This is a genomic window from Acinetobacter johnsonii ANC 3681 (assembly GCF_000368805.1).
Taxonomy (GTDB): Bacteria; Pseudomonadota; Gammaproteobacteria; order Pseudomonadales; family Moraxellaceae; genus Acinetobacter; species Acinetobacter johnsonii.
Genome location: NZ_KB849703.1, coordinates 1 through 230,686 on the forward strand (window position 1 = coordinate 1; position 230,686 = coordinate 230,686).

Genomic DNA, 230,686 nt, shown 5'->3' on the forward strand with positions numbered 1-230,686 from the left:
AAGACTTCCAGATTCTACCGCTTGGGCTAAATCCTTGTTTCTCAACAAGTTTTAATCAACATCACCGCCGATGGATGTGCATTCTACAGCATTTCACATCCAACACAACCCCCTTCCCCTCAATTATTTATAAAAAAACCTCCACTTGTTTACTTATTCAGCAAAATGATGTTTTTTTCTTATTTCTTGAGTGAAAAGGGAACAATTTCTCCAATTTCATTTCGATTTTTTTCTTGTGATTTTTTTTCTTGCCACTTTAATGCACGACAATCCACATATTCACAATAACCACTTTCGCCCTGTTCCTCATAATTATCCATTTTGAGTTGATATTTAAAGCTACCTACATAACCCGCAGCCAAACCAAATTTAAAATCACCACGACTTTGAGCGTAAAGATGAATGTGATGTCCCTGCTCATCTTGATAATGCCATTCAAACTCTCGCGGTAAATACATTTTTTGCCCATTGGGAGTTTTCACAGCAGGATAAACACGATGAACTTGAAAGCGCACCATCCGATCAAACATATGGGTTTGTTGTTTTTGTAAATCACGTATATAGATACGTGACTGTACAATTCGATTAAACGAATCTCGAATTTGTTCTAACAATAACTGACGCTGATCTACTAGATTAATGACTTGATATGTGAAAAACGCTAAGGGTAAATAACTAAAGTCGATACTGCGCGCGTATTCAAAAGCTCCCAACTGGTCAATGTCAAAGCACTGTTCTTTATATTTAACTTCTCCCTGACATCGACACAATACAGACCAATGCTCAGCAAGACCAAAACGCAATTTGGTGAAATGTGAAATCAGCGGCGTTGTTGTAATTTCAATCTCAAAACTCAATTCTGTGTCTTTTCTTTGAATTTGAAACTTTGGGAACGCTCCCATGAGTTGTTCTTTGTTGGCAAATTTAAATGTTTTTTCTTGAAATGAACATTCCGCAGAAATTGAATAGCGGTTCAGTTGCCCAGCCATATGTGGGCTACTGCTGGCCAATACCGTAGCAGTATCTAAAGGTGTAGTTCTGATTGCACTATTATTGCGAAACATAGGCGTATTGGGCTGACCAATCATGCTCAAAAAATTTAAATAATGCAGTGGTGCAGGAAGATTGGGAATGGTTAAAGCTTGATGAATAATTTTATATTTTTTATTGGGCGGATGATAAGCAGGGAGTGACCGTGAAGGAGCCTGATTAAGTTGTTTAGACTGATCGAGAAAATCTTGAAACAACCACATATCATACTCCTTCTACATATCATTAACTCATGATGGGCTGTGCTGACGTCGTGCTAAAAACGTAGTAATAAAGCCAGATAATGCATAAATCAAGGAAATGACCAAAATACCGACAGGAATATTGTAAGTTATTGCAGCAAAAATAAAGACCGCGATAGGAAGGACAAAAAATGGTACTCGTTTACGATCTACCGTTTTAAATGAATAATATTTAATATTCGAAATCATGAGGAGCCCCACAGACACAATTACTGCTGCACTGATGGCTTGAATACCCCGCTCACGAATATCAAAAATTTCGGGGAAATCGAGTCCGACCCAAACCAATGAAATAATAATAATCGCAGCAAGTGGACTAGCTACACCAATAAAGTAACGCTTATCGACCACACCAATTTGCACATTAAAACGAGCTAGACGGAACGCAGCACAGGCAGTGTAGACAAAACAACACGCCAAACCTATGCGACCGAGCGAATCCAAACTCCAGCTATACATCAAAATAGCGGGTGCAACACCGAACGCCAATAGATCAGATAAAGAATCATACTGTTCACCAAAAGCACTCTGCGCACCAATGGCTCGTGCAACGCGACCGTCCAAGCCATCCAATAACGCTGCCAAGAAAATGGCATAAATCGCTTGCTGGAAGTTGCCATTCATACTGGCAATGATGGAATAAAAGCCTGACAACAACGCTGCCGTTGTAATCAGGTTCGGCCACAAATAAATACCTCGACGTTTTACTTTTTGACCTTCCTGTGTGTGCTCTTCTTCTTCCACCTCGAAAGTAATCCCATCAAAAGTAGGCGTACTGCGGGGTGAAGATTCACTTTCAGGTTTATTTATATTTGTCATTCTCTGTCGATCCTAATGTAGCCTTTTCTCTTATAGTCTATCTTTATTCGCCAACTAACCAACGAACAGCAGCATGACCACCATTTTCACTCATACGCAAATGTGGGAATAACCATTGTAGCGCTTCATCTGCATCTTCAGAAAACTTCCAAGGTGGGTTAATCACCAATAGACCACAACCGTTTAAGCCCACTGGAGTATCATCTGGCCAAACACATACTTCACAGATCAACTGACGACGAATACCGGTTTTAATCATTTTCTTTTCAAAACGGTCAATCATGGCGCGGTCTTTGATTGGATACCAAATTGCAAACACACCCGTTGGCCATTTTTTATATGCAGTCGCTATGAGATCAACCAATTGAGGGAAATCTTTACGCTCCACTTCGTAAGGTGGATCAATCATCACCAATCCGCGTTTTTCTTTGGGTGGAATAACACCAAATAGCCCTTCATATGCATCGCGCTCATGTAAGCCTGCGCGTTTATCACGAACGTTGTAATACAACTGTTGGAATACATCACGCTGCATTTCAAAAATGGTGGCTTTATCGATTTCGCGTATGCCTTCCAATGCAAACCACGGCGAACCTGGATAAGCGCCTTTACCTGAACCTTCACGCATTTTTTCAACAATTTTTAAATACTGCTGAACACCCTCAGGTGCATTACGTTTAATCGAGTCATCAAGTTTTACTAAACGGTGAATACCATTTAAAAACTCACCCGACTTTTGTGCTTCTGAAGTTGATAAATCATATTTACCAGCACCGCCATGCGTATCAATATAACGATACGGTTTATCTTTTTGATTGAGGCGAGTCAAAATCTGAAGCAAAAGGACATGCTTCATGACATCTGCAAAGTTACCTGCATGGAAGTGGTGACGGTAATTCATGTTTCTATCATTCCTAAAATCAATGAGTATTTTAGCATGAAAAATAGTTTCGTTCAGATTGCTTTCATACACTAGAATAACCGTGGCTTTTCTTTGTCTTTTTTAGGTTAATAATGTAATGGAAGCAGTTCTTCTCCCAAAGTATTGGAATGTTGATCAAATCCTAGATGATTTAGATCAACATGGTTTTGCCATCATTGATGACGCCTATTCTAATGACTATGTACATCAACTCATTGAAGAATGTACTTCGAACTTAAACCGCTTTCGTGAAGCCGCTATTCAAAACGGTGTCATCAGCAAGATCCGTAGTGATCACATTTTATGGCTCAATCCCGAGCTCGTTATTTCCAATCATCATGTTCAAGCCCTTTATAGTTTGGGCCAGGAACTAAATCGTGCCTTTTATCTTGGTATTCGAGACGTCGAAGCACATTTTGCTTGCTATAACGCTGGCGAGTTTTATGCCCTGCACCGTGATAATCCTCAAGGCAAAAATGGCCGCATGATTTCTACGGTTTATTATTTACACGAAGACTGGCAAGACGATTGGGGCGGTGAACTTCATCTGCAAGATAAAAATGATATTTGGCATGTGCTACAACCCCAACCGAATCGTATTGCATTGTTTCAAAGTGACTTACTGCATGAGGTCTTAGAAGCTAAACATCAACGTTTATCGATTACTGGATGGTTACGGAGTGACAGTACAATCCTGTGATTCAAGCAAAAAGACTTTAAATTGTAAAAAGTATCCTCATATACTGAACATCAATTGATGAGGATGTAACCGATGCGTGCAAGCAGTCAACAAATTATTCAGCGTATTGGTGAAACAGATCAACTCTACCTACAAGGCAATAGCCCTGAATTAGCCCTTGAGCGTGCTGATTTGCGCTTACAGTTAGTCACACTGAGCCAACTGCGCCAAGAGCAAGTCCACTTTTTACAAGAAGCGGTGGTATTACTTGAGCAAGGCCGAATTGAGTTTGAGGAAATGCCTCTGTCTTTGTACCTCAATTTGTCTTTGCACCTTGCAAAGGCTTATATGCTGTACTTTGAAATCACCAAAGAAGATCGCTTTGCTTTGATTACACAGCAAATTTTAAAACCGCTGACCAGCTATGGTCAGGGCGATATTTACCTGTTTTTGGCCTATGCTTCGGTCAGTCGAAAAGAGTCGGCATTGGCGCGACACTGGCTTGGTAAATATGCGAAAAGCACCGAGTTTGATTTCGTTTTACTGCGTGAACATGCCGCTTTTATTGACCTTCATCAAGAAGATTGGTTTATCAAGCTGATGCAAAGTAAATTGCACTAAAATCTACAAATAAAAAAACGCCTGAAATCAGGCGTTTTTTTATGGGTCAATTCCAGTATTCAAATGGCGGCGACATAAAATTAATTTAGGCAGTTTGAAGTTTATAAGCATCGAGGTGTAGCTGTTGATTGAGTTCATCAACCATAATCGCCCAATCATCATCTTGAACCAAATGACTGATTAATAGCGCACGTTGTGAGGAATTCCAAAACGGTGCATCGTGTAAAGATTGATGAGCAGGAAGTTGGTGCGTACGAATATACAACTCGATGGCAGCCGCACTATTGGCGAGTCCCAGTTGCGAAAATAAAAGCTCTAAGGATGGTTTATGTTGACTGAGCATCTCGGCCTCCTTATCAATACTATTGTCAATTATTATTGAATTAACTTATATGTATTTTCTAAAAAAACCTAGTCATAAAACTAGGTTTGTTGTTTCAATTTGTGATTATAAATGACACGAACCTGAAAGCGTATGTTCTGTATGCAATTGTTCATTTAACAGGTCAACCACCATTGCCCATTCATCATCTTTTTTCCAATTACTGATAATGAAGTCATGCTGTGCTTTTGACCAAAAGGATGCTTTATGCAATGGAACGTCTGAAGTCAGTTGGTGTGTTTCAATAAACTGATCGATTGCTTCTGCACTCGCATCAAGCCCCAATTGTTCAAATAAAAGTTCTAAAGTCGGTTGTTGGTCAAACATCATTGTTCTCCTCAAGCCCTGATCATGCCCTTTTAGAATAAACCGTTGGCCATCTATGCTCAGTTGTATCTACATCACAGCATGTTATTTTTTGTTCAATAAATACCCCATATAAAAAAGCACCCCAAATGGAGTGCTTTTTCAAAACAGATCTTGAACAGATCGGTTTTTAATTATTTAAGCATGTCAGCAATTGCTGCGCGCTCTTCTTCAAGTTCTTGAAGAGTTTTGTCCATACGCTCACGGCTGAACGCATCGATTTCTAGGCCTTCAACACGTGTGTATTCGCCATTTTCGCAAGTTACAGGAACGCCATACATTACGCCTTCAGGAATACCATAAGAACCGTCAGAAGGAATACCCATCGTTACCCATTCGCCATTTGTGCCAAGAGCCCAATCGCGCATATGGTCGATAGCAGCGTTCGCAGCTGAAGCAGCTGAAGACAAACCACGCGCTTCGATAATCGCAGCACCACGTTTACCAACAGTTGGAAGGAATACATTCGCGTTCCAGTCAGCATCGTTGATTTTGTCTTTTAAGCTTTCGCCGTTTACAGTTGCAAAACGGTAGTCAGCATACATCGTTGGAGAGTGGTTACCCCAAACAGTCATGTTTTTGATGTCTGCTACAGCAACACCCGCTTTTTGAGCAATTTGAGTCAACGCACGGTTGTGGTCAAGACGTAACATTGCTGTGAAGTTTTTCGCTGGAAGATCTGGAGCAGATTTCATTGCGATGTAAGCATTTGTATTTGCAGGGTTACCTACAACAAGCACTTTAACGTCACGGCTAGCAACTTCGTTTAGTGCTTGACCTTGACCGATGAAGATTTCACCGTTCACTTTCAATAAGTCAGCACGTTCCATACCAGGACCACGTGGACGTGAACCAACCAATAACGCGTAGTCAGCATCTTTAAATGCAACTTTTGGATCATCAGTACCGATCATGCCAGCCAATAATGGGAAAGCACAGTCGTCTAATTCCATCATTACGCCTTTAAGCGCAGCTTGAGCTTTCTCAAAAGGAACTTCTAACAATTGCAGAATAACTGGTTGGTCTTTACCTAACATTTCGCCACTAGCGATACGGAATAATAGGCTATAACCGATTTGACCAGCAGCGCCAGTAACGGCAACGCGAACAGGTTGCTTCATGTACTTATCTCCATTTGAGGAACGTTATATGATTAAATAGCTGTTCTATCTAATCTTAATAATCATAAACGGCAAAGATTGTACTCCAATACTTTGGCAGATGCATGTAAAAGAGAATGAATTCCAACAAAAGTATGATAGGAAATATAAATTAATTTAGGGAAAGAGATTAGTAAGAACCCTTGATCGCAAAAGAATTTGGGCAGTTTTCTTGTATATTCTCTGCACAGCCTTTGTACTGACCATTGGGTTTATAACAAACCTTGACTTCGGTCAAAATATTGGTTTGACGGTGAGTACGGCAGCTAAAACGTAACCCGCTTGCAGGCAGTCCGGGGTTCAAACGCTGAAACTGCCCTCGTAAGGTATTAAGTTGCGCAGTTTTATTTTCAGATGAAGTCAAATCTGCGGGAATTTTTAAACGTTCTGCATAATTAATCACGTTACGAAAATATTGACTGGCACTCATCGGCACACACCCCCCAATCTCTGCCCACAACTGGCGACGCGCATGTTCATCGGGCATGACTCTCGCCACCACTTTGGCCTGAAGTGGTGACAGCACTGCTGAGGAGTTGGTCTGACACTCTCGTGTCGTGGTTTCAGGGTACAAACCTGTGATATTGAGTGAATAGCCTTCCAAACATTTCCGTTTCTTTGAGCCTTGGCTATCGAACAAACACACGGCGGGTGTCATTTGAACTTCCATCACATATCCAAACACGGTTGGTGTTGCATGGGCTGATGTCGCAAAAAATCCCATAGCAATGCCGCTGCTGATCAACAGCAGAAGCTTTTGCGTTAAGACTGATTGGAACGACATCAAAACCATAAAATGTCTATGCCTGTATTATTGACTTCTAAAAGGAATATTTTGCATGCGCTGGGTGATCGACTGTGGTCCCTGTCCAAGCAGAACACCATAATGTGTCGCATTACTCATGACATGCTTGACGTAATCGCGAGTTTCAGTCAGAGGAATACTTTCTGTGTATTGATCCGCCGAAATCGGCTGATTTTCAGGCTGCCAACGGCGCGCACGATTTGGCCCTGCGTTATAACCTGCTGTGGCAAGTACAGGACTGTTGCTTAATTGGCTTTGAATCATGGACAAGTAAAATGTGCCATAACGAACATTGGTATTCATATCACTCAGTGCAGCAGGATTATAGGTTTCACCCATTTGTCTAGCGACCAGTTTTGCCGTATCCGGCATGATTTGCATCAAACCACCTGCCCCGACATGCGAGCGAGCATGGGTAACAAATCGGCTTTCTTGGCGCATTAACCCATACGCCCATGCAGGATCTATGCCTGCATTGCGACTATGGCTGACCACATAGCTTTGATGCGGCATGGCATAACGATAACTGTAGTTATGCTGCTTGACGGTTCGATCGGCTGCATAGATCGCTCGGTCATACCATCCCATTTCTGTTGCACGTTTGGCAGCAGCCAAAATTAAGCCATCATCTTGTTTTAAATAAGCTTGTCGAACTGCCCAGTTCCACTCACGGTTGACATAATTGTCTGGCGCATTGACGTTGCGCAGTGCGAAAGCGCGGCTAAAGTGAATATCTTGACTCAAACGCTGTGCATCCGTATTGCTCGGTTGGGTATTTGCTGGAATCGTTTGATAACGCTGACCAATACGATCTTTTGCCAATAAGTTATGATAATCGTCACCTACTGACAATTTTTTGAAGATCTCGCGCGCCAGTGCTTTTGATTTTGCATCACCACGTTGTTCTGAAGCACGGGCTAACCAATATTGCCAGCGATCTTCTTGTTTCTGCGTCACACTCATGCCATCAATGGCACGAATGACACTCTCCCATGCGCCGAAGCGAATGGCTTGGCGTGCATAAATTTCAGCTTCTTCTTCACTCAGTGCTAAACCATAGCTCCGATCGAAAGCTTGCAACACTTCGACATTAAAATTATTTTTCATGACGGTTGTACCACCGATATACCCCACGGCTCGGTACAACGCTTTTTGCACCGACTCAGGTGTCCCCTCAGCAGCACGCTTTACCGACGCCAGTGCAGTATTTAGATCACTGTCGGCTAAGCGCCCAATGGCATAAATTAAATACGCTTGATCTGCCGCCGACGCTTTCGGTGCGGACCAGAGATAGTTCAGCGGATCGGCTTGAATGCTATTCAGCTGGGCCAAAGACAGATTCATGCCAATGGTTTGTGCAGTTGCAATCGCTTGACCTGACTGCCCTGCACGTAGCTGCGCCCATAAACGTTGTTGTTTGTCTTGTTCCGTCATCAATGGACTAGACAACATCATGCGCCCTAGCCCCGTACAAGACTCAGGCTGTGAATTGGTCGTGAGCCAAACATCTTTATATTCAGCAAAAACCAAAGGGTCGCCAGACTTGGCACGGACTTGTGCTATAGCACAGCTTTCTGCGCGATCTGCATTGGACACATAGGCCAATACTGGCTGCGCGGAAGCAAAGTCGGCCATTTTGACTTTTTCTTCGATGTAATCTGCTGCTAACTTCTCAGCCATGGCAGATTGCGGATAGCGCTGTGTAAAATTGACAATGTTCGCCGCAGGTTGCAACGCCAAATTACTGTTAAGTACCCAATATTCAGGATAATAGCCCAGCACATCACCCTGCATACTGCTTTGATATTGTTGTAATAAACCAACATTGCCAGCATTTGCTGCACGCAAGGCATCGTTAAACTGTTCATCTGCGGCATGTGTCGCTGCAGATAGACCCAAGGCAGCCACACCCAACGCAAACACTTGATAATATTTATTCTGTAATCGTTTTAACATGGGTTTGCCTTCAGTCATCTTTGGATTGCCTAGTCTCGTCTCATCATTTTCATTAGTTTAATAACTCATAACAGACTCTATTGTTCTCTTATGTAACCTTATGATTAGACAATATTAATTTTCCTGCATTTTCACTTCACAAATCAATCTTTTTAGCTTCAGATTTAAAGCTATAAGTTTATTCAGATTTCCTGCTAAAATATGCGCCTTTCGTAGATTTCACATGGTGTTTGATCGTCCTTTTTTGTCGCCAGCCAAGCTCTGCTTTCGCCGCCACAGATACCGATCAGACACAAAAACCTAGATTTATCCCCCTTAGGAGCCTACATGACGGTTCAAACCTTCATTCCAAATAGTGCCCAAGCTGCCTCAGAAAACACTGTTACCCAGCCACAGCACACCCCAGCCATCGATGGATCAGTTAAAAAACTGTATATCGAAACGCAAGGGTGTCAGATGAATGAGTATGACAGTCACCGTATGGCAGACTTACTTGGCGACTCGCACGGTTATGTGCTGACCCAAGATCCGAAAGAAGCTGATATTCTACTCATGAATACCTGCTCGATTCGTGAAAAAGCCCAAGAAAAAGTGTTCTCTGAATTGGGTCGCTGGCGCAAGCTGAAAGACAAAAATCCAGACCTGATCATTGGTGTCGGTGGTTGTGTGGCCTCTCAAGAAGGTGACAACATTCAAAAACGTGCCAACTATGTTGACATGATTTTTGGCCCGCAAACCTTGCACCGTTTGCCGCAAATGCTGGATCAGCACTTTGATCAAATCGAAAAACCCAAGAAAGAAAAAATCAAATTGGTGGATATTTCTTTCCCTGATATTGAAAAATTCGACTTTTTACCTGAACCACGTGTAGAAGGTTACAAGGCTTTTGTTTCAATTATGGAAGGTTGTTCAAAATATTGTTCATTCTGTGTGGTGCCCTACACCCGTGGTGAAGAAGTTTCTCGCCCGCTGGATGATGTTTTAGCTGAAATTGCGACCTTAGCCGAAAAAGGCGTCCGTGAGATTTCTTTGCTCGGTCAAAACGTCAATGGTTACCGCGGTGAAACATTCGAAGGCGATATTTGTACTTTTGCAGACTTATTGCGTCTGGTAGCAGAAATTCCGGGGATTGGACGTTTACGCTACACCACCTCACATCCGCTTGAATTTAATGATGACTTGATTGAATGTTACCGTGACCTCCCACAAATGGTATCGCATTTACATTTACCTGTACAAAGCGGCTCAAACGATGTTCTGCAAGCCATGAAACGTAACCACACCATTGATGTGTATATCGACAAAATTGCCAAATTACGCAAAGTCCGTCCAGATATGCATTTATCCAGTGACTTCATCATTGGATTCCCGGGCGAAACCGATGCACACTTTGAAGAAACCTATCAATTCATCAAAGATATGGACTTCGACCATTCCTACAGTTTTGTTTATTCAAAACGTCCAGGTACACCTGCGTCTGATCTTGAAGACACCACCTCTGAAGAGGTGAAAAAAGAGCGTCTCAGTAAAGTTCAAAAATGGATCAAACGCTCCAGTATTGACAAGACCGATGCCATGCTCGGCACCATTCAACGCGTTTTGGTCGAGAAAGTTTCGGATAAAGATCCAAACTTACTGATTGGTACGGCGGATAACACTCGTTATGTGAGTTTTATTGGTGATGCAGCATGGGTCGGACGTTTCGCTGAAATCGAAGTGACAGAGATTAAAACTTTGAATTTTGTTTATGGTGAACTCTTGAATCTTGAGCCTGACGTGGCGTAATGTAAGGGAATAGATTCTGACTACTTAAAGGAATTCTCTTGACTGCAGCGATTCGACGTACAGTAACTTTTCCTGGGGTTTCAATAGAACGTTTAAAGAGCATGCTCGGTGCTTATAACGGTCATTTGAAACAAATCGAACAGCGTTTAGATGTCACTATTTCCCATCGAGGTGATGCATTTTATGTCGATGGTGAAATGGATGCAGTTGAGAGAGCCGAAGGTCTGCTCCATCGCCTGCATGAAGAAGCGGAAAATACGGCACAAATCAGTGCCGACACCTTACACCTCATGATTCAAGGCAGTCAGACTGACCGTGAATTGCAAGAAGACCTCGACGGGCAAGAGCACACTGGTTTAGATGAAGTGTGGCTCCAAACCCGTAAAGGTCGTATCAATCCACGTGGTGCCAACCAAAAGCGTTATGTGCAGCGTATTCTACAAAGCGATATTTCTTTTGGTATTGGACCTGCGGGTACAGGTAAAACCTATCTCGCAGTTGCAGCCGCAGTCGATATGCTAGAACGCAATGAAATTCAACGAATTTTATTAGTTCGCCCTGCCGTTGAAGCAGGTGAAAAACTTGGTTTCCTACCGGGTGATTTAAGCCAGAAAATTGATCCCTATTTGCGTCCACTCTACGACGCCTTGTATGAAATGCTTGGCTTTGAAAAAGTGGCCAAACTGATTGAACGTCAAGTGATTGAAGTGGCACCACTGGCTTATATGCGTGGTCGAACTTTAAACCACTCTTTCGTGATTTTAGACGAAGCACAAAACACAACGCCTGAACAAATGAAAATGTTCCTCACACGCTTAGGCTTTGGTTCGCGCGCAGTGATTACAGGCGATATCACACAGGTCGACTTACCGCGTGGTCAGCAATCTGGTCTGGCGCATGCTTTACGCATCATCGACAAAATCAAAGAAATTCACATTACCCGCTTCCACTCTCGTGATGTAGTACGTCACCAATTAGTGCAAAAAATTGTTGAAGCTTATGAGGGATGGGATGCAGAACAACATCGCTTAACTGCTGAAGCGCGTGCTGAACGCAAAGCGCGTCAAGAGGCCTTAGTGGCTGAAAATGATGCCGCTGCCGATGCTCAGCATTAAGTTAAAGTCTGCGGGCATTTTAAAATGCCCGCAGATATCATTATTTAAGGATCTATTTTGAAACTGAGTCTTTCTCTACAACAGGACTTTCAAGCACCTGAGTTGGTCTTGAAACGTGGCTATATCAAAAAAGTTGTAGAAACTGTTTTACGTCATATTGGCACACAGACTAACTGTGAAATTGGCATTGCTTGTGTCGACCATGACGAAAGTCATAAATTGAATTTGGAATATCGCGGCAAAGATAAATCAACCAATGTGTTGTCTTTCCCGAGCGACTTACCCGATGAAATGGCGCAAATTCTTGACTCATTTCCTATTGGTGATTTGGTCATTTGCATTCCTGTGGTGCTGTTGGAAGCGAAAGAACAAAACAAAGCGCCACTGACGCATTTCACTCATATGTTGGTACATGGCACTTTGCACCTCATGGGCTATGACCATGAAACGTCAGAAGCAGATGCTGAAGAAATGGAAGGTATCGAAATTGAAATTTTGGCTAAACTCGGTTTTGAAAATCCTTATTTAGAACAATAGCTATTAGATCTGAAACAACTCACCCGATTCATCTCGATGTGTCGGGTTTATTTATGCTAAAAATAATACAAGATGAAAAAATAGATGAAGAGATTATAAAAATGCATACACCAATTTCAAAACTACTCTGCATTATCACCCTATCTTGCACTACACCACTTTATGCCAAGAGCAATGATAAAAATCAAACATCCTGTCAAGAAGTGAAGTTTCAAGACACTGCTCAGGCGTGGGCTGGACATTATTATTTGCAGGGTGTTATGGAGGTCGGTTCCGAGCTTTTACTAGAGACCAACGGTAAATTTAAATGGTACTTAGCTGTCGGCTCTTTAGATCAATATGCTGAGGGGACATGGTGGAAAAATGGCAACTGCATTGGTTTAAAGGCACTGCCGAAATATAGCAAGCATTTAGAAATCTTTCCTAGCCGCCTAGATGTGGAAGAGTCTCATTTAACTGTGACTTGGATCGGTGGGCGTCAAGACGGGGCCTATGTCCGCGCAACCCAATAAACTGAGCGAACCCAAATAGCATAACAACTTAAAACCAATATACGGCCATTTAAGTCTGAAAATGAGAACATGCTTACTCAAGTCAAGATAGCATGTGAATAAGCCGAGACTTATCCACATTTTAATAAAAAACGGCTATTAATAAGCTGTTTCTGTATTTCTCAAGATTTTTAGAATTGATAGCGGAAAGTTAGCGTTGCATTACGTGGTGCACCATATACCATACTATTTTTACCTAAGCCTTCGTAATATTTCTCATCAAACAAATTGTTCACATTCAGTTGAAGTTTAATATTTTGATCAACTTGATAAGCTGCCATCAAGTTCGCCAACACATAGGCATCTTGCGTAATGCGCCCCGCAGCCTCATCTTTATATGCCTCGCTCTTATAGTTTAAGCCACCACCTAAACTCCATTTATCGAGTGTATATTTGGTAAATAGATTGGCTGAAGTTCTCGCAGCAGTCGTTTGTACTTTTTTGCCATTCGCATCTTCGGCATTAAAATGAGCGACACCAAAACTCATGTCCCAGTTATTGGTAATTTTACCATCTAGTTCTATTTCAAACCCTTTACTCTCTACACTATCTGTACTGCTATAGACATCTTTGAATTCATCGCCAATCTTAATTGATCCAATTTTCTCAGCCACATTATCTTGCTGGGTTAAAAATACCGACATTGATGCATTAAGTTGTTTGTCAAAAAACTCTCCCTTCAAGCCCGTTTCATAGCTTTTACCTTCACGTGGGTCAAGATATTGCTGATTCGCGTCTTGCTTATTTTCTGGTTTAAAAATCTCGGTATAACTTGCATACCATGAGTAATCTTCTAAGAAGTCGTAAATCAATCCTGCGTATGGCGTCACTTTATTATTATATTTACGATTGCCATTGCCATCCTCACTTTCATACTCCCAGTTAGATACACGTACACCTGTTACTAACTTTAAAGGCTCTAACAAAGTGAACTTACCTGCTAGATAAGCCCCTGTTTGCGTGGTTTTATTAGATGGATTTGCGACATTATTATTAATGGATCCAATAATTTTTGATGGCGTAAAATTATTAAAATCAATCGTTCCATTATCTAAAGTTGGTGATCCATAATAACGGTCAGTCAGCTCACTTTGGTTATACATAAATCCAGCAACAACCTCTTGCTGTAGGCCACCCAAAGTGAAAGGTGCAGAAATATAAACATCTGCATTATTTTGCGTAGTCTTTGAAGTATCTGTGTATGGATATAACCCGCCACTGCTATTGGTTGCTTTATCTACAGATTCGGACCACAGATATAATAATGCTGTCTCTGCATCAATTTCGCGGTAATCATAATTAACATTCAACGTAATATCATTAAATAACTTCTGCTTAAACTGGGCAAATGCTGTAGTTGTATTGGTATTCCAATAGGTCCAATCACTGGTTACCGTTAAATCACGATCAAAATCTGTTAGCGAACCATCATTATAAAATGCAGGTACCCCCCCCCATTTAATGCCTGAACGATCAAGTTCCTGATAACTTGCACCAACTGACACATATGTGCTATCGGTCAGATCTGCATCAAGCACGCCATAAAATAAATTATTTTCTTTTTCGTACAAATCTGCGAAAGAGTCTGTGCTTTCATGTTTAACAACAACTCGCCCACGCACAGTACCATCCGCATTTAAAGGTGCAGAAATATCTGCCATGCTATTCCATGCATTCCACGAACCATAAGAGCTGCTTAATGTCCCCGTTAACTCTTTTGCATTGGCATGTTTACGCACCATGTTAATCGCAATCGAGGGATTACCCGCACCTGTCATTAGCCCATTAGCGCCTTTCACCAATTCCACACGATCATACATACTCAGGTCTGGATCACTTGCAATGTCCAATTCAGACGAACTCGGAACACCATCAAATAAATAGTAATCCACATCAAACCCACGTGCTGTCGGATATTGACGTTCATCCCAGCGATTGGTAGTGACTCCTGTCACGCTGTTCAACATATCTTGGAAAGAATTAATATTTGCATCATCTAAATACTCGCGGGTTAAAACTTTAACCGACTGCGGTGTTTCACGAAGCGACAAATTTAATTTGGTCGAAGTACTTGCACTCTTAGCCGTATAACTCTTTGTTCCTTCTGTTACGGCTGGATTCTCTTCCTCAGCCTGAACAGTGATGGTTTCAAGCTGGGTGCTTTCATTGTCTATTGCTGCTGCAGATACCAACGTCGGGAGAAATACCGTTGCTGCCGCCATAGCCAACATCAGTGGGCTAACTTTGAAGCGATTTAACGTTGGAGAGTTGTACATAAAACTATGTCCTTATAACAGGGATCGAATATTTAAAGGCATGCACGCTCTCACCCCATCGCTTCGCTATAAAGAAAGATGTCTCAATGCTTAAAAATATTTAACAAAAAATACACCGCAAATGATAATTATTTTTATTATCAATTCAAGTTTTAAGAAGTAAACCTAATTTGTTGTTTTTTATTGTTTAAAATAATTAAAAACCAAAACAAATAAATAACATGTTGTTTTTTAAAATTTTATTAAATTTAAATTAATTATAATAATTTTACGTAAAAAAGTGCACAGCTCAGTGCACTTCAAACTCTGCCTCTGCTGGATCAAAACGCCATGTACGCACAATGCGTAACTCAGAAATATCCTTCATTTTGGCATCAAATCCACCAAATGGTGCAGCTTTACGTACCGAGGCTTTTGCAGCCTCATCGAGCATCTCATGGCCTGAACTATCAATCAGGCGAATGGCGCGGATACCTCCTGATGCATTTAGAATCACCATTAAACGCACTTCACCCGCCAGCCGCTGCTGTTTAGCTGCTTCTGGGTAGTAACGGTTGCCATAAAACTCGACTTTCTGACGGAACTTTTCAAGATAGGCAGCCGAAATATCTTGCTTGGCTTGAATACCATCGACTGTTTTAATTTTTTGCTGACGGCTAAAGTTTTGTTGGCGTTGTAAATATTGCGCTTCAAGGCTGGCCACCATTGCTGCTTTGGCTTGAAACTGACTGTTCATTTCGTCCATGGCTTTTTTGCGCTGATTATCCTCAGCTTGTTTTTGCCAGCTTAAAGTCGTCATCAACAGTTTTTCTTCAAAATTCAGCTCACGTTTTTGTTGGATCTGCTCTAAAGTCTCGCGCTGCTGTTCCCCTGTACTTTGCTCAAGCATCGGTGCGGGCATGTCACTCGACATGCGATGTGACTCACGAAAGGTCCCTGAACCTTGTTGATCGGCCTGCGCTAAAAAATCTGCATTTTCAATTTTTTTATCTGAAGGACGCAAAGTAACGGCAATTTCTTTCACTGCCGCATCATTTTCTTGAGGCATCGCAAATTGCAAAGTCAAAATCACGAGATGCAAAAATACCGCCAGTACGACGGTCGCTGTAAAAATTGGGTCTTTCCACCAATCATGAGCCAAAGGCATTACATTTATTTTTCTAAGCATCACACCAAACCGACAATTTGTCTTGTTCCCCAAAGCGCATACGCGCAGTATAAAATAGACACAGTCTTCATTTTATTGCGTAGAATGAGACCTTGTGCCCTTTAGATTCACTGTTTCGTAAAATCATGAAAATGGTGCAATTAATTTTGCTAAACTGCAAGGTTCATGAGCAGTATTTTTCAAACATTTCGACCAGAGATCTGATCGCTCAAACACGTTGATTAGCTAGGACGCCTCTTATGCAAACGCTTATTTCCAACATTTCAAATCGTTTACGCCAAGTTTATCAAAAGGCGGAAGGATTTATTGAGGATGAGCGCGAGTTTCCAATGTCTCAAGTCTTTTTAAATGCCACTTTTCAGCGTTTTGTGACCGACAACGTGAGAATGTTGAAAGACCTGCATGCCGACTTACATGATGATTGGTTACGCTTATATGCCACGCTCGACTATAACGGGCTCAAACTCACGCTTTCGGTAGATTTGAAACTGGCACAAATGGAGTTAAATAAAAAAACGCAGTTGATCGTATTTGAGCAAATCAGTGACACCAGTGTGCTGGATGCTGAATACCCAACGGTATTTCATAAAATGGGTGTGCGCTGTGCCCTATTCTTTTATCAAAAAGTCCTGAACCAAGACCCCTTAGGCATGATTTTAGAAAAACTAAATGTGATTAAAGTCAAAGATGATCTACTGCATTTGGATCTGAATCGCTGGTTAGGAAAAAATCGTTCTATTATCGATACCTTAGGTAAAGTCCATGTCAATCATGCCGTATTGCGTGAAGCAGAATTGGTGGTGATCGGTAATGTCAACTTAACGGCATTGTTCAATAAGTTTTCGCAAACCTCTATCGATGACTTGATTGAACCCAATCTAGACGAAAGCACGGTCTCGCCAATTCGACAAAAATAACTCGGGATGCTGCGACTAAAATGTGACTTAAGGTGGGTAAAAGAAACATAAAACTACAGTTTGCCCTATGTTTCGAATTTTTTCTTCATAATCAACGTGCATAATATTTCTATGCAAAAAATTTGTGCCTACAACTGAATAGGAAACTTTTTCTTATGGCTAAATCAATGTTGAAAACAGTCGCAATGGCAACAGGTGTCAGCACCTTGCTCTTTGTCGGTTTCTCAAGTCAAACCTTTGCCATGAGTCCATTCCAGGCCAGTTATCAATTTAACTATAATGGCAAAAACATGGGCTCAGCGACGCGTACGTTATCGAAATCGGGCAACAACTGGAACTATGTCTTTGCAGCCAAAGCTGGTGGTATCGCCTCTGCAACCGAAAGTAGTCGCTTTAGTTTTAATGGTAAACAAATTCAGTCCAGCAGCTTTAGCCGTAGTAGTAAAATTTTGGTGCATAACAACACCATGAGTATTAACTTCAATCCAGCGGCAAAAACCATCAATACCAAGAAAGACAAAGAAACGCGTTCTTTCGCTTGGAAAGCTGGCGTACTGGATGAACTGAATGCTGAATTACAACTTCGTGAAGACATCAAAAATGGTGGTTTAAAATCGACTTATTATTTGGCCGATGCCAAAGAAGTCGAAGCACGTAAATTTGTGAAGCAAGGTTCTGAGTCAATCAAAACCGATTATGGGACCTTTGACACCATTAAAGTGGTCATGAAACATGACAAACCTGGCCGCGAAACCATTTTCTGGTTAGCACCTAAATTGGACTACCTTCCAGTCAAAGTCAGCCATGTGGATAAGAAAACATCCTATGGATTGCTATTAACGGGTTATAAAGGTGCAAGCAATTAGTCATTTTGACGAATTTTACTTGCATTTTTTCAGGTGCTTCCTAAAATACGCTTTTGCTTGAAAAAGCACCTGCCCCTAGAGGATTCTCCCGTGTACGCACTAGAACAGAAAATCTTAAGCGAAGGTATCGTTCTATCTGATGAAGTTCTGAAAGTTGATGCTTTCTTAAACCACCAAATTGATCCGGTTATGATGCAATTAATCGGTAAAGAATTTGCTGCTCGTTTTAAAGATGCAGGCATCACTAAAATCATCACGATTGAAGCATCAGGTATCGCACCTGCAATCATGGCAGGTTTAGAACTGGGCGTGCCCGTTATTTTTGCGCGTAAATACCAATCTTTAACCTTAAAAGATGACCTTTACCGCTCAAAAGTCTTTTCGTTTACCAAACAAACCGAAAGCACGATTGCAATTTCAAATAAGCACATCAGCTCAGCAGACAAAGCCCTCGTGATTGATGACTTCTTGGCCAATGGTCAAGCGGCATTGGGTCTGATTGACTTAATTCACCAAGCGAAAGCAGAAGTTGTTGGTGTGGGTATTGTGATTGAAAAATCATTCCAACCTGGTCGTGACATTTTGCTTGAAAAAGGCTACCGCGTTGAATCTTTGGCACGCGTAAAGTCATTGGCAAATGGTACTGTTGAATTTGTTCGTGACTAATCACGGCGTTTAACTGCAAAAAAGAGCACTTCAGGTGCTCTTTTTTTGTCACTCAGATGACCCGCGGGTCATCCACATGTAAATGCCACATTTGCGCTGTAGGTTATTTTTAATTTAAAGTAAAAAAATATCGTTTTTTTTCAATTTAATTACACATTGAAGTTGGAGAAATGCGATTTATATAGCATGATCAAATCTAAAAGGTAATGTCCACTTTCTAAGAGCAAAACAAACAAAGACTAAATTGGATACTATTTTATAGAGATACCGAATTGAATGATAAACAAGAATCAATTAACTGAACGATCATTTACCCCAAGCCAATTATCTGGCTTTGATGGCGCGCATTCCATTCAACTCCCCGTAGACTTCATTCACGACTTGAGTAAAGCAGACTCCTTGCAAGCTGTTCTAGATACCATTGCTTACTGGATTTCTCACGTGTTTGAGGCAGATCGAGCCAGTATTACCCTGCAAGATACTGAAGAATATCTCAAGCTGTATTCGATCTCAGGCAATCATGCGATTCCCATGAATTTTAAAATTCCGATTGGGCAGACTTTTGTCGGACGAGTTTTTGCCCAGTCTCAACTGATCATTTGCGATGACCTCTCTCAGTCGGATGAGCTGGATTGTAAAATGCTTTCAGAGCATGGCATGGGCACCTGTATGGATGCGCCCATGATTCACAATGGCGTGTGTATTGGCACCTTAAATGTGGCAGATCAACGTAAATATCACTACACCCTACAACAAGCGATTCTTTTACAGAGCCTCGCCACATGGTTAGCTTTAAACATTAAACTGCATTTACAAGTGCAAGAAATGGCTGTCTTAGCATCTACAGATGAACTCACAGGAACCTTTAACCGTCGAGTATTTGTGCAAGAAAGTAATCAAACCATGCAGCACTTCAGCCATACTCGCGTGCCCTTTACGATAGGCATCTTAGATATTGATCACTTTAAACAGCTGAATGACTGTTATGGGCATACCGCAGGTGACCATGTGCTGAAAAAGATGACCAAAAAAATCCGCAGCGTACTGCGTGACGAAGACTTTTTAGCCCGTATTGGGGGTGAGGAATTTGCGATTATTTTACCCGCTTGCTTGGGTGATGAAACCATGCGGGTCTTTAAACGCATCTGTTCAACAATTGAGGCGATGGAAGTACATTATGAGCAAGAAGTGCTGTGCTTTACGGTCAGTATAGGGGTTGCTGAAGTCGGCAAACATGACGCAGATGCAGAGGATGTCTTTAAACGTGCAGATAAAGCCTTGTACTGTGCCAAGCAAGCAGGAAGAAACCGAATTCACTTTGCCAACTAAACCATATTTAAAAACACAGCATAAACTACTCAAGAAAATTACAAGTTTAATAAATATTATTGCTGCAAGTTCAACTAAGATTTACTCTAGATTCAGTTGTTTAGATCTTTCAAATTCAAGCGCAAAACACGGTTGTTCTGCGCAACGTGTTATCCACACCGTAAAACGGCTGCCAGCTTCAATCACTGGTATCCCAATAGGCCAATAGACTATGGAAAATACAACTCTCTGCCCAAAATGTGGCTCTAGTGATGTTGAAAAACGCAATCACGAGCAACAACTGACTAAAATTGGGGGCGTATTGCTCAGTTCGGCAGGTGCAACTGCTGGTACCGTCGGTGGTGCAGCATCTGGAGCCTCTATTGGTGCGGCGATCGGTGCAGCGGCTGGACCTCTTGGGGTGATTATGGGTGGTACCATTGGCACTTTTGTCGGTGCGGTCAGTATTGGTGTGACAGGTGGTTTTTTAGGACATCATTTTGGTAAAAAAGCGGGTGTGATTGTCGATAAAAATGTATTTCTTGACTATAAATGTCTCAAGTGCGGTACAAAATTCAAAGAGTAGCATCTGACGCCAGCCCAATAATAAAAAGCCCATCATGGATGGGCTTTTTTCATGTCTCAATGTTCTAGGCTTGTAGTTTCTTCACAACTTCCCCAAGACGCTTACCTTGAGCTTCGCACAGCACTTTTTCATCTTGGCTTAAGCGCTGATCATGTCGAGGCCCGCTGACATGGCTAGCGCCATACGGTGTTCCACCTGTTTTCGTATTTGACAATGCAGGAATGGCATTGTTCAACCCTAGAATCATCATGCCATGATGAAACAATGGTGGCAGCATGGTCAATAAAGTACTTTCTTGGCCGCCATGCATCGAACCTGATGAGGTAAACACACAAGCTGGCTTGCCATGCAAAGCTCCATTGAGCCAAAGACTGGTGGTCTGGTCGAGGAAATATTTCATTTCAGAGGCCATGTTACCAAAGCGAGTTGGTGAGCCTAGTGCCAAACCTGCACAGTTTTCCAAATCCGCTAAACTACAATAAATATCGCCTTCTGCAGGAATACTCGGCTCTGCTTCCTTCACCACAGCCGCAATATTTGGCACCGTTCGAATTTTAACTGCAACACCACTGGCTTCAATTCCATTTGCAATCAGATGCGCCATTTCACGGGTACTGCCGTATTTGCTGTAATATAAAACTAAAACATAGGTTTGCATGAATAGAGTTCGGCGACAGAAAAAATAAAACTATACGGTATTTTTCCTATTTTTTGGTTAAGCTTAGGGTGAAAAATGTAGAAAAGATGAAGAAAACAAAAGAGATACTTTGCCTATGTTAGAACAGTACTTAAGAAAACTTCCTTTCTATGAGAAAACTTGGTTTCAGTTCGTTTTATTTGTACTGCGACGCTTTGAGGCTGATCGATGTCGTGAACAAGCGGGTTCACTAACCTATACCACCCTGTTTGCCGTCGTTCCGATGCTAACCGTTTTTTTGGTGATCATTTCCTCAATTAAAGCGCTTGAACCAGCACGGCAGCAATTACAACAACTGATCTATAGTAATTTTTTACCGAAAACCACGATTGCTTTTGACAAGGCCTTAAATGCGTTTACCGATAAATCCAGTAATTTAACCATTATCGGGATCTTATTTTTATTCGTCACCACCGTCATGATGCTAACCAGTATTGAAACGGTCTTTAACCGAATTTGGCGTGTTCGTGAAACTCGCGGCGGCATTATTGGCTTTATGCGCTATTGGACCATTATTTCTTTAGGCCCGATTCTACTCGGTAGTGCCTTTGTCATTTCATCGACAATGGCTTCCCTCAATGTTCTGAGCAATAATTTTGCAGGCTATGAGCTTGATGGTGCATTTGTCCTGTGGCTGATTTCATTCTGCTTAACCGTCGTCGGCTTTTTTATTCTGAATTGGACCATTCCAAACCGCAATGTCCCAATTAAATCAGCTTTGATTGCAGGTTTATTTAGTGCCGTCGTGTTTGAACTCCTAAAAAACTTATTCGGCTTCGTTATGTCGAACTTCACCAGTTATGAAGTCGTTTATGGTGCCTTTGCTGCGATTCCCATTTTCCTGTTATGGATTTTTCTGTCGTGGAATATTGTCCTGATTGGGGTCGAAATTAGTTATGCACTGACCGCATTTACCTCCCATAAAGAGCAAAAACGACACCCTGTCATTATGCTGTTGGATTTGCTGGAGCTGTTTTATAAAAAGCAACAGCAAGGACTCAGTGTCTCTGATGATGAAGCTTTAGATGTATTAGGGCGGGATGAGTTGGGACGTTGGCCGAGTTACGTGTTTATGCTTGAACAGCAAAACTTAGTCAAACGTACCGATGACAACCAATATGTGCTGGTACGTAATTTATCTCAAGTCGATTTTTGGAGTTTTTACAGCAAACTTCCTTACCCTTTACCAAAGCGTAAAGATTTGGGTAATGTCCATCCTGATGATGTCTGGATGCAAAAAATTGGCCCAGCGGTAGTAGAATCGGATGATTACTTGGCGGCTAAACTCGCTATTCCGCTGTCTACAATTTTTGATGATAAATCTTAAGCCTTCTATAAAAAAAACGTGTCCAAGACACGTTTTTTTTATCAGCTCACTCAAATCAATTTAAGTTCAACCTTCACCCTGAATTTAAGGCAGATTCAAGCCAACTCAGTATTTACTGCAAAGCCATTTTAAATGCCTGTACATACTGCTTAATTTTATGATGCAAACTCACCACCATTACCCCCATCAACACAAAGCATGTTCCCACCAAAAAGTTGAGTTCCAGCTGCTCATTGAGTAATACCACACCAAAACACATCCCAAAGATTGGGGTCAAAAAAGAAAAGACTCCCAACTGGGATGCCAAATATTTTTTCAACAGCCAAAACCAAATCAGATAACTGGCAAATGACACGACAATGGTATGGAAAAGCAAACTTGTAACGGATAATACAGACCAGTGAATCGTCGCTTGTCCCATGAAAAAAGCCACAGGCAATAACACTAAGAAAGCGATAAAGAGCTGATAAAACAAAGTTTGGGTCGCAGGTGCTTCTGCTAGTTTAGTCAACCGAACTGCAATAGTTGTGGCTGCCCACAATACCCCTGCCAAGAGTGCTAAAGCATCGCCCCAAAGTGCAGAACTTGCGGCTGCTTGCGAAGCTGCAGGGCGAAATAAAAATGCAATCACGATCCCGAAAAATGCACATGCAATGCCCAACCACTGGATAAGTGATAAACGTTCTGAAGGCAGCTTCCAGTGCAAACCCAATGCTACAAAAATAGGCGCGGTATAAAGCAAAACCACGGTATGCGCCGCTGAGGTAAAACGTAAAGCTTGCGCGACCAGAAAAAATTCTGCTGCAAATAAAAGCCCAACTAAAATTCCTGCGGGTAAGTAGTCTCGCCCCCACAAAGATGTGCCCTTTGCCAACTTGATCATGGGGTAAACCATCAACGCAGATAAACCTGAGCGAAGCGCAATTTGCATCACTGCAGAAATATCGGGGGCAGCAAGCTTTAACACCACTTGTTGTAATCCCCACAAAATACACAGCCCAAACATAATCCCTGAAGCTTTACTGTCCAGCGCTTGACGACTACTCACGACCTGCTCCACTGAAAAAGATCAAAGCTCACTATAGATTTGTCTGAAATAAAACATATAATTTAAAACAGACAAGAGATCTTCTTATTCAGGCAATTTCAGCCATGCCCCAACGACAACAAAAAAAGAGCGCGCAACTCAAACAATTACCGACCAATGATCATATTGATAAATTATTATGGATCAGCTTTCGCGAAGACCCCGCGCAGTCGGTTTATCCTGTGCATGGACATGCATGGGGCGAATTTGTATATGCCTTTAATGGCGTGATGGAGGTGAATATCAACCAGATTGACTACCTTACCCCGCCACCTTATGGCATTTGGCTTCCACCCAATGTAGCCCATAGCAGCTTAAATCGTACCGATGTTTCACATGGCACCTTGTATATCCATGAAAGCTTATGCACTCATCTGCCTCAACAAGCCGGTATTATGCTCAGCTCACCTTTGGTCTCGGCACTATTTAAGCATTTGAGACAACATAGCTTGCCAGATGATGCACCTGAACATATACGCTTACTCTATGTCTTGCTTGACCAATTACACCATGCAGAATTGGTCAGTAGCTATTTACCGCACTCTGAACACCCGACCCTGAAAAGTATTTTAGATTTTTTACATCTACATCCTGCGGACAACAGTTCTTTGCAACAACTGGTAGTACAGCACAATATGACTGAACGCACACTGGCACGTTATAGTCAAAAAGAACTTGGCATGTCCTTGAATGAATGGCGACAGCGCTTAAAAGTCATGAAAGCTATGAGTATGCTGACAAAAGGAAAAAAGGTCGAAAGTATCGCGCTGGATTTGGGCTATGCCAATGCATCGGCCTTTATTAATATGTTTAAACGCTGGATGGTATATACCCCCGATCAGTTCCGTAAACTGTACCATAGCCACCAATAACACTAAAAAAAAAGATCCCCGAAGTGATCTTTTTGAATGATGGGGTTTGAAAGCCTGTAAATTAAGCTTTAACAAAGGTATTCCAAGAATAGTCTTGGTTTTTACCTTTTAGGGTCATTTTCAACTGCTCACCCGCCTGTAATGCAGCGACCCCAGCAGGTGTCCCTGTCATGACCACATCGCCTGCTTCCAAAGTGAAGACTTGGCTAATGTCGGCCAGCAAGGTGCCAATGTCAAAAATTAAGTGTGCAGTGTTGCCCGCTTGGCGCAGCTCATCATTGACATGAAAACTGTAGTGCACATCATCCCAGTCCTGTACCACATCGGAAACAGCAACCCAGTCTGCCAGTACACACGAACCATCAAAGGCTTTGGCACGTTCCCAAGGCTGGCCTTTGGTTTTCAAGTCATCTTGTAAGTCACGTAAGGTTAAGTCCAAACCTAAAGTTACAGCCCCTACCGCTTGCAGGGCTTGAGCTGGATCTGTTGCTTTGCTTAGGCGTTGGTCAATGCGTAAAACCAGTTCACATTCATAATGGCAGCTGCCCCATGCAGGATTCCAAGAGATGCCCGCATCTAAACTGAGCAAACTGCTCGGTGGTTTGATAAATAAAACCGGACGATCAGGAATCGCATTGCCTAATTCTTTGGCATGGTCTGCATAACTACGACCGACACAGACAATTTTAGATGGACGTGTACTCATGATCTTCCTCTGATTTTTTGATGGTGTTATGGAACAAAATGCTTATTTTTTGAAAGTATTTTCAAATTTTGCTTGATCCGCACTATCGGCCAACGCACGCTTAGGTACAATCACCACAGTACGGTTTTTCAGCTCAAGCATATAGGTCAACTTGCCACTGGCAAACTTTTGCACTTCATTATAATGGACCACTTGCTTGCGACCATTGGCATAAATTTCCGCATAATCTTGGTATAAGTCGATGCCTTGCTCACTTTTACCAAACTGATATTTCACAAATTGGCGCTTAAACATCATCGGCAGAAACCAATAACGCATGAGAATTTGTAAAACTAGGAAGAATATGCCCAACGCCACATAGTAGCGACCGACACCTGAAAAGCCGAGCATAAAGCCCCACACAATAATCCCGACACTAATCAACGGCGTGATAAAACGCGTCATTTGCTTTTTACCAAAGGTCGCTAAGGCAAAACCATCTTGGGACTCTTCTAAAGTGAGGAAATAACGTGTCGATAATGCAGGCTTGTTCTCTGACATAGGGTCATATCAAATAGCTAAAAATATTGTGCTCAATACTACAACACAATCGGTCATTTTTTTAGGACTTTAGCAGATCGATGTTGATTAGCTGGCTATCCACTTAAGCCGAGGCCATACCGATATCAGAACCGCATTATAAAACTGAGATGCAAGAAACAACTGAATAACTACGGCAAAAAATCCATCCATACTATGGATTTCTACTGAATAGAAAGTGCAGGCACAAAAAAACCGCAACATGTGCGGTTTTTTCAATATTGATCAAGTTGGTGCGCTCAGAGAGATTCGAACTCCCGACCCCTTAGTTCGTAGCCAAGTGCTCTATCCAGCTGAGCTATGAGCGCGACGTCTTGATCGGATGCATTGTATATGGTTTATTTCATTTTGATAAGTCATTTTGTAGCAACAAACCATCAAATGTTTATTAATCGTACATAAATCAGATTAAGTCGCTAAAAAATATATAAATAATTACAACATTCACTCAATACATTAAAAATTAGTGCAAATTCACAAACAGCAACCACAACTAGTATGAGATTCTTTATAATCAAATAGAAGAATTACATAAAATTAATTTAAGATACAAATGCCAAATCAAGTAGATCAATCAACTTTAAACATGAGTAAAATTGGACCAGCAATAGCATCTGTACTTATCCTGCTCATCGTCATTGGCTATTCTATTAAAACAATAAAAAATCAAGTTCGATATATTGAAAGCTTACACTCAAACGAATGGCACGTATTTGAAAGGCATATGACTTCAAACTATTTTTTTACCGTGTCAAAATTTCGAGATAATCGTAAAAGCCTATATATAAGCCAGGATGGTGACGTATTTTATTCTCAACTTTGCACTAACAAACTAAAAAATATCTGTAAATTAGCTTATTCATCTGAAATAAAAGTTGAAAGTGTACTTTTTTACGCTCAAATACATAAACAGACAGGGCGATATACTTCACTACATTTAAAAGACATCGTTTTCATAGATCAAAATAATCGCCAACAAACATTTAATTATTTAACTACACCTCCAGATGATCAAAATTCTATTTCTAATAAAAAAAATAGTTTATGGATTTCACTCATACTCATATTTATAAGTTATTTATTCTTCGGATCCGTGGCATCTTTTCAGATTTCCGATAGTATTCCTCAAAATATTAAAATGCAAAAAAAGATCAATAAAACTATTATTATCGCAATCTGTATGTGTTATTGCTATTTAATTGCAATCACATTAATTACATTCTTGAAAAATTAATATTTTTCAAATATAAAACGATCAGACACAAAAAAACCGCAACATGTGCGGTTGATTGTTCAAGTTGGTGCGCTCAGAGAGATTCGAACTCCCGACCCCTTAGTTCGTAGCCAAGTGCTCTATCCAGCTGAGCTATGAGCGCATTACTTGTGTGCCAATTCAGGCGATACGTTACATACAATTTACTTATTGGTGCGCTCAGAGAGATTCGAACTCCCGACCCCTTAGTTCGTAGCCAAGTGCTCTATCCAGCTGAGCTATGAGCGCGACATAAGTAAAGTTGGCGGTGAGAGAGGGATTCGAACCCTCGGTACAGTTACCCGTACGCATCCTTAGCAGGGATGTGGTTTCAGCCACTCACCCATCTCACCGTAACGTGCGGCCATAATACAAACTTCATGCTAGCACTGCAAGCACAGACACTCAATTTTTTGCATATTTCTGTTCAATTAAATACTTTTTAAACAATTTAGAGCGGATTCAGCCGAATTTATTCTTTTCTCTACATCTGCATGTTGAATAAAACAGCAGATATTCTAAATTGCCGACATAAAACACAATATTGCAATCATTTGCGTGCAGTCTGTCTTCGCATGACTTATGCTAATCCTATCTACTGACATACAGCCAAAGACATTATGAAAAATTGGGTCGATCCTGAAGCAAAAGCTGAAGCTGAACGTTATGACAACCCTATTCCGAGCCGCACGCTCATTTTAGAAACCATCGAAGAAAAAAAGACGGCTTTATCGCATGCGGACTTGGTCGAAATTTTTGAAATTGCAGACCAAAAAAGCATTGAAGCGCTCAGCCATCGTCTGATTGCGATGGTTCGTGATGGTCAACTGATGAAAGATGGCTTCAAGTTTCAAATTGCCGAAGAGCAACCTGAACATGAAGCAACGGTTTACATCAACAGTAAAGGCTTTGGCACGGCGAATATTGCAGGGCATGAAGACTTACTTCTACCTGAACGCGAACTGCGCCAAGTGTTTAATGGTGACCGTGTTAAAGTGCGTCAAACCTCAGTAGACCGCAAAGGTAAAGCTTGGGGCTTTATTACCGAAGTGGTGCAACACCGTGTGAAGCAAATCATTGGTAAAGTATCGATACATGACGGTGAATACTTTATTCAACCAGCAAATCCCAATGCGCACCAACCGATTACTTTAGAAAAAGAGTTAATCGAACACGCACAAGTCAAAGTGGGCGATTCGGTTCGTGTTGCAATTGATGACTACCCAACCAAAGATGAGTTGGCGACAGGTCATATTGTGCAATCGATGGCAGACAAGGCCGATACTGAAATTATTATTCCCCAAACCATTTTAGAGTTTGGTTTGCCGTATGAATTCCCAGAAGAAGTGATTAAAGAAGCAGAAAGCTTTAAAGAGCCTTCAGCGCAGGACCGTGAAGGTCGTATTGACCTACGAGATTTAGCCTTAGTCACTATTGATGGTGAAGATGCACGCGACTTTGATGATGCAGTCTATGCAGAAAAACGTCCAGGCGGCGGTTACCGTGTGGTGGTGGCCATTGCAGATGTCAGTCACTATGTCCGTTCAGGCAAACCACTGGATGATGAAGCCCAAGAACGGGGTACATCAGTGTATTTCCCGCACTTTGTTTTACCGATGTTGCCTGAAGCTCTTTCGAATGGCTTATGCTCACTCAATCCACATGTAGACCGTCTGTGTATGGTCTGTGATTTAAACCTGTCACGTGCCGGTCGCGTCACCAAGTTTGAGTTCTACCCATCTGTGATGCACTCAAAAGCACGTTTAACCTATACCAACGTTGCTCAATACTTTGAAGGTGACAGCAGTGCCATCCCAGAAGACCGTGATGTACGCAAATCCTTAAACACCCTGTTCCAACTTTATCAAGTCCTCAAAGGTTTACGTGCAGAACGTCATGCTATGGAATTTGAAACCGTTGAAACCTACATGACCTTTGATGAACTGGGCGGCATTAAGGAAATTTTACCGCGTACGCGTAATGATGCGCATAAACTGATTGAAGAATGTATGTTATTGGCAAACGTGGCAGCGGCTGAATATGCGCTACAACATGATGTGCCAATGTTATACCGTATTCATGAACCACCTGAGTTTTCACGTATTCAAAAAGTACGCGATTTTGTCAAACTGCTCGGTCTACCGTTCCCAGAACAGCCGACTCAGAAAGACTACCAAGCCGTGATTGATGCAACCAAAGATCGTATTGATGCTCCAAGTATCCATGCCGTGCTGTTACGTTCAATGATGCAAGCCTACTATGGTGCGAATAACGCAGGTCACTTTGGTTTGGCATATGAAGCCTATACGCACTTCACTTCCCCAATTCGTCGCTACCCAGACTTGTTGTTACACCGTGCGATTAAAGCCAAGTTAAAACATAAACCTGCACCTCTTTCAGGGGCTGCTTTGGATGATGCTGGTCAACATTTCTCAGCGACTGAGCGTCGTGCAGATGAAGCGTCTCGCTCTGTCACCACATGGTTGAAATGTCATTATATGCAGCAACATTTAGGTGAAGAGTTTGTCGGCACCATTTCTGCCGTAGCGGAATTTGGTCTATTTGTCACGCTCAAAGACTTATATGTTGACGGCATGATCCATGTCAGCCAACTAGGCGATGACTACTTTGTCTATGACCAACCAAGTCAGAGCTTGATTGGGCAGGCACGCGGTCAAAGCTTTAGCTTGGGCGATGAAGTGAAAATCAAAGTTGCAGCAGTGAATTTAGAAGATCGCAAAATTGATTTTGAATTATTGCAGCAACTCTCACATGGTGGTCGGCCCATACGTAGTCGAGCACCCCGTGTTGGTAAAGCCAAAACAGCACGAAGCGAAAGTAAAGAAGAAGTCTTCAGCGAGTCGACAAACGCCTCTCCCAGTAACAGCGGAGACCAGCCCATACGACGCAAAAAAGATAAATCCCAACCTAGCTCCTACAGCAAAAAGCCTGGTAAAAAATCTTCATCAAAGTCTGAAACAAAGGTTAAAGATAAAGTGAAGAAAAAGGCTAAACTTAAAAAGAAAAAATCAAACGCAAAAGCGAAAACTGAGTAAATGATGAAAAAGGTGCTAGGGCTTAATGTGTCCTAGCACCTTTTTTCATAGGGCCAACATGAATTTTTTGCGTTTATTTTTAAGCAAACCCATCAGCCAATATCATCCCTTGCTTTACTTCATGGCCACGCGTAGCCGACGTATGATGCGCTATTGGCAATGGAAAACAGATGGGAAAGACTACGCACATTCATTTTCTAACGCTCCTTTGGCTTTTCGCGTCAAAAAGCATCAGTCCGTTCTGTTTCGTAAATTAGGCGACATCGATCAGCACTGGCAACACAATAAAGTCATCAATCTCAAAATTGCCAGTCCGTGTATTTCTGGGATTTTAATCCACCCACAACAGACTTTTTCTTTTTGTCAGTTGGTAGGACAACCAACAACTCAAAAAGGCTATGTTGAGGGAATGGAACTCAGCTTTGGTCAAGCACGCGGTGGTATTGGCGGCGGTATTTGCCAAATTGCCAATCTCATTCACTGGCTTGTCTTGCATAGCCCATTGCAAGTGGTACAGCGTTCACAGCACTCCTTTGACCCTTTTCCAGATCATGGTCGTGTACTTCCATTTGGTAGTGGCGCTGCAATTTTTTATAACTATATTGATTATCAATTTTACAACCCCACCCCGCATAGCTTTCAAATTCGGCTGTGGTTTAGTGAGAAATGCCTAGAAGGTGAACTGCGTTGCTCAGTCGATTTAGGCTATGTCTATCACGTGTTTGAACAACAGCATGCCTTCCTAAAAATCGGGACGGACTACTACCGACAAAACGAAATTTGGCGACACCGCAAAGAAAAATATAAAAGCGGTGAAATCTTAGCAACTGAATGTATGACCCGTAACTTTGCCAAAGTGCTTTATCAGCCCTCACGCATTGATCAGCACTACCCTTCATGGGCTGAATTTCAAGCGGCGCAAAACATCAAAACCAATTAAAACTTGATTTCCCAGTGCATCACCCTTACATCTAGTGATAACTGAACTTTTAATTTGGCTTAAACGCATGACATTAGAAAAAGTAACCTTGCCTGTTCCACAGTTTGATCAAATCACCTTAGTACAACTCCAACAACAGATCGAACAAGCCATTCAACAGGGTCAAAGTTTTTTAAAAGACCTGAGCGAAGTCCCTGAATCCATTCAGGCACAGCTTGCGGTCTTAGAACAAGTCGATCATTTAGAAAATAATATGAGTGAAGCATGGGGCGTACTGTCCCACCTCAATGCGGTGATGAACAATGCTGAAACTCGTGAGGTATACCAGTCACTATTACCAAGCTTAAGTGAATACTATACCGAGTTAGGTCAACACACAGCGCTGTATCAAACCTATCAACACATTCATGATGCTGCACAATTTGATCACCTGCCTGAAGCCCAACAAAGTGCGATTAAACTTGCACTGCGCGACTTCAAACTGTCTGGGGTGGCTTTAGAAGGTGAAGCCAAAAAACGTTATGCAGAAATCTCGGCACGCTTATCACAACTATCGTCCGACTTTTCCAACCATGTTCTTGATGCTACACAAGCCTATTTCAAACCTTTAGCGGACCACGAACTGGCAGGATTACCCCAAAGCAGTGTAGAGCTATTAAAACAATATGGTCAGCAGCGCGAACTGGATCAACCCGTTGCCACTTTAGACTTCCCGTCATATTTGGCGATTATGACCTACGCGGAAAACCGTCCTTTACGTGAAGAGCTGTATCGTGCCTATACCACACGTGCATCAGATCAGTCTGAACATGCTGAGTTTGATAACACCGCGGTGATGGAAGAAATCTTAAGCCTACGTCAGGAAATGGCTGCACTGTTAGGTTTCAATAATTATGCCGAGCTTTCATTGGCCAGCAAAATGGCGCCAAATGTAGCCACCGTAGATCAGTTCTTACGTGATTTGGCTGAACATTCACGTGCCCCTGCGCTCAAAGAAGTGGCGGAGCTGAAAGCCATTGCCGCTGAAGATGGCATTGATGATTTAAAACCGTGGGACAGCACGTATTATTCGGAAAAATTGAAAGTCCAACAGTTCAATTTATCTCAAGAAGCACTCAAGCCCTACTTCCCTGCACCTAAGATTTTGCAGGGCTTATTTAGCATTGTGAACCGTCTTTATGGAATTCAAATTGTGGAGCGTGAAGCCCCAGTTTGGCACTCAGATGCACGCTATTTTGAACTCGAAGATCAAGGCGCAGTGGTCGGTGGATTCTACTTTGACCTCTATGCGCGTCAGGGCAAACGTGGTGGTGCATGGATGAGTGGTTTCCGCTCTCGCACCCAAACAACGCAAGGCCTACAAAAACCGATTTGCTATATGGTGTGTAACTTTACGCCACCTGTGGGAGATCAAGCAGCACTACTGACACATGATGAAGTGATTACCTTGTTCCATGAATTTGGACATGGTTTACATCATATGTTGACAGAAGTTGACAATATTGCAGTTGCGGGGACACACGGCGTGGCATGGGATGCTGTAGAGTTGCCAAGCCAATTCATGGAGTTTTGGGCATGGGATACCGAAAGCTTAGACCTGCTCAGTGCACATGTTGACACCCAAGAAACCTTACCAGAAAGTCTACTCAAAGCCTTGCTGGACGCGCGTTTCTTCCAATCTGGCATGCAAAGTTTACGTCAAATTGAGTTTGCCCTGTTCGATCTCAGCATTCATAAAGCAGCCCCTGCTTTGAAAGCAGATCAGATCCAAGCCACCTTAAATGACATCCGTGCACAATACGCTGTTTTAGAGACTACTCCTTATAACCGATTCCAACATAGCTTCAGCCATATTTTCGCAGGCGGCTATGCAGCAGGTTATTATTCTTATAAATGGGCGGAAGTTTTGGCCAGTGATGCCTTCGATCGTTTCGAAAATGAAGGGATTTTTAATACTGCCACTGGAAAAGAATTTCGCCAGTTTATTCTAGCAGTTGGCGGAAAAGATACAGCGCTTGATGCATTTATCAATTTCCGTGGACGCGAGCCAAAAATAGATGCTTTACTTCGTCATCAAGGTTGGACGAACCGCTAAAAAAGTGAGTAAACTAGGCGCCTAAATTGTTCAGAAGGTAAGTCTAATGACTATTAAACGTCGTTTCATTGCAGGTGCAAAATGTCCTAAATGTCAGGCGATGGATCGAGTTGTTATGCTTACCTCGAATGACGATGAATGGATTGAATGTATCGACTGTGGTTATTCTGAGAATCGTCCAACTCATGTAGACGAGCCTCAGATCCCTGCTATCCCTGACGAGGTTGGGGTCATTCAATTTAAACCACGTCAATCAAAGAATAAAGGTTGAATCGAATGTCGTCCGTACAACACAACAACCCTAAATTACTCTGGGGTATTACAGCAGGTTTAGTCGCAATCATTGCGTTTTTTGCACTTTATCAATGGTTGTTTGCTGCACAAGAGTCTGCAACACCGGTGCACCAAGCGGAGTTGATTCAACCGACCGTGAAGGCGCTTCCAGAAGCTGAAAAAGCAGCTTCGACCTCCATGGCTGACAACACCATTAAATTGGTCGAAGAAGATATTTTAAAAGCACCTGTACCTGAAAATGCCTCACTTGCTAAAGAAGAAGTGGCGAAACTGGACGATATTCAAAGCCAGTTGAAGGAACAGGAAAAGAGCTTGCAAGCACAGCACAAAGATGCCGATGAACTGGTAAAGCTCAAAGAAGAACAAATTAAACTGTTAGAAGCCCAATTGGCTGCTCAGTAAAATACGGTTGTTATTTTAAAGACGTTAGCCTATCGACTGATACGCTAACGTCTTTTTTTGCCTAGCTGCTTCACCCATCCTTTCAATCAGCACTAAGCCATTACATAACTCATCATCTCATTTGAACTACCTTCACCAATAAAGTCTCTAGTCGCTATACATCACAGCCCCTAGCTCATGCCAAGGATATCTTTTAGAAGGAGTTTATTTGCCGATTGGGTCTTATCATTGAGCCTAAGTGAGGGCTGATTTTCTAAGATAGGCCGCTTAGCAATATCGTTGTACTTTGTTTTGATATCAGTGGCAATTTACGTTGGTAAATCCTAAAAAAGAGCTATTTTCTTCAGAAGTATCTCCAATAACTCCAAAACATAAAAAAGCATCCGAAGATGCTTTTTTTATGGTCTAACTCAAGTTCACAACTTAGTGATACCAGCCAAATAACTTAAAGAAGTATGGAACATAAGCAATGATCAGCATCGCTGGGAACAACACGATCAAGGGTAAAATCCAACGTTCATAACGATAATAGAAAGACAAATGACGCACTTCCTCATCGGCCTCATTCACCTCGGCATCACCAATGGATTGTCTTGCTAAAAGATGATTAAGGGCCACAGGTGGTGTCACATAGCCCAACTCAAAGCCAATCAAGGTGATCATCCAAAAATGGACAGGATGAATACCATATTGATAGGCCACAGGCGCAACTGTCGCAGAAATCAAGATCACGGCGCCAAACGGATCCATAATCATCCCAACAAAGACCATCAACCCCAAAATCAGACTAATAACCAAGAACGTACTGTTAATATCAGTTGGGAAGAAACTCATCACCTCCGTACGTTCAAGCAATCCGCCCACGCTGACTGACAGTGCCATTAAAATGACCAAAGCACCGATATGTCCAACGGTTTCACTGGTCGAGATATGCATCGATTTCCAAAAACCAACTTGGCGTAATACATCCATGGAACTAGATTGAACCACCCCATGATTCACCACCTGTCCATCATCTGCAGCATTGCCATGTAGCCCTTCACGGTATTCTGCATGGGCAACTTGTGCACCCGCTAAAGCAGGCTCACCACCCGAGTTATAATTTGCGCTGAGTGTCTCATCCCAATGCACCACAGCAGGCAAAGGCGCAGGCTGATGACGTAATTTATCAAACAACACGATCATCAATAAAATCACAGGCATCATCACGGGTGCAGTAAATTCATTTAGGTCAGTGTCTAATAAGAATTTATAGAACATCCACGTGAGGACAAAAATCACGATATAAGGCACAACTGCTAAGAAAGCACGCCCTGATTTCGGTGCGGCCAAACTCGGTGCCGCGATGCGGAATTTACTCTCTGCAAAGAAGAGTGAAACCACTAAAAAAAGTGTTGAGGTCAGTAAGAACGTGTAAACACCATATTGATAAAGCAGGTCCGTCGTGACTTCTTTGTTTAAGGATGCCACCACCACAATCAATAAACATGGACGCAAAACTACACCCAGCGAACCTGACATTGCCGTTGCAGCCAAAGCAAACTGACGACGTCCACCTGCATTCCAGACTTCTTTATAAATAATCGCCCCTGCTGCAATCACAAAGATCCCCGATGCACCCGTATATGCCGTTGGTAAGGCTGCAGCGATTAAAATCAACCAGGTGAGTGTTTCAGGCGCCAAATTCCATGGACGCAAAATATTTAAGAACAGATCCACAACACGGGTTTGTTTCAGCAACATCCCCGCCCAGATGAAGAGCGCTAAATTCAGGAAAATACTGGAGAACTCAACCAACTGTCCCAAATAAATCCCTTGCCCCATTGGGTAGTCCATGAAGAAGATAAATGCCACACCCGTAATCACCGCCATGTAGGCATACAGCGGCACACTCAGGAAAGCAAAGCCTAGACGTCCACCAGCTTTAGCCTCTTTCGGTGGGCTAAACAGCTGCCACACACTTATCAATGTCAGTACGCCAAATAAAACCATCCACAGCCAATAAATCAGCTGGGTTTCGCCATTCATCGGCACACCCGAGTCTTTGACTGAGTTAAATTGGCTAATGCTCGAGTAGGCTAATAGACCATTACCGAATGTCATCAGGAGACTATAAACCCGATAATCCAGCTTGGTGGCAGGGCCACGCAAACCAATATGATGGATTTTTAAAGTGGCACTAATCGCAGCTAAAACCACCATAAAAATCAATAGAATGGCACGATTGTCTGTTCCGAATTTAAAAATACCGAAAAAGGTGGTTTCAAAATTACGATAGGCACGGATACTTGGATGTGCCTCCATATGTTGCATCGCTTGATCATAAAACTGATATTTTTCTTCACACTGCTGTACACCTGCCAAAATGGACACACGCACATCAGCTTCCGAAGCCGTACCAAAGAAGTCAGCGAACTCATCTGCGGCGTTGGCTTGCATTTGGGTTTTGACCAAAGCATCCACATTCGGCTGACGATTACACTCTGGCTTGGTAGGCTCTGCCCTTAAAAAAGAATACTGCATACCCGTGGCTGAATCGCCATATAAGCGCTCACCCATACGCAGTAATTGGCCATGAATCATTTCACCTGTACCAATTAACAGCGTAAGTAACAGTAAAATCAGAATGAAAAAAGTAGAAATCCACTCGGTCCATATATACTTCAGCAGATCGAGTCCTGATCTGCGCTGTCCATGATTTTGCATGTTGTTTCCTATTTTTATTACCGTTCTGTCCAGCGCAATACACCGTAGAACCAGTCGTTTTAGTCGGCTCGAGCTTGTCCTTTCTCTATGCCTTTAGATTTTTGTTTTGTTTATCTTTGCATCAAATTTATATTTTTGAATATGACAATCTGGATTTTCTTTTTAGAATTTAGGTCAATCCTCTATTCATCAAATAGATTCACCCCGATTAAATACAAAGCTGCAATCACAATTCCCCAGATCACGCCCAACAAATGTGCTTCGACCAAAACTGGACTCCCGATCAGTTCAGCCGTAGCACTCTCGCCAAAGGTGTTTTCCCAAATCAATTTGCCTAAAATAAGAAACAACACCAAACTCGCAAACATCCGTTCTTTACGGTATAGCAAATGGACAATGGCTATGGCAGTGAACATTCCATGCAGCACACCTGACAGCCCTGCATAAGCTTCAATATCCGCTAGAAAATAATAAAAACTGAGACTAATCAACGGCGGTAAAATCAGCAATAAGGCCACAAAATGCCAAACACGGGCCCGTGGAAAAATAAAAGGCAAACACATAAAAGCCAGCATATTGAGTGCAAAATGAATCCATCCCACATGTACCCAATGCGCGGTCCACAAGCGCCAAATTTCAGGAAAAATATCCACTCGCCAATAAATAAATTGATCTTTAAAAATCTGTAGGCATGCCGAGATCGACACGACAAACGCAATCAAAATGATTTTTCGATTCAGAAATTGATCATGCATCACATGTCCTTATCGTGTTGCTCATTTATTTATTGTTATTTTTTCTGCCCTTCGGCTCAGTTTAAAATTGGTTAACTTTCACTAAACAACTCATCTAGCTCAGAACGGTCTTCTTTTTCATCCCAGAAATGCGCCATACCACCATCCCCAGTTCGTGTCCCGGTATGTTCAGTCCAATAACGATCCGAAATCCCCTGAACCATACTCGAGGCCATACTATCAATCAGTTTAAATTGTGGATTACTCTGTTTTTCATCGCTATAAGAGGCCGCATAACTTTTCAATGCATCTCGAATCTTGGCATCGTCCCCACTGGCTTGAGCCGCTATAGCATACATTGCATGAGATAAACGAACCCCTTTTTGCTCCCCAATTTGCATCGATTGTTTCAAGGTCTGATACGGATCAGGTTTACCTTCACCCGCACCTGGCAATAAGGTCCAAATCACCGCACGTGTTGCATTGGGCGCACCCCAAAACTTTTCATTGTCTAGACACACCATCCCACGTTCAACAATAGCCGCAATGTCTTTAGGAACATTGACTGCACCACCTGAGTTAATATCATTGGTCATGGCTTGTAACCCACTCAACATCCCCAGCATATATACAGTTTGATCCAAATCGCTGTTCATTTTTGGACAGCCTTCGCCCAATGGTTTCTTATATTTCTTTTCCCAGCGGTTTTGAAAAAGTTGATAGCCAGTATATTGGCGTTGTGCTGCAGTCGCCGCCCAACGCTTTTGTTCAATTCGAGCATCCTGTGCTTCAGAGACATTGCCTGCTTTCGAGGCACGCAAATAACGTAACTCTGCCTCAAGCGCCTGATTCTCCGCACAAATACCTGATGCTGAATAAAGTAGAACTGCCACACGTGTTGGATCTGCCCCCATGTCTTTGGTCGACATAATCGCTGGAGTCAAAGCATTGCCTGAATTACACACCATCTCAGCGTCTTCCATGGCTAAAATAGGCGGTACTATATGTTTTTCACTAAACCCAAGCGCAACATTGGCACCTGTTTTAACCACTTGTGAACAACCCGAAAATAATAAACTTGTAAGCGCTACAACAGCCACACCTTGGCCTATTTTTTGGACTTGCGACATTTTCCTGTCCTCTATTTGTATAATTGTATGTGTCCATGCTGACAAACATAGCAGAAGCATTTTCCGAAGAAAAGAGTATTTACTCTAAATCAGACCACTACTCTGCCATGAAATAAAAAGCGGAAAATTGACTAAAATGACGCCTCAACTTTTTTTTAGGCAAAAAAAAGTAGCATAGCGACGGTTCGGCACATGCTACTTATCAACTGGGAAGCCTAGCTAGGCTTTGTTTGGTGCAAATCGTTCCTTCAGCACAGTTCCTAATCGTCCTATAACAATCGCTAACACAATTGCTACCACTAGAAACATCCAAGTTGGGATCATCATACGATTTTCCTTGTTTGCTGTTGGTGATTTGAATGTACATTTTAAGATCAAAAAACTGTAGGAAAGTTGTCTGACAATCCAAAAAAGCACATCAGTTTCTTCAGATATGTCAGACAACAGAAAATGAGATATGGTTATATTTATTATTTTTCAATAGTTTAGATGGATATTACGAATTAAAATTGTCCAACAATTATTGCATTTTAGTGAGTATTTTCAGGGCTTTCCATTGCGTGATGGGTAACTGATCACACCAAACCAACATCGGTTTTGCTCTAAAGTGTTGAAAATAAATCACAATATAAGCACGATGATCAACAATATGGCTGATTTGCACTCGTTGCACATTGGTTTGTTTCTGAAGTGACAAAGACCAATCACGGCCATCTAAATGCTGAAGCTGAAAATGTTGCGGCCCACGTAGAAAAAACAAATACAGCACAAAGCCAGCAACCAAAGTGATCAGCCACAGTCCAAAAGGAAGTAGCTGATACAAGACCAGCATCAGAACGGCATAAATCGACAACTGAAACACATAAGCCAAACGGCTGGGTTTAAGTTGAAAATGACGATGTTCCATTGCACTTATCCGTGTACATAATGCTTTAATTTTTGAATCAAGGTTTTCATTTCAGGGCGTGGTGGTTCAGAAACTTCCATAAACCAATCCAGCAAATCTGGATCTTCCTGTTCAACCAATGCCGCAAACATGGCCTTTTCCGCAGGATCTGCCTGAAGATAATAATTTTTCACATAAGGGTCAAAGTACACATCAATTTCTTTTAAACCACGACGTGCACGATAGATTACTTTACGCTCTTCTAAGCTCATTTCTTCAGTCATTATATTCCCCAAATTAATTGAAACGGCTTAGTTTAACCGATCACACCGCCCTCGCCACTAGTTAAATGTCGCAATTTTAACAACTGGCAAAACTCATCAAAAAATCAAATAGATTTGAGCATTCAGTCCATTGTCGCATGTCCTGCTTTTCACTACTCTCTTAGCAAAATAACAACATCAGGATGAGCTTCCATGCAATCAGGCGCAATTCGCCCTTTAAACAATATGCTACCGCGCAACTTATTTAATGCTGAACACGAGGCATTTCGAGAAACTGTGCGAAAGTTTTATGCCAAAGAAGTTGTTCCAAATATTGAAAAATATGAACAACAGCAGCATGTAGATCGTGAGCTATGGAATAAAGCAGGTGCCATGGGGCTACTGTGTGCCACCATGCCTGAAGCTTATGGTGGCTCAGGTGTAGACCGCTTGTACAGTATGATTTTGATTGAGGAGCAAGCCTATGCCATGGATTCCTCAACTGGATTTTCACTACACTCGGACATTGTCGCAAACTATATCAATAACTTTGGCAGTGAAGCACAAAAACACTATTGGTTAACGCGAATGGCTTCGGGTGAAACCGTCACAGCCATTGCGATGACTGAACCCGGCACAGGCTCAGACTTGCAAGCGGTACGAACAACGGCTGTTTTAGACGGGGATGACTACATTATCAATGGCTCTAAAATCTTCATTACCAATGGCTATCTCTGCGATATGGCGATTGTGGTCTGTAAGACAGGCAATAACGAAAAAGGTTCAGCCAATCTCTCTTTAATCATCGTTGAAGCTGATCGTGCAGGCTTCAGTAAAGGTAAACCTCTCAATAAAATTGGAATGAAAGGACAAGACACCTGCGAATTGTTTTTTGATCATGTACGCGTGCCCAAAGAAAACTTGCTCGGTATGGAAGGCATGGGCTTTATGATGCTGATGAAAGAACTGGCTTGGGAGCGCATGTTGGTGGCCATTATCTGTCAAGCAGGTGCAGAAGCAGCACTTGCGCATACTGTTCAATACACCAAAGAGCGTAAAGCTTTTGGAAAAACAATTTCAAGCTTTCAAAATACTCGCTTTAAACTGGCAGAGTTACGCACAGAAATCGATTTTTGCCGTGCTTACCTTGACCGTTGTATGCAATTGCAACTGGAAGAGAGTCTCGGGATTGATGCCGCTGCAGCAGCCAAATATAAAATTTCCGAGATGTTTTCTAAAGTTGTCGATGAATGTCTACAACTGCATGGTGGCTATGGTTATATGCTGGAATACCCGATTGCACGAGCTTATCTAGATAATCGTGCCAATCGCATTTATGCAGGAACCAATGAAATTATGAAAGAGTTAATTTCCCGTTCACTCTAAGATCAAAAAGCCCCTCTTTCGATGGGCTTTTACTTTTAACAATGTGCTCGATGAAACTCCGCAATCAAAGCAACCAACAACTCTGGTTGCTCTTTATGTGGCATATGATGTAAACCTTCTAAAATGTGCAGTTCAGCCTGCCCTGACACCCCTTCAAAAATCTGCTGGGGTTGTGCCGTACTGCCGTATTCATCCAGTTCACCATGAATAACTAACGTTGGACAACGCACACCATCAATCACACTGGCCAAATTCCAATCTTGGAAAATGGGCGACAGCCATGTTTCAGTCCATGCATCAAGCACCCACTGCGCCTTTTCAGGGTGATATTTCTCTAAACGTTCCATTTGTCCCGCTTGTTGAAAGCCAATTTTTGCTTCACTTATACCCGCCAGTGTCAGCGCTTCAACCGCATACTGTGCAGAGATTGAAATTAATCCTTGGCAACGCTCTAGATAAGCCGCAGCAATCGCAACAGACATCCCCCCACCCACGCTATGCCCGAGGATGACAAAATCCTGGATCGAAAAATAATCCAATACAGCTTTAAAGGTCTGTTCTGCTTCAGTGATGACAAAACTATGCGCCAGTGGCTGTGTACTCGCATCAGATAGACCAAAACCTAAGCGATCATAGGCATAGACCACACGCGCAGTCGCTTGTGCCAGTCGGGCAGGAAAATCCCGCCACAAAGCCACACAACCTAATGAGTCGTGCATTAAAATAATCGGAGCTAATGCGTGATCTGCTGCATCAGTGTGCCATTTCTTGGCATGAATCATGTTTGACACAGATGGGACTTGGTAACTTTGTTCTAAGATATTCAAAATATTCCCTATCTTTTAAGTTTTTAAAATCATCCACCAGTCCTACAGTTTAAGAAAGTAAAAACAGAACACCCTAAAGTCATTTCCATAAAAAAGGAGCGTTACGCTCCTTTTAAAATCAACCACTCAGCCTAAGACACCAGTTTAGGTTTCTGGTTCAATGCTGCATCACGTTTAGCAAATTTCAGGACTCCATCCTCAAAAGAAGCACTTTTCAATGTTTTCCGATCCGCAAGATAATTATTGCTGACTTTCCATGGCGCATGTTTACCCTGTTTTGGCATCACATTAGCGGCACGTGCAATATAACCCGAACTCAAACTACCCATAACCGTATCATCCATGAGCTCTGTCGCATCCCCCTGCGGGATTACTTCTACCCACTGCTTTTGATCCATATAGTTGAGTAAACGACAAATATATTCAGCAGCAATATCCACTTTCAAGGTCCATGACGCATTAATATAGCCAATAATCATCGCCATATTCGGTACATCACTCACCATCACGCCCTGATACAGCATATGTTTAGAGGTATCTAACGGTTTGCCATCAATGGTTGCTTGTATACCACCCAAGATTTGAATTTCTAGACCTGTGGCTGAGACGACAATATCGGCCTCTAAATGCTGACCAGACTTTAATTGAAGACCGCTTTCGGTAAAGCGCTCAATCTGATCTGTTTCAACACTGGCTTGACCTGAACGAAGAATTTTAAATAAATCACCATCTGGCACCACACATAAACGTTGATCCCAAGGATTATATTCTGGGGTGAAGTGTTTCATGTCCACTTTACCTTTGAGCTGCATCTTAATCGACTGTAGCAGCAGTCGGCGTAGCAATTTCGGTTGCTTCTGCGCGAGTGCATAAATCCCGCGCTGCATCCCAATATTACGTGCACGGGTCAGCTTATAAGCCACATCTTCAGGTAACACTTTACGCATTTTGTCATACACAAAATCAATCGATGGTACCGAAGCAATATAGGTTGGAGAGCGTTGTAGCATAGTGACATGCGCCGCCCCACCTTTGGCCATCGCAGGCACCAGTGTAATCGCTGTCGCACCACTACCAATAATGACGACTTTTTTACCTGTATAATCTAATTTTTCAGGCCAAAACTGTGGATTTACAAACTCGCCTTTAAATACTTCTTTATTTGGAAAATCAGGTTGGTAGCTTTGGTCGTAGTTATAATAGCCTGTACAGCCAAACACAAAATTTGCAATCCAGTTTTCTTTTTTGCCTTTTGCATTCTCAATCACGACCTGCCACTTTTTCTGAGCAGAATCATAATTGGCGCTGAGTACACGATGCTTAAAATGAATTTTTTCTTTGAGTTTCTGTTCATCAATGACTTCCGCCAAATAGCCCTTAATCGAAGAACCATCTGCCAAAACGCTGGCTTGTTGCCACGGTTTAAAATTAAAACCAAAGGTCGACATATCGGAATCAGAACGAATACCTGGGTATTTAAACAAATCCCATGTTCCACCAAAGCTGTCACGACGTTCAATAATTTCAAACGAACGTTGTGGACAATACTTGGTTAAATGTGCCGCAAGGCCAATGCCTGAAATACCAGCACCTACAATGAGCAGATCGACGTGCTTATCCATGTTGTTTTTATCCTGTCTTATATTCTGTTCTTATTAAACCATAAAACTGACAATACACAATGTCAAGTTTAAGCAGATCTTTCGTAAAATATGTCACTACAGGCCAAAATACAAAGATTGTCGAACAAAACCCATAAAAAAAGACCAGTGAAACACTGGTCTTTTTCTAAGAACAACTGAACAGTTCTACGAAATTATTTAACTTCGCGATCTACTAGTTCAACGTAAGCCATCGGCGCAGCATCACCTGCACGGAAGCCCGCTTTAAGAACACGTAGATAACCGCCGTTACGTTCTTTGTAACGAGGGCCAAGAACGGTAAATAATTTACCAACAGTTGCTGCTGAACGAGTACGAGCAAACGCTAAGCGACGGTTTGCAACAGTATCGTTTTTAGCTAAAGTGATTAAAGGCTCAGCTACACGACGTAACTCTTTTGCTTTAGGCACAGTTGTTTTGATCAACTCGTGCTCAAACAAAGAGTTAGCCATGTTTTGAAACATCGCTTTACGATGGCTGCTTGTACGGCCTAATTTCACACCACTATTACGATGACGCATGGTGATAGTCCTACTTAATTAACGGCTACGATAGGCGAAACGATCGTCCATACGGAGACTAGCTGGTGGCCAGTTCTCTAAACGCATGCCGAGTTGTAAGCCTTTTGAAGCCAGAACATCTTTGATCTCAGTAAGCGATTTTTTACCAAGGTTAGGAGTTTTGAGTAACTCAACCTCAGTGCGCTGTACAAGATCACCAATGTAGTAAATGTTTTCTGCTTTCAAACAGTTAGCAGAACGAACAGTAAGCTCTAGATCATCTACTGGACGAAGCAAAATCGGATCAACTTCTTCACGAGGTTCTTGAGCAACAGGAGCTTGATCTTTCTGAAGGTCAACAAAAATTGCAATTTGTTGTTGCAAGATTGTTGCCGCTTTGCGGATCGCTTCTTCAGGATCAACTGTACCGTTGGTCTCAAGATCAATGACCAATTTATCAAGGTCTGTACGTTGTTCTACACGAGCGTTTTCCACTGTGTAAGACACACGTTTGATTGGGCTATAAGAAGCATCTAACTGTAAGCGACCTACAGGGCGAGTTTCGCCTTCTGGGAAACGCGAGTCAGAAGTTTCATAACCACGACCTTGAGAAACTTTCAAGCGCATTTTTAATGAGCCTGAAGCACTTAAAGTACCGATCAAATGTTCAGGGTTAACCACTTCAACATTATGAGGTAAACGAAGGTCAGCGGCAGTTACGTCGCCAGGACCTTGTTTCTCTAATGTCAAATAAGCTTCATTTTGATCGAACAGCTTAATAGACAATCCTTTTAGGTTCAGCAAGAGCTCGACGATGTCCTGCTGCAAGCCTTCCAAAGTACTGTACTCGTGCTCGACACCTTCAATCTCAACTTCAACCACAGCAGCGCCAGGTAAAGAAGAAAGAAGGATGCGACGTAAAGCATTGCCCAGAGTATGACCAAAGCCACGCTCTAAGGGTTCTAGAATAACTTTTGCCGAGGTCCCGCTAACCGCTTCGACCTTGATCGCTTGCGGAGTTAGAAACTCATTTGCAGTACGCGTCATATTGCTACCTCAAGGATTATTTAGAATACAATTCTACAATCAAGCTTTCGTTGATTTCAGCAGGTAAATCTGAACGATCTGGTGCAGCTTTAAACGTACCTTCCAACTTAGAATGGTCAATTTCCATCCAAGAAGGAATACCACGTTGTGCAGCTAATTCAACTGCATTTTTGATACGCAATTGTTGTTTAGCACCTTCATGCACAGCAATTACATCACCAGCTTTAACTTGGATAGACGCGATGTTAACACGACGGCCATTCAAAGTGATCGAGCGGTGAGATACAAGCTGACGAGCTTCTGCACGTGTAGAACCAAAACCCATGCGATAAACGACGTTATCAAGACGGCTTTCAAGCAGTTTCAACAAGTTTTCACCAGTTGCGCCTTTCACACGAGCAGCTTCTTTATAGTAATTACTAAATTGACGCTCTAAAACACCGTACATACGACGTACTTTTTGTTTTTCACGTAATTGTAGTGAGTACTCAGATTGTTTGCCACCACGCGCTCCGCCATGTTGGCCAGGAGCTTTAGCAGCTTTTTTAGTTTTGACGTCAAATGGTTTAACGCCAGATTTTAATTGCAGGTCTGTCCCTTCGCGGCGAGAGAGTTTGCATTTTGGACCAATATAACGAGCCATGAATGTTTCTCCTTACACGCGACGTTTTTTAGGTGGACGGCAACCGTTGTGCGGGATTGGCGTCACATCGGTAATGCTGTTAATTTTATAACCCACTGCACCTAAAGCACGAACCGCAGATTCACGACCAGGACCAGGACCTTTTACAAGGACGTCCAAGTTTTTCAAACCGTAGTCTAAAGCAGCTTTACCAGCAACTTCAGCAGCTACCTGAGCAGCAAACGGAGTTGATTTACGTGATCCACGGAAGCCTTGTCCACCAGAGGTAGCCCAAGCCAGTGCATTACCTTGACGATCGGTAATAGTCACAATGGTGTTATTAAAAGAAGCGTGAATGTGTGCAACACCTTCAGAGACGGTACGAGTGACCTTCTTGCGTGTGCGAGTATCTTTAGCCATCTTTTAGCTTCCAGAAATCTTATTTCTTAATAGGTTTGCGCGGACCTTTACGGGTACGTGCGTTAGTTTTGGTGCGTTGTCCACGGACAGGCAAGCTGCGACGATGACGAAGACCGCGGTAGCAGCCTAAATCCATTAAACGTTTAATGTTCATGGAAATTTCGCGACGTAAATCACCTTCGGTCGGAACCTTAGCAACTTCTGCACGAATCGCATCAAGCTGAGCGTCATCTAATTCACGGATCTTTGTAGTCGGCGCAATACCAACAGCAGCCAAGATATTCTTAGCAGTGTGGCGACCTACACCAAAGATGTACGTTAGAGAGATAACAGCATGCTTGTTATCCGGAATGTTTACACCGGCAATACGAGCCATTCAATTTTCTCCAAAAAGGCAGTTAAGACAATCAACCGCCCCACAAAAATCTTGAGGGGCGGATAATAACCTAATTAGCCTACTGAAATCAACAGGTCTTGATCAGATTAACCTTGACGCTGCTTATGACGAGGTTCTGCGCTACAAATTACGCGAATAACCCCATTACGACGGATAACTTTACAGCTACCACAAATTTTCTTTACAGAAGCTTGTACTTTCATGATGAAACCTCAAGTGCGCTTATCCCTTAGGATGAGCAGTCGTTTTTCTCATTAACGTTTGATTATCGTACTGATGCGAGGTGAGATGTGCTTGCAGCTGAGCCATAAAGTCCATCACTACCACCACAACAATAAGCAAAGAGGTACCACCTAAAGAGAATGGAATACCAAATGAGCTTTGTAAAATCATCGGCATTAAGCAAATGATGGTGATATAAATCGCGCCAATAAATGTCAAACGGTTAAGAATATGATCTAAGTAACGAGCAGTTTGCTCACCTGGACGAATACCAGGTACATAAGCCCCGCTGCGTTTCAAGTTTTCCGATACTTCTTTCGGGCTAAATACAAGCGCTGTATAAAAGTAACAGAAAAAGATAATTAACGCACCAAAGAGCACCAAATACAACGGCTGACCAGGCGAAAGCACCAATGCCAAATCTTGCAAACTACGTTTGATAATACCCGCATTCGGATCTGCACTACCCACCCATTGCCCTAAGCTCGCAGGGAACAAAAGCAATGAACTTGCGAAAATCGCAGGGATCACACCCGCCATATTAATTTTTAATGGCAAATGTGACTGTTGTGCAGTAAATACACGACGTCCTTGTTGTTTTTGAGCATAGTTTACTGGAATACGACGTTGCGCCTTCTCAATAAACACAATTGCAGCTAATACAGCCAGAGACAACACGCCAAAAATTACCAAGCCGATTAGACTGGTTTGACCATTATCTACTGATGATATTGATTGCAGAATTAAATTCGGCAAACCTGCAACAATACCGGCGAAGATGATCATGGAAATACCATTGCCCACCCCACGTTCGGTAATTTGCTCACCTAACCACATCAAGAACATTGTACCTGCAACCAAAGAGGTTACAGCTGGTACGTAGAAAGCCAGACCTGCAGTTAAGGTAATCCCTTGACTGATCAGACCAGCACACATCCCAATTGCCTGCACGAGTGCAAGGAACAATGTACCCTGTCGCGTATATTGATTAATCTTACGCTTGCCTTGTTCGCCTTCTTTCTTTAAAGCTTCCAGCGAAGGAATAACTGTAGACATTAACTGCACGATAATCGATGCAGAAATGTACGGCATAATCCCAAGAGCAAGAATGGACATACGCTCTAATGCACCACCTGAAAACATGTTAAACAAACCAAGGATCGTGCCTTGGTTTGCATTAAAAAGATTTTCAAGTGCGGCATTATTAATGCCTGGTACTGGAATATGTGCTCCTAGTCGAAAAACCAATAATGCACCGATGAGAAACATCATGCGGCGAATAATTTCACGGTATTTCACATGAAATGGCTGGCCTTTCATCATATTGACATGACCTGAAGAACTAGGAGACATAGACACTAGCGATTACTCCTCGACTTTACCGCCAGCAGCTTCAACAGCAGCTTTAGCGCCTTTAGTCACAGCAACACCTTGAACAGTGAATGCACGAGTAATTTCACCAGAAAGTACGATACGAGCACGTAACATATCTTTACGTACAACGTTTGCAGCTTTTAAAGTTTCTAGGCTAACGATGTCGCCTTCCACTTTAGTAAGCTCAGATAAACGTACTTCAGCAGTTTTCAAAGCGATTTGGCTAGTGAAACCGAATTTAGGTAAACGACGATATAACGCAGTTTGACCGCCTTCAAAGCCTGGACGAGTACCACCGCTCTTACGTGAATTCTGACCTTTGACACCACGGCCACCAGTCTTACCAACACCAGAACCGATACCACGGCCTAGACGACGATTTTCACGTTTTGCACCTTCAGCAGGTGCAAGCTCATTTAAACGCAGAGTCATGGCTTATTCCTCTACACTAACCATATAGTAGACTTGGTTGATCATACCACGGTTAGAAGGCGTATCTTGCACTTCTACAGTATGACCAATACGACGCAGACCTAAACCTTGTAGGCTAAGCTTGTGATTTTTCAAGCGATGCGCAGAAGATTTAGTCTGGGTAACTTTAATCGTTTTCATGATTGATTACCCTTGAATTTGTTCTACTGTAAGACCACGTTTCGCAGCAACCTTCTCAGGAGAAGTCATATCACGCAGACCGTTAAAAGTCGCGTTTACTACGTTTGCAGCGTTAGTAGAACCATAACATTTTGTTAATACGTTACGTACGCCTACAGCTTCTAAAACTGCACGCATAGCACCACCAGCGATTACACCAGTACCTTCAGAAGCAGGCTGCATGTAAACACGGCTTGCACCGTGACGCGCGTTAATAGGGTGCTGTACAGTACCGTTAACAAGGTCAACAGTAATCATGTTGCGACGAGCAGCTTCAAGTGCTTTAGAAATAGCAGCTGGAACTTCACGTGCTTTACCACGACCAAAACCTACACGACCATTACCATCACCAACCACAGTCAATGCTGTGAAAGAGAAGATACGACCACCCTTAACAACTTTGGCTACACGATCAACGGCAACCAGCTTTTCAACAAGACCTTCGTTTTGTTCAACTTTAGCCATGATTAGAACTCCAAGCCGTTTTCACGAGCAGCATCAGCCAAGGCTTTGATACGACCATGATATTTGAAACCAGAACGGTCAAATGCAACTTTAGTAACACCAGCTGCTTTAGCGCGTTCTGCGATTAAAGCACCTACTTTAGTAGCTGCTTCAACGTTACCAGTTGTGCCAGCACGTAAAGTAGCATCTAAAGTTGAAGCTTGCGCTAAAACTTTGCCACCATCTGCTGAAATAACTTGAGCGTAGATGTGACGCGGAGTGCGGTTTACACACAAACGAGTCGCACCCAACGCACGGATGTGCAAGCGTGTGCTTTTCGCACGACGCAAACGGGATTGTTTCTTTTCGTTCATAAGAACCTCGCGCCTTATTTCTTCTTAGCTTCTTTACGAAGTACAACTTCGTCAGAATAACGAACACCTTTACCTTTATAAGGCTCTGGTGGACGGTAACCACGGATATCTGCAGCAACCTGGCCTAAACGTGCTTTATCAGCAGATTTAAGAACAATTTCAGTTGCTGTAGGAGTTTCAGCAGTTACACCTTCAGGAAGCGTATAGTCGATCGGGTGAGAGAAACCAAGGTTAAGGTTAACAATGTTACCTTTAACCGCAGCTTTATAACCAACACCGATAAGTTGTAACTTACGTTCGAAGCCTTCGCTCACACCTTTTACAAGGTTGTTAAGCACAGCGCGAGCAGTACCAGCTTGCATCCAAGCGTCTTTCGACTCAGCTTTTGGAGCAATCGCTAAAATACCGTCTTCCTGTTTAAGCTCGACCAGCGCATGCAGGGTGAAAGACAAAGTACCTTTGCTACCTTTCACTTCGACCTGCCGGCCGTTCTGAGTAACTGTTACACCGTTAGGTACAGTTACTGGGGCTTTAGCCACACGAGACATGAGGAATCACCTATTAAGAAACAAAAGCAATAACTTCACCACCGATACCTGCAGCACGTGCAGCGCGATCAGTCATGATGCCTTTACTTGTAGAAACAATTGCAATACCTAAACCTTGCTTAACGCTCGGAAGTGCATCTTTACCGCGATACTGACGTAAACCTGGACGGCTTACGCGTTTCACAGTTTCGATAACTGGTTTGCCTTCGAAATACTTTAAAGTCAAAGTAAGAGTTGCTTTGCCTTCAGCATCCGCAACTTCTACGTTTGAAATGTAACCTTCTTGTTGAAGAACGTTTGCAATAGCAACCTTCAACTTAGAGTTAGGCATAGAAACGGTTTGTTTCTTTGCCATTTGCGCGTTACGAACACGAGTTAACATGTCGGCAACGGTATCTTGCATACTCATCTATAGCGCTCCTTACCAGCTTGCCTTAACAACGCCCGGTACATCACCTTGCATTACTGTATCGCGTAATTTGTTACGGCTTAAACCGAACTTACGGAAGTAACCATGAGGACGACCAGTTAAACCACAACGGTTACGTAAACGTACTGGAGACGCATTACGTGGTAATGCTTGGAATTTCATCATCGCTTCGAAACGCTCTTCGTCGCTAGCATTTACGTTTGCAATAACAGCTTTTAATTCAGCACGTTTTGCAGCGTATTTAGCAACAGTAGCTTCGCGTTTCAATTCGCGATTAATCATACTTTTCTTAGCCATATCGACCTCTTATTTGAACGGGAAGCCGAATGCACGCATAAGCGCACGGCCTTCGTCATCGGTGCGAGCAGTCGTAGTGATGGTAATATCCATACCACGAATACGATCAATCTTATCAAAATCGATTTCAGGGAACATGATTTGTTCCTTAAGACCCATTGAGTAGTTGCCACGACCGTCAAATGATTTCGCAGAGAAACCACGGAAGTCACGGATACGAGGGATCGCAATCGAGATTAGACGGTCTAAGAATTCGTACATGCGTTCGCCGCGTAAAGTAACTTTACAACCAATCGGCCAACCATCACGGATTTTGAAACCAGCGATTGATTTGCGAGCTAACGTAAGAACTGGTTTTTGACCAGCGATAGCTTGCATATCAGCAAGAGCACCATCAAGGAGTTTTTTGTCAGCAGCAGCTGCGCCAACACCCATGTTGATCGTGATTTTAGTAATGCGAGGAATATCCATCACATTTTTAACGGCTAAAGTCTCTTGTAATTGAGCCTTAAGTTCGTCGTTGTAACGCGTTTTAAGTCTGGCCATTGCCTTTTCAACCTATTACTTCGCTACCGCCACTGATTCACCATTTGACTTGTAAACGCGAGTTTTCACGCCTTCAGTCACTTGGTAACCAACACGGTCAGCCTTTTGGGTTGTAGCATTAAAAATTGCCACGTTAGAGATATGAAGCGAAGCTTCTTGTGTAACTACAGCGCCTTCAGCACCTGTTGCACGGTTCGGCTTTTGATGCTTCTTAACCAAGTTAAGGCCTTCAACCATAACACGGTCATTTGAAACAGACAGAACAGTACCCTGTTTGCCTTTTTCTTTACCTGCGATCACAATAACTTGATCGCCTTTTTTAATCTTAGCCATGATTGCCTCTTATAGAACTTCAGGAGCCAGTGAAATAATTTTCATGAACTGTTCAGTACGAAGTTCACGAGTCACTGGTCCGAAAATACGAGTTGCAATCGGCGCTTTGTTGTTGTTCAAAATAACAGCAGCGTTATCGTCGAAACGAATCACTGAACCGTCTGGACGACGGATACCGAATTTTGTACGAACTACAACAGCATTCATCACGTCACCTTTTTTAACACGTGCGCGTGGAATAGCTTCTTTTACAGTAACTTTAATAATGTCGCCAACAGAAGCATAACGACGGTGTGAACCACCAAGTACTTTAATACATTGTACGCGGCGAGCACCACTATTGTCTGCTACGTCTAGCATACTTTCGGTTTGAATCATTGCCCTACTCCAAAACCGAGCATCACCGGTCACAATTTCGAAAGGCTCAAAGAGTACTCGAAATTAACCGATGATGCAACAGATACGTCTAATTACTCAGCAGCAGCTTCAACAACTTCAACTAGAGTCCAAGACTTAGTTTTAGAAATTGGGCGGCTTTCTTTGATAGTCACAACGTCGCCAGTTTTAGCTGTGTTGTTCTCATCGTGAGCATGTAATTTAGTTGAACGGCGGATTGATTTGCCATACAACGGGTGTTGAACGCGGCGTTCGATAAGTACAACAATAGACTTGTCCATTTTGTCGCTTACTACTTTGCCGGTTAACGTGCGAACTGTTTGTTCACTCATTGTCCGTTCCCCTGTTTTTCGGTAAGGAGTGTCTTAATACGAGCAATTGTCTTACGAGTAAGTGCAACTTCGTGCGATTTACCCAATTGACCAGTTGCTTTTGCCATACGAAGACGGAATTGGTTAAGCTGTTGCTCATCAAGCAAAGCTGTCAACTCTTCTACCGACTTTTCACGTAGATCTTTAGTTTTCATTACATTACCGTCCGAGTCACGATAGTGGTTTTAAACGGAAGTTTAGCAGCTGCAAGCGTAAACGCTTCGCGAGCCAATTCTTCGTTAACACCATCAATTTCGTACAAGACTTTACCTGGTTTGATTTGACAAACCCAGTACTCCACAGAACCTTTACCTTTACCCATACGCACTTCAAGAGGCTTAGAAGTAATCGGCTTGTCTGGGAAAACACGGATAAAGATCTTACCACCACGTTTAATACGACGGCTGATTGTACGACGCGCTGCTTCAATTTGACGAGCAGTCATTTGACCACGCTCAACAGATTTAAGTGCGATTGTACCAAAAGATACCGAGCTACCGCGGTGAGCTAGACCAGTGTTACGGCCTTTCTGCACTTTACGGAATTTAGTACGTTTAGGTTGTAACATGGATTATTCTCCTTTTTCAGCAGAACGATCATTGCGACGACCACGACGCTCTTGACCTTCACCACGACCACGACCGCGTTTAGCTGGACGTTCTTCAGCTGGAACTGGGTTCATGACTTGTTTCATGCCACCCAAGATCTCACCACGGAAGATCCAAACTTTAACACCAATCGTACCGTAAGTCGTTTCAGCACGCATAGTTGAATAATCGATGTCTGCACGAAGTGTATGCAAAGGTACGCGACCTTCACGATACCACTCAGTACGAGCAATCTCAGCACCACCTAAACGGCCTGATACTTCAACTTTGATACCTTTAGCACCAGCACGCATTGTGTTTTGAACCGCACGCTTCATAGCACGACGGAACATTACACGTTTTTCTAATTGAGAAGCGATAGCTTCAGCAACTAAACGAGCGTCTAAGTCTGGGCGATCGATTTCATTGATACTTACTTGCGCTGGAATACCCATAATTTGAGTAAGTTCACGCTGTAATTTTTCAATGTCTTCGCCTTTTTTACCGATAACGATACCAGGACGTGCAGTGCTAATAGTTACTTTAGCAGCGCCCGTAGGACGTTCGATAAGAATATTGCTGATCATTGCATTCTTAAGTTTTTTAGTTAAAAACTCACGAACTTGAAGATCTTTAAGCAAGTATTCAGCGTATTGTTTCGGACTCGCATACCAGTTGGCGTTATGACGTTTTACAACACCAAGGCGGATACCGATTGGATGAACCTTCTGACCCATATCAAACCCCTACCTTAACGGTAATGTGACAAGTACGCTTAGTAATACGATCTGCACGGCCTTTAGCACGTGGCATAATACGCTTAAGGCTAGTGCCTTCATCAACGTAAATCGTAGTAACCTTAAGGTCGTCTACATCTAAACTGTTATTGTGTTCAGCGTTTGCAATTGCAGATTCCAATGCTTTTTTAACCAAAACTGCAGCTTTTTTGTTGCTGAAGTTGAGAATATTAAGCGCGTGAGCAACAGATTTGCCACGGATTAGGTCTGCAACCAAACGAGTTTTTTGTGCCGAGATAGCGGCACCGCGTAATTTAGCAGTAACTTCCATCATAGCACCTTAACGTTTAGATTTCTTGTCAACACCGTGACCACGATAGGTACGAGTTGGCGCGAATTCACCAAGTTTGTGACCAACCATATGTTCAGATACGATCACTGGAACATGGTTACGGCCATTATGTACAGAAATTGTTAAACCAACAAAATCTGGGAGGATCATCGAACGACGCGACCAAGTTTTGATCGGCTTACGGTTATTAGCCGCGATAGCCGCTTCAACCTTAGCGAACAAGTGCGCATCGACGAATGGGCCTTTTTTCAGAGAACGAGGCATTGTCAGATTCCTTTACTTGTTACTTAACGCGACGGTCGCGAATAATCATCTTAGTCGTACGCTTATTGGTACGTGTCTTGTACCCTTTAGCTTTTTGACCCCATGGGCTTACAGGTTGAATACCTTTGCTACGACCTTCACCACCACCGTGCGGGTGATCTACTGGGTTCATCGCCATACCACGAACGGTAGGACGAACGCCACGCCAGCGTGCTGCACCTGCTTTACCAAGTGAACGAAGGTTGCTTTCTTGGTTAGAAACTTCACCAAGAACTGCACGGCACTCAACGTGAATTTTACGCATTTCACCAGAACGTAAACGAACGATAGCGTAAGAACCGTCACGACCCAACAACTGAACTGAAGTACCAGCAGAACGAGCTAATTGCGCGCCTTTACCGATTTTAAGTTCGATGTTGTGAAGAGTAGAACCGATAGGCATGTTGCGAAGCGGTAAACAGTTACCTGGACGAATTGGAGCATCGTTACCAGATTGAACTTTATCGCCAGCGCGAAGGCCTTTAGGCGCGATGATGTAGCGACGCTCACCATCAGCATACAATACTAGTGCAATGTGTGCTGTACGGTTAGGATCGTATTCAATACGCTCTACAGTTGCAGGAATACCATCTTTGTTACGTTTAAAGTCAACTAGACGGTAGTGCTGCTTGTGACCGCCACCAACGTGACGAGTCGTGATGTGACCGTTGTTATTACGACCACCAGTACGTTTTTTAGCTTCAACCAACGGAGCATAAGGCGCACCTTTGTGAAGATGGTCGTGAACGACTTTCTCTACAAAGCGACGTCCAGGAGACGTTGGCTTACATTTTTGAATTGGCATAATTCTCGTCCTTATTCCGCTGCGCTTTCAGCGGTATCGCCCAAGTCAGCCATTTCAACATCTTGGCCAGCTTTCAGGGTGACGTATGCTTTTTTAACATCAGAACGACGTCCTAATGTTTTACCAAAGCGTTTAGTCTTACCTTTAGTGATCGTTGTGTTAACTTTAACAACTTGAACACCAAACAATTGCTCAACAGCTTTTTTGATTTCAAGTTTGTTTGCATCAAGTGCAACTTTGAAAACTTGAACACCAGCAGTTTCGCCTAAAACTTGTGCTTTTTCTGAGAATACAGGTCCTTGTAGGACTTGATAGATACGTTCGTTGTTCATCCGAGTTCTACCTCAATTTTCTTAGCAGCAGCTACAGACATAACAACTTTATCGAACGCAATCAAGCTAACAGGATCGATAGCAGCAGCATCAACCACATCAACGTGTGGAATGTTGCGCGCTGCAAGATATAGATTCTCATCTACAGATTCTGTAACGATCAATGCACGAGTAGCATTCAAGTCGTTAAGTTTTGCAAGCAACTCTTTAGTTTTTGGAGCAGCAACAGCAAACTCTTCAACCAATACAAGACGATCTTGGCGAACAAGTTCAGCTAAGATACATTGCATTGCACCGCGATACATTTTGCGGTTAACTTTTTGAGACCAATCTTGTGGGCGAGCAGCAAAAGTTTTACCACCACCTACCCAGATTGGGCTACGAATAGAACCAGCACGAGCGCGACCAGTACCTTTTTGACGGAATGGCTTTTTGCCACCGCCAGAAACGTCTGCACGTGATTTCTGAGCTTTTGAACCTTGACGGCCACCAGCTAAATAAGCTGTAACAACCTGGTGTACAAGAGCTTCATTGAATTCACGACCGAACGCAACTTCTGATAATTCAACAGCAGAGCCGGAAACAGTATTTAAATTCACGTTATTTCCCCTCAGGCCTTGATCGTAGGACGAACAGTTACGTCACCACCAGTAGCGCCAGGAATCGCACCTTTCACTACTAAAACTGAACGTTCTGCGTCGATAGATACAATTTCTAGACCCTGTACAGTTACGCGCTCAGCACCCAAATGGCCAGCCATTTTTTTGCCTTTGAACACGCGACCAGGAGTCTGGTTTTGACCTGTAGAACCCAGAACACGGTGAGAAAGTGAGTTACCGTGAGTCGCATCTTGCGTACGGAAGTTCCAACGCTTAACACCACCTTGGAAACCTTTACCTTTCGACTGACCAGTTACGTCAACAACTTGACCAACTGTGAACATGTCTACACCGATAGTTCCACCAACTTCACGACCTTCAAGATCAGCTTCTGTTGCACGGAATTCTTGAACTAGACGACCAGCAGCAACACCCGCTTTCGCGAAGTGACCTTTCTGAGCGTTAGTTACGCGAGATTCGCGACGTTCACCAGTAGTGATTTGAATCGCTTGATAACCATCAGTTTCAAGCGTTTTGATTTGAGTGATGCGGTTAGGATCAACCTCAATCACTGTAACAGGCACAGAAACACCAGCATCTGTAAAGATACGTGTCATACCGCACTTGCGACCGACTAAACCAATAGCCATGTGCATAAACCTCTAAAAAAGCGGCCTAATTAACTTAGAGCGTTAATTAACCCGAAAGCCTTAACCCAATGCGATCTGAACATCAACACCAGCTGCAAGATCTAACTTCATCAATGCATCTACAGTTTTGTCTGTAGGTTGAACGATGTCGATCAAACGTTTATAAGTGCGGATCTCGTATTGGTCACGCGCATCTTTGTTAACGTGTGGTGATGTTAAAACGTTAAAACGTTCAATGCGTGTAGGCATTGGAATTGGACCACAAACTTGTGCGCCAGTACGTTTTGCTGTTTCTACGATTTCTTGAGCTGATTGATCAATTAAACGGTGATCAAAAGACTTCAAACGGATACGAATTCTCTGGTTAGACATACCAGTAAACTCCAAGCCAAATATATAAAGAATCACTCCTGACGCATCTCACCCCACTAAAAGGTAAGTGTCAAGAGCAGTGAAATATCACTAAGGTCATGATCGATGCCACGACTGTCACGATGTTAACTACTTTATTCGCAGCCAACCCCCTTTCATTAAAGGGTCGCTCATTATAGCCATTGTTTAATGCATAAGCAAATCCATTTTTGATTTTTTACAATATATTCAATTTGTTTGGATTATCAGTAGCTTAAAAAAGCATCAATAGACTGTTTGCCGCAACACATAATCAATTGCACTATTAAGGATTTGATTTCCCTCAATAAAATTTAATTTCGGCGATTTTTTCAATTCGGTTTCAGTTGCCACGTATTGCCCCGAAAACTTATTCAGCTCGTCATCATTTTCTAAAAAAAGTGCTAAGGTTTCTGGCACCATCTCTGGGTGAAATTGAAAACCCAATACATTCTTTCCAATTTGGTACATTTGATTGCGACAGACGGTATTTTCAGCCAAATGTACAGCACCTTTTGGAATTTCAAAGGTCTCGCTATGCCATTGCATCACATTAAACTGTTCAGGTAACTCAAAGCATTCTGTTGGGACATGCTGGATTTTGCGTACTGTTGCCCAACCCAACTCCTGTTGTTCATTGCGACTGACCGCAGCTCCAAGTGCATTGGCAATCAGTTGCCCACCCAAGCATAAACCAATCGCAGGCTTTCCTGCGGCCAAGTAACGCCTTAACCAACGCTTCTCAATCTTCAACCATGGAAAATTCGCTTCATCATTCACACTCATGGTACCGCCCATAATGATGAGTAAGTCAACATCCTCAATACTCGGTAAGGCCTCTATCTCTAAGGCTTGATCTATAGGTAAAGCAAAAAACTCGGTTGCACTGATCACTGCACCTTGTTGTTTTAAATATGTATAGCAACTGCCGAACCCTTCACCAGCAATATGCTGAAAATAATGTACTTTTAAATGCGACGTCATGCGCTTATGCCTTCTTTTTACTATCCTTATCGATGATTTAGCAAAATTGAAGCCAACTTTTTATTTTGCTTACCTTTATTCACATTTGTTCAATTTTCTCGCCTATTTTGAAACTTTCTCTTAAGCTAAAAACAATTTAGCGCTTTATGATGAGTCGATTCGTGAAAAAAAATCCGCAAACCGCCCTAGTTCATGCACCAAGACAAGCGCCTCAGTACATTTCAACGGTCCAACCTCCCCTGTATCGTGCATCGACGATTATTTTTGAAGATACCGATGCACTGTTTAATCGCCATTGGACCGATGACTATGACTATAGTTATGGCACCCATGGCACCCCCACCACATTTACATTGGGCGATAACATTGCACAAATTGAGGGTGGAAAGTACTGCCTACTCGCACCAAGTGGTTTATCTGCCATTAACCTAGTGAACTCATGTTTTTTAAGTCATGGTGATGAAGTTTGGGTAGCGGATAATATTTACGGGCCAAACATGGAGCATCTTCGTAATCTAGAAAAACGCTATGGCATTGATGTTCGTGTTTATAACCCTATTGATGTGTCTTCTTTCCAACCGACGGAAAAATCAAAACTGATTTGGCTAGAAGCCGCAGGGTCGGTCACACTGGAGTTTCCAGATTTGGTCGGACTGGTGAAAAAGGCACAAACGCATCATGTGCTCACTGCTTTAGACAATACGTGGGGCGCAGGTCTTGCCTTTAATGCTTTTGATTTTAGTGATGCGCACTTAAGTGTAGATGTGACGGTACATGCTTTGACCAAATACCCAAGTGGCGGCGGAGACATTTTAATGGGCTCAGTCGTGACACGCGAGCGAGCTTTACATCATCAACTCTTTCGCACGCATGCCATTCAAGGCATTAGCGTCTCTGGGGATGATGTTGCTCAAGTCCAACGCAGTCTAGCATCAATGCGCATTCGTTATGCCGCACAGTCTGAAAGTGCGCTGCAACTCCTAGCATGGCTAAAACAACAACCGGAATTTGTGCAGGTCTTACACCCTGCTGACTCGAGTGCTGCAGGTCATTCATATTGGAAAGACATTTGTGTCGATCAACACAGTGCAGGTTTGGTCAGTGTCATTTTCAAGCCCGAATTTGATCTGCAGGATATTCGTCAGTTTTGTGATGCCCTGTCACTCTTCAAACTCGGCTTTAGTTGGGGCGGTCCTGTGAGTTTGGTGATGCTGTATGACCTCAAAGACATGCGTGCACTTGAGCATACACATTTACAACAAGGTTTATTGGTTCGCTTTTGTATAGGACTAGAACATCCTGCCGATTTAATTCAAGATATAGAAAACGCACTAAAACAACTGAATAACCATCACAAAAAAATTGAATAGGAAGAAGTATGAGCACCCCGATCATCATTGCCAAGAAAACCACGAATACCCAACAAGATGTTGTTCTACACTCGAAGTTTGCCAACCGTCATGGCTTAATTGCAGGGGCAACAGGGACAGGTAAAACCGTAACCCTGAAGGTGTTGGCTGAAAGTTTTTCCAGACTCGGGGTGCCCGTATTTTTAGCCGATGCCAAAGGTGATGTTTCCAGCTTAGCGCAGGCAGGCGCATCCAACCCAAAATTTGATGAACGCATTAAAAGTTTAGGCATCGACAGCATTCCCTTTGCTGCATCACCCGTGGTGTTTTGGGATTTATTTGCTGAACAAGGTCATCCTATTCGTACCACGATTACCGAAATTGGCCCACTGTTGCTGGCACGTATGCTGAATTTAAATGACACCCAAGAAGGGGTACTTTCTGCGGTATTTCGTATTGCAGATGATCAAGGCATGTTACTGATCGACTTTAAAGACTTAAAAGCCATGATTGGTTATGTCAGTGAACATGCCGCAGAGTTTAAAGCCGAATATGGCAACCTATCTCCTGCCAGCCTTGGCGCAATTCAACGGAATTTATTGGCACTGGCCGATCAAGGCGGTGATCAATTCTTCGGGGAGCCCAGCTTAAATATTCTAGACTTTATTCAGACCGACAGTAATGGTCATGGCTATATCAATATTCTAGCCGCAGACAAGCTCATGAATACTCCAAAGCTCTATGCCACTTTTCTGCTCTGGATGCTCTCTGAACTCTTTGAACAGCTGCCTGAGGTTGGCGATATGGACAAGCCCAAGCTAGTGTTCTTCTTTGATGAAGCGCATTTGCTGTTTGATAATGCCAGTGCAGCGCTGCAAGAAAAAATTGAACAAGTGGTGCGCCTGATCCGCTCCAAAGGGGTTGGTATTTACTTTGTCACGCAAAATCCACTGGATTTGCCTGAAAGCGTATTAGGGCAGCTCGGCAATCGCGTACAACATGCCTTACGTGCCTTTACCCCGAAAGATCAAAAAGCAGTTAAAACAGCTGCAGACACCTTCCGTGCCAATCCTGAATTTAAAGTTGAGCAAGCCATCACCGAGCTAGCTGTGGGTGAAGCTTTGATTAGTTGCCTAGATGAACAAGGCACGCCGCAAGTCGTAGAGCGTGCATGGGTGATGCCACCCTACTCGTCTTTCACTCCGATTAGCCCAGAGCAACGTCAAGCCTTGATTTCACAAAGTATCGTGGCAGGCATTTATGAAAAAAGCCTAGACCGTGAAAGCGCTTTTGAACTTTTACAAAATAAAGTGGTTGAACGCCAACAACAAGCGGTACAGATAGAGCAAGAGAAACAACAAGCCAAAGAACAAGAGGCGCTAGCGAAACAGCAGGCCAAAGAAGCTGAAACACTAGCGAAGCAACAAGCACGTGAGCAAGAGCGGATTGCGAAAGAACAGCAGAAAGAAGCTGAACGTGAAGCAAAACAGCGTGAGAAGCTAATTCAAGACACAGTAGGAACCTTTGCTAAAAGTGCAGCACGTAGCCTTGGGGGCAGTACGGGACAAAAAATCGTCCGTGGTTTACTCGGCTCATTGTTTGGTCGTAAGTGATCTACTTTTTAAATCTAAAAATCAAAATTTATGGGATATTTATATATCCCATATAAAAGTTAAGCTTTTACTTAAAGATGTATTTACATTGCATCCTTAAAGGTATATTTTAAATACATCTTATAAATGATAGCCAAGAGAGATCAAACATGACTCCGCAGCAAATTGACCTTGTAAAAGCAACTGTTCCTGTCCTTCGTGAAAATGGTGTCGCACTCACAGGTTATTTTTATAACCGCATGTTAGGCAACAATCCTAATTTAAAAGAAACCTTTAATATGGGGCATCAACGCAGTGGTGCTCAAGCCCAAGCTTTGGCGGGTGCTGTGTTGGCCTATGCAGAAAACATTGAAGATCCTTCAGTATTACTCCCTGTGGTTGAGCTGATTGCCCACAAACATGTCAGCTTGAATATTCAAGCACCCGACTACAACATTGTTGGGGAAAACCTTCTCCATTCGATTAGTGAAGTTTTAAGTATTTCAATGGAAGATCCATTGATTGATGCTTGGGCTGCGGCGTATGGTCAATTGGCTGATTTATTCATTAGCACTGAAAAAGCGATTTATGAGCAACATCAACAAACCAAAGGGAGCTGGTTAGGTTGGCGCAACTTTAAAATTGCGAAAAAAGTGGTTGAAAGCGATGAAATCACGTCTTTCTATCTTGCCCCTGTGGACGGTGGTGATTTACCAAAATATGAAGCAGGTCAGTACATTTCAGTACGTGTATTTGTTGAGGAACTTGGTCTAAAACAACCTCGCCAATACACCCTTTCAACCAGCCCTCAAGCTGACTATTTACGTATCTCGGTCAAACGCGAAGATGAAAAAGGTGATTTGGCAGGCGGTTGGGTGTCAAATACCCTGCATGCTTTAGCCGAAGGTGCTGAAATTGAAGTGTCTGCACCAACAGGTAACTTCTACCTGATTGACCCAAACAAACGCAATGTCTTTATTAGTGGTGGTGTCGGCCTCACGCCAATGGTAGCGATGCTAAATCAGTTGGTGACTTTGGATATGCCAGAGCCTGTGACTTTTGTGCACGCCTGCCGTAGCAAACAAGTGCATGCCATGAAACAACATATTCATGACTTAAAAGCCAAATACCCACGTTTAAGTACCTTTACTGCGTACGAGTTCCCACATCAAAGCGATGTTTTGGGTCAAGATTATGATGCGCAGGGTCGCCTTGATTTGAGTACCATTGATAGCGCAATTTTACCTGTTCAAGCAGACTACTACTTATGCGGCCCAATGCCATTTATGGCAGAACAACAAAAAGCCCTGATTGCCCGTGGTGTTCCTGCTGAAAATATTCACAGTGAAGCTTTTGGCACAGGTGGTGTTCACCACTAACCCATGCCATCAGCATAAAATAGAGAGGGTTAGTCAGGTTATGCTAGGCTAGCCCTTTGTTTTTTTGCTTATCAACGATCAGTACCCTCATGCAGCTCAATAAATTTACCGATTATGCTTTGCGAATTCTGATGTATGTTTCACAGCCGAAAGCGCTGCCGCATACCATCGCAGAACTGGCGCAAGCTCTACAAGTGTCTGAAAACCACTTGATGAAAATCGTACACTTTATGGCGAAACAGCAGTGGATTATTACCGCACGCGGTCGTGGCGGTGGGATTCGACTCAATCCAGAAACCCTACATTTAAGACTGGGCGAAATTGTGCGGGTCTTGCAAGCGGATCAGAATATTGTGGAATGCAATACCCCGCCTTGCGTACTCCGTTCGAATTGCGGACTGAAAGGGATCTTAGATCAAGCGCTAGACCAGTTCTATCACAGCTTAGACCAATATACCTTAGCGGATGTACTGGGTACTGAAGCTCAGAATAAGTTCACGACCCACTCGCCGATTAACCTGATCAATCTCGCCGATTAAGGTCTTTTATAGACAAGATTACGGACTTTACGCTGCAAAGGTCGATTGCCTGCTCGACTTCCATTATAATGGCTGATTGTAGATCATAAATTGAAGTTGAGTTATGCACCACAGCCGAGGAAAATCCAAAAACAGTAAAATTGCTGCTGCCCCAAAGCAAAAAATTAGCTATGAAAAAAAGGTAGATTCTGCAGTTACTGAATATGCTGTGCGCGCTCTCAACTGGCTGCGTAAAGCAGAATTTTTAATGAGTGCTCCGAAGCTCAACCTGTGTGTAGAAGATACAGGCTATGAAATTGCCTTTGCGGGTCGTTCAAATGCAGGTAAGTCTAGTGCGATCAATGCCTTAACCAACCAAAAGCAATTGGCTCGTGCCTCGAAAAGACCAGGGCGCACGCAGATGATTAACTTTTTCAGTCTGGGTAATCCTGACCAACGTCTCGTCGACTTACCCGGTTATGGTTATGCGGCCGTGCCTGAAGCAATGAAAATCGTGTGGCAAAAAGAGTTAGAAAATTACCTGATTCAGCGTAAAAGCTTACAAGGCTTAGTCTTGTTGATGGATATTCGTCATCCACTACAGCACTTTGACGTGATGATGTTGGAATGGGCTTATTCACGTAAATTGTTTGTGCATGTGCTACTCACCAAGTCTGACAAACTCAACCGTGGCCCTGCCTCTAAAGCATTGCAAGAAGTTAAAGCCCAATTGAAAAAGATGAAACTGGATTTCTCAATTCAATTGTTCTCTTCCCTCAATAAACAAGGCCTAGAAGAACTGGCAAGTGTGATGGGCGGACGACTGAATTTTACTTTAGACCAAGCCCAACACTTTGACTTAAGCAGCATTCCAGATGCGACGGCAGATGAGCTGGATGCAGACGAATTCGATGAAGATCCTGAAGCCGCTATGGATCTTGATGCTGAAGACGATGTGGAAACCAAACCACAGCCTGAGGCTTAAGTTTTAAACGCCAACCTATAAAAGCATCATCTATTGCTGTATCTGTGTCCCCTATTGCTAATCGCAATCGGGGACTTTTTTTTATACTGACTTTATTCAGCACGTGAAAAAAATTCAATACATATAAAAATAGGTCAGCATATGAAATTATGGTCTCGCTTGAAAAAAAACAAAATTCGTTCCTCTATTGCCTACACCATTAAGCCTCGCAAAGTTAAATTTGAGTGGCAAGACAGTCCGATTGATTGGATTCCCAACCACCCTTTTGCCAGCTATTTCATCAATGAAATTAATATGATCCTGCCCGCTGGTGAGTTCTGGTTCTGCCGCCTCTATAACAAAGTCTTACCACAAATTAGCGATGAAAAGCTGAAGCAAGATGTACAAGCCTTTATTCGCCAAGAAGCCATGCATGCGCAGGCACACAACTCAGCCAATAAAGAGTATCTCAGCCAAAGAAATATTGATGTCTCCCGTAATCTAGCGTTGATGGATTTCTTATTTGGAAAATTACTGGCCGATAAACCACTTGATCTCACTGTACCTAAAGCACTTGAGCACCAGTGGGATCTGTTTCGACTCGGTATTATTGCCACGGTGGAACACATGACCTGTGTCCTTGGAAAATATGCACTGGACAACACCGAATGGGAAAAAATGGGCGCTGACCCTGCGATGCTAGACTTAATCAAATGGCACGGCGCAGAAGAAATTGAACACCGTACCGTCGCATTTGATTTGTACCGACATTTAGGTGGAGGCTATATTGCGCGCTATTATTTGAGTCTGGTGGTGATTGCTGCCGTGCTGGGTTTATGGGTCGATGGTGCAGCCCATATTATGAAACAAGATGACCGTTTTAAGTCGATTCAACCCAGTCTGTTTAAACCTTGGATTTGGCGTGAGTGGCTGTCTATTTCTAAACGAAATCATCAAGTGCTGCCAAGTCCACTCTGGCTAGTCTCCCAGCAATTTGGCTATTTGGTACCATGGTATGACCCTGTACACGAAGCCAAAACAGAAGATGCGATTGCCTACTTAGACCAATCCCCAGCGGCTAAACGTGCCATACTCAAAGTCGCTTAATCCCCTAAAATAAAAAAGCAGCTCAATCAGCTGCTTTTTTTATTTTAGAGCAAGGCTTAAGAAGAGTTCGATAAGTTGGGCAAAGGTGCATCCAGATCTTGGGTATGTCGATCCACCACCACACTAATCATCATGTCACCTTGTACATTCACCACAGTACGCACGGTATCCAGCAAGCGATCAATCGGCAATAAAATCGCAATTGCTTCAGCAGGAAGCCCGACAGACTGCAATACCATAATCATGGTGACCATGCCCGCACTCGGAATCCCCGGAGCACCTAAAGAGGCAATCATTGCCGTCAGACACACCACCAGCTGCTGACTCAAGGTCAAATCCAGTCCCATCAAGTTGGCAATAAACAAAGCCGCCGCTGCCTCATACAGCGCAGTACCATCCATATTGAGCTGCGTCCCCAACGGAATCACAAAGCCTGCCGTTTGCGGACGTACACCAAGATTTTCTTGCGCACACTTGAGGGATAAAGGCATGGTCGCCGAGCTTGAACTGGTGGCAAAAGCCGTAATTAACGCCACACGTGTACCTTTAAAAAAGGTCATCGGATTCATCTTGCCAAAAATCCACAGTAATAGCGGCAAGACCACCAGACCATGAAAAATGGTGGTGCCCGTTACCACAGCCGCAAACTCAGCCAAACGACTCAATACCGAAATGTCTTCAGTGGCAATCAACTTAGCAAGTAAGGCAAAAATTCCTAGCGGGGCTAGCTTCATCACCCAACCAATCATCAACATCATGATGTCAAAGAACTGTTGACTCAGCTTACGTACCGTACGGAATTTTTCTCCGCCTTTAACCAGTGCCACTCCAATGAACAGAGCAAAAACCACCACCGCTAAAACATTGCCTTCGGCAAAAGCTTTGAACGGGTTAATCAGCGTATTTTGAATAAAGTTGGTGAAGAACGAAGATGGGGTGAGCGTATCTGGAGTTTGATGAGAGGCCATGGCGTCTTGGAACATAGCTATATCGACACCTTTGCCAACTTCAAATAAATGCGCGCAGCTTAAACCCAATATCAAGGCCAAAGTCGTGGTGGTGACACAACATGCCAGCGTAATTTTCCAAACACGGGAGAGTTGTCCGCCCGCTTGTAAGTTAGATACTCCCACCACAATTGAGCTAAAAATAAGGGGAATCAAGAGCATTTTTAATAGACCAATAAAAATACTGCTGACCACCCCGATTCCATACAAACTCATCTCTAAAAAAGCGGTACCCGGGAAAAGATTTAGAATAAATCCGAAGATGACCCCGAAGATCGCGGCAATTAGAATTTGCGTGTTTAAGCTCATAGCTTCATGCTTTTCAAAGATTTCTTTGGGAAACTATGCCATGTGAACGGACTAGAATCGAGCATTTTTTTGTCACAAGTACTGCACATTTCCCCATATAACTCTCCCAAAAAGATGAGACCATTACAATTGAAGCTCAGCTCTGACCACCTTTCAGTCATAAAGTCGGTCATAAAAAAAGCTGAGTCATATCACTCAGCTTTTTCTGTACTCAGACTTTATTGGGCTTCGATTTCACGGAGCCGAATCAAACCTTCTTGCGTAGTACTGCACACCAACTCACCGTTTTGCCACATTCGTCCAAAGTTTAAACCACGTGAACTGGCACTCACTGTAGCGTCCATGTCATACAACATAAAGTCATCCACGCGAAAGGGTTTATGGAAATACATGGCATGATCGATACTCGCACACTGTAAACTTGGCGAAAGATAACTTAAACCATGTGGGCGCAGTGCCGTGGTCATTAAAGTGAAATCTGAATAGAATGCCGCAATCGCCTGATGCAATGAAATCTCATCCACCTCTGCTGCTATACGGTCATGCGTACGAATATAGTGCGCATACACCGGTGCTTCAGGCTGCGGTTGATACGGGTTCTGTGGATTGATTGGACGAATTTCCACATGACGATCCCGCATGAAACTTGCACGCACATTTTCGGGCACAAATTCCACCATCATTTTTTTCAGTTCAGCCTCAGACTTTAAAGACTCTGGTGCTGGATACTCAGGCTCACCGATTTGGTAATTCAGCCCTTCTTCATTGTCAGCAAAAGACACCATACACATAAAGATGGTTTTACCATGCTGAATAGCACGCACTTGGCGACTGACAAAACTACGACCATCACGAATTCGATCAACTTCATAGATAATCGGCGCGTTCACATCGCCACCAAATAAAAAGTATGCATGTAAAGAATGAGCTGGACGATCCGTCGTATATGACGCCGCACGTAGGGCCTGACCTAAGACTTGTCCGCCAAAAACACGCTTCCCAACCAAATTACGGCTTTGTCCACGAAAGATATTTTCCTCAATTTTTTCGAGGCTCAGTAATTCAACCAACTCTTGGGTTAAGTCATTCATAAGCAACCTACTTAATGGTGAGAGACCAGATTTTTCTGTAAAGTGATGAGGTATGATATCGATATTAAAATCTATTTTGCCATAAATTCAGACTAAAACCCTATAGATTGCTTGACTGAGTTGTCATAAGTTTTTTTCGTTATTTCCGACTAAAAATACGATTTTTAACGATAAAATTCACCATATAAAACAAATTTGTCAGGAAATGACATACGGTTTATGTTTACAATTACGCAAAATAAATACCCCTTCAGACAAACTGCGGGATTGGTCATTTAAGCAGGAGTGTATATGTCCAAAAGTGGCTTTGGTCAAATGTATAGAAAGCTTTCAAGTAAGCTTCTTGACCTCATAGTAACCCCACATGTATTGGGTGAGGTTCCAACAGAACCGACAGCAACAGATGCTGACCCAGCAGCTTCAGGCCATCCCAAAAAAATTGTCTGTTATGTGCTTCAAAATCACTCACGCAGTAATGCGCTGTTGGTGGATGGTGAAACACGTCGTTTAAAGCTTGCTCCTGCACTCGATCCTTTGGTCGTGGGGACACATCAAGAAAAAGCATCGATCGTGTTTTTACAGCATAACGATGAAAATAATTTACTTAACCCTTCATCACACACCTTTCCACCGCGCCTGTTACGTCTAGTTGAAGCTTTAGAGCAACAACCCGATTTAGACGTGGAGCTGGTACCTGTGACGGTACTGTGGGGACGTTCACCAGATAAAGAAGACTCTTGGTTTAAATTGTTATTTACCGACACTTGGGCAACTCCAAGTACGGTGAAACAGCTGATGAATATCGGTTTACATGGTCGTCAGTCATTTTTAGAGTTTCATGAAAGTCAGTCTTTACGTGCTTTGGTTGACTTTGCAAAAACCACCTATCCGAATTTATCCCCTGCGACCTACATTCTAAATACCTTAAATAATCAGCTCGATGCACACCGTGAAGCCGTACTCGGTCCCGATCTTTCTGACCGTCGCAACGTGATGCATTCATTGATTAAAGCCAATGATGTACAAGATGCGATTCGCCGCGAAAGTATCCGCGGCAAAATTAGCATGTTGGATGCTGAACGTCGTGCCATTGGTTATGTCAATGAAATCGTATCGGATTACTCACATTCAACCATCCGTTTTGCGGAAATGGCGCTGGCACGATTATGGACGCAGCTCTACGACGGGGTTGAAGTGCATAACTTCAATACGGTTCGTGAGTTGGCTAAAGACTACGAAATTGTGTATACCCCATGTCACCGCAGTCATATCGACTATTTACTGCTGTCTTATGTGGTGTATAACCGTGGTTTGATGGTGCCTTATATTGCTGCGGGCGATAACCTGAATATGCCATTTGTTGGGCAAATTTTACGTGGTGGCGGTGCATTCTTTATTCGCCGCACCTTCCGTGGTAATGCACTTTACACTTCGGTCTTTAAAGAATACCTATACAGCATTTTGTCGCGTAACACGCCTTTAGAATACTTCATCGAAGGTGGTCGTTCACGTACAGGTCGTCTGCTACCTCCGAAGACAGGTATGTTAGCCATGACGGTGCACAGTCACTTGCGTGGGCGTGCCAAACCGATAGTCTTTGTTCCGACCTATATTGGCTATGAACGCTTGATGGAAGGTGCAACCTACGTCGGCGAGATGAACGGTAAACCCAAAGAAGCCGAGTCTGTCTTTGGGATTCTGCAAACTTTACGCAAAATTGAACGTATTTTCGGGAAAGTCCATCTCAACTTTGGTGAGCCCGTTTTCCTCGATGACATGCTGAAAAAGCATGGCGCTGAGAATGTACAAATTGCTAAAAATGATGATCCAATTCCGCAAGAAGTCTCTGATGCAGTCAACAGTTCAGCACATGCAATTTTAGAAAATATTAACCGTGCGGCTGTGGTGAATCCTGTTTCACTCTTGTCTTTGGTTATGCTGGCCACTGAAAAGCATACCCTTGATGAAGAAATCTGTATTAAACAGCTCGATACCTACCGCAAGTTGTTGACGACACTTCCTTATGATGAGCGCCTCTTGGTCACGCCATTATCGGGTAAAGAAATCATTGCTTATGGTTTAAAGCTGAAACTGATCAAGCGTGTCAATCACGTACTCGGTGACATTATTGCGATTGCGGACAATCAAGCAGTACTGCTGACCTACTTCCGTAATAACATTTTGCATGCCTTTGTATTGCCATCACTCGTTGCTGCTTTGGTTGAACACAATGGAACCATTGGCCGTGGTGATTTAATCAATGTGATTCGCACGCTATATCCATTCTTAAAGGCGGAACTGTTTTTAAAATGGGAAGATGCTGAGCTCAAAGATCAAATTTGTGCTTATGTAGATGGTTTGATTCAAGCCAAGCTGATTTCTGAAGATGCTGAAGGCCACTTGATTTCTCCTGCTCCAAACAGTGAAGATCATAACCAATTGGTGGTCTTGGCAGCGCCAGTAATGCAAAGTCTCGAACGTTACTATATGACGCTTGCGCTGATTACACAGCGTGGTTCTGGGAATATTTCAGCACGTCAAGTTGAAGAACTCAGTCATTTGGTCGGTCAGCGTCTGTCTGTCCTATATGAGTTCAATTCACCTGAATTCTTTGATAAAGCCCTGTTCCAAAGCTTTATTAAAGTGCTCACGCAACAGGGTTATATCAGTACCAACTCGGACAACGCGATTGTGTTTGATGAAAACTTTCAAAACGTTGCGCAATATGCCAACTTGGTACTGGATGATGTCACGCTACAAATGTTGCAACACATCACCACTTTCAGCGATGAAGAACTGAAAGACACGCTAGACAAAGTCGCTGCTGAACAAGCGAAAAAGCGTTTGAAACGTAAGAAGAAGTAATTTCTTTTTAAAAGCATAGGTATCTAAAAAAGGTAGGTGCCTGTGCTTTAAGTGTTTGAATAAAAATTAAAATCTGTTTCGCCTAAGCTCTATTATGTTAAATAAACTTGCTTCTAATGAATATTAGTGAGAGTGAAAAAACCATTTTTATCTTTCGATATCGTTGCATATTGAAAGCAGATAGCTTGTTTCGTTTGTAATATATTGAGGCGAGGCAAGTGCTTGATGACTTGTTTACTACCACTAAAACTGAATAAATTGCCTTGGGTATTCTTGAAGGTATAGACCGGTTCAATACTATCTGATCGTCCAAAGCGTTCTCTGACTATTTCTGTTTTTTCAATAAATTCACCACACTCACTGATTTGATTATCAGATTTTAACGCCTGTTTGTATTTCCAATTATGGTAAGCGGTAACCCCGAAATAAAGCGTAAAACCCAATATGGCAAGTATAGAAAACTCGACTAGTTTTTTTGAACTTAATGACATATTAATCACAAGATATTAATTTTATTATCCTTATTATAAACATATACTTATTGAGGTTAAATGAATTTTATCGATTACTAATAAATTCGCTTTTGTGTTAGATTGAGTCGCAAAATATATATCTGATGAGTTATGTCTAATTTTTTGATTATTATAGGGTTAGTTTTATATTTCTTTTGTTTTATTGCTTTTATTTTTGTGCTTGCTGTCGTGATGCCCAAAGCTGAGAAAAATGAACGCTGGGCAATGTTACCCTTTCTGACAATGGGTGGATTTATTGTTGTTGGAACGATTTCTTATAGCATCGGGATGGGAATGAAAGAAAAGCAACCGATGCAACTTTCTCAAAGCTGTGGCACTGTGATTGGTTATAAATATTATAAAAATTGTAGTGGTCGTTCGCAAACACGTTGTGATCCCTTTGAGCGAATTCAAATTCGCGTAGATGGTTCTAAATATTCACGGTTAATGCGATTTGATGGGAATTTAAGTCGTCAAAATAGCAATGAACATGTCTGTTTTACATTCTATGATCGCTATAAATACTCACATTTACAAGATTCTAGAATCACTCAATGGATTGAATGATGAAGCGAATAGAAAACTCTAACTTAAGTTTTACTAAAATTAACATAATACACCATATACGAAATTATTGAAATTTTATTATAACAATCAATATCTTAGTCAAATAAATTTCAGGGGTTCAGCGTACTGGAACAGGTTTTTTTATGATTCTTCACGCTCTATAGCTATTTTCTCAGCTACGTTTCACATTTTTTCATGAATGAAAGTAAAAATTATTTTGACTCACACTCGGCTAAAAATGCCAAATAATCATCAAAACAATGAGGATGCTGCAACTCAAAATTCATCTGCTGCATCCGTGATGCATAAATTTGCTTGCCTGATGGCACATCACTCTCCAAACCCAAAGCTGGAAATCCTAACTGCTGTTGGAACCATTGGATGATTTCATGTAAAGGCAGTGGCTGGCTATCGCTACAAATATAAGACTTTTCAGTATGTTCCACGTGAAGCAAGTACACTAAAAAAGCAGCCAAATCATCAATATTAATTCGGTTCGACCAATGCAGTTTTGGGTAAGACTTTGTAGTTTCTGCAAGTTTAATCATACGTGAAACTGAGGTTCCATAAATTCCTGTTGGACGTACAATCACACATTCAGAGGGATAAGCCTGTTGCCACAAAGTTTCCATGTTCAATAGCACTTGTCCTTGCGCATCGCTCGGTTGGGGACACGTGTCATCATCAACCCGCTCCCCTGCACTTTCACCATAGACACGTGAAGAAGAAACCACGATCACTTTTTTTAAAGGATGACTTTCTAAGGCTTGTAGCATGGGTGCAATCGAGTCTACAAAAGTTCGCTGATACGCCTCCACCGTACTGCTCTCAGGCGAGAGTAAGACATATACGGCATCAATCGGTGCGACTTGAGACAAATCCAACTGATGAATATCTTGAGTCAAATGCTCAGCCCAATCATCTGATTTCGGACTTCGGCTAATTGTGGTAATTTGGTGGCCTTGCTGAAATAACTGTTTAGCAACACGCTGAGATGTTTTACCATAACCTATAAATAAAATATGCATTTAGCACCAAATCACAGACAAAGTTGAGGGGACATGGCTGCAGTCCATCAGTTGCAGGGGGTCGGAGCTGCCTCTGCTGCACTACTTGAAAAGTTGAATCTCTTCACTACAGATGATCTGCTGTTTCATCTGCCACGAGACTATGAAGATCGTAGCACGATCATCCCCATGAACCAATTAACGGTTGGGCGTAGCTACCTACTCGAAGGTACGATTCAAGGTGTGGACTTTCCACCGGGTAAGCGAAAATCCATGGCGATTGGACTGCAAGACGACTTTGGCAAAGTGACTTTGCGCTTTTACCATATTTATAAAGGCTTAACGGACCGTGCAAAGATCGGTAATCGTCTACGTATTTTTGGTGAAGTCCGTGTGGGTGCGCGTGGCTTAGAAATGTATCACCCAGAAATTCAAATCATTACAGAACATATGCCGCTTCCACAAACCCAACTGACTGCGATTTACCCCAGCACAGAGGGTCTGACTCAGCCGAAGTTTCGTGAATACATCAAACAGGCCCTCACTAAACACAGTGATGATTTACCTGAACTGCTGCCCGCAAAATTTGCCAATGGCTATGCACTTAAACAGGCATTGGACTACATCCATCATCCTCCTGTAGATGCCAATATGCTGCAACTGAGCCAAGGCTCACACCCTGCCCAGCAACGTTTGATTTTTGAAGAGTTGGTTGCGCATCAAGTCAGTCTATTAAGCCGTCGTGCCTATATCCAACAAATTGAAGCGCCACGTATTTCTGCCAGTCGTCAGTTTGCCAAACAACTGCTCAGCAGCCTACCTTTTGAAATGACCAATGCACAAAAGCGTGTCTCCAAAGAAATTGTACAAGACTTAAAACTTAATAAACCGATGTTACGTTTGGTTCAAGGCGATGTCGGCGCAGGCAAAACCTTGGTTGCAGGAGTCGCAGCCTGCCATGCCTTAGAGGAAGGTTGGCAAGTGGCGTTAATGGCACCGACTGAAATTTTGGCGGAACAACATTATCTCAATTTTAAAAAATGGTTTGAACCTTTGGGACTCAGTGTATCTTGGCTTTCAGGTAAACAAAAAGGCAAAGCCCGTGCCACAGCCGAACAAGCGATTGTAGATGGCACAGCGCATCTGGTGGTGGGTACACACGCCCTGTTTCAAGACAATGTCCGCTTTGCCAAACTTGGATTAGTAATTATTGATGAGCAGCACCGCTTCGGGGTCGATCAGCGCTTAGCCCTACGCAATAAAGGTGCGCAGAATATGACCCCACATCAATTGGTCATGACCGCAACCCCTATCCCACGGACTTTAGCCATGTCTGCCTATGGAGACTTGGACACGTCCGTGATCGATGAACTCCCCCCTGGACGAACGCCAATTCAAACCGTGACTATTCCTCTCGACCGCCGAGAGGAAGTCTTACAACGTATTGCCAGTAACTGCCTAGAAGGCAAACAAGCTTACTGGGTCTGCACCTTAGTTGAAGAGTCTGAAACCTTAGATGCTCAAGCTGCTGAAGCGACCTATTTAGAAATTAAAGAACGTTTCACCGAACTCAACATTGGCCTTGTACATGGCAAAATGAAAGCCGATGAAAAACAAGCAGTGATGCAACAGTTTAAAGCCAATGAATTACAACTCTTGATTGCGACCACAGTGATTGAAGTGGGGGTCGATGTACCAAATGCCTCAATCATGGTGATTGAAAATGCGGAACGTTTAGGACTCTCTCAATTACACCAATTACGTGGCCGTGTCGGTCGAGGTGCCAAAGCTAGTTTTTGTGCCCTATTATATAAAAGCCCGCTGTCTCAAAATGGACAAGAACGCCTACGCATCATGCGTGAAACCAATGATGGCTTTTTAATTGCCGAAAAAGATTTGGAAATCCGCGGTCCCGGTGAATTGCTCGGTACCAAACAAACGGGTGATATGGGCTTTCGTGTGGCGAAACTAGAACGCGATGATCATTTGCTCAATCAAGCCCATTTTGTCGCAGCTCAGATTTTAAAAGACTATCCACAAAATGCTGAAGCCTTACTGAAACGCTGGCTGCCTGAAGCACCACGCTATGCCTATGTTTAGTCATTTACTGCACACCGCCAAACAGATGCTACACAAAGCACAGCCTTGTCAGTTGTGCGGCATTGTACGCGCAGATCTGCATTCGGTCTGTCTGGACTGCTGGCAACAACTCCCACTGCATCCACAGACCATTGAAAAACAAGAGCTCAGTATTCATGTCGCAGGACAGTATCAATATCCTTTAGATCATCTGATTCAGCAGTTTAAATATGAACAGCAACTGCATTGGCAGCCTCTACTGTCAGGCATTCTTCAGCAAATTCGCTTACCTAAAGTACAAGCAATTGTTCCTATGCCGATTTCGACTCAGCGTTTAGCGGAACGTGGCTATAACCAATCAATGATCCTCGCCAAAGACTTAGCCAAACAGTTAAATGTTCCCATTTGGCAACCTGTGATACGACTGCATCAACATTCACAAAAAGGACTCAGTCGACTGGAACGCTTAGATCACATTCAGCAGCAATTTAAAATTGATCCACAGCAACGCCAATATGCAAAACGTTACCGACGTGTTTTGATTTTGGATGATGTCGTGACCACAGGCAGCTCGATTCAGGCACTGACTTTACAGCTTGAACAATTGGGTTGTCATAAAGTCAGCGCCGCGTGTATTGCCTATGCGCTTGAATAATTAAACGACTTCAATCATCAAATGTTGACGTACCCATGGCATGACCACCTCAGTGGTCAGCGGTGCAAGTGTAGTCTGTTGGTCATTCAAACTGACCCATTTCATTTCTGCAATTTCAGCCGCAATTTGTGGCGCTTGCTGAAGCTGAACATGGTAAACATAGCTCACCAATTTAAAATCAGGTTCATTGGCGGTGGCTGTTTCAAAACGACCAACAAACTGTTCAATCGTCGCATCACTTCCAATTTCCTCCCGAATCTCACGCAGCATGGTTTGCTCAGGTGCTTCATTGGGCTCAAGCTTACCGCCCACTTGCATAAAACACGCGGTGTTCTGCTTACGCACCAATAAAAGCTGCTGCTGTTCATTCACAATAATAGCCGCAGCGACCGTAATCACCTTCATGCTTTGACATCCAACAACTCAGGATCAACCATGCCCCACTTCGGCTCAGGTGCTTGGAACTGATCCATCTGCTTTAAAATGGCTTTCACCGAATCCGATACAATCAGGCTATCGGTAAAACGTGCATGGGTAAAACCTTTGTCGGTGGTCATCTTCAGAAATTTAAGTAAATCATCATAAAAGCCATTTACATTTAAAAAGGCATTCGGCTTGAGGTGAATGCCGAGCTGCGCCCACGTCCATTGTTCAAAGATTTCTTCTAAAGTCCCTGCGCCGCCTGGCATTGCAATAAATCCATCCGACAAGGCTGACATTTTCAGTTTACGCTCTTGCATGTCTTTGACGACATGTAACTCGGTCAGGCCTTGATGCGCCAACTCACGATCCACCAGCACGTGTGGAATCACGCCAATCACTTGACCACCTGCCTCTAAAGCACTGTCTGCCACAATACCCATTAAGCCCGAACGACCACCACCATAGACTAAGGTTTTGCCTTGTTCTGCAATGGTGTGTCCAACCTGACGTGCTGTTTCGGAAAAGATTTGATCTGAACCTAATGCGGAACCACAAAAGATCGCAATTGAATTTGTCATTTTTTACTCTGATATTTAATTGTCATGCAACTTCACTAAAATGAATGGATATTTTTTAGCAATTTAACCATCCGATCAGTGTTTTTATTGCAATCCTTGTCTAAAATACACCCATCCACTTCAACCATTACTGCGCAAAGGAGAAAGACGGCATGCTTGAAGCCTTTTACGCCACAGAGCGCGGTAGCTTAGAAGACATCACCATTAATGGCGATTTCGATCTTCAGCCCGATTTGGTCTGGCTTGACCTCATTGCTCCCTCCCAAGAAGAACAACAGTGGATTTTAGATGCATATGAACAAAATTTACCTACGCTAAAATCACTCGAAGACATTTCATCTTCAGCTCGATTCTACCGTGATGACGACGGTATTTTGCATATCAGTACGTATTTTTTAACGAAAAATAAAAACTATCAAGTCGATGGTGAGCCTGAAGAAAGCAGCGGTGCCCTTGCCACGGTACAAACTGTCGCTTTCATTTTGCATAAAGAACGTCTCTTTACCCTTCGCGGGGAAAAACTGGTGGCGTTCCGTGCCTTTCGTGCGCGTGCGCGCCGCAATGACTACGAAATCGACTATAAAGATCCAACGTGGATCTTACTCGGTTTACTCGAGGCGAAGCTGGACGAGCTTGCGGATATCTTAGAAGATATCCACAAGGACTTGGAAAAGTATTCCACAGAAGTACTAAATAACCGTCACCGTGAGATGATTCTCGACTTAGATGACATGATTACCCGTCTGGCACACTTGGAAGATATGCTTGGAAAAGCACAGCTATGTTTGATTGACTTACGCCGTGTACTGACCTTTTTATCACGCCCGCGTGCTTTAGGCAGTCATATTTATGATGCGGATATTCGAGAGCTCAGTGAAGACGTTCGCTCACTGGTTGAGCATGATGCTTTCTTGTTCCAAAAAGTGCGATTCTTACTGGACACCACCTCAGGCTTCATTAACACCGAGCAGAATGACACGATTCGTCGCTTCTCTATCTTACCCAGTATGCTCGCGCCACCAATGCTGATTGCCAGTATTTACGGCATGAACACCGATGTATTGCCTTTTGCCAAAGGTGGCACCAGTTTTATTGTAGTAAGCCTGATCTTAATGGCCTTCCTGATTGGCCCACTCATTTACTTCCGCTGGAAGAAATGGATTTGAATACACGTTAAAACATTGCTTTTCCTCATAGATTTAAGAAACACAACATATAAAAAAAGCACCTTAGGGTGCTTTTTTTATTTAAGGGATTAACTTTAAGTCATCCTGTAAATGACAGGCTTGAATCACTTTCATCATTTTTTCAGGTACAGCTTTAAAATGTAAACTATGTGCATCGGGTGTTTGACGCAACCAACGCACCAAAACTGCCAGTGCCAATGTACTACCATGCTCAAGCTGGGCCAGATTCACCACCACAGGATAAGACTGTGACTGAATCACCTTCAAACCTTGTTGATAGTAACTTTCAGCATTGTCATATGTAATCTGACCTGAAAGCTGCATTTCCTGATTGCTAAAGTTAATCACCTTTCACCTACTTATTTTTTCTTTTCAACCGCTGCTTCTGCATCAGGTTGGAAGTTTGCAATCGCTTTATCTAGGTCGCCGCCATTACGTTTAACCGTTGCCGCGAACTGATTACGGAACTGTAAGCCAAGGTCGATACCCGACACATTGATATTACGGATTTTCCATTGGTTGCCTTTATCCGCTAACTGGAAAGACACTGGGATTTTTTCGCCTTTGTTATTAAAGTCGATCGTCACCACAGGGTTTTTGCTATTGGTTTCTTTATACGGACGGATGGTATACGTCTGATTGCTGAACTTGGCGAATGCAGTACCGTAGTTTTCAATCAGTGTTTCACGGAAATTGTTTTCAAACTTCGCGCGTTGTGCAGCAGTACTGTATTGATTGGTTGCATAAGTCCCCATCACAATACGAGAAAATGCTTGTGAATCCACATACGGGTCTAAGTTTTGACGAACAATCGCTTTCACAGCAGCTGGGTTGTTTTGTAGCTTGGCATGATCCGCTTTTAAACGCGCAATCAAACCATCTGCCACTTTTTTAACAAAAGCAGGTGGTGCTTCACTTGGTGCTGCAAAAGCAGTCCCTGCAAACATTGTAGTTAAAATGCTAGCTGTCAGTGTTTGTTTCAATAAAGTATTCACTACAATTGGTCCTCTTCAAATCATTCAACAAATGACACGTTGGCATCTGCTGTTTCAGCGGTTTCAGGTTGCTCAGTTGTTGCTGAAGCATCTTTCGATTTACCTGCACCACCCGTAATAAATTTAGTAATTAAGTCTTCTAGGTCCATTGTGCCTTGGGTATTGCCAATGCTTTCACCACGTTTTACGTAGTTCAAACCACCCCCTGGAACAATTTTCAAGTACTTCTCACCTAGCAGACCATTGGTTGCCACCATAATATAAGCATCTTCATCAATGCTGGTGATGGACTTCATGTTCGCAATAAGTTGCTTTTCCATTTCTTTTTGTTGCGCAGCATCCGCAGCGGTATAGTCGCTACTGTAACGAAGCTCTTCAAGTGCATTCTTTTCAACTTCTTTGAGTTGTGCTGCATTAAAGGTCGTTAATTTACCATCTAAAGAAAAAGAAACCGTCGCTAAACGTGTCACAGGGTCTAAGCTTATTTGATCGACTTGGCCAATTTTTACCCCACTCATCGTCACTTTCGCACGTGGTTTTAAACCATTTACGTTATCGAAGGTTGCACTCATTTCATAGCGATCACTGAGATTTGATCCCACCAAACCACTCACTCGCATCGCAATAAAGAACAAAGCGATACCGAATAAAATGACAAATATGCCGACTGCCAGCTCACTTGCACGTGATTTCATTAAACACCTCCAAACATGACCGCAGTCAACACAAAATCAAAACCTAAAACACAGAGCGATGAATACACCACAGTGCGTGTGGTTGATGTCGCAATACCTTCAGATGTCGGTTCACAGGCATAGCCTTGATACACCGCAATCCATGTACAAATTAAAGCAAAAACAAAACTTTTAATGATAGTGCCATTCAGGACATCTTTATAGAACTCTACGCTACTTTGAATGCCACTCCAGTAAGAGCCTTCATCTGCACCCAAGAAGTCCACACCCACCATTTTACCGCCCATAATCCCCACCGCAGCAAAAATGACAGACAGCATCGGCAAACTAAAAATACCTGCCCAAAGTCGCGGCGAAATCACACGTTTAAGTGGATCAACCCCGATCATTTCCATACTGGACAGCTGCTCTGTGGCTTTCATTAAGCCAATCTCAGCCGTTAATGCAGAACCCGCACGACCTGCAAACAGCAATGCTGCAACCACAGGTGCTAACTCACGGAGTAAGGTCAATGCAACAGCTGTACCCAGCATCGCTTCACTACCAAAGGTCACCAAGATGCTATACATCTGTAAGCCCAGTACCGCGCCAATAAATAGCCCTGACACCACAATAATAAGCAGTGATAACACCCCAACACGGTACATTTGGTAAACAAATAACCGAACACCTAAAGCAGTGGGCATCGAAAATAAAATTTGTAATAACATCAGGCTGGCAACACCAATGCCGCGAACCCGTTCAATCACGCGTCGACCTAAGAGTGCTATCGCATTCATGCTTGCACCTCAGTATTTAGATATGCCTTATGGCTAAATTGATAATCGACAGGCCCTTCAACTGCACCTGTTAAAAACTGTTTAACAAACGGAGAAGCATTCGCCTGCAATTGTTCAGGCGTGCCTTCACCTTGCACTTTACCTTCAGCAACAACATAGATATAGTCTGCGATCGATAAGGTTTCAGCCACGTCATGTGAAACAATAATTGTTGTTAAATCAAGAGCTTCTCGCAATGATCGAATCAGACGTGTGAGTACACCCTTCACAATTGGATCTTGTCCTGCAAATGGCTCATCGTACATGATCAGCTCAGGATCTAGCGCAATTGCACGTGCCAAAGCAACACGACGATTCATCCCGCCTGAGAGCTCAGAAGGCATCATCTGTTCTGCGCCACGTAAGCCGACAGATTCTAGTTTTAAAGATATAATTTCTGACAGTAAATGTTCTGGTAACTTGGTATGTGCTCTTATGGGAAAGGCCACATTTTCATATACCGACATATCAGTAAACAAAGCGCCACTTTGAAAAAGCATACCCATACGCGCACGCGCAGCGAATAACTCTTTGCGTGACATTTTCGCAATATTTTGCCCATCAAAAAGCACTTCACCTTGGTCAGGGGTCAATTGACCGCCAATTAAACGTAGTAAAGTGGTTTTACCTGTACCCGATGGTCCCATAATGCCCGTAATTTGACCCTGTCGAATTTTTAAATTGACCTGATCATAAATGACACGTTCCCCTCGCTTAAAGCTCAGGTCTTTGACCTCAATGAGGGCTTGAGCAGTCAGAGGCGCTTGATTATTCATAGCTGTGCGTTTTCCTGCATTTTTTCAGCATGCATACTATAAAGGATTAAAAAACGATATGTTAGCGTATTCCGTGTCTAATTTTGTGCACGAATTGATTTCAGTTGGTTGTATTTATATTTATTTGAACGGCGAAAACAAGCTACATAAGATGAATTGCTTCATCCATAACGACTATAGACAAAGAAAAGAATGTTGCAAATAAGCAAAAAGAGTCCGAGATAATGTGCCATATTGACCTCTTTCACGTCAGAGAGTGTGGCGATTGATTCAACCTCATTATTGTGCATCATTATTATCAATACAATTAAAATATGACTCAGTATACATTTTAATTTATTTTTTTACAGCCGTAGACAAAAAAAAACCAGTGTTTCCACTGGTTTTTTTATTCATTCAGACTTAGTCGTTAAACTTACGACGTGGGCGGTCAAAACCACCTTCAGTACGTGGACGATCTGAATTAAATTCACGCTTCGGACGGTCTTCGCCACCAAAAGTACGCTTAGGACGGTCTTCACCACCGAAAGTACGTTTTGGACGGTCATCACCAAAAGAACGTTGTGGACGGTCACCAAAACCACCTTCACGACGTGGCGCTGGACGATCACCAAAATCACGTTTTGGGCGGTCACCAAAAGAACCTTCACGACGTGGTTTGTAGTCTACACGGTTACCGCGGTTGTCATCATTCGAGTCAAAACGTGGTTTATCGTTGAAACCGCCTTCGCGACGTGGACGATCAGAGTTGAATTCACGCTTTGGACGATCATCAAAAGAACGTTGCGGACGATCACCGAAACCGCCTTCACGACGTGGCGCTGGACGATCACCAAAATCACGTTTTGGACGGTCATCAAAAGAACGTTGTGGACGATCACCGAAACCGCCTTCACGACGTGGACGATCATTATTAAACTCACGACGTGGACGATCTTCACCACCAAATGATGGACGATCACCACGAGGTTTGTCATCGTAGCTACGACGTGGACGGTCATCACCACCTTCACGACGTTTAAAGTTAGACTCACCTTCGAAACGAGCACGACCGCCGCCATCGCGACCACCGAAACCACCGCGACCACGACCGCCGCCATCACGACCACGACCATCACGACCACGACCGCCGCCATCACGACTACCGCGTGCAGGAGGTGGAGATGGCTCAAGGCCTTCAATTTCAGATACATTCAAACGCGCATCTAAGAAATCTTCTAAAGCACGGATTTTACCGCGTTCACGGTAAGTTGCTAAAGTGATTGCTTTACCAGTACGACCCGCACGACCTGTACGACCAATACGGTGTACATAGTCTTCGTTCTTCATTGGAAGACCGAAGTTGATTACGTGTGAAATGGTTGGTACGTCAAGACCACGTGCAGCAACGTCAGTCGCAACTAAAATTTTTGCACGACCTTCACGGATGCTACGTAAACGACGGTTACGCACAGTTTGTGGCATAGCACCATGAAGTGCTACAACTGATAAACCTGCTTCAGCAAGTTCTTCAGCCAACATATCGGTGTCTTCTTGAGTAGAAGCGAATACAACAGCTTGATCTACGTCTTCAGCACTTAACCAATGCGTTAGTAATTTTTTCTTGTGCTCAAAGCCATCAGTCCAGTGTAAAGTCTGAGTGATGTCAGTATTCGTAGAGTGACCAGTTTCGATTGCAATACGTTGTGGATCATTCATCATGCGTTCAGCAAGTGTAATGATACGACCAGCAAATGTTGCAGAGAACATTAAAGTCTGTTTACGGTTTGCAGCAAGATCGCTAATTGCTTCTAAGTCTTCAGAGAAACCTAGATCAAGCATACGGTCTGCTTCGTCAACAATAAGCGCATCAACTTGGTCTAATTTAATTTGACGACGGTTTACAAGGTCAAGTAAACGACCTGGTGTTGCAACAACAACTTGCGCGCCTTTTAACTGTTGGATTTGCTTACCAAACGGCATACCACCCATGATCGCCGCAATACGTGCACCTTTCATGTGACGGACAAAACCAATCGCGTCTTGGCTTACTTGCTGCGCTAACTCACGAGTTGGGCAAAGAACCAAGATATTCGGTTGTGTAATTGCTTTCATACGTTCTTTGAACGGAACGAAAGTCTCTTGGGCTGCAAGTGCGTTTAACGTTGGAAGTAAGAACGCTGCAGTTTTACCTGAACCTGTTTGGCTAGATACTAAAAGGTCTTTACCTTCTAAAGCTGCAGGAATCGATTGTTCCTGTACAGGCGTAGGAGAAGTAAAACCTAAGCTTTGTAAAGCTTGTTGTAACGATTCATGTAAAGGAAAATCAGCAAAAGTTTTGCTCATAGAGTATTTCACCCGAAAAATGGGTGCTCCATTAAATATATGGTCTGATGGACATCGGCAAAAAGCGGCACAGCAATAATCGCTGAAAATATAGAATCAGCGGCGATCCGAGAACGACGATGCGTATAACGCACATTTGATTACAGCCGCAACCTGAAGGAATCGCTTAAGCGATTGGGTGGGGCGCGAAATAATGTCCTCTCTTTGGACCGGACGCGCATACACAATGATAGAAGAGAATGTTCAGGTAATGAACGAAATTTAGTGCGTGGGCGGAGTATAGCAGGATATTTTTAAAAGTCACCTCTTTTCGTGAAATTGATACAATATTTTCCTCAAAGATTGAATAAATGCAGGTTTTCACTTTAATTTTTTTGACCATCTAGAAAAATATTGAATAGTATTCTTTGCTCTTTCCTCAACTATCAGCCATATGACGCAATTAATTGTACTAGCTCTTGCTCTAATGCTGCCGTGATTTGACATGCTATCTGACCTGTCATAAACATTAGACACAACAAGCTTAAATAGGTATCTATACACTGGTTAATTTTAACCCGCTTTATTTCTGTATAGCGTGATCTTCATTAACAGGTAATCAGAATCTGGCACAGCCTATGTTTTACAATCTATAGAGGTTAAAGCCAGAAAGTAAATCACCACAAAGACCTTTATTTTTTTCATCCATATCAAAGAAAAAGCCCTCTTCTGAGGGCTTTTTCAATGTCTTAAAACACAATCTACATGCTATTACTTAGCAGCTTCACCCCAAGCAGGTACAACTGCTTTCATCAGAGGTTTCAACATTTTCATAGAACATGCCAGTACTTGGCCATTTTCCATAGATTCGCTACCACCACGTGCATCAACTACTGTACCGCCCGCTTCTTTCACGATCAACTCACCAGCTGCGATATCCCAAGGCTTTAAGCCAAGTTCGAAGTACGCATCGAAACGACCTGCTGCAACATATGCCAAATCTAATGCTGCAGAACCTGTACGACGGTATTGCGCGCCAGCTTCAGTCACATTTAACAATGAATCAAAATGATTTTTTGCATAAGAAATCACTTCACCATTACGTTTTGCACGGTAAGCATGACCCACAGACATGAATGTATTTTCAAGGCTGTCTTTCACATTTACACGAATACGGCGTTGGTTCATCATGGCACCACGACCACGACTTGCAGAGAACAACTCATCTTTCACAGGGTCGTAAATTACGCCATGTTGAGTAATGCCTTTATGTTGAACTGCAATAGAGATACAGAAGTGAGGAACACCGTTAATGAAGTTTAGAGTGCCATCAAGTGGGTCGATGATCCAACACCAATCTGCGTCGTGACCTTTACCTTCTTGAAAACCAAACTCTTCACCAAGGAAGCTGTGATTTTTATAGCTTTTACGTAGGGTATCGATAGCCAATTGTTCCAAATAACGGTCTACACGCGTTACAGGACCATCAATTCCTTTTTCTTCGACTTGTAGATCGAGCTTATGACGATTTTGATGCGCTTTTAAAAGCTCTTGACCGACTAATTGAGCCGCACGCGCAGCCATCACCACCATAGGTTCCATTGAACACCCACTACAATTTGAAGATATTGATAAAGAATAATGCATAAAAGCCCGCGCATCTTATCAAAGATCGGGGCTTTTAGGGAAAAAATGTTTCTAAAATTTAAAAACGGTGCTTAAACCATATGTACAAGTTTCGACCAGGCTTGGCGCACTGAGCTTTCAATGCCTTCTGCATCTAGTCCTGCCTGATGCAACATTTGCGCATGAGTCGCTTGATGCATGAATGTATCCGCTAAACCGAGATTTAACATTGGTTTTACGATTTGAGCCTGTGCCAAATATTCATTGACTGCACTGCCCGCACCCGCCATCACCGCATGTTCTTCAACCGTAACAAATAAAGCCGTTGATGGTGCTAAAGTCGCTATCATCTTTTCATCAAGCGGTTTAACAAAGCGCATATTCACCACACGAACCGCCAAATCTTGTTCAGCTAATTTCTGTGCTGCCTCTACTGCGGCCTGAACACGACTACCAAAAGCGAGAATGCTAATAACGTCGTCTTGGGCATCATTAAAGCTCGCTACAATTTCAGCCTGACCAATTTCCATCGGGGTCATCTGTTGTTGAATCTCAACACCGAGACCATTGCCACGCGGGTAACGCACTGCGGCAGGGCCATTGTATAAATAAGCGGTATGCAACATTTGACGACATTCATTTTCGTCTTTTGGCGCCATAATCACCAAATTCGGCACCGTACGCATAAAGGCATAGTCATAGGCCCCAGCATGAGTCGGGCCATCTTCACCCACTAAACCTGCACGGTCGATACCAAAGGTAACATCTAGATTTTGCAGAGCCACATCATGAATCAATTGATCATAGCCACGTTGCAAGAAGGTCGAGTAAATAGCCACCACAGGTTTTAAGCCTTCACACGCCATGCCCGCAGCCAAAGTTACAGCGTGCTGTTCTGCAATCGCGACATCAAAAAAGCGCTGTGGATACTGTTTAGCAAAATCCACCATACCTGAGCCTTCGCACATGGCAGGGGTAATCGCCAGTAAACGCTCATCTTGTGCAGCTTCATCACATAACCATTGACCAAAGACATCTGAATATTTGGGCGCTGCTTGTGGCGCAGACTTGGCATTTATTTTTGTAATCGCGTGGTATTTGATTTGGTCAGCTTCAGCAGGGGCGAAACCTTTGCCTTTTTTGGTATAGACATGAATTAAACGTGGCCCTTTACGTTTTTTTAATGCGGTAAAGACTTGTGTCAGCTGCTCTACATCGTGCCCATCGAAAGGCCCAAAATAATCAAAACCTATCGCTTTGAAGACGTTGTCGGCCGCATCTGTCGCTGCACTGTGTAAGCGTGAGTTATAGATCCATTCAGGATGTGGCTGTACATAAGCTTCGCCATCCGCTGAAATATTAATGGACTGTCCACTTTCCCAAATCGAAGCCAGATGTTTAGCAAAACCACCTGTGCTGCATGAAATCGACATATCGTTGTCATTCAGCACCACCACCAGGTCCGCATCATGTGCGACTGCATCGTTCATGGCTTCAAAAGCCATACCTGCTGTCATCGCCCCATCGCCAATGATCGCGACCACTTCACATGGATTGTTTTGATAACGACGTGCCAGCGCCATACCTAGACCTGCTGAAATCGCAGTCGAAGAATGTCCAACCCCAAAGGTATCAAATACCGATTCATCACGCGCAGGAAAGGCAGCTAAACCATCTTTGGCACGAATCGTGGTGAGCTGTTCACGACGCCCAGTCAAAGCTTTATGCGGATAGGCTTGATGACCGACATCCCAAATTAAGCGGTCATTCGGCGTGTTGAAGCAATAATGTAATGCCACGGTGAGTTCGACTACACCGAGGTTTGCACCAAAGTGTCCCCCACTTTGTCCTGCGGCATACAGAATAAATTGACGTAGCTCGTCTGCCACTTGTGCTAATTGACTTTGCTCAAGCGAGCGAAGTTGTTGAGGATGATCAATCGTATCCAACAACGGTGTTACAGGGCGATGAGCTGGTATTTCTGTATACAACATAATATGGCAAAGCCTTCTAAAGCCTGGCAAATCTAGCTAGGTCAAATGGGTAATTCGATCATATCGTCGAATGCTATCACCTTCAATCAGCCATATTTCTAGCGATGCAGTTTTGAGCAGTGCTCTCACTGGGTGTTCGTTTAGTGCAGGTGATTATCCTGAATAATCTTACTATTTATCAACTATTATCGTTCGCTTTATACAAAAAAGAAAATCTTCTGCATAAATTCATGGATGCAATTCTACCAATGTCGATGCATTACGCTATACTTTAGCCAATTTCTGAACTATTTACAGGTTTAGCTGTGCCTATTGAATTTGTTGCTACATCCCGTTTACCGACTGCTTTTGGTGAGTTTAACATCACCGTATTTCAAGATCCTAAGACCGGTGAAGAACATGTTGCACTCTCAAAAGGTTTGGATCAGCCGATCACAGAACCCGTTTTAGTTCGGGTTCATTCCGAATGTCTCACGGGCGATGCCTTTGCGTCATTGAAGTGTGACTGTGGTCCACAATTGCAAGCCACGCAAAAACTGATCAATGAGGCTGGGCAAGGCGTGATTCTGTATTTGCGCCAAGAAGGTCGTGGCATTGGGCTCACCAATAAAATTCGTGCTTATGCGCTACAAGACCAAGGGCATGACACTGTCGATGCCAATCTAATGCTTAACCTCCCTGCCGATGCGCGCCGTTATGACATGGTCAGCATTATGTTGGATCATCTCAATATTCAACAAGTCCTTTTGATTACTAACAATCCATTGAAGATTGCAGCACTGCAAGAGCAAGGGATCAATGTGGTGGATCGTGTGCCTTTGACGGTCGGTTTAAACCCCTTCAATGAAGAATATTTAAAAACCAAACATGAACGTATGGCACATTTGTACAAGAAAGATGATTTTTAAAATTTGAAAACATACTCTAAGCCTGCTTAAAAAAGGCCGGCTTAGAGCACTTCAATCAAATTAGATCGTCATGGAGAAAATACGGCTCTCTGGTCGACGACGTTTTAAATGCAAATCGAAAGCCATACAAATATTGCGTACAAAGGCTTTGCCCTTCTCAGTCACCCGTATACTGTGTGGTCTAATTTCCAATAAACCATCGTCCTGCATTTCTTCCAGTTGTCCCAAGACCTCAGCCAATTCTAGAAATTGCATATCTGAATCTGCCCACGACGTCTGAAAGCTACACATCAAATTTAAAATGTGACGACGAATCATCAGATCTTCAGCACTCAAAATATGCCCGCGATAGACGGGAATTTCATTGTTTTCTAGTCGCGCATAATAATCTTCGAGTTTTTTTTCATTTTGCGCAAAGCTATACCAACTGTCGCTGATCGATGAAATACCCAAACCTATCATCACTTGGGTTTTCGATGCGGTATAACCCATAAAATTGCGATGCAGAGTGCCTGCCTGAAATGATTGATACATCACATCACTTTCTAAAGCAAAATGATCCATACCAATTTCATGATACCCCTGCGCAAGCAGCTTATTTTTTCCTTCTTCATAACACTGGCGTTTTACTTCATCTTTCGGCACATCATGGTCTTTAAAACCACGTTGCCCATTGCCTTTGATCCATGGCACATGCGCATAACTATAAAATGCCAAACGATCTGGACGTAAACGATTGGTTTGATCAATGGTGTTGAGCACATCATCTAGGTTTTGAAAAGGCAGACCAAAGACCAAATCATGTGAAATTGAGCTATAGCCTATTTCACGTGCCCACTGCGTCACTTGCTCGACATGTTCAAAAGGCTGTATCCGATGAATGGCTTTTTGTACGGTTTCATTATAATCCTGCACTCCATAACTAACACGGCGAAAGCCCAAGTCATACAAGGCTTGCAAATGCTCCCGTGTGGTATTATTCGGATGCCCTTCAAAGCTAAACTCATGCTGTTCGGCAATCTCTGCCTGCGCAAGGATGCCTTCTATTAACTGAGTTAAATGCGCTGGAGAAAAGAAAGTTGGCGTTCCCCCACCCAAATGAATTTCTTTAATGCGCGGCTTTTCTTCAAGCCATTCACAATAAAGAGACCATTCCTTCAAAACCGCCTGAATATAGGGCAGTTCCATCTCATGCTTTTTGGTCACGCGTTTGTGGCAGCCACAAAAAGTACAGAGACTTTCGCAAAAAGGCAGATGAAGATACAGACTTATGCCTTCAGTCGAATTCGATCCAGCAAACGATGTTTTCAGCGTCTGTTTCCATTGATCTAAGGAAAACTGCGCCTCTTCCCAATACGGCACCGTTGGATAACTGGTATAACGTGGACCAGGAACATTGTATTTTTGAATCAATGAATCGCTCATATTTACCATCAGCTCTTCCGCATTCAGAAGATGCAGCCTATTCTGCATCGCCAAACTCAGGTCTGTACTGTGGTTATTCTGCTGAGCTTAGAATCAGAATTCAACCTAGCAAATTGGTCAGGTTATTTTTCGCATGGCAGCATTTTCATTTTAACTTGCTTCACGACATCGAATGCTGCAGTAGGACTCTTCGGAAAATATTCTTAATCTTTTTGCTGTTTTATGTTTTGATGTAGGCAGTTTTCATCTTTTCCCATGAGGCTTTTCATGCAGCACCCAACGTCTGCGGATATCCAACGCGTTCGCGAATTTCTCCTCGACTTACAGGCTCGTATTTGTGCCGCACTTGAACAACAAGAACGTACTGGTGGCGGGACTTCGCAGTTTGAAATAGATGATTGGGAGCGTCCTGAAGGCGGTGGGGGTCGTTCACGCGTACTGCAAAATGGTACGGTGATTGAAAAAGGTGGAGTGATGTTCTCACACATCAACATTTCTAAACTCCCCGCTTCAGCGACTGAGCGCCATCCACAAATTGCAGGCGCCAAAGCACAGGCCATGGGTGTTTCTTTAGTGATCCATCCGAAAAATCCAAATGTCCCGACTTCACATGCCAATGTGCGCTTATTCGTGGCTGAAAAAGAAGGTCAAGATCCAATTTGGTGGTTTGGAGGGGGTTTCGATCTCACTCCATTTTACCCAAATGATGAAGATGTGCTGTCATGGCATCAGACAGCGCATGACTTATGTGCGCCCTTTGGCGCTGAAGTCTATGCCGAACATAAACAATGGTGTGATGACTACTTCTATTTAAAACACCGTGACGAACAACGTGGTGTCGGTGGATTGTTCTTTGATGATCTCAATCAATGGGACTTTGAAACCTGTTTCCAATATATCCAAGCCGTGGGCAATGGCTATCTGAATGCCATTCTTCCAATCTTCCAGCGTAACCAAGACAAGTCATTTAGCGAGGCGCAACGCGACTTTCAAATCTATCGTCGTGGTCGTTATGTCGAATATAACTTGGTTTATGACCGCGGCACGCTCTTTGGGTTACAAACAGGTGGCCGAATTGAATCGATTTTAGTGAGCTTGCCAAATTTGGCCGGTTGGTCATATCGACCTGAATGGGAGGCCGATTCCGCTGAGAAAAAATTGACCGACTTTTACCTAAAACCCCAAGATTGGCTCAAGCTACTCAAATAGACACACAGGCTTACAATTCTATATCCCCCACGCATGCCCTTTTCACCAGATTAGGGCAGCTTATATATTAAATTTTATATATTTCCCGATCAATTCCTCGTAGAATGGCCACTACACAAAGCGTCATTTCTTTGCATTTATTAAAGCATTGTCACAGGTTTAAAACAGCAACTGGGTTCTTTTAAGTTCGCAAAAACCGTAAGCTAAATTAAGTCATTTTCAATGTATTCATTTTAATGACATCAACCTTTAGTATCCTCCTTTGCTGTTCTCTGAGGTCCCAAACATGTTCGCAAAAAGAGTTAGCTCGACCGCCATGGTTCTTTTCTGCTTTGCTATTGTGTTGCTAAGCTCGATCAGTACCACGATTTTTTCTGAAAGTGCGTTTAATGACAATGCATCCATCAGCATCACCGTATTTGCAGGTATCGGCTTAACCCTGACCGCAGCAAAATTATTGTTTGATGCGATTCACAGCATCTGTAACCCATAAGTCGCCTTTCTTTTTTCTGTTGATAAAAAACCACTGAACGCTTTAGCCTGTGTGTAATTTGCCGTATATTGAACAGCATTTTCCACATGGATTTGGTGCGATGAACAAACAATTCGCTGTCATTGGCAACCCGATTGAGCAGTCTCGCTCACCTGAACTTCACCATGCGTTTGCACAAAAAATGGGGCTCGACCTCAACTATAGTAAACGTCTTGCGCCACTCGATGGCTTCCTCGCAAATATCCAAGAATTTTTCTCACAGGGTGGCATGGGTCTTAATGTCACTGTCCCGTTTAAAGAACAAGCCTTTGCAGCCTGCGCAGTCCTCACTGAACGCGCTAAAATCGCAAAAGCAGTCAATACGCTGTGGATGGTTGATGGTCAATTACATGGTGACAACACCGATGGACAAGGCTTAGTCGATGCCATTCATGCTTTGGACTGGAACTTAGACCAGACAGATGTACTGATCATCGGTGCAGGTGGTGCAACTCGTGGCGTCATTTATCCGCTGGTCCAAGCAGGGGTGAAAAAAATTATGATTGCCAATCGTACCCTTGCCCGTGCTGAGCAACTGGTTGCTGACTTAAAAACAGCTGTACCGCAAGCCGAATTGCAAGCCATCGGCTTAGATGCGCTCGAAGGTCAGTTTGATCTAGTAATTAACGCAACTTCTGCCAGCCTAAGTGGCGATGCCCTCATTCTGCCTGAAGCTTTGCACTTTCAACATGCTTATGAAATGGCCTATGGCAAACCCTCAACCTTTTTAGATCAAGCCAAAGCTCGCGGCGTACCTACCTCAGAAGGCTACGGCATGCTGGTTGGTCAGGCGATTGAATCTTTTTCAATTTGGAATAGCGTCAAACCCAATCTGAAAGATTTTTTATAAGCACAAATAAAAAAGAACCTCCGCAGAGGTTCTTTTTTTCAGATTAGTTCATGTGTTTCTGTACGGCTTTATAGGTCTCGTAATAGGTCGAATCGCTAAAGAAGTCGTCATGTTCAAGCTTCAAACCTTGCAACGATTTTTCTGTCAATTGACCTTTTAAGTCATCTGCAAATGCTTTAGCAAAGACTTGTGCAGACTGAGTCAAATATGCAGTTTGCTCTTGGTCAATTTCATAGGTATTGGTAAATTTGTCTTGATAGACTTGAGCAAAGACCGCTTGCTTGGTTTTGTATTTCTTCGCCAAATCCTTCCATTGCTGATTTTCTTGTACATCTTCCAGTGCATCATTAACGATATTGGCGATACTTTCACCCAGCTCATCAAAGTCTTGTTCATGTTGTAAAGCATGTTTTTGACGTAACTGATTCAGACGTTTAAGTGCTGCACCCTTCGGCTCTGCAACATCCATGAACTCATAGGCATACACTTCTGAAATTTCATTGATGGTCGCTGAGCTATAGTAACGAATATACTCTGGACGTTGTGCGGCAAACATCAAAGCAAATACCGCTTGATACGCTTTAACTTCAGAATGCTGACGTGCATAGCTTTGCTGCGCTGCCTGCTGGTAATAATCTGAAATAGCCTTAGGTAATTCTGTTGTGCTTGATGATGCGCTCTCTACACTTGATGAATCTGCACCTAACGGGCCCAGCATGCCTTTCACTACATTTTCCAGTAATGAACCTTTAGACACTTCCTCAATCGATTTGGCATTTCTTAAAGCTTGACGGTCAATGGCCGTCGCACTGCCATAATTAAATACCTGATTGGTGCTCTTAATTTGTAGCTTACCAATTTGCTCATCGCTAATCACAATGTTGTAATCCATGTTTTGCGCACGACCTTTTTGGTCGAGTCCAACATCCATCACAAACGGTGAACGCTCGCTACCCAGCTGTGCCATGATCGGTGTAATTTCAGCCTGATGTTTTTGCCAAAGTTGTTTAAAGCTTTGTGCGTCTACCAGTTGCTCTGTTTGATACGCGGTAAAGAGTGGTTTCAACTCTTCCAAAACATTGGTCGCTACTTGTCCAAAAGTCTCTTCATCTACAGATTGATTGGTTACTTTAGGTGCAAGTACATCAATATCTTGATAATCACGGCATGCGGTCACTTTACCAATAGGAATGCTCTTGCTGTTGATGAGCGCATCGCAAGCTTCTTCAGATAGCGTATTTGGTGCTACAGAAGCAGACACTTCAGTTGCTGTCTCATCAGCATCTTCTGTCGCGGCCTGCGCATAAGCCACATCTGCTGCTGCATCAACCGTAGCATCGGCAGCGGCATCTACAACAATGTCTTGTTCATCGCTCTGCCCATAACCACGCAAGTTCTGCATTTTTTGGTTCACCAAATGACTGACACGTTCGAGTGAATCATAGGCCGGGTCTTCACTTGCGCTACTTGCAGCACTCTCTGCTTCTTTCGCCGCCTGCATTGTTTCATCCGCTGCACTTGGTGTTTTTGCGGCATCTTCAATCAGACTCTCAGCATCAAAAGCTTGTATCTGCTGGGTATAATGCAGTTTATTGACGTATTCAAATAAGCCCAATTGTACTTGTGCTGTTTCTAAGTCACCCATATAGCGAATTTTCTTGCTTAGCCCCGCTTCTTTTTCTGACTTGCTTAAATCAACACTATGCACCTGATTTGGCTCTGCCAAAGCATATGGCAGTGCATTCATCTGCTTTAAGTATTCAGCAAACTTTTTAAAATCAATATTACCGAATGCTTCTTTATGCTTAGAAAAGTCAATGTAAGCAAAACGATCCTGACTTTCACGATTCACCATGAACGGCATAAAGGCAAAGTAGTTGGTGTAAAACTTATAGTCATTAAAATCAACCACCATCGGCAACTGTGCTTGCACTTGTAAGGTTGGTTTTTGATAACTTAACTGCAAAGTCAATGCTGCCAATTTTTGACGGAAATGCACAGAGCCTTGATAACTAAACTGTAAGTCATTGAGTAAATTCACCAAAGATTCTGCGATTTGAACCTTAGCAGAACGTGATTCACCACTGCCATACAGCGATGCATACGGATTTTGTTCACGCGCAAGTGCATCATATAAAGCTTGTTTTTCTTTGGCGGTAAAGGAAATCTTTTGATTTTTTAATAGTTGATCTAATTGTTTTTTCAACTCTGGGTCTAAGTTCGTCCCATTTGACTGAACATTGGACTTGGAATTTGACTGAGTATTTGGCTTGGACTCATTAAAATTAAAGTCAGATTGAATAGAGAATTGACCTTTAAAATCATAGCTGGCATTTTCAAACATGGCATTAAGACCATGCGTGGCTTGTTGCCCGAGCTGCTGATCTGAAGATGCATTGGATTTAATGACATGCTGAGTACACCCACTGATACTCAAACCCAATAAACAAAGTGTTATATATTTTAAGCGCATAATACTTGCTGAAAACCTGAGTTAATTATAGTTTATTAAAAAAGTACATGATCAAAAGACCATCGAGTCAGTGTAACAGAACTGTCTTTTTAGATTGATGATTTTATCTACCAATTCGCCTTTCTGACATTTTCTCAAGTCGGATCTATCAATGTATTTTGATACGATGTATGAATAATGAAATGATCGATTTAAATAATCCAATACTATTTCTAAATTAGGATTACACACATGCCTGCATATAAAGCTCCCTTACATGATATTCGCTTCTTAATGAATGAAGTGCTGGACTATCCTGCACATTATCAAACCCTATCGAATGGTGAAGCTGCCGACGCTGATACGGTAGATATGATCTTAGAAGGCGCAGCAGATTTTTGTGAAAATATTTTATCTCCTTTAAACCAATCGGGTGATGAAGAAGGCTGTACCTTCGACAATGGTGAAGTGAAAACACCAAAAGGCTTCAAAGACGCTTATGACCAGTTTGTCCAAGGTGGCTGGCAAGGTCTGTCTTTTCCAGAAGAATTTGGCGGTCAAAATTTGCCTCAATCTTTAAATCTGATCAAATCAGAAATGATGGGCACAGCAAACTGGTCATTCCAAATGTACCCAGGTTTAAGCGTTGGCTGTATGAACACCATTTTACAGTTTGGTACTGACGAACAGAAAAATCTGTATATGCCTAACTTAGTGGCAGGTACATGGTCAGGTACCATGTGTTTAACTGAACCTCAGTGTGGCACCGACTTAGGTCAAGTAAAGACCAAAGCAGAATTAAATGCCGATGGCACTTATAACATCTCAGGCACCAAAATCTTCATCTCTGCAGGTGAGCAAGATTTAACTGAAAACATCATTCACATCGTACTTGCTCGTCTTCCAGATGCACCTGCAGGCACCAAAGGAATTTCACTGTTCATTGTGCCTAAATTCTTGGTCAATGCAGACAGCAGCCTTGGTGAACGTAACCCTGTGACCTGTGGTTCGATTGAACATAAGATGGGGATTCGCGCTTCTGCAACCGCAGTGCTGAACTTTGACAATGCTGTCGGTTACTTGATTGGTGAGCCAAACAAAGGCTTACATGCCATGTTTACATTTATGAACACCGCACGTATCGGTACAGCAATTCAAGGTATTGCACATGCTGAGCTTTCTTTCCAAGGTGCACTTCCATATGCCAAAGAACGTATGTCGATGCGTGCACTTTCTGGCAAAAAAGATCCTGAAAAAGTCGCGGATGCCATTATTCATCACGCTGACGTTCGCCGTATGTTGCTGACACAAAAAGCGATTGCTGAAGGCGGTCGTTCAATGATTTATTATGCAGCACAAATTGCCGACAAAATGGCAGATGCGCTTGAGCGTGGCGATACTGCTGCATTTGAAGCACATGATGATCACTTAGGATTCTATACCCCAATTTTAAAAGGCTTCTTAACTGAATTGGGCTTGGAAGCTGCAAACCACGGTATGCAAGTCTATGGCGGTCATGGCTACATTAAAGAATGGGGCATGGAGCAAATTGCACGGGATGCACGTATTGCGACACTGTATGAAGGCACAACTGGTGTTCAAGCACTGGACTTAATTGGTCGTAAAGTACTTCTGACCTCTAAAGGTAAAGTGATTCGCGACTACACCACTGAAATTTTAAAATTCTGTGGTCAACAGGCACGCAACAAATACATGCGTCGTTTTGCATGGGACTTAACCAAAGTATGCGCACAATGGAATGCCTTAACGGTGCGCATTATGCTTGCAGCTCGTAAAGACCGTGACGTGGTATCTTCAGCTTCTGTCGATTTCTTGATGTTCTCTGGCTATGTGATGATGGCGTATTTCTGGGCACAACAAGCGGCTGTGGCTTCAGAAAAACTGGCTTCTGGTGAGGGTAAAGAATCTGCTGAATTCTATAAAGCGAAAATTAAAGTCGCTGACTTCTACTTCGAACGTTTGTTGCCACGGACCCAAGGTCATGCCGAAGCAATGGTCAATCCTTCAAAAACCATGACTTCTTTAGCACCTGAACACTTTAGCTTTGACTACTAATTAACAGTATTAGACCGATAAAAAGAGCGCCTAGGCGCTCTTTTTATTTCTTGTTCGACCTTATATTTCCATAAACCTGCAACTTCGTAGTTGCTGCTGTTCTCTTTCACATATTGCAAAAATCATTTAACAGAAAAAATAATATAAATATTCAATTACATCAGAAAAACAAATATGATCAGCATTCAAATATCAGTAAAGTAAATAACAATGTTAAAAATATATAAGCTGAGCTACTATATTTTTCCGCTCATGCTGGGCTTTTTATCAATGGACACTATTGCGGCAATCAATGTTTATGGTCCAGGTGGGCCAGCACCAGCGATGCATGAAGCAGCGAAACAATTTAAAAATAAGACAGGGATAGATGTCCATGTAACCGCTGGTCCTACTTCACAATGGGCCGACAAAGCCAAACTCGATGCAGACGTCATCTATAGCGGTTCGGAAGCGATGATGTCTGATTTTGAAAGCGTATTTGCCAACAAAATCGTAAAGGACTCAATTGAACCACTCTACTTACGCCCTGCTGCCATTTTAGTCAGAAAAGGCAATCCCAAACATATTCAGGGATTTAAAGATCTAAGTAAGCCAAACACTAAAGTTTTAGTCACACATGGCGCAGGCCAAGTGGGCATGTGGGAAGATATTGCGGGTAGAACGGGTAATATTCAGCTCACAAAATCATTCCGTAAAAATATCGCCATGTATGCACCCAATACAGGCGCAGCGAAAAAAGCATGGGAAGCGGACAGCAGCTATGATGCATGGTTGGTGTTTAATATTTGGGGAGTCAGTAATCCAGACATTGGGCAAATTATTCCGATCGAACCTGAACTGGTGATTTACCGTGATGCAGGTGTTGCACTAACTCAGCACAGTCTAAAAAATCCTGAAGCAAAAAGTTTTGTTACGTTTTTAAGTTCTGCTCAAGGCAGTGCGATTTTTAAACAGTTTGGTTGGAGCAAATAAATCTTTAAATTTAAGCCTTTATCCACATTAAAGAGAAGTTTCCAAGCTTAGATAATAGAACCTTTAATAAGCAAATCAGACATAAAAAAGAGCGCCACGGCGCTCTTGATTTCAGAAAACAATAATTACTGAACCTCGGCCAAAAGCGCTTGTGCTGCCATTTTACCCAAGGTATTCGATGCCAAAGGACTATCTCCTGTAATTAGCTTACGGTCTTGAATACACTGTCCCGACATCTCTTTATTGACCACTTCAACACCCAACTTTTCTAAGCGATCTGCCAGTAACCATGGTAACTCCCCCGGCATATAGCCAATTTCTAAGTTGGTCCCTTGATCGAGTGCATCGGGGAAAACACACATTTTGTACCCTTTAAAAATATAATTTTCAGGGGCTTCATTAAATGCGGCAGCCAATAAGCCTGCTGGCCCATGACACAGCGAAATGACAAATTTATCTTTTGCCACCGCCCACTTCAGTAAGGTTTTTAAGTCTTCACTTTGAGGTAAACCAATCAAAGCACCATGCCCACCGGGAATAAGAACGGCCAAATAGGGAGAGTCATCACCTAAACTGTTTTTCAGTACATCTGCCAGTTTTAAGGGTTTCTTAAATTGGGCTAAGTATTTTTGAAATGTTGCAGGCACGACAGCATCTTCATGGGGCATCGCCCACATTTCAAGTTTAACGGGATTGCCGGATAACGTAGCAATATCAATGTCAAAGCCTGCGCGATCTAAATGATACATAGGCAGTAAAGTTTCTACTGGGTGGTTGCCTGTGGAGAAGAACTTGCCATTTTTCATCAGTAGATAACGCTCATCGCTTGCGACCATCAAAACTTTTTTATGCCCAATATAGGGTGTTGGATAGTCGGTTCCATCGAAGTCGGTTTTACTGGCGGTGTATTGGGAAAGTGAATAAGGCGATGGAAAGAATGCATTATCTTCAGCTAAATCAGGGCTTGGATTACGGTCTTGGCTGGTCTGTGCCATGCTGATTCTCCTTTATTATTGCTTGGTTATTTTCAGTTTTACGAAACCTAGAGTTCTGTATTACAGCTCATTTATTCAGCATAACAAAGTTTCAAAGTGGCTCTGTTTTAAGATGTAAATATAAGCTTGCCTATATGACAAGATAAACATTTGGACAATAAAAAACCCCGACATCCTGTCGGGGTTTTTCGTATTAAGTGCTGAGGTATGACTCCTGTCGTACCTTCGTCCTTGAGCTGATCTTTATTGTTATTCTATTGGAGCATCCTGCTCTCTATGGTTCTATATTAGAAAATTTACAAGCATGCGTATAGGCGCAAAAAGCGGGAATTGATGTAAGCTAATTCGTACAAATGAATCAACGCTATTCATTATCGGCCGAATCAAAAATGGCTGACCATTTAAAGCCTGATGATTATTAACTCGCTTAATTTCACGCGCAGGTATTCTTTTAGACTTTATGTTTTAATTCTTGTGTATTTTATCTGGATTTAATCCTGATGAGAAAGCAATATCATTTTAGAAAAGTTGAAAACGATACCTATATTTGGGATGTCGATCGCTTGATCGAACTCACTCAATCTTTTCAAGTCAGACAAGTTCCGCTATCAGACATCAAGGAATTAGACGAAGCTTATTGGTATCCAGATACTCACCCAACCACTCATGAAATTATTGCGCATATGCAACTCATTCAAGAGGCAGATTTATCTTATCCCATCATTTTATGTTCTCAAGGTCGCTTGATGGATGGTATGCACAGAGTGGGAAAAGCAAAGATTTTAGGCAAGGCGTCGATTTCTGCGGTTCAATTTGATACAAATCCGCAACCTGACTTTATCAATGTGCATGAAGATGATCTGATCTATGATGACAAGTGAATAAATTAAAAACAATTGAAATCAATCTCATATTGATAAAAAAGCCCAGAACTGAAGTCTGAGCTTTTTTGAATAGACTATTACATCAAAGTCTTACTTCACCACTTCTATCACAGGCATTGAATATTTACCCTCTTGCATGGCTTTACTTGGACCGTACATTCTTAAAATGATATAGCTGTCTTTATTTGGAATCGGTAGAAAGTTTGAATTGTTGGCATTAGCTTTTTCATCAGAACTTAATTCTATGGTGTACAGACCATCTGCACCCGCTTTAAGTGTACGGTCACCACGACTATGACGATTCATTTCGTTATGTGCCATAAGCTTATTATCTGAACCATAGACCGTAAATGACCAGAACTGACTCACTTCTGGCGCTTTAACGTGTATTTTGTACTTTTTACCATTTGAGCCATTAATATTTTTACCATCTGATCCAACATCAGTTTTTAAGTACACGGTTTCAGTTGGTGGTAACCCCCACTGACCAATATAGGTTCCTTCTGCAAATAGGTCGCGAGGGCCATCACCCAATTGCTCACGAGTACCTAATAAATTACTAGAATTGGACAATTTAGGTAAAAGGTCTTTAAGATGCTGCATACCAAGTTTTTCACCTACTTTAGCAGCCGCCAATTGCTCTTGAGTAAACTTATAATTACAAGGTGCAATACCCATTGCCTTGTATTGGCTAACCCACTTTTTATCTGCCTCTGCCATTGTGCCTTCACAAAGCATAAAGTTGACACGTTCTAACCAAGAAGTATTTTCTGGGTTTGGATAGTTTCTTTCTTTTTGTTTTGGCCCTGCTTCACCCAAATACTCAGATAAAGTTCGAATGTTCCATTGATCCATATAATTTAGGGCTTTTTTCTCATCTTCTTTGCCTGTCGCCATAATACGACCCATCATTTTTTGCAAATCAGATTCGACATAAATCACTTGGTCGACACTTTCAGGTACAGTACCTTTCCAAGATTTTGAAGCAAACATGAAACGACCACCTTTAGTGCCACGCGTTCTGGCACCAATCATGGCTGTAGTGTAGTGACCCATGTCCATGGTGTGCAAAATCCAATAACGCCCCTTATCAAAATCTGGAATAATCACAATAACAGGTTCTGTACCTACATCTAACCAACCCATTAAGTGCAAGGTATCATTATTAATACTTGGGTGAGCAGTATATGTATCATCCGCGAGTTGACGAATATTTTGGAACCGATTTAATGGGGTGTTAGTTTCAACCGTTGTTTTATAGAAATATTTATAGGCTTCATCAATGGAGTAGCCATACAAATAAGCATCTTCAGCAACTTGATCTGGAATCGCTGCATTCGACGTAGAGCCTACCGCTCCAAGCATTATGAGTGATAATAGTCCTATTTTTTTCATATTATTCCCTTAGTATTATAAATTACTGGGTACTTTTATCATTTTTTAATATTCTTTTTCACCACTCAAATGAATGGTTGTTAAATCTAAATTGAAAGATTCTTCATCTACGGTTCTCATTTCTTCTAAATCCAGTCTTTGCCATTTTCTTCTGTTAAACAAAGAGTCTGTATTATTAAATTTTTGATTCCATAGAAAAAGGCATATTCATTCCCTCTATACCGACGAATAAATATGCCTTATTAAAAGATAGCTTACTTAAAAAACTTAGATAAATTCTTCCAACACTGAGTTTAAAAATACATGCCCTTGCTCGGTACACGCTAAACGCGTCGCATCATCCACCATTAATTTTCGACTGCGTAGTGAGTCTAAAGTTTCAGCCAGACTATCCAGATTCAAACCTGTCCGCTGCGCATAATTTTCAGCAGTAACTCCATCATTTAAACGCAAAGCATTCATCATAAACTCAAATGGAAGTTCGTCGGCTTCAATGCGCTTAAACTGCACATGCTCCGCAGGGACTTTAGCCAAATAGTCTTTGGGTAAACGAGTTTTCTGGAACCGATAGACCCCATCTGGCTGGGTCACTTTGGCATGTGCACCTGCACCTATCGCTAAATAGTCGCCAAACTGCCAGTAATTCAAATTATGCGCGGAAGGCTGCTCTTTACGCCATGCCGAAACTTCATAATTGATAAAACCCTGCGCTTTTAAATAAGCTTCACCTTGGGCTTGAATCTCTTCAAGCACATCGTCCACAGGTAAGACAGGCTTGGTTCTAAAGAATACGGTATTCGGTTCAATCGTGAGTTGATACCATGAAATATGGGTTGCACCATTGTCCACGGCAAGCTTCAAATCCAGTAGAGCTTGCTCTAAAGTCTGTTCAGGTAAACCATGCATCAGGTCGACATTAATACGTTTAAAACCTGCATCACGCGCAAGGCCAATTGCTGAAATCGCATCGGCGTTACTGTGAATTCGTCCCAACTTGGTTAAATGTTCAGTATTAAAACTTTGCACCCCTATCGACAAACGATTGATACCTGCTGCCAAATAATCGGTAAAAGGGTCATGTTCGACTGTACCTGGATTAGCTTCTAAGGTAATTTCACAATCCGCCTCAAAAGGCAGTAATGCTTTTAACTGGGCAAATAACCATTGATACCCTTGTGCTGAAATCAAAGACGGCGTTCCGCCGCCAATAAACACACTATGAATGTGACGCCCTTGAGTAAACTCAAGTTGAGTTTTAAAGTCTTTCACCAAAGCATATAAATATTCTTGCTGTAAATCTAAAGATAGTTTGCCATCTGGCACCGCATGCGAGTTAAAGTCGCAATAGGGACACTTACGCACACACCACGGCATGTGAATATATAAAGACAACGGAATATTTGCAGGATGTAAATCAGTCAAGGAAGAGACTCTAAAGCACAGCGATAATCTTGCATATTTTAACATGACTGCATCAAGACACTTATGAAATCTGTGTTTATTTGGATTAGACTAATAAAAAGACAAGAAGAATGAATGGTTTAAAATGATGAAAATATCGAGCCACTTGCTGTTTATGCTACCACTGGCCTTTGGTATTGGCATTGCTATGACTTTTCAAACGGCACTAAATACACAACTCAGAGAATATTTTTACTCTCCACTACAAGCCGCATTGTTATCCTTCTTCATTGGAACCTGCGTTTTAGCGCTTTTGGTTGTACTCCAACCTGTGGACAAACCACAGTTACATGATTTTTCCAATATTCCATGGTACTTATGGCTCGGTGGTTGCTTAGGGGTTTATGCCATCAGTATAAGCATCTATACTGCGCCTAAATTAGGCTTTCTCACGTTTTCAGGTTTGGTTATTTTTGGACAAATCCTGACCTCCGTGATTTTTGACCATTATGGTCTACTTGGTACCGAAAAAACCCCTGTCAATTGGCAGCGTTTACTTGGTGGCGTCGTAATTTTTATTGGTGTGCTTCTCACTTTACAACGCTGAATTTATTTAGACCAAGCACATAATGAATATGAGTAATTTTTGTGTCGACTACAAATAAAATCACGTCCCATCGTTTCGAATTAAAAAAGTTATTGGTGTTAATGCTACCCATCCTGATCACGCAGTTTTCTCAAGCGGGTCTCGGGTTAATTGATACCATCATGGCTGGACATTTATCCCCTACTGATTTAGCCTCGATTGCCGTCGGTGTCGGTTTATGGATACCAGTGATGTTGCTGTTCAGCGGCATCATGATTGCGACAACACCATTGGTGGCAGAAGCCAATGGCGCACGCACCCCTGAAAAAATCGCCACCATTGCCCGTCAATCCCTTTGGGTAGCCTTTATTTTGGGGAGCATTGCGGGTTTAATTTTACAAAGCATGCCACTCTTACTGCCACTCATGGGTGTACCTGCAAACTTACTGCCGAAAGCTAGCCTATTTTTACATGCCATTGGTTTTGGCATGCCTGCGGTGACTATGTATGCAGCACTGCGTGGATACTCAGAAGCGCTCGGCCATCCACGTCCTGTGACCGTCATTAGCTTAGCGGCCTTGGTTCTTTTGGTTCCACTGAACTTTGTCTTTATGTATGGTTTCGGCCCAATTCCAGCGCTCGGTTCAGCAGGCTGCGGATTTGCCACTGCGATTTTACAGTGGATCATGTTTTTCACCTTAGCCACTTACATTTTTAAAGCCTCGGCGTATCAAAAAACTCAAGTGTTTAGCACTTGGGAGAAGATGGATCGCTATTGGATCGAGCGTATTTTAAAACTTGGCCTACCCATTGGCTTAGCCATTTTCTTCGAAGTCAGTATTTTTAGTACCGCTGCAATTATTCTCAGTCCATTGGGTGAAACCATTGTGGCAGCGCATCAAATTGCAATGTCGGTCACCTCTCAGTTGTTTATGATTCCGATGTCCCTTGCCATCGCCCTGACTATTCGTGTCGGGACTTACTATGGCGAGAAAAACTGGGAGGCTATGCGAAAGGTGCAAAAACTCGGACTGGCTACAGGTACGGTTTTGGCGCTGATGACCATGCTACTGATTGCACTGTTTCGTCCTGAAATTGTGGCGATTTATACCTCGGATCATGAAGTATCGGAAGTTGCGATGTATTTACTGCTGTTCGCACTCGCCTACCAACTGATGGACGCTTGGCAAATTAGTGCTGCAGGCTGCTTACGTGGCATGCAAGATACCAAAGGCCCAATGTGGATCACAATGGTTGCCTATTGGATCGTGGCTTTCCCAGTCAGTATCTATTTGGCGCGCTACACCAATATAGGTGCGGCAGGTGTTTGGATTGGACTGATTGTCGGTTTAAGCGTGGCGTGTGCCCTGCTCTTGCTCCGACTTTATAACAACAATAAACGCCTCAGTCAGGACTATCCATAAGTTATGCCTTGTGCTGAATAGGAAGGAGTCAGCCTCTTCTCCTATTCCAGCTGTTCTACTGCTGTGCCAAAGCGTCTTTCAGACCTTGCGGCACTTCACTCTCATCCTCAACGTCTTTAACCACCACCTGCCCAACGATCACCTCACTACCATTAAAGGTCATGGTGGGTGAACCATACAGACTATAGCCTTCATTCAGTGCTTTGGTGACGCGCGCGCAAAAATGCACATCGTCCTTGCCTGTAAAATAACGATAAACTTTCATTTATTTCATACTCAAAATTATTCGCACAGTGTAACGCGATTTTTAAATGCAGAGACATCCTGTGTGCAATTCACTCAATTGACCACTATTATTTAAATAGAAACATCAGCTTAACAATTTAAAGTAGGCAGTTTTGCATTTGTCGCCTATGATCAAATCTGAGATGTAATGAGATGCCCCGAGGAATATCGCATGGCAAATACGACTCGTACGCCCGGTCGTCGCTTTATGAAACTTGCCAGCATGACGGCAAGTATCGCAACCAAGACTGTGACCAATTCAATTAAAAACTTCAATGCCGATGAAGATAAAAAAAATGCGGCGCGCAGTCAGCTTTTTCAGGACATTGGACTTCAAATTGCAGACACCTTAGGTGAAATGAAAGGTGCCGTGATGAAAGTCGGGCAAATTGCATCTCAATACAAAGACATTTTTCCGCCTGAAGTGGCACGTGCAATTAGTAAATTACAACGACAAGCGCCTGCGATGCCTTTTCAAGAGATCAAAGCTCAAGTTGAAAAAGAACTCGGCAAACCGCTCAATCAAATTTTTACCTCTTTTGATGAACAACCCTTTGCCGCAGCCTCCATTGGCCAAGTGCATAAAGCCACTTTACCGAGTGGTGAGCAAGTTGTGGTTAAAGTTCAATATCCGGGTGTAGAAGAGGCCTGTGAAAGCGACTTAAAACAAGTCCGTTTAGCGCTACGCCTAATGGGTGTACTTAAAATTGACCGTAAGCTGCAAGATCAACTCTTTAAAGAAATTCAGGACAGTTTGGACAATGAGCTAAACTATCAAATAGAAGCCCAAAACTTAGAGGTCGCACGCACCTTTCATCAAGCTTTAGACCCTAAAATTATTATTCCTCAAGTCTACAAAGACTATTCAAGCCGCCATATTTTGACCTTAAGCTTAGAGCACGGCGAAAGTATTGAAACTGCCAGTACATGGTCACAAGAAACGCGCAATGAACTGGGCCGTCGTTTATTCCGTGCCATTGGTCGTGAGATTTTCTTTCTAAAACGCTTTCACTGCGACCCCCACCCGGGCAACTTTGCCTTTCGTGAAGATGGTAGCGTGATCGTATATGACTACGGCGGTGTCAAAACCCTATCGACTGAAATCGTAATGCATTTTAAGCAGCTGATTCAAGCAGCGCGCGACAGTGATATCTTGGCTATGGAACAGCAATTGACTGCTTTACACTCTATGTCTGAGCAAGGCAAGTTCCCTGCCGAACTGTATGAAGCATGGTTAGAAGTACTCATGCGTCCACTGACTACTTTGTATGACTTTGCTGAGAACTCAGCGCATCATGATGGTATTGAACTGGTCAAACCATCGCTAAAATACTGGGATGTGTTTAAACCCTCACCCGATACACTAATGGTCAATCGCACAGTCTCAGGGCATTATTGGAACCTGATTCATCTCAAAGTGCACGACAACCTCAATGATCTATTTGAAGAGTTGGTCCCGCCTCCTGCCTAAATAAAGACTGCGGGCACGATAAAATCGCTACAACTCAATAAACCCAGTTACATAAAGTCACTGGGTTTATTTTGACTTCCTTGTTGTTATATTATAACATTTCAAAATAATATATTTAAGGAGAAGTCTATGCGTGCCAATATTCATCCAGAGTATCGTGAAGTCCTGTTCCATGACACCAATGCCGACGCGTTTTTCGTGATCGGCAGTACCTTACAAAGTCATCAAACTCGTGAGTATGAGGGCAAGACTTATCCCTACGTCAGTTTAGATATCTCAAGTGCTTCACATCCGTTTTATACGGGTGAGCAACGTCAAACTAGTAATGAAGGTCGTGTTGCAAGCTTCAATAAACGTTTCGCGCGTTTCAAACGCTCACAATAATTTCATTTTTCTTTAAGCTATACGCGTTATAGTAAAGATATCAAGAAGCCTAAGACCTCCTCCAGCTTAGGCTTCTTTTTTATGCGTTCTTTTCTGGTTCTGACCAGCGTTTTTCTTAATGTTTAAGCACACTATCTAACAGATAAAATCCGATCCCAAGCACGATGACACCCACCACTAAACTCGACAGCGCATAGCTCAACGCTAGGACAGTTTGTCCCTGTCTAAATAACTGAAAAGTTTCGAGGCCAAAACTAGAAAATGTCGTGAAACCGCCCAATATACCCACCATCAAAAATAAACGTGCTTCTTGTTGCAGTACTGGAAACTTCTGGCTAAATGCAAAAAAAACACCCGCAGCAAAACAACCGATGATGTTGATCCACCATGTTGGCCATGGAAAACTCATACTCGGTTTAAACAACCATAATCCTGCACCGTAGCGTAAACAGGCCCCTATTCCGCCCCCCATTGCCACCAAGATCCAATTCATTGACCTATCCTATTCTTTACAAAATGCGGTATGGATAAGTCCGAAGTTATCCACAGTTCATCAACTATAATGCTATTAAACCTGAATCAATCCTCGTACTTCAAGGTTTTTCAACATCGGTTGTTGATCCCTACATATCTTGCTGTCTCACTCTCAAAAGTGAACATCAGCATTCAAACTCACACATGCTTTACATGGGGTATTAAACCTAGCATCGCCGAATATCTTTACTTCCCCTAATGTACTCTATGACCAATACAACATAGATTCACAAAATCACTAGCACCGGTTCTTCATGCAAAACAGAAGGTTTTCTCTCAGGCAAAAACTCCCAAACATGCATTTTTTGGGTATGATGTCGACATAAATTTAGTCGGAAATAGACGCATGGCACAGGTACTATTGGCTCAGCTTGCAGCGGGCGAAGCAAGATTTTCAGATGTATTGGCTTTTATTGAAGCAGCCTATACACATACACCAACTGCATTTAAAAATGGTTTGCAGCACAATGCGGCAACTGAAAACCAAGGCAGCGCAAAAGTGTTTTCGTTTGCACAGCTTCAAGGCCTCGATCAAGCGCAAACTTTAAGCCTATTTGCAGAACACTATGCTTCTGTTTTAGCGACACCTGATGCAACAGATCATCAAAATATTCGTCAGTTCATGTTGAATGGATGGGATGGTATTGAGTTTGATGGTACGGCATTAACTGCAAAATAAAGATAAAAAACCACGTTCAAGTTACTTGAACGTGGTTTTAAACAAATACAATATTAATTTTATTATCAGATATTTATAAACACTATTAACATTGATACACCTATAAGCATCCACAGATTTGACAAGTAGGTTTCACGTGGAGCAAGACTTCATATGGCTATTAATCGCCTAGAAAACATTAAAACAGCACGATGAAGTAACTCAGCGCTACTTCCACATTACCCCTTTACCCGTTCGATCCATTGAATTGAACTGACCCGAAATACTTCACACGCACCATCGCCAGTATCAGTCGGGGTTAAGGATGAGGTCCAGACCATATCTTTGTCTTTAATTTCAACCAACTCACCTTTTAAACGAACCAAATCGCCACGTTTCACGTGTTTAATTTGTTTAGCAATTTCTGGGTTGGCTGGAATAATGTGCATATTCGACACCATTTGCATGGCTTGCTCGGCAGGCACAGGCAAACGATCGATTTTCCAGTTGAGATAACGGTCGTATTGATTCACGGTAATATGGCGTGCAATTTCAGGTTCAGCAAACAAGCCCCAACTCACGGCGTAGTCAATCGGGGAGAATTTCGCTTGTGCATCATCCGAATACATTTTAGAACCTAAAATTCGAAAATCACCTTTAAACGGTTTCAATACCGAAATCGATTGATCTTTAGAGGTCGGCGCTAAACCTTTGGCAATGTTGTAATCCACAGTGGCACTTGCACTGATGGGCAACAGCAAACTGCTGAGTAAACCGAGCAGGATAAATTTAGATTTCATTGCAAACCTCATTCCCATCGACCTAGGAAAATATGAACCAATTTCATCTTAGTCCACTTTCCTGAAAAGAAGCTTATGAACTTAGTAACATTGTGAACGAATTATGCAGTCTACTTTGAGCCACAGTACTTTTCAGTTAGGCTAGAGCTGAAGAACAGATCCCAAAAACAAACATGCTTTATAAATACTATCAACAACACATCTTTCCGCATGTCCTGAATCAGGTCATGCAAGTACCAAGCTTAATGGACAAGCGCCGCGAACTGCTTTTGCCGATTCAGGGAGAGGTATTGGAAATTGGTTTTGGTACAGGACTGAATCTACCCTTTTATCAAAATGTCGATACTGTCTTTGCCCTTGAACCCAGTCCAGAGATTTATCATTTGGCTTTAGATCGGGTACAAGCAGCAGCATTTGAAGTGCATCATGTACAAGCCCGTGCGGAAAAGCTGCCTTTTGCTGACCAGAGCCTTGAGCATGTGGTCAGTACATGGACACTGTGTAGTATTGCTGAGTTAGAACAGGCTTTGGCGGAAATATTACGCGTGCTCAAACCGGGTGGCACCTTACATGTGGTGGAGCACGTATTAAATACAAATAACCTTTATATTCAGTGCCTACAACACTTACTCACGCCTGTGCAAAAGCGTTTAGCCGATGGCTGCCATCTCAATCGAAACATTGAACAGGCCTTAAAAGCAGCAGGATTTAATATGATAGAACAGCACTACTTTTATGCCGAAGGTATTCCGAAACTCGGACAACTGATGTTTTTTGCACGTGCTCAAAAGCCACATTCAAGCGATGGGTCATGATAGCTATGTAGAAGGCATCTGCTATATAAAGCAAATGCTTTCATGGGTAGACATTTTCAAGCTTATTCGATCGTATCGAAGTCGATACGGACCGTTTCAAAACGAACCCGCCCTGCTTGAATCGCTTGCGCAATAGCAACTTGTCCTTTGGTTAACCTCGCCCCACCGCTTTTAATATCAATGAGAACAATTTCAATGTCCTCTGGTCTCCCTTCACCATCACGCAGGTCGGTATAGCCATCAAATACCACATAGTCGACAGGATCACCCAAAAACTTAGCATCACTAGGTAAGTATTCAAACTGGGGCATAATCGGTGCAAGTTGCTCCGCCATTTTGCCTTTAAGCACTGCACGGCTGGTATTGACGCTGCGCTTTTGTGCTTGAGCCAAAGTCTGCTGATGCTCTAATTCTAATTCGGCAATGTAGCGCTCATATTCTGCTTTGATGCGTCCATTTCGGCTGTGACTTAAAATAAGGGTGGTCAAAACCACACCAATTGCTGCACCGATCAACATTGCCATCCATATGGACATGGTTCTTTCCTAATTTTGTGCTACAGGTAGCAAGATTTAAACTTACAACTTTGGTTTGGTGTCATATCCGACACACAAAAGAATGATATGCTAGGGGTGAGCAGAATAAAATCATTTAAGGTCATGAAAACGATATTAATCGCCAACCAAAAAGGTGGCTGTGGCAAAACGATAACCGCAATCAATTTAGCTTCGGCACTCGCACAAAAAGGTTATAAAGTGGCTTTGGCCGATGCCGATAATCAAAAATCTGCTCGTCAGTGGTTAAAACAGCGTCCAGAGCAAGTGGCGCATATTCAAAGTTTAGATTGGCGCCATGAGAAGTCGATTGGTGAAGTGCCTAAAAACATTGAATATTTAATTATCGATGCGCCGGGTGCGCTGTCTGGTGAACATGCCGAACAACTGGTCAGTGAAGCACACGCGATTGTGACCCCACTGCAACCCTCGTTTTTTGATATTGACAGTACCCGTCGTTTTTTAAAGCATTTACAAGATATTAAACGCATTCGTAAAGGCAAAGTGCAAATTTTGCTTTTGGCTAATCGGGTCAAAGCCAACAGTGCCAGTGCCAAAGACATCCAAGATTTTTTTGCAAAAATTGAACAACAGCCTGTAGCGTGGATTTCAGAACGTACCGCGTATGGCCAATTGGCAATGCAGGGTTTAAGCGTATTTGATAAAACACAAAAGAATTACCTCTCCATTCAAAGCCAATGGCAACCGCTGCTCAACGCCATTGTCGATGACCCAAGTGCTTGGTTCTAAAATATTTTGCTATAGATAAAACGGGACTATTCCCTATTTATAGTCGGTTATTCACGAGAACTTACCAAGGGTACGTTCTCGTGCGCATTTTTTTCAGTTAATATGACTTTGACCTTAGAGATATAGCAGTGAATACCGTGCAACGATACGCACCAGCCTTACAAAAAGTATTGTTATTTGGACTGATTTTTATTCTGTTCTATTTGAGCTTTCAAGTCCTGAAATACTTTATTGTACCTGTGCTTTGGGCTGCGATTATTGCCTACATCACATGGCCTTTATATCACTCAGTGCAGAAACTCTGTGGACCACGTCCAACCTTAAGCGCCACCATCATGATCAGTATGGTGGTTTTAGTTGTCGGTATCCCGCTGACCTTTGCCATCTTTATGCTGCAGCATGAAGGCCGTAATCTATTTTATGAACTACAAAGACAAGTGTTCTCAGGTCACTTAGATGTCCCTCAATTTATTCGGGACTTGCCCATCATTGGTAAAGAAGTCACCCGTACCTTAAAAGAAATCAACACCGATCCGAACAGTATTGTACAAAATGTCTCGGGCTGGTTTCAAAGCCACTTAAACTATGGTCGTTTGGTGCTGAGTGAAATTAGTAAAAATATTTTTAAACTCTGCTTTGCGGTGATGTCGTTATTCTTCTTCTATCGTGACGGACAAACCATTTTAAATCAGGTCAGTAAAGCTTTGGAAATGGTGATTGGCCCACGTATCCACCACTATTTAGATACTATTTCTGAAACAACGCGTGCTGTGGTCTATGGAGTTGGCCTGACTGCAATTGCGCAAGCACTCTTGGCAGGCCTGAGCTATTTTGTTGCTGGTGTCCCAAACCCAATGGTACTGACCATTGTAACCTTTATCTTTGCACTCATTCCTTTTGGCCCACCTGTGGCATATAGCGCCGTGTCTTTATGGTTATTCTCTCAAGGGCAAACCATTGAAGCGATTGGAGTGATGGCGTGGGGTGTTTGTGTGGTCAGCACGGCAGACAATGTGATTCGCCCATTGGTGATCTCAGGTGCAACGCAAATTCCATTCTTACTCATCATGTTTGGTGTATTGGGTGGTTTAGCCAGCTTTGGTATGGTCGGCTTATTTGTCGGACCCGTGATTCTAGCGGTACTGTTAGCCATTTGGCGCGAATGGCTACATGAACAAGTCAATGAACCCCTAATGATGCCGAAAGCGACATTGGCCTATGATCCTCCTGAAGAGCCTTTAGATACACCCAAAAAATAAGTTCAGTTAAATGACGTGAACGCATGCTTTCATTGAAAGCATGCGTTTTTTTATGTCAGATACAAAAACACTCTACGGACAACATTGAACCCAAGCCCTGCCTTTGTTTGAATGGTTCTGAATTTTAAGGAAAAAAGGACCCAACATGTTGTCTTCTGCTTTCAAACTAAGCGCACTTGTGACTTTAATCGGTTTAGGGACTGTGGCATGTACCACGACTCCAACTGAAACCAACACGATGGTCAAAGACGTCGATGTACACGCCGTTTCAACTGCAGGTGTGGGACAAAAAATTGGTACCATTCGTTTTATTGATAGCCCTGTTGGTTTAGCGATTCAAACCAATTTGACTCAACTTCCACCCGGCCCACACGGTTTTCATATCCATGAAAAAGGTTCGTGTGATGTGGCTGAAAAAGAAGAAAAACCAGTGGCTGCTTTAGCCGCTGGGGGACACTTTAACCCAGAAAAAGCGCCAAACCACGGCACACCACTGAATGGCCATATGGGTGATTTACCAATCTTGAATGTCGACTCAGCAGGTAATGCAAAAGTCAATTTACTCGCTCCTCGCTTAAGTTTAGCTGACGTTGAGGGCTTAGCGGTGATGGTACATGCAGGTGGTGATAACTATTCAGATACACCTAAACCACTTGGCGGTGGCGGTGACCGTATCGCGTGTGGCGTGATTAAGTAACTCTATCGCCCCGTGCACTGTAAATAAAGTAGTGTTTTGACCTCACACCTGTGGATAAGTTTCGACTTATACACACAATGCAGCGGAGCCATGCTCCGCTGCATTTTTATTGTCATAGGTGAATTTTTCATGCAATGGACCACAGCATTAAATTGACAGTGCCCTGAAAAAAGTTCAGGCTAAAACCAAAATAAAACTAAGCCTAGACTATTACATCGTGAACAATTTTCGTCAGTGGTTTCAGTCCAATGCAATTTTTATGTATTGCTTGCAAATTTTGATTGTGCTGAGTGGTACAACCTTAGGTTTATATTTCTTAGGACTACAACAGCTTATTGTTCCGACCACATTAGGTGCAATTGCAACAGCCCTGACCGACTTCGACGATCGGCTTAGCATTCGTCTCAGAAACCTTGCCTATGTCTGTGTCTTGTTCTTTAGCGTCAGTAGCATCTTAGATTTTTTGCATCCTTATAAATTCTTTTTCATCTTATACTTATCACTGTCTAGTGCTTGTTTTATTTTACTGGGAGCACTGGGGCAACGCTATGCAGCAATGAGCTTTGGCACCATTCTACTTTCCCTATACAGCATGTTTGGCCTAGGTGAATATTCGGTTTGGTACTTTCAACCCAGTTGTTTTGTCTTAGGGGCATTGTGGTATGGCTGTACTGCCATTGTGTTTTATATCCTTAAACCCACCTTGGCCGTTCAGGACAACTTAGCCCGCTGTTTTAATCAAGTTGCCGATTTGCTCAACGCAAAAGCACGTCTATTCGACCCAGACAATCGAGACAATGTAGAAGCGCTGCTCTACGATTTATCCTTACAAAACAGTACTGTGGTGCAAAGTTTTAACCACACCAAAAGTTCACTACTGACGCGACTAAAAGCGTCTCGCGCCAACCAAAATACGATTTATTGGCTCAACCTCTACTTTCTCGTTCAAGACATTCATGAACAAGCCAGCTCTAATTATTTACACTATGAGCAGTTACATCAAAACTTTAGCCGTACTGACCTCATTTTTCGTATTCAAAAAAATATTCGGCTACAAGCCCTTGCCTGTCAGGCTTTGGCACGGTGTATCTTAGCCAATCAAACCTATGTATCCGATCCAACGACCACTCAGGCGTTGCTGAATTTACACAGTTCCATGCAGGACTGGATTCGAGATCATCCACACAATATTGAAGTCAAAAATCTACAACTGATTTTAAATAATTTGGACAGTGTGCATGAACGTTTTCAGCACCTCAACGAACTACAATCGCGCCAAGAACAGCGTTATCAACAGCATATTGATAACCTCAACTTATATGATGATGATATTCATGATTGGCATGATCTGTGGCTCAAACTCAGCCAACATCTCACTCCCCAATCCGCACTGTTTCGCCATGCGGGGCGTATCGCCTTTGTCTTTGCTGTCGGTTATGGCATCTCGCTTCTGCCCTTTGCGCAACATGGCTATTGGATTTTGCTCACCAGTTTATTTGTTTGCCAAATGCGTTATTTTGCCACCAAGAGTCGCTTAAAAATGCGAACCTTGGGCACTATTTTGGGCGTTATTTTAGGGATTCCGCTACTGTATTTCGTCCCAAGTATTGAAGGACAGCTGTTACTGACCATTATTTTTGGCGTGTGCTTTTTCTATCTCAGTTCCAAGAAATATGCCATGGCGACCCTGATGGCAACACTCATGGTGCTGCTGATTTTTAACTTAAAAGGTGCAGGCTATGCCATTATTTTACCGCGAATTATAGATACCCTCATTGGCTGTGCCATTGCTTGGTTCGCAGTGAGTTTTATTTGGCCCGATTGGGACTTCCGCAATATTTCCAACACCATTAAAAAAGCATCCGATACAACCCTCAACTATTTCAATGCCATCTGTGAGCAATATCAACACGGCAAAAATAATAGTCTGGCTTACCGCAGTGCACGACGTACTGCGCATAATGCCCAAACTGAACTGGCGAACATGATCTCCAGTCTCAGTACCGAGCCCAATCCAAACCCAGAACTGGTACATCATGCTTTTCGCTACTTGGTATATAGCCACAGTCAACTCAGTTATATTTCTGCTTTGGGAAGTCACCGAGAATTGGTGCAGGATACACAAGTGCTGGAACTCATGCTGTGGTGTCAAAATACGCTAAATCATGTACTGCTCTATCAGCAGGCATTAGCTGAACTCGACATCCAGCAAAAACTGGCAGAGATTAAACGCTTAAATGCTCAAGAAACAATGAATCAGAATTTACACTTGGTCCTCAAACAAATCAGTCTACTACTGGAAACTCTGCCCGAATTGCTGAAGTTAAAAACTGAACTACTGGCCCGAGATATTAAATAAAACGGACGACACAACGTCGATCTTTAAAAGCTTCATGATGTACGGGTGTATTGTGGTTCATTTTTATCTGGTTCTTGCGTACACTCGAGCTTCATTCTCATAGATTTTTTGACCATGAACATTCAGACATTACGTGTTGTAGGATTTTTAGAAGGGATTTCTTTTTTACTGTTGTTATTCGTTGCGATGCCAATGAAATACATCTTTGATAACCCGATCCTAGTCAAATACGTGGGTATGGGGCATGGCGTATTATTTATCCTGTTTCTCATCGTACTGTTTGTGGTCTGTGAAAAGCAAAAATGGTCTTTGAAGATGTTTATTTTAGGTCTGATCGCTTCAATCTTACCCTTTGGTCCTTTTGTGTTTGATGCCAAAATTAAAAAATTAGAACCTGAGCAAGCTGAAGCCTGAGTTTAAAAACTGGCTTTAAAAAGGATTTTTTAAAGCAGTAATAAAAAAGCGCCCATTCAAATGAATGCGCGCTTTTTTATGATGTGAGCTTCGCTGAATTCAGTGAATAAAATTTTAGTAAACACCACGCTCAAGACGTTTTTGCATCACTTTTTTCACGGTCGCACGTGGAAAGCTAAACCAAAGTGCAATCAAAATGAGGCAGACTAAACTATAAGCCCAAAGACCAAATGCCACATAAGCCATGCGAACCAGTTCAATCACGAAGAAGAACGTAAACATCATCAGAACCGAAACGGCTGCGGCAACCGTCCCTTTGGACACTTCCGATGACATCAACGCAAAGCGGTATAACACCGAAAAACTAATGCCTTCACCAAAGCTCACCAAAGTCATTCCCACAATCAGTAACGGCAAGAAATAACTTTGGAAAATGGTGCCGAGCACCACCAACAGCGTACCGACGAACATCAAAGGCAAACCGAGTAACACAGTTTTACCCAGTGCCATTTTGTCGATGACTTTAATCAGCACAATATTACCTAGAATGAGACCACCCAAGACGGGGAACTGCGCTAAGCCGTATTGCATACTGCTTAAGCCAAGTTCTTCGACCAAGATTACGGGTGATAGTGCAATCCACAACATCAATGGCATCGCGACCATGGGTAGGCCAAAGGTGAGCGCCAAAAAGGTCTTATTTTTATAGACCGTTTTATAGTCATCCCAAATATAGCGCAGCGGCTTTTTAGAATGACGCTGCTGTGTCGCAGGCATTTTGGCGTTTAAACCAAACCAACTTAAAAAAGCCAAAAAGGCGATGCCAATAAAGCCCCAATGCCATGACACATGGTCAATCATAAATGCGCCCACTACGGGACCAAGCAGCGGTGCCAGCAGAGAAATATTGGCCATGAGTGCCATGACTTTAATGGCATCACGCTCTTCAAAACTTTCCTGTACTGCGGCATAACCCACCGCAGAAATCATCGATAGCCCCACGCCTTGTAAAAAGCGGAGCGCCAAAAAAGACTCAATGCTTTGAGTGAGTAAAATCGCGAGGCAGGTCAGCACGAAAAATGCCACACCTGCGAGCAACACTTTTTTACGGCCTAAACGGTCTGAGAGTGGTCCAAGCAGCCACGCGACACAAGCACCGCCCAGTAAGTAAAAGGACATAGAGGATGGTGCCCACGCACTGCTTACTCCAAAGTCTTGGGTAATCGCGAGCATAGCAGGCTGGACTAAATCGTTACCGATATAGACCGAAAATTCGAATAAAACCAATGCCAAAGGAAACATCAATGTGACACGGCTTAACTTTAAAGTTTGTACGTTTTGCATTGTTATCTACATATAAAATGCGTACAAGCCTGAGCAAAGTCAGTTAGAGGGAGAGACGACTAAGCCCAATGGCAAGCACTGTAAAATTGAATAAAAAATGTGTGGGTGCGAGAAATGCACACTGGTTTTACGCTGTATTCACAAAGCGTTTTTAGAAAAGGTGTTATTAAAATAGACTGAGCGGTGACACTGACAAAGCTCAGTTAAGCTATTTTAGCAGTGTTGCATCTGTTTGTATTGTTACTTTTTTAAGTTTCATCTGTCGCATTTGGTTTTGTATTAGGCGCAATAAAATGCCCTTGTTTTAAGTCCTCATACGCCTGTAAAACTTCGGTGAAGGTGTTCATGACAAAATAACCGCGTCCATAAATCGGTTCATTTAAAGGCTGCCCACTGAGTAATAAAAAAGCGCTGTCTTGTACCGCTTGTATTTCAAGGTGCTCGCCATGATTGGACATGACTGCCATCTGCTGTGCTTCAACGGTTTCGCCACTATTGAGTTGAAGACGACCACTACGGATATACAGCAGTGTCGTTTCGCCTTCCAATGCAGGTAAAACTGTTTTCGTATCCGCTGCAAGCTGAACATCCAACACGGTCATAGGGCTATGCGTTTGAGCAGGCCCTGTCTGGTTTTCATACGTCCCTGCAATCACCCTGACCGTTCCTTGAGCTTTCGCCAACTCAACTTCTGAAATAGCTTCATGACTCAAGTGTTGGTAACGTGCAGGATTCATTTTGTCTTTGGCTGGTAGGTTGACCCACAGTTGGATCATTTCAAATGCCCCACCTGTTTTGGAAAATGCCTCACTAAATACTTCTTCGTGTAGTACTCCAGCCCCTGCTGTCATCCACTGTACATCCCCTGCCCCAATCACACCGCCACTGCCTGTAGAGTCCTGATGGGTGAGTTCACCTTGATAAACAATGGTTACGGTTTCAAAGCCACGATGCGGATGTTCACTCACGCCCTTTTTTAAGCGAGTTGGTTGTAAATAACTCGGGCCTATATGATCCAGCAATAGAAAAGGTGAAACCGAATTCCCCAGTTCATAGTGTGAAAATACGGAGACGACTGGGGCAAAGTCGCCAACAGCCGTCCGTGTACTTTCTGAGTGAATAAAGGCAAGGGTTTTCATTAATTAAAAGCTATAATCATCGACTTGATGTATATTTAGCACTTTGTGAATTTCAACATAGTTTTTTTCAACATCACTTATAAATGAATTTAAAAATATTAATGTATTAGAAAATTTACCAGCCATATTAGCGGATCTAATTTTTTTAAATGAAAATTCCTGTAAATGTTTTTCAAGTGCATTCCCATCAATTCTTCCTTTGATATTATTATCACTTACACTCGAAAAATAATCTTTAAAAACTCCTTCTTGCTCAGCAATTTCATACTCTTCATTTTTTGCTTTTGAGATAACCGAAACACTGAATCTTTTAATATTTGAGTAGTTCTTTTTAATATCTACAATCAAGTGTCTTGATGTATTATTTCTCAAATAATTACTAAAATAATCATGAACATAGTCTTTAAAAATAATTCTTAGCTCAGGAACTTCTTTAACAAAACTGACATATGTACAATCAAGAAAATCTTTACTTCGAATAGAGCTTAAACTTTCTTCGTAAATTCTATTTAATAAAAAATGATTGTAATTATACTCATCTATTACCCTTAAAAACTCTGCGACCTTTTCATATTGGTCATATTTAATATAAATCTCATGATATAATTTTTCTGGTTCACCTTTATCTCTAATAAATTCTGCCGCAAAATACTCAGGAATACTTTTATGTATGAATGCAAAGAGATATCCCTCTCTTACAATAAAGCACAGAACTCCTGTTAAATCATAAATTAAATCATCTACACTGCACTCTAATTTATTTATTTGTATTGCTCTTTCAACTAACCGCCTAAATACACTTTCATCAAACGCAAAAACTTGTTGCTTACAACACATATAAGATATCAATTGAAGAATTTTTCTTAGACTCTTATTGTCTAATTTAGTTGCTCTATCTCTTTTAAAGTCAATTTTTGTATTGTCATGCTTTCTAAGGACTAGATCAAATAACCGATCGTAAAAGTCTTTCACATGTTCTGGTATTATTTTTTCATGTTTATATATAAAAACAAATAAATTAACCATCAAAGGTGTTATTAATGCATCCTTAACTTCAATATTTGATGATTCTATTCCAGATATAACAGCGACTTGCATTTTTTTATCTTTCAATAATGCATTAACTATATTTTTCTGAGCGTTAAAATCTAATTTTTGAATTTGAAAATTTTGAAAAATTGTAGAAGAATCAATTACATTCTCAGGTCGGCTGGATACAACAAAGTTTAAATTCGGATATTTTCTCAGCAATCCCTCCAGTCCTAATACAATTTTTGGCATATCATCAATATGAATTTCATCAAATCCATCAAAAAATAAAGTCACTTGACCTGTCAATAACACATATTCTATAAGCTTCTGACTCTTAATATTTAGCCACTCGCTAAATAGTTGCTTCAACACATGTTCTAAATTTTGTCCTTTCTGTAAATATCTTAGTTCATAAAACAATGGAATCTTATTATGTTCTAACACCTCACTGATTGCCAAATGGCGCATTAACACAGATTTACCCTGCCCCACGATACCTGATATTAAAATTTTTCTATGTGCTTTAATATCTTCGAGATTCCTAACTTGAAATACTTTTTTTTCTTTAGCATTAGCCAAATGAGGTGGTACATAAAACTCATATAAACTGACAGACTCCTCAAAATCATTCAATGTTCTTACATATTGTAGTTGTGAAATTTTATCTAAATAGTTTTCTTTGGCTAAATTAAACTTATATGCATCTTTAAAAAAACTAGATACTTCTAATGCCCCTTTTAATAATTTATCAACTAAACCATCTGAGACTTTACTTAAGCTTTCTAGATCCATATTTACCCCCTCAAATAAAAAGCGCATTAGTCAATACGCTTTTATGGATCAAAACTGTCTAAAGTTCAACTATAAATCAAAGATTTATTATGAGCACTTCGCCGTTTGGAAATTCTTGGTATTTTTACCGCGCGCACATTGGTAAGAGGTTTTCGTCGCAGTTTTTTCCCAGTCACCATCGACCAACTTAAAGTTATACACGGTACGTACTGACTTCACCGAATCATCTAACAACCCTGTTTCAGTCACTTTAACTTCTGCCGCAGTCGGTGACTCAACCGTATTAAAGTACTGACGAATTTCAACCGTAGCCAACTCATTACGCAAATCTGGACGCTCTTTGAGTACCTGAGCCAACGGCGTATCTGACGAACCAACTTTATTCACCAACTCTTTGGTCGTCGCACAACCTGACAATAATCCCACACATACGGCTGAAGCTAAAATAAGACGCAACATAAATTCCACCCAAAATTCATTATTTATCAATCCATCATGCCTTTTTTAGGCCTATTACACTATTTAGTAAATGTAATTCAGTTCCTTCAGCCATAAAAAAAGCGCATCACGGTGGATGCGCTTTTAAAACTCAATTCGAACTTAAAGGTCGAATAATTTACCTGGGTTCATAATCCCGTTTGGATCGAAAACTTGCTTCAATGCCTTCATATATTCAATTTCTTCTGCTGAACGGGTGTAGTCAAGGTATGGCTTTTTGGTCATACCAACACCGTGCTCCGCAGAAATTGAGCCGTCGTATTTTTTCACAGTTTCGAAGACATATTTATTCACCACCTGACATTTGGCAAAGAATTCGTCTTTGCTTAAGTCAGCCGGTTTTAAAATATTTAGGTGTAAGTTCCCATCACCAATATGGCCGAACCAGCAGATTTCAAAGTCTGGGTAGTTACTTGCCACAATCGCATCAATTTCTTTAATAAATGCAGGTACATGCGTAATTAAGACTGAAATATCATTTTTGTATGGTGTAAATGGTGCAATTGACTCAGAAATGTCTTCACGTAAACGCCATAAGCTTTCCACTTGATCGAGGCTTTGGCTCAACACGCCATCCAGTACCCAGCCTTGTTCCATGCAGTGCTCAAAAATTTCCATCGCCTTATCCATAATTGGCTCAAATGGCGCTTCAAATTCTAACAATACATAGAATGGACATTCAGTTTCAAATGGACGTTGTACATGACCATGTGCCAACACTTTTTGCATTGCAAGTTCACCAAAGAACTCAAATGCAGTCAGGTCAATTTTTGCTTGGAAAGCATGCAGTACAGGCATCACAGCATCAAAGTCAGGTACGCCCAATACCATTACTTGAAGGTCCTGCGGTTGGCGTTCCAGCTTGATTTCAGCTTCAGTCACTAAGCCCAGTGTCCCTTCACCACCAATGAATAAATGTTGCAGTGCATAACCAGTCGCGTTTTTGATCATGCCTTTGTTCAAACGCAGCACATCACCCTTACCTGTGACTACAGTTAAACCGAGTACCCAGTTACGCGTCATGCCGTATTTAATCACTTTAATACCGCCTGCATTGGTGCCAATATTTCCACCAATTTGACTCGAACCCGCAGAAGCAAAATCAACTGGGTAATACATGCCTTGCTCTTCAGCATAGTTTTGCAACTGCTCAGTCACCACGCCTGCTTGGACGCGAACCATACGGTCTGCTGGGAAGAATTCCAAGATTTGGTTCATCTTGTCCATGCTCACCACAATTTCACCGTTGGCAGCGACTGCACCGGCAGATAAGCCAGTACGACCACCTGATGGTGTAATCGCAACATTAAACTCATTTGCAAGTTTCACAACCGCTTGCACTTGTTCCGTGCTCGATGGAAAAACGATGACTGACGGGTTTGGATCAAAATGTTTGGTATGATCGCGTCCCCAATTTTCAAGGCTATCCGCATCGGTTTTAATGCGGTTTTCACCTACAATTGCTGTCAATTGGGTCAATAACTCTGGGGTTAAAGCGACTGGAGCATTCATCGTTTTCAGACCTTGCAAGAAGTAAACAAGTTGTTTGTGGCACTAGGGTTCTCTGCATGAAAAGCGCTTCATTTCAGTCTTTCCATGCCCTAAAGCTCAGGCAGTTCGTGAGGATTTAAGCAGCAGTGTGCAACTGGCTTATTTTCACGGAGTCATATTATAAGGCATTTTTTCTGTTTCCCGCAGAAAAAGCTGTTTTATTCAGGATACCTTTGAAATGATTAGTTTAATTAGACCAAAAAGACTTTTTTACGCACCATAGAGGCTAAAAATACCCAGCAGAGTCCGCATAAAGGAAATGTATATCGGGCGCGGTACGTGCTATTATATCGCCACTAAATTTGGCCTTTGTAGCGGAGCCGTAATGAGCCAACATCTTTCACTTCCTAAAGATAAAATTCGTTTCTTGTTGTTAGAAGGCGTTCACCAAAACGCAATCGACACACTAAATGCTGCCGGATACACCAACATCGATTATCGTAAAACTGCGCTTGAAGGTGAAGCGTTGAAAGAAGCGATTAAAGATGCACATTTCATTGGTATTCGTTCCCGTACACAACTCACTGAAGAAGTGTTTGAAGCAGCGAATAAATTAATCGCTGTTGGTTGTTTCTGTATTGGTACCAACCAAGTGAACTTAAATGCTGCGATGGTTCGTGGTATTCCAGTATTTAACGCACCATACTCAAATACACGTTCAGTGGCTGAACTTGTACTTGCTGAAGCTATTCTTCTTCTTCGCCGTGTACCTGAAAAATCGACAGATACACATGCAGGCGGTTGGAACAAGTCAGCGGTTGGTTCGTTCGAAACTCGTGGCAAAACTTTAGGGATTGTCGGTTACGGTTCAATCGGTTCACAACTTTCTGTCCTTGCTGAAAGCTTGGGTATGAAAGTGATCTACTTCGACACAGTAACAAAACTACCATTAGGTAATGCACGTCAAGTCGGTAGCTTAAACGAACTTTTAGCCAATGCTGATGTTGTTTCTTTGCATGTGCCTGATGTTCCGTCTACACGTAACTTCATGACCAAAGAAAAGTTTGCACAAATGAAAGAAGGTGCAATCTTCATCAATGCTGCACGTGGTACATGTGTCGTGATTGAAGACTTAGCAGATGCCTTGAAATCAGGTCATGTTGCTGGTGCTGCGGTTGACGTGTTCCCGAAAGAACCAAAAGCCAATGGTGAAGAGTTCATTTCTCCACTACGTAATATTCCAAACGTGATCTTAACTCCTCACGTGGGTGGTTCGACTATGGAAGCGCAAGCAAACATTGGTTTAGAAGTGGCTGAGAAATTCGTTTCTTATTCAGATAAAGGCATGACTTTATCTGCGGTGAACTTCCCAGAAATCGCGTTACCGTTGACCGAAGGCAAACACCGTTTACTTCACATCCACAAAAACGTGCCAGGCGTGTTGTCAAAAATCAACAACTTGTTTGCTGAACACGGCATCAACATTTCTGGTCAGTCTTTAATGACCAAAGGTGATGTTGGTTACTTGGTGATGGATGTAGACGCAACAGCATCTCAAGAAGCTTTAGATACTCTACAAGACGTTGAAGGTACAATCCGCGTTCGCGTATTGTTCTAATTCGACTCTATTTAAAAACCACAGCTGCCAAGCTGTGGTTTTTTTATTTTTGAATACTTGTTAAAATTTTATGTGCCACCCAAGCACATTCTCCGCTACTTTTCGCAAGTATTCACTTCTCTATCTAGTATTCTAATAATGCCAAATCTAAAAAGTACTCCCCACCTCCAAGCGACCTTTTTATTGCTGATTGCAATGCTCAGCTTGCAAAGTAGTGGTTCACTGGCCAAAGTGCTGTTTGATCAATTTCCCATTTTAACCGTTTCCGCCATGCGCTTGCTGTTGGGATCAATCATTTTGGCTGTGCTGTTTAAAATTTGGCAGGTTGATTTTAAGCAAGTCAAATATAAAGCCATTCTCAGCTATGGTTTTGCTTTGGCAGGCATGAACCTATTGTTTTATTTATCCATTGCTCGCCTGCCACTCGGCATTGCAGTGTCGTTTGAGTTTATTGGCCCGCTCAGTGTTGCTCTGTTTTATGCCAAACAACGCTTTGACTTTGTTTGGGTCGGGCTGGCTATTTTAGGCTTGGTTTTACTGTTTCCTTTCGACCAAGCAGCTCAACCTTTAGACCCTCTTGGGATCGCATTTGCACTAGGTGCAGGTGCATGTTGGGCCTTGTATATCGTGGCGGGACAGCGCCCATCGGGTGTTTCGGGAAATCATACCGTGTGCTTAGGCATGTTTGTCGGCATGCTGATATTAATGCCACTTGCCCTATTCAGTGGTTTACCCACAAATGTCTTTGAACCCTCAAACTTGATTTATTTCATAGCTTTGGCAGTTTTGGCCAGCGCTCTGCCTTTTAGCTTGGAAATGATTGCGCTACGCAATTTAACCGCTTTAAGTTTTGGGACGCTCATGAGTCTTGAACCTGCTATCGCAGCACTATCCGGTTTTGTATTTCTAGGCGAGCAACTATTGTGGTCACAGTGGCTTGCACTCAGCGTGATTATCATGGCGTCTATTGGTTGTACTTATACAGCCCAGAAAAACCGCCAAGCCGCAGTTTAAACCATGTGATCCAGCATTTGAATTTAGCTTTTAAATCCAACGGCTCTATCAATTACTTTTAAATTCATGTCGTTGCATTAAAAAAAATTCAGCTTATTCAGCATCCAACTTGGGTGCTGAATCGTTATACTAATCCACCTTCTTAAAATAACAGGTCGCTATGACCTAATGTGTGCATGATGCCTAATTCTCAACTGATGGCAGTGATGTTCATGGTCTTGTCCATGCTGTCCTATCAAATCAGTGCTTCTTTTGCCAAGCAGTTGATTGCCGTGCTAGATCCTCTCACCGTGGTGACTCTTAGATTGTGCTTTGCCGCAATTTTAATTGTACTGATGTTCCGCTCATGGAAGATTATCAAACGCTTACCGCATTTAAAGTGGAAAGATTTACTCAGCTATACGGCAGCTTTATGCCTCATGAATATTTTATTCTACGCTTCGCTGGGTAAACTGCCGCAAGGTATTGCCGTAGGTTTAGAGTTTTTAGGCCCTTTAACTTTAGCGCTACTCTCGATCAAACAACGTCGTGATTATATTTGGGTCGGATTAGCGATTTTAGGCATTGCACTGATGGTGCCGTGGCATCAAGCCAATGCAACCAACTTCTCCTTCTTAGGAGCCGCATTTGCGGTTTCAGCGGGTGCTTGCTGGGCGCTGTATATTTATTTTGGGCAAAAAGTCGTCCGTCAAAATATCGGCATGCATGCTCTCAGTATTGCTATTGTGATCTCAGCCTTGGTGCTTCTGCCCATTAGTGCCACGCATAACCCTACAGCGCTAATGCAAACGGAATACTGGCCCAAAGCCTTATTGATTGCACTACTCGCCACAACCATTCCCTATGCTCTAGACCTCATGGCGTTGAAACGTTTAAGTAAACTCAGCTATGGGACGCTTTCAAGTTTGTCACCGGCTTTAGCAGCCTTGGCAGGTTGGTTACTACTGAAAGAACAAATTAGCATGTGGCAAACGTTGGCGTTGGTTTGCATTATGATTGCCTCTGTTGGGGTTACCTTTAGAGCCAAACAGCAAAGTGATGACGCGATTTAATCACAAAAGATGGCACTCGCCATCTTTTGTTTAAAATGGACTTAAACCAAACTATCTTTTTCAATTTTTTTGTACTTTTTGTATTCCTGCTGATACTGCTTGGCGAGCGCAGTCTTTTGAGCATCGAGTAAAATTTTTCCGGCTTGCTGAAAAAAACCATGCTCCTCTTCTTGTAAGTGATGATGTACAGTTTCCGATAATTTTTTTGCAATTGCCAACCAGCCCGGATTGGAGAACTCCGTCTCGGTCAATTGTTCCAATAACTCATCCATTTTATGGTGTTCTGCCAAAGCATGGCGGGTAATGTTGAGACCCGAATCAGTCATCATTAAAGGGATATAAAAATAACGGTCTTCTGCCACAGCATGGGCAAATAATTCATTTTTAAGGCGTTCAAATAGCTCACGGCGCTCAGGCGTATCCCCTGAAGTTTGGAGTAGTCGTTCAGCCAAATTTCGTTGTATAACGTGACTTTCTCTTAAGGCTTCAAATATATTCATTCTATGCTCCAGTTCAGTTCAACTTAAAACATCATTTTTTATTGAAAAGCTTCTTGGCACAGCATTGAGTGCGCTGTATTGATCTTAAATGCAATAAACGAGAAATGAGGTCACAGACTGCGCGTTTTTTGTAATGAAGTTTTAAAGGTATCGCACCATTACATCAAAAACATTTGATAGCTCAATCTTACAATCAGAATCGTCACCAAAATAAGAAATAAAATACGAATAAAGCCGCTGCCATATTTCAGCGCCATTTTTACCCCACAAATAGACCCGATCATATTTGCGACGGCCATCGTGCCTCCTACAGCAAAGAGCACATGCCCCGAGGGAATGAAAAAGCTTAGCGCTGCAAGATTGGTCATCACATTGCCAATTTTAGCCAATGCCGCCGCATGCAAAAAATCAACGCGTAAATAGCGAATAAAATAGAAAATAAAGAAGCTGCCCGTACCTGGGCCAAACAAACCATCGTAAAAGCCAATGGCTAAACTTCCAATCCCCGCCAACAGCAAAATTTTAGGCGTCACACGCTGTGCCATATGCACTTGCCCAAATTGCTTCTTCATGAGGGTATATACCGCCATCACAATCAACATGACCAAGACAAAGGGTTGGAGGACTTCTTTTGGAATCATGGCGACACTGGCCGCGCCCCCAAATGAACTGATGGTGGCACACACTGCGACCACAGCCAAAAGTTTCCATTCAAAGCGCACTTTGCGGGCAAAGGAAACGGCTGAAGTGGCTGTACCCACCACTGCCGCTAATTTGTTGGTGCCAAATAAAGTGGCAGGTGCCATTGACGGAAATGCATTCATCAAAGCGGGAATTTGGATCAGCCCACCACCACCGACGGCAGCGTCAATTGCGCCTGCACAAAAGGCAAAAAAGATCAGACTGATAATAATGTCGATGTCCACGCCTTGTCCTTTTTACCGAGTGATATATTTCGATTATAGATTTAAAACCCGCTTTGGAACCAATCTTTTCTTATCAGTAATTTCAGCTAAGCCTAAGCATTTTTCCCCATCGAAAACCAAGACCTGTACTTCGGCTGTATGCTCAATATTACTTTCCATACCGCGACTAAAGTATTCACTGCGTCCTTCTGGAACTTGTACTTTAGGAAAATGATCTACAGGTGCATATACAGGTAACAACAGTGCTTCGCGCTCTTGTTCAGACAAACTTTCCAAATACTCAATGGTATAACTTGGAATGAGATCAAAATGACCCGTTTTAATGCGGTGTAAATAAGTTAAATGACCATAAGTACCCAATGCCTTCGCAATATCTTCGCCTAAAACACGAATATATGTGCCTTTCGAGCAGGTAATATCGAGGGTGACACTGTCTGCTGTGAATGAAAGCAGCTCAATCGCAGAGATGGTAACTGGACGTGCTTCACGCTCAATCTCAATCCCTTTACGGGCTAACTCATATAAAGGACGACCATCTTTCTTCAAAGCGGAATACATTGGTGGCACTTGCTGAATATCACCCATAAACTGAACCAAAACGGCTTCAATCAACTCTTTGGTTAACTCAGGTACAGCCTGCTCTAACAACCGTTCGCCTTCCACATCACCTGTGGTGGTACTGTGCCCTAGCTGAATGATGGTTTGATAGCGCTTCACCGAGTCCAACAAAAAGTGCGAAAACTTGGTCGCTTCGCCCAAACAAATCGGCAGCAGTCCCGATGCCAATGGATCAAGCGCTCCTGTATGCCCCGCCTTTTGCGCACGGTATAACCAGCGCACTTTTTGCAATGCCGCATTTGAACTGATTCCCAATGGCTTATTCAATAAAAATACACCATTCACGGCACGGCGCTGGATTTTTGAAGCAGATGATTTCATAACATAGACACGTCTTAAAGCTGCCGCAATACTATCAACCGCTTGTCTAGTTTTACAACTTTTCTGTTGTTTATTTGCCCTTTTGTTTCAGAATAAATCGAGTTCAGTCATATGAACCAAATAAAAAATACAATAGGGATGTTAGGCATAGGATATGCAAAAAAAGAAATTATGGCTCATTTTCGCCGTGATCATCGTTGTGATTCTTGGTTTTCTCATTTGGCTCGCACCCAATGCAACTGTTGGCTCAAACCAAGGGCCGATTCGCTCTAGCGCTCAAAATACGACAGGCTTATTACCCGCAGCATCAGACTTGCCACATGCTTCAGGGCTGCCTTTTGTCAGTAACAGCCAACAGGACACCGAAGTCAACTGCCAACTGGTGCTCGACCAAGGTAATCGCTTAGTTGTAAATGAACAAACTCGTAATTGTTTTGAATATTTTATTACCCAATATGGTGAAAAAAATATTGACCAGATCAAGCAAGATTTTAAAGCCTATATCCAGCAAGGTTATCAAGAACCTGCGCTTAAGCAAATTTTAGATCTTTGGACTCGTTATTTAGATTATCGTGTGCAATTGGGTAGTCTGAAGGAGCCAAACCTAAATAAAGAAGACCCTGAGTACTATCGTAAAATTTTTACTTTGATGAAAAACCTACGCAGCCAGTTCTTTTCTGACTATGAAATCGAAGGTCTCTTTGGCGCTGAAAATACCTACCATGAATATACCTTAGACCGCATGAGCATCATGGCAGATCAGTCCCTGACCGAAGTACAAAAAGCGCAGAAACTGAAAGAGTTGTTTGCTCAACTGCCTGAAGATTGGAAAGAAAACCTAGAACAACTCTCCAAACTCGAAGATCTGCGTAAACTGACCTCAGATATTAAAGCGCGCGGCGGCTCTGCCGAAGAAATTCGCCAAATGCGCCAGAATCTTGTCGGTGCCGAAGCGACCGTACGCCTAGAAAAACTCGACCAAGATCGAAACAATTGGAAATCTCGGGTCAATACTTACTTAGAACAACGCGACAGCATTCTCAACAGCAACATGAGTCAAGACGCGCAGCAACAAGCCATTCAAAAACTACGTGATCAACAGTTTAATAATTCGCAAGAACAACTTCGACTAGGAGCCTTTGAAACCACACATGACACGGGAGGAAAACTTCCGTTCGCAGATTAAAGCTATACCGTGTTTGACTTTTTCAGGATGAAAAAAATGTTTATAACGAAAAGAATGATACAAACAATGTCACTCGTAGGTCTGGTTACCAGCCTTGGACTCAGCGCAACCACAGCCACAGCTGGATTACAGACGGTAACTGCAAGCGTAAAAAGTAATTATGCTCAAACTAAATATCCATTGCTATTTACCCATGGCATGTTTGGGTTCAGCCGAGTGGGCGTTGCCGAACTTGGACTGGATTACTGGTATCAAATTTTACCTGACTTGGCTCGAAATGGCGCAACCACCTTTGCAGCACAAATTTCACCTTTAGAGTCAACTGAAGTACGGGGCGAACAGTTACTACAACAAGTTGAAGAGGTCATCGCCCTGACTGGCAAGCCCAAAGTTAATTTGATTGGGCATAGCCATGGTGGACCAACCATTCGCTATGTAGAAGCAGTTAAACCGCAATATGTGGCCTCACTGACAGGCGTGGGAGCAACGTTTAGAGGTTCAAAAGTGGCGGATCAGCTTCTTGCCAATCAAGGCGGAACACAACTACTCAGCCTAGCGGCGGATTATATTATTGGTCCTATGCTTGCTTATGGACAAAGTAACCCTGCATTAAAAAGCAATTTAAAGGCATCGCTCACCTCGATTAGCGAGCAAGGTTCCAGTGCTTTTAATCAGAAATATCCAACATCAGCACTGGCTTCAGACTGTAACAAGAGCGGTGCAACATCCAGCAATGGCGTATATTACTATTCGTGGACAGGTACGTCTCAGGTCACGAACATTCTCGATGTTGCAGATAGTGCGATCTCACTGTTGGGGCCTTTGGCCTATGGCCATTTAGACAATGATGGTTTAGTGGCACGCTGTAGTACACACTTCGGTAAAGTCATCCGTGATAACTATGACTGGAACCATTTAGATGAGGTCAATCAAGTTATGGGGCTACGTGGTCTATTTAGCGTAGACCCTGTTGATGTCTATCGCCAGCATGCCAATCGCTTAAAAATGCAAGGACTCTAATTCTATTTTTCCCTTCGAATCTTCAACGTTTCGGAGGGATGCCTCCTAGAATTATCCAGTTACAAACTGTATTTAATTTAATCGGATTTCTCTACGCTCCTCCTCCCTCACCTTTATACTCATTTTTGACAACTTAAATTGTCGTCATAAAAAATAAAAAACGAGGATGATCAATGAAATATGGATTATTGATAGCTGGACTGCTGTCGACCTGCGCACTTGCAGCTACACAAACGCAAGCAGCTGCTTCACAAATTAAATCAAACTACGTTGCCTCTAATTATGCAAAGACCAAATACCCTTTGGTTTTTGCACATGGTATGGGTGGCTGGATTCGAGCAGGAACCGATGAACTTGGTGTGGATTACTGGTATCAAATCTTGCCAGATTTAGCCCGTAACGGTGCAAACGCATGGGCAACACGCGTTTCGCCATTCAACACATCTGAAGTTCGTGGTGAACAACTGCTGCAACAAGTTGATGAAATCTTAGCGATTACAGGAGCACCCAAAGTCAATTTGCTTGGTCATAGTCACGGCGGACATAGTATTGCCTATGTCTCAAATGTTATGCCCAATAAAATCGCGTCTGCAACAGCCATTTCTAGTCCTTTAAAAGGCTCTCCTGTGGCGGATTTGATTATTTCCGCGCAAGGTACGCCGCTAGAACAACCGTTGGTGGGCTTAATCAACTTTGGGTCCAAGGCTATTGTTTGGGCACAACAGCAAAATCCGAACTCACTTCCACATGATGCACTCGGGGCTGGTAAAAGTTTGAGTCAAGCTGGGTCTAAAGCTTTTGCACAGAAATATCCATTGGGTATGCCAAAAACAAGCTGTGGCGAAGGTTTAGCGAAAGAGAATGGGGTTTATTTTTACTCTTTCTCTGGCAACTCAACATTAACCAATATTCTTGATCCAGACTCATTATTGGGTGCGACAGGCTTACTCATGCAAGCGCCAAATGATAATGATGGCTTAGTCTCACGTTGTAGTGCCAAATATGGCAAGACCGTGCGCGATAACTATAATTGGAACCATTTAGATGTGATTAACCAGTTCTTTGGTCTACGTTCTATTTTTGCTCCAGACCCTGTGGATGTTTATCGTCAACACGCCAACCGTTTGAAGCTTCAAGGACTCTAAAATTTAGGCATAAAAAATGCGCCATTGGGCGCATTTTTTTACTCGTATAAAACTTAAAATTAAGCTTTAACTTTACGAGCTGGTAACTTTTCACGAATACGTGCAGCTTTACCAGACAATTCACGTAGGTAGTAAAGTTTAGCACGACGAACGTCACCACGACGTTTCACTTCGATTTTAGCAACGATTGGAGAGTGAGTTTGGAAAACACGCTCAACACCAACACCGCTAGAAATTTTACGTACTGTGAACGCAGAGTTCAAGCCACGGTTTTTCTTCGCGATTACAACACCTTCAAATGCCTGAAGACGCTCACGGTCACCCTCTTTTACTTTAACCTGAACGATAACTGTATCGCCTGGTGCAAAAGCTGGGATGTCTTGTTTAAGCTGTGCATTTTCAACAGCTTGTACTAAAGGATGCTTACCGCTCATGGGGTATCTCCAATATGTGCGGGTCAGAAGAGGTCTGATATCCGCTGGGTATAGAGGCTAAATCGCATAGACCCGATTATCTTTCTCTTTATGCTTGACCACTTCAATGCACAAAGAGCCTATTAAAAGAATACTCTGAATTAAGTATTCAAATCTGTTAGCCATTTCTTTTGCTGCTTCGTCAACTCCACATTTTCCACCAACTCAGGTCGGCGTTGTTGTGTTCGTTGATAACGCTGCAAAAACCGCCATTTCTCAATATTGGCATGATGTCCCGACTTTAAGACTTCAGGGACATCTAAACCTTCAAAATGGTCTGGCTTGGTATATTGTGGGCAGTCCAAAAGACCATCCACAAATGAGTCTTGCACATGAGACTGTTCATCAGACATTGCACCCGGGAGTCTCCGAATAATACTGTCTAATAAAACCATCGCAGGAAGCTCGCCACCCGATAAAACGTAATCCCCTATGGACCATTCCTGATCAACATATTTTTGGATCAAACGTTCATCGACCCCTTCATAACGACCACACAATACAATCAATCCATCATAGTCGACAAACTGTTGTACTGCAGGCTCATTTAAGGTTTTTCCTTGCGGTGACATATACACCACAGGAACATGAACTGCACCTGCTTGCATGGCAAGCTCTTTGGCATGTTGAATTGCTTTTGCCAGAGGCTCAGCCATCATCACCATACCTGGACCACCACCAAATGGACGTTCATCCACTCGTTTGTAGTTGCCCTCAGCATAATCACGAGGATTAATACAACTTACTTGTACTAAATCACTTTTTGCTGCACGCCCGCTAATACCGTAGGCTGTAATCGCTTCAAACATTTCAGGAAAAAGCGTAATGACTGCAAAAAACATCGCAGACCCCCCGTATTTCCAAAAATAATTAGTAATCTACGCCCCAATTAACGTAGATACGACCAGCTTCGAGATCAACGCGTTGCACCACATCTTTATGCCATGGAATCATACGCTCTTCAGCATCAACGCTGTCTGGTGTTGCGTGAACTACCATCACATCATTGGCACCTGTCTCAAACATTTCATGGATTTTTCCGAGATTTACTTCTTGTTCTTCATCATCCAAACCTAACACTGTTAAGCCTTTCAAATCTGACCAGTAAAACTCATCCATTCCTGCTTTAGGAAGTTGCGCTTTTGAAATCCAGACATTTGCGCCAACTAGGTTATCTGCTGCAGTGCGATCAATGACGCCTTTTAGCGAAACAACTAAGCCTTTGCCATGCGGTTTCCAACGTTTTACATCTATTGTTTGCCAACCTGCTTTGGTTTCAATGTACCAAGGCAGATAGTCAAAGATGTTGCTCATCGGTTCTGTATTGGAATAGATCCAGAGCCACCCATTTAATCCATATGCTGAACGTAACTGTCCAATCTGAATACGATCTTCGGGAACATTCTGTGTTGGTGTCATGGGCTACCTACTACTTAATTAGCAAAAATTATGCAGTAGCTGCAGCTTTCTTAGCTTGAGCAGCTAAAGAAGCAACACGTTCAGATGGTTGAGCACCTTGAGCAACCCAGTGTGCAAAACGGTCAGCATCTAAACGAAGTTTTTCTGCTTTACCTTGAGCTGTTGGGTTGAAGAAACCAATACGTTCGATGAAACGACCGTCACGTGCATTACGGCTATCAGTTACAATAACTTGATAGAACGGACGTTTTTTAGCACCACCGCGTGCAAGACGAATAACTACCATGATACAACCTTATAGTTTTTACGGATTATCCCTGCCCCGACCACCGGAACATTTCAAACCCCTTTCATAGAGGGCAATATTTTACGTTATCTTTGCTGCGAAAGAAAGATTAAAATTTGTTTATCCACAGTTTTGAATTTGGATTTTATCTGCCGTCCCAAGAGGATTGGTTCGTTAAGTCGTCAGCATCACAATCACTGCCTTTCTCCCAGAATTTAAACCCTTCTTGATTTAAGCAGATTTCACCGTTGCTTTCTTGAATTGTCGAACTATTTGGCTCTGCTTTTAATAAATAACCTTGGTTATCCGCATCAATCGTTAAATCTAAATTATATTCACCACTGTGCGGATACGTAGATGAAATACCAAGACCTGCTAAAGTTGCTCCAGTATAACTATGATTTACAGATTTATAGCTCTGTAAACGTTGAGCAATATTCATCATTTGGGTTTGAACATCCACACGATTGGTCTTCACCCTATAAGATGTATAAGAGGGGTAAGCTATAGCAGCTAGAATTGCAATAATCGCAACAACAATCATGAGTTCAATTAATGTGAAGCCTGTATATTTACCATTTTTCATAATTACCCTCTCCACATCCTTCATAATCTTTAACCATATCAGCCGTACGCGTCATACAACGTATACCTGTACTGGTAAGCAATAGATCATAATTCTTAGGCTGTTTTAATGTAGTACTTCCATCTTCAGCAACTCTCTCTACTTTTATTGCCCAGTTTAAACCCAATACTGTGGCAGAATCATCCGATAAACTTTCCTTTTGCTCTAAATCAACAACCGTTAACTTATATTTAGCTTCACTTTCATCACCACCTACGGGTAAATAGAGTTCACCCGTCGCATCATCATAACTTGGATAAAGATAAGTTGCGTCAAACCCCTTATAACTAAAGTTCTTATTTTTGAAACGTTCTAATTCACTGGCTATTTTCAGAGCTTCTTGCTTCGCCAGGGCTAAGTCTTTTTTCTGAATATATGATTGATAGCTAGGTACAGCAATCGCAGCAAAAACTGCGATTACCACCAAAACAATCATCAATTCAATTAAGGTAAAACCTGATCCTTTTTTCATAAGCTTTACCTACTGTGTCTCATACCAGCGCATTTGTTTCAATTTTGAACTATTGTCAAATAGCTGGCACTCAGGTTTATTTTTATTTTCAGGTAACTTACATTTATCAATATCTCGATCAACAACTAAACCGAGAGTACCATCCTGATTTAAATAACCTTGCCCGACACCAGCACCTAAAATCCCTCCACCGAGTTTGACTCGATTTGGTACAGCTGTTGCGGCTATATAGAAGCTACAACGCCCCGTAGGTAAGCAAAATTGATATAGATATGAGTCACCTTTGACTCCTGCACCGCAGTTGCCACCAATACCCACACCATCTCGATGATACACATTCGTATATAATATTGAATCTAAAGCATAGAGGCCATTCATTCCTTTATATTCACCATTATTATTTGAATAATAATATTTCCAACCCGCTTTAAAACCATTAGTATCACTGTGTTGTACACCAGTACCTAAGTTCAATACCTCTAAGTTTAGATTTTCAGAGTCTAATGTCACATCAGCATCAAATAAGGTTGATTTTGCGACATCATTATCAAATGCAACAAAGAGACCATCTTTAGCACTAACAGTATTGGAACCTGCTAACCCTGCTAATGGCGAACTTCTATTTCCCGAGCTAAAGGCAACTGCTGCAAAATATTTCCCACCTGCAAGGTGAATCGAAACACTCGGCATATCATAAAAGCGCGGTTTTAACTGTCCTTCAGGAGCTTCTTTAAATAAAGTCACGACACGTGGTGCAAAAACATCTGTATCTTTTGCATTATTTATATCTACACGGAAACCTTGGCCACCTAAGTCGCCAAAATACAAATGATCCGCCAAACCATCACTGTCTCTATCTAAAATATTAATTTGAGATACAACGCTGTAGTTTAAATCTGTATTTATAGTTTGCTGTATAGCACCTGTTTTAGCTTCTGAACTTGCCCACCACAGTAACTCTCCAGTCATTGCATCAAACATGTAAACACCATTACCAAAAGATGTTGTTGGATTCGCAGCAGGATCTTCATAAATTGGATCATAACCACCACCTACAAACATCACTAAGCGCTTCTCACCATTCCAATTAACATGCGTAATGGTTGGTTTAGACCAGCTTTGACCCATGCGTTGTAAAGCTTCAGAAGCATTCTCTGCTTTCGGGTTTATAACAAACATTAATTTTGGCTGTTGTGTAGCAGATGCAGGATTAGATTCATCTAGCTTCGCTTTTAAAACATAAGTTAAATCTAGTCCATAATAACTATAGCCACCCATTCTTAAACCGCCATAAACCCATTGCAATCCTTTGATGGTCTCATCGTTATTTTCATCATCTTTATTAATAAGTCGACCCGAATCTTGTACAGTCAGAGTTCCATCCGTTTTAGAAACATATTTTGTATATGCAGTCCAAGGTGCATCCACCCCATAAAATAAGTTATTTTTCCCACCTGTAGAACTAGACTCTGGTAAAAATGAGACTTTTTGTCTTTCCATGATTTCATTTGGAACAAAAGCAAATACCTCTTTGCCCGTGCTGTCTACAACATGCAGAATCCCTTGAGTCGAACCAAATAAAAGATAATCTTTTCGTTTTTCCGTTTTAATTTGATTATTACGATCTACATACACTCGCCCTTCTTGTGTTAATTGAATTGGGGTTGAATGCATTACACTCCCTAACTGTCTTAACTCTGGCTTCTCAGTTAAGCGGTCACGTGACACATTTTCAGTGATCGGAACATTATACCCAAGCACATTCAACCAATAATTCTTATCTGGATCATTTTTCAACAAACCAGAATCATCAATATTGTTGGTATTACTAAATAGTGAATCTAAACTTACCTCTACCAAATTATTTGTTTGAGAAACTACAGTATAAGGCGAAGCAGAACCTTCAATAGCTCTATTCGTAAATACTTTACGTTGAGTAAACTCAACATCATCAACCATACCCGTTCTTAATGGCAAACGGCTAACGACCCCATCCCCCCAAAGACCAGTCGCAGTTCTATCAATAGAACCATCAGTTTTAATTAATTTAATTGTATTATCTGCATTATAGAGCTGGCCATTGAAAATATTATATTTGTTTAAATTACCCGCCCATAACTGTGTACTTTCTTGAGGTTTCGGAATAAACGAAGAGTAATAAGCATATGGCAGTACTGTCGTTGGGTTTAAACTATCCACAGGGATGGTCGGACTACCAGTGACAACAGGGTCAAACTCTGGTTTCACTTCATCTAAAAACTTAACAATACTTGTAATAATATCATCAGAAGATTGTGCTGAGTAAAACCCGCCTTCACCAAATCCACCTACATTTGGTAAAGATGTATGCGAGCGAGCACCCCAATTACATGCATTTCGCGCATCAATCTTATTAGTCGGAATTTTAGAGCAGTTATAATATTCTCTAAGAATACCTTTCGTATCTATTAAAGAACGAATTACGCGATCAGCTTCAGGTTTATCTAAATCAGCCTGCTTATCGACATCAAAAACAGAACCAAAACCCACTACAGCGGTCTTAATTTCCATGCTCTTCGGATTACGTGTTTTACTTCTTAATGCTTTAGCAAACTCACCTACAAATGGCATACCGTGACCAGCCTGTGATCCGTTTGGCAAAGTTCCTGTTGAAGGAATACTAAAGCTTGATCCATTTGTATCTAAAGCCGCTTTCATTAAGGGTAATGGATTTGGTGAACTGTTAGGCTCACCATCCGTTAAAAAGTAGATTCCTTGCCCATTACACTGATTGTTTGTAGTCAACGGTGAAGTATAATTTGTACCATTGTTAGATGTCGAAATCGATTTAGCGAAACCACTGGTTCCATTTGTTATTGTATTAGTGTTAACTGATTCCACTAGACAAGTTCTATTGTCACCCCAGTTTAGATTACAAGCACGTTCACTACGCCCTCCCCTATACACATAGGGGGTATTAAAACGAGAACAATTTTCACCAGACCACGATGTGCAAGTACCATAATAATTTCCATTCCTATCATAGCCAGCATAAACATGGGTTTCACGCTCTACAGCATAGTTCGCATTGGTAGTGGTACCTAACATATACGCCCCTACTTCTGCATATGCATTTGCCGTTGGCGTACCATTCGAGCCACGTAAGTCAGCAACAGCAGTTTTAATAAGTCCTTTTTGCGTGTTGCTTAATAGCGCTGCAGGAACCAATATTTTCCCAGAAGAGCCGTCAGCACTAGTATAAACATTATCATGACCACTCTGTGCAGAGAAATTCCCTATACCAAGTGAAACTCGGCTAGGATCAATAAGATTACTATCCAGTAAGGCAAAAATTGCATCTTTAAGACGGGTTAAACGATCGTAATACCTCTCACCAGAAATATTTACATTTTTGTAAAAATAACAATCGTTGCTGTCATTACAGTCGCGTTCAGAACCATTATCTCTAAATCTTACACTTTCATACCCATTCAAATTAGGTTGGGATGATATACCTACATTACACTTATTTCGATCTACACTGCCGCTTACATCTATGCAGCTATACCATGAAGCTATGCCCCTACTAATCGGTCCCCGTTTGTAGTAAAACATCTTTTGATTTGAACTACTTCCAACCTCACAATAACGCCGTGTATACGATGGCGTTGTTCCAGATGAGATACTATCGGTTCTTACTGTTCCTGTAGCCCCACTTGGAATATCGCATGCACTACTACCAACTTGCTCAATTGACATACTCCCCGAGGTATCCAACATGAGCGTAATTGTTGTTTTTCCATTTGTAGAATTTGAATAAATTTCTATATCACTTGCATGCGTGACGCTTTGGCAGATCATAAGTGTCACACTCATAGATACCATGCTAGTAAGTGCCGTATAGCTATACTTTTTCATTTTATTACTCCTCAACACCCTAACACCTATGACTTCAGCTTAGGTTGTGCACCAACCTTGTAGTCTGCATGTTGAATATTGAAAGGAATATTCAACTCTTGAAAACATTCTTTAACTGCAGAAGCTCTGTGTTTAAAACATTCTTGAATTTCAGCGTTTGATGCATCAGCGAAGCTAGGTAACACAGAAATAACCGTTGCTGAAATATCATTTAACGCTGTTGATGTTTCATTCGCCCCAACACTCGAACCTAGAGGTAGATTTGACAAGGGGGGCGAATTACTTTGATTTGTTTTTTTTAAATATACTTGCGATAAAATAGCTGAACGCCCTGTAGCAAACTCATTCGCTTTGCAAAACCCACCAACACCATTTTTCGTAATCCCACCTGATGAATCAATAACACTGGCATTATTCATAGAAAAAAATTGGCTTTGCGACGCTCTATAACAAAAAACCAATTCATCCGAAGAATTTTCACTCTTATCAAAATAATAATACATTCCATCACCTGCTAACTGACGCTTAACCTGAGCAGGATTTTCCAAGTTAAATAATGCAGAATTACTATTTTCTAACAACAAAGACTGAATTTGGCTATTTGTTGCTAGTTTTAAGCCCAAAATACCTGAACGAACCGCGAGTGTGCCAATTAAAGTAACGAGTACCAAAATCACAAGCACAATAATCAAAGCCGAACCCAATTGCTTTTTCATCACTCCGCCCCTAAAGTATTTCTCAGACCAACCATCTGAGTGATCGCCTGTCTAAGATATTTGCCATTATTTGCATTATCTTTCAATTCAACCTCTTGACCTGCGATCGTGTATTCAACATTTGTATTGAATGAAGCATCTGCACCAATGGATTGAGCTGAGGTAACCAATAGCCCTAACTCAACCCCAACTACATTCACATATAATTTTTCATCTACAACCGACGCTGGCATCAAGGTGTTTCGATAATCATTTATTGTCGTATAACGTAAATTCCCATCAGAATTTTTAACCAACAAGCGGACTTTAAAAGCATCTACATTTTGGATAATCAGCTGACCATTCTCGCCTAGCCCTACCATGCTGTTGGAGACATAATACCCAGCATCACAGTACAAACCGAATCGATCCAAGCTTCCCTCAATTTGCTGATTATCTGGCAATCTATCTAAATAGTAACGATAAACATATGTTCTACCCGCAACCATAGCTGTCCCTTCACAATCAAACTGACCATCCCCTCTGATATCAGGCATAAATTGCATCGTAATTTGATCACTATCATCTTCCTTAGTCGCATCTACACTAACGCCTTGCGCCGTAAGAAGATCCTCGGTGCTATCTCTAGCATTTTCAGGTAAGTTATCACCTACAAAAACAATGCCAGAACCAACAAGCTTGTTATTTACTCTTTGGGCTGACGGAGTATTTAAATTGGCATGACGTAAATCTTGTGTAAGCATGGATAAACCGAAGTTAGCATTTTGCTGTATGTCCCCCATACTGGTTTGGAAACCCATTGATCTTTGAGCATTCAAAAAAACTGCCAAGCCTGCTGCAACAATCAACAAACCTAAGACCAGTGCGACCATCAGTTCTAATAAAGTTAGACCTAGTTGAGAAGATTTATTCATAGTTATAAACCTCCATAATTACACACTGGGCATTGGGCTCATAAGATGTTCCATTAGTACATGCTGTACTTTCATCACTTGAAGCATCAGAAGAAGAAGAGGTATCTGAGGCATCATTAGCTTCCGTTTTACCCCAAGCAACATATATACACTTACGTCTAAAAGTATTATTAACGCCCTGACAGTCTAAAACATTAATTGTCATCCCTTGCTGCGCAGCCCTTTCTTCAACTTGCCCATATTCAAAATGCGCCATATCTGCTGGACTACAATATCGTGCTTCATCACAAGCAGCAGGTGTTGTAGATGGAGGCTCATAAGATAGTAATCCTTCTCTATTCATACGCATACGTTCTGATAAATCTCTTGCCAAATTCATTGCTTGTACGTTTTGCCCTGCTTCCTCACTTGCTGAAATTGCCCGAACTTGTAATGCAATAAAACCAAGCACGGCTACACCAAGCAACAACAAAGCAATCATGACTTCAACTAAACCAACGCCAGTTTGAGTTTTTTTTATCATTTTCATTCTTCTCATCCTGCACAACCAGTAGCAGCTTTGTTATAAATAACAGAGCCATTTTTATTAAAACGAATCACCGCGTGCAAAGAGTTATCTTTTACATGTTCCAAAATCACACAATCAGCATCTTCTATTAAATAACCAAAAAAGTTATATGTCATAGCATCTGGAATAGCTGTGGTTACCCAGTTTGTATTTTCAGAAGGCTGCCAATTTTTAAATCCAGCACCGCTACTAGAAGTCAAAATAATTTGCTGATCCTGTTTTCGGAAAATAGCCTCTGAGCGGGTTTCAATAGCAAGCTGAACAACCTCTTGAGCATCATTATTGAGTTGCATTCTTCTTATCTGCTGCATAAAAGAAGGAGCGGCCATCATCGCGATAATTGCCATAACAGCAATCGTCACCATCAGCTCAATTAAGGTGAAACCTTTATGTTTATTTTGCATACTCCCTCCCCAAGGCAACAAAACTTTACCCTATTTAAAATCATATTCTAATTCTTTATACAATCAGCACAATACAGGATAAAAGGCATAAAAAAACAGATGATTGCCAATTTACAATCATCTGTCAATTTTTCAATAAAATTAGAATGTTAACCAATCCACCTTTTAGGCTTGAGTTACCGCAATACGTAACTCTTTTGGCAAACTAAAGGTAATATTTTCTTCCGTTCCAGCAAGTTCTTGTGGTGGCGTTGCACCCCAATCTTGTAATCGTTGAATCACTTGCTTAATTAAAATTTCAGGTGCAGATGCACCCGCTGTGACGCCAACCTTGGCGATATTTTCAAACCATGCCTGCTGAAGTTCATCTGCATTATCAACCAAATAAGCGGCTTTACCCATTCGCTCGGCCAATTCACGTAAACGGTTAGAATTCGATGAGTTTGGTGAACCGACCACCAAAACCACATCACATTGGGTTGCTAAATCACGCACCGCATCTTGACGGTTTTGAGTCGCATAACAAATGTCATCTTTACGCGGCCCTTGAATCTCAGGAAATTTCGCCCGTAAAGCATCAATCACTTTTGCAGTATCATCGATCGATAAGGTGGTTTGAGTAACAAAAGCCACGCGCTCAGGATGATGGACTTGAAGCTCGGCCACGTCTTGTTCATCTTCCACCAAATAAATCGCACCACCATTTTTCAGGTCATATTGCCCCATGGTACCTTCAACTTCAGGATGTCCTTCGTGGCCAATTAAGATGGCCTCAACTCCCTCACGGGCATATTTTGTAACTTCAATATGAACCTTGGTCACCAATGGACAGGTTGCATCAAAAACTTTTAAACCACGACGTTCAGCTTCGATCTGTACCGCTTTAGAAACCCCATGCGCACTAAAAATTACAATATTGTCATCAGGTACTTCATCTAGCTCATCAACAAAAATTGCGCCACGTTGTCGCAAATCGTCCACGACAAATTTATTGTGTACCACTTCATGTCGTACATAAATGGGCGGATTAAAACACTCAAGCGCACGATTTACGATGGCAATCGCACGGTCAACACCTGCACAAAAACCACGTGGATTGGCCAATACAATTTCCATATGTTCCTCGATACCACTTTTCAATCAGCGGAAACTAATAAAATAAATGCAAACAAAGTGACGCCTTGCTATTTCGTTTAAACCTTGTCTGCTCTAAAATAGAGAAGATATTTTATCATATCAGGAAAAATATCATGTCGGGTCTCTTGTTTGTCGTTTCTGCAGCTTCAGGAACAGGCAAAACATCCCTCGTAAAAGCCCTCCTTGACCGTGTAACGAATCTTCACGTTTCTGTTTCTCATACTACACGTGGGCAACGTCCCGGCGAACTTAATGGTGTACATTACCATTTTACCGAAAAAGACTCATTTTTAGCCTTGGTTGAACAAGGTGGTTTTATTGAATACGCCGAAGTCTTTGGTAATTACTACGGTACAGCTCAAGCTACAGTAAAAGAACAACTGGCGAAAGGTCATGATGTCCTACTGGAAATTGACTGGCAAGGCGCACAGCAAGTTCGTAAGCTTTTTCCTGACTCTAAACAAATTTTCATTTTACCACCAAGCCAGTTTGATCTGCGTCAACGTCTGTCTAACCGTGGCACAGACTCGGTTGAGGTGATTGAGCGTCGTTTAGGCTGTGCAGTTGAAGACATGCAACAATATGTTAACTTCGACTATGTGATTATTAATGATGACTTTAATAAAGCTTTGCACGATCTTGAGTCTGTGATTATTGCCAATCGTTTAGTCATTACACAGCAAGCGAGCCGTCATCAGAAAATGATTTCTGAGCTGATCACCCCTGTTGAAAAGTGATTAAAACTTGAGTCTACAGACAAAGCACCTTATACTGCACAGTCTGTTTAATTTTAGCCTTTGTAACGAGAACTCTTATGGCACGCGTAACCGTTGAAGATTGTTTAGACCATGTAGACAACCGCTTTGAGCTTGTACTAGTGGCAAGCAAACGCGCGCGTCAATTGGCACGTCAAGGCATTGAACCTACTGTTGAGTGGGACAATGACAAACCGACTGTTGTTGCATTACGTGAAATCGCAATCGGTCATGTTTCTAAAGATATTTTGAAACAACGTGAGCAAGACTACCAAACTTCGAGTCTTGATCTTGCACTTTCTGCAAACAATTTGAATTTAGATGGTTTTTCTTTCCAATAAGAAAAGTTTATCGCTTAAAAGCCTAGTTTTTAACTAGGCTTTTTTATTGGATAACTTTTATATTTGTGCAATACACGTTATAACTAGAAGATAGGATTCATCGTGGTTTAGGTGTATCTTTTTTGCTTTTCTCTCAATGAAAAATTTGACAACTCATGCAATATGTTTTTCATTAGAGGATCAGTAAAATTTTCTTGTAATTGCTACGTCTTAAAGGTGTTTTATGCCAGGCCCAATGGTCAGCCAAGCTAAACAACAGCTCAAAACTATTATCGATGCTTACTTAACTGAAAGCGACGTCGAGCGAGTGCTTGCGGCCTGTGATTATGCGGATATTGCCCATGATGGTATTACCCGTAAAAGTGGCGAACCCTATATTTTGCACCCGATTGCGGTAAGCTGTATTTTAGCGCATATGCGTCTAGATGCCGAAACCCTGATGGCGGCACTTTTACATGATGTGATTGAAGACACAGACTTTAGCAAAGAAGATATTGCAGAAAAATTTGGAAAAACCGTTTCCGAACTGGTCGATGGCGTCACCAAACTTAGCCAATCCAGTGATAAAGAATATAATAAAGCCGCTTCTTTCCGAAAAATTCTGCAAGCCACACTACAAGACCCACGTGTCATTATTATTAAACTGGCTGATCGTTATCACAATATGACTACCTTGGATGCACTACGCCCGGATAAGCGTGCGCGTATTGCCCAAGAAACCTTTGATATTTTTGTCCCGATGGCACGTATTGTTGGCATGAATGAAATGGGCGATAACCTCGAGCATCTGTGTTATCAAAATCTTGATCTCGACATGTATAACAATGTCCAAGAAGCCCTCCTGCAAACCAAACCCAAACGCTGTGAATACCAAAGCAAATGGGAAAACAATCTTACTGAGCTATTAAAAACCCATCAAATTTCAGGTCGAATTAAAAAGAAAAATAACAATATCGAACTGTTACGCCACTTTGTAAAAAATGACATTGATCTACATGAACTCACGCATAGTCACGCCTTTGAAATTATTCTAAATAGTATTGCTGACTGTGACCGCTTAGCCGATGTGTTGCGAGAGAGTTTTCAAGTTCTGCATTTTGCAGACCATATTCGTAAACCCCTCCCAGGTGGTAACCAATCACTGCTACTACGCTTAAAAGGTGAAAACACAACATTATCAGTCACCATTCAAACCGAGCTGATGCGTAAAGCGGCGCGTTTTGGTGTAGTACTGGGCGACAGTGCTCCACAAGCTTGCCGCTCTGCGATTCAAGCCTCGATGCAGAACTTGAATGTCTTGATCGATGGAGCCTGTGCTAAAACCACTTTTAGCGAACTGCTCGATTATTTACACCAAGAGAAAATTTGGGTGTATACCCCACAAGGTCATCTACACGAGTTACCGCAAGGGGCAACGGTAGTTGACTTTGCATATTCTGCTAGCTTATTTTTAGGTAACCATGCCGTAGGTGCGAAAATCAATGGGGAAACTAAACCACTTTCTACGCCATTGCACAGTGGTCAGGTGATTGAAATTATTACTGATGTTTTGGCCACCCCAAACCCTGATTGGCTCAGCTTCGTCAATACGCAAAAAGCCCGTCGTGCCTTACAAAATATATTGCGTGAACAAGACATCGAAGAACAACGCCTCGTTGGACAGCAAGCTTTAAATCGCGCTTTAAAGCTCTTCAATGTATCCATTAAAGATTTAACCGAATCAGATTGGTTAGAGCTTTTACAATGGCGACATATCGAAAGTAAAGACCAATTATTCGAGCAAATTGCCGTGGGCGATTTACTGCCGCAGTTGGTCGCGAATCATTTGTTTGCGCATGATCAAAGTGCACAGGAATCTGACCGACTCATTCAAGGTACTGAAGGTGTCGATGTCAAATACGCACATTGCTGTAACCCTGTGTTGGGTGACCCAATTCAAGGACATTTATCACGCCGCGGTCTTATTGTGCATCGTGCACGTTGTCACAATCTGCTGCATGAACAACATCTGCACCCTGAAAACATCATGCCGTTGCAGTGGACTAATGAGAATGAAGAAGAAATTAGTTTCACTGCATATTTATTGATTAACATGGCGATGGATGACGAACAAATTTCCGACCTGATTTATCAATGTCGTAAAGAAAAAATTGGGGTCGAAATGGTACGTAATCAAGATGACAAGACTTATGTCAATGTTGTGGTACACAACCGCAAGCAAATTGCAAAAATCATTCGCGATCTACGCATGCATTTTGGCTTCCCGCGTATCAGTCGACTGGCTCAACCTGTGAGCATTGCCGAAACATCGATTGCGAGTTAATTGTTTAAATCCGCACCTTTTAATGCCAATCCAGGCTATGATTGATGGTGAATATAATAGGAGAACACGATGTCCCGCCAAGTAATTCATACTGAAAATGCCCCTGCTGCGATCGGCACTTATTCGCAAGCAATCTTAGTCGGCAATACACTTTACCTTTCTGGTCAGATCGGTTTAGACCCATACAGTATGGAATTGGTTGAAGGCATTGAAGCACAAATTCGCCGTGTGTTTGATAATTTAAAAGCCGTCTGCGAAGCTGCTGGTGGAACACTGGCCGATATCGCTAAGCTGAATATTTTCTTAACCGATCTTTCAAACTTTCAGTTGGTCAACCAAATTATGGGTGAATATTTTGCACAACCTTACCCTGCACGCGCAGCGCTCGGTGTGGCAAGCCTACCCAAAAATGCATTGGTGGAAATGGATGGTATTGTGATTATTAATCAATAAGTTATATTTTTTAAGAAAAAGCCACCGATTGAGTGGCTTTTTTTTATCCAAAACTCCAATAAAGACAAATGAGATTTCAAATGATTTTTATTGACAAACGATAACAATTATCAATAATATCACTTATCTTATTTCTTTCATGTGGCTTGCTGAAATGTACGTGTGCTTATGCCGTGGTATTACAGATCAAGATATTAAAGACGCTGTTGAAAATGGTGCGGGCAGTTATCGCGAAGTTCGCGAGATGCTCGATCTCGGCACATGCTGTGGTCGCTGTGCACCAGAAGCGCGCTCAATCATCAGCGCAGAAGTCTCTGCTATTGCCTCACGCTTAGCCATTGCTGCCTAGATATTTGATTCATTTTTTAAATAACCATAATTATAAACTTACTCTTTATGAGTAGCTCCTCCCCCGCTTATGACTCTAGGCGGGTTTTCTTTTTTTAAATGTCTAAAAATCAAATTTCCACCTCGTATGCTTTTGATTGCGATTTTCATTTGCTGTTCTATAAATTACTCGCCAAAGACCACTTTGTTGTTTAAGATATTTCTCATAAGTTATTGATATTATTTTTAAGCCGCAGTTTGAATGGAGCTTTCTCATGAAAGGCAATCGTGATGTAATTAATCAGTTAAATCAGGTGCTTTATCATCATTTAACTGCCATTAACCAAAATTTCCTACACTCTCGTATGTTTAATGACTGGGGGATTGAGCAACTCGGTTCAGCTGAATATAAAGAGTCAATCCGTCAAATGAAGCATGCTGATAAAATCATCGAGCGTATTCTTTTTTTAGAAGGTCTACCAAATCTACAACACTTGGGTAAACTCTACATCGGTCAACATACTGTTGAAGTCCTTAACTGTGATGTCCGTAAAACCAAAGAGAACATTGAATCCATTCAAGCCGCTGTCAAGCTTGCCGAAGAACAACTAGACTACGTCACTCGTGACCTCGTGCAAGAGATTTTAGAAAAAGAAGAAGAATGGTTAGATTGGACAACTACACAGCTCGATTTGGTTGAGACTGTAGGTGTAGAAAATTATATTCAAAGTCAGATTTAAACTTAATAAAAAGCCCGCAGATGCGGGTTTTTCATTGTCAGCATTTAATTCCAAGGGCGCAGGTCAACGATTTTTATAACCACACCAGTTTCTTTATTAACTAATACTGTCATATCCACAGCATTTGCTTTTAATGGAATATATCCTGTGGCTTGAGGATATTTTTCCAAAATCTTTTGCACATATTGTGGATCATTGTATTGCACGAGTTCTTTTACATTTTTTGCTCGTTGTTTAATTTTAGGTATAGCTTGCACAAAATCCACATAACGCTCAGGTTTTTGAGCAATCGAAATTCCGCCTAATGCTTCAGTAAACATATCATTTTCGCGTTGTAATTTATCTTTAGCAAATTCAACAGCTACATATTGAGGTCTTAAAAATGAAGTTTTTTGAAATTGAATTTCTGCTTGATCTAGATGTTCTATAATTAGTTCATTTTTACGTATTAATTCAAAACGATCAACATTATAGGCAATCCAAACTGGTCTACCTTGCTCAATGCTAAACAACCCAAAGAGCAATGCCGCAATTTGTAAAAATATGATCACACTCAAGTCTAATTTTAGTGTTTTTTTACCTTCTTTATAAACCAACCAACCTAGCATTGGCCCGACAATAACATCTATCACCATCATCATTAAAAAAATTTGAGTAACACCAACAGCATTTGCTTGTGGCGACGGATACCAGATAAAAAAAACTATTCCTATAACCAATACTGCAATTAGAAATGAAATAAATAAATGGCTAAGAAAAAATTTAAGGCGTTTGGACATATATATACCGGCGAATTCAAACATGAGGTGCGACAGTTTCAAACTCTATTATTAAGAGTTTATTACGCAAATTTCCGAATTAATGTAAAATCCTATTAACATTAAATACTTATTATTTTTTTACTTTTAAATGTATATAACTCACAGTTAATGGATTTACATACTTAAAATCCTGTGTAAAAAAAGGCGGTTGATGATCTCCCACTACCATGACTTCAACACCCCTCATTTCAGGCTTTTGGAGTAACTTAGCTAAATCATCAAAAAATTGGGCATGTAAATGGATATTTCTACACATTTCTCCATCGCTATTTATAGCAAATTTTTCACAATCAATTCGTCTATTATGTATATCATTTTCTACATAAGGACTATGCGAAGTTAATGTCATCCAATAAAAAAATAGTTTTTCATTGATATTTTCACGGAATTTATTACCTACGACATTAAATAATTTTTCATCACATATACCATTAAACGCCTTACATCGCTGCAAACCTATAAAATTTTCACCAAATAACACATCCTGAAATCCAGCATGTTTATACCAATCTTTTCGATCATACAAAACCCCATTTGCACCATGCAAGGCTATGGTTTTATAACTTTTATGAGAAAGTTGATTGGGTAAACACTTAGAAAAAGCAGATGGATTTAAACGAGAAAATGCAAAACCATTATTCATTAACTCAATACTACACAATTCACGTAACTCACCTGCAACAGTAGCTCCCATCGTGTAAAAAGACCCCATGTTTATAAATTGCAGGTCTTTTTTTTGATTCACAATATTTCTTACAATTTGCTTATTTATTTCATTATTTTTCAAGCTCCCCCAAGACTCAGCAATGATATATAACACTTTTTCTGAATTTGGTTGGGATAAATAGTATCTTGCACTATTTTTTTGATTCTTTAGTGGTTCCATTTTTGGCGTTATATCTGAATCGCTCCAAAATGCATCCTTCCTAACTTCTTGATATAATCTTAACTGGCTATACGCAACAAAATAATTATCCCGTCCCAAAATAGCTCTAAATTCTGCATAAGTTATTCGAGTTTGCATAAAAAAAAGAGCAATTATTAATAAAATAGAATTTATGAAAACAGCCTGAGCTCTTTGATCAATTTTAAAAGTTAGACGATGCATGACTCCTACTATCGTAAACAGAAAAATTAAAAAAAATATAAAACCAAATTTATATAAATTTGGTGCAAGTGCAATAAAAGAAGATAAATATCGTATAGCGGCAAAGTCCATAAATGGAAATATTTGAATAAGCAACATCAATGAGTCAAAAAATAGAGCGCCTATTAAAACAAATAAACCAATATAGCGAATGATTTTCCAAGGCATAAAAAGAAAAAAAACAGCAATTAAATAGTCTATATTAATTAATGGTCTAGAAGTAGCAGTCCAATAGGCTACAATTAAAAAAATGATATTAGGTAGAATAAGAATTGAAATAATCTTAATTAACTCTTTGAATTTCAATTTACCTATATCATTTTTAAAAAATAAATTTACTTTCATTCAGAACATGCAACTCTAATGTTTTTGTATAGTAACTCATATAAAAAAGACCAGATTATCTGGTCTTTTTTAAATAACTAATCATTTATTTTTAAAATAAAAATTAGCGGCACTCTGATGGAGCATATTTTGCTGGCAAATCACCTGTTGCAGTTAATGTTGATAAACGAGCAACTGCTTGAACGTTTGTAGCTGACGCACAAGCCCATTCAACAGAACCTGCCGCACCCGCTGCCAACGCTGCATTTGCACCAGCTGTACCTGCTGCACGAGCATATGGTGACATGATAATAGTTTTACCGCGTGCATCTGAAGGTAAACTAGCATCTGAAGTTGTTGTTAAAGTGATCACACCAGCATCAGATGCGGCAACTGATTTTAAATATTTACTTACAGGTGCAGCTGTAGTTCCTTTAGCAACTGAAGCTGCAGCTGATTTTACACCATCCATACCATTCGTTTGAAAGCCTTCAGAGATTGCCGACTTAGCAGATGAGCCCGCAACAATTAGTTCAGAAATCTTTGCACGAACTGTATAATCTTGATACGCAGGAATCGCAACAGCAGCAAGAATACCGATAATTGCAACAACGATCATTAATTCAATAAGAGTGAAACCCTTTTGAGCGTTCATAACATTCTCCACAAATGTTTTGTTAATTTTTTATAAGCTTTTTAAGCTACTTTGTAATTAGCATGTATTATGCCAACTTTTATTATATTTATTTTCAAATAAAAAACAGCACTTTATTTCAATATTTAAAAATTTCTTTTTGAGCATTGTATTTTTATGTAAAAAACTGACAAATATTGTCGGTTTACCTCTTTCTAGTTCAACATAATTGGTAAATTACTCAATTCATCAGCTTTGTCTTCTATTTTATTGGCATAGAATTGATCCAAAATAGTCCCAATTTCAGTAACGGCATCGACTAAAGCCTGTCGATACTGCTGCTGTGCCATTTTTTCAATAATACTTTGGCAAACCTCATCCCACACTTGCTGCGTCGTGGCTTGCTGTATCCCACGGTCAATGACAATCTCGACTTTGCGTTCACACAAATTTAAGTAAAGCAAAATACCACTATTCAACTCGGTATCCCACACACCAAGCTCAGAAAAAAGTTGTTTCGCACGTCCACGAGTATCCAAATAATAGGCTTCTCGTGCAGGCATATGCCCTTCGACTACTACCTGAATTTCCCCAATGTGCCCATGTTCAGCAGCAGCCACCGCTTGCGCAATCGCATGCTGATCTTGCTGATTAAAAAAGCGTTTACTCGCTGGCATATGTAATAAATGCTTTAGCCAACGTTTAAAACTGGGTTGTACAATTTCATCTAGCTTTGGTTTAGTGACGATTTCCGTCGTTTCAGTTGTTGTTACCATGACCCTGATGCTCCTCCACCGCCGAAGCCGCCGCCCCCGCCACTATACCCACCTCCACCAAAACCGCCGCCGCCACGACCTCCGCTCCCACCTCCACCGCCAGAAGAGAGAAAGAGCTGAAAAATCGTTTGGGCTAAGGCCGTGATGAGTAAAAAGAAGATCCCGCCACCAATCAGTAAGCTGGTGATTAAGCCTGCTCCATTCACCAAGCCTGCAACGGTTCCTGCAACTGCAGCCGTCGAAGCACTTAAACGCTTGCCCACCACAAATGAGCCAATTGCACCAGCAATTAAGATAAATAAAGCCATACTAAAAGTTTTACTTTTGGCTTCCTGCTCGCGAATGGCTTGGTCTTGGCGTTCTTGTAACTCCTGCGCTGCTTGGGCTGCAACTTCAGGATCAAGATTTAAAATCCGTTCAATTTCAGCAAGCCCTGCATTGATCCCTTGAGCATACTGAGCTTGCTTAAAATACGGTGTGATTTGTTGGTTAATAATGCGATTCGCAATAATGTCAGGAATAACTCCTTCCAAACCATAACCCGTAAGAATCTGCATACGTCGGTCATTAACGGCAATTGCTATCAGCAAACCGTTGTCCTGCTTTGCTGAACCGAGCTGCCACTGCTCTGCAATACGCATGGCAAAACCAAAAATATCCTCTTGACCTGTGGTCGGGACAATCACTACGCCTATTTGGGCTTTTCCTGCGTCATGCAAGGCACGAATTTTCTGGTCAATGGCTTGCTTATCTTCAGCACTTAAAATATGTGCTTGATCAATCACGGGTTCATTTAAGGTTGGTAACACCCGTATCGATTCACCTTCTGCCATATCATTGGCAACGGGCAGTTGTGACACAGCATCGGCATTTGTAGAGCTTACATTATTAGAACTCGCCTCTTGCTGATCTTGAATAATTTTTGCAGTAACGACTGTTTCCGCAGCACCATCTGTTGCTGTAGCAACCTCTGCCCATGTTAACGAACTTAGACACAACAGTCCTGATAAAATGAATGCAAGCATCCATTTATATAAAAAGCGTACGAACTGCTGCTGTCCTATCATTCATTCACCCTATGGTTACGATTACTTTAAGTCACTGAGGTGTCAATTAGTTAAATGACACCGTTGGTGCTTTTTGCGCACTTTGCTCTGCACTAAAGTTCGGTTTGGTGTCCATCCCAATCACCTTGGCAGTCATGACTTGTGGGAACTGGCGTGAATAGGAGTTAAAGTCTTGCACCGTAGTAATATAGCGATTACGCGCCACAGCAATACGGTTTTCGGTACCTTCCAGCTGAACCTGCAAATCACGGAATTGCTCATTGGCTTTTAAGTCTGGATAGTTTTCTGAGACCGCAATTAAACGCGACAATGCACCTGTCATTTGCGCCTGCGCTTCTTGATATTTTTGGAATAATGCAGGGTCTTCTAATACTTCTTTATCGACTTTTAAACCCGCCACATTGGCACGAGCTTGTGTGACTTCGGTTAGGACTTGCTCTTCATGCTTAGCATACCCCTTCACTACATTCACCAAGTTCGGCACCAAATCTGCGCGGCGCTGATATTGGTTTTGCACTTCTGACCAAGCAGCTGTAACTGCCTCATCTTTGACCTGCAAGGTATTATAACCACAGCCCGATAGCGTTAACGTGCTCGCGAGGGTAACAACGACAGCAGTTTTTTTCATAAAATTCATTCAGCTATCCTCTTTCTTTTGTATTTATTGCAATAACCTGATTGTAAACACATTTGATTATCCTTTTGTTGCTTTTAGTTAAAGTAGCTAAAAATGAAAGAACCGAGCGATTTTCACTCGGTTTTGATTATTTATTTTTATACTTAAACTAAATAGCCGCCTGCAATTCCTGCTGAAAACCTTCGAGTTGATAGTCGTCTGCCAAACGGGTTTTCCAGTATTTCAACAGTTGGGTGTAATCAATATCTGAGGGATGAAAGTTGGTTTTATAATACGACAAATATTCAGGCAGCAATTGCACAAACATCTTCGCCAGCAAATACAATCCAAACAGATTCCCGCCCAATTTAGGTATACTCTTTTTGTGGTCTTGTAAAAATAATCGACTGGCCGAGTAAAAAGTTAAACTGGCGAAACCTGTCGTTACACTGCGCATAATTAAACGGCGAATCTTGTCATCACCATACACATTTTGATAAACATCAAAGGCAACCGCACGATGCTCAATTTCTTCAATGGCATGCCACACCCAGAGTTTAACCGCATCATCATCCAAGGTACTCAATACCTCAGGATGCCTTAAAATATAGCCGCCTAGCAGTGCCGTAAAATGCTCAAAAGCGCAGGTGATTGCGAGCTGAATTTTAGGATGCAGATTTTTCACATAATCATCTTTACGCGCCAACCATGCCTGAAAACGGTCGAGATTATAATCATCACGGCGCCATGCAGCATTAAATGCCGTGTGTGCTTGAGAATGCATCGCCTCTTGACCAATAAATGCCGCAATCTGCGCTTGCAGATTGTCATCCTTCACTTGGTCACGTACATTGCGCACACTATGCACAAAGAACTGCTCGCCTATGGGAAACGTCGAAGACAATGCCGTCAGCAAATGCGACATGACTGGTGAATTGGCAAAATAATGCCGACGAATGGCTTTGGGATTGAATTGCAAACGCCGAATCGTAATACCCTGAGCTTTTGGACGATGTTGATATAGTTTTTCTGTCGTCACTTGAGTCATGTCCATTTCCTAACATTTAACCGAGCGATCTTCAGTATCTGAATTTAGAGGCCCTTCACATATGGCAAAAATGCTTAGTGCGTTTGCAAATTCGTTCATTTTTATCAGACTCTCCACCAGATCTTTTTCGATTTATCCCGATCCACCTCTTTCATATCATCTCAGGCAAGTCGTGATCATAAAAAAACCCGCCGAAGCGGGTTTTTGTGTTGAACGATTTAGATTAAATGTCTAAATAATCCAAAATACCTTCAGCCGCTTGACGGCCTTCCCAAATTGCTGTGACAACAAGGTCTGAACCACGAACCATATCACCACCCGCAAAAATCTTCGGGTTTGAGGTTTGGAATTTATAGGTTTGCTGTTCAGCCGCAACTACACGACCTGAACCATCAAGGTTAATATTCACATTTGTAAACCAATCCGCAGGGCTGGTACGGAAACCAAATGCCAATAAAACTGCATCTGCAGGCAAAACTTCTTCTGAACCCGGAATTGGTTCTGGACTACGGCGACCACGGCTGTCTGGTTCACCCAGTTGTGTCGTTACCACTTTCACGCCCGTGACTTGGCCATTTTCGCCCACGATTTCAATCGGCTGACGGTTAAACAAGAAGTTCACGCCTTCTTCTTTGGCATTTTTTACTTCACGACGTGAGCCTGGCATGTTTTCTTCATCACGACGGTATGCACAGCTTACTGTATCTGCACCCTGACGAATTGAAGTTCGGTTACAGTCCATCGCAGTGTCACCACCGCCAAGAACAATCACCTTTTTACCCTCAACACTAATGTACTCACTTGGGTCTTTTTCCCAACCCTGCGTACGGTTGACGTTTGCAATGAGAAAATCAAGGGCATCATAAACACCATCAAGATCTTCACCCGCAAAACCACCTTTCATGTACGTGTATGTGCCCATACCCATGAACACCGCATCATATTCTGTCAGAAGCTGGTCGATGGTGACATCTGTACCAATTTCAGTATTCAAACGGAATTCAACACCCATACCTGAGAAAATCTCACGGCGGCGTTTCATCACATCTTTTTCCATTTTAAATTCAGGAATACCAAAAGTCAGCAAACCACCAATTTCAGGACGTTTGTCGAATACAACTGGCTTAACCCCTGCACGCACCAGAATGTCTGCACAACCTAGACCTGCAGGACCCGCACCAATGATCGCCACTTTTTTATCAGTCCATTTTACATTGGACATATCTGGACGCCAGCCCAGTGCAAATGCGGTGTCATTGATGTATTTTTCAGCATTACCAATCGTTACTGCGCCAAAACCATCGTTTAAGGTACAAGCCCCTTCACATAAACGGTCTTGCGGACAAACACGACCACATACTTCTGGCAACGTGTTGGTTTGGTGACACAGCTCTGCTGCTTGGAAAATACGACCTTCAGCAATCAACTTTAACCAGTTTGGAATGTAGTTATGTACAGGACATTTCCATTCACAGTATGGGTTACCACACCCTAAACAACGGTGCGATTGGTTGGCTGCCACTTCCGTTGTAAAAGGTTTATAAATTTCCACAAACTCTGCTTTGCGGACCTGAATCTCTTTTTTCTCTGGATCTTGGCGTGCTACATCCAGAAATTGAAAGTCATTGTTTAGGCGCTCTGCCATGTCTCTCTCCGTGGGTAGGTGCAGTACCGTTTATTTATCGTCTGCACCTGCCTATGTATCAGCAGTAGTGGAATTATTGTGGATCAGCTTGAGTGGTTTTCAACAAGGTCTGTAAATTGGCTGCTTTCGGTTTCACCAACCAGAATTTACGACTGTAGAAGTCAAACTCATTACGGATCTTGTATGCCCAAGCACTACCAGTTTCTGCAATGTGTTCATCTAAGATACGGCTCAAGAACTCTTTGTGTTCTTCCATTGCTTCTGTAGAAATACGATTCAGCTCAATCAGTTCATGGTTGTAATGATCGACGAAGTCATTATCAAGGTCAAGAACGTAAGCAAAACCACCTGTCATACCTGCACCGAAGTTGTGCCCCACTTTACCGAGTACGGTTACGATACCGCCCGTCATATATTCACAGCAGTGATCGCCCGCACCTTCAATAACAGCAAAAGCACCTGAGTTACGTACCGCGAAACGCTCACCTGCCGTACCTGCCGCGAACAATTTACCGCCAGTTGCACCATATAAACAGGTGTTACCAATGATTGCAGTTTCTTGGGTTTGGAAAGGCGAACCTTTTGGTGGGAAGATCGACACACGACCACCTGCCATACCTTTACCCACGTAGTCGTTCGCATCACCCTCTAAACGAATGTGCAAACCACCTGCGTTCCAAACACCGAGGGATTGACCCGCAGTACCGACCAAGTTCATCTTCACTGGGTGCGCTTCCATGCTGAGGTTGCCATAACGACGCGCAATCTCACCAGAAATACGAGCACCAATTGAACGGTCACAGTTACCAATGCTGAAGTGATATTCACCAGTAGTCCCAGCTTCAATTGCTGGCAACATTTCTGCCACCATTTTCTCAGCAAGCAAGCCTTTATCAAACGGTGCGTTACCTTCAACTTCACAGTACTGCGCCTTACCTTGCGCAGAAGGATGTGACTCCAGTAATGCGCTCAAATCAAGGTGCGCATGTTTCTCCGTTTCACCTGGAAGCATTTCAAGCAAATCTGTACGACCAATCAAGTCTTTGAGGCTTGAAACACCCAACGCTGCCAACCACTCACGTGTTTCTTCAGCAATGAAGGTGAAGAAGTTGATGAGCATTTGTGGCTCGCCAATATAATGTTCTTGGCGTAAATGATCTTGTTGAGTTGCAACACCCGTTGCACAGTTATTCAGGTGACAAATACGCAGGTATTTACAACCTAAAGCAATCATTGGTGTAGAACCAAAGCCAAAGCTTTCTGCACCTAAAATAGCTGCCTTCACCACATCTAGACCGGTTTTCAAACCACCGTCGGTTTGAACACGAACTTTACCGCGCAGGTCATTGACACGAAGTGCTTGATGCGCTTCAGAAAGACCCAACTCCCAAGGCGAACCTGCATGGTGAATTGAAGACAATGGCGATGCTGCTGTACCACCGTCATAACCTGAAATGGTAATGAAGTCAGCATAGGCTTTTGCCACACCTGCAGCAATGGTGCCTACACCCGGCTCAGACACCAGTTTCACTGAAACCATCGCTTGAGGATTGACTTGTTTTAAGTCAAAGATCAATTGTGATAAATCTTCAATCGAGTAAATGTCATGGTGCGGTGGAGGAGAAATTAAGGTCACACCCGGTACTGAATAACGTAAACGTGCAATTAAGCCATTCACTTTACCACCTGGTAATTGACCACCTTCACCCGGTTTAGCCCCTTGCGCTACTTTAATCTGCAAGACTTCAGCAGAGGTTAAATACGCAGGTGTTACACCAAAACGACCTGATGCAATCTGTTTGATTTTCGAGTTACGAATGGTGCCATAACGCGCTGGATCTTCACCGCCCTCACCAGAGTTTGAACGGCCACCAATGGTGTTCATCGCAATCGCAATCGCCTCATGCGCTTCAGGAGACAATGCACCTAAAGACATGCCAGCAGAGTCAAAGCGCGGTAAAATCGCTTCTACAGACTCCACTTGATCTAGAGCAATCGAGTTATTTGTTTTTAACTTTAATAGGTCACGAATTGTTGCCACTGGACGGTTATTCACCAGCTCAGCATATTCTTTAAAGTCTGCATATTGACCAGAACGCACTGATTTATGCAAAGCATTGATCACGTCTGGGTTGAAAGCATGGTACTCCTTGTCGAAGACAAATTTCAGCAAACCACCTTGATCAATTGGTTTACGTGTTTTCCATGCGGTATCAGCCAATTTCTTTTGGTCATTTTCAAGGTCAACAAAGGTTGCACCTTTGATACGGCTCGGTACACCCGTGAAGCATTTTGAAACCACTTCTTCAGACAGACCCACCGCTTCAAACAACTGACCACCACGGTAAGAGGCAACCGTAGAAATCCCCATTTTTGAAAGGACTTTTAACAAGCCTTTTTCAATGCCTTTACGGAAATTCACTTGCGCTTGGATTGGGTCACCCAATAGCTCACCTTTGGCAACCAAGTCATTGATCACGTCATAAGCAAGATAAGGATAAATTGCTGTCGCACCAAAGCCTAGAATAACCGCAAATTGGTGCGGATCACGTGCCAATGCTGTTTCAACAATAATGTTGGCATCAGTACGTAAACCAACATTAATTAAATAGTGATGTACAGCACCAGTTGCCATCAATGCATTGGCAGGCAAAAAACCTTGGCGGATTTTCTTGTCAGACAACACCAATAAGGTTTTGCCGTCGCGAATCGCTTGCGCTGCTTCTTCACAGATACGCGCAATTGCAGCTTCTAAACCTTCATCTTCCGCATAATTTAAATCGATATCTGCAATTTCATAACCCTTGCGACCCAGCGTACGGATTTGATGCATTTTCGAATTTGACAACACTGGGCTTGAAATAATCAAACGATCTGCATGCTCAGGGCTTTGTTCAAAAACGTTTTGCTCACGGCCTAAACACGTTTCCAATGACATTACAATCGATTCACGTAATGGGTCGATTGGTGGGTTAGTGACCTGAGCAAACTGTTGACGGAAGTAATCCGACACATGACGTACTTGGCGAGACAAAACCGCCATTGGCGTATCATCACCCATTGAACCCACTGCTTCCTGACCACTTTCAGCGATTGGACGAAGCAATTGGTCACGCTCTTCAAAGGTCACCATAAACATTTTTTGTGATGCTTTAAGGTCGTCGCCTTTTAAGCCTTGATCACATAAATATTCTTCAAGCTCTGGACTACCTTGTACACGAACCGAGTTTTCACGTAACCATTCACGATAAGGACGCATTTTTTTCAAATGCGTGCTGACATCTTTAGTGTCGAGCATTTTACCTGTGAAAGTATCGATCACCAGAATTTGACCTGGTCCGACACGACCTTTAGAAATCACATCTTCAGGCTCGTAGCCCCATACACCAATTTCAGATGCCAGTGTGATGTAACCATTTTTGGTAATCACCCAACGTGCTGGACGTAAACCATTACGGTCCAACATACAAATTGCATGACGACCATCTTGAATCACGAGACCAGCAGGACCATCCCACGCTTCCATATGCTTCGAGTTAAACTCATAGAATGCACGTAAATCGGCATCTAAAGTTTCCACATTCTGCCATGCTGGCGGAACCAACATACGCAATGCACGGAACAAGTCCATACCGCCGCCCACAAGAATTTCAAGCATGTTATCTAAGCTTGAAGAATCCGAGCCAGTACGGTTCACGATTGGGTTGAGCTCAGTTAAACCAGGCAATAATGGGTTTTCAAACTTTGGCGTACGCGCCATCGCCCAGTTACGGTTCGCTGTAATGGTATTAATTTCGCCATTGTGCGCAAGATAACGGAATGGCTGAGCCAAAGGCCAACGCGGCAAAGTATTGGTCGAGAAACGTTGGTGGAACACCACAATATGTGACTCAAGACGTGGGTCTGCCAAGTCTGTATAGAAGTCAGCAATCGCTTCAGGCATCATCAAGCCTTTATAGCTAATCACTGTTGAACATAATGTGGTTACATAAAATGATGAGTCATTGCTAAGCTGCTGTTCTGCACGACGACGTGCCAAGAAGAGTTTACGGTTAAACTCAACTTCAGACACACCCATTGGGCAGTTCACAATAATTTGCTCAAATGCAGGAAGTGACTGCATCGCAATCGAACCTAAAGCATCGTTATTGGTCGGGACCACACGCCACGCCAATACTCGGCAACCTTCAGATTCAATTTCTTTAGTTAGAATTTGTTTTGCATGTGCTGCAATTGCTGGATCGAGGCTTAAAAACACCGTGCCGACAGCAAAAACTTCACTAAGTGTAATATCACTGAGTTTTTTCGCTTCTTCGCGGAAAAACTGTTTTGGCATTGCCAAGAGTAAACCGCAACCATCCCCTGTCTTACCATCTGCAGCAATACCACCGCGGTGGGTCATACAGCTCAGACTGTGCATAGCAGTCTTGACAAGATCATGGCTAGCATCACCCTGCATATGGGCAATTAAACCAAAACCACAGTTATCTTTAAACTCATCCGGTTGGTATAAACCTTGAGCGGGAGCTACAGTATTAGGCGATGGCATGTGCATAGCGTACCCTTCTTTCTACAGGCCCTGTCGGGCGTCTAACAATCTAATTACTTCTTGCCGATTCGTTCAATTGACTCATATTCAGATTCTGATTGAAGTACAGCATTTTTTCTTCACACCCAAGATAGACTGATTTTCGTCTTTATGCATGTCTTAATTGAAAAAATGTATGCAGCAGTCACGCACTTATTTAAGGCACTTGGCCGCTACTATTTCGCTCATAAATCGAATCTTTTTTGCGCCAAAACAGTGACATCAACTCAATTCATGCACCATTAAAGCAAGTTTTATGCCAATTATTTATTTTGTGTGTTAAACACTTTAGTTTTATTAGGTTTGTGTTTTTTACGTAAAAATTTAGTTCGAAGACAATCCATTTATTGCACTATATTTGTGCGTATATGAGATTTACTTTTTTTGGTGCGCCATAATGAACCAATTTTAATTAAATGGATCGGTCACTTCAGGTTCATTTGTTTTATTTTGTGGCGCATTCTCTACGGTTGTTTGTGACTTTTGCACATCAACCACATTTCCATCCGCATCACGACGAGTAACTGTCGTCGATGTTGTCGATTGTTTATTTTGTGCAACTGCTGCACGTGCCGCTTGTTGACGCGCAGCAAGAGTGGCTTCATCAATCACAGGCACAGCGGCTGGTTTCAACTGCACGGCATAGAGCTTATTGCTAAGTCCAAGTTCATCAGAACCGAGGTCATTGACATATTCAGCATAACTTTCAATTTTTTCAACTTTGGGTTGCACCGACTTCGGCAACGTTAGTTTTAAATCAGCCAATGCCTTTTGCGCCTCATTGGTATTTTTATACACACCATAGATCAGCACATATTGCTCAATTTGGTTTTCACCCGTCAGTCTTAAGTAGCTAAAAGCCTGACGATCAGATTGCCTCTGCAAAAAACGCTTAATAATCGCTTCTTCTGAAACTCTAAACAGTTCAATTGTACTGTTCTTTTTATTTTCCTGAATAAACTTGGTACCGCGGAATTCAGCTTCATGCTGCGCGATTGCTACAACACGTGTCGTCATATCCAAAGGTTTTACTTCATCGAGGAATGAGCCTAAATGGGCGGTTGTTGCGACTTTTTCTGGCTGAATTTGCAACTCAACTTCGGATTCAGCTTTTTTTTCAACTTCAACCACAGCCTCTTGATCCGTAATAGCCCAAAAGACTAAAGCGCCAAACAAGCATGCCCCTCCGAATGCAAGCCAAATATAATTTTGCTTTGTCTGCCACTGAGTTCGAAGGGTTGTTGCCATAATAAAGTTATGCCTGTTCTTGGTTGGCTAAAATCGCCTGTTTCATCAATTCTACATCAAATGTTTTGGTAATGATGGCCTGTCCTACCGCTTGCATCAAAACCAAACGAAGCTGCCCGTTCAAGACTTTCTTATCATGCGCCATATACGCTAAAAAGTCATCGAGGGGAATCTGCGGACATACTATCGGTAAATTCGCGCGTTGAATGATATTTTTTGTACGCGCCAAATCTTCTGCACTGATCCATCCCATACGCTGCGATAAATCTGCTGCCATCACCATACCTGTTGCCACAGCCTCACCATGGAGCCATTCACCATAGCCTAGATAAGATTCAATCGCATGTCCAAAGGTATGCCCAAGATTCAATAAGGCACGCTCACCTTGTTCTTTTTCATCATTGGCAACAATACGCGCTTTATGGGCACAAGAACGATACACAGCTTCAGCCAGTGCAGCTTCATCACCCTGCACCAAAGCATCCATATGTTGTTCCAACCAAGCGAGAAAGTCAGCATCGCCCAAGAGTGCGTACTTAATTACTTCGGCCAAACCTGCAGATAACTCACGTGCTGGCAACGTTTTGAGTTGAGACATATCTGCCAAGACCACTTGTGGTTGCTGAAATGCCCCGATCATGTTTTTACCCAGCGGATGATTAATCCCTGTTTTACCACCGACACTCGAATCAACCTGTGAAAGAAGTGTGGTTGGCACCTGAATAAAATAGACCCCACGCTGGAAGCATGCTGAAGCAAAGCCCGCCATATCACCAATCACACCACCACCTAAAGCTAAAACTGTACAATCACGGTTGAAGCCTGACGCTAACAATGCATCAAAAATCAGGTTGAGGTGCTCAATATTCTTATATTTTTCACCATCGGGCAAAATACACGTTGCAACTGTTTTTCCCAACGCTTCAATTGCTGTGACATAACGACCTAAATACAAAGGCGCGACCGTTTCATTACTCACAATCATGACTTGACGACCATGAATATACGGTTCAAGTAAAGCTTTTGGATCTAAATCACTACCAATAAAGATCGGGTAACGGCGTTCGCCAAGTTCAACATATAAGGTTTGCATGGATCAAATCACTTCAAAACTGAATCAAAACTATTTGACAAGAATCAAGTTTAAGATACGCTGCGCAAGATCACGTGCAGCCCCTTGATTGGTCTCGATAATATAATGGGCAACTTCACGATATAAAGGATCTCGAACGCTGAGCAAGTCACTTAACTTTTGTTCAGGATTCTCCACTTGAAGCAGTGGGCGATTTTTATCACGATAGGTTCGCTGTAGTTGAATTTCGACAGGAGTATAAAGATAGACAACGATACCACGTTGTTTGAGAAATGCACGATTTGGTGCCTGAGTCACCGCCCCACCACCTGTGGCCAAAACCAAGTTGGGTCGAGAAGTTAACTCATCGATTACAACCGTTTCACGACTACGAAACCCAAGCTCACCCTCTTTTTCAAAGATCCATGGAATCGTTGCTCCTGTTTTGCGCTCAATTTCATGATCACTATCAAGAAACTCGCGCCCTAACAGTTCAGCTAAATGTCGTCCTACCGTTGTTTTTCCAGCCCCCATAGGCCCTACCAAATAAATATTTGGTAGGGTTTCAAACTCTTTGCTTGGCAAGGAGTCACCTTTTAGATTTGTTCAAATTGAAAATATATTAATGATTTCTTGAAACACTGTCATTAACAATTCGTGGTGTGACAAAAATCAACAACTCCGTTTGTATCGTCGTTTTGACATTATTCTTAAATAAGTTACCCACCACAGGCAAATCTCCTAAGAATGGTACTTTTTGATAGTCATTACGTTTCGTATCATCAAAAATACCACCAAGCACGACAGTCTCACCATCATCAACTAAGACATTGGTTTGTAATTCACTGGTATCAATTGCAATACCATCATTGGTGATATCACCAATCGAGTCTTTCTCAACCATGAGCGCCATTTGAACTTTACCATCAGGGGTGATACTTGGAGTCACCTCTAACTTTAAGTTAGCCGCACGGAATTCGGTTTTTAAGCCTTCCGTCGCACTCCATGTTTGATAAGGAATCTCTGTACCACGCAAGATATAGGCTTTCTGTTTATCACCAGTCAGTACTTTAGGTGCTGATAACACTTCACCATGACCATCCGCTTGAAGTGCGCTTAACTCAAGGTTTAACATATAATCTGAGATCTTCAGTAAACCAAAGTTAAACGTACCAGCCGTGTTTGTTGCTAAATCCACCCCCAAATCAAAACTTGGCTGGAAATCTCCGCCCCATACTGGGCTATTGCCCAGCTTCTTCGCGCTCCACTTAATCCCCAATTCGCGAGAAAAATCTGTTGACGCCGTTACAATACGGGCTTCGACCATCACCTGTTTAACTGCGACATCCAGCAAGTCAATCATGCGACGAATCTTGTCAATATTTTGCTGCGTATCATTAATAATTAAAGTATTGGTACGCGAATCAGAAACCGCACTACCACGAGCACTCAATAAACTTTCCAAAGCTAAGGAGTCTGAACCCGCTGTTCGGTTCGACTCACCTCCTTTACTATCACGAGAGTCCTCCAATAACTTCAGTACATCCGCCGATTTAGCATAACTCAATTGAATATAATCGGTTTGAATGGGTGAAAGCTTAATACTTTGCGCGATGGCTTTCGCCTCTTCTTCCTCAGATTTAATCAGCTCAGCTACAGGTGCAATCCAAATCACATTACCATTGCGTCGCTTATCCAAATTCTTGGTTTTCATTATGATATCAAGTGCTTGATCCCAAGGTACATCTTTAAGGCGCAAGGTAATATTACCTTGTACCGTATCCGAGGCCACCATGTTAATGCCTGTAAAATCAGCTAAGAGCTGTAATACACGGCGTACTTCAATATCTTGGAAATCTAAAGAAATCTTTTTGCCCGTATAAGCACTTGGTGCTTTAGGCTTCATTGGATTTTTATCTTCAGGACGCTTTAAACTAATGGTGAGCTTATCTTCTGCCTGATAAGCCATATATTCAAAACTGCCATTCGATTGGATCGTGATCAGGCCGTTACTGCCATCGTTTTGTGCATCGATGGTCGATACAGGCGTTGCGAAATCATTCACATTGAGACGGCGCGATAAGTGGGCAGGAATTTTATTCCCCAAAACGCGCACCACAATTTTACTGCCTTGTTGTTTCACATCGACAGGGGTATTGCTACCTTTTAAATCAATGACAACTTGGCCTTCGCCGTCTGAACCACGTTGGAATCCAATATTTGAAATACCTTGCTCTGAACGCGCTGCAGCAACAGGTGTTGCTAGCGCTGGGTTCACTGAGTTAATTTTCAGAATAAAGGTATTACCTTCAACACGTGTAGTAAATGCACCAGCATCAGCCAAATTTACAGTTAAACGTGAACGCTGCGCATCTGAAGTTACATCTACTGTACTTGCTTCAGCCGTTGCCACCGCAATACTGCCTTGTTTTAAGCTCTGCTGCGCTTTATCAAAATCCAAAACCAAACGTGATGGCTGTTCCAACTGATAGGCTTGCGGCTGTGGTGGCAAACCGTTGAACATGACACGAATTTCTGTTCCCTGTCCCGGAATTTGCATCGGCACAATATTCGTAATACCGACTTGCGCACTTGCAGCCTGCATCACCGCCATTGCAATTGCACCCATTGAAAACTGACGGAACATATGGTTCATCGTATTGCCATCCCCAAATATAAAATCTTTAGCACTATTTTTCATTTTTATTCCTTTTCCTTTTTTAAGGCGCCGGCCCAATTAATACTAGGCTTCTCGGGCGCTCGACATAGCCCTCACGCCCATCCGGAATAATTTCAATCAAATCAATTTGTGTAGCGGTGATATTAATCACACGACCATGATTCATCCCCAAATAACTACCACGCTGCACGCGTTCAATTTCACCATCCGGTGTTTGAATCAACGCCAAAATTTGTCCATTTTGTCCGCGCATGCTTCCTTTCATGTTAAGCGATTCAATCGCATAACTTTCCAAGGGTTGTAATTGGCGCGATAGGTTTGGATAGACACGCTTTCCAGCCATAATCTTCAGTTCAGCCGCTAACGAGCTTGGCATAAACGGGCTCTTTAATTGGTGCGCAGCATAGTTAAAGGTTGGTACAGGTGGGAAATCTGGCGCTGGCTCAATCGGCAATGGTGGCTGATTGCGAATTTCAGCCATTTGCATATTGACCGCATCAATACGTGAATCACAACCGACAAGGAATAGTCCTACGCAGAGACTAAGTAAGAGGTTTTGATGTTTCATTACTTGGCACCTCCCGCATCGGCTTTCTTATCATTTTTTGTATCTTTTACATCAACATCCGTTGTAGCCGTTGCCCCGACATAACGGTAGGTTTTCGCTTTTACACTATATGAAATTTGCGGAATATCCGTCTTTTTATCATTGTTACTTGATGCTGAGATATCGAAGTCATGCAAGGTAACAATACGCGGTAAAGCTGCAATTCCACTGACAAATGAACCAAAAGAATGATAATCACCCGTCGCTTCAATGGAAATCGGCTGTTCGATAAAGAACTCTTGGCGAATTTCTGGTTCTAAACGAATATTTTTAAACTTTAATCCAGAATTTACGCCGCTCACGTTGATATCTTCAACCAAGCCAGGAATTTCAGTTTCTTTCGGCAGCTGTTCTAACTGCTGATTAAAATTGGCTTCCATTTCTTGCAATTGCACTTGATATTGCTGCAAATTACGTAATTTTGAATCTTTTTCACGAAACTCATTCAGTAAATTTTGTTCTTGTGCATGTGCATTTGAAATCGCATCAAGCTTCGGCTTAATCACGACAAAATAGCCCAATGCCCCAATTACTAAAATGATAAAAATCCAACAAGTCAATTTGACTGAAAAGGGCCAACTACCGTAATTGTTTGGATCTAAAGTATTGAACTGTTGAAAAAACTTATCAACCGTCATTTTCTTCTTGGTTACAGCATGGTTTTCTGATGTTAACTCTTCAAATTCATCGCGACTCATTGTGCTGCCCCCGCTGTTGAATTATTAACTGTACTTGCGGCTTCAGGTGTCGTCGCATCAGGCGATACTGGCTGAGCAATCTCATCTAAATCAGCCGTGACCACAAAGGTGCCATAGGTTTCTTCAACACGTGGCACGATGGAACTTGGTGCTTTATCTTTTTTCTCTTCAGCAACCAAGAATGAATTCATAAAGGCATTGCGATACCATGCCGATGCTTCGAGATTACGTAAGAATTCCGCAACTGTATTCGGGCTTTCCGCTTTACCTTCAATGGTAAATTTATCACCTGTACGCACAAACTTAGTAATGTACATATTACTTGGAGTGACACGTACCATTTCATCCACTAAACGCACAGCTACAGGGCGTTGACCTTGCAAACCTTGGATCAATTTCATCCGTTCTACAATCGCATTGCGCTGCTCTTGCAGACCTTCCAATGACTTTAATTGAACATCTAAGTTTTGATTGGTACTCACCACCAACTGATTGGCCTGTTCTTGATCTTCAAGTTTTTGACTGTAAAAGAACCAAGCCAATGCAACAGCTAAAACCCCAACTAATGCAGCCCCAACACAATAGGCAATAAATTCTTTTTTTCGTTTCTCTCTTAACGCATCACGCCAAGGGAGTAGGTTTATTTTTGCCATTAATCAAAACTCCTCAATGCCAATCCACATGCCACCATGAGTGATGAAGCATCATTTTCAATTTTTTTAATGTCGATTTGTGGAGAAAAGCCCATCTGTAAAAATGGGTTGGCAATGGTGACCCGATAACCTAATTTTTGTTGTAATAACTTCGCCAGTCCTGGAATATTGGCATTCCCCCCTGCCAATAAAATATGGTCGATCTCATTGAATTGAGAGGACGAAAAAAAGAACTGCAAAGAACGTGCTGCTTGTTGCACCACAGCTTCAAGAAAAGGTTCAAGTACTTCAATATCATAGTCGTCAGGCAAAGTACGGCTTTTTTTGGCACGTCCAGCTTCTTCAAAAGACAAACCATAACGGTTTTGAATTTCTTGCGTCAGTTGTTTACCACCGAACACCTGTTCACGGGTATAAATGACTTTATTATTCTGCATGACAGATAAGGTCGTCATGGTGTGACCAATGTCCAGAATCCCAACGGTGTTTACACCCATTGGAAGCGTATCTGAAAAGACTTTGAATGCATTTTCAATGGCGAAACTTTCAACATCGGCAATCTTAGGCGTTAAACCACCTAATTCCAATGCTTCGGCACGTGCCTCTACATTTTCAATGCGGGTTGCAACGAGGAGTACATTGACACGATTGGGATTGGCTAAACGGTCTGGAAGGACTTCAAAGTCCAAACTCGCTTCATCTAATGGGAATGGAATATATTGCTCAGCATCATCACGAATCTGAATTTCACGTTCGTCATCGTTCATATCGGCATCCATTTCAATGATTTTAGTAATCACCATGGAAGTCGGAACTGCCAGTGCTACGTCTGTCGATTGAACATTGGCCAAATTTACCGCACGCTCAAGGGCATCACCAACTGCTTCTGGATTCAATATATTTTTTTCGACCACACTTCCTTCTGGTAATGGGACTAGTGCATAGCTCTCCACCCAATACCGATTATTTTTAACAGAAAGTTCCAATACCTTAACAGAAGTCGAACTAATATCTACTCCTATTAACCCCTTACTTGGCTTACGATATAACCTGAGCACAGTATCATTCCTATTATTTTTTTATCCCCAAAAAAAGTAACCCACTAATTAGTCCGCGTCTATAATTTTATACGGATACAATAACTCATCTAACATTCCGTATGTGTACAGGATATACTGACCGCTAATTAGTTTGCCATTAGCTCTTATTAAAACTTACTTGTTATGAAAAAGCTATCTTGTTCGGGCCGTGTTCATCCATTTTTTTTGATCATTATTATAATGTTGGTCTCAATTCCAATGGGTTTTTATGGCATGTATCTCTATATTGCCCCATCTTTGCCGCAAATGACAACTCTAAAAAAGGCGCCATTACTAAAACCTTTACAAGTTTATAGTGCGGATAACCAACTCATTTCGGAATACGGTGGCAAGCTATCTGTACCCGTAGATTACGATCAGATCCCACGAAGTTTTATTCATGCCTTCTTAGCGGCGGAAGATTCTTCTTTTTTTGAGCATAGTGGTATCAGTTTTAAAGGTTTAGGACGTGCAGTCAGTGAAAGTATTACTGGGTCAAACGTCCAAACGGGTGGCTCGACCATCACCATGCAAGTGGCAAAAAACTATTATCTCAGTCCCGAGCGTACGTTAAAACGTAAGTTGACTGAGGTTTTTCTAGCCCGAAAAATTGAACAAAATTTAACGAAAGAGGAAATCTTAACCCTCTACGTCAATAAGATTTTCTTGGGTAAAAATGCCTACGGTATCGCAGCGGCAGCTAAAATTTACTACAACAAAAGCTTAGACGAACTCAGCATTGCACAAATGGCGATGATAGCAGGTCTGCCTAAAGCGCCCTCTAAATACAATCCAGTGGTCAACCCCGAACGTGCTTTAGAACGTCGTAACTGGATTTTGGGTCGTATGCTCCAGCTAGGCTACATTAACCAAAGCCAATATGAAAAAGGCATTGCAGAACCAATTAACCTCGATATGCCTGACCGCGGGGTAAGCAACCGATTTCCCTACATCGGTGAAATGGTCCGTAGCGAACTGATTGAAAAGTTCGGCGAGCACGCGATTGACTCTGGTTATAAGGTTTACACCACCATCAACAGTGAACGCCAAGCCTATGCCGAACAAGCGGTACAAGATGGTTTAGAAGCCTATGACCGTCGTCATGGTTGGCGTGGTGCGGAAGCTCATGACAAACCCTTAAGTAGCTTTAGTGCATTTGCCAACACCTTCCCTGCCGAAGTTACCCGTGTCAATCAAAATAGTTTTGATGCCTTAATGCAAGATGGCTCAACGGTAACCGTACCATGGTCTGGCATGTCTTGGACACGTCCTTATCGCAACGCGAATGCCGTAGGCGGTGCACCATCAAGAGCATCTCAGATTGTTAAAGTAAAAGACATTGTACGTCTGCGCCCCAATGACAACAAAACCTCATGGGCTTTGGTGCAACTGCCTAAAGTTCAGGGTCAGCTGATTGCACTTAACCCAAACAATGGCGCTGTAGAAGCATTGGTTGGTGGTTATAATTTTTATCAATCTAAATTTAACCGAACCACACAAGGCTGGCGCCAACCAGGTTCGATTATTAAACCCTTTGTCTATGCACTCGCTTTAGAGCGCGGTATGACACCGTATAGCATGGTCAATGACAGCCCGATCACCATTGGGAAATGGTCACCACGTAATGCCGATGGTCGCTATTTAGGTATGATTCCCCTGCGTCGTGCACTATATTTATCGCGCAACACCGTGTCAGTTCGACTCCTGCAAACCGTGGGCATTGAACGTACACGTCAATTGTTCATGGACTTTGGCTTAACTGATGAACAGATTCCGCGTAACTACACCATTGCCCTCGGAACACCTCAGGTTTTACCGATTCAAATGGCCACAGGTTACTCAGCCTTTGCCAATGGCGGTTATCGCATTCAACCACATTTCATCAATCGTATTGAAGATGCCTATGGCAAAGTCATTTATCAGAACAACCCTGAATATGCATGTATCAGTTGTATCTCTCAATTAGAATCAAATCCTCAGTCTGCTGACACCATCACGCCTGATGATGAAGTAATTGAAGTCACCAACCAAGATCTAAACCCTGCTGAAAAATCGGCAAATCCTGTTGAGATCAACAGTGACTATCGTCAAGCGCAACGTATTTTAAAATCCAGCTCTGCTTATGATATGGCGAATATTTTAAAAGACGTGATTCAACATGGTACAGGCCGTGCTGCATTGCGTATTGGACGAGATGACTTGGGCGGAAAAACAGGAACCACCAATGATGCAAAAGATGCTTGGTTTGCCGGCTTTAATGGCAAATTGGTGACCGTAGCGTGGGTCGGTTTCGACCAACCAACAACTTTGGGACGCCGCGAATACGGCGGTGTGGCTGCGCTCCCGATTTGGACAGACTTCATGGCCAAAGCCTTACAAGGCACGCCTTCGGCTTGGGTTCAACTCGACGCTAAAGCCAAAGCACCGATTCAACGCCATCAGAAAGAAACACCTCAGAGCAACTTAGGACCAACCCCACCTTTGGCGCAGCCGTTGTATCGCCCTGCACCAGTGGTGGTTCCACGTGCTCCTGAGCGTGACTTTGATGATTTGCCAGGTGAAGAGGAAACACTGGTTCCAAAGAATAGTACTCCACCCACCATGCAAGCACCCAAAGAACAACCGAAACCTAAATCAGATGCGCTCGATCATTTAATTGATCAAGTCCAATAATAAAAGCCCGCAGATGCGGGCTTTTTTATACTCATGCTTTTTTCTGAAACAGTAAAATTTGATACTGTGCTTGTAAGTCAAAAGCTGCTTGCGACTCTAAAGCTTCACGGCGCTCTTGTTTTGCTTTATAGGCATAAGGGGTCATGGCAATCAGGTTTTTTAAGTCCTGCTGATTAAGCTTAAATTCAGCATCGACAACATCATCACTCACCAAATCAAACGCATCACTCAACTGCTCTACAAATTTGCTCGGTTCATGCGGCTTCACCTCTTCGAACAAAGCCTCACGCATTGCATATAAATGCTGAGGCGCAGGCGTCACCACCAACAAATATCCTTGCGGCTTGAGCACCCTTAAAATCTCTTGTTTTGGAATCGGGCTAAACAAACTACTACACAGATCAATCGATTGATCCAACACGGGTAAAGTTGCTCCCGTACCCACCACCCACGTGATATTTTTATTGATTTTCGCAGCCACTTGAACCGCATTTTTTGCAATATCTACACCGACACATTGCAGCACTTCAGCCTGCATCGCATCGGTGTAATAGCCTTCACCACAGCCGATATCAAGTAAATTTTCAATGCGTAACTCACGCACCTTATTGATCACTGCTTGCTGTAGTGGCGCATAATGACCTGCACTTAAGAATGCACGGCGGGCTTGTACCGACTCAGGTGTATCCCCCGGATTTTTGCTGTGCTTGTGTTGAACAACATGCAGATTGACGTAGCCTTGTTTCGCCACATCATAACTATGTGAATTCGCACAGCGCCATGTTCTTTCGTTTAAAGTTAAAGCCTCACGACACACAGGACACATGAGCAGATTCATTATTTTCTCCAAGACATTACCTCAGGCATAAAAAAAGCCGGCAAATACCGACTCTTTTCATACTTTTTGCTTAACGCAATTTTAAGGTCATTAGCCCTAAAACTACCAGCATAATTGTGATAATCCAGAAACGAATCACCACTTGGGTTTCACGCCAGCCTTTTTTCTCATAATGGTGGTGTAATGGCGCCATCAGGAATACGCGTTTATTGCGCATTCTGAGAGAACCAATTTGCAAGAAGACTGAAATCGCTTCGACCAAGAACACACCAGCCATAATGGCAAAGACAATTTCCTGACGAACCATGACCGCAATTGTACCGAGCATTGCGCCCAATGATAATGCACCCACATCGCCCATGAAAACCTGCGCAGGGTGCGCATTAAACCAGAGGAAGGCTAGACCCGCGCCAATCATGGCTGCACAAATCACCACTAATTCAGAGGCAAATCGTACATAAGGAATATGTAAATAATTGGCAAAACGGACATCACCAGCCAGATATGCAAATACGCCTAAACCCGCTGCAACCAGTACCACAGGCATAATCGCTAAACCATCCAAACCATCAGTGAGGTTCACGGCATTTGATGCACCATTAATCACCAAATAGGTGAAAATGATAAAACCAATACCCAACGGGATCAGCGACAAAGGAATACTTAAATCTTTAAAAAATGGAATCAGCAGATCCAGCATATTTGCGGTATGTACAGGATTGCTCTGTTGTTGCGCAATTACATACAGCGCAATACCTGCGCCCAGTGACGCAAGCGACGTCCAGAAGAACTTTTTACGGGCAGGTAAGCCGGCATTGTCTTTATAGCGAATCTTGATCCAGTCATCGGCCCAACCCACTGCACCAAAAATCACCATCACTGCCAAGACAATCCATACATAAGGGTTGGATAAGTCTGCCCACAACAGTGTAGAGATACCAATTGAGAGTAAGATCAACACACCACCCATGGTTGGTGTACCCATTTTTTTGGCATGATTTTCAGGAGCATATGAACTCACGGCTTGACCATATTTGAGTGCTTGCAACTTGCGAATCATCACAGGACCGAGCACTAGACCAATGGTCAGTGCGGTTAAAACACTGAGCAAGGAACGCAATGTTAAATAACGAACCACCTGAAACGAACTATGGTAGCCCGCCAGTTGTTCAAATAACCATAACAACATTTAGAGTTTCTCCATCAAATCAGCCATCAACGTTTCCATATGGGTATAACGAGAACCTTTAAACAGGAAACTCATAGACTGGGGTTGATGTGTTTCAATTAAACTGAGTAAGAACGGCAAAGCCTGCTCTTGAGTTAAAAAAGCCTGCATTTTTTTGCCATATTGGGTGCTGCGTGCGCCTTCTTGTGCAGCAGGTGCAAATTCACCGACAGCCACCACGAAGTTCAGCCCTTTCACCGAGACCAAATCACGCCCCAGCATATAGTGCTGCTGTGCAGCAGAGCTACCTAGCTCACCGATATCACCCATCACCATCACTCGAACCCCCTCTTGCTGTGCAAGCACTTCAGCAGCGGCACGCATAGAAGTTGGGTTGGCATTATAGGTATCATCAATCAACAAATGACGGCCTTGTTGAATAAAGTTCAAACGCCCTTTTGCACCGACCGCTTGCTCAAGGCCAAGCACGATATCATCCAAGCTAATACCAATCGCTAAAGCAAAAGCTGCCGCAGCGGTTGCATTTTGAACATTATGCTCCCCAGCAAATGGTAAATTCACCTGACGCACGCCTTGCGGGGTATTCAACTTAAACGTTGCCGATTGTGCCTGTAACTCAATCTCAGTGGCAAAGATTTCACCACCCGCACCAAAACTGAGCATCTGTTCAGTTTGTACTGCTTGACGAATACTATCGGCAAAATCATCAGCCGCAGGAACAATAGATGTCCCATTTGGGGCAATATGCGCATAAATCTCAGACTTGGCACGGCAGATGCCATCGCGTCCACCAAACTCACCCAAGTGTGCTGTACCAATATTGATAATGCCTGCAACCAAGGGCTGGACCAAATTCGAAGTATAGTCAATTTCACCTTGATGGCTTGCACCCAACTCCATCACTGCATATTGATGCTCAGGACATAATTCCAATAACATGACTGGCACACCCAAGTCGTTATTCAGATTGCCACGGGTCACCAACGTTGGTGCTATACGTGACAAAATACTGCCTAACATTTCTTTGGTGGTGGTTTTACCACTACTACCCGTCAGCGCAATCACTTTTAGCTGTGGGTTTTGTGCACGGCGATAAGCCCCCAACTGTCCCAATGCCAAACGTGTATCAGGCACCACCAACTGACAAATCTCTGCCTCTATAGGCTGACTCACAATGGCCACTTGGCAACCTTGTTCAGCAACTTGCGTAATAAAAGCATGTGCATCAAAACGTTCGCCTTTGAGTGCCAAGAAAGCATCTCCTGCTTCTGCATCACGTGAATCCGTCAAAATACGCTTAATTTCAGTATTTGGCGCTTGATCATTTAGCCAATAACCTTGGGTGGCTTCGAGTAACTGTGCGGCGGTCCATGACACTAAAGGCACTGTGCTAGTTGTTGAGGTATGCATACGACTTCCTTAGTGTGCAAGATAAGCAGAATCAATAGTGTGGTGCTGTGCATCAATCGCGGATTGCACTTCGACGACATCGTCAAACCAATGCCGAACACCCTCTATTTCTTGATAGTTTTCATGACCTTTACCGGCAATCACGATAATATCACCCGCTTGAGCCTGTTGAACGGCAAATTTAATCGCTTCACGACGATCATGGATTTCATGAACCACACGGTTTGAGAAATCAACACCTGCTTTCATATCGGCAAAAATTTGATCAGGATTTTCTGTACGTGGGTTATCTGAAGTCAACAACACCACATCCGCTCCATTTAAAGCAGCTTGGGTCATGAGTGGCCGTTTGCCACGATCGCGGTCTCCACCACAGCCAAATACTGCCCAGAGTTGCTGTTCCACATGGCGCTTCAACGTGCTTAAGACTTGCACCAGAGCGTCAGGCGTATGCGCATAATCAACCACAAACAAACGCGCATCATCACGAATCACTTGCATACGACCTGGTGCACCCTTGAGCTGTGCTGTCGTAGCAACCACATCGGCTAAATCAAAACCCGCTTGTTCAACTACAATTAAACTTGCGACCAAATTTTCAATATTAAAATGACCCAATAATGGGTTCTGCACCTGATATTCGGCCTGTGCCGTACACAGGCTAAAGTTTGCACCCGTCAGGCTATATTGAATATTCTTCACCTGATAGTCAGCAGGCTGCGTGGTTGAATAGGTTAAAATTTTCGGTTGGGCTGGATTATTTTGTGCCGCTTGAATCATAACTCCAGCATACTCATCATCCAGATTGATGACTGCAACTTTCAATGATGGAAATTGAAACAAGCGAGATTTAGCTTCGGCATAGGCCTCAAGCGTGCCATGGTAGTCCAAATGGTCGCGACTTAAGTTGCTATACGCAGCAATTTCAATTTCACTGCCCGCTAAACGGCCTTGTTCCAAACCATGTGAAGAGGCTTCAATCGATGCAAATTCAGCCCCTTGCTTGGCATAGCTATGCAGTGCATTTTGTAAGTGCAGCGCATCCAAGGTGGTATGCGACGATGCTTCTAAATTCGGTAAAATGCCATTACCTGTCGTGCCCATCACAGCACAAGACTGACCTTGCAACATCAACAGTTCAGCAACCAAACGAGAAATGGTGGTTTTACCATTGGTTCCTGTCACCGCTAAAATACGAGCAGGCTGGACTTGGCTAGTGGCCAACAAAAATTGCTTTTGCCAGCCTCCCATCAAGTGACGCACATTCGGCACCACAATACTGTTTTCAAGTGCAAGCTCAGTTTCACTCACCACCGCTAAAGCCCCTTTATCCAAGGCTATTTGTGCAAACTGCACGGTTTTTTCAGGTTGTGAAAGTGATGTCAGCGCAATAAAAATTTGCCCTGCCTGTACTTTACGGCTATCAAGAACAAAACCTTGAAATGGCTGTGCCATCCATCCAGCGCTGAAGTTAGCGGTGTAGAGTTGTTGAAATGTAATGGACATTCATCACCTATCTCTTGATTACAGGAGCATCTAAAGGTTTATCTAAAGGCACGTTCATTAACCGTAAGGATTCTTGCATAACACGGGCAAATACAGGCGCAGACACCGTACCACCATAGTAGGTCCCTTGCGGGTTTTCGACCACAACCACCATCGCTAAACGCGGGTCGCTGACTGGTGCTACACCAGCAAAAAGTGCACGATATTCATTGGTTGAGTAACCTTTACGGTCAGCACGTAACTTATGCGCGGTTCCCGTTTTACCCCCCACCCGGTAACCCGGAATAGTCGCACGAGTCGCGGTACCACCCGGTAAAGTTGCCGTTTCCATCATCAACAAAACTTGATCCGCAATTTTTGGATCAATCATTTGTTCACCACGGGGCGGCGCATCTAACTTATACAAACTCAAAGGCATTTTCACACCTTTGTTAGCCAACATGGCATAAGCATCCACCAGTTGCAGCACAGTCGCATTTAAGCCATAGCCATACGCCATGGTCGCGACTTCCGATACATTCCATTTACTTGGCGGAAGAATTAAACCACCACTTTCACCCGGAAATTTAACCGCAGAACGCTGACCAAAACCGAGACGTTTATAAAAAGTCGGTAAAGTTGCATAAGGGAGAGACAAAGCAATTTTAGCCACACCCACGTTAGACGATTTTTGAATAATCCCACCCAAAGTTAGTGGACCGTAGTTATGCGTATCTCTGATGGTGTGGTTACCGACTCGCATTGAGCCCGGAGTGGTATTGACCACTGTATTCGGCATATATTTTCCGCTTTCCAAAGCCATTGAAATAGTCAAAGGCTTCATGGTTGAACCCGGCTCGAAAGAGTCAACCGCACCACGGTTACGCATGGCGTCTTTATTGGACAAACTATTTTTATCGTTCGGGTTATACGACGGCCAAGACGCCATCGCTAAAATTTCACCTGTTTTCACATCGACCGCAATTGCTGTTGCAGAACGTGCATTATTGGCTACACCAGCAGCGGTCAGTTCACGGTACATAATGTATTGAAGGCGCGAGTCAATACTGAGCGTAATATTTTCGCCTGGCTCAACTTCTTTAATTACCTCTGCATCTTTAAAACGATTGCCCTTTTTATCTCGAACAATTTGCTGCTCACCATCAATACCCGACAGGCGTTGATTCAGCTGCATTTCTAAACCTTCAATGCCCGAACCCTCACTGTTGGTCAAACCAATAATTTGCGCATTCGGTTGTGGCTGTGGATAGTAACGCTTGTAGTTCTTTTCGGTATACACCCCTTGGAACTCACGTTTCGCAATTAGTTCAGCTTGCTGAGGTGGCACTTCTTTTTTTAAGACCAAGTAGCGCGAACGCGGACGTTCATTCAGTTTCCGCTTCAGTTCCGCACGATCCATGCCCACGGCATCAGCCAACTCATCCAGATTTAAGTTTTTGTCTGGTAATTGACGCTTCAATTTACGATTGTGTGGATCTTTGGCTAATTCAGCGGTAATTTCATCAAACAGCTTTTTATTATCAAAATAATCACGTGGGTCAATCACCACTTTCATAATCGGCGTACTGATCGCCAAAGGCACACCATGACGGTCATAAATCACACCGCGCATGGCCTTAATTTTTTCAGTTCTTAAAATATTGGCATTGGCTTTGTTTTGCAAAAACTCGGTATTGATGACCTGTACGTAAAAAGCACGTCCAACCAAAGCAATAAAGCAAGCTAAAACCACCGCCCACATGAGATAAAAGCGCCACATTTCAACCTGTAGAGCCGATTTTTCAGTCACCGCTTGCTGTTTTTTACGAGTGGGTTTACGCTTTTCTACCATGTTACAGCGGCCTTATTTTTTGTCTTCTGAAGTCGTGGGTAAAGAAATCACTACGGTTTGCGCCGCAGGTGGTGAATACATCCGCAGTTGCGTCACCGCCCGCGTTCCAATTTGTGCAGTTGCGCCAAAAGTTTGCTGTTCAATCAGCAAACGGCCCCACTCTGCATTTAAGTCATCACGCTCGCGCATAAAAGAGCTCATTTCGCGATAGTCATGACGGTATTCAAACACTTGGAACACCACCATCATGGCACTGATAAACACCAGCACCAATAAAATGACATAGGCAATCAGCTTCTTAAACTTTAACTTTGTTGGAATTTTTTCAACGACTTCAGTTTTCATTATTCGCCTTTAAGTGCTAAGCGCTCTGCAACTCTAAGCCATGCACTACGTGAACGTGGATTGGCTTTAACCTCGGCATCACTTGCTTTCACACGTGATACTTTCTTTAAACGACGTGTATCTGGTCGTTGTTGTGGCATACCCCAACCCATGTCTTCCTCAAGTGTCGACTCTTTTTGAATAAATTGTTTAATTAATCGATCTTCTAGCGAATGGAAGCTAATCACAGCCAAGCGACCATTCGGTTTTAATACTTCTACCGCTTGCGGTAGGAAAACTTCAATATCTTCTAATTCTTTATTAATGGCAATACGAATTGCTTGGAAAGTTCGTGTTGCGGCATGTTTATTTTTTTCCCATTTCGGGTGCGCCACTTTCACAATTTCAGCCAACTGCGCTGTGGTTTCAATCAACCCAGCCGCTTTAATCGCTTTGGCAATACGACGGCTATAACGCTCTTCACCGTATTGGAAAATAATATTGGCTAACGCTTCTTCCTCAATATTGACCAGCCACTGCGCTGCAGTTGGACCTTTTGAATTGTCCATACGCATATCCAGTGGTCCATCTTTCATAAAACTAAAGCCACGCTCCGCCTGATCAAGCTGCGGTGAAGACACGCCCAAATCGGCCATAACCCCATCGACCAAGCCAATGCCGCGTACTTCTAACTCATGCTTAAGGTCAGCAAAGCTGGCATGGATAATTTTAAAACGTGGATCTTCTTGTTCTAAAATCGCGGCTGTTTCCAGTGCTTGCGGGTCTTTATCAAAACCATAGACACGTGCATTTTCATCCAGCTTAGACAACAGCAAGCGTGTATGTCCGCCACGACCAAACGTCCCATCAATGAAAATCCCTGTATTGCGATCTGCTACCAAAGCATCAACAGTTTCGTGAAGTAATACAGAAATATGCGACATAAAGACTCAATATGATCGGAAGGAAAAATGTAACTGCACATTATTACCTTGTTTTAACAAAGCTCCAAACGACTTTTTGTAGGGAAATATTACTTTTCATAGACAAAACCGTTTTTAAACGGCATTCATTATCAAAAAAGCCTCCCAAGGGAGGCTTTTTAAGCAGCAGCTGAAATAATTAACTGGATTATTTACGGCTATTATAGATTTGGTCGAAAGTCGCCCCATTCACAAAGTGGGTCTTTTGAGCATTGGCCCAACCACCAAACACCTCATCAATGGTGAAGGTTTTTAACGGTGGAAATTGCGTTTTATATTTTTCTAAAACCGCAGCATTACGTGGACGATAGAAGTGTTTCGCCGCCATTTCCTGACCCAGTGGTGAATATAAATAGTTGATATAACCCTGTGCTAACCACTTGTTGCCATTTTTCGCCACGGTCTTATCCACGATTGCCACCGAAGGCTCAGTTAAAATCGAGATCGATGGATAAACAATATCGAACTGATTTTTACCTAAAGTTTTTTGTGTCACTAAGGCTTCATTTTCCCAAGTCAATAACACATCACCAATACGACGTTCTGCAAAGGTGGTCATAGACGCCCGTGCCGCAGAGTCCATGACTTTCACGTTATGGTACATTTTACCCACGAATTCTTTGGCTTTGGCCTCATTACCGCCAGGTTGTTTCAGTGCATAACCCCAAGCAGACAGATACACCCAACGCGGTAGACCGCCTGTTTTAGGATTAGGCGTAATAATTTGCACACCCGGTTTGGTTAAATCAGACCAATCTTTAATTTTTTTCGGGTTGCCTTTGCGTACCATGAACACAATGGTCGACGTATAAGGTGCGGAGTTATTTGGGAACTCTTTTTGCCAACCCGGCTGAATTTGACCTGATTTGACAATTTCTTCAATGTCATTGGCTAAGGCCAAGGTCACCACATCCCCTTTTAGACCATCCACGACCGAACGGGCTTGTTTACCTGAACCACCGTGTGACTGTTTAAAGTCGACCGTTTGTCCTGTACGACTTTGCCAATAGGCACCAAAGGATTTATTGAACTCATCGTAAAATTCACGTGTTGCATCATAGGAGACATTGAGCATAGTACGGTCAGCCGCTTGAGCTGATGTCATACTAAATGTCAGACCTGTTGCCACTACGGCAGCAGCCCAGAGAGATTTCAAATGCGTTTTCATGGCGTATTAAATTAAATATCAAGAATTATGCTAAATATATGAAACAAAATCATAAATCGCAATTCACTTTTGTTTTTTAAATACACATTATTTTTACACCACTAAGACTTAATGAATTGTTTTTATTTAAAATAATAGCAAACACTTTACTTATTCTTATTATATACATTTTTATGCTTAAAATATAATAAAAGTGGATATGAGCATATCCACTTTTTTGTCCGAACGTGATCGCGTCAAACTACAGCACGTTTATTTTTCAGTATAAATTTGATCAAAGATCGCACCATTTACAAAGTGAGTTTTCTGCGCTTTGGCCCACCCTCCGAAGACATCATTAATATTAAAGGTTTTTTGCTTTGGAAACTGCGCAAGGTATTTGGTCGCCACTTGTTTATTTCGTGGACGGAAGAAATGCTTCGCCGCCAACTCCTGCCCTTTTGGCGAATATAGATAGTTTAAATAGCCCTTGGCCAAATTTCGATTGCCGTTTTTGTCCACGGTTTTGTCCACAATCGCAACTGACGGTTCCGCTAAAATCGAAATAGACGGATAAACAATATCGTATTTGTCTTTACCGAGGCCTTGGGTTGCCAGTAAAGCTTCATTTTCCCAAGACAACAACACATCACCTATGCCTCGTTCAGCAAACGTGGTCAATGAACCTCGAGCACCAGAATCAAGGACTTTGACATTTTGATAAAGTTTTTTCACCAATTCTTTGGCTTTAGTATCATTACCTCCCGGTTGTTTTAATGCATAACCCCAAGCCGATAAATAGATCCAACGCGGCGCACCGCCTGTTTTTGGATTTGGGGTAATGATCTCAACCCCCGGCTTGGTTAAATCATTCCAGTCTTTAATTTGTTTCAGATTACCCTTACGCACTAAAAAAACAATGGTTGAAGTATAAGGTGCTGAATTATTTGGAAATTTTTTTTGCCAGTTTTTATCAATTTGCCCAGTATTCACAATTTCATCAATATCATTGGCCAAGGCCAAGGTCACCACATCTGCTTGTAGACCCGTTGCAACGGCACGTGCTTGCTTGCCCGATCCACCATGAGACTGCTTAAAGTTGACCTCCTGCCCAGTTTTGCTTTTCCAATACTGTCCAAAGGCTTGGTTATATTCTTGATAAAACTCACGGGTCGGGTCATAAGACACATTTAAAAAATCTTTTGCTGCATAAGCACTGGCTGCAAAGCCCCCAAGTAATACTAAAATAGATGTCGCTAATATTTTTTTCATTGCTTTATACTCGAACTGAATTTGCTCACTATATAAACAACAAAAAATCAATACAATCATCTATTTATAATTAATTATAGCTTTTATATCTGATAAAAAGATATCTCTAAAAGGACTATTTTGTGCACTTCTAGGGATAAGCCCATATCCATCCTCCACAGATCAAGCTCAAAATCTCCATGCTATCTCCACAGTTATTTGGTACAAAAAGCCAAATGATTTATATTTGATGTTTAAATGTCAATTTAGCCCAAATTTGTTTATAATTTTGTAAATTGTGTGACACAGTTCTACTTTTTTATTTTTGAAATCGGTTAAATTGAAACTAGATTACCAATGACTTTAATAAAAATCTGTTCCAATACCATGTTGAGAGGGGGGAAAAGGACATGAAAGCAACATTTTTACATACCGTTACGTTGAGTATCGGCTTGGCTTGTTTTAGCCAACTGGGACATAGTGCAGCCATTCAAAGCAATGACAAAGCGACGATGCCCACTGAGAAAACATCGTTGATTGAAAAAGCGCTCAGTCAACAAAAAGGCAGTGACCGAACCACGATGACGGATAATGATTTAAAAATCATGACCTCAATCAAAGTTGCACCGACACAAAATTTCTTTGCTACACAAAACCAGCGCTTTAGCCGTTTTGTGCAATCATTGTTCCTCTAAACTAAAAATAAGCCACAGTGTCGTAACCACTCTCAAGTTATGACATTTGCGTACTAAAGCCTGATCACTGAATGTTGAATTAAGCATTAAGTGGTCGGGCTTTTTCGTTATAATAGACCTCAATTTACATTCTGAATCATAATTGGCTATGACTGTTCGTACTCGTATTGCACCCTCTCCAACTGGCTTCCCGCATGTGGGCACAGCGTATATTGCGTTATTTAACTTATGCTATGCCAAGCAACATGGTGGTGAATTTATTCTGCGGATTGAAGATACCGACCAACTTCGTTCGACTCCTGAATCTGAAAAAATGATTTTAGATTCATTGCGTTGGTTAGGATTGAATTGGTCTGAAGGTCCAGACATTGGTGGGCCACATGCACCGTATCGCCAGTCTGAACGCATGCATATTTATAAACAATATGCACTGGATTTGGTTGAAAAAGGTCATGCGTTCTACTGCTTTGCAACGAGCGAAGAGTTGGATCAAATGCGTGCAGAACAACAGGCACGTGGTGAAACACCAAAGTACGATGGTCGTGGTTTAAAATTATCTGCTGAAGAAATCCAAAGCCGCCTTGCTGCAGGTGAGCCACACGTGATTCGTATGAAAGTGCCAGAAGAAGGCATTTGTACAGTCAATGACTTACTGCGCGGGGAAGTAGAAATCCCTTGGGCACAAGTGGACATGCAAGTCTTGCTTAAAACAGATGGTTTACCGACCTATCACCTTGCCAATGTTGTCGATGACCATTTGATGCAAATCACCCACGTTTTCCGTGGCGAAGAATGGTTGCCTTCTGCACCTAAACATCAGTTGCTGTATCAATACTTTGGTTGGGAAATGCCTGTACTGGGTCATATGCCATTATTACGTAACCCAGACAAATCAAAACTGTCGAAACGTAAGAACCCAACTTCTATTAATTACTACAAAAATATTGGTGTCTTGCCTGAAGCCTTGTTGAACTACTTAGGCCGCATGGGCTGGTCGATGCCAGATGAACGCGAAAAATTCACATTGGTGGAGATGATTGAACACTTTGATATTCAACGTGTATCCCTCGGTGGTCCAATTTTTGATGTGGAAAAACTGAATTGGCTCAATGGTCAATGGATCAAAGGCTTAAGCCCTGCTGAACTGTTAGATACTTTATTGGCATGGAAAGCCGATCGTAAGATGCTCGAAGACATCGCCGCAGCGATTCAACCTCGTATCAACTTGCTTTCAGAAGCGGTGAACTGGTCTGCGCATTACTTTAACCAGTTCCCAAGCTTGACTAAAGAACAGTTTGAAAGCAAGAAAATGAGCGAAGAACAAGTTCGTCAAAGTCTTCAATTTGCGATTTGGCGTTTGGAAAGCATGTTCACATGGAACAATGACACCGTAAGTCAAACCTTGATGGACTTAGCCAGCCAAATGGAAATTAAGCTCCGTGACTTTATGCCAGCGTTCTTTATTGCGATTGCCGGTTCAACCGCTTCGACCCCTGTGATGCAAACCATGGTCACCATTGGCCCTGACTTAACCTTCGCGCGCTTACGCCATGCCCTTGAAATTGTGGGTGGTCCAAGCAAAAAAGAAGCAAAAGTTTGGGAAAAACTCAATGAAAGTCTAAAATTGCCGAAAAATGACGCAGTTGATGAAGCTTAATTGATTTTTTTGTTGACGCATGGGCGTTATATCCCTAATATAGCGCTCACACAGAGAGACGGTGTTAACCACTCAACGTGATGCCTCAATAAGTCCCTATCGTCTAGAGGCCTAGGACATCGCCCTTTCACGGCGGTAACCGGGGTTCGAATCCCCGTAGGGACGCCATATTTAAGATGGCAACATCTGGTAAAAAACCCAAGCATTATGACTTGGGTTTTTTATTGCCTCAAAATTATCAGCACTTCATTACCACGCTTTTTTGGCTTTCTACTCCAATCCGATTAGAATACGGCATAGATTCAAATTTTGGAGTTGTAATGCAATATCGTTGTCCTCAATGTCAAAGCCCAAAAATTATGCCTGTTGCTCAAGCAGGGGCTCCAGCAACACGCCCTGTCGTGCCTAAAAGTCTGGTTTTTTTAGTTCCAGCCATTTTTGTATTATTACTTTTGGTGCTCATTAGCATCGCAATGTGGCTATTCGGGAATGGCGCTGGCTCAACATTACAAATTGCAACGGTTGTGGTTTTCATCGTGTGTGTGATTGCAGGCTTCTTATTTTACCGCGACCTTCCTGATTTTAAGATTTCAATGCAAGGCTTCATGCAGTCTCAGAAAAAATGGAAATGTCGCGAGTGCGACCATGAGTGGGAAATCTAAGCCTTAACTTAGAACCTGCATCCAAAAGGGGGAGTCTATGCACCCCCTTTTTATCCACCCAAAGAATAAATAATAATTATTATCATCTGTTAGTTTTTCTCGATATAATCAAAAGCCTTATCTTACGAAATATTTTTAGGCCTAGTCTCTATGAAAAACGCTCTACTCTGCACACTCTTATTCTGTTCAGTGGCTCAAGCGCATGAACCCTATGTCGCTCCACTGGCGTATCACACTGAAAATACCCAAGTCCCTGTATTGAGCGCCTATGCGGAACAAGCCTTTCATCCTGAATATGCCCTAAAAGATATTTCGTTCAGCGTTTTCCAACCAAACCAAACACAGACTACGATTCAAGCACAAAAGCACTTAGAGTCTGCAACTACATTTGATCTTAAACTACCAGAAAAAGGCACCTATACCATTTTTGCCAAAACTTCATATCCAATTGAATATGTACAACATAATCATCAATGGAAAATATTTGCCGATGTCGCAGCAGACAAAGTCCCTGCCCTAAGCGAGCGTGACTATGTCATACCAAGTGACTTTAAAGGCAAAGTGCCAAGTAAGGTCTCTACGGTTCGCGAATGGAGCATTCAAAGCTATGTGAGCAAAGACAGCACCACACCTGTTGCTATAACACCAGCCCCAATTCAAGTCAACTTCAAAACCCATCCAAATGAAATTACGGTGCAACAGCCTGTACAACTGAAAATTACTCAAGCAGGCAAAGCCCTCGCACATGCAGAACTCATGGTTCGCGCTCAAGGTGAGCTTGAGCAGCAAGCGAAAAGCACACCTGTCGATGCACAAGGCCATGCCACACTCACGTTTGCACAAGCTGGGCAATACCTGATTGAAGTGAGCGAAAAAGTCGATGCCAAAGTAAAACCTAAAAATCAGTATTACACCATTATCAGCTTACAAGTGAATGCTCCTAAAACGCCTTAAGCGGCAATTGCTAAGCATAAAAAAACCAGCCCGAAGGCTGGTTTTTTTATGCGGGGAAATTAACCGCCAATTTTTTTGTATTTGGTCCGTTTTTGAACCGCAGCATCACCTAAACGCGCTAAACGATAGGCTTCATATTCAGCATAGTTACCTTCGTAGAATTCAGGCTGTTCGTTCTCAAACGACAAGATGTGCGTTGCAATACGGTCAAGGAACCAACGGTCGTGCGACACCACCATTACCGTACCTGGGAATACAAGAATTGCATCCTCAAGTGCACGTAAGGTTTCGATATCCAAGTCGTTCGATGGCTCATCCAGTAAGATCACGTTTGCGCCCATTTGCAAGATTTTCGCCAGTTGTAAACGGTTACGCTCACCACCTGACAACTCACCTACACGCTTCTGCTGGTCTTGACCTTTGAAGTTAAAGCGACCGATATAAGCACGTGATGCAATTTCATAATCGCCAATTCTTAAGATATCCAAACCGCCAGAAACTTCTTCCCAAACGGTTTTGTTGTTATCTAAGGTGTCACGAATCTGACCCACATACGCTACTTTAACCGACTCACCCAAAGTCACCGTACCTGTATCTGGCTGTTGTTCACCAGTCATCATACGGAACAGTGTGGTTTTACCCGCACCGTTTGGACCCACGATACCCACAATTGCTGTAGGCGGTACGGTAAAGCTTAGGTTTTCGTACAGTACGCGACCATCAAATGATTTGCTGATGCCTTCCACTTCTACGACTTTATTGCCTAGACGTGGGCCAGGTGGAATATAGATTTCAGAAGTTTCGTTACGCTGTTGGAATTCGCGTGAGTTAAGCTCTTCAAAACGCTCCATACGCGCTTTGTTTTTCTTTTGCTGACCTTTGGCATTTGAACGAACCCATTCAAGTTCTTTCTTCAATGCTTTAGCAAAAGATTCTTCTTGTTTGTTCTCTTGCTCTAGACGCGCATTCTTCTGCTCTAACCAAGAAGAATAGTTGCCTTGATATGGAATACCCATACCGCGGTCAAGCTCAAGAATCCATTCCGCCACGTTATCCAAGAAATAACGGTCGTGCGTAATCGCCACAATCGTGCCAGCAAAGTCTTTCAAGAAACGCTCTAACCAAGACACCGATTCTGCATCCAAGTGGTTCGTTGGTTCGTCTAGAAGTAACATGTCTGGCTTAGATAAAAGCAAACGACACAATGCAACACGACGACGCTCACCACCTGAAAGCAAGCTTACATCCGCATCCCAAGCTGGTAGATTCAAGGCAGCTGCAGCTTGATCCATTTGGTTGCTAAGGTTATGCGCATCCCATGAATGGATAATCGCTTCAAGTTTTTCTTGCTCTTTTGCCAATGCATCAAAGTCTGCATCTTCTGCTGCATATTCAGCAAATACTTCGTCCAAACGCGCCAAAGCATCCAATGGTTCACGTAAACCATCTTCTACGTTTCCACGAACATCCTTATTTGGATCAAGTGGCGGCTCTTGTTCTAAGTAACCGATTTTGATACCCGGTTGCGCACGCGCTTCACCAGAGAAATCTTTGTCTACGCCCGCCATAATACGAAGCAAGGTCGATTTACCTGCACCGTTTAAACCAAGTACACCAATTTTTGCACCCGGGAAAAATGACAAAGAGATGTCTTTTAAGATTTCGCGCTTAGGCGGGACCATTTTAGACACTCGGTTCATCGTATAAATATATTGGGCCACGTAGGACTCCTCAATAGAAAAACCAAAAAATCGCAAGAAGCGAAAAAATATTTGCGGGCATTATACGATGAATACGTTGAAAAAATAAGGCATGAAACCGATCTTCAATGCAATGTTACAACTTTCAGCACGGTTGTTTTTTAAACAACCACTTTATCTCACTTTTCCGCAGACAAGAAGCTGCTCGCATCTCATCTTTATGAATTTTTTAGATAAATATTCATTATTTTCACACTTTCACTCATATTCATTGATGGTAGACTGTGCAATATTTAACTCACGTAGATGAAGTCCCATGACCTATAAAGATGAAACTTTGGCTATCCATGCTGGTTATAGCCCCGAAGCCACCACCAAAGCTGTGGCCGTACCGATTTATCAAACTACGTCTTATGCCTTTGATAATACGCAACATGGTGCGGATTTATTTGACCTAAAAGTCCAAGGCAATATTTATACCCGAATTATGAACCCGACCACTGCGGTGCTAGAACAACGTTTAGCCGCACTCGAAGGCGGTATTGGCGCGTTGGCCTTAGCCTCTGGCATGGCAGCCATTACTTACGCCATTCAAACCATTGCCGAAGCAGGGGATAACATTGCTTCTGTTTCGACCTTGTACGGTGGCACCTACAACCTGTTTGCCCACACTCTACCGAAACAAGGCATCGAAGTGCGTTTCTTTGATTATCAAGATCCTGAAGCCCTACGCGGTTTAATTGATGAAAAAACCAAGTTGGTCTTTGTTGAATCGATTGGCAATCCACTCGGCAATATCATTGATCTAGACGCGATTGCCAAAATCGCACATGAGTATGGCGTGCCTGTGGTGGTCGATAATACCGTCGCAACCCCTGCGCTGCTGAAACCGTTTGAATATGGGGCAGATATTGTGGTGCATTCCTTAACCAAATATATTGGCGGGCATGGTAACTCAATTGGCGGTGCGATTGTCGACAGTGGTAAATTTCCTTGGGGCCAATATCCTGAGCGCTTTAAAGTGCTGAATACGCCAGACCCAAGTTATCACGGCGTGAACTATGTCGAAGCTTTAGGCGAAGCAGCTTATATCGCGCGTGCCCGCGTGGTGCCATTACGCAATACCGGCGCTGCGATTAGCCCTTTAAGCGTGTTCTTGATTCTACAAGGCTTAGAAACGTTAAATCTGCGTATGGAACGTCATACTGAGAATGCGCAGAAAGTCGCAGAATATTTACAAGCCCACCCCAAAGTGAAATGGGTCAACTATGCCGGCCTGAAAGATCACCCTCAGCATGGCTTGGCGCAAAAATATGTCAAAGGAAAACCTTCGGCAATTTTATCCTTTGGGGTACAAGATGGCCGTGAAGGTGGTACCCGCTTTATTGATGCTCTGCAACTCTTCACTCGCCTGGTCAATATTGGCGATGCCAAAAGTTTGGCGTGCCACCCTGCCACCACCACACATCGCCAACTGAATGAAGTGGAATTAAAGTCTGCTGGAGTGAGTATTGATATGGTACGTTTATCTGTAGGCATTGAACATATTGATGATTTGATTGCAGATTTAGAGCAAGCCTTGGCTCAAGTCTAAAATACAGACCGCTAAACTTAAAACCTCAATCACATGATTGAGGTTTTTTATACGCTTGTCTTTTATATTTATAGCCCTTTCACTTCGCTTGAATTCGTGGTAAAAACAAGTAATTAGAACAAATAAAATAGAGCTTTTGCTCTAAAATTATTTATTATTTCAATAACTTATGCCGTGATATTTTTAAGCAGTTTAGGTATTATACCGTGAAGGAAAGCAGCTACATTTCTCCGAAAATGCAGCCTAAATAATCGAATATAAAAACAGCCATAACCCTCAAATATTTGACTTAGATCAGGAATGATAACGTGAATTCAAGAATGGATAGACTTTTTAAAGAACGTGTAAATGGAAAAACCGTCTTAATTACAGGCGCTTCAAGTGGTATTGGTTTAACCGTTGCGCACAAACTGGCTGACGCAGGAGCACACGTCCTTTTAGTTTCGCGCACCAAAGAAACATTAGAAGAAGTTAAAGCAGAAATCGAAGCCAAAGGCGGTTCAGCTTCTGTTTTTCCATGTGACCTAAATGATTTAGACTCGATTGATGAAGTCTCTAAGCAGATTTTAGCTTCAGTCGATCATATTGATATTTTAATTAATAACGCTGGTCGTTCGATCCGCCGTGCTGTACATGAGTCAGCGGAACGCTTCCACGACTTTGAACGCACCATGCAGCTTAACTACTTTGGTGCGGTACGTTTAGTCATGAACATCCTGCCACAAATGATGATTCGTCGTGATGGGCATATTATTAACATTAGCTCGATTGGCGTATTGGCAAATGCCACTCGTTTCTCAGCCTATGTGGCGTCTAAAGCCGCATTAGATGCATTCAGTCGCTGTCTTTCTGCCGAAGTGCATTCACATAAAATTGCGATTACTTCGGTGTATATGCCTTTGGTACGCACCCCGATGATTGCGCCGACGAAAATTTATAAATACGTTCCTACCCTTTCGCCTGAACAAGCAGCAGATCTGGTTGCTTATGCGATTGTGAAACGTCCGAAGAAGGTCGCAACTAACTTAGGTCGTTTGGCATCGATTACTTATTCAATTGCACCAGACATCAACAATAAGCTCATGTCGATTGGTTATAACTTATTCCCAAGTTCTACCGCGTCGGTAGGCGAACAGCAAAAACTCAACTGGGTACAAAAAGCGTATGCACGCTTATTCCCAGGTGAACACTGGTAAGTTTTCTTACAATTTACCCAACCTTTGATCAAAGGTTGGGTAGCTAAATTTTTCGAAACTCTTTTATAGTTCTTAATATTCGCTTAAGAAAAAAAGCTCATCATAAAAGCAATTATAAAAGGGGAAAAGAAATGCAGGCACTTTATTTATTCAAGCTTTTTTGCTTCATCTTTGCTACAACCACCGCTTTTAATCTATATACAGAACTTACCCTCTCTCATATTTCAATCTGGCAAGTGCTGATTCATGGCGGTTTGCTGATGATCTTGCTCGAATTCGGCTTTAAGAGCCAACACGCACCACAACAGACTACCCCACTAACGAGTGAAATACGCTCACTAGAAACAGAAACTGGGCCAACTTCACACCCCCCAAGCATGTATAGCAATATTTTTTCAAAAATAGGTTTAATCTCAATTTTTTCCAGCCTGATTGGACAAAGCCTAATCAGTTAAGACTCATACCTTTTTTGTGGACAAAAGATAAAGACGACGTGCCCCTTCTACTTTTTGTGTTATAAACAGCCGTCTTTTTTTATTTTGTGAATTTATGCGCGCTTTTACTTTCGTACTGCAATATGTGTGTATCGCTTTTGCGATTTATCTCTGCTACCGAGTAGGCAGTAGCCTGTATTTACAAGATTATGTGATGATGGATATCGTGGCCAATGTCGGGACGATTCTAATCTGTATCGATCTTGCTGTTTTCCTGTGGCATAGCCGCAGTACCCAAGCCATAAGCCTCAAAGATTATGCTACTCGACTGGAACAACCCGCTCCAACCTTTGTCAAAGTTTGCCGAAAGCTTGGGCACTTTGGCATTATGCTGATTATCACCAGTTGGATCGTGCCCATCATCAACGGATAAAAGTAACCATAAAAAAAACCTCCCACTTGGGAGGTTTTTTTATTCAAATCTTAAAGATTATTTCGAACCTTTAATGCCTGCTTGAAGTAACAATGCACCTAAACCACCAATTTTATTTTCTTGAGGTTTAGCCGTTTGCGGCTTTTTGTTTGTTTGAGCACGCTCGCCTTGCAGACGTGCTTGTTGTGGACGTTTACCTTGTGGTTTACGTTCACTACGCTCTGTATTTTCACGACGTGGTTGACGTGGAGCTTTAGGCGCTTCAGCACCTTCAGGGCGCATCGACAAATTCACACGATTACGCTCAGCATCTACAGTGAGTACACGAACTTGTACAATTTGCCCTGGCTTCACCACTTTATGCGGATCTGCAACGAATTCATTGGCCAATTCTGAGATATGGACTAAACCGTCTTGGTGTACACCCACATCCACAAAAGCACCGAAGTTCGTCACATTGGTCACGACACCTTCAAGCTGCATGCCTTCAGTCAGTTGCGCAACTTCGGTAATGTCTTCACGGAATTTTGCTGTACGGAACTCTGGACGCGGATCACGACCTGGTTTTTCCAGTTCAGACAGTACATCTTGAATGGTTGGTAAACCAAATTTCTCATCTGCAAATTCTTCAGCATTCACTTGGCGAATGATTTCAGAGTTACCAATGATGTCTTTCACTGTCGTCGCTTTCGCTTCAACAATTTTACCCACCAGCGCATAAGACTCTGGGTGAACAGCAGAAGCATCCAGTGGCTCTGAACCATCTTGAATACGTAAGAAACCTGCCGCTTGTTCAAAAGTACGCTCGCCTAAACGTGGCACTTTTTTCAAATCTTGGCGGTTGTCAAAACGGCCATTTTCTTTACGAAAATCGACAATTTGCTGCGCAATCGACTTATTCAAACCTGCGATATAACCCAAGATAGCAGATGATGCAGTATTAACATCCACACCTACCGAGTTCACACAGTCTTCAACGACTGCTTCAAGGGTTTTCGCTAAACCCGTTTGGTTCACATCATGTTGGTACTGACCTACACCAATCGATTTTGGATCGATTTTCACCAGTTCAGCCAATGGGTCTTGTAAACGACGTGCAATCGACACTGCACCACGAATCGACACATCTAACTCTGGTAACTCCGCAGAAGCCAATTCAGATGCTGAATAAACCGATGCTCCCGCTTCTGATACAGAAACACGTGTCAGTTTTAAATCACTGTTTGCAGCCATCATTTCAGCCACAACGCTTTCTGTTTCACGGCTTGCTGTACCATTGCCAATGGCAATCAGGTCAACATTGAACTCACGGCATAAACGGGCAAGTTCTGCAATTGAACCCGCTTTATCATCTTTGGGTGCAAATGGATAAATCGTGCTATGTGCAAGTACATCACCCGATGCATTTACCACAGCCAATTTCACCCCTGTACGGATACCAGGGTCCACACCTAGGGTTGTACGTGCGCCCGCGGGTGCAGACAACAGCAAATGACGTAAGTTTTCAGCAAAAACATCCATTGCTTCAGATTCAGCTGCAAGACGTTTTTCGGTGAGTAACGAATGTTCGATACTTGGACGAACCTTGCCTAACCAGAACAATTTAGCCGTTTGTTTTAAATAGTCTTGACGTGCTTGCGGCTGTGCAGTTTCAAGGTTGTATTCTGTTTCAATACGCGCCAATGGTGCATCATCTTCGCCATCAACTTTTAAACCTAAAACGTTTTCTTGACGGCCACGTAACATAGCCAATAAACGGTGTGACGGGACTTTATTTAAATTTTCAGAAAAGTCGAAGTAATCGCGGAATTTTTTGCCAACTTCTTTTTTCTCATCACTTGCCACTAAACTTTTTAAAGTGGCCGTTTTTGCAAACGTGACCTTAAGTTCAGTGGTCAGTGCAATATTCTGCGCCCAGTCATCAATTAGAATATGTTGAATCGCATCCAACTGACTTTCTAGATCTGGATAATCTTCATGGCTAAAGCCTACCAATGCTTCAGCTGGATCAACCGCTTCTGCAAAGATTTTCTCTGCAATCGGGCCTAAGCCTGCTTCTTTGGCTTTAAATGATTTACTGGTCCGTTTTGGACGGTATGGTGCGTAAATTTCTTCTAAGGCATTTTTAGTTTCAGCAGCATTTACACGTGCCAATAAATCATCAGACAATTTGTCTTGTTCTTTTAATGATTCGATTACCTTGTCGCGACGTTCAAATAAGTCACGTAAATAAGCCAAACGTGTATCGAGCTGACGTAACTGCGCATCATCTAAGCCTTGCGTGACTTCTTTACGGTAACGCGCAATAAATGGAACGCTAGCACCTTCATCAATCAACTTGATGGCAGCCTCGATTTGATTTGGACGTACGGCAATTTCTTTTGCCAACTGCTGAACTAAGTCAGTCATCGTATGTGATCCCACAAGGATATGTACTAAAAGCCATGATTATAAAGACCAAGACTATAAAATCCACAACTGTTTTTATTAATTTAATGGCTTAAATGTGACATATTTCAGGCAAATTTCATAAATCCATCTCATTTTCAGTGTTAAATCTTATTTTTAGGTATTCTTTGCCATTTTTTTCTATGGGCTAAGATGTATACATTTGGTATATATGTCTTGATTTTACCTGCAATATTTGTTGCTTTAGAGCATAGTAAAGACATACAAATGAGTCGTATACTCAAGGCTATCCCGACTTTTGTTTACGATGACAATAAAGAATAAAGGAGCACTTCAATGAGTTTAGTTGTACCTGCTGAAAAAACAGATGCTGTACATAGCGATGCAGATCGCGTTGAACGCATTTTAGTGGTAGATGACGATGTGCGTTTACGTACGCTACTTCAACGCTTTTTAGAAGATAAAGGCTTTGTGGTAAAAACAGCGCATGACGCAACTCAAATGGATCGTCTCTTACAGCGCGAACTGTTTTCACTGATTGTGCTCGACTTCATGCTCCCTGTTGAAGATGGTTTAAGTATCTGCCGTCGTCTACGCCAATCCAATATTGATACACCTATTATTATGCTCACCGCACGTGGCAGTGATTCAGACCGTATTGCAGGTCTAGAAGCAGGTGCAGATGACTATTTACCGAAACCATTTAATCCAAATGAGTTGTTAGCACGTATTCGCGCTGTACTGCGCCGCCAAGTCCGTGAAGTTCCAGGCGCACCAAGCCAACAAATGGAAGTAGTCAGCTTTGGTCCATGGTCACTTGATTTATCAACACGCACTCTAACGCGTGAAGGTCAAGTTGTAACCCTAACTACAGGTGAGTTTGCGGTACTGAAAGCCTTGGTACAACACCCACGTGAGCCTTTAACTCGTGACAAATTGATGAACCTTGCGCGTGGCCGTGAATGGGGCGCAATGGAACGTTCGATTGATGTTCAAGTATCGCGCCTCCGTCGCCTTGTGGAAGAAAACCCTGCGCGTGCACGTTATATCCAAACCGTTTGGGGTGTAGGTTATGTGTTCGTTCCAGATGGCGCGGAATAATTCAAAACTGAAAAATACGGCTTCGGTCTTTTTAAGCTGAGTAGCAATAATCAGCACGACGGAGTCCTAAAATTAAGCTCAACTTTATCGATTAACCTGCGGTTCGCCTTACTTTTGTTTCGACAAAAGTAAGCAAAACCATTGTCATCTGCAAAACTCGGCATATTTCTGCATTTCAACATCATGCTCGCAGAAACTTTATAACATTCAGACCTCCTGCCTCGAACAATTGCAGATGACTTTTCGCGTATCGCATACCTGTCACCATTGAACTATGTCACTTACATAGAAACAGGAAATCACGTGAAACTCGAACCCATCGACCCTCAAAAATTTACAGATTACGAAGCGTATTCAGAACGGAAACGCACACGCTGGGAACGCTTTTTAGATAAAATCAAGCCGCGTTCTGCTGCCATGCGCACCACCGTACTGGTACTCTTCATTGTATTTTTCAGTTTATTTATGTCTTTGTGGTTCTTTTGGCGCACCTTATATCTTCCAGAAATTCAACAACATGCTCGTTATCTTGCTGTTGAAATAGAAATTCTTAACAACCCCGATTTACGGATTTATCATCAAAATACTGAAGTCGATGTCGATGACTGGCTAAGAAGTCGTGTTGGCATTGAATACGTCACCGATCCCAAAGAATATCCCAATGTCAAAGATAAGGTCATCGCCGAATTCTTTACCAACCAAATTGAAGCTAAGCTGGCCAAAGAATTAAAAGTCGAACATGCCACGGTGTATTTTCAATTTAAACCTAGCCCGCGCATTTGGATTCAAACCCCTGAAATGAACGGCAACTGGGTCCGCGAACCACTGAAAACCTATGCCAACTACAGTCCTGAGCTAATTTTCGGCTGGTTACTCGGCGTACCACTTATTGCAGCAGCCATTATTTTAACCTTGGTTCGTCAGCTCAATCGCCCGCTGCGTCGTCTGCAAAATGCTGCCAACAGTTATAGTAAAACAGGCACAGCACCGTATTTAGAGACCAATCACGGCCCTCAAGAAATTCGCGAGGTCAACCAAGCGTTTAATCACATGATTTACACCCTAGATCAGACTGAACGTGACCGCCGGATTATGTTGGCAGGGATTTCACATGACTTACGCACCCCACTGACCCGTATTCGACTCAGTGCAGAAATGATGCCCGATGATGATTTTTTAAAAGAAGGGCTGATTTATGACGTTGAAGATATGGACGCGATCTTAAATCAGTTCATTTCCTATATGCGTGACGGCTCGGATGAGGAAATCCAAGACACCGATTTAAATATGCTGTTACAAGAATTGGTGGTGCAATTCAAACCGCTGGATATTCGTTTTGAACCTGCTGAATTACCGATTATTCAGGCACGTAGTCTATCTCTTAAACGCCTGATTGGTAACTTGATTAATAATTCAAAACGCTACGGTGCTGAGCCGATTGAACTTTCCGCAACAGTGGAAAATGAACATATTTTAATTAGCGTAGCAGACCATGGTGAAGGCATTCCTGACGATCAAATTGAAGAGCTCATGCAACCTTTTGTGCGTGGCAATGAAGCCAGAACAGTCCAAGGCAGTGGTTTAGGTCTCGCCATTGTGAAACGCATTGTCGATATTCACCAAGGTCAGCTCAACATTCATAATCGGGAACAAGGCGGACTTGAAGCAATTATTTCGCTACCTCTTCATCACAATCAAGATGTTGAAATTTCCAGCAACAATCCACTCGAAAAATTAAAGCAAACCTTGGTTGAGCATTTTTAAACTTTGTACAATAGTTGATCAAATGATTTTGTTCAACTATTCAACAATTTAATTTTACCAAATATATTTCAACCACTTACAAATCATCAGAATCCCTTATACCCACATTTTTTCAAAAAATTAGACCTTAGCCTAACAGGTATGCACAATGTCGTTCTTGATCGGTACAATCGGTGCCAGATCCAGAATATTAACGAGAGTAAACCATGTCTTTAGATCGTATCCGTTTAGCTTCACTTCACGATAAAGTCATCAGTGCGGAAGAAGCGTCTGCTTTTATTGAAGATGGCATGACTGTAGGTATGAGTGGCTTCACTCGTGCTGGCGAAGCGAAAGCTGTACCTTTGGCATTGGTTAAACGTGCACACACAAATCCTTTAAAAATCACATTAATTACTGGTGCTTCTTTAGGTAATGACCTAGACAAGCAATTGACTGAAGCGGGTGTATTGGCACGTCGTTTACCGTTCCAAGTGGACAACACTTTACGTAAAGCCATCAACAATGGCGAAGTGATGTTCATTGACCAACACTTGTCTGAAACAGTTGAGCAAATGCGTAACCTTCAGTTGAAAAAGCCAGATGTAGCGATCATTGAAGCGGTTGCGATCACTGAAGATGGTGGCATCATTCCAACAACGTCGGTAGGCAACTCAGCAAGCTTCGCAATTTTCGCAGAAAAAGTGATTGTTGAAATCAACACCAACTTAAGCCCTGCATTTGAAGGCTTACACGATATTTACATCCCAACTTACCGTCCGACCCGTCAACCGATTCCATTAACTCAAGTAGATGAGCGTATTGGTACGCACGCGATCAATATCGATCCTGCAAAAATCGTGGGTATCGTCATCAACAACGACTTGCACGACTCTCCATCAACAGTAACTGCGCCAGATGATGAAACTCAAGGCATTGCAGACCACTTAATCGCATTCTTTGAAAAAGAAGTGGCTGAAGAGCGTCTACCGAAGAACTTAGGCCCATTACAAGCAGGGATTGGCTCAATTGCCAATGCTGTACTTACAGGCCTTAAAGATTCAAACTTCGAAGACCTCGTCATGTACTCAGAAGTCCTACAAGACTGTACTTTCGAATTGATCGATGCCGGTAAAATGAAGTTTGCTTCAGGTTCATCAATTACCCTTTCTGCAAAATATGGTGAGAAAGTATTTAACAACCTTGAAGCGTACAAAGATAAATTGGTTTTACGTCCACAAGAGATCTCAAACCATCCTGAATTGGTTCGTCGTTTAGGTATTATCGGCATCAATACTGCGCTTGAATTTGATATTTACGGTAACGTAAACTCAACTCACGTTTGCGGTACGAAAATGATGAATGGTATCGGTGGTTCAGGTGACTTCGCACGTAATGCGCACTTGGCAATCTTCGTGACCAAATCAATTGCGAAAGGTGGCGACATCTCTTCAATCGTACCGTTTGCGTCGCACATCGACCATGCTGAACATGATGTTGACATCCTGGTAACAGAACAAGGTTTGGCAGATCTTCGTGGTTTAGCACCGCGTGAACGTGCTCGTGCGATTATCGACAACTGTGCACACCCACTGTATCGTGATGCATTAAACGACTACTTTGATCGTTCATGTGCAAAAGGTGGTCATACTCCACACTTACTTCGTGAAGCGTTGTCTTGGCATTCTAACTTTGAAGAAACAGGCCACATGCTTCCTGTTCAAGCAGAAGCAAAATCAGCTTAATTTGAAGTTTAAAAAAAACGCCCTCTTGGGCGTTTTTTTATGTCTGTTGAAAAGTGTAAGAAAACACTTATCAAAATAAAAAAACTCAATTAATCTAAAGGCATCCAAAAAATAAAAATGCCAAGCTCATGTTCATTATTCGCCCCTATCTCGAAACAGATTTAGAAGACGTCATTGCACTTTGGGAGGTATGCGACCTCACTCGCCCTTGGAACAACCCTGAAATTGATATTTTTAGAAAAACCGCACAAAAAGATGGTTTATTTTTATTGGCGGTTAAAGATGAACAACTCATCGCCACCTTGATGGGTGGTTATGATGGCCATCGCGGCTGGATTAATTATTTGGCGGTACATCCACACTTTCAACGCAATGGGGTCGCAACCGCACTCATACAGCAGCTCGAGAAGCGCCTGATTGCGTTAGGTTGCCCCAAACTACAACTGCTTGTACGTAAAGAAAATATCGACGTGCAAAGCTTCTATGAGCAGCTAGGCTATGAGGAAATCGAAGTCGTGTGCTTTGGTAAACGTCTGATTGCCGATTAAGCTCAGACACTCAATGCGCCGATCCAGGTAGACGACCCAATCTTAAAAAAATTGGAAATTTAAGCTCAAAAACTTGGTTCACGTGATCATCCAACGCAAAGAATGCTTTGAACTCATATAAGGGGTCATCTGAATTTTTCGCTCGATAATGTTTCAGTGCAGACCATGTATTTAAATAATCCAACAATTGAGCAGCAGACCATTGAAATAACATCGACAATTCAGGTGTCGCTATTTCCTCAAAGGGAAAAGGAATGGTGTGATAGGCCTCGTCGATATAACGTCGTTCGGCATCCCAATAGCCTTTCAAAGTCTTAAAATAAAGTCGCTCAATACACTCCTGTAACTCAGGTTGCTGCAGCTGAATTAAACCATAGCCAATGACCGCCAAAATGCCTTCAGGTCGTAAAGTCCGCAGCACCTCTGCATAAAAACCATCAAAATCAAACCAATGAATGGCTTGGGCCACTGTGATTAAATCAAAACTCTGCTCGGCAAAACTGGTGTGCTCTGCAGACTGAATTTGATAACTGACATTTTCAAAATAAGGTGCATGTTGTAACTGATGAGCACTGATATCTGTCGCCACCACGGCATCAAAATGCGGCGCCAACAATTGAGTCAATTGCCCCGACCCTGCGCCACAGTCCCATGCAAATTGAGGAGTCGCCACATGCTTGAGTATTTCTTGAATCAAATTCGCTGGATAACTCGGCCGTGCGAGTTGATAAAGCTGACTTCCTGACGAAAAGCGGTCTTTCATAAGCCATTCTCAGTCTTCTTTTTGACTCAAAATTAGCACATTTCCCATTAACCAAAGCATGATGTTGTCCAACATCTTATACAATCGCACTTTTCATGGGACAAAAAAAAGCCCCAAACATTGTTTGAGGCTTTTTTGAATATGGTGGCGAGACCCAGGATCGAACTGGGGACACACGGATTTTCAATCCGTTGCTCTACCTACTGAGCTATCACGCCGATGCCGTGTATTAAGCCGTATCTCGGATGAATAGTCAATAAAAATCATCACTTTTTTATTTGATCGAATAAATTTCAGGCAAAAAAAAATCCCTGATGGGATCAGGGATTGAAATCTTTAAATAAGATTTTGAATATGGTGGCGAGACCCAGGATCGAACTGGGGACACACGGATTTTCAATCCGTTGCTCTACCTACTGAGCTATCACGCCGATGTCGCGTATTAAACAGTTTAAGCGAAGCAGCGTCAAGTCCGTTTTCAAAAAAATCAGTTGAGTGTTTACTTTTACAGCAAACCCAGCACCCTTCGTACATTTTTTGAGTCATTCTTTGCACTTAAAGCGCATCACCATCGTTATTCATGAAAAAAGCAGCCCAAAGACTGTTTTAAAAAAGCTTAAATTTTACCAATGTGCTCTAAGCAACGATGAATCGCACCACAGCCCGGCTCGAACACTTTCACACCTTTGGCTTCTTCCATACGACAGACTTCTTCAACCAACCGCTCCGCAACCCCTCGTCCACGGTTTGCAGGATGTACTACGATGTATTCTAAGGTTTTATTTTCACCCTGCCCACTACACCAAATGGCACCAATGACTTTAGTATTAAATTCTGCGGTGTAAAGTAAGTTATACTGAGCTAGATTTTGCTCAAGTTGTTCTACGGCATCATGCCCATCGCCAAATTCAGGACTGGTGTCGTACAGTCGCTCTAGCTGGCTGCGCAACTCTTCTTTTTCCAGTGAAGTATAAGCGTGTACGGTAATAGGCATTGATAAACCCTCCTGAGCAATCTAATATGCGGTGACTTCGTTACGGCGAAACATTTTACATCAATTATTTGACGTCTTTGAGGAACGTGTCTATGACAGAACGTATCAGTGAAGTGGTAAGAAATACCAACGAAACCAAAATTCGAGTTCGTGTAAACCTCGATGGTACGGGTCAAGGCACGCTCAACACAGGTATTCCCTTTTTAGATCATATGATTGATCAAATCAAGCGACATGGCTTATTTGATATTGATATTGAATGTGATGGCGACTTGGAAATTGATGATCACCACACGGTTGAAGACTGTGGTATCACGCTTGGACAGGCTTTTGCCAAAGCTTTAGGTGACAAAAAAGGTTTACGTCGTTACGGTCATTTTTATGCACCGTTAGATGAATCTTTAAGCCGTGCTGTGGTGGACTTATCGGGCCGTCCGGGTTTGTTTATGGATATTCCATTTACCCGCGCCATGATTGGTCGTTTTGATGTGGATCTATTCTCTGAGTTTTTCCAAGGCTTTGTGAACCATGCGCTCATGACAGTACACATTGATAACCTGAAAGGGAAAAACAGCCACCACCAAATTGAAAGTGTGTTCAAAGCGTTTGCGCGTGCACTTCGTATGGCCTGTGAAATTGACCCACGTGCAACCAACACCATTGCTTCAACCAAAGGTAGTTTGTAATGACCCGTATTGCCCTTCTTGACTATGGTATGGGTAACCTACACTCAGCAGCAAAAGCGCTTGAGCATGTTGGTGCAACAATCGATGTAACCAATGACCCCAAATTAGTAGCTCAAGCTGATAAAATTGTATTCCCCGGCGTAGGTGCTATGCGTGACTGTATGCAAGGCATGCATGAAGCAGGGATTGATGAAGTCGTTCGTCATGCAGCATTTAATAAGCCTGTATTAGCGATTTGTGTGGGTATGCAAGCGCTGATGCAACGCTCTGAAGAAAATGGCGGAGTGGATGCTCTCGGTATTTTTGAAGGAAGCGTGAAACGCTTTCCTGATGTAGACGGCTTGAAAGTCCCACATATGGGTTGGAACCAAGTTCATCAGGCTGATCCGAGTCATCCAATGTGGAAAGACATTGAGCAAGATGCACGTTTTTACTTCGTGCACAGCTTTTATGTTGAACCGAAGAACTCTAGCATTGTGGCTGCAACTTGTGACTATGGTTTAGAGTTCTGTACCGCCATTCACCAAGAAAATTTGTTTGCGACCCAGTTCCACCCTGAAAAAAGTCATACCGCAGGTTTGCAACTGCTGAAAAACTTTGTGGAATGGAAAATTTAATTTATTCCAGCCTTTGTTTGATTGAAAAAGCTCAACTTCGGTTGAGCTTTTGTTTATCCAAAATTGATGCATCTAGACTAAAAATAAATCAGAAACAGCTTAAGTAAATGAGGCATGTGACCCCACTCCTGTGCCTTTCAATGTATAAAATCTTTGCTTTACAGCAGACTAGTGTACTCAAGATGGCTGAGATGCCTTTTCATTGTCACCAAATTTGATTATGATTTGCCTGCTTTTTAGACATTTTTATTTATAAAAAACTTAATTTACAACGATAAGGTAAGTCACTATGACTCAATATGCACAAGAATCTGCGCTGAATGCCGCAGGTCGTTTCGGACGTTTTTCATACCTAGCATGGAACTGTCTACTTGCCATTGTAGCGTCAATTATTCTTGGTATTTTCATCGCCATCTTTCCTAATACATTCGTGAACTTGGAAACAGGCAACTTCGGTGGCGGCATGATTTTTATCATCCTGATCTATGTTGCGCTGATGTACTTCACGTTTGTATTTACTATTCGTCGCCTACATGACCGCAACCATACGGGCTGGTTATCACTGTTGATGTTGGTGCCTCTTGCCAACGTGATCTTAATGCTTTACCTGATTTTCGCACCAGGCGATGATCGTAGCAACAGCTATGGCTCACCACGCCCAACCGCAGGCTGGGAAGCCGTTTTGGCATGGATTTACATCGTGATTTTCGTTTTAGCAATTATCGGCGGTATTGCGGCTGGTTTTATGTCCTAAAATCACCTGTGCAAAACAGCCTGCCTAGGTCGGCTGTTTTGCTAAATCAATGCAAAAGCTTTAGGCTTAAGCAACAATGGCATAGTCAAAGCATGATGGATTCTTCTTTTCAACACATCCTTCCCAGCAAAGTCGAAATTCAACAATTTCCTCGTTTTCAAAATTTGCCAAAACAAGCAATTCATGTCATTCAAAACTTAGAACAGTGTGAAGCAATCCGTGCTGAACTGGAACAGGTTTCCATCTTCGGTTTTGACAGCGAGTCCAAACCGACCTTTCAAGTGGGAGAAGTTTCCACAGGTCCGCACTTAATTCAACTGGCCAGTGTCGAGCGTGCTTATTTGTTTCAAATGAGTCCACCCATTTGGAACTTCCTTGCACCATTTTTGGCGAATCCCGCCCAGCTCAAAGTGGGTTTTGGTTTAAAAAATGATGCCCATCTGTTCCGCAAAAAAGGTTTTGAGCTCAAAGGAATGGTTGAGCTGTCAAAATGCTTTGCAAGCTTTGGGTTGACCAACCCTGTCGGCATTAAAAATGCCATCGCCCTGCTGTTTCAACTCAACTTCCCCAAAAGCAAAAAAGTCAGCACTTCAAATTGGGCGAGGAAAATACTCACGCCTGAACAAGTTGACTATGCCGCTGCGGATGCCTATGCCGCGTTGTTGGTTTTTGAAGAATTGCGGTGTTTAGAGCGACTCCCAAAAGATATTTCCAAAGAATTAGAAAAAACAACAAAACCTTGTCGTCATGAAAAGCTGTAACAGATGCTTAGAAAATTGCCAATACTTTGCTAAGATGACGGACATTGATTTTATTTAAGATTTGGCTAGGAGCGAAAGCATGCTGATCATCCCTGCAATTGACCTGAAAGATGGCAAATGTGTTCGTTTAAAACAAGGTCGTATGGAAGACGATACGGTTTTTTCTGATGATCCTGTTGCAACTGCACAGCACTGGGTAAATGAAGGCGCGCGTCGCTTACATTTGGTCGATTTAAATGGTGCTTTCGCTGGTACGCCAATTCATAAACCTGTGGTTGAAGCCATTGCTCGCGCGCAACCTGAACTGCCAATTCAAATTGGCGGCGGTATTCGCTCACTAGAAACCATTGAACACTACTTAGAAGCGGGTGTGTCTTTTGTCATTATTGGCACCAAGGCAGTTCAAGACCCTGAGTTTGTTGAAGAAGCATGTAAGAAATTTGCAGGTCATATCATTGTCGGTATCGATGCCATGAATGGTATGGTGGCCACCGATGGTTGGGCCAATGTGACCGATGTGAAAGCAACCGATTTGGCCAAACGTTTTGCCGATGCGGGCGTATCGAGCATTGTCTATACCGACATTGCGCGTGACGGGATGATGCAAGGTGTGAACGTTGAGCAAACTGTTCAACTGGCACAATACTCTGGTCTACCTGTGATTGCATCAGGTGGTGTGACCAACCTTGATGACGTACGTAACCTCAAAGGTCAACCTGGTATTTTGGGTGCAATTACCGGTCGTGCGATTTATGAAGGCAGTTTAAACCTACGTGAAGCACAATTGCTGTTAGATGAACAATCGCTCTAATTGTAGAATTTAAAAAAGAGGTCTTTTGACCTCTTTTTTACGCGCTAAATATCAGTTTTTAAGATCTGCTTCTTAATAAATTGCATTACGAATAAACTTTAACGGTACAGTTCCACGGTTGATATATTGGTATTCGATGGCACTCGAAAACACAATCGACTCACCTACACCTAAGACTTTTATGTCACCTGCCAAATCCAAAGTTAGCTCCCCCTCCATCACATAGAGCATTTCGCGCCAACCGACTGGGTCGGGTTCTGCACTATAGTGTTCATTTGGGGCAAGTACCCATGTCCACAGTTCAACTTTTTGTGTTGCTGCTGCAGAGGCCATTAATTTTGCTTCACTGTGTGCTTGTGTACCCTGCCAAGCCAGAACGTTGACGACCGCTTGACCTTGCTGTTCAGACGCAGCAATGATCTGTACAAAATCGACCTCAAGCACATCGGCAATCAAGCTGAGTTTCGCCAAACTAATATTGTCCTGCCCTGATTCAACTCCAGCCACCATACGACGGCTTAAACCAGCCAAATCCGCCAGTTGTTGCTGGCTCAAGCCTTTTAAACTTCGATAATGACGCACATTTTGACTGACGTGTTGTAGTACCGCAGGAGACTTCATAAAGTTAAATCAAAAAACATTGAGCAATATATTGCACACAAAAACAAAGCATGACAAGCTATGTGCAATATATTGCACATTAGTTCTTTTATGTTGAATACTCAGCTCGGTTCTAAAGCGCCTGTCATTGCGCTGATTCTAATTACCTTTATTTGGGGCGGTACTTTCTTGGCCGTGAAATATGCCTTAAATTTCAGCTCCCCCATGTTCTTTGTGGGTTGTCGTTTCGCCTGCGCCGCGACAATTATTGGCTTATTTTCCTATCAACATTTAAAACACATCACCCGACAGGACTTGTGGGCAGGTGCACTCATTGGCTGTATGGTCACTATTGGTTATGGCACACAAACGGTCGGACTACAAACAGTCAGTAGCAGTGAATCTGCCTTTTTAACTGCACTGTATGTGCCTTTGGTACCTGTATTATTGTGGCTGATCTTTCGTAAAGTACCCCATTTTATGATTTGGATTGGTGCGCTCTGTGCTTTTATGGGCTTAGTCTTACTTACAGGCAATAGCCTGAATTCAATTTCACTGAATTTTGGCCAGACCTTAACCCTACTCGGTGCAATCGCTATAGCGATGGAAATTATCCTGATTGGTTATTTTGCTCCAACAGTCGATATTGGTCGAGTGACGGTGATTCAACTGGCCGTTGCCTCTGTGCTCGCCTTTGCAGCCATGCCATTGGCAGGTGAACACCACATTCCAGACTTTTCATGGCCTTTACTGAGTATCGCACTCGGCTTGGGTCTTGCCAGTGCCGTGATTCAATATGTAATGAATTGGGCACAGCGCTCAGTCAATCCATCTCAAGCGGCAATTATTTATGCAGGAGAGCCTGTATGGGCGGCACTGTTTGGGCGTCTTGCAGGAGAACGCTTAGCACCACTGGCTTTGTTGGGTGGGCTTTTGGTGGTGTTTGGCATTATGATCAGTGAATGGAAACCGAAACTGCTGAAGTCGAAAAAGAACGTCGAACAACTTTAGCCCATCTCCGAAACGAAAAAACTGCTGAATCGAGTGATCAATGGCCACCAATTCAGCAGTATGGTCAGGTGGTTAGAATGACACCATCTTGCCCGGATTAATCATTGCTCCGAGTCCATACATGCTTTTGGCTATTGGAATGACCAACGGCGCCAGTGCACGACCAAAAGGAATGTTCTGATGTTGAATACGGGTCAACATATTAAAGTCATCACTTTCACCACAGAAATCATCGGCAATGGCTTTACCAATACGCACCGTTTGCGCAACACCATGTCCACTCCAACCCTGAACAGCATAGATTGGGTATTGGCTACCAAATTTTCGACTATCCGCGGCACCATTAACGGTTAAATCGGTCGTGCCACTCCACACAAAATCAAGCTGGACTTGCTCTAACTGAGGAAATACGTGTTGAATACGTCCTAGCAAATAGTCATGCGTTTGTTCAGGACTCCAACACGAACCCGTGCCTTCACCGCCAAATAACAATCGGTTTTTTGAGACCCCGCGGTAGTAGTCAATTTGAAACTGGGTGTCGTATACAGGCAGATCCGTCGGCAATAGCTCTTTCAAATCCAGTGCTAAAGGGGCAGTGGTACACACATAAGTATAAAAAGGAATGGTGGTTTGATTACGTTCTTCTAATAGTTTAAATGAGGCATGGTGTACGCCCATCACCACACTTTTACGTGCTTTAATTACCCCTTGCTCTGTGGTCACATAAATACCATCGGCACGTTCTTGGATTGACTGTACTTCCGTCTGTTCATAAATCGTGCCGCCGTTTTGACAAAAGCCATAAGCCAAACCACGCGTCAGGGCTAAAGGATGAATATGCCCCCCAAGTTGATCCAACTGACCGCCAAAATAGTTGTCGGATTGCACATGCTCATGTAATTCATCTTGGGTCAGCATTGAGGTATTTTTTTCATCTAAATACTGACGTGCTTTCATCCCTTCACGCAGTGCATCTAAATGTCCAGGGTGTACCGCAGCCGTCAAGTGTCCATGTTTACGTTGCACATCTAAGTCATATTTTTCAGTGATGCTATCAATCAAAGCCATCGCTTCCGTTGAGGTAAAGTGCCATAACTTTTTAGCCTCTTCAAAGCTGAAATGCTCAATCATGGTTTCGGCTTCCCAACGTGCCAATCCCGGTGTGAGTTGCCCACCATTACGCCCTGAGGCAGCACTGCCCACTCGGTTTTTTTCAACCAAGACCGTATCGACACCCTGCTCCGATAAATGCAGTGCAGCCGATGCTCCCAGTAAGCCACCGCCTATAACGACCACGTCACATTCGATATCTGCATTTAAAGGCTCAAACTCATGCCATACATGCATTGAACTTTCATAGTAATTGGCTGGATGACTAAACGCAGCACACTGCGGGTTCAACCAATTCCACTCTTTACCACTTTGCGTTGCAGAACTGGCTTTGTATTCCACGTCGTCTAAAAATGTCGGTTTATTCATATTCATTTCATTCACACTCAATATCTATCTCATTTTCATGCAGGGTTTAATATGCATTTCCAATCACAATGTTTTGTCTTTTCAATTTCTTATAAATAAATAGACCAATGCCTATCGCCAGCCAAGAGCAACCAAAAATTAGCGCATTTCGTTCTAAATTGACCCAAAGGCAAAGCATCACCAATACAGATAACAGAGGCAGAATCAAATTGAGGCATTTGTTTTTAATGCCTTGGGTTTGTTTTTCCAACAGATAGAACTTCACAAAAACCGAGAAATTTACCGCCGTAAAAGCAATCAAAGCACCGAAGCTAATCATGCTGACCACCGTCGCAAGATCTAGAAAAATGGCCGATAGCGAAATCAAGCCAATACTTAAGACGGCATAAAGTGGCGTACCTAATTTTGCATGGAGCTGCCCAAAGGTTGCTTTAGGGAAAATGCCATCCTTCGCCATAATATGAATCAGACGTGAGGCACTGGCATGAGTGGCTAAACCTGAAGCAAAGGTATTCATGATTTGGGCACATAAAAATACGGCTTGGAAAAGTGCCCCCCCCACATAGAGGACAATTTCAGGTAAAGCTTCGTCAGGGTTGTTAAAACGCACATTGCTTGGAAAATACAGCTGGATAAACCATGAGGCACTAATAAAAATTCCGCCCCCGAGCAACGTGGTAAGCAACACGGCACGTGGAATATTCTTTTGCGGATCTTTGGTTTCATGGGACATGGTCGTGACCGCATCAAAACCCAAAAATGAAAAACATAAAATCGATGCACCCGCAATCAAAGGCAAAACAGAACTGTCTCCATTAAATAGCGGGGCTAAAGTCAGTACATGATCATAGCCTTGTTCAGAACCCACGCCTTGAATGACTAGATAGATAAATAAGACCATCAGCAGTAAGGGTAAAAGTACAAACAACAGACTTAAATTTGCCAAAATATTGATTCGGAAACAGTTAATCAGCGTAACCAAACCCGTGAATAGAACTACCCATAGCCAATACGGCACACTCGGGATCACAGCTTCTAAGTAAATACTTGCCAGTAAGGCATTCACCAAGGGCAACAAAATATAATCTAGCAGTGAACACCAGCCGACAAAAAAGCCTGCTTTAGCTCCACACGACTGTGCCGTGTAGTTATAGGCAGAACCTGAGTCACCACTGATTCGGCTAAAACGTGCATAACTAAATGCGGTCAGTAACATTGCAACCAACGCCAAAATATAAGCCAATGGCACACGCCCATCGGTGATCCCAGACACAATCCCAAAGGTATCAAACACGACCATCGGGGTCATATAGGCCACACCAATAATGACCACTTGCCATAGTGACATTTTCTTTAAAGAAAAATCTGCATTTTTCACCGAAATCACCATCTTTCATTTTTAATCTAGTGATTTTGGTTTTTGCAACAACTATGCCATATAATAACAGCTTCGCTATTTTAAAAATATTGAATTAAATGCCAAAGTACGATTTAGAAACCCGAAAAGCAGCGATTCAACGCTATAAACTCACGGATTATAAGGTTGCCGTTTGCAAGGAATTCAACATCTCTCGTGTGACCTTAGACGCATGGATTAAGCTCGAAGAAGAAACAGGCGGCTTGTCTCCAAAAGTAGCCAAAAGCCGTGGAGCACCCAGCCATATAAAAGACTGGAGTGCATTTCAAGTATTTGTTAAAAATACAAAATTTCAAAATATTAGCGATTTAGTTCCACTTTTTGAACAACACTTTGGCTATTCTGTTTCTTATGCAGTTTTGGTTCGTGCCATCCATGTTTTGGGACTAAAACGTCGTCGAGGAAGATTCTACGCTTAGTCAAAAAAGGACTATTTTTTATAATATTCTCTACGCATATATTCATATAAATAACTGTACATTAATGTAAAGTTAATTTATTAAAAATGTAAGTTATTATTATTAAAAAAGTAATTATTTATAAATAAAAATGTAAGTTATAAATATTAAAAAAGTAAATTTATTAATATAAAAAGGTAAATATTTAAATTCAATTTAGTAAGGTGCTTTTTAAAAGCCTGCGCAAAAATAGAGACACTGCTGCATCAGCTGGGTTCATCTCGGTGCATAAATCTCATCCCAAAAGATACAGACCTAAAAAAAGGGCACACTGCCCTTTTTTAAATCCCATCACTTGTTATTGATACATGGGTTGATTGTCGTTTAAACGAATAATGCCTTTAATGGCACGATATACAATCCACACCCATGACAACCCAATCACAGACACGCAGAAGGTTGAAGCACCGAGTGCGACACCTGCGAAAGCGGTGGCATTTTCACCCGTAAAGAATAAGAAAATAAATGGCACAAAGGCAATCACGTTCCAAATCAAATACCACCAAAAGGTGCGAATCTGCCAAGTAAAATGGCTCTCAAAAATGGAACCACGCACAGAGCCACGCTTCACATAATTAATCACTAAAGCAATAATGGCTAAAATCCCTGCGGAAAAAATCGCAACGATATACAAAATATAAAGAATAAAAGTCAGACTACGATTCGGATCTTGATCGACTGAATAATTCATATTGTCCCTCATGAAGTGGGCTTGAACTTTAAATAGGCAAACTATTGAAAGGAGAAATAAGCCATAAAATTAAAAGAATATTGAATAGAATTGTACAAAAGTAAATCTTTCTAAAGGGTTGTTTTTGTGTTTTATGTCGTAGCTTTTGCTGCGCTAACCATGCTGCAGGCCAACCGCCCAAAAATGAAAGGAGATGTAATGTATTTTCAGGTACACGGCGCTGTCCATTTTGCGCAGCTTCTTTATCTTGCGCATAGAACCAATAACTGGCCGCATTCATCACACTAATCAACAGCAGCACCAATCCACTCAAACGCCCCAGCAATACCAATAGCACCAAAAACACGATGTATGCCACCGACGTAATTTGCATTGGACTCCAGCGTTGACCCTGTTCGGTCTTTATCGATGAGACTTTTGAGGTACGGCTCTTTTGGGTTTGTGATGCTTTTAAATAACTAACTTGCTGTGCACGATAACGCCCTTGCGCATCCACAAGCACGTTGTATTCCAACGCACAGCCTAAAATAGGACGAGGACCTTGCCGAGCAAAGTCCTTGATATGTAAAAACACGCGATCTTTGCTGTCATCGTTGGGCTGAATAAAGCCATAGCCTTTTTCATCAAACCATTCAACGAGTCGTCCTTGGTCACGCATTTTTCTTTCCTATTTAAGCAGTTACAAATTTTAGGCGGTCAATCACCATATTACGCATTTCGGCAGGATTTTTCTGCAAAATGTCATCCCCCGTACGGCCTTGTTCAGCATTTTTTTGTGCCACTTGTAGACGCATCATCCAAAAACGCGCAGCGGCCATTGCAAGATACAACTCGAGACAAGATTTTTCATCGGCAGTCAAAGGACGAATGCTTTCATAGGCGTTTAAGAATGCAATGGCTTTGTCTTCATTTAAATGCACACTTGGATATTCGGTACAGAAATCATTCAGGGTAATCGCAATATCAAACAAGAACTCATCTTTATTCAGTTCATAAAAGTCTAAAATGCCTTTGAGCTGATTGCCCTCAAACAAAGTGTTGTCACGGAATAAATCTGAGTGGATAAAGCCCTTTGGACGATTCGGATAAACCGCCGATAATGCGTCATATAACCCCAATAACTTATTGAGTAGTGCTTGATCCGCCTCACTTAATGTCGGTTTCATTTGTAACGCTACAGCGAGCCAGTAATCATGGTCACGGTATTCTGCACGCTCCAATGGAAAATCTTGCAGTGCGACGTGCATTTGCGCTTGTGCAACCGCAATCGCCTCGGCTTGCTCAAGGGTCGCAGGCATGGGATGTTTGCCCATCATCCGTGGGGCAATTTGGGCAGGTTTATCTTTTAAACTATGAATGGCTTTGCCTGAGTGACTTAAAGGTACAGGAACCACTAAACCAGCCTGACCTAAATGCTCAAGCACAGGAACCAACTCGCCTGCGCCCTGTTCATCCATTTCTTCAAATACAGTCAATACATACTGCACAGCATTTTCACACACAATAAAATAGTTCGTATTTTGAATACCGCCTTGAATTGGGATCAGATCGATTACCTCAAGTCCATAAGGTGCTGCAAACGCCTGAACTTCCTGTAAAGTCAAAGTGGTATAAACCGACATATAAAACCTGCAAAAAAACTTACATAAGTTTGATAGAATACCCGCTCCGACTATTAAGGTGTAGCATCTAAGTCGCGAAGTTTCATAATCGGCTGTTATTTTTGGAAAAAATTATGCTAGCTAAACGTATTATTCCTTGCCTCGACGTAGACAACGGTCGTGTAGTGAAAGGTGTTCAATTCCTTGATATTCGTGATGCAGGTGACCCAGTAGAAGTAGCACGTCGATATAACGAACAAGGTGCTGATGAAATTACCTTCTTAGACATTACCGCAACTTCGAATGGTCGTGACACGACTTATCGTACGGTTGAACGCATGGCTGAAACGGTTTTTGTTCCCTTAACGGTCGGTGGTGGCGTTCGCAAAGTTGAAGACATTCGTCTCTTACTCAATGCTGGTGCGGACAAAGTCAGCATTAACTCAGCAGCGGTGTTTAACCCAGAATTTGTACAAGAAGCATCGCAACGCTTTGGCGCACAGTGTATTGTGGTTGCCATTGACGCAAAAAAAACAGGCGAGAATAAATGGGAAATTTTTACCCATGGCGGCCGTAAACCAACGGGTATTGATGCAATTGAATGGTCCGTGAAAATGGCCGACTTTGGTGCAGGTGAACTGCTGATTACTTCGATGGATGCCGATGGCACCAAAGCAGGTTATGACCTTGAGCTGATGCGTCAAATCAATGACCGCGTCACCATTCCAACCATTGCTTCGGGCGGTGTCGGAAACTTACAACACTTGGCCGATGGTATTTTAAAAGGTGGTGCAGACGCTGTACTGGCTGCTTCGATTTTCCACTTTGGACAACACACCATTCCTGAAGCGAAAAAATACCTTGCAGAGCAAGGTATTGAAATGCGTCTATAAACAGACCATAACCGTAAAACCTATGAAAAGAGTACTTTCGAGTACTCTTTTTTATCATTTTAAAGATGAGAAAAAATGTATCACTTAGAGCTAATCTTATTTATTTGTGGTCTATTGATCTGTTTTGTTTTCATCCTTTTGATGAAGAAATATGCTGACCGCCCTTTCGGTATGCTGGCTGTACTGTTACTCCTTGGTTTATGCCTGTTTAGCTATATCAGCTTCTGCAAATATCAGCTTAAACAGTATTATGAAAAAGCGTTGATTGCACCTGATCAAATTCGGGCTTGTGGTATTTTTACACAATGGTCAGAGGTCACCCATTACCGACGGCACAACATCAGCACTGAAAAAGTGTTTTACTTTCAGAGTGATCGACAAGCTTTTTTATTTAGCAATAGTCCACGTGCCAGACAAAGCTTCCCTGATCTCAAAACCTTAAACATCAACGAGCATGTGTGCTTTCAGTTTTCCCCTGACTATACCGATGAAATGGATCGCTATATTTTAACGGACTTTAAAAAGCAGGCGAATTAAAAGACTCAATTACGCTGTACTTCGGCACAGCTGAGCTAACGCTGAGTTGAACAGTACTATCGATTATGCAGTAGATGTTAAAGCTTAGAATGCTCGCTGGCTCTTGACCACAATTATGCTCTCAATTTTTGAGATAAAAAAAGGGAGTCTTGCGACTCCCTATAAACCTAGAATAACGACAACATTGTCTTGTTAAACTGGAAAATGAAAAATGACGTACTAGTGCTCATGAGATGATCTCACCTCATCAACAGCTTTACTATAGAATGTTCAAATGACGAAATATTGACAATACACACCAATATTATTGACAAATCACGACAAAATACCCATTCAGTTATCCTGCAACCGTTTCAGTCGTCTGCGCTGAGTTCAGTGGAATCGCTTCAGGTGCCTTAACCCATTTTGCAGGGAAGACCTGATTGACCCACTGGGTGAGCTTATCCGACACCACTTGGGGTAAAGCAATACCCAACGGATTTTGCTCTTGCAAATCCAATGAGGAAATGACCCGCGTTCCTAAAATATAATCAAACCATGGCTTGGTCACACACCAGTTGGCATCCTGATTGGAGTTCATATGATGATCATAATGCCAAGGAATCTTACGCATTGCCCAGTCTGGCTCTAAGTGCGCACGGCGGTGGATGTAGTAATAATTTCCTGCACTGTACAACACAGACAAAGTCATGCCTTTGGAGACAGGATAAAATAATGTCCCAAATACACCCGCCACGACTGCGAGTGACACGATTTCATTTTTGGTACGCCAATTGCTCCAACCTTCAACATAACCATGATCATGAAATGTGGTTTTCCGCACTTCTCGGTGATGCTCCCAATGCGATTTCATACTGTCAGGCACGGGGCTATAGCGTGGCTTTCCAGCACGGTGTGTTCCATGCAAGATATATTTATGTGCAACCCACTCAAACGCATTGGTAACCACCAGTCCTGCGACAAAACCCTTCCACATGGCAAATTCCTCCTATATTCAGATTGAATATAATATGGAAACTATGCTAAATATTGACCCTAGTATTCAAATTCATTGACAAATCACGACAAGAACAATAGAGCCAATAAATGCAACATTTCAAAGACTACACAGGTTCTGTCTACGGTGGACTGGGGCATTTACTCTATGCCTATTGCCAAGCCGTGGGTTACCCAATTTCTGAACAGCTTGAAAAAGCACAGAACTTAGAACGTTTTGATTATGCCCTGTGGTTAGAGTTACTGAATGATCTTGACAGCCATCTGCACATCCCTGCGCTCGGACTCGAGATTGCAAAGTATGTACAGCCCAAACATTTAGGCATTTTGGGCTATATTGCACTGTCCTGCGAAAATTTAGGCGAAGCGCTCACCCGTTATCATGACTTTCACCGTCTCATTTATGATGGCAGTTCACTGTATGTGGCAGTTGAAGGTGAAAATCTGTGCTTTGGTTGGGTAGAGATGCCGATTGAACTGACCACCCAACTCAGCAATGAAGTGGCAATGGCGCTGATCATTCAGTTTATGAAGCACTTTGTCGCCCATGATTACATCCAGCTCAGCGAGGTTCATTTTACTCACCCTGCCCCGAAAAATACGGCACTGTATGAGCAGTACTTTAATTGTAAAGTTCGCTTCTCTCAAAGCCGACCTATGATGATGATTCCCCTAAGCGAATTATCCATGCCCTTTCAGCAAGGTGATCAAACCCTGCAAAAGCTGCTCTTACAACAAGCCGAAGCATTGCTGGAAAAACTTCCCAACTCCACCCACATCGACCAGCGCTTACAGCATGCGATTTTAACGGGACTACAAAAAAACCAATATCAAATTGAACATATTGCTGGGCAACTAAATTTTTCAGTCCGACAACTGCAACGTTACTTACAACAACAAGGCACGACCTACCAACAGCGGATGCAAGAAGTCCGACGCATCTTGGCGGAGCAATACTTAAGAGATCCACACCTCAGCTTACAGGAAATTGCACTGTTGCTGAGTTACTCTGAACAAAGTGCTTTTCAACGTGCCTTTAAACACTGGACCCAAGTCACACCTCAGCAGTGGCGTATCCAGCATTTTCACTAAAATCTGATCTGTTTGATCCACGTCATCAGGATGTCATGTTTTTTTTGTTAAATTTATTAAAAAAATGAGCATTTCTCGTTAAATATAAAGTTCTACGCGAATAAAACATCAATAACTACAAAAAGCGCATTATGAATAAATATCTTGCTGAATTCATCGGAACGTTTTGGTTGGTCTTCGGAGGCTGTGGCAGTGCCATTTTTGCACCTGCTTTTCCTGAGTTGCGCATCGGCTTTCTTGGCGTTGCTCTTGCCTTTGATTTAACCGTTTTAACGGGTGCCTTTGCACTTAGACATATCTCTGGCGAGGATTAATTTTTTCTCTCCCCATTAATAACAAAGCCCACAATCTGTGGGCTTTTCCTATTGTTCCACATGGAACATAGATAGGCCTATATTATAAAAAAGGATTGTCAATTTCACCCAACTGCGGATGTTCAATTTTCTCAGGAAGCTGAGCTTCACTTTCAAGCTGTTGCACAATGGCATTCAGATACGCCTGCAATGCTTTGGCCGCAGCTAGGCCAGCTTGGTCTTTGGTGAGTTGTAAATTGCCATAAATACTAACGCAGTCCGTGTCATTTTCAAGGGTCAAATCATGAATGGCATGGGACTCGTTACCTTGTACAAAAGGTTTAAACATTTTATTTTTACTCTTGTTTGTTTTTCAGGCATTGGGCACTGCAGTCGAAGGTCTATACATCCAACTGCATAGAACTTTAACGTAACAGCTGCAAAATATATTGCAATAAGGCGTCGACCAATTGTTTCACAATCGCATCTTGATCCGCCGCATCAATACCCGTGCCTGTTTTGACTGTGCTACCACTACTCGACTGAGTAGAGCCCGATTTAAAGTTTTTTTGTAAGGCTTTGAGCTGCTCGGATGAAACCTCTTCTGCACACTGACTTTCCGCATCCCAATGTGAGTATTGAATTGCACTATTGGCTTTTACCGCCGTTGCTGTCAACGGTAGTTTATAGGTATTACGTTTTTGCTCTTCTGTCAGTTGCGGAAATAAATTCACACCCAGCTGCTCTTCCAAATAGCAGACACTGACAATTCTTACCTGCTGTGAATTATCATTCGGTGCGTAATAAGCGCCGATTGCACCTGTTTTTGGCATATAGACCGCTTTGTAAACCGCACTCGGAACAATCACTCCCTGACCAATGGTCTTGAGCTTTTTGCCCTGAAATACAGGCCCAGTTACCACAAAAACATCCAGCTTTTGCTTGGTCACAAGCGCCCGTGTGGCTTCTTCCAATTCACGCCACACTTGCTGATTATTTTTAGGGGCCTGTGGCACCATGTTGGCCAAAGAAAAACTGTCGAATTGTGCGGCTTTGTTGGGCATATCAGCATTCGGTGCCATATGTCCACGGTCATAGCCTGAACCACGGTAGTCCGACAATGTCGCTCGATGTTCGGTTGCAACATTATTTTCTTCGTGAAAACTATCTTCACGTGGAATTTTTTGGCTCAGGCGCTGTGGCGTCAGAGCCTCTGCAACCCATAGGGGGGTTTTCGAAACGCCCGAATACATCACATTAAAACCGTTAAAGCACAGTGCATAGCTGTGTTTACTTAAACTTTCTTTAAGTAAATAAGGTGGAATTTCCCGATAAAATTGTTCTAAACAGGCTGAATTTGAGCTTGGGCTTAAAGACACGTATTGCTGAATTTTTTCTTGACCAAAGGCAATTGCAAAACTTCCCGTTGCCACCAATCCTAAAATCACTTTCAGGCCATTTTGATTAAACATGTTAAAGACTGACTTACCTGAACTACTTTTCTTCTTCGCCATCACAACTACAATAAACATCGGTTTTTCACGAGCTTAACAATCAGCGTATACGAAGTATATCGCTCGAGTTCTATTCGCATAACAATTAAACAAAACGCCATATTTAGATGATTTTGCATGTAACAAAATGTCTTTTTTGTAGAGTTTTTCTACGGCAACGTGATGCGATTGCGTATCTTTGATTGCTGTCGCTTCAAAAAATATGCCAAGGTAAAAATGAATCGAACGAAATAATACATGCAATTTACGGAGTTCTTATGCATTCTAAGATTTTAGCTTCTCTTGGTTTAATCGGCACAGTGATAAGTGCTTCAGCCTTCGCCGAGCCCCCTATCCAACCGGGTGACACCTTAGAAAGTCTCTCTCAAGCCAAAGTCACGACTACTGTTAATGGTCAACCGGGTTCTATTCAAGAACTCGTAAGCTCAGGGCAAATTAAATTGCTTGATCCAAATGCAGCAGCTATCAGCCCAGCGGGCCAAGGTATACCCAATGACCAAGCAGTGATGCCAATCGCACCACAGAGTGAAGCTCCTGTTCAACAGGCCGCACCTGATACCACAGCGCAACAAGACGTCGCTGCGACTCCAACAGAGCAACATCCGCTGGTACCAAATGCGGAACTCTCAGCACAACAAGCTGAAGCGGCGTTAAGTGATGCTGTCGCACCCACGGCAAATGCAGACATGAATGCTGCCCCTGCTGCTGCACCTCAATTAGATTCATCAGCAGAAGCACCTGTCAATGCGGTTGAGCCTGATTCACTACCATCACCTGATGCCCCTGCACAGGCACTTCCTGACGCTTCAGCAGAACAGCCTGCCCAAGCGATGCCTGAAGCACCTGTAAATGACCCAATGAACTAAGACTTCAGCTGATTTATCCTCCAAAAAAAACCAGCATATGCGCTGGTTTTTTTATTGAGGTTTTAAATCTCGATCTGACTACCGAGCTCAACCACACGGTTTGGTGGAATCTGATAAAAGTCGCTCACAGGACTGGTATTCCTTTGCATTGAGATAAAGAGCTTTTCACGCCACGGCGCCATACCATCACCCACGGTACTGATAATCCGTTCACGCGATACAAAGAAGCTGATCTGCATTAAGTTATATTCCAGATCAATCGCTTGATACACCGCTTCAAGCGCTTGTGGAATGTTCATTTCATCTTTAAAGCCATAGTACAATTCAAGACGATAAAAATGCTGATTCATGGTTTCGACATGGAAGCGATTGGACTCTTCCACATAAGGAACATCTTGAATTTTAACGGTGAGAATAATGTTCTTTTGATGCAGTACTTTATTGTGCTTCATATTGTGCAACATGGCATGTGGCACAACAGTCGGTGTCCCTGTTAAAAAGACTGCTTCGCCTTCAACCCAATTGGCTTGTTCACCAATACTTTGTACAAATAAATCGAGTGGCAATGTATCTTGCTGAAGCTTGGCAAAAGTTAACTCGCGACCTTGTTTCCATGTCATTAATAACATGAATGCAATACCGCCAATCAGCAATGGAACCCAACCGCCCGATAATACTTTAAGTGAGGTCGCGCTCACTAAGACCAAATCTAAAACAAGGAATGGAATAATTAGCAGCACCAATTTTGGCATGCTCCATTTCCATGTATAACGAATAAATACCGCAATCAATAAGGTGTCACATAGCATGGTCATGGTGACCGCTAGACCATAGGCATGCGAAAGCTGTGAGCTGGTTTGGAAGATTAAAATTAAGACAATAATCGATGCCAACAATATCCAGTTCAGTAATGGTACATAAATCTGCCCCTGTTCCGAATCTGAAGTATGCTTCACATTTAAACGTGGTAAATAACCCAATTGAATGGCCTGACGCGCTAAAGAGAAGACGCCTGAAATTACCGCCTGTGAAGCAATAACTGCGGCCATAGTGGCCAAGAAGATCATTGGGTACAAGCCCCACTCTGGCACCAACAGGTAAAATGGATTTTCAATCGCAGTCGGATCACGCAGCAGCAATGCACCTTGTCCTGCATAATTAAGCAGTAAACATGGCAAAACCACAATAAACCAAGCCAAACGAATCGGCACAGGACCAAAATGTCCCATATCTGCGTACAGGGCTTCGCCACCTGTGACGGTCAACACTACCGCACCCATAATGAAAAAGGCCATTAAAGGGTTGGTCACGATAAACTGAAATGCCCAATGTGGGCTCAGCATGCCCAAAACCAAAGGCGTTTGAATAATGCTCGAAATCCCAAGAAGACCGAGAGAGAAGAACCACAATAAGGTCAGCGGGCCAAAGAACTTACCGACAAAGGCTGTCCCATACTTTTGCATGACAAATACAGCAGTGACGATACTAATTGCAATCGGCACAATATAAGGGTCAAGTGCATCGGTTGCGATGGATAAGCCTTCTACGGCAGACAAGACTGAAATGGCTGGGGTGATGATCCCATCCCCAAAAAATAGTGAAGCCCCAATAAAGCCAATCGAAATTAACAGTAATTTTTTCCGATGGCTAAAATTGGTATTGCGCAAGTTCAGTGCAAGCAATGCCATGATCCCGCCTTCACCATTGTTATCTGCACGCATTACAATTGCAGAATATTTAATGGTAATGACCATGGTCATGGTCCAGAAGATAATGGACAAAATACCCAATACGTTTGCAGGGGTGATGCCCAAGCCATGTGCAGCGTGGAAGGACTCTTTCAATGCATAGAGTGGACTGGTTCCAATATCCCCAAACACGACCCCTAATGCTGCCAAGGTCATCGCAGGCAAGGCGGCTTTTTTTGCAGTACTTTGCATAAGCTTGTCTTCAATTATCGACACTATTTTTGCGAATCATATCATTGAGCTAAAACTTTTGCTCGAATTCAATTGTTTCACCTTGTCGATGGCTATGTTTTTCGATATTATCCTCCGCCATGGTGAAGTGTCCGAGTGGCTGAAGGAGCACGCCTGGAAAGTGTGTAAACGTTTATAGCGTTTCGAGGGTTCGAATCCCTCTTTCACCGCCAAAATTTTAAAGACCTTAATCGAAAGATTAAGGTCTTTTTTTTATGCTGAACATTCTTATTTAGACTTGGCACAAAGTCTGCTTCATAAAAACGACTCTTCACAAAACAGAATCATTTGCACCACAAAGTGAAATATTTATTCAAAAATAAACGCTTGAACCTGATTCAAACTTGAGCTAAAACAATTTCTAAGGGAGGTTAAAATAAATCATCAATGATCATCTAGATGCAATGTTTATGAAGCACAATTCATTTGCGGTATATAACTAGCGAAACACTAAATTGACCAATAAAACTGCTATTCGGGAGTCAGAATGAATAACAGCACCAATTATGTCAAACAAATTAAAAACGCTAAACGAGGCGGTTATACCCCAACCCTTGCAAAGGATGTCAATAAACATAAAATTCAAAAAGCAATTCGTCTGATTGAACAATGGAGAACGCTGGCCAATGAACTCAAACCTCAAATGCAACTCGACATGGCTTTTACGTTGGAAGAATGTGCCCAAGACCTCGATCAAATTTTAAGGAGCAAATAAGTTCCATGTTTTCACTTCACCTTATTTAAAAAACAGTTTCATCACAGCCCCCAAATTTTATTCTTAGCTTTCACCCACCCTTTGGTGGGTGAAGTTTGCACAAACAATCATGTGCATTTCAATCGCTCACTTTTTGGCTTGCGTTTTCAAGAAAATCCGCTATTATTCTCACCACGTTGCCGGCATAGCTCAGTTGGTAGAGCAACTGACTTGTAATCAGTAGGTCCACAGTTCGAATCCGTGTGCCGGCACCATTTTATACTTAGCCTCGCTTTTTAGTGAGGCTTTGTTGTTTCTGGCCCTTTGGTTTTTTATTTCATTTTAAATGTCTTTAACTGCTGTAATTTGAACATAGCGCACGATGCCCTGTTCAAATAATTTTTGACAGAGCTTAGCCGTCATTTTAATTTTGAAGTAATCCAAATTTTGAGCGGCCTGTTGGACTAAATGCACATGATAATAACGAGAAAACCCCGCCAAAACTACATCTGATAAATCTTCAATAGTAACCTGCTGATAGCCTTGCGCTTCTATCGAATGCTGCAAATTCTCTTCTAACTGAAGATGTTCCAAATGAACATTGGCTGCTTTTAACAGCATTTTCAGTTGAAGCTTCTCAAAACGATTTAAATTCAAAAATGCATCACTCAACATCAGATAGTGAAAACCGATACGCCCTTTTAAATTTAAAACAGAATGGATTGATCTTAGAAATGAATTTAAATCACCGTGATAAGCGGCATCGAGGCAAAACACCACATCAAAAGGTGCTGAAAATAGCTTTGAATTTAAATTTAAAAATGACGTTTGAATGATGTGTATCTTTGAATTTAAAGTCTGTTGTATACGCTGAACACATTCGGTTTGCAACTCAACCGCACAAAGTTGCTGAACATGGTAATGCTGCTGCCACAGCAATAGACTCGCGCCCTGCCCACAACCCAAGTCTAAAACACGGTCATTTGATTTTAGCTGTAATCGATCAGCAAGGTGTATTGCCAGTGTTTGGCAAGCCTCAGGATAGGATGACCTTGCATCATCCCAATAGCCAAGATTGCTCCAAGCCAATACCGCGTGGTCTCCCAATTGTTTTGCATCAATTGCATATTTATGTTTGGGCAAATGTCGCTGTAAGGTTTGGAGCCATTTCATGCTTTAGTAGCCGAGTTGTGGGGCAACCTCAACTTTAGGTTTTAATCCAACAAACGGCAATGGTGCACCGAAAATTTCTGCAATATGCATTGCTGAAGTGACGGCAGACTCTAAAATAGGCAGACCATCGCACGACCATGAACCACAGAAGAAGACTTTTCGGTTAGCACTCTTATGGCGTTGTTGTAACTCTTTATTCAAAGCCACAGTTTGCGAGTCCACCACCGCACGGGTCAAAGTTACAGTTGAAATCACTTTTTTCGGATCAATCTCGGTCACAGGCTGCCACGTTTGGAACACAGCATTTTTACCAACCAGACTTGGTTCGACTGAATTGAGCCAAACCGTGAACTGTTGACGGGTAAACTTACGGTCCATCATATAGCTCAGCACCGACCAGTCTTTACGCTTAGGCGGCATCACGGAAGGATCAGTATGGATCACCAACTGACCTTGCTCAAAACGGAACTGTTTTAACAGCGCAATATCATCTGCAAACTGAACAGGATCTAAAAACTCTTCAATTTTTGTAGTTGGCGTTGCCACTACCACACGGTCAAACAATTGCTGTTCGCCCTTATTATTTTCAACCAAAACCTTGTCACCTTGTTCAGTGACTTTGCTAATAGCCGATCCGCTTTGGATATTGATGTTTTCAATCAATTTATCGACCAAGGCAGGTGTTCCCCCTTGTATACGCAATAAAGCATCGCCATCCGTCAACTGACGTAAAAAGATCAATAGCGGTTTCGCTGGCCATTCGCCGATGGTTTTTGGATTACAGGTACAGATGGTGTAGAGCACAGGCATCACTGCGCCATGCCAAAACACTTCTTCAATGTCATGCTGGTTGATAAATTCAGCCAAGGTAATGTCTTGATCTTTAGATTTGAAAAATTTAGCAATCGCGGTTTTAAGCTGCAACATACCTTTAACCAAGCGCCATCCATACTGCTGTAGGCCTTTACGGTTATTAATAATTGGGAAATTGCCAATGCGGCTACGCGTAGTAGTTAACCATGTTTCTGTACGGTCTTCAAACAACCAACTACACGCCATGTAGGTGCGTACTGGATACGTTTTGATGCCTAAATAAGTCGCAAGACTTAAGGTGTTTTTCCATAAGTGTGGGTTCATGACACGTAACGGAGCATCAATCAGACCACCTTCAAACTCTGTACTGTGGCTATCCATCCCTCGCCCAGTCAGTGCTTCGAAAATAGTAATATTATGCCCAGCATCCTTTAGAATTCTTGCGGTAGCAAGACCGGCCATGCCGCTACCAATAACTGCAATATCCAAAATTATGATCCGTCAGTCTGACTTATATTGACTGAAATTATGACCCAATGTCGAAAAAATAGGGCTATTAAAAAATACCAGAATCACATTTTTTCATGTGCCGCACCGATAGGACGATATCTGCTTAAATTACATTTCATTACAGTAAAAATCACTCAAATAAGCACGCGTTTTTTATACATTTTATTTCAAATAAAAATATAAGTTGTTTAAAAACAAGGTATATAAATTAACTATTTTTATAACATCTGTTTTACAAACTGGCGAAAAGGCGCTAAGATGCGCCTCGCATAAAAACGATAAATACATCACACAATAATCCATGACCAACTATGCAAAACAAGAAGACTACAGCGCCTAAAAAATCCCTACCTTTGACCGAGTAGGGATTTCTTCTTTTTAGCGACAAGATTTTAGTCCACCACAGCAACAGGGATTTCACCAAACTTGCCACGATTAAAATCATCAAAGGCTTGCACAATTTCCGCTTTGCTATTCATCACAAATGGACCATAACCTTGAATCGGTTCATTCAGGGGTTCACCGGTCAACACCAAAAACTTAGTGTCTTGCAGCGCTTGTAGTTGAATTGCAGCTTCGCCATCTTGAGCGAACATCACAATGGAACTATCCACCACTTTTTGCGTGCCATTAATCAGCACTTCACCACTGAGCACCACCACAATCGTGTTATGCGTGACGGGTACATGGATAAAAGTTTCGTACTCTGCTTTTAATTCACCATCCCAAACATTGACGGGACTATACGTTTGAGCAGGGCCATGATGACCACCAAACTCACCCGCAATCACGCGGAGATGTCCAGCATTATCATCCATTTCAATACGTGGGATATCCGCCACAGTCAAGGCTTGATAACGTGGTGTGGTCATTTTGTCTTTGGCTGGCAAATTCACCCAAAGTTGCACCATTTCAAACAGACCACCATGCTCAGCAAAGGCTGGAGAATGAAACTCTTCATGTACCACACCTGAACCCGCAGTCATCCACTGTACATCGCCGGTATTGATGGTACCACCGCCGCCGCTAGAGTCTTTGTGCGTCACTTCACCACTATAGGCGATGGTAACCGTTTCAAAACCACGATGCGGGTGTGAACCCACACCACGTTGCGATGTGGTTGGATCAAATTTGTAAGGTGCTGCATAGTCCAAAAGTAGAAACGGGCTAATCGCTTGTCCTAAGCGGTCATATGAAAAGAGGTTTTTGACAGGAAAACCATCACCAACCCAATGCATGTCTTGATTACGATAAACACCAATTACTTTTTTCATCTTGGAACTCCTATATCGATAGGATGAATATGCAATCTATACTACCCCTTTCCTCATCCGTCTTATAGCACTGCGCTAGTACACACAATCACACGAATAGGACAATCTCGTTAAAATCGTATCACCCACATAAAAACCAATTTAAAAACAAAGCCTTTCTTTATCTTTATGGCATATTTTTGCTCAAATTTTCCTATTTTTAAGATTAAGCATCTCGTTTGGCTTATTTTATTGTCTCATTTTCCTACCTATGATGATGTTCAAGCTCAAGGCACTAACCTTCTTACTGATTGCCCTGAGACTCGACTGATAATCACAACGAGGACAGAAAAATGGCGAAACCTTATATTCGTTTAGATAAAGATAATGCAGCGGTTCTTTTGGTTGACCACCAAGCGGGTCTACTTTCACTGGTCCGTGACATTGACCCTGACAAATTTAAAAATAACGTACTCGCACTGGCTGCTGCCGCGAAATATTTTAATCTTCCCACCATTCTGACCACCAGTTTTGAAGAGGGTCCAAACGGTCCTTTGGTCCCTGAGTTGGTCGAAATGTTCCCCGATGCACCCTATATTGCACGCCCAGGGCAAATCAATGCATGGGACAATGAAGACTTTGTTCAAGCCGTAAAAGCCACAGGTAAAAAACAATTGATTATTGCGGGTGTAGTAACTGAAGTCTGTGTGGCCTTCCCTGCACTGTCGGCACTGGAAGAAGAGTTTGATGTCTTTGTGATTACTGATGCATCGGGAACCTTTAACCCCATCACCCGTGATGCAGCATGGGATCGCATGTCTCAGGCAGGCGCACAGCTAATGTCATGGTTTGGTGCAGCTTGCGAATTACACCGCGACTGGCGTAATGATATTGAAGGCCTCGGTTCACTCTTTGCAGCGCATATTCCAGACTATAAAAACCTGATTCAAAGCTATAGCAAAAATACAGCGCAGAAATAATTCAACCTGAGCAAAAGCGATCTTCGGATCGCTTTTTTGTCGTGCGCAATCGTTAGCGATGATACAGTATCAGATCATCCATCACAGACTGCCTTCGGTCACAAATCAATACAGGCTTGAACCCATCATGCATTCATTTGACGACTATTATTATTTTTATCTTGTGGTCAAACACGGCGGTTTCAGTGCAGCAAGTGATGCCTCGAACATCACCAAGTCTAAGCTTAGTCGCCGTATTTTAGACCTTGAAGCCAAGTACAACGTGACCCTGATTCAGCGTTCAACACGACATTTTAAAGTCACCCCCTTGGGACAAGAGCTGTTTGAAGAATGTCGTCAAATCATTCAGCAAGTCGAAAGTGCACACAATGTTTTACTGAAACAGAAAAGTGAACCGCAAGGTTTAATCAAGATCAGCTGTCCTTTTGTGATGATGCGCTATCAAGTGCGAAGTTTACTCAATCATTTTTTAAAACAATATCCCAAAGTCCAAGTGGAAATGGAGCTGACCAGCCGTCGTGTCGATGTCTTGCATGATGACATTGATCTTGCCATTCGGACCAATTTTAGTGCCAATGAAGACTCGAGTATTGTGGTCCGTGATGTGGTCAAAACCACGCATTGTTTGGTGGCCAGCCCTGATCTGCTACAAGGCCGTGAAATTCAATTTGCTACCGAGCTGAATGATTTTCCAACACTCGCACTGGGGGTACAAAAGTCCGATTATCAATGGTTATTGCATCATACCCAGAGTAATGAACAGATCGTGATTCCTTTAGAACCACGGGTCAAAAGTAATGATGTCGCAGGCGTGTATTACTCGGCTCTGGATGGACTCGGCATTGCCAACCTGCCTTACTTAACGGTAGAGGCAGATATTGCTTCAGGTCGCCTAGTTCACATTTTGCCCGACTGGTGTTCCAATATTGGAACCGTACAGTTAGTCTATGCTTCACGTAAAGGACAACGTTTGGTCATGGAGAAACTGATTGAGCATTTGATTCAGGGTTTAAGAGACTTTGCCAGCACCAGCAAGGGTTACCATCTGTAAAAGCTAAAAGAACCCTGCATAAAAAAATCAGCCACTTGGGCTGATTTTTTACAGGTATCATGCTCATGACTCAGCACGATGCAACCATTGAGGTCAGCTTAGATTTTACCAACCAAGTCGATTGACGGCGCAAGGGTTGCTTCACCTTCTTTCCATTTTGCAGGACATACTTCACCTGGGTGTGCATGCACATATTGTGCTGCTTTCACTTTGCGTAATAGTTCAGACGCATCGCGACCAATACCGCCCGCATTAATTTCAATAATTTGGATTTTACCTTCAGGATCAATCACAAAAGTACCACGGTCTGCTAGACCTTCTGTTTCAATCAGCACGTCAAAGTTTTTAGACAAAGTCCAGGTTGGATCGCCAATCAATGGATACTGAATTTTACCAATCACATCTGAAGTGTCGTGCCATGCTTTATGGGTAAAGTGGGTATCGGTCGATACACCATAAATTTCCACACCCAGTTTTTGAAATTCAGCATAGTGATCAGCTAAATCGCCCAATTCTGTTGGACACACAAAGGTGAAATCAGCAGGATAGAAAAATACGACAGACCATGTGCCTTTTAAGTTTTGCTCAGACAACTCAATGAACTCACCATTTTGGTAAGCTGTTGCATTAAACGCCTTAACTTCAGTATTGATTAAACTCATGTATTTGTCCTCAAAAGATTTGTGAGAGTGCTTAAGTGATGAAGCGAGAATACGCACAAATCTAAAATTGGTAAAATAGTAAGTTTTTATTATTTCTATCGGATTTTTAGATTTATTATTTCCCGACACTGGTCCCTAATTCTCAACGTTTTGTAGTCTAAATGAAAACCTTTCGATTATCCAAATGAGCTCAATACAGTCAAATCCAGAGTCAAGCCGAGGAAAATCTATGATTTAAAAGGTCATTTCCAAGCGTTGATGTTCAATACAAAGTGAATTTAAGCCGTTTCCGTCTGCCCGACCTGATGATAAGCACGATTAAAATAAACTAAACTTTGCTCATGCTGGCTTTGTTGAATCGCGACAATACGGCACATAAAAACCGTATGTGTTCCCACTTCTTGAATGTCATCAATTTCACAGTCAAAATTGACTAAAGCATCCTTTAAAACAGGTGCACCCGTTTCTAACTCTGTCCAAACACCATGTTTAAAACGCTCTTCAGACGTCATTTTAGATGCAAAGACATTCGAAATATGCTGATGCTGTGCGCCTAACACATTCACAGTGAGGATTTTATTATCGACAAAATGTGCATGTGAACGCGATGCTTTATTCATACAGACCAATAATGTCGGTGGTGTATCCGTCACACTGCATACGGCAGATGCTGTGAATCCATGACGATCAGCCATGCCTGCCGTAGTTACGACACTCACTGCACTGGTTAACAAAGACATTGCATCTCTAAAGTCTGTTGCTTCAATCATCATTTTATTCCTCAGTAGAACGGACACATGCTTTGACTCAGATAAAAGCTACCTATTTTATCAAACAGGTAGCCCTTTCACATCACGCGCTTGCTGCGTATGAAGCCGAAAGTTCTTTACGAATAATTTCTGCACCTGCGCTTAACGCATTCAGCTTACCACGTGCCACTTCACGTGCTAAAGGTGCCATGCCACAGTTGGTCGATGGATAAAGCTTATCTGCATCGACAAACTGAAGCGCCTTACGTAGTGTATTCGCAACTTCTTCTGGTGTTTCAACGGTGTTGGTTGCCACATCAATCGCGCCGACCATGACTTTTTTACCGCGAATCAGTTCAATCAGATCCATCGGCACACGCGAGTTTTGACATTCAAGTGAGATGATATCAACTTTAGATTGTTGCAGTTTAGGGAATGCTTCTTCGTATTGACGCCACTCTGAACCCAAGGTCTTTTTCCAATCGGTATTGGCTTTGATGCCATAGCCATAGCAAATATGAACCGCAGTTTCACATTTCAGACCTTCCAGTGCTCGCTCAAGCGTTGCAACACCCCAATCATTCACTTCATCAAAGAACACATTAAATGCAGGTTCATCGAACTGAATGATGTCCACGCCAGCAGCTTCTAACTCACGCGCTTCTTGATTCAGAATCTTGGCAAATTCCCAAGCCAGTTTTTCACGGCTTTTATAGTGACCATCATACAGCGTATCAATCATGGTCATTGGACCAGGAAGCGCCCACTTAATCGGCTGATTTGTTTGGCTACGTAAAAACTTAGCATCTTCAACAAAAACAGGCTTTTGACGGCTTACTGCACCTACCACTGAAGGTACACTCGCATCATAACGATTACGGATACGAACCGTTTCGCGTTTCTCAAAATCAACGCCATCCAGATGTTCAATAAACGTCGTCACAAAATGTTGGCGGGTTTGTTCGCCATCACTAACGATATCAATGCCTGCATGGAGTTGTTCTTGCAATGACAAACGTAAGGCATCTTGTTTCGCTTCGAGTAATGCCTCACCCTCGAGTTTCCAAGGTGACCAAAGTTTCTCAGGCTCAGCAAGCCAAGAAGGTTTCGGCAAACTGCCCGCAGTTGATGTTGGTAATAAAATGGCCATTTTAAATCTCTATTTCAATATTCTATTTCAGTTAAATTAAGCAGCGTTGCTGTCTACGGTATAATTCGCAGCCCATTGTTCAAGGATGTCTTGATAAGGCTTAATAAAGTTCTCTTCAGTCCATTTACCTTGCTTAACCGCGAGCTGACCACGTTCAACACGGTCATAGACAATTTGTGTTAATGAGTAATCTGGATACTCTAGGCTGGCTTGATAGACTTGGGACGCTGATGAATTTGCATTGTAAATTTCAGGGCGATAAATCTTTTGGAAGGTTTCCATGGTGCTAATCGCACTGATCAACTCAAGATCGGTGTAGTCCCGCAGTAAATCACCCGCAAAGTAGAATGCTAAAGGTGCAGCGCTCCCTTTTGGCATAAAGAAGCGAACCTGTAAGCCCATTTTATGGAAATACTCATCGGTACGTGAATATTCATCTTGTTTATACTCAACGCCTAAAACAGGATGCTCATTGGCAGTACGGTGATACTTCTTCGCTGTTGAAACACTCAAACAAATCACAGGCTGTTGATTAAACTCTGCTTTAAAAGTCTCTGAGTTCACCAAGTATTGATACAGTTTGCCATGTAGATCACCAAAACCTTCAGGTGCATACGACGTCGAATTCTCTTTATTATGTTCTTTCAGCACCACGCTAAAATCGTAGTCACGTACATAAGATGAGAAGCTATTCCCAATCATGCCTTCAATACGCTGATGGGTATGATGATCATTAATCGTGCTTTTCAACATTTCAATAATTGGGAAAGTTTGACCATTCCCCTCAATGTCTAAATTTGCAGAAATAATATCGATTTCAAGCGAATAACGATCACCATTCGGGTTATCTGTTTGTGCTAAGGCATTGAAACGATTGTTAATCATACGAAGTGTATTACGTAGATTCTGCTCACGGCTTTCACCGCGCGCCAAGTTAGCAAAGTTCGTCGTTAGACGTGTGTTATCTGCTGGTTGATAGTTCTCATCAAAACGAATGCGTTTAATTGAACATGCAAACTCTGTACTCATGGCGATCTGTTACCCTATATTTCTGCGATAAAACTGAATTTCTTTCATGCTCTTTCTAGACTGTCCAATTTTCTTTTTGGATCTTTCTAGCAAATCGTCTTTTCAACCTTCTCAGATTTTTCTGACCATCAGGCTAAGAAGCAACGATGAATATGATCTATCGTTAAGAGCGTGGTTTAATTTATACCTGAATGATCACATGAATAAAAATGATTTAATCTCACACCAAAGTGAACTAAATTCATGTTTAGAAATTCTGTCGCTTTAACAATGAATTGCGCATAGATAATTTTTTGTGGATATACGAAAGGAAAGAATGAAAACATCAGCCCTCGTGCGCGAGCTGTGAAAAGTCATGATATTGCTAAATCAACGTCATCAACAGGCTACATCCCTATTTTAATTATCTATTTATATCGGCAATTTAAGGTCATAATCTAATTATTAAAATATTAGATAAAACGGGCAATTCAATGGTTTTGTCCGTGGGAAAATGATGAGCGAAAGCTTGGTTTTGAGTTCGTGCATTCATTAACTTTGACTTCGCTTTCTGACCTTGGCTCTTCCTCACAGAATCAGGAAATTTAATATCGTTCCTATCACCAATCAGAATTAAAAAAATAAATATTCGGTCTTTATATTAAGAACAGCTCACCTATATCAAGTAAAACTAAAGAATCATCTCATGCATTTTTTGCATAACTGAATTAAAAATTGCATTGTCGTTTTTTTAAAAAAAAAGTAACACTTGCCACAGTTAAATCCCCAATCGACGATTTAGCACTCAATATCTAAAGCAATGCCTCTATAAATTGATCAACATGGAATGTCATCAATGCCTTGCTATATCAGGCCAAAAGTTGATGAAAAGAAGATTAAAGAAGGAACGATAAGTATGAAGCAGAAGAAATTACTGAAATATATTCTGATTGCCATGATCTCAGGAATACTGATTGGTTGGGCTTTTCATAGCACTTTAACAACTGCACAAACCACAGAACTTGCCGCCTATTTTAAAATTGTGACCGATGTATTCTTAAGATTAATTAAAATGATTATTGCACCCTTAGTATTTGCAACAATCGTTTCCGGTCTTGTCTCGATGGGAAAATCTTCTTCTTTGGGATCAATTACCTTAAAGGCCATGAGTTGGTTCATTGGTGCATCATTTATTTCACTTTTACTGGGCATGGGCTTAGCCAATTTATTCCAACCTGGCGCTGGGATGAATCTCACCATTCCTCAAACAGCGGTTGATATCGGTGTCAGTGCGACAAGTCTGAGCTTAGAAAGCTTCATTACGCATATTTTCCCGCGTAGTTTTGCTGAAGCCATGGCCAATAATGAGATATTACAGATTTTGGTTTTCTCAATTTTCTTTGGTTCTGCACTTGCCTATGTGCAACATCAAAGTGAAGTGACCGTCATTGGTAAAATTATTGATGAACTCTGCAAGGTAATGTTCCGAATTACAGATTATGTCATGGCATTTGCCCCTATCGCCGTTTTTGCAGCCATTGCTTCCGCTATTACTATCCAAGGCCCTAAGCTGATTATCGATTATAGTATTTTCATTGGACAGTTCTATGTCGGATTACTGGTGCTTTGGACTCTCCTGATTGCTTTCGGCTATATCTTCTTGAAAAAAGATATTTTTAGATTGATGCGAATCGTGCGTGAACCCACCATGTTGGCATTTGCGACCGCAAGTAGCGAATCGGCTTATCCAAAAACCATGGAAGCTTTGGATAAATTCGGTGTGCCTAAACGCATTACCAGTTTCGTTCTCCCTTTAGGTTATTCTTTCAACCTCGACGGCTCGATGATGTATATGGCATTTGCCGTGTTATTTATTGCACAAGCCTATAACATTGATTTAAGTTTTTCCCAGCAAGCGCTCATACTCTTTACCCTCATGATTACGAGTAAAGGGATTGCAGGTGTTTCACGAGCATCCATTGTGGTGATTGCCTCCACACTGGCTATGTTCAAGCTTCCTGAAGCTGGTATTCTATTAATTTTGGCGATTGATCAGTTTTTAGATATGGGCCGTACGGCAACCAATGTGATTGGAAATAGTATTGCAACGGCCGTGATTGCACGCACTGAGGGCAATAAAGATGAGTTTACGGAGCAAGAAGGCAACATGGTGAACAACCTTCCTCCTGCAAACCAATTGGCCGATAACAGTTAGAATTATTTATAGAGAAAATAAAAGGTGATTTTTAAATAGTAAGTAAAGTCCTTTATTTACTATTCATAAAATCACCTTATTTATTATTAAAATATATCTCACAATGATTAAATAAAATAATCCATAAAATCCAATTATTTATTTTTCTGAATTAAAATATTCCAAATATAATCAATTCGATTTGAAAATGACATTTCACGCTTAACCAGATAGACATCTTGGAATAAATAGTACTGCTTACCGTCCAGTACTTTTAATTTATTTTCTTGAATCTCTCTTTCAACCAATAATTTCGGCAGCCATGCCACACCTAAACCTTGCAACACCAGCTCTTTTAAATCACCTGCATTATCCGTCTCATATAAAGTTCTATAATCCAACTTATTTTCAATCGCTTCATCCACACAGTTTCTTAAATATGCTTGTTTACTATAAGACAACAAAGGAAAAGACTGATCGAGTGAATATT

At 42.3% G+C, this 230,686-nt stretch carries 227 protein-coding genes, 9 tRNA genes and 4 pseudogenes (1 of these 240 cut by a window edge); 92 read left to right on the forward strand and 148 right to left on the reverse strand.

Features of this window, described 5'->3' with window-relative positions:
• Nucleotides 1–179: 179 nt before the first annotated feature.
• Genes F946_RS00250 through F946_RS00260 form a run of 3 tightly spaced genes read right to left on the reverse strand, consistent with a single transcriptional unit; the run spans nt 180 to nt 3,012 of the window.
• Nucleotides 180–1,253 carry a DUF6670 family protein gene (locus F946_RS00250; RefSeq protein WP_004977820.1) on the reverse strand — a complete coding sequence of 358 codons (1,074 nt, stop codon included), beginning with the start codon at nt 1,251–1,253 and terminating at the stop codon, nt 180–182.
• Between the two features lie 27 nt (nt 1,254–1,280).
• A complete protein-coding gene (gene pssA / locus F946_RS00255; protein ID WP_004977822.1) occupies nt 1,281–2,111 on the reverse strand; it encodes a CDP-diacylglycerol--serine O-phosphatidyltransferase in 831 nt (276 codons plus the stop codon).
• A 43-nt stretch (nt 2,112–2,154) separates the two neighbouring features.
• Nucleotides 2,155–3,012 carry a 23S rRNA (adenine(2030)-N(6))-methyltransferase RlmJ gene (locus F946_RS00260; protein ID WP_004977823.1) on the reverse strand — a complete coding sequence of 286 codons (858 nt, stop codon included), beginning with the start codon at nt 3,010–3,012 and terminating at the stop codon, nt 2,155–2,157.
• Nucleotides 3,013–3,130: 118 nt separating this feature from the next.
• Between F946_RS00260 and F946_RS00265 the strand changes: the two genes are divergently transcribed.
• Together F946_RS00265 and F946_RS00270 are read left to right on the forward strand one after the other, a co-directional pair.
• Entirely contained in the window at nt 3,131–3,733 is a 603-nt protein-coding gene (locus F946_RS00265) for a 2OG-Fe(II) oxygenase (RefSeq protein ID WP_004977825.1), read from the forward strand.
• Between the two features lie 72 nt (nt 3,734–3,805).
• A complete protein-coding gene (locus F946_RS00270) occupies nt 3,806–4,333 on the forward strand; it encodes a hypothetical protein (RefSeq protein ID WP_004977826.1) in 528 nt (175 codons plus the stop codon).
• 85 nt (nt 4,334–4,418) lie between these two features.
• Here F946_RS00270 and F946_RS00275 read toward each other — a convergent pair whose 3' ends face one another.
• The 5 genes from F946_RS00275 to F946_RS00295 all read right to left on the reverse strand — a co-directional run bounded on the left by F946_RS00275 (nt 4,419) and on the right by F946_RS00295 (nt 9,020).
• Entirely contained in the window at nt 4,419–4,676 is a 258-nt protein-coding gene (locus F946_RS00275) for a DUF2789 family protein (protein ID WP_004977832.1), read from the reverse strand.
• A 105-nt stretch (nt 4,677–4,781) separates the two neighbouring features.
• Nucleotides 4,782–5,042, reverse strand: coding sequence for a DUF2789 family protein (locus F946_RS00280; protein WP_004977834.1), 261 nt, complete (start codon nt 5,040–5,042; stop codon nt 4,782–4,784).
• 173 nt (nt 5,043–5,215) lie between these two features.
• Nucleotides 5,216–6,202 (reverse strand): malate dehydrogenase, encoded by a 987-nt coding sequence (locus F946_RS00285; protein WP_004691225.1) that lies wholly within the window; start codon nt 6,200–6,202, stop codon nt 5,216–5,218.
• Nucleotides 6,203–6,371: 169 nt separating this feature from the next.
• Nucleotides 6,372–7,034, reverse strand: coding sequence for a ribonuclease T2 family protein (locus F946_RS00290; protein ID WP_004977836.1), 663 nt, complete (start codon nt 7,032–7,034; stop codon nt 6,372–6,374).
• An 18-nt stretch (nt 7,035–7,052) separates the two neighbouring features.
• Nucleotides 7,053–9,020 (reverse strand): lytic transglycosylase domain-containing protein, encoded by a 1,968-nt coding sequence (locus F946_RS00295; protein ID WP_004977839.1) that lies wholly within the window; start codon nt 9,018–9,020, stop codon nt 7,053–7,055.
• 309 nt (nt 9,021–9,329) lie between these two features.
• Here F946_RS00295 and miaB point away from each other — a divergent pair, with 309 nt between their 5' ends.
• The 4 genes from miaB (at nt 9,330) to F946_RS00315 (ending at nt 12,951) form a co-directional block, all read left to right on the forward strand.
• Nucleotides 9,330–10,787 (forward strand): tRNA (N6-isopentenyl adenosine(37)-C2)-methylthiotransferase MiaB, encoded by a 1,458-nt coding sequence (miaB, locus tag F946_RS00300; RefSeq protein ID WP_004977842.1) that lies wholly within the window; start codon nt 9,330–9,332, stop codon nt 10,785–10,787.
• 38 nt (nt 10,788–10,825) lie between these two features.
• Entirely contained in the window at nt 10,826–11,902 is a 1,077-nt protein-coding gene (locus F946_RS00305) for a PhoH family protein (protein WP_004977846.1), read from the forward strand.
• Nucleotides 11,903–11,959: 57 nt separating this feature from the next.
• A complete protein-coding gene (gene ybeY, locus F946_RS00310; protein WP_004977848.1) occupies nt 11,960–12,439 on the forward strand; it encodes an rRNA maturation RNase YbeY in 480 nt (159 codons plus the stop codon).
• Nucleotides 12,440–12,540: 101 nt separating this feature from the next.
• The gene (locus tag F946_RS00315; protein WP_004977849.1) at nt 12,541–12,951 is read left to right on the forward strand and encodes a hypothetical protein; all 411 of its coding nucleotides are present in this window, start codon (nt 12,541–12,543) and stop codon (nt 12,949–12,951) included.
• A 170-nt stretch (nt 12,952–13,121) separates the two neighbouring features.
• Here F946_RS00315 and F946_RS00320 read toward each other — a convergent pair whose 3' ends face one another.
• Nucleotides 13,122–15,266, reverse strand: a complete 2,145-nt coding sequence (locus tag F946_RS00320; protein WP_004977852.1) for a TonB-dependent siderophore receptor — start codon at nt 15,264–15,266, stop codon at nt 13,122–13,124.
• A 289-nt stretch (nt 15,267–15,555) separates the two neighbouring features.
• Complete coding sequence (locus tag F946_RS00325) at nt 15,556–16,413, reverse strand: energy transducer TonB (protein WP_004977853.1); 858 nt, start codon at nt 16,411–16,413, stop codon at nt 15,556–15,558.
• A gap of 260 nt (nt 16,414–16,673) precedes the next feature.
• On the opposite strand from F946_RS00325, the gene F946_RS00330 reads away from it, so the two are divergent.
• The 5 genes from F946_RS00330 to F946_RS00350 all read left to right on the forward strand — a co-directional run bounded on the left by F946_RS00330 (nt 16,674) and on the right by F946_RS00350 (nt 20,777).
• Nucleotides 16,674–17,351 (forward strand): hypothetical protein, encoded by a 678-nt coding sequence (locus F946_RS00330; RefSeq protein ID WP_004977854.1) that lies wholly within the window; start codon nt 16,674–16,676, stop codon nt 17,349–17,351.
• Between the two features lie 155 nt (nt 17,352–17,506).
• A complete protein-coding gene (locus F946_RS00335) occupies nt 17,507–18,217 on the forward strand; it encodes a DUF3108 domain-containing protein (protein ID WP_004691241.1) in 711 nt (236 codons plus the stop codon).
• 90 nt (nt 18,218–18,307) lie between these two features.
• Nucleotides 18,308–18,883, forward strand: a complete 576-nt coding sequence (locus tag F946_RS00340) for a xanthine phosphoribosyltransferase (RefSeq protein WP_004691243.1) — start codon at nt 18,308–18,310, stop codon at nt 18,881–18,883.
• Nucleotides 18,884–19,159: 276 nt separating this feature from the next.
• Nucleotides 19,160–20,212 (forward strand): sensor domain-containing diguanylate cyclase, encoded by a 1,053-nt coding sequence (locus F946_RS00345; RefSeq protein ID WP_004977855.1) that lies wholly within the window; start codon nt 19,160–19,162, stop codon nt 20,210–20,212.
• Nucleotides 20,213–20,423: 211 nt separating this feature from the next.
• Entirely contained in the window at nt 20,424–20,777 is a 354-nt protein-coding gene (locus F946_RS00350) for a hypothetical protein (protein WP_004977857.1), read from the forward strand.
• Between the two features lie 64 nt (nt 20,778–20,841).
• Here the strand turns inward: F946_RS00350 and wrbA are convergent, their stop codons facing one another.
• Nucleotides 20,842–21,435 (reverse strand): NAD(P)H:quinone oxidoreductase, encoded by a 594-nt coding sequence (gene wrbA / locus F946_RS00355; protein WP_004977858.1) that lies wholly within the window; start codon nt 21,433–21,435, stop codon nt 20,842–20,844.
• Nucleotides 21,436–21,550: 115 nt separating this feature from the next.
• Between wrbA and F946_RS00360 the strand changes: the two genes are divergently transcribed.
• Complete coding sequence (locus F946_RS00360; RefSeq protein WP_004977859.1) at nt 21,551–22,801, forward strand: YihY family inner membrane protein; 1,251 nt, start codon at nt 21,551–21,553, stop codon at nt 22,799–22,801.
• 112 nt (nt 22,802–22,913) lie between these two features.
• Here the strand turns inward: F946_RS00360 and F946_RS00365 are convergent, their stop codons facing one another.
• Nucleotides 22,914–23,849, reverse strand: a complete 936-nt coding sequence (locus F946_RS00365) for a DMT family transporter (RefSeq protein WP_004977860.1) — start codon at nt 23,847–23,849, stop codon at nt 22,914–22,916.
• A gap of 104 nt (nt 23,850–23,953) precedes the next feature.
• On the opposite strand from F946_RS00365, the gene F946_RS00370 reads away from it, so the two are divergent.
• Entirely contained in the window at nt 23,954–24,760 is an 807-nt protein-coding gene (locus F946_RS00370) for an AraC family transcriptional regulator (RefSeq protein WP_004977861.1), read from the forward strand.
• A gap of 61 nt (nt 24,761–24,821) precedes the next feature.
• Here the strand turns inward: F946_RS00370 and F946_RS00375 are convergent, their stop codons facing one another.
• The 3 genes from F946_RS00375 to F946_RS00385 all read right to left on the reverse strand — a co-directional run bounded on the left by F946_RS00375 (nt 24,822) and on the right by F946_RS00385 (nt 26,353).
• Nucleotides 24,822–25,466, reverse strand: coding sequence for a fumarylacetoacetate hydrolase family protein (locus F946_RS00375; protein WP_004977862.1), 645 nt, complete (start codon nt 25,464–25,466; stop codon nt 24,822–24,824).
• A gap of 42 nt (nt 25,467–25,508) precedes the next feature.
• A complete protein-coding gene (locus F946_RS00380; protein ID WP_004691260.1) occupies nt 25,509–26,006 on the reverse strand; it encodes a YcxB family protein in 498 nt (165 codons plus the stop codon).
• Nucleotides 26,007–26,276: 270 nt separating this feature from the next.
• Nucleotides 26,277–26,353 (reverse strand) — tRNA-Arg (locus tag F946_RS00385).
• 245 nt (nt 26,354–26,598) lie between these two features.
• On the opposite strand from F946_RS00385, the gene F946_RS00390 reads away from it, so the two are divergent.
• Complete coding sequence (locus F946_RS00390) at nt 26,599–27,279, forward strand: hypothetical protein (protein WP_004977864.1); 681 nt, start codon at nt 26,599–26,601, stop codon at nt 27,277–27,279.
• A gap of 65 nt (nt 27,280–27,344) precedes the next feature.
• Here F946_RS00390 and F946_RS00395 read toward each other — a convergent pair.
• The 3 genes from F946_RS00395 to F946_RS00405 form a co-directional block, all read right to left on the reverse strand.
• Nucleotides 27,345–27,421, reverse strand: a tRNA-Arg gene (locus tag F946_RS00395).
• A gap of 48 nt (nt 27,422–27,469) precedes the next feature.
• Nucleotides 27,470–27,546, reverse strand: a tRNA-Arg gene (locus F946_RS00400).
• Nucleotides 27,547–27,560: 14 nt separating this feature from the next.
• Nucleotides 27,561–27,650 (reverse strand) — tRNA-Ser (locus tag F946_RS00405).
• A 264-nt stretch (nt 27,651–27,914) separates the two neighbouring features.
• On the opposite strand from F946_RS00405, the gene rnr reads away from it, so the two are divergent.
• Genes rnr through F946_RS00430 form a run of 5 tightly spaced genes read left to right on the forward strand, consistent with a single transcriptional unit; the run spans nt 27,915 to nt 34,084 of the window.
• Nucleotides 27,915–30,353: a ribonuclease R gene (gene rnr, locus F946_RS00410; RefSeq protein ID WP_212749323.1), complete on the forward strand. Its 2,439-nt coding sequence runs from the start codon at nt 27,915–27,917 to the stop codon at nt 30,351–30,353.
• Nucleotides 30,354–30,411: 58 nt separating this feature from the next.
• Nucleotides 30,412–31,293, forward strand: a complete 882-nt coding sequence (locus F946_RS00415; protein ID WP_035326210.1) for a VanW family protein — start codon at nt 30,412–30,414, stop codon at nt 31,291–31,293.
• A gap of 52 nt (nt 31,294–31,345) precedes the next feature.
• Nucleotides 31,346–33,388, forward strand: coding sequence for a M3 family metallopeptidase (locus F946_RS00420; RefSeq protein ID WP_171065373.1), 2,043 nt, complete (start codon nt 31,346–31,348; stop codon nt 33,386–33,388).
• Between the two features lie 52 nt (nt 33,389–33,440).
• The gene (locus tag F946_RS00425; protein WP_171065374.1) at nt 33,441–33,659 is read left to right on the forward strand and encodes a YheV family putative zinc ribbon protein; all 219 of its coding nucleotides are present in this window, start codon (nt 33,441–33,443) and stop codon (nt 33,657–33,659) included.
• A 5-nt stretch (nt 33,660–33,664) separates the two neighbouring features.
• On the forward strand, nt 33,665–34,084 hold the full coding sequence (locus tag F946_RS00430; RefSeq protein WP_004977884.1) for a hypothetical protein: 420 nt from the start codon (nt 33,665–33,667) through the stop codon (nt 34,082–34,084).
• A gap of 423 nt (nt 34,085–34,507) precedes the next feature.
• Here F946_RS00430 and F946_RS17540 read toward each other — a convergent pair.
• The 6 genes and pseudogenes from F946_RS17540 to F946_RS00455 all read right to left on the reverse strand — a co-directional run.
• Nucleotides 34,508–35,047 (reverse strand): annotated as a pseudogene (locus F946_RS17540) (TRAP transporter large permease subunit); the annotation flags it as partial.
• Nucleotides 35,048–35,187: 140 nt separating this feature from the next.
• Nucleotides 35,188–36,790 (reverse strand): annotated as a pseudogene (locus F946_RS00435) (TRAP transporter large permease subunit); the annotation flags it as partial.
• A gap of 182 nt (nt 36,791–36,972) precedes the next feature.
• Nucleotides 36,973–37,545 (reverse strand): rhombosortase, encoded by a 573-nt coding sequence (gene rrtA, locus F946_RS00440; RefSeq protein ID WP_004977887.1) that lies wholly within the window; start codon nt 37,543–37,545, stop codon nt 36,973–36,975.
• A gap of 71 nt (nt 37,546–37,616) precedes the next feature.
• Entirely contained in the window at nt 37,617–38,654 is a 1,038-nt protein-coding gene (locus F946_RS17340; protein WP_004977889.1) for a hypothetical protein, read from the reverse strand.
• Between the two features lie 520 nt (nt 38,655–39,174).
• Nucleotides 39,175–39,561, reverse strand: coding sequence for a protein YgfX (locus tag F946_RS00450; protein ID WP_004977893.1), 387 nt, complete (start codon nt 39,559–39,561; stop codon nt 39,175–39,177).
• A gap of 5 nt (nt 39,562–39,566) precedes the next feature.
• The gene (locus F946_RS00455; RefSeq protein WP_004977895.1) at nt 39,567–39,824 is read right to left on the reverse strand and encodes an FAD assembly factor SdhE; all 258 of its coding nucleotides are present in this window, start codon (nt 39,822–39,824) and stop codon (nt 39,567–39,569) included.
• Nucleotides 39,825–40,016: 192 nt separating this feature from the next.
• On the opposite strand from F946_RS00455, the gene F946_RS00460 reads away from it, so the two are divergent.
• Nucleotides 40,017–41,189: an acyl-CoA dehydrogenase family protein gene (locus F946_RS00460; protein ID WP_004977897.1), complete on the forward strand. Its 1,173-nt coding sequence runs from the start codon at nt 40,017–40,019 to the stop codon at nt 41,187–41,189.
• A gap of 35 nt (nt 41,190–41,224) precedes the next feature.
• On the opposite strand, the gene F946_RS00465 is transcribed toward F946_RS00460, so the two are convergent.
• From F946_RS00465 to F946_RS00610, 31 genes and pseudogenes are all read right to left on the reverse strand, one after another.
• Nucleotides 41,225–42,016: an alpha/beta fold hydrolase gene (locus tag F946_RS00465; RefSeq protein ID WP_004977899.1), complete on the reverse strand. Its 792-nt coding sequence runs from the start codon at nt 42,014–42,016 to the stop codon at nt 41,225–41,227.
• Nucleotides 42,017–42,147: 131 nt separating this feature from the next.
• The gene (locus F946_RS00470) at nt 42,148–43,638 is read right to left on the reverse strand and encodes a flavin-containing monooxygenase (protein WP_004977900.1); all 1,491 of its coding nucleotides are present in this window, start codon (nt 43,636–43,638) and stop codon (nt 42,148–42,150) included.
• A 194-nt stretch (nt 43,639–43,832) separates the two neighbouring features.
• Nucleotides 43,833–44,198, reverse strand: coding sequence for a 50S ribosomal protein L17 (gene rplQ, locus F946_RS00475; RefSeq protein WP_004691290.1), 366 nt, complete (start codon nt 44,196–44,198; stop codon nt 43,833–43,835).
• Between the two features lie 18 nt (nt 44,199–44,216).
• Entirely contained in the window at nt 44,217–45,224 is a 1,008-nt protein-coding gene (locus tag F946_RS00480; RefSeq protein WP_004691292.1) for a DNA-directed RNA polymerase subunit alpha, read from the reverse strand.
• Between the two features lie 16 nt (nt 45,225–45,240).
• A complete protein-coding gene (gene rpsD, locus F946_RS00485; protein WP_004691294.1) occupies nt 45,241–45,867 on the reverse strand; it encodes a 30S ribosomal protein S4 in 627 nt (208 codons plus the stop codon).
• 12 nt (nt 45,868–45,879) lie between these two features.
• A complete protein-coding gene (gene rpsK / locus F946_RS00490) occupies nt 45,880–46,266 on the reverse strand; it encodes a 30S ribosomal protein S11 (RefSeq protein ID WP_001040166.1) in 387 nt (128 codons plus the stop codon).
• A 19-nt stretch (nt 46,267–46,285) separates the two neighbouring features.
• On the reverse strand, nt 46,286–46,642 hold the full coding sequence (rpsM, locus tag F946_RS00495; RefSeq protein ID WP_004691296.1) for a 30S ribosomal protein S13: 357 nt from the start codon (nt 46,640–46,642) through the stop codon (nt 46,286–46,288).
• 107 nt (nt 46,643–46,749) lie between these two features.
• The gene (gene rpmJ / locus F946_RS16935; RefSeq protein ID WP_000867907.1) at nt 46,750–46,866 is read right to left on the reverse strand and encodes a 50S ribosomal protein L36; all 117 of its coding nucleotides are present in this window, start codon (nt 46,864–46,866) and stop codon (nt 46,750–46,752) included.
• Between the two features lie 19 nt (nt 46,867–46,885).
• Entirely contained in the window at nt 46,886–48,205 is a 1,320-nt protein-coding gene (secY, locus tag F946_RS00500; protein WP_171054269.1) for a preprotein translocase subunit SecY, read from the reverse strand.
• A gap of 45 nt (nt 48,206–48,250) precedes the next feature.
• Nucleotides 48,251–48,691, reverse strand: a complete 441-nt coding sequence (rplO, locus tag F946_RS00505; RefSeq protein ID WP_004691300.1) for a 50S ribosomal protein L15 — start codon at nt 48,689–48,691, stop codon at nt 48,251–48,253.
• A 3-nt stretch (nt 48,692–48,694) separates the two neighbouring features.
• Nucleotides 48,695–48,871, reverse strand: coding sequence for a 50S ribosomal protein L30 (rpmD, locus tag F946_RS00510; protein WP_004691302.1), 177 nt, complete (start codon nt 48,869–48,871; stop codon nt 48,695–48,697).
• A 6-nt stretch (nt 48,872–48,877) separates the two neighbouring features.
• Nucleotides 48,878–49,375 (reverse strand): 30S ribosomal protein S5, encoded by a 498-nt coding sequence (gene rpsE, locus F946_RS00515; protein ID WP_004691304.1) that lies wholly within the window; start codon nt 49,373–49,375, stop codon nt 48,878–48,880.
• Nucleotides 49,376–49,377: 2 nt separating this feature from the next.
• Nucleotides 49,378–49,728, reverse strand: coding sequence for a 50S ribosomal protein L18 (rplR, locus tag F946_RS00520; protein WP_004650473.1), 351 nt, complete (start codon nt 49,726–49,728; stop codon nt 49,378–49,380).
• 14 nt (nt 49,729–49,742) lie between these two features.
• Nucleotides 49,743–50,276, reverse strand: a complete 534-nt coding sequence (gene rplF, locus F946_RS00525; protein ID WP_004691306.1) for a 50S ribosomal protein L6 — start codon at nt 50,274–50,276, stop codon at nt 49,743–49,745.
• 13 nt (nt 50,277–50,289) lie between these two features.
• Complete coding sequence (gene rpsH, locus F946_RS00530) at nt 50,290–50,685, reverse strand: 30S ribosomal protein S8 (RefSeq protein ID WP_004691308.1); 396 nt, start codon at nt 50,683–50,685, stop codon at nt 50,290–50,292.
• Between the two features lie 12 nt (nt 50,686–50,697).
• The gene (gene rpsN, locus F946_RS00535; RefSeq protein ID WP_004691309.1) at nt 50,698–51,003 is read right to left on the reverse strand and encodes a 30S ribosomal protein S14; all 306 of its coding nucleotides are present in this window, start codon (nt 51,001–51,003) and stop codon (nt 50,698–50,700) included.
• Between the two features lie 9 nt (nt 51,004–51,012).
• A complete protein-coding gene (rplE, locus tag F946_RS00540; RefSeq protein ID WP_004691311.1) occupies nt 51,013–51,549 on the reverse strand; it encodes a 50S ribosomal protein L5 in 537 nt (178 codons plus the stop codon).
• A gap of 15 nt (nt 51,550–51,564) precedes the next feature.
• Nucleotides 51,565–51,882 carry a 50S ribosomal protein L24 gene (rplX, locus tag F946_RS00545; RefSeq protein ID WP_004691313.1) on the reverse strand — a complete coding sequence of 106 codons (318 nt, stop codon included), beginning with the start codon at nt 51,880–51,882 and terminating at the stop codon, nt 51,565–51,567.
• A gap of 9 nt (nt 51,883–51,891) precedes the next feature.
• Complete coding sequence (rplN, locus tag F946_RS00550; RefSeq protein WP_004657680.1) at nt 51,892–52,260, reverse strand: 50S ribosomal protein L14; 369 nt, start codon at nt 52,258–52,260, stop codon at nt 51,892–51,894.
• Nucleotides 52,261–52,352: 92 nt separating this feature from the next.
• On the reverse strand, nt 52,353–52,610 hold the full coding sequence (gene rpsQ / locus F946_RS00555; RefSeq protein ID WP_004691314.1) for a 30S ribosomal protein S17: 258 nt from the start codon (nt 52,608–52,610) through the stop codon (nt 52,353–52,355).
• Nucleotides 52,607–52,804: a 50S ribosomal protein L29 gene (rpmC, locus tag F946_RS00560; RefSeq protein WP_004650482.1), complete on the reverse strand. Its 198-nt coding sequence runs from the start codon at nt 52,802–52,804 to the stop codon at nt 52,607–52,609. The genes rpsQ and rpmC overlap by 4 nt, the downstream gene beginning before the upstream one ends.
• Entirely contained in the window at nt 52,804–53,217 is a 414-nt protein-coding gene (gene rplP / locus F946_RS00565; protein ID WP_004691317.1) for a 50S ribosomal protein L16, read from the reverse strand. Before rplP ends, rpmC begins: the two co-directional genes overlap by 1 nt.
• A pseudogene (gene rpsC, locus F946_RS00570) lies at nt 53,157–53,973 on the reverse strand (30S ribosomal protein S3). The gene rplP and the pseudogene rpsC overlap by 61 nt, the downstream one beginning before the upstream one ends.
• A gap of 1 nt (nt 53,974) precedes the next feature.
• Nucleotides 53,975–54,304, reverse strand: a complete 330-nt coding sequence (gene rplV / locus F946_RS00575) for a 50S ribosomal protein L22 (RefSeq protein WP_004691320.1) — start codon at nt 54,302–54,304, stop codon at nt 53,975–53,977.
• 9 nt (nt 54,305–54,313) lie between these two features.
• Nucleotides 54,314–54,589, reverse strand: a complete 276-nt coding sequence (gene rpsS / locus F946_RS00580) for a 30S ribosomal protein S19 (protein ID WP_004281508.1) — start codon at nt 54,587–54,589, stop codon at nt 54,314–54,316.
• A 19-nt stretch (nt 54,590–54,608) separates the two neighbouring features.
• Nucleotides 54,609–55,433: a 50S ribosomal protein L2 gene (gene rplB / locus F946_RS00585; protein ID WP_004691322.1), complete on the reverse strand. Its 825-nt coding sequence runs from the start codon at nt 55,431–55,433 to the stop codon at nt 54,609–54,611.
• Nucleotides 55,434–55,444: 11 nt separating this feature from the next.
• Nucleotides 55,445–55,765 (reverse strand): 50S ribosomal protein L23, encoded by a 321-nt coding sequence (gene rplW / locus F946_RS00590; protein ID WP_004691323.1) that lies wholly within the window; start codon nt 55,763–55,765, stop codon nt 55,445–55,447.
• Complete coding sequence (gene rplD, locus F946_RS00595) at nt 55,762–56,364, reverse strand: 50S ribosomal protein L4 (RefSeq protein WP_004691326.1); 603 nt, start codon at nt 56,362–56,364, stop codon at nt 55,762–55,764. The genes rplW and rplD overlap by 4 nt, the downstream gene beginning before the upstream one ends.
• Before the next feature lie 11 nt (nt 56,365–56,375).
• Entirely contained in the window at nt 56,376–57,014 is a 639-nt protein-coding gene (rplC, locus tag F946_RS00600; RefSeq protein ID WP_004691328.1) for a 50S ribosomal protein L3, read from the reverse strand.
• Nucleotides 57,015–57,074: 60 nt separating this feature from the next.
• Nucleotides 57,075–57,386, reverse strand: a complete 312-nt coding sequence (rpsJ, locus tag F946_RS00605) for a 30S ribosomal protein S10 (protein WP_000070912.1) — start codon at nt 57,384–57,386, stop codon at nt 57,075–57,077.
• 264 nt (nt 57,387–57,650) lie between these two features.
• Nucleotides 57,651–58,388 (reverse strand): type 1 glutamine amidotransferase, encoded by a 738-nt coding sequence (locus F946_RS00610; RefSeq protein ID WP_004691329.1) that lies wholly within the window; start codon nt 58,386–58,388, stop codon nt 57,651–57,653.
• Nucleotides 58,389–58,537: 149 nt separating this feature from the next.
• On the opposite strand from F946_RS00610, the gene F946_RS00615 reads away from it, so the two are divergent.
• The 6 genes from F946_RS00615 to F946_RS00640 all read left to right on the forward strand — a co-directional run bounded on the left by F946_RS00615 (nt 58,538) and on the right by F946_RS00640 (nt 65,297).
• Nucleotides 58,538–59,758, forward strand: coding sequence for a PLP-dependent transferase (locus F946_RS00615; protein WP_407637056.1), 1,221 nt, complete (start codon nt 58,538–58,540; stop codon nt 59,756–59,758).
• Between the two features lie 8 nt (nt 59,759–59,766).
• A complete protein-coding gene (locus F946_RS00620; protein WP_004977907.1) occupies nt 59,767–61,350 on the forward strand; it encodes a helicase HerA-like domain-containing protein in 1,584 nt (527 codons plus the stop codon).
• Nucleotides 61,351–61,499: 149 nt separating this feature from the next.
• Complete coding sequence (hmpA, locus tag F946_RS00625) at nt 61,500–62,708, forward strand: NO-inducible flavohemoprotein (RefSeq protein WP_004977910.1); 1,209 nt, start codon at nt 61,500–61,502, stop codon at nt 62,706–62,708.
• An 89-nt stretch (nt 62,709–62,797) separates the two neighbouring features.
• Nucleotides 62,798–63,247, forward strand: a complete 450-nt coding sequence (locus tag F946_RS00630) for an RrF2 family transcriptional regulator (protein WP_004977913.1) — start codon at nt 62,798–62,800, stop codon at nt 63,245–63,247.
• 103 nt (nt 63,248–63,350) lie between these two features.
• Complete coding sequence (gene yihA / locus F946_RS00635) at nt 63,351–64,211, forward strand: ribosome biogenesis GTP-binding protein YihA/YsxC (protein ID WP_004977914.1); 861 nt, start codon at nt 63,351–63,353, stop codon at nt 64,209–64,211.
• A 141-nt stretch (nt 64,212–64,352) separates the two neighbouring features.
• A complete protein-coding gene (locus F946_RS00640) occupies nt 64,353–65,297 on the forward strand; it encodes a metal-dependent hydrolase (protein WP_004977917.1) in 945 nt (314 codons plus the stop codon).
• Between the two features lie 56 nt (nt 65,298–65,353).
• Here F946_RS00640 and F946_RS00645 read toward each other — a convergent pair whose 3' ends face one another.
• Nucleotides 65,354–66,613, reverse strand: a complete 1,260-nt coding sequence (locus tag F946_RS00645) for a dicarboxylate/amino acid:cation symporter (RefSeq protein ID WP_004977918.1) — start codon at nt 66,611–66,613, stop codon at nt 65,354–65,356.
• A gap of 218 nt (nt 66,614–66,831) precedes the next feature.
• Nucleotides 66,832–67,704, reverse strand: a complete 873-nt coding sequence (locus F946_RS00650; RefSeq protein WP_004977922.1) for an acyl-CoA thioesterase — start codon at nt 67,702–67,704, stop codon at nt 66,832–66,834.
• A gap of 291 nt (nt 67,705–67,995) precedes the next feature.
• Here F946_RS00650 and plsB point away from each other — a divergent pair, with 291 nt between their 5' ends.
• Nucleotides 67,996–70,569 (forward strand): glycerol-3-phosphate 1-O-acyltransferase PlsB, encoded by a 2,574-nt coding sequence (gene plsB, locus F946_RS00655; RefSeq protein ID WP_004977923.1) that lies wholly within the window; start codon nt 67,996–67,998, stop codon nt 70,567–70,569.
• A 113-nt stretch (nt 70,570–70,682) separates the two neighbouring features.
• Here the strand turns inward: plsB and F946_RS00660 are convergent, their stop codons facing one another.
• Nucleotides 70,683–71,060 carry a hypothetical protein gene (locus F946_RS00660; RefSeq protein WP_004977925.1) on the reverse strand — a complete coding sequence of 126 codons (378 nt, stop codon included), beginning with the start codon at nt 71,058–71,060 and terminating at the stop codon, nt 70,683–70,685.
• A 132-nt stretch (nt 71,061–71,192) separates the two neighbouring features.
• On the opposite strand from F946_RS00660, the gene F946_RS00665 reads away from it, so the two are divergent.
• Nucleotides 71,193–71,648, forward strand: coding sequence for a hypothetical protein (locus tag F946_RS00665; protein ID WP_004977926.1), 456 nt, complete (start codon nt 71,193–71,195; stop codon nt 71,646–71,648).
• 212 nt (nt 71,649–71,860) lie between these two features.
• On the opposite strand, the gene F946_RS00670 is transcribed toward F946_RS00665, so the two are convergent.
• Nucleotides 71,861–72,676: an NAD-dependent epimerase/dehydratase family protein gene (locus tag F946_RS00670; RefSeq protein ID WP_004977929.1), complete on the reverse strand. Its 816-nt coding sequence runs from the start codon at nt 72,674–72,676 to the stop codon at nt 71,861–71,863.
• A 33-nt stretch (nt 72,677–72,709) separates the two neighbouring features.
• On the opposite strand from F946_RS00670, the gene recG reads away from it, so the two are divergent.
• Nucleotides 72,710–74,755 carry an ATP-dependent DNA helicase RecG gene (recG, locus tag F946_RS00675; protein ID WP_004977930.1) on the forward strand — a complete coding sequence of 682 codons (2,046 nt, stop codon included), beginning with the start codon at nt 72,710–72,712 and terminating at the stop codon, nt 74,753–74,755.
• Nucleotides 74,742–75,389: a ComF family protein gene (locus F946_RS00680; protein ID WP_035326216.1), complete on the forward strand. Its 648-nt coding sequence runs from the start codon at nt 74,742–74,744 to the stop codon at nt 75,387–75,389. The genes recG and F946_RS00680 overlap by 14 nt, the downstream gene beginning before the upstream one ends.
• Here F946_RS00680 and F946_RS00685 read toward each other — a convergent pair whose 3' ends face one another.
• Together F946_RS00685 and F946_RS00690 are read right to left on the reverse strand one after the other, a co-directional pair.
• Nucleotides 75,390–75,794: an NUDIX hydrolase gene (locus F946_RS00685; RefSeq protein WP_004977934.1), complete on the reverse strand. Its 405-nt coding sequence runs from the start codon at nt 75,792–75,794 to the stop codon at nt 75,390–75,392. It lies immediately after the preceding gene.
• A complete protein-coding gene (locus F946_RS00690) occupies nt 75,791–76,390 on the reverse strand; it encodes an LOG family protein (protein ID WP_004977937.1) in 600 nt (199 codons plus the stop codon). Before F946_RS00690 ends, F946_RS00685 begins: the two co-directional genes overlap by 4 nt.
• 152 nt (nt 76,391–76,542) lie before the next feature.
• Here F946_RS00690 and F946_RS00695 point away from each other — a divergent pair, with 152 nt between their 5' ends.
• Entirely contained in the window at nt 76,543–77,556 is a 1,014-nt protein-coding gene (locus F946_RS00695; protein WP_004691361.1) for a CorA family divalent cation transporter, read from the forward strand.
• Between the two features lie 81 nt (nt 77,557–77,637).
• On the opposite strand, the gene F946_RS00700 is transcribed toward F946_RS00695, so the two are convergent.
• The 8 genes from F946_RS00700 to dxs all read right to left on the reverse strand — a co-directional run bounded on the left by F946_RS00700 (nt 77,638) and on the right by dxs (nt 86,785).
• The gene (locus tag F946_RS00700; protein WP_004691363.1) at nt 77,638–77,925 is read right to left on the reverse strand and encodes an STAS domain-containing protein; all 288 of its coding nucleotides are present in this window, start codon (nt 77,923–77,925) and stop codon (nt 77,638–77,640) included.
• 11 nt (nt 77,926–77,936) lie between these two features.
• Entirely contained in the window at nt 77,937–78,572 is a 636-nt protein-coding gene (locus F946_RS00705) for an MlaC/ttg2D family ABC transporter substrate-binding protein (RefSeq protein WP_004977939.1), read from the reverse strand.
• A 20-nt stretch (nt 78,573–78,592) separates the two neighbouring features.
• Nucleotides 78,593–79,267 (reverse strand): outer membrane lipid asymmetry maintenance protein MlaD, encoded by a 675-nt coding sequence (mlaD, locus tag F946_RS00710; protein ID WP_004691366.1) that lies wholly within the window; start codon nt 79,265–79,267, stop codon nt 78,593–78,595.
• A complete protein-coding gene (gene mlaE, locus F946_RS00715; protein WP_004691368.1) occupies nt 79,267–80,046 on the reverse strand; it encodes a lipid asymmetry maintenance ABC transporter permease subunit MlaE in 780 nt (259 codons plus the stop codon). The genes mlaD and mlaE overlap by 1 nt, the downstream gene beginning before the upstream one ends.
• Nucleotides 80,043–80,861, reverse strand: a complete 819-nt coding sequence (locus F946_RS00720) for an ABC transporter ATP-binding protein (protein ID WP_004691369.1) — start codon at nt 80,859–80,861, stop codon at nt 80,043–80,045. Before F946_RS00720 ends, mlaE begins: the two co-directional genes overlap by 4 nt.
• A 402-nt stretch (nt 80,862–81,263) precedes the next feature.
• Nucleotides 81,264–83,186 carry a DEAD/DEAH box helicase gene (locus tag F946_RS00725; protein WP_004977947.1) on the reverse strand — a complete coding sequence of 641 codons (1,923 nt, stop codon included), beginning with the start codon at nt 83,184–83,186 and terminating at the stop codon, nt 81,264–81,266.
• Nucleotides 83,187–83,936: 750 nt separating this feature from the next.
• A complete protein-coding gene (locus tag F946_RS00730) occupies nt 83,937–84,767 on the reverse strand; it encodes an inositol monophosphatase family protein (RefSeq protein ID WP_004691373.1) in 831 nt (276 codons plus the stop codon).
• 116 nt (nt 84,768–84,883) lie between these two features.
• The gene (dxs, locus tag F946_RS00735) at nt 84,884–86,785 is read right to left on the reverse strand and encodes a 1-deoxy-D-xylulose-5-phosphate synthase (RefSeq protein WP_004977949.1); all 1,902 of its coding nucleotides are present in this window, start codon (nt 86,783–86,785) and stop codon (nt 84,884–84,886) included.
• 305 nt (nt 86,786–87,090) lie between these two features.
• On the opposite strand from dxs, the gene ribA reads away from it, so the two are divergent.
• Entirely contained in the window at nt 87,091–87,693 is a 603-nt protein-coding gene (gene ribA, locus F946_RS00740) for a GTP cyclohydrolase II (protein WP_004977950.1), read from the forward strand.
• A 60-nt stretch (nt 87,694–87,753) separates the two neighbouring features.
• Here the strand turns inward: ribA and hemN are convergent, their stop codons facing one another.
• Entirely contained in the window at nt 87,754–89,118 is a 1,365-nt protein-coding gene (gene hemN / locus F946_RS00745) for an oxygen-independent coproporphyrinogen III oxidase (RefSeq protein ID WP_407637052.1), read from the reverse strand.
• Nucleotides 89,119–89,385: 267 nt separating this feature from the next.
• On the opposite strand from hemN, the gene hemF reads away from it, so the two are divergent.
• From hemF to aroE, 3 genes are all read left to right on the forward strand, one after another.
• Nucleotides 89,386–90,327 carry an oxygen-dependent coproporphyrinogen oxidase gene (gene hemF, locus F946_RS00750; RefSeq protein ID WP_004977955.1) on the forward strand — a complete coding sequence of 314 codons (942 nt, stop codon included), beginning with the start codon at nt 89,386–89,388 and terminating at the stop codon, nt 90,325–90,327.
• A 286-nt stretch (nt 90,328–90,613) separates the two neighbouring features.
• Nucleotides 90,614–90,820 (forward strand): hypothetical protein, encoded by a 207-nt coding sequence (locus F946_RS00755; protein WP_004977957.1) that lies wholly within the window; start codon nt 90,614–90,616, stop codon nt 90,818–90,820.
• Nucleotides 90,821–90,920: 100 nt separating this feature from the next.
• Nucleotides 90,921–91,709: a shikimate dehydrogenase gene (aroE, locus tag F946_RS00760; RefSeq protein ID WP_004977959.1), complete on the forward strand. Its 789-nt coding sequence runs from the start codon at nt 90,921–90,923 to the stop codon at nt 91,707–91,709.
• 43 nt (nt 91,710–91,752) lie between these two features.
• On the opposite strand, the gene F946_RS00765 is transcribed toward aroE, so the two are convergent.
• Nucleotides 91,753–94,182, reverse strand: a complete 2,430-nt coding sequence (locus tag F946_RS00765) for a hypothetical protein (RefSeq protein ID WP_004977960.1) — start codon at nt 94,180–94,182, stop codon at nt 91,753–91,755.
• Nucleotides 94,183–94,413: 231 nt separating this feature from the next.
• On the opposite strand from F946_RS00765, the gene F946_RS00770 reads away from it, so the two are divergent.
• Both F946_RS00770 and F946_RS00775 read left to right on the forward strand, forming a co-directional pair.
• The gene (locus tag F946_RS00770; protein ID WP_004977963.1) at nt 94,414–96,237 is read left to right on the forward strand and encodes an acyl-CoA dehydrogenase C-terminal domain-containing protein; all 1,824 of its coding nucleotides are present in this window, start codon (nt 94,414–94,416) and stop codon (nt 96,235–96,237) included.
• Between the two features lie 210 nt (nt 96,238–96,447).
• Nucleotides 96,448–97,209 carry a substrate-binding domain-containing protein gene (locus F946_RS00775; RefSeq protein ID WP_004691388.1) on the forward strand — a complete coding sequence of 254 codons (762 nt, stop codon included), beginning with the start codon at nt 96,448–96,450 and terminating at the stop codon, nt 97,207–97,209.
• A gap of 125 nt (nt 97,210–97,334) precedes the next feature.
• Here F946_RS00775 and hchA read toward each other — a convergent pair whose 3' ends face one another.
• Nucleotides 97,335–98,204 (reverse strand): glyoxalase III HchA, encoded by an 870-nt coding sequence (gene hchA / locus F946_RS00780; protein ID WP_004691391.1) that lies wholly within the window; start codon nt 98,202–98,204, stop codon nt 97,335–97,337.
• Between the two features lie 500 nt (nt 98,205–98,704).
• Between hchA and F946_RS00785 the strand changes: the two genes are divergently transcribed.
• Entirely contained in the window at nt 98,705–99,085 is a 381-nt protein-coding gene (locus tag F946_RS00785) for a hypothetical protein (protein ID WP_004977970.1), read from the forward strand.
• A gap of 93 nt (nt 99,086–99,178) precedes the next feature.
• On the opposite strand, the gene F946_RS00790 is transcribed toward F946_RS00785, so the two are convergent.
• The gene (locus tag F946_RS00790; RefSeq protein WP_228128095.1) at nt 99,179–100,453 is read right to left on the reverse strand and encodes a DUF1254 domain-containing protein; all 1,275 of its coding nucleotides are present in this window, start codon (nt 100,451–100,453) and stop codon (nt 99,179–99,181) included.
• Between the two features lie 297 nt (nt 100,454–100,750).
• The gene (gene hemW, locus F946_RS00795) at nt 100,751–101,905 is read right to left on the reverse strand and encodes a radical SAM family heme chaperone HemW (protein WP_035326223.1); all 1,155 of its coding nucleotides are present in this window, start codon (nt 101,903–101,905) and stop codon (nt 100,751–100,753) included.
• A 124-nt stretch (nt 101,906–102,029) separates the two neighbouring features.
• On the opposite strand from hemW, the gene F946_RS00800 reads away from it, so the two are divergent.
• Together F946_RS00800 and F946_RS00805 are read left to right on the forward strand one after the other, a co-directional pair.
• Entirely contained in the window at nt 102,030–102,491 is a 462-nt protein-coding gene (locus F946_RS00800) for a DMT family transporter (protein ID WP_035326225.1), read from the forward strand.
• Nucleotides 102,492–102,592: 101 nt separating this feature from the next.
• On the forward strand, nt 102,593–103,894 hold the full coding sequence (locus F946_RS00805) for an MATE family efflux transporter (RefSeq protein WP_080632284.1): 1,302 nt from the start codon (nt 102,593–102,595) through the stop codon (nt 103,892–103,894).
• Between the two features lie 55 nt (nt 103,895–103,949).
• Here the strand turns inward: F946_RS00805 and F946_RS00810 are convergent, their stop codons facing one another.
• Complete coding sequence (locus F946_RS00810; protein ID WP_004691402.1) at nt 103,950–104,159, reverse strand: DUF1737 domain-containing protein; 210 nt, start codon at nt 104,157–104,159, stop codon at nt 103,950–103,952.
• 192 nt (nt 104,160–104,351) lie between these two features.
• Here F946_RS00810 and F946_RS00815 point away from each other — a divergent pair, with 192 nt between their 5' ends.
• Together F946_RS00815 and F946_RS00820 are read left to right on the forward strand one after the other, a co-directional pair.
• Nucleotides 104,352–105,650 carry an ABC1 kinase family protein gene (locus F946_RS00815; RefSeq protein WP_004977980.1) on the forward strand — a complete coding sequence of 433 codons (1,299 nt, stop codon included), beginning with the start codon at nt 104,352–104,354 and terminating at the stop codon, nt 105,648–105,650.
• Nucleotides 105,651–105,779: 129 nt separating this feature from the next.
• Nucleotides 105,780–106,034 (forward strand): type B 50S ribosomal protein L31, encoded by a 255-nt coding sequence (locus F946_RS00820; protein WP_004691406.1) that lies wholly within the window; start codon nt 105,780–105,782, stop codon nt 106,032–106,034.
• A 115-nt stretch (nt 106,035–106,149) separates the two neighbouring features.
• On the opposite strand, the gene crcB is transcribed toward F946_RS00820, so the two are convergent.
• On the reverse strand, nt 106,150–106,527 hold the full coding sequence (gene crcB / locus F946_RS00825) for a fluoride efflux transporter CrcB (RefSeq protein ID WP_004977981.1): 378 nt from the start codon (nt 106,525–106,527) through the stop codon (nt 106,150–106,152).
• Nucleotides 106,528–106,914: 387 nt separating this feature from the next.
• On the opposite strand from crcB, the gene F946_RS00830 reads away from it, so the two are divergent.
• Complete coding sequence (locus F946_RS00830; protein ID WP_004977984.1) at nt 106,915–107,247, forward strand: HopJ type III effector protein; 333 nt, start codon at nt 106,915–106,917, stop codon at nt 107,245–107,247.
• A gap of 218 nt (nt 107,248–107,465) precedes the next feature.
• Here F946_RS00830 and F946_RS00835 read toward each other — a convergent pair whose 3' ends face one another.
• On the reverse strand, nt 107,466–108,026 hold the full coding sequence (locus tag F946_RS00835; RefSeq protein WP_004691412.1) for a hypothetical protein: 561 nt from the start codon (nt 108,024–108,026) through the stop codon (nt 107,466–107,468).
• 173 nt (nt 108,027–108,199) lie between these two features.
• On the opposite strand from F946_RS00835, the gene F946_RS00840 reads away from it, so the two are divergent.
• Nucleotides 108,200–108,841, forward strand: a complete 642-nt coding sequence (locus F946_RS00840; RefSeq protein WP_004977986.1) for a class I SAM-dependent methyltransferase — start codon at nt 108,200–108,202, stop codon at nt 108,839–108,841.
• 62 nt (nt 108,842–108,903) lie between these two features.
• Here the strand turns inward: F946_RS00840 and F946_RS00845 are convergent, their stop codons facing one another.
• Nucleotides 108,904–109,377, reverse strand: a complete 474-nt coding sequence (locus tag F946_RS00845) for a Holliday junction resolvase-like protein (RefSeq protein WP_004977988.1) — start codon at nt 109,375–109,377, stop codon at nt 108,904–108,906.
• Between the two features lie 123 nt (nt 109,378–109,500).
• Here F946_RS00845 and F946_RS00850 point away from each other — a divergent pair, with 123 nt between their 5' ends.
• The 5 genes from F946_RS00850 to F946_RS00870 all read left to right on the forward strand — a co-directional run bounded on the left by F946_RS00850 (nt 109,501) and on the right by F946_RS00870 (nt 114,874).
• Nucleotides 109,501–110,145 carry a ParA family protein gene (locus F946_RS00850; RefSeq protein ID WP_004977991.1) on the forward strand — a complete coding sequence of 215 codons (645 nt, stop codon included), beginning with the start codon at nt 109,501–109,503 and terminating at the stop codon, nt 110,143–110,145.
• A 137-nt stretch (nt 110,146–110,282) separates the two neighbouring features.
• Complete coding sequence (locus tag F946_RS00855; RefSeq protein ID WP_171065377.1) at nt 110,283–111,404, forward strand: AI-2E family transporter; 1,122 nt, start codon at nt 110,283–110,285, stop codon at nt 111,402–111,404.
• A 145-nt stretch (nt 111,405–111,549) separates the two neighbouring features.
• Nucleotides 111,550–112,101 (forward strand): superoxide dismutase family protein, encoded by a 552-nt coding sequence (sodC, locus tag F946_RS00860; protein WP_004977995.1) that lies wholly within the window; start codon nt 111,550–111,552, stop codon nt 112,099–112,101.
• A 217-nt stretch (nt 112,102–112,318) separates the two neighbouring features.
• Nucleotides 112,319–114,460, forward strand: a complete 2,142-nt coding sequence (gene yccS / locus F946_RS00865; RefSeq protein WP_080632281.1) for a YccS family putative transporter — start codon at nt 112,319–112,321, stop codon at nt 114,458–114,460.
• 114 nt (nt 114,461–114,574) lie between these two features.
• Nucleotides 114,575–114,874, forward strand: coding sequence for a DUF3817 domain-containing protein (locus tag F946_RS00870; protein WP_004977999.1), 300 nt, complete (start codon nt 114,575–114,577; stop codon nt 114,872–114,874).
• 114 nt (nt 114,875–114,988) lie between these two features.
• Here F946_RS00870 and craA read toward each other — a convergent pair whose 3' ends face one another.
• The 5 genes from craA to F946_RS00895 form a co-directional block, all read right to left on the reverse strand.
• Nucleotides 114,989–116,218, reverse strand: coding sequence for a chloramphenicol efflux MFS transporter CraA (gene craA, locus F946_RS00875; protein WP_004978006.1), 1,230 nt, complete (start codon nt 116,216–116,218; stop codon nt 114,989–114,991).
• Nucleotides 116,219–116,466: 248 nt separating this feature from the next.
• On the reverse strand, nt 116,467–117,357 hold the full coding sequence (locus F946_RS00880; RefSeq protein ID WP_004978012.1) for a pirin family protein: 891 nt from the start codon (nt 117,355–117,357) through the stop codon (nt 116,467–116,469).
• 3 nt (nt 117,358–117,360) lie between these two features.
• Nucleotides 117,361–119,181 (reverse strand): NACHT domain-containing protein, encoded by a 1,821-nt coding sequence (locus tag F946_RS00885; protein WP_004978013.1) that lies wholly within the window; start codon nt 119,179–119,181, stop codon nt 117,361–117,363.
• Nucleotides 119,182–119,268: 87 nt separating this feature from the next.
• Complete coding sequence (locus tag F946_RS00890) at nt 119,269–119,640, reverse strand: hypothetical protein (protein WP_004978014.1); 372 nt, start codon at nt 119,638–119,640, stop codon at nt 119,269–119,271.
• Between the two features lie 141 nt (nt 119,641–119,781).
• The gene (locus F946_RS00895) at nt 119,782–121,191 is read right to left on the reverse strand and encodes an FAD-binding oxidoreductase (RefSeq protein ID WP_004978025.1); all 1,410 of its coding nucleotides are present in this window, start codon (nt 121,189–121,191) and stop codon (nt 119,782–119,784) included.
• Nucleotides 121,192–121,555: 364 nt separating this feature from the next.
• Between F946_RS00895 and serA the strand changes: the two genes are divergently transcribed.
• From serA to F946_RS00910, 3 genes are all read left to right on the forward strand, one after another.
• Nucleotides 121,556–122,788: a phosphoglycerate dehydrogenase gene (gene serA / locus F946_RS00900; protein ID WP_004691438.1), complete on the forward strand. Its 1,233-nt coding sequence runs from the start codon at nt 121,556–121,558 to the stop codon at nt 122,786–122,788.
• A gap of 138 nt (nt 122,789–122,926) precedes the next feature.
• Nucleotides 122,927–123,802, forward strand: a complete 876-nt coding sequence (locus F946_RS00905; protein WP_004978026.1) for an EamA family transporter — start codon at nt 122,927–122,929, stop codon at nt 123,800–123,802.
• A 179-nt stretch (nt 123,803–123,981) separates the two neighbouring features.
• Nucleotides 123,982–124,854, forward strand: coding sequence for an EamA family transporter (locus tag F946_RS00910; RefSeq protein WP_035326228.1), 873 nt, complete (start codon nt 123,982–123,984; stop codon nt 124,852–124,854).
• 41 nt (nt 124,855–124,895) lie between these two features.
• Here F946_RS00910 and F946_RS00915 read toward each other — a convergent pair whose 3' ends face one another.
• The 3 genes from F946_RS00915 to truB form a co-directional block, all read right to left on the reverse strand.
• Nucleotides 124,896–125,354: a hemerythrin domain-containing protein gene (locus tag F946_RS00915; protein ID WP_004978028.1), complete on the reverse strand. Its 459-nt coding sequence runs from the start codon at nt 125,352–125,354 to the stop codon at nt 124,896–124,898.
• 158 nt (nt 125,355–125,512) lie between these two features.
• Nucleotides 125,513–126,280: a sulfite exporter TauE/SafE family protein gene (locus tag F946_RS00920; protein WP_004978029.1), complete on the reverse strand. Its 768-nt coding sequence runs from the start codon at nt 126,278–126,280 to the stop codon at nt 125,513–125,515.
• A gap of 33 nt (nt 126,281–126,313) precedes the next feature.
• On the reverse strand, nt 126,314–127,219 hold the full coding sequence (truB, locus tag F946_RS00925; RefSeq protein WP_004978030.1) for a tRNA pseudouridine(55) synthase TruB: 906 nt from the start codon (nt 127,217–127,219) through the stop codon (nt 126,314–126,316).
• Nucleotides 127,220–127,373: 154 nt separating this feature from the next.
• Here truB and F946_RS00930 point away from each other — a divergent pair, with 154 nt between their 5' ends.
• The 3 genes from F946_RS00930 (at nt 127,374) to F946_RS00940 (ending at nt 130,570) form a co-directional block, all read left to right on the forward strand.
• Nucleotides 127,374–128,405, forward strand: coding sequence for a lipase secretion chaperone (locus F946_RS00930; protein ID WP_004978031.1), 1,032 nt, complete (start codon nt 127,374–127,376; stop codon nt 128,403–128,405).
• A 54-nt stretch (nt 128,406–128,459) separates the two neighbouring features.
• Nucleotides 128,460–129,425 carry an esterase/lipase family protein gene (locus F946_RS00935; protein WP_035326231.1) on the forward strand — a complete coding sequence of 322 codons (966 nt, stop codon included), beginning with the start codon at nt 128,460–128,462 and terminating at the stop codon, nt 129,423–129,425.
• 173 nt (nt 129,426–129,598) lie between these two features.
• Nucleotides 129,599–130,570 carry an esterase/lipase family protein gene (locus tag F946_RS00940; protein WP_004978033.1) on the forward strand — a complete coding sequence of 324 codons (972 nt, stop codon included), beginning with the start codon at nt 129,599–129,601 and terminating at the stop codon, nt 130,568–130,570.
• 59 nt (nt 130,571–130,629) lie between these two features.
• Here F946_RS00940 and rplS read toward each other — a convergent pair whose 3' ends face one another.
• The 12 genes from rplS to ispH form a co-directional block, all read right to left on the reverse strand.
• Nucleotides 130,630–131,004 carry a 50S ribosomal protein L19 gene (rplS, locus tag F946_RS00945; RefSeq protein ID WP_004691454.1) on the reverse strand — a complete coding sequence of 125 codons (375 nt, stop codon included), beginning with the start codon at nt 131,002–131,004 and terminating at the stop codon, nt 130,630–130,632.
• A 140-nt stretch (nt 131,005–131,144) separates the two neighbouring features.
• Nucleotides 131,145–131,885 carry a tRNA (guanosine(37)-N1)-methyltransferase TrmD gene (gene trmD / locus F946_RS00950; RefSeq protein ID WP_004978034.1) on the reverse strand — a complete coding sequence of 247 codons (741 nt, stop codon included), beginning with the start codon at nt 131,883–131,885 and terminating at the stop codon, nt 131,145–131,147.
• Nucleotides 131,886–131,913: 28 nt separating this feature from the next.
• Nucleotides 131,914–132,462, reverse strand: a complete 549-nt coding sequence (gene rimM / locus F946_RS00955; RefSeq protein WP_004978035.1) for a ribosome maturation factor RimM — start codon at nt 132,460–132,462, stop codon at nt 131,914–131,916.
• Nucleotides 132,463–132,490: 28 nt separating this feature from the next.
• Complete coding sequence (gene rpsP, locus F946_RS00960) at nt 132,491–132,748, reverse strand: 30S ribosomal protein S16 (RefSeq protein ID WP_004718284.1); 258 nt, start codon at nt 132,746–132,748, stop codon at nt 132,491–132,493.
• A gap of 145 nt (nt 132,749–132,893) precedes the next feature.
• Nucleotides 132,894–133,334: a type IV pilin protein gene (locus tag F946_RS00965; protein WP_004978036.1), complete on the reverse strand. Its 441-nt coding sequence runs from the start codon at nt 133,332–133,334 to the stop codon at nt 132,894–132,896.
• Nucleotides 133,321–133,845, reverse strand: a complete 525-nt coding sequence (locus F946_RS00970; protein ID WP_004978037.1) for a type IV pilin protein — start codon at nt 133,843–133,845, stop codon at nt 133,321–133,323. Before F946_RS00970 ends, F946_RS00965 begins: the two co-directional genes overlap by 14 nt.
• A 9-nt stretch (nt 133,846–133,854) precedes the next feature.
• Nucleotides 133,855–137,742 carry a PilC/PilY family type IV pilus protein gene (locus tag F946_RS00975; RefSeq protein ID WP_004978038.1) on the reverse strand — a complete coding sequence of 1,296 codons (3,888 nt, stop codon included), beginning with the start codon at nt 137,740–137,742 and terminating at the stop codon, nt 133,855–133,857.
• 26 nt (nt 137,743–137,768) lie between these two features.
• Complete coding sequence (locus F946_RS00980; RefSeq protein ID WP_004978039.1) at nt 137,769–138,458, reverse strand: hypothetical protein; 690 nt, start codon at nt 138,456–138,458, stop codon at nt 137,769–137,771.
• A complete protein-coding gene (locus F946_RS00985; protein ID WP_004978040.1) occupies nt 138,458–139,372 on the reverse strand; it encodes a PilW family protein in 915 nt (304 codons plus the stop codon). Before F946_RS00985 ends, F946_RS00980 begins: the two co-directional genes overlap by 1 nt.
• Nucleotides 139,365–139,892 (reverse strand): type IV pilus modification protein PilV, encoded by a 528-nt coding sequence (gene pilV, locus F946_RS00990; RefSeq protein ID WP_035326280.1) that lies wholly within the window; start codon nt 139,890–139,892, stop codon nt 139,365–139,367. Before pilV ends, F946_RS00985 begins: the two co-directional genes overlap by 8 nt.
• A gap of 14 nt (nt 139,893–139,906) precedes the next feature.
• Nucleotides 139,907–140,344, reverse strand: coding sequence for a pilus assembly FimT family protein (locus F946_RS00995; protein ID WP_004978044.1), 438 nt, complete (start codon nt 140,342–140,344; stop codon nt 139,907–139,909).
• A 165-nt stretch (nt 140,345–140,509) separates the two neighbouring features.
• A complete protein-coding gene (ispH, locus tag F946_RS01000; RefSeq protein WP_004978047.1) occupies nt 140,510–141,460 on the reverse strand; it encodes a 4-hydroxy-3-methylbut-2-enyl diphosphate reductase in 951 nt (316 codons plus the stop codon).
• A 134-nt stretch (nt 141,461–141,594) separates the two neighbouring features.
• Between ispH and gmk the strand changes: the two genes are divergently transcribed.
• The 6 genes from gmk to bfr all read left to right on the forward strand — a co-directional run bounded on the left by gmk (nt 141,595) and on the right by bfr (nt 146,420).
• Nucleotides 141,595–142,218, forward strand: coding sequence for a guanylate kinase (gmk, locus tag F946_RS01005; protein WP_004978048.1), 624 nt, complete (start codon nt 141,595–141,597; stop codon nt 142,216–142,218).
• A gap of 77 nt (nt 142,219–142,295) precedes the next feature.
• Nucleotides 142,296–142,577, forward strand: coding sequence for a DNA-directed RNA polymerase subunit omega (gene rpoZ / locus F946_RS01010; protein ID WP_004978050.1), 282 nt, complete (start codon nt 142,296–142,298; stop codon nt 142,575–142,577).
• Between the two features lie 223 nt (nt 142,578–142,800).
• On the forward strand, nt 142,801–144,900 hold the full coding sequence (locus F946_RS01015) for a RelA/SpoT family protein (protein ID WP_004978051.1): 2,100 nt from the start codon (nt 142,801–142,803) through the stop codon (nt 144,898–144,900).
• A gap of 69 nt (nt 144,901–144,969) precedes the next feature.
• Nucleotides 144,970–145,353, forward strand: a complete 384-nt coding sequence (locus F946_RS01020) for a RidA family protein (RefSeq protein ID WP_004691470.1) — start codon at nt 144,970–144,972, stop codon at nt 145,351–145,353.
• 154 nt (nt 145,354–145,507) lie between these two features.
• A complete protein-coding gene (locus F946_RS01025) occupies nt 145,508–145,702 on the forward strand; it encodes a bacterioferritin-associated ferredoxin (RefSeq protein WP_010327639.1) in 195 nt (64 codons plus the stop codon).
• A 253-nt stretch (nt 145,703–145,955) separates the two neighbouring features.
• A complete protein-coding gene (bfr, locus tag F946_RS01030; protein ID WP_004978052.1) occupies nt 145,956–146,420 on the forward strand; it encodes a heteropolymeric bacterioferritin subunit Bfr in 465 nt (154 codons plus the stop codon).
• Between the two features lie 44 nt (nt 146,421–146,464).
• Here bfr and tfpZ read toward each other — a convergent pair whose 3' ends face one another.
• The 17 genes from tfpZ to F946_RS01115 form a co-directional block, all read right to left on the reverse strand.
• Nucleotides 146,465–147,199 (reverse strand): TfpX/TfpZ family type IV pilin accessory protein, encoded by a 735-nt coding sequence (gene tfpZ, locus F946_RS01035; protein WP_035326236.1) that lies wholly within the window; start codon nt 147,197–147,199, stop codon nt 146,465–146,467.
• Between the two features lie 112 nt (nt 147,200–147,311).
• A complete protein-coding gene (locus F946_RS01040) occupies nt 147,312–148,733 on the reverse strand; it encodes a sulfatase-like hydrolase/transferase (protein WP_004978055.1) in 1,422 nt (473 codons plus the stop codon).
• 103 nt (nt 148,734–148,836) lie between these two features.
• Entirely contained in the window at nt 148,837–149,367 is a 531-nt protein-coding gene (locus F946_RS01045; RefSeq protein WP_004978057.1) for a pilin, read from the reverse strand.
• Nucleotides 149,368–149,561: 194 nt separating this feature from the next.
• Nucleotides 149,562–150,122, reverse strand: a complete 561-nt coding sequence (locus F946_RS01050) for a TPM domain-containing protein (protein WP_004978059.1) — start codon at nt 150,120–150,122, stop codon at nt 149,562–149,564.
• On the reverse strand, nt 150,116–151,189 hold the full coding sequence (locus F946_RS01055; protein WP_004978060.1) for a TPM domain-containing protein: 1,074 nt from the start codon (nt 151,187–151,189) through the stop codon (nt 150,116–150,118). The genes F946_RS01050 and F946_RS01055 overlap by 7 nt, the downstream gene beginning before the upstream one ends.
• 46 nt (nt 151,190–151,235) lie before the next feature.
• On the reverse strand, nt 151,236–151,826 hold the full coding sequence (locus F946_RS01060) for a LemA family protein (RefSeq protein WP_004978062.1): 591 nt from the start codon (nt 151,824–151,826) through the stop codon (nt 151,236–151,238).
• 148 nt (nt 151,827–151,974) lie between these two features.
• Entirely contained in the window at nt 151,975–152,853 is an 879-nt protein-coding gene (locus F946_RS01065) for a metal-dependent hydrolase (RefSeq protein ID WP_004978063.1), read from the reverse strand.
• A 223-nt stretch (nt 152,854–153,076) separates the two neighbouring features.
• Complete coding sequence (locus F946_RS01070) at nt 153,077–154,498, reverse strand: FAD-dependent oxidoreductase (RefSeq protein ID WP_004978066.1); 1,422 nt, start codon at nt 154,496–154,498, stop codon at nt 153,077–153,079.
• A gap of 73 nt (nt 154,499–154,571) precedes the next feature.
• Nucleotides 154,572–159,047, reverse strand: a complete 4,476-nt coding sequence (gene gltB / locus F946_RS01075; RefSeq protein ID WP_171065370.1) for a glutamate synthase large subunit — start codon at nt 159,045–159,047, stop codon at nt 154,572–154,574.
• 447 nt (nt 159,048–159,494) lie between these two features.
• Nucleotides 159,495–160,334: a hypothetical protein gene (locus F946_RS01080; protein WP_035326238.1), complete on the reverse strand. Its 840-nt coding sequence runs from the start codon at nt 160,332–160,334 to the stop codon at nt 159,495–159,497.
• Nucleotides 160,335–160,341: 7 nt separating this feature from the next.
• The gene (gene aroB, locus F946_RS01085) at nt 160,342–161,427 is read right to left on the reverse strand and encodes a 3-dehydroquinate synthase (RefSeq protein WP_004978073.1); all 1,086 of its coding nucleotides are present in this window, start codon (nt 161,425–161,427) and stop codon (nt 160,342–160,344) included.
• A gap of 30 nt (nt 161,428–161,457) precedes the next feature.
• Complete coding sequence (gene aroK, locus F946_RS17345; protein ID WP_004978075.1) at nt 161,458–161,991, reverse strand: shikimate kinase AroK; 534 nt, start codon at nt 161,989–161,991, stop codon at nt 161,458–161,460.
• A 37-nt stretch (nt 161,992–162,028) separates the two neighbouring features.
• A complete protein-coding gene (pilQ, locus tag F946_RS01095; protein WP_004978078.1) occupies nt 162,029–164,107 on the reverse strand; it encodes a type IV pilus secretin PilQ in 2,079 nt (692 codons plus the stop codon).
• A 19-nt stretch (nt 164,108–164,126) separates the two neighbouring features.
• Nucleotides 164,127–164,654 (reverse strand): pilus assembly protein PilP, encoded by a 528-nt coding sequence (locus F946_RS01100; protein ID WP_004978081.1) that lies wholly within the window; start codon nt 164,652–164,654, stop codon nt 164,127–164,129.
• Entirely contained in the window at nt 164,654–165,391 is a 738-nt protein-coding gene (locus F946_RS01105) for a type IV pilus inner membrane component PilO (RefSeq protein WP_004978082.1), read from the reverse strand. The genes F946_RS01100 and F946_RS01105 overlap by 1 nt, the downstream gene beginning before the upstream one ends.
• Nucleotides 165,388–166,044 (reverse strand): PilN domain-containing protein, encoded by a 657-nt coding sequence (locus tag F946_RS01110; RefSeq protein WP_004978083.1) that lies wholly within the window; start codon nt 166,042–166,044, stop codon nt 165,388–165,390. The genes F946_RS01105 and F946_RS01110 overlap by 4 nt, the downstream gene beginning before the upstream one ends.
• The gene (locus F946_RS01115; RefSeq protein ID WP_004978085.1) at nt 166,044–167,102 is read right to left on the reverse strand and encodes a pilus assembly protein PilM; all 1,059 of its coding nucleotides are present in this window, start codon (nt 167,100–167,102) and stop codon (nt 166,044–166,046) included. The genes F946_RS01110 and F946_RS01115 overlap by 1 nt, the downstream gene beginning before the upstream one ends.
• A 165-nt stretch (nt 167,103–167,267) precedes the next feature.
• On the opposite strand from F946_RS01115, the gene ponA reads away from it, so the two are divergent.
• Entirely contained in the window at nt 167,268–169,796 is a 2,529-nt protein-coding gene (gene ponA, locus F946_RS01120) for a penicillin-binding protein PBP1a (RefSeq protein WP_004978087.1), read from the forward strand.
• A gap of 31 nt (nt 169,797–169,827) precedes the next feature.
• Here the strand turns inward: ponA and F946_RS01125 are convergent, their stop codons facing one another.
• From F946_RS01125 to F946_RS01165, 9 genes are all read right to left on the reverse strand, one after another.
• The gene (locus F946_RS01125) at nt 169,828–170,634 is read right to left on the reverse strand and encodes a putative RNA methyltransferase (protein ID WP_004978089.1); all 807 of its coding nucleotides are present in this window, start codon (nt 170,632–170,634) and stop codon (nt 169,828–169,830) included.
• A 70-nt stretch (nt 170,635–170,704) separates the two neighbouring features.
• Entirely contained in the window at nt 170,705–171,823 is a 1,119-nt protein-coding gene (gene mraY / locus F946_RS01130; RefSeq protein ID WP_004978090.1) for a phospho-N-acetylmuramoyl-pentapeptide-transferase, read from the reverse strand.
• Nucleotides 171,824–173,233 carry a UDP-N-acetylmuramoyl-tripeptide--D-alanyl-D-alanine ligase gene (locus tag F946_RS01135; protein ID WP_004978092.1) on the reverse strand — a complete coding sequence of 470 codons (1,410 nt, stop codon included), beginning with the start codon at nt 173,231–173,233 and terminating at the stop codon, nt 171,824–171,826.
• A gap of 9 nt (nt 173,234–173,242) precedes the next feature.
• On the reverse strand, nt 173,243–174,739 hold the full coding sequence (locus F946_RS01140) for a UDP-N-acetylmuramoyl-L-alanyl-D-glutamate--2,6-diaminopimelate ligase (protein ID WP_004978095.1): 1,497 nt from the start codon (nt 174,737–174,739) through the stop codon (nt 173,243–173,245).
• A gap of 7 nt (nt 174,740–174,746) precedes the next feature.
• Complete coding sequence (ftsI, locus tag F946_RS01145) at nt 174,747–176,570, reverse strand: penicillin-binding protein PBP3 (RefSeq protein WP_004978097.1); 1,824 nt, start codon at nt 176,568–176,570, stop codon at nt 174,747–174,749.
• A gap of 12 nt (nt 176,571–176,582) precedes the next feature.
• The gene (gene ftsL / locus F946_RS01150) at nt 176,583–176,915 is read right to left on the reverse strand and encodes a cell division protein FtsL (protein ID WP_004691506.1); all 333 of its coding nucleotides are present in this window, start codon (nt 176,913–176,915) and stop codon (nt 176,583–176,585) included.
• Nucleotides 176,915–177,838 (reverse strand): 16S rRNA (cytosine(1402)-N(4))-methyltransferase RsmH, encoded by a 924-nt coding sequence (gene rsmH / locus F946_RS01155; RefSeq protein WP_004978100.1) that lies wholly within the window; start codon nt 177,836–177,838, stop codon nt 176,915–176,917. The genes ftsL and rsmH overlap by 1 nt, the downstream gene beginning before the upstream one ends.
• 187 nt (nt 177,839–178,025) lie before the next feature.
• Entirely contained in the window at nt 178,026–179,045 is a 1,020-nt protein-coding gene (locus F946_RS01160; protein WP_004978102.1) for a sulfate ABC transporter substrate-binding protein, read from the reverse strand.
• Nucleotides 179,046–179,297: 252 nt separating this feature from the next.
• Nucleotides 179,298–180,296 carry a sulfate ABC transporter substrate-binding protein gene (locus F946_RS01165; protein ID WP_035326286.1) on the reverse strand — a complete coding sequence of 333 codons (999 nt, stop codon included), beginning with the start codon at nt 180,294–180,296 and terminating at the stop codon, nt 179,298–179,300.
• Between the two features lie 389 nt (nt 180,297–180,685).
• Between F946_RS01165 and F946_RS01170 the strand changes: the two genes are divergently transcribed.
• The 5 genes from F946_RS01170 to F946_RS01190 all read left to right on the forward strand — a co-directional run bounded on the left by F946_RS01170 (nt 180,686) and on the right by F946_RS01190 (nt 184,243).
• A complete protein-coding gene (locus F946_RS01170) occupies nt 180,686–180,970 on the forward strand; it encodes a hypothetical protein (RefSeq protein WP_004978106.1) in 285 nt (94 codons plus the stop codon).
• A 148-nt stretch (nt 180,971–181,118) separates the two neighbouring features.
• Nucleotides 181,119–182,627, forward strand: coding sequence for a glutamate--tRNA ligase (gene gltX / locus F946_RS01175; RefSeq protein ID WP_004978108.1), 1,509 nt, complete (start codon nt 181,119–181,121; stop codon nt 182,625–182,627).
• A 92-nt stretch (nt 182,628–182,719) separates the two neighbouring features.
• Nucleotides 182,720–182,795, forward strand: a tRNA-Glu gene (locus F946_RS01180).
• Nucleotides 182,796–182,947: 152 nt separating this feature from the next.
• Nucleotides 182,948–183,289 carry a hypothetical protein gene (locus tag F946_RS01185; protein ID WP_004978109.1) on the forward strand — a complete coding sequence of 114 codons (342 nt, stop codon included), beginning with the start codon at nt 182,948–182,950 and terminating at the stop codon, nt 183,287–183,289.
• Nucleotides 183,290–183,439: 150 nt separating this feature from the next.
• On the forward strand, nt 183,440–184,243 hold the full coding sequence (locus F946_RS01190; RefSeq protein WP_004978113.1) for a DUF4198 domain-containing protein: 804 nt from the start codon (nt 183,440–183,442) through the stop codon (nt 184,241–184,243).
• A gap of 59 nt (nt 184,244–184,302) precedes the next feature.
• On the opposite strand, the gene ettA is transcribed toward F946_RS01190, so the two are convergent.
• Nucleotides 184,303–185,964, reverse strand: coding sequence for an energy-dependent translational throttle protein EttA (gene ettA / locus F946_RS01195; protein WP_004978114.1), 1,662 nt, complete (start codon nt 185,962–185,964; stop codon nt 184,303–184,305).
• Nucleotides 185,965–186,259: 295 nt separating this feature from the next.
• Between ettA and F946_RS01200 the strand changes: the two genes are divergently transcribed.
• From F946_RS01200 to F946_RS01215, 3 genes are all read left to right on the forward strand, one after another.
• Nucleotides 186,260–187,537: an O-acetylhomoserine aminocarboxypropyltransferase/cysteine synthase family protein gene (locus tag F946_RS01200; protein WP_004978117.1), complete on the forward strand. Its 1,278-nt coding sequence runs from the start codon at nt 186,260–186,262 to the stop codon at nt 187,535–187,537.
• A 320-nt stretch (nt 187,538–187,857) separates the two neighbouring features.
• On the forward strand, nt 187,858–188,733 hold the full coding sequence (locus F946_RS01205) for an SDR family NAD(P)-dependent oxidoreductase (protein ID WP_238893368.1): 876 nt from the start codon (nt 187,858–187,860) through the stop codon (nt 188,731–188,733).
• A 549-nt stretch (nt 188,734–189,282) separates the two neighbouring features.
• Nucleotides 189,283–189,600: a hypothetical protein gene (locus F946_RS01215; protein WP_004691542.1), complete on the forward strand. Its 318-nt coding sequence runs from the start codon at nt 189,283–189,285 to the stop codon at nt 189,598–189,600.
• Between the two features lie 57 nt (nt 189,601–189,657).
• Here the strand turns inward: F946_RS01215 and F946_RS01220 are convergent, their stop codons facing one another.
• A complete protein-coding gene (locus F946_RS01220) occupies nt 189,658–192,009 on the reverse strand; it encodes a Tex family protein (RefSeq protein ID WP_004978123.1) in 2,352 nt (783 codons plus the stop codon).
• A 336-nt stretch (nt 192,010–192,345) separates the two neighbouring features.
• Between F946_RS01220 and ompR the strand changes: the two genes are divergently transcribed.
• The 4 genes from ompR to F946_RS01240 all read left to right on the forward strand — a co-directional run bounded on the left by ompR (nt 192,346) and on the right by F946_RS01240 (nt 197,146).
• Nucleotides 192,346–193,110 (forward strand): osmolarity response regulator transcription factor OmpR, encoded by a 765-nt coding sequence (gene ompR / locus F946_RS01225; RefSeq protein WP_004691545.1) that lies wholly within the window; start codon nt 192,346–192,348, stop codon nt 193,108–193,110.
• A gap of 303 nt (nt 193,111–193,413) precedes the next feature.
• Complete coding sequence (locus F946_RS01230) at nt 193,414–194,874, forward strand: ATP-binding protein (protein ID WP_004978124.1); 1,461 nt, start codon at nt 193,414–193,416, stop codon at nt 194,872–194,874.
• A gap of 206 nt (nt 194,875–195,080) precedes the next feature.
• Nucleotides 195,081–196,598: an acetyl-CoA hydrolase/transferase family protein gene (locus F946_RS01235; protein ID WP_004978127.1), complete on the forward strand. Its 1,518-nt coding sequence runs from the start codon at nt 195,081–195,083 to the stop codon at nt 196,596–196,598.
• A gap of 128 nt (nt 196,599–196,726) precedes the next feature.
• Nucleotides 196,727–197,146, forward strand: coding sequence for a GNAT family acetyltransferase (locus F946_RS01240; RefSeq protein WP_004691549.1), 420 nt, complete (start codon nt 196,727–196,729; stop codon nt 197,144–197,146).
• A gap of 10 nt (nt 197,147–197,156) precedes the next feature.
• On the opposite strand, the gene F946_RS01245 is transcribed toward F946_RS01240, so the two are convergent.
• From F946_RS01245 to F946_RS01260, 4 genes are all read right to left on the reverse strand, one after another.
• A complete protein-coding gene (locus F946_RS01245) occupies nt 197,157–197,909 on the reverse strand; it encodes a class I SAM-dependent methyltransferase (protein ID WP_004978130.1) in 753 nt (250 codons plus the stop codon).
• A 142-nt stretch (nt 197,910–198,051) separates the two neighbouring features.
• Nucleotides 198,052–198,127, reverse strand: a tRNA-Phe gene (locus F946_RS01250).
• Nucleotides 198,128–198,264: 137 nt separating this feature from the next.
• A tRNA-Phe gene (locus tag F946_RS01255) sits at nt 198,265–198,340 on the reverse strand.
• Nucleotides 198,341–198,525: 185 nt separating this feature from the next.
• A complete protein-coding gene (locus tag F946_RS01260) occupies nt 198,526–198,903 on the reverse strand; it encodes a GNAT family N-acetyltransferase (protein WP_004978131.1) in 378 nt (125 codons plus the stop codon).
• Between the two features lie 92 nt (nt 198,904–198,995).
• On the opposite strand from F946_RS01260, the gene hisB reads away from it, so the two are divergent.
• The 5 genes from hisB (at nt 198,996) to hisA (ending at nt 202,532) form a co-directional block, all read left to right on the forward strand.
• The gene (hisB, locus tag F946_RS01265) at nt 198,996–199,589 is read left to right on the forward strand and encodes an imidazoleglycerol-phosphate dehydratase HisB (RefSeq protein WP_004691554.1); all 594 of its coding nucleotides are present in this window, start codon (nt 198,996–198,998) and stop codon (nt 199,587–199,589) included.
• Nucleotides 199,589–200,206 carry an imidazole glycerol phosphate synthase subunit HisH gene (gene hisH, locus F946_RS01270; protein WP_004978133.1) on the forward strand — a complete coding sequence of 206 codons (618 nt, stop codon included), beginning with the start codon at nt 199,589–199,591 and terminating at the stop codon, nt 200,204–200,206. Before hisB ends, hisH begins: the two co-directional genes overlap by 1 nt.
• Before the next feature lie 289 nt (nt 200,207–200,495).
• Nucleotides 200,496–200,960 carry a DUF805 domain-containing protein gene (locus F946_RS01275; RefSeq protein ID WP_004978134.1) on the forward strand — a complete coding sequence of 155 codons (465 nt, stop codon included), beginning with the start codon at nt 200,496–200,498 and terminating at the stop codon, nt 200,958–200,960.
• A gap of 95 nt (nt 200,961–201,055) precedes the next feature.
• Nucleotides 201,056–201,721, forward strand: coding sequence for a 3'-5' exonuclease (locus F946_RS01280; protein ID WP_035326289.1), 666 nt, complete (start codon nt 201,056–201,058; stop codon nt 201,719–201,721).
• A 79-nt stretch (nt 201,722–201,800) separates the two neighbouring features.
• Nucleotides 201,801–202,532, forward strand: a complete 732-nt coding sequence (hisA, locus tag F946_RS01285; RefSeq protein ID WP_004691558.1) for a 1-(5-phosphoribosyl)-5-[(5-phosphoribosylamino)methylideneamino]imidazole-4-carboxamide isomerase — start codon at nt 201,801–201,803, stop codon at nt 202,530–202,532.
• A gap of 72 nt (nt 202,533–202,604) precedes the next feature.
• Here hisA and F946_RS01290 read toward each other — a convergent pair whose 3' ends face one another.
• The gene (locus F946_RS01290) at nt 202,605–203,153 is read right to left on the reverse strand and encodes a helix-turn-helix domain-containing protein (protein WP_004978137.1); all 549 of its coding nucleotides are present in this window, start codon (nt 203,151–203,153) and stop codon (nt 202,605–202,607) included.
• 90 nt (nt 203,154–203,243) lie between these two features.
• Between F946_RS01290 and F946_RS01295 the strand changes: the two genes are divergently transcribed.
• Nucleotides 203,244–204,143 carry a DMT family transporter gene (locus tag F946_RS01295; RefSeq protein WP_004978139.1) on the forward strand — a complete coding sequence of 300 codons (900 nt, stop codon included), beginning with the start codon at nt 203,244–203,246 and terminating at the stop codon, nt 204,141–204,143.
• A 72-nt stretch (nt 204,144–204,215) separates the two neighbouring features.
• On the opposite strand, the gene F946_RS01300 is transcribed toward F946_RS01295, so the two are convergent.
• Nucleotides 204,216–205,628: an NAD(P)/FAD-dependent oxidoreductase gene (locus F946_RS01300; protein WP_004978142.1), complete on the reverse strand. Its 1,413-nt coding sequence runs from the start codon at nt 205,626–205,628 to the stop codon at nt 204,216–204,218.
• Nucleotides 205,629–205,668: 40 nt separating this feature from the next.
• Nucleotides 205,669–206,970, reverse strand: coding sequence for an APC family permease (locus tag F946_RS01305; protein ID WP_407637057.1), 1,302 nt, complete (start codon nt 206,968–206,970; stop codon nt 205,669–205,671).
• Nucleotides 206,971–207,098: 128 nt separating this feature from the next.
• Here F946_RS01305 and F946_RS01310 point away from each other — a divergent pair, with 128 nt between their 5' ends.
• Nucleotides 207,099–207,458 (forward strand): COG3415 family protein, encoded by a 360-nt coding sequence (locus F946_RS01310; RefSeq protein WP_004978147.1) that lies wholly within the window; start codon nt 207,099–207,101, stop codon nt 207,456–207,458.
• Between the two features lie 337 nt (nt 207,459–207,795).
• Here F946_RS01310 and F946_RS01315 read toward each other — a convergent pair whose 3' ends face one another.
• Genes F946_RS01315 through F946_RS01325 form a run of 3 tightly spaced genes read right to left on the reverse strand, consistent with a single transcriptional unit; the run spans nt 207,796 to nt 209,810 of the window.
• Nucleotides 207,796–208,188, reverse strand: coding sequence for a DUF4870 family protein (locus F946_RS01315; protein ID WP_004691561.1), 393 nt, complete (start codon nt 208,186–208,188; stop codon nt 207,796–207,798).
• A 28-nt stretch (nt 208,189–208,216) separates the two neighbouring features.
• Nucleotides 208,217–208,846 carry a DUF1294 domain-containing protein gene (locus F946_RS01320; RefSeq protein ID WP_004978150.1) on the reverse strand — a complete coding sequence of 210 codons (630 nt, stop codon included), beginning with the start codon at nt 208,844–208,846 and terminating at the stop codon, nt 208,217–208,219.
• A 13-nt stretch (nt 208,847–208,859) separates the two neighbouring features.
• Nucleotides 208,860–209,810 (reverse strand): homoserine kinase, encoded by a 951-nt coding sequence (locus F946_RS01325; protein WP_004978153.1) that lies wholly within the window; start codon nt 209,808–209,810, stop codon nt 208,860–208,862.
• 113 nt (nt 209,811–209,923) lie between these two features.
• On the opposite strand from F946_RS01325, the gene hisF reads away from it, so the two are divergent.
• On the forward strand, nt 209,924–210,682 hold the full coding sequence (gene hisF / locus F946_RS01330; RefSeq protein WP_004691571.1) for an imidazole glycerol phosphate synthase subunit HisF: 759 nt from the start codon (nt 209,924–209,926) through the stop codon (nt 210,680–210,682).
• A 75-nt stretch (nt 210,683–210,757) separates the two neighbouring features.
• Nucleotides 210,758–211,219: a hypothetical protein gene (locus F946_RS01335; RefSeq protein ID WP_004978155.1), complete on the forward strand. Its 462-nt coding sequence runs from the start codon at nt 210,758–210,760 to the stop codon at nt 211,217–211,219.
• A gap of 337 nt (nt 211,220–211,556) precedes the next feature.
• Here F946_RS01335 and F946_RS01340 read toward each other — a convergent pair whose 3' ends face one another.
• A complete protein-coding gene (locus tag F946_RS01340) occupies nt 211,557–212,195 on the reverse strand; it encodes a hypothetical protein (RefSeq protein ID WP_004978157.1) in 639 nt (212 codons plus the stop codon).
• Between the two features lie 110 nt (nt 212,196–212,305).
• Here F946_RS01340 and F946_RS01345 point away from each other — a divergent pair, with 110 nt between their 5' ends.
• Nucleotides 212,306–213,307, forward strand: a complete 1,002-nt coding sequence (locus F946_RS01345; protein WP_004978159.1) for an AraC family transcriptional regulator — start codon at nt 212,306–212,308, stop codon at nt 213,305–213,307.
• A 131-nt stretch (nt 213,308–213,438) separates the two neighbouring features.
• Nucleotides 213,439–213,612 (forward strand): annotated as a pseudogene (locus F946_RS01350) (aquaporin); the annotation flags it as partial.
• Nucleotides 213,613–213,703: 91 nt separating this feature from the next.
• Here F946_RS01350 and F946_RS01355 read toward each other — a convergent pair.
• Both F946_RS01355 and F946_RS01360 read right to left on the reverse strand, forming a co-directional pair.
• Complete coding sequence (locus F946_RS01355) at nt 213,704–213,949, reverse strand: hypothetical protein (RefSeq protein ID WP_004978163.1); 246 nt, start codon at nt 213,947–213,949, stop codon at nt 213,704–213,706.
• 76 nt (nt 213,950–214,025) lie between these two features.
• On the reverse strand, nt 214,026–215,114 hold the full coding sequence (locus F946_RS01360; RefSeq protein WP_035326292.1) for a DNA/RNA non-specific endonuclease: 1,089 nt from the start codon (nt 215,112–215,114) through the stop codon (nt 214,026–214,028).
• Nucleotides 215,115–215,371: 257 nt separating this feature from the next.
• On the opposite strand from F946_RS01360, the gene F946_RS01365 reads away from it, so the two are divergent.
• Entirely contained in the window at nt 215,372–215,980 is a 609-nt protein-coding gene (locus tag F946_RS01365) for a hypothetical protein (protein ID WP_004978168.1), read from the forward strand.
• A 62-nt stretch (nt 215,981–216,042) separates the two neighbouring features.
• On the opposite strand, the gene F946_RS01370 is transcribed toward F946_RS01365, so the two are convergent.
• Nucleotides 216,043–217,920 carry a potassium transporter Kup gene (locus F946_RS01370; RefSeq protein ID WP_004978173.1) on the reverse strand — a complete coding sequence of 626 codons (1,878 nt, stop codon included), beginning with the start codon at nt 217,918–217,920 and terminating at the stop codon, nt 216,043–216,045.
• Between the two features lie 121 nt (nt 217,921–218,041).
• Between F946_RS01370 and F946_RS01375 the strand changes: the two genes are divergently transcribed.
• The 3 genes from F946_RS01375 to F946_RS01385 all read left to right on the forward strand — a co-directional run bounded on the left by F946_RS01375 (nt 218,042) and on the right by F946_RS01385 (nt 218,928).
• Nucleotides 218,042–218,132 (forward strand) — tRNA-Ser (locus F946_RS01375).
• Nucleotides 218,133–218,446: 314 nt separating this feature from the next.
• Nucleotides 218,447–218,674 (forward strand): hypothetical protein, encoded by a 228-nt coding sequence (locus F946_RS01380; protein WP_004691623.1) that lies wholly within the window; start codon nt 218,447–218,449, stop codon nt 218,672–218,674.
• A gap of 178 nt (nt 218,675–218,852) precedes the next feature.
• Nucleotides 218,853–218,928: transfer RNA gene (locus F946_RS01385), tRNA-Thr, on the forward strand.
• Between the two features lie 67 nt (nt 218,929–218,995).
• Here the strand turns inward: F946_RS01385 and F946_RS01390 are convergent.
• The 3 genes from F946_RS01390 to F946_RS01400 all read right to left on the reverse strand — a co-directional run bounded on the left by F946_RS01390 (nt 218,996) and on the right by F946_RS01400 (nt 222,423).
• On the reverse strand, nt 218,996–219,826 hold the full coding sequence (locus F946_RS01390; RefSeq protein ID WP_004978174.1) for an SAM-dependent methyltransferase: 831 nt from the start codon (nt 219,824–219,826) through the stop codon (nt 218,996–218,998).
• A gap of 3 nt (nt 219,827–219,829) precedes the next feature.
• Nucleotides 219,830–221,128: an FAD-dependent oxidoreductase gene (locus tag F946_RS01395; RefSeq protein ID WP_004978178.1), complete on the reverse strand. Its 1,299-nt coding sequence runs from the start codon at nt 221,126–221,128 to the stop codon at nt 219,830–219,832.
• A 413-nt stretch (nt 221,129–221,541) separates the two neighbouring features.
• On the reverse strand, nt 221,542–222,423 hold the full coding sequence (locus tag F946_RS01400) for a pirin family protein (RefSeq protein ID WP_004978180.1): 882 nt from the start codon (nt 222,421–222,423) through the stop codon (nt 221,542–221,544).
• Between the two features lie 332 nt (nt 222,424–222,755).
• Between F946_RS01400 and ycaC the strand changes: the two genes are divergently transcribed.
• Both ycaC and F946_RS01410 read left to right on the forward strand, forming a co-directional pair.
• Nucleotides 222,756–223,382: an isochorismate family cysteine hydrolase YcaC gene (gene ycaC, locus F946_RS01405; protein WP_004691629.1), complete on the forward strand. Its 627-nt coding sequence runs from the start codon at nt 222,756–222,758 to the stop codon at nt 223,380–223,382.
• A gap of 127 nt (nt 223,383–223,509) precedes the next feature.
• Entirely contained in the window at nt 223,510–224,433 is a 924-nt protein-coding gene (locus F946_RS01410) for a LysR substrate-binding domain-containing protein (RefSeq protein ID WP_004978181.1), read from the forward strand.
• Nucleotides 224,434–224,531: 98 nt separating this feature from the next.
• On the opposite strand, the gene ahpC is transcribed toward F946_RS01410, so the two are convergent.
• The 4 genes from ahpC to F946_RS01430 form a co-directional block, all read right to left on the reverse strand.
• Nucleotides 224,532–225,095, reverse strand: coding sequence for an alkyl hydroperoxide reductase subunit C (gene ahpC, locus F946_RS01415; protein ID WP_004978183.1), 564 nt, complete (start codon nt 225,093–225,095; stop codon nt 224,532–224,534).
• A gap of 278 nt (nt 225,096–225,373) precedes the next feature.
• Nucleotides 225,374–225,865 carry a flavin reductase gene (locus tag F946_RS01420; protein ID WP_035326242.1) on the reverse strand — a complete coding sequence of 164 codons (492 nt, stop codon included), beginning with the start codon at nt 225,863–225,865 and terminating at the stop codon, nt 225,374–225,376.
• 82 nt (nt 225,866–225,947) lie between these two features.
• Entirely contained in the window at nt 225,948–226,994 is a 1,047-nt protein-coding gene (locus F946_RS01425) for a methionine synthase (protein WP_004691635.1), read from the reverse strand.
• 36 nt (nt 226,995–227,030) lie between these two features.
• Nucleotides 227,031–228,023 (reverse strand): DUF1852 domain-containing protein, encoded by a 993-nt coding sequence (locus F946_RS01430; protein ID WP_004978188.1) that lies wholly within the window; start codon nt 228,021–228,023, stop codon nt 227,031–227,033.
• Between the two features lie 895 nt (nt 228,024–228,918).
• Here F946_RS01430 and F946_RS01435 point away from each other — a divergent pair.
• Entirely contained in the window at nt 228,919–230,217 is a 1,299-nt protein-coding gene (locus F946_RS01435; protein ID WP_004978190.1) for a dicarboxylate/amino acid:cation symporter, read from the forward strand.
• 134 nt (nt 230,218–230,351) lie between these two features.
• Here the strand turns inward: F946_RS01435 and F946_RS01440 are convergent, their stop codons facing one another.
• Nucleotides 230,352–230,686: the end of a LysR substrate-binding domain-containing protein gene (locus tag F946_RS01440; protein WP_004978191.1), read on the reverse strand. Its footprint extends 556 nt past the window's final position; 335 of the gene's 891 nt are visible here — the last part of the coding sequence; its start codon lies off the right edge, out of view; the stop codon is at nt 230,352–230,354.

What these genes read in the sequence shown, in the direction of transcription:
- F946_RS00250 (WP_004977820.1), bottom strand. Translation starts at nt 1,253, where the DNA reads ATGTGGTTGTTTCAAGATTTTCTCGATCAGTCTAAACAACTTAATCAG.
- pssA (WP_004977822.1), bottom strand. Translation starts at nt 2,111, where the DNA reads ATGACAAATATAAATAAACCTGAAAGTGAATCTTCACCCCGCAGTACG.
- F946_RS00260 (WP_004977823.1), bottom strand. Translation starts at nt 3,012, where the DNA reads ATGAATTACCGTCACCACTTCCATGCAGGTAACTTTGCAGATGTCATG.
- F946_RS00265 (WP_004977825.1), top strand. Translation starts at nt 3,131, where the DNA reads ATGGAAGCAGTTCTTCTCCCAAAGTATTGGAATGTTGATCAAATCCTA.
- F946_RS00270 (WP_004977826.1), top strand. Translation starts at nt 3,806, where the DNA reads ATGCGTGCAAGCAGTCAACAAATTATTCAGCGTATTGGTGAAACAGAT.
- F946_RS00275 (WP_004977832.1), bottom strand. Translation starts at nt 4,676, where the DNA reads ATGCTCAGTCAACATAAACCATCCTTAGAGCTTTTATTTTCGCAACTG.
- F946_RS00280 (WP_004977834.1), bottom strand. Translation starts at nt 5,042, where the DNA reads ATGTTTGACCAACAACCGACTTTAGAACTTTTATTTGAACAATTGGGG.
- F946_RS00285 (WP_004691225.1), bottom strand. Translation starts at nt 6,202, where the DNA reads ATGAAGCAACCTGTTCGCGTTGCCGTTACTGGCGCTGCTGGTCAAATC.
- F946_RS00290 (WP_004977836.1), bottom strand. Translation starts at nt 7,034, where the DNA reads ATGGTTTTGATGTCGTTCCAATCAGTCTTAACGCAAAAGCTTCTGCTG.
- F946_RS00295 (WP_004977839.1), bottom strand. Translation starts at nt 9,020, where the DNA reads ATGACTGAAGGCAAACCCATGTTAAAACGATTACAGAATAAATATTAT.
- miaB (WP_004977842.1), top strand. Translation starts at nt 9,330, where the DNA reads ATGACGGTTCAAACCTTCATTCCAAATAGTGCCCAAGCTGCCTCAGAA.
- F946_RS00315 (WP_004977849.1), top strand. Translation starts at nt 12,541, where the DNA reads ATGCATACACCAATTTCAAAACTACTCTGCATTATCACCCTATCTTGC.
- F946_RS00320 (WP_004977852.1), bottom strand. Translation starts at nt 15,266, where the DNA reads ATGTACAACTCTCCAACGTTAAATCGCTTCAAAGTTAGCCCACTGATG.
- F946_RS00325 (WP_004977853.1), bottom strand. Translation starts at nt 16,413, where the DNA reads ATGCCTTTGGCTCATGATTGGTGGAAAGACCCAATTTTTACAGCGACC.
- F946_RS00330 (WP_004977854.1), top strand. Translation starts at nt 16,674, where the DNA reads ATGCAAACGCTTATTTCCAACATTTCAAATCGTTTACGCCAAGTTTAT.
- F946_RS00335 (WP_004691241.1), top strand. Translation starts at nt 17,507, where the DNA reads ATGGCTAAATCAATGTTGAAAACAGTCGCAATGGCAACAGGTGTCAGC.
- F946_RS00345 (WP_004977855.1), top strand. Translation starts at nt 19,160, where the DNA reads ATGATAAACAAGAATCAATTAACTGAACGATCATTTACCCCAAGCCAA.
- F946_RS00350 (WP_004977857.1), top strand. Translation starts at nt 20,424, where the DNA reads ATGGAAAATACAACTCTCTGCCCAAAATGTGGCTCTAGTGATGTTGAA.
- wrbA (WP_004977858.1), bottom strand. Translation starts at nt 21,435, where the DNA reads ATGCAAACCTATGTTTTAGTTTTATATTACAGCAAATACGGCAGTACC.
- F946_RS00360 (WP_004977859.1), top strand. Translation starts at nt 21,551, where the DNA reads ATGTTAGAACAGTACTTAAGAAAACTTCCTTTCTATGAGAAAACTTGG.
- F946_RS00370 (WP_004977861.1), top strand. Translation starts at nt 23,954, where the DNA reads ATGCCCCAACGACAACAAAAAAAGAGCGCGCAACTCAAACAATTACCG.
- F946_RS00375 (WP_004977862.1), bottom strand. Translation starts at nt 25,466, where the DNA reads ATGAGTACACGTCCATCTAAAATTGTCTGTGTCGGTCGTAGTTATGCA.
- F946_RS00380 (WP_004691260.1), bottom strand. Translation starts at nt 26,006, where the DNA reads ATGTCAGAGAACAAGCCTGCATTATCGACACGTTATTTCCTCACTTTA.
- F946_RS00390 (WP_004977864.1), top strand. Translation starts at nt 26,599, where the DNA reads ATGCCAAATCAAGTAGATCAATCAACTTTAAACATGAGTAAAATTGGA.
- F946_RS00415 (WP_035326210.1), top strand. Translation starts at nt 30,412, where the DNA reads ATGAATTTTTTGCGTTTATTTTTAAGCAAACCCATCAGCCAATATCAT.
- F946_RS00430 (WP_004977884.1), top strand. Translation starts at nt 33,665, where the DNA reads ATGTCGTCCGTACAACACAACAACCCTAAATTACTCTGGGGTATTACA.
- rrtA (WP_004977887.1), bottom strand. Translation starts at nt 37,545, where the DNA reads ATGCATGATCAATTTCTGAATCGAAAAATCATTTTGATTGCGTTTGTC.
- F946_RS17340 (WP_004977889.1), bottom strand. Translation starts at nt 38,654, where the DNA reads ATGTCGCAAGTCCAAAAAATAGGCCAAGGTGTGGCTGTTGTAGCGCTT.
- F946_RS00450 (WP_004977893.1), bottom strand. Translation starts at nt 39,561, where the DNA reads ATGGAACATCGTCATTTTCAACTTAAACCCAGCCGTTTGGCTTATGTG.
- F946_RS00455 (WP_004977895.1), bottom strand. Translation starts at nt 39,824, where the DNA reads ATGACTGAAGAAATGAGCTTAGAAGAGCGTAAAGTAATCTATCGTGCA.
- F946_RS00460 (WP_004977897.1), top strand. Translation starts at nt 40,017, where the DNA reads ATGCAATCAGGCGCAATTCGCCCTTTAAACAATATGCTACCGCGCAAC.
- F946_RS00470 (WP_004977900.1), bottom strand. Translation starts at nt 43,638, where the DNA reads ATGGATAAGCACGTCGATCTGCTCATTGTAGGTGCTGGTATTTCAGGC.
- rplQ (WP_004691290.1), bottom strand. Translation starts at nt 44,198, where the DNA reads ATGCGTCATCGTAATAGTGGTGTGAAATTAGGCCGTACAAGCAGCCAT.
- F946_RS00480 (WP_004691292.1), bottom strand. Translation starts at nt 45,224, where the DNA reads ATGACGCGTACTGCAAATGAGTTTCTAACTCCGCAAGCGATCAAGGTC.
- rpsD (WP_004691294.1), bottom strand. Translation starts at nt 45,867, where the DNA reads ATGGCTCGTTATATTGGTCCAAAATGCAAACTCTCTCGCCGCGAAGGG.
- rpsK (WP_001040166.1), bottom strand. Translation starts at nt 46,266, where the DNA reads ATGGCTAAAGATACTCGCACACGCAAGAAGGTCACTCGTACCGTCTCT.
- rpsM (WP_004691296.1), bottom strand. Translation starts at nt 46,642, where the DNA reads ATGGCTCGTATTGCCGGTGTAAACATTCCGGATAACAAGCATGCTGTT.
- rpmJ (WP_000867907.1), bottom strand. Translation starts at nt 46,866, where the DNA reads ATGAAAGTACAAGCTTCTGTAAAGAAAATTTGTGGTAGCTGTAAAGTT.
- secY (WP_171054269.1), bottom strand. Translation starts at nt 48,205, where the DNA reads ATGAAAGGCCAGCCATTTCATGTGAAATACCGTGAAATTATTCGCCGC.
- rplO (WP_004691300.1), bottom strand. Translation starts at nt 48,691, where the DNA reads ATGACTCTGCGTTTAAATGAGCTTGCACCTGCTGAAGGTGCAAAACGT.
- rpmD (WP_004691302.1), bottom strand. Translation starts at nt 48,871, where the DNA reads ATGAAAACGATTAAAGTTACCCAGACTAAATCTTCTGCGCATCGCTTG.
- rpsE (WP_004691304.1), bottom strand. Translation starts at nt 49,375, where the DNA reads ATGGCTAAAGTTGAACAAAACGAAGGTCTTGTTGAAAAGCTGGTTGCC.
- rplR (WP_004650473.1), bottom strand. Translation starts at nt 49,728, where the DNA reads ATGAACGAAAAGAAACAATCCCGTTTGCGTCGTGCGAAAAGCACACGC.
- rplF (WP_004691306.1), bottom strand. Translation starts at nt 50,276, where the DNA reads ATGTCTCGTGTGGCTAAAGCCCCAGTAACTGTACCTAACGGTGTAACA.
- rpsH (WP_004691308.1), bottom strand. Translation starts at nt 50,685, where the DNA reads ATGAGTATGCAAGATACCGTTGCCGACATGTTAACTCGTGTTCGTAAC.
- rpsN (WP_004691309.1), bottom strand. Translation starts at nt 51,003, where the DNA reads ATGGCTAAGAAAAGTATGATTAATCGCGAATTGAAACGCGAAGCTACT.
- rplE (WP_004691311.1), bottom strand. Translation starts at nt 51,549, where the DNA reads ATGGCCAGACTTAAAACGCGTTACAACGACGAACTTAAGGCTCAATTA.
- rplX (WP_004691313.1), bottom strand. Translation starts at nt 51,882, where the DNA reads ATGGCTAAGATTAAAAAAGGCGATCAAGTTATTGTGATCGCAGGTAAA.
- rplN (WP_004657680.1), bottom strand. Translation starts at nt 52,260, where the DNA reads ATGATTCAAACCGAAAGTATGCTAGACGTAGCAGACAATAGTGGTGCT.
- rpsQ (WP_004691314.1), bottom strand. Translation starts at nt 52,610, where the DNA reads ATGAGTGAACAAACAGTTCGCACGTTAACCGGCAAAGTAGTAAGCGAC.
- rpmC (WP_004650482.1), bottom strand. Translation starts at nt 52,804, where the DNA reads ATGAAAACTAAAGATCTACGTGAAAAGTCGGTAGAAGAGTTGACAGCT.
- rplP (WP_004691317.1), bottom strand. Translation starts at nt 53,217, where the DNA reads ATGTTACAACCTAAACGTACTAAATTCCGTAAAGTGCAGAAAGGCCGT.
- rplV (WP_004691320.1), bottom strand. Translation starts at nt 54,304, where the DNA reads ATGGAAGTTACTGCTAAATTACGCGGTGCCGCTATCTCGGCACAAAAA.
- rpsS (WP_004281508.1), bottom strand. Translation starts at nt 54,589, where the DNA reads ATGCCTCGTTCTCTGAAAAAAGGCCCATTCGTCGATGCGCACTTGTTC.
- rplB (WP_004691322.1), bottom strand. Translation starts at nt 55,433, where the DNA reads ATGCCAATTCAAAAATGTAAGCCAACGTCTCCTGGACGTCGCTTTGTA.
- rplW (WP_004691323.1), bottom strand. Translation starts at nt 55,765, where the DNA reads ATGAACAACGAACGTATCTATCAAGTCCTACAAGGACCTGTATTCTCA.
- rplC (WP_004691328.1), bottom strand. Translation starts at nt 57,014, where the DNA reads ATGGCTATTGGTTTAGTCGGTCGCAAGTGCGGTATGACACGTATCTTT.
- rpsJ (WP_000070912.1), bottom strand. Translation starts at nt 57,386, where the DNA reads ATGTCTAACCAGAGAATTCGTATCCGTTTGAAGTCTTTTGATCACCGT.
- F946_RS00610 (WP_004691329.1), bottom strand. Translation starts at nt 58,388, where the DNA reads ATGACGTCGCATTTAAAAGTACATTATTTTCAGCATATTGCTGGTGAA.
- F946_RS00615 (WP_407637056.1), top strand. Translation starts at nt 58,538, where the DNA reads ATGAGTCGATTCGTGAAAAAAAATCCGCAAACCGCCCTAGTTCATGCA.
- F946_RS00620 (WP_004977907.1), top strand. Translation starts at nt 59,767, where the DNA reads ATGAGCACCCCGATCATCATTGCCAAGAAAACCACGAATACCCAACAA.
- hmpA (WP_004977910.1), top strand. Translation starts at nt 61,500, where the DNA reads ATGACTCCGCAGCAAATTGACCTTGTAAAAGCAACTGTTCCTGTCCTT.
- F946_RS00630 (WP_004977913.1), top strand. Translation starts at nt 62,798, where the DNA reads ATGCAGCTCAATAAATTTACCGATTATGCTTTGCGAATTCTGATGTAT.
- yihA (WP_004977914.1), top strand. Translation starts at nt 63,351, where the DNA reads ATGCACCACAGCCGAGGAAAATCCAAAAACAGTAAAATTGCTGCTGCC.
- F946_RS00640 (WP_004977917.1), top strand. Translation starts at nt 64,353, where the DNA reads ATGAAATTATGGTCTCGCTTGAAAAAAAACAAAATTCGTTCCTCTATT.
- F946_RS00645 (WP_004977918.1), bottom strand. Translation starts at nt 66,613, where the DNA reads ATGAGCTTAAACACGCAAATTCTAATTGCCGCGATCTTCGGGGTCATC.
- F946_RS00650 (WP_004977922.1), bottom strand. Translation starts at nt 67,704, where the DNA reads ATGAATGACTTAACCCAAGAGTTGGTTGAATTACTGAGCCTCGAAAAA.
- plsB (WP_004977923.1), top strand. Translation starts at nt 67,996, where the DNA reads ATGTCCAAAAGTGGCTTTGGTCAAATGTATAGAAAGCTTTCAAGTAAG.
- F946_RS00660 (WP_004977925.1), bottom strand. Translation starts at nt 71,060, where the DNA reads ATGTCATTAAGTTCAAAAAAACTAGTCGAGTTTTCTATACTTGCCATA.
- F946_RS00665 (WP_004977926.1), top strand. Translation starts at nt 71,193, where the DNA reads ATGTCTAATTTTTTGATTATTATAGGGTTAGTTTTATATTTCTTTTGT.
- F946_RS00670 (WP_004977929.1), bottom strand. Translation starts at nt 72,676, where the DNA reads ATGCATATTTTATTTATAGGTTATGGTAAAACATCTCAGCGTGTTGCT.
- recG (WP_004977930.1), top strand. Translation starts at nt 72,710, where the DNA reads ATGGCTGCAGTCCATCAGTTGCAGGGGGTCGGAGCTGCCTCTGCTGCA.
- F946_RS00680 (WP_035326216.1), top strand. Translation starts at nt 74,742, where the DNA reads ATGCCTATGTTTAGTCATTTACTGCACACCGCCAAACAGATGCTACAC.
- F946_RS00685 (WP_004977934.1), bottom strand. Translation starts at nt 75,794, where the DNA reads ATGAAGGTGATTACGGTCGCTGCGGCTATTATTGTGAATGAACAGCAG.
- F946_RS00690 (WP_004977937.1), bottom strand. Translation starts at nt 76,390, where the DNA reads ATGACAAATTCAATTGCGATCTTTTGTGGTTCCGCATTAGGTTCAGAT.
- F946_RS00695 (WP_004691361.1), top strand. Translation starts at nt 76,543, where the DNA reads ATGCTTGAAGCCTTTTACGCCACAGAGCGCGGTAGCTTAGAAGACATC.
- mlaD (WP_004691366.1), bottom strand. Translation starts at nt 79,267, where the DNA reads ATGAAATCACGTGCAAGTGAGCTGGCAGTCGGCATATTTGTCATTTTA.
- mlaE (WP_004691368.1), bottom strand. Translation starts at nt 80,046, where the DNA reads ATGAATGCGATAGCACTCTTAGGTCGACGCGTGATTGAACGGGTTCGC.
- F946_RS00720 (WP_004691369.1), bottom strand. Translation starts at nt 80,861, where the DNA reads ATGAATAATCAAGCGCCTCTGACTGCTCAAGCCCTCATTGAGGTCAAA.
- F946_RS00725 (WP_004977947.1), bottom strand. Translation starts at nt 83,186, where the DNA reads ATGAGCAAAACTTTTGCTGATTTTCCTTTACATGAATCGTTACAACAA.
- F946_RS00730 (WP_004691373.1), bottom strand. Translation starts at nt 84,767, where the DNA reads ATGGAACCTATGGTGGTGATGGCTGCGCGTGCGGCTCAATTAGTCGGT.
- dxs (WP_004977949.1), bottom strand. Translation starts at nt 86,785, where the DNA reads ATGTTGTATACAGAAATACCAGCTCATCGCCCTGTAACACCGTTGTTG.
- hemN (WP_407637052.1), bottom strand. Translation starts at nt 89,118, where the DNA reads ATGAGCGATTCATTGATTCAAAAATACAATGTTCCTGGTCCACGTTAT.
- hemF (WP_004977955.1), top strand. Translation starts at nt 89,386, where the DNA reads ATGCAGCACCCAACGTCTGCGGATATCCAACGCGTTCGCGAATTTCTC.
- F946_RS00755 (WP_004977957.1), top strand. Translation starts at nt 90,614, where the DNA reads ATGTTCGCAAAAAGAGTTAGCTCGACCGCCATGGTTCTTTTCTGCTTT.
- aroE (WP_004977959.1), top strand. Translation starts at nt 90,921, where the DNA reads ATGAACAAACAATTCGCTGTCATTGGCAACCCGATTGAGCAGTCTCGC.
- F946_RS00765 (WP_004977960.1), bottom strand. Translation starts at nt 94,182, where the DNA reads ATGCGCTTAAAATATATAACACTTTGTTTATTGGGTTTGAGTATCAGT.
- F946_RS00770 (WP_004977963.1), top strand. Translation starts at nt 94,414, where the DNA reads ATGCCTGCATATAAAGCTCCCTTACATGATATTCGCTTCTTAATGAAT.
- F946_RS00775 (WP_004691388.1), top strand. Translation starts at nt 96,448, where the DNA reads ATGTTAAAAATATATAAGCTGAGCTACTATATTTTTCCGCTCATGCTG.
- hchA (WP_004691391.1), bottom strand. Translation starts at nt 98,204, where the DNA reads ATGGCACAGACCAGCCAAGACCGTAATCCAAGCCCTGATTTAGCTGAA.
- F946_RS00785 (WP_004977970.1), top strand. Translation starts at nt 98,705, where the DNA reads ATGAGAAAGCAATATCATTTTAGAAAAGTTGAAAACGATACCTATATT.
- F946_RS00790 (WP_228128095.1), bottom strand. Translation starts at nt 100,453, where the DNA reads ATGCTTGGAGCGGTAGGCTCTACGTCGAATGCAGCGATTCCAGATCAA.
- F946_RS00800 (WP_035326225.1), top strand. Translation starts at nt 102,030, where the DNA reads ATGATGAAAATATCGAGCCACTTGCTGTTTATGCTACCACTGGCCTTT.
- F946_RS00805 (WP_080632284.1), top strand. Translation starts at nt 102,593, where the DNA reads ATGCTACCCATCCTGATCACGCAGTTTTCTCAAGCGGGTCTCGGGTTA.
- F946_RS00810 (WP_004691402.1), bottom strand. Translation starts at nt 104,159, where the DNA reads ATGAAAGTTTATCGTTATTTTACAGGCAAGGACGATGTGCATTTTTGC.
- F946_RS00815 (WP_004977980.1), top strand. Translation starts at nt 104,352, where the DNA reads ATGGCAAATACGACTCGTACGCCCGGTCGTCGCTTTATGAAACTTGCC.
- F946_RS00820 (WP_004691406.1), top strand. Translation starts at nt 105,780, where the DNA reads ATGCGTGCCAATATTCATCCAGAGTATCGTGAAGTCCTGTTCCATGAC.
- crcB (WP_004977981.1), bottom strand. Translation starts at nt 106,527, where the DNA reads ATGAATTGGATCTTGGTGGCAATGGGGGGCGGAATAGGGGCCTGTTTA.
- F946_RS00830 (WP_004977984.1), top strand. Translation starts at nt 106,915, where the DNA reads ATGGCACAGGTACTATTGGCTCAGCTTGCAGCGGGCGAAGCAAGATTT.
- F946_RS00835 (WP_004691412.1), bottom strand. Translation starts at nt 108,026, where the DNA reads ATGAAATCTAAATTTATCCTGCTCGGTTTACTCAGCAGTTTGCTGTTG.
- F946_RS00840 (WP_004977986.1), top strand. Translation starts at nt 108,200, where the DNA reads ATGCTTTATAAATACTATCAACAACACATCTTTCCGCATGTCCTGAAT.
- F946_RS00845 (WP_004977988.1), bottom strand. Translation starts at nt 109,377, where the DNA reads ATGTCCATATGGATGGCAATGTTGATCGGTGCAGCAATTGGTGTGGTT.
- F946_RS00850 (WP_004977991.1), top strand. Translation starts at nt 109,501, where the DNA reads ATGAAAACGATATTAATCGCCAACCAAAAAGGTGGCTGTGGCAAAACG.
- sodC (WP_004977995.1), top strand. Translation starts at nt 111,550, where the DNA reads ATGTTGTCTTCTGCTTTCAAACTAAGCGCACTTGTGACTTTAATCGGT.
- F946_RS00870 (WP_004977999.1), top strand. Translation starts at nt 114,575, where the DNA reads ATGAACATTCAGACATTACGTGTTGTAGGATTTTTAGAAGGGATTTCT.
- craA (WP_004978006.1), bottom strand. Translation starts at nt 116,218, where the DNA reads ATGCAAAACGTACAAACTTTAAAGTTAAGCCGTGTCACATTGATGTTT.
- F946_RS00880 (WP_004978012.1), bottom strand. Translation starts at nt 117,357, where the DNA reads ATGAAAACCCTTGCCTTTATTCACTCAGAAAGTACACGGACGGCTGTT.
- F946_RS00885 (WP_004978013.1), bottom strand. Translation starts at nt 119,181, where the DNA reads ATGGATCTAGAAAGCTTAAGTAAAGTCTCAGATGGTTTAGTTGATAAA.
- F946_RS00890 (WP_004978014.1), bottom strand. Translation starts at nt 119,640, where the DNA reads ATGTTGCGTCTTATTTTAGCTTCAGCCGTATGTGTGGGATTATTGTCA.
- F946_RS00895 (WP_004978025.1), bottom strand. Translation starts at nt 121,191, where the DNA reads ATGAATGCTCCAGTCGCTTTAACCCCAGAGTTATTGACCCAATTGACA.
- serA (WP_004691438.1), top strand. Translation starts at nt 121,556, where the DNA reads ATGAGCCAACATCTTTCACTTCCTAAAGATAAAATTCGTTTCTTGTTG.
- F946_RS00905 (WP_004978026.1), top strand. Translation starts at nt 122,927, where the DNA reads ATGCCAAATCTAAAAAGTACTCCCCACCTCCAAGCGACCTTTTTATTG.
- F946_RS00910 (WP_035326228.1), top strand. Translation starts at nt 123,982, where the DNA reads ATGCCTAATTCTCAACTGATGGCAGTGATGTTCATGGTCTTGTCCATG.
- F946_RS00915 (WP_004978028.1), bottom strand. Translation starts at nt 125,354, where the DNA reads ATGAATATATTTGAAGCCTTAAGAGAAAGTCACGTTATACAACGAAAT.
- truB (WP_004978030.1), bottom strand. Translation starts at nt 127,219, where the DNA reads ATGAAATCATCTGCTTCAAAAATCCAGCGCCGTGCCGTGAATGGTGTA.
- F946_RS00930 (WP_004978031.1), top strand. Translation starts at nt 127,374, where the DNA reads ATGCAAAAAAAGAAATTATGGCTCATTTTCGCCGTGATCATCGTTGTG.
- F946_RS00935 (WP_035326231.1), top strand. Translation starts at nt 128,460, where the DNA reads ATGATACAAACAATGTCACTCGTAGGTCTGGTTACCAGCCTTGGACTC.
- F946_RS00940 (WP_004978033.1), top strand. Translation starts at nt 129,599, where the DNA reads ATGAAATATGGATTATTGATAGCTGGACTGCTGTCGACCTGCGCACTT.
- rplS (WP_004691454.1), bottom strand. Translation starts at nt 131,004, where the DNA reads ATGAGCGGTAAGCATCCTTTAGTACAAGCTGTTGAAAATGCACAGCTT.
- trmD (WP_004978034.1), bottom strand. Translation starts at nt 131,885, where the DNA reads ATGTTTTTTGCAGTCATTACGCTTTTTCCTGAAATGTTTGAAGCGATT.
- rimM (WP_004978035.1), bottom strand. Translation starts at nt 132,462, where the DNA reads ATGACACCAACACAGAATGTTCCCGAAGATCGTATTCAGATTGGACAG.
- rpsP (WP_004718284.1), bottom strand. Translation starts at nt 132,748, where the DNA reads ATGGTAGTTATTCGTCTTGCACGCGGTGGTGCTAAAAAACGTCCGTTC.
- F946_RS00965 (WP_004978036.1), bottom strand. Translation starts at nt 133,334, where the DNA reads ATGAAAAATGGTAAATATACAGGCTTCACATTAATTGAACTCATGATT.
- F946_RS00970 (WP_004978037.1), bottom strand. Translation starts at nt 133,845, where the DNA reads ATGAAAAAAGGATCAGGTTTTACCTTAATTGAATTGATGATTGTTTTG.
- F946_RS00975 (WP_004978038.1), bottom strand. Translation starts at nt 137,742, where the DNA reads ATGAAAAAGTATAGCTATACGGCACTTACTAGCATGGTATCTATGAGT.
- F946_RS00980 (WP_004978039.1), bottom strand. Translation starts at nt 138,458, where the DNA reads ATGAAAAAGCAATTGGGTTCGGCTTTGATTATTGTGCTTGTGATTTTG.
- F946_RS00985 (WP_004978040.1), bottom strand. Translation starts at nt 139,372, where the DNA reads ATGAATAAATCTTCTCAACTAGGTCTAACTTTATTAGAACTGATGGTC.
- F946_RS00995 (WP_004978044.1), bottom strand. Translation starts at nt 140,344, where the DNA reads ATGCAAAATAAACATAAAGGTTTCACCTTAATTGAGCTGATGGTGACG.
- ispH (WP_004978047.1), bottom strand. Translation starts at nt 141,460, where the DNA reads ATGGAAATTGTATTGGCCAATCCACGTGGTTTTTGTGCAGGTGTTGAC.
- gmk (WP_004978048.1), top strand. Translation starts at nt 141,595, where the DNA reads ATGTCGGGTCTCTTGTTTGTCGTTTCTGCAGCTTCAGGAACAGGCAAA.
- rpoZ (WP_004978050.1), top strand. Translation starts at nt 142,296, where the DNA reads ATGGCACGCGTAACCGTTGAAGATTGTTTAGACCATGTAGACAACCGC.
- F946_RS01015 (WP_004978051.1), top strand. Translation starts at nt 142,801, where the DNA reads ATGCCAGGCCCAATGGTCAGCCAAGCTAAACAACAGCTCAAAACTATT.
- F946_RS01020 (WP_004691470.1), top strand. Translation starts at nt 144,970, where the DNA reads ATGTCCCGCCAAGTAATTCATACTGAAAATGCCCCTGCTGCGATCGGC.
- F946_RS01025 (WP_010327639.1), top strand. Translation starts at nt 145,508, where the DNA reads ATGTACGTGTGCTTATGCCGTGGTATTACAGATCAAGATATTAAAGAC.
- bfr (WP_004978052.1), top strand. Translation starts at nt 145,956, where the DNA reads ATGAAAGGCAATCGTGATGTAATTAATCAGTTAAATCAGGTGCTTTAT.
- tfpZ (WP_035326236.1), bottom strand. Translation starts at nt 147,199, where the DNA reads ATGTCCAAACGCCTTAAATTTTTTCTTAGCCATTTATTTATTTCATTT.
- F946_RS01040 (WP_004978055.1), bottom strand. Translation starts at nt 148,733, where the DNA reads ATGAAAGTAAATTTATTTTTTAAAAATGATATAGGTAAATTGAAATTC.
- F946_RS01045 (WP_004978057.1), bottom strand. Translation starts at nt 149,367, where the DNA reads ATGAACGCTCAAAAGGGTTTCACTCTTATTGAATTAATGATCGTTGTT.
- F946_RS01050 (WP_004978059.1), bottom strand. Translation starts at nt 150,122, where the DNA reads ATGGTAACAACAACTGAAACGACGGAAATCGTCACTAAACCAAAGCTA.
- F946_RS01055 (WP_004978060.1), bottom strand. Translation starts at nt 151,189, where the DNA reads ATGATAGGACAGCAGCAGTTCGTACGCTTTTTATATAAATGGATGCTT.
- F946_RS01060 (WP_004978062.1), bottom strand. Translation starts at nt 151,826, where the DNA reads ATGAATTTTATGAAAAAAACTGCTGTCGTTGTTACCCTCGCGAGCACG.
- F946_RS01065 (WP_004978063.1), bottom strand. Translation starts at nt 152,853, where the DNA reads ATGACTCAAGTGACGACAGAAAAACTATATCAACATCGTCCAAAAGCT.
- F946_RS01070 (WP_004978066.1), bottom strand. Translation starts at nt 154,498, where the DNA reads ATGGCAGAGCGCCTAAACAATGACTTTCAATTTCTGGATGTAGCACGC.
- gltB (WP_171065370.1), bottom strand. Translation starts at nt 159,047, where the DNA reads ATGCCATCGCCTAATACTGTAGCTCCCGCTCAAGGTTTATACCAACCG.
- F946_RS01080 (WP_035326238.1), bottom strand. Translation starts at nt 160,334, where the DNA reads ATGGCAACAACCCTTCGAACTCAGTGGCAGACAAAGCAAAATTATATT.
- aroB (WP_004978073.1), bottom strand. Translation starts at nt 161,427, where the DNA reads ATGCAAACCTTATATGTTGAACTTGGCGAACGCCGTTACCCGATCTTT.
- pilQ (WP_004978078.1), bottom strand. Translation starts at nt 164,107, where the DNA reads ATGAAAAATAGTGCTAAAGATTTTATATTTGGGGATGGCAATACGATG.
- F946_RS01100 (WP_004978081.1), bottom strand. Translation starts at nt 164,654, where the DNA reads ATGAAACATCAAAACCTCTTACTTAGTCTCTGCGTAGGACTATTCCTT.
- F946_RS01105 (WP_004978082.1), bottom strand. Translation starts at nt 165,391, where the DNA reads ATGAGTCGCGATGAATTTGAAGAGTTAACATCAGAAAACCATGCTGTA.
- F946_RS01110 (WP_004978083.1), bottom strand. Translation starts at nt 166,044, where the DNA reads ATGGCAAAAATAAACCTACTCCCTTGGCGTGATGCGTTAAGAGAGAAA.
- ponA (WP_004978087.1), top strand. Translation starts at nt 167,268, where the DNA reads ATGAAAAAGCTATCTTGTTCGGGCCGTGTTCATCCATTTTTTTTGATC.
- F946_RS01125 (WP_004978089.1), bottom strand. Translation starts at nt 170,634, where the DNA reads ATGAATCTGCTCATGTGTCCTGTGTGTCGTGAGGCTTTAACTTTAAAC.
- mraY (WP_004978090.1), bottom strand. Translation starts at nt 171,823, where the DNA reads ATGTTGTTATGGTTATTTGAACAACTGGCGGGCTACCATAGTTCGTTT.
- F946_RS01135 (WP_004978092.1), bottom strand. Translation starts at nt 173,233, where the DNA reads ATGCATACCTCAACAACTAGCACAGTGCCTTTAGTGTCATGGACCGCC.
- F946_RS01140 (WP_004978095.1), bottom strand. Translation starts at nt 174,739, where the DNA reads ATGTCCATTACATTTCAACAACTCTACACCGCTAACTTCAGCGCTGGA.
- ftsI (WP_004978097.1), bottom strand. Translation starts at nt 176,570, where the DNA reads ATGGTAGAAAAGCGTAAACCCACTCGTAAAAAACAGCAAGCGGTGACT.
- ftsL (WP_004691506.1), bottom strand. Translation starts at nt 176,915, where the DNA reads ATGAAAACTGAAGTCGTTGAAAAAATTCCAACAAAGTTAAAGTTTAAG.
- rsmH (WP_004978100.1), bottom strand. Translation starts at nt 177,838, where the DNA reads ATGTCGCATATTTCTGTATTACTTCACGAAACTGTTGATGCTTTGGTA.
- F946_RS01160 (WP_004978102.1), bottom strand. Translation starts at nt 179,045, where the DNA reads ATGAAAACGCATTTGAAATCTCTCTGGGCTGCTGCCGTAGTGGCAACA.
- F946_RS01165 (WP_035326286.1), bottom strand. Translation starts at nt 180,296, where the DNA reads ATGAAAAAAATATTAGCGACATCTATTTTAGTATTACTTGGGGGCTTT.
- F946_RS01170 (WP_004978106.1), top strand. Translation starts at nt 180,686, where the DNA reads ATGAAAGCAACATTTTTACATACCGTTACGTTGAGTATCGGCTTGGCT.
- gltX (WP_004978108.1), top strand. Translation starts at nt 181,119, where the DNA reads ATGACTGTTCGTACTCGTATTGCACCCTCTCCAACTGGCTTCCCGCAT.
- F946_RS01185 (WP_004978109.1), top strand. Translation starts at nt 182,948, where the DNA reads ATGCAATATCGTTGTCCTCAATGTCAAAGCCCAAAAATTATGCCTGTT.
- F946_RS01190 (WP_004978113.1), top strand. Translation starts at nt 183,440, where the DNA reads ATGAAAAACGCTCTACTCTGCACACTCTTATTCTGTTCAGTGGCTCAA.
- F946_RS01200 (WP_004978117.1), top strand. Translation starts at nt 186,260, where the DNA reads ATGACCTATAAAGATGAAACTTTGGCTATCCATGCTGGTTATAGCCCC.
- F946_RS01205 (WP_238893368.1), top strand. Translation starts at nt 187,858, where the DNA reads ATGGATAGACTTTTTAAAGAACGTGTAAATGGAAAAACCGTCTTAATT.
- F946_RS01215 (WP_004691542.1), top strand. Translation starts at nt 189,283, where the DNA reads ATGCGCGCTTTTACTTTCGTACTGCAATATGTGTGTATCGCTTTTGCG.
- F946_RS01220 (WP_004978123.1), bottom strand. Translation starts at nt 192,009, where the DNA reads ATGACTGACTTAGTTCAGCAGTTGGCAAAAGAAATTGCCGTACGTCCA.
- ompR (WP_004691545.1), top strand. Translation starts at nt 192,346, where the DNA reads ATGAGTTTAGTTGTACCTGCTGAAAAAACAGATGCTGTACATAGCGAT.
- F946_RS01235 (WP_004978127.1), top strand. Translation starts at nt 195,081, where the DNA reads ATGTCTTTAGATCGTATCCGTTTAGCTTCACTTCACGATAAAGTCATC.
- F946_RS01240 (WP_004691549.1), top strand. Translation starts at nt 196,727, where the DNA reads ATGTTCATTATTCGCCCCTATCTCGAAACAGATTTAGAAGACGTCATT.
- F946_RS01245 (WP_004978130.1), bottom strand. Translation starts at nt 197,909, where the DNA reads ATGAAAGACCGCTTTTCGTCAGGAAGTCAGCTTTATCAACTCGCACGG.
- F946_RS01260 (WP_004978131.1), bottom strand. Translation starts at nt 198,903, where the DNA reads ATGCCTATTACCGTACACGCTTATACTTCACTGGAAAAAGAAGAGTTG.
- hisB (WP_004691554.1), top strand. Translation starts at nt 198,996, where the DNA reads ATGACAGAACGTATCAGTGAAGTGGTAAGAAATACCAACGAAACCAAA.
- hisH (WP_004978133.1), top strand. Translation starts at nt 199,589, where the DNA reads ATGACCCGTATTGCCCTTCTTGACTATGGTATGGGTAACCTACACTCA.
- F946_RS01275 (WP_004978134.1), top strand. Translation starts at nt 200,496, where the DNA reads ATGACTCAATATGCACAAGAATCTGCGCTGAATGCCGCAGGTCGTTTC.
- F946_RS01280 (WP_035326289.1), top strand. Translation starts at nt 201,056, where the DNA reads ATGGATTCTTCTTTTCAACACATCCTTCCCAGCAAAGTCGAAATTCAA.
- hisA (WP_004691558.1), top strand. Translation starts at nt 201,801, where the DNA reads ATGCTGATCATCCCTGCAATTGACCTGAAAGATGGCAAATGTGTTCGT.
- F946_RS01290 (WP_004978137.1), bottom strand. Translation starts at nt 203,153, where the DNA reads ATGAAGTCTCCTGCGGTACTACAACACGTCAGTCAAAATGTGCGTCAT.
- F946_RS01295 (WP_004978139.1), top strand. Translation starts at nt 203,244, where the DNA reads ATGTTGAATACTCAGCTCGGTTCTAAAGCGCCTGTCATTGCGCTGATT.
- F946_RS01300 (WP_004978142.1), bottom strand. Translation starts at nt 205,628, where the DNA reads ATGAATATGAATAAACCGACATTTTTAGACGACGTGGAATACAAAGCC.
- F946_RS01305 (WP_407637057.1), bottom strand. Translation starts at nt 206,970, where the DNA reads ATGTCACTATGGCAAGTGGTCATTATTGGTGTGGCCTATATGACCCCG.
- F946_RS01310 (WP_004978147.1), top strand. Translation starts at nt 207,099, where the DNA reads ATGCCAAAGTACGATTTAGAAACCCGAAAAGCAGCGATTCAACGCTAT.
- F946_RS01315 (WP_004691561.1), bottom strand. Translation starts at nt 208,188, where the DNA reads ATGAATTATTCAGTCGATCAAGATCCGAATCGTAGTCTGACTTTTATT.
- F946_RS01320 (WP_004978150.1), bottom strand. Translation starts at nt 208,846, where the DNA reads ATGCGTGACCAAGGACGACTCGTTGAATGGTTTGATGAAAAAGGCTAT.
- F946_RS01325 (WP_004978153.1), bottom strand. Translation starts at nt 209,810, where the DNA reads ATGTCGGTTTATACCACTTTGACTTTACAGGAAGTTCAGGCGTTTGCA.
- hisF (WP_004691571.1), top strand. Translation starts at nt 209,924, where the DNA reads ATGCTAGCTAAACGTATTATTCCTTGCCTCGACGTAGACAACGGTCGT.
- F946_RS01335 (WP_004978155.1), top strand. Translation starts at nt 210,758, where the DNA reads ATGTATCACTTAGAGCTAATCTTATTTATTTGTGGTCTATTGATCTGT.
- F946_RS01340 (WP_004978157.1), bottom strand. Translation starts at nt 212,195, where the DNA reads ATGTGGAAGGGTTTTGTCGCAGGACTGGTGGTTACCAATGCGTTTGAG.
- F946_RS01345 (WP_004978159.1), top strand. Translation starts at nt 212,306, where the DNA reads ATGCAACATTTCAAAGACTACACAGGTTCTGTCTACGGTGGACTGGGG.
- F946_RS01355 (WP_004978163.1), bottom strand. Translation starts at nt 213,949, where the DNA reads ATGTTTAAACCTTTTGTACAAGGTAACGAGTCCCATGCCATTCATGAT.
- F946_RS01360 (WP_035326292.1), bottom strand. Translation starts at nt 215,114, where the DNA reads ATGGCGAAGAAGAAAAGTAGTTCAGGTAAGTCAGTCTTTAACATGTTT.
- F946_RS01365 (WP_004978168.1), top strand. Translation starts at nt 215,372, where the DNA reads ATGCATTCTAAGATTTTAGCTTCTCTTGGTTTAATCGGCACAGTGATA.
- F946_RS01370 (WP_004978173.1), bottom strand. Translation starts at nt 217,920, where the DNA reads ATGCAAAGTACTGCAAAAAAAGCCGCCTTGCCTGCGATGACCTTGGCA.
- F946_RS01380 (WP_004691623.1), top strand. Translation starts at nt 218,447, where the DNA reads ATGAATAACAGCACCAATTATGTCAAACAAATTAAAAACGCTAAACGA.
- F946_RS01390 (WP_004978174.1), bottom strand. Translation starts at nt 219,826, where the DNA reads ATGAAATGGCTCCAAACCTTACAGCGACATTTGCCCAAACATAAATAT.
- F946_RS01400 (WP_004978180.1), bottom strand. Translation starts at nt 222,423, where the DNA reads ATGAAAAAAGTAATTGGTGTTTATCGTAATCAAGACATGCATTGGGTT.
- ycaC (WP_004691629.1), top strand. Translation starts at nt 222,756, where the DNA reads ATGGCGAAACCTTATATTCGTTTAGATAAAGATAATGCAGCGGTTCTT.
- F946_RS01410 (WP_004978181.1), top strand. Translation starts at nt 223,510, where the DNA reads ATGCATTCATTTGACGACTATTATTATTTTTATCTTGTGGTCAAACAC.
- ahpC (WP_004978183.1), bottom strand. Translation starts at nt 225,095, where the DNA reads ATGAGTTTAATCAATACTGAAGTTAAGGCGTTTAATGCAACAGCTTAC.
- F946_RS01420 (WP_035326242.1), bottom strand. Translation starts at nt 225,865, where the DNA reads ATGATTGAAGCAACAGACTTTAGAGATGCAATGTCTTTGTTAACCAGT.
- F946_RS01425 (WP_004691635.1), bottom strand. Translation starts at nt 226,994, where the DNA reads ATGGCCATTTTATTACCAACATCAACTGCGGGCAGTTTGCCGAAACCT.
- F946_RS01430 (WP_004978188.1), bottom strand. Translation starts at nt 228,023, where the DNA reads ATGAGTACAGAGTTTGCATGTTCAATTAAACGCATTCGTTTTGATGAG.
- F946_RS01435 (WP_004978190.1), top strand. Translation starts at nt 228,919, where the DNA reads ATGAAGCAGAAGAAATTACTGAAATATATTCTGATTGCCATGATCTCA.